Source organism: Pseudomonas sp. LBUM1678 (assembly GCF_059695575.1).
This window is the reverse complement of record NZ_CP166775.1, coordinates 3,378,131-3,608,816: the sequence shown is the minus strand read 5'-3', so window position 1 is coordinate 3,608,816 and position 230,686 is coordinate 3,378,131. Positions and strand designations below refer to the sequence as shown.

Below are 230,686 nucleotides of genomic sequence, written 5' to 3'. Positions count from 1 at the left end.
CGCCGCCCATGACGGCGATTGAAATCATGCCGATCATGGCCGAGACCAGCCCTTTGCTGTCATCGCTTGAAAACAACGCGAGCCGGTACAGAGCGGCATTGCTCATGCCAAGGCCGACGGCGTAAAGCGCCAGGGCGCAGATCAGCACGGGTGTCGACGCGCCGTAGAAACCAATGACAAGCAAGGCAATGAGCCCGCCGCAAAATGGCCACAGCGCGTATCGAATCAATTGCGGCAGGTCAGTGTTGGTAATGAGTCGGTTGAGGATCAGATTGCCGAGAATGACCGCCGCAAACACCGGGATCTGCCACAGGCCGTAGTGCAGAGGTGAAAGCCCCTGATTGTGGATCAGCAGGAGTGGCGCCAGTCCGATCCAGGCAATCAGGGGCAGGCTCATGACCCCCAGCGCAACAGAGGCGCTGACAAATCGCGGGTTGCCGAGCAGCGCGGCATAACGGCGCACGGTGCCGCGCCATTCAAACGGCACGGGCGTCAGTCGCTGACCGTCATGGCGCAGGGTCCCCACGGTTTCCGGCATGAACACATAAAGCCCGAGCCAGACCAGCAGGCCGCCAACACCCAGCAGTAAAAACAGCTCCCGCCAGGAGAGCCATTCCAGCAGCAGACTGCCGAGCAACGGCCCCAGGAGCGGCGAGAGCAGCGCAACGTTCCCCAGCAACGCCATGATTTTTACCGCGTCGGCTTCGCAGAACACTTCCTGCAACGCCGGGTAACTGACCGCGATGACAAATCCCAGCCCCATGCCCTGAATCAGTCGCAAGCCATTGAACGCATGGATACTGTTCACGCCGAACGCTGCGGCACAGGCCAGGGCGAATACCGCGCAACCGATGAGCAACATCGGCCGGCGACCGAAGTGGTCCGACAGCGGGCCAATCAGCCATTGCAGGAGAATCCCGCCCGCCAGATAGAGATTGAAGGCGTAGGGGACATGACGCGCGCTGGCATTCAGTTCATCAGTGACGGTCAACATGGCGGGCATGATCATGTCGCTGGCCATGTAAGTCAGAAGTTCAAACAGCGTAATTGCAAGGCAGAAGCCGAACACATGATAGGGGCTGATGTTTATTAGAGGTTTGTGCATGGCATCCCTGTTCTTCTTCCTGAAGTTAATTAACGGGTCTTATTGCGATGCGCCACGATAATCAAACGAGTATGAATACCTCAAACAGACTATTAAGACTGAAAGCTTCAATAGTTTTCGCCAGGTTTCGATGCAGGGCGGGAAGAAAAACAGAAGTGAAAATGCACGTACGAAAAATGCCCGCGACAAGGCGGGCATTTATTCTTCAGTGACTGGATGTGGTTCTTTTCTTACGTATGAATGTTCAATTAATTACGCGCTATGACCTGAGCAACCGTTATCGATGCTGGTAATAACCCGGTCCACCGCGATCGTAATGGTGGTCGCCATGCCAGCCGCCGTGGGGGAAAACGATGCAGCCGCTCAGGGTCAGCAGAGCGAGCAGGGGAATCAGCAGTGTGATTCGACGGAACATTTGAAAATCCTCATGGTTATCGCCGCAATAAAGCCAAATCTCTTCATCGGCTGTAACATGAGACCCCGTTTGCAGCGTCCCATTCCCGCACAAAGGTAGGGGCTTGGCATGCTTTCAGATACAAACCGGATACATTTTTCAGGTTCAGGAACTCGCAATGACTCAGTCGCAACGTTTGAAATACTCGATTCTGATCTCTCTGGTGGTGCTGGGGATCATGTTCGGCCTTTCGTATCTGCAGAACACCGGCGTCATCAGCGAGAAGCTGTTTCAGTACATCGCCATCGGCGTGGCGGTGGTCGTGGTGGTGATCAATGGCGTGATGCGTCGCAAGGTCAAGCCTTGAGCGACGCACCTTTGAGCTGATCAGTCGCGATGAAGCAGGGCTACAGCGTCTGGATGCAGGCTGTAGCTTTTGTCCGCATTGAGTGTGATCACGCCTTCGCTGCACAAGCGTTTCAACACTTCTCGCACACTGAGAAAGGACAGGGGAATATCCAGGTCCAGCAAATGGCTGTGCACGCCGCGCACGCCCAGGCTGCGCTCGCTTTCGGCGGCGACCAGCAAGGCGTCGATGACTTTGAGGCGAATCAGGCTGGTTCGCAGGCCAAAGCTTTTGAGCAGCAATCTGATCCGCTCGTTGCCATTGCGCTCGCCCCGTTGACTGAAAACACCGGAGCCCATGGCTGAGCCCTTTGGCGCGTTACCACCGTCCGTTGGCAGTTGCGAGTTGTACATGCAAAAACTCCTTTTCCGAGCCGGCCAGGAAATGTGATGGGTGCTCTCATTCAATAAGACGTACGAGCACGACAAATAATGAAGGCTCGAATGTAGAAAATTCGTCACCGTCACGTCAGCAGCCTGTGAGATGGGTGGATAAAGCGCCTTTCAGGGCCTAAATTTTTGTCGTGGGTTTCGTTCCTAGGGTAGGCGCGGTGCGTGTTTGACGCAGGGTGTTTGTCTTTTCGATCAGGAGCGAGCGTGATTATTTCCAGGCAATTAACCAGGTTGAGCCTTGCGGGCATGTTGGTGGGGCTGAGTCTTGCGGCAAACGCACGCGGTACGCCCGAGCCGGCGAGCGCCGACATTCGCCGCACCAGTTTCGGCGTGCCGCATATTCGTGCCGCAGACGAGCGCGGGCTCGGTTATGGCATCGGTTACGCCTACGCTCAGGACAACCTGTGCTTGCTGGCCAATGAGATTGTCACCGTCAATGGCGAGCGTTCACGCTATTTCGGCCCGAATCAGATGACGGTCGAAGAGCGCGAGAACGTGGTCAGCGACCTGTTCTTCACCTGGCTCAATACCCCTGAAGCCGTCGCCGGATTCTGGAAGGCGCAAACCCCGCAAGTGCGTGACCTGGTGGAAGGTTATGTCGCGGGGTACAACCGCTCGCTGACCGAACGTCGCGCACAGGGTTTGCCGCAGCAGTGCCAAGGCGAATGGGTACGGGACATCACCTCGCAGGACCTGGTCAAGTTGACCCGCCGTCTGTTGGTCGAAGGCGGAGTAGGGCAGTTCGCCGAAGCACTGGCCGGCGCCACTCCACCACAAGCCGTCGCTCAAGTGGGTGATGCGTCGTCATTCCAGGTGGCAGCCTCGCGCATGCAGCGCTTTGCCCTGGATCGTGGCAGCAATGCGGTGGCGGTTGGCAGCGAGCGTTCGTTCAATGGCCGCGGGATGTTGCTGGCCAACCCGCATTTTCCGTGGATCGGCGGAATGCGCTTCTATCAGATGCACCTGACCATTCCCGGCAAGCTGGACGTGATGGGCGCGGCGTTGCCGGGGCTGCCGATGATCAACATCGGTTTCAACCAGCACCTGGCGTGGACCCACACCGTGGACACGTCCAAGCATTTCACCCTGTATCGCCTGCAACTTGATCCCAAGGATCCGACCCGCTATCTGCTCGACGGCAAGTCGCTGCCGATGGACAAGCAGACCGTGACGGTCAACGTGAAACAACCCGATGGCCAGACCCAGGCGGTGTCCCATGTGGTCTACAGCTCGCAGTTCGGCCCGATCGTGCAGTGGCCCGGCAAACTCGACTGGGACAAGCAATACGCCTACAGCCTGCGCGATGCCAACCTGGAAAACGACCGGGTGTTGCAGCAGTGGTACGCGATGAACCAGGCTACCAGCCTCAAGGATTTGCAGGCCTCGGTGCACAAGCTTCAGGGCATCCCTTGGGTCAACACCCTGGCGGTGGATAATCAGGGGCAGACGCTGTACATGAACCTGTCGGTGGTGCCGAATGTCAGTGCCGACAAACTGGCCAAGTGCAGCGACCCGCGCGCCGGGTTGCAGATGATCGTGCTCGACGGTTCCAACAGCGCCTGTGCCTGGGACATCGACCCGAACGCGGCGCAAAAAGGTATCTATGCGGCGGACAAGTTGCCGCAACTCTTGCGCAAGGACTACGTGCAACACTCCAACGACTCTGCGTGGATGGCCAACCCGGCGCAACCGCTCACCGGTTTCTCGCCCCTGATCAGTCAGGAAGGCCAGCCACTGGGCCTGCGCTCGCGTTTTGCCCTGGATCGCTTGAGCACGCTGAGCAAGGCCGGCCCGGTCTCGGCGGCGGATTTGCAACGGATGGTGATGGACGATCAGGTGTACCAGGCCGGGCAAGTGATGCCGGACCTGCTGCAGGTTTGCGCCGGTGGTCCGGGTGCCGATGCCGCAGCGCTCGCTCCGTTGTGTGCGAGCCTCAAAGCGTGGGACCGCAGCGCGAATCTGGACAGCGGGCTCGGGCTTGTACACTTCCAGAATGTCATGGAACCGTTGCAGCAAGTCCCGGGCATCTGGCGGGTGGCGTTCGACCCGAAAGATCCGGAGCATACGCCACGTGGCCTGGCGCTCGATAATCCGCAGGTTACGAAGGCGATTCGCGAGGCGATGCTGGCGTCGGTGGAACAGGTCAAGAAACTGGGGCTCAAGGATGACAGCCGCTGGGGCGACATTCAGGTGGTCAGCAGCGGTGGCCAGCAGACGCCGATCCACGGCGGGCCGGGCACGCTGGGCGTCTACAACGCCATCCAGAGTGTGCCGAGAACCGATGGCAAACTCGAGGTCGTCAGCGGCACCAGCTATTTGCAGGTGGTGACCTTTGATGACAACGGGCCGCACGCCCAAGGCCTGCTGGCGTTCTCGTTGTCCAGCGACCCGACGTCGAAGTATTCCCTGGACCAGACCCTGGCGTTTTCGAAGAAGCAGCTAAGCCCGTTGCCCTTCACCGAGCAACAGATCACCGCGGATCCGCAGTACCAGGCGCAGACGATCCGTGAGCAGGATGAAAAGGCCGGGAAGGTGGCCGCTCAGTAAGAAGAGGGTGGTTCAAGCGAAAAAAAGGCCGCACCCCGTTGAGGGTTGCGGCCTTTTCAGCTTTTTGGGGTTTGTTGCGGGATTGAATTGAGCACTGGATTACCTTCCTTGTTACGGGTCAGGTAAACCGGCAGCACTTTGGGCAGGGAAGCCACCAGGTTGTTCAGTTCTTTGATGTTGTAGATGCCACCCAGACGAATCGTGCCAGTGCTGTGGTCAGCGACCATGATCGGTTTGTTGAGATAACGGTTGATCAACGGCAGTGCGTCGTTCAGCGCCAGATCATCGAGCACCAGTTTGCCGCTGCGCCACGCCAGAGAATTGTCGTTGGAGTAGGTCTGGTTGATCTGCGGCGTGAAGTCGCCGTGTTTATAGCGCGCCTGCATCGCCGGCCCGAGACGCAAGCCATCGCCCGGAAGATCATCGTTGCTGCTGACCAGCACCGACCCTTCAATCAGGTTCACGCGGACCTGATCTTCATACATCCAGACGTTGAATTTGGTCCCGGTGACCCGAATCCTGCCGTCCGCTGCCCTGACAATAAAGGGGCGAGCCATGTTATGGCTGACGCTGAAGAAGGCTTCGCCTTTTTCCAGCGTGACCCGGCGCTGGTCTTTGTAGTTGCTGAACGTCAGCTCACTGCCCAGGTTCAGTTCCACCTGGCTGCCATCGCTCAGGGTGACCTGACGGACCGTGTCACTCGCTTCGAAGTGCTGGTACGAATTCGGTAGCCAGCCCATGTTCCAGCCGCTGTACGCCGCCAACGGCAACGCCAGGGCGCAAACGGCGGCGGCGATGCCGACCGTGCGCCAGGGCGTGGCAGGTTTGAAGCGAGCAACCGATGGAACGGCCTCGGGACGCGGCAAATCACCCGCGACTACCCAGATCTCCAGCATGGCCTCGTACTCGAACGCATGCAGCGGATGAGCTTCACGCCATTGTTCGAAGGCGATCCGTTCTTCGGCGGTGCAGTCGACGGCGTGCAGACGCATGCACCAGTGCGCAGCGGCATCGGAGATGGCGTCATATTCGGCTTGCGAGAGAGAATTGTCGGTCATTGACTCATCCTGATTTCCCACATTCTAACCTTGTGAGGAAGCATGCGAGAACAGCCATCATGGCAATTAAACATCAAATGAGAACTATTTTTGACGTCAGGGCGTGCTGACGTGCAGTTCGCGGCCCAATTGGCTGACTAACCAGGCAACGCTGTCGGCATTACCCAACTGCACGGCCAGCCTGACCAACGGGTTTTTTTTGAAGGTGTGACGGGCACCGCTGAGGTTTTCTGCGCCGGTCAACGCCAGAATATGCGCCTTCACCCGATCGGTTTCTTCATAGGATGTACTCCCCGGATCCTCCCACGCACCGGTATCAGGATCCTGTGTCATGAACAGTCGGGTCAACGGCGTATCGATCGAGAGTGCTGTGGTCTGGGCGTCAGTCAAGGCGCTTTTGAGTTGAGTAGCAGTAGGGGTGGCTGTTCCAATCAGGTCGGTGAACGGTCTGCCGGGATCAAGATATGAAATGTCCTCGGTTTTACAGGCCATGTGCGACAGCTCATGAATCAAGGTCACCGCTCGGGCATGGGTGTGGATAGGGAAGGCTGCGTCGGTAAGGTGCTGGCGGTAGTGTTCAAACCTGGGATTGAAGAATCTTTCTGCGAGGTGAATTCTGCGATTTGCGTCTGAAGCCACAATGAATGCAAATGTGTTTTGTGCGTCTTCGGTCAGCCGGCCGACCGCAAAACGGCTGGATTTCGGCTTTCTGAGTGATGGCTCCAGAAGCGCGGTGAAAACGTCGCCGATGACCTTTTCAATCTTCTCGACATGCGCTGGCAGCACTTCTTGCACACCCATGAAATCCATGACGAGTTGATGCACGGGTGTGATGGTGGCGTCGGAAGCCTTCAGCAGCTGCAGATTTCGAAAGCTGTTCCAGGCATAGGTCGTTGCCAGATCCAGCGCTTCGTCAATCTGGCGGGCTTTTTGCGGAAACAGTCGACGGATTGCTGGCATTCCTGTGGCTTCGACGTTCATGCCTTGAAAAACCGAGCTTGCGGTCTCCAATCGTCCGAACAGGCTGAAGCGAGGCGCCGACTTGGGCTCATCAAGTAACCACTGTTTCGATCCGTTCTGGCGCAGAAGCGGGCCACGGGTGTTTGTGTCGCCGATACGCCAGCGTGTGCCGCGCTTCATGACCGGATACACCTTTCCTTCAACCGGCCCGTAGTGTTTTTTTGTCGTTGGATGGGTGTAGAGCCCAAGCGTTGCGTCGGATGTCAGCGAACCCAGATCGACATTGATGCTTTCATGGCGCTTCAATTTCGTGCGTTCGGGAGCGATGACGTCGATGTCCTGCCATTTGAGCCGGGTATCGGGCGTATTCGTCTCTGCCTCTGTCTCTGTCTTAGTCTCTGTCCCGGCCTCCGGTGTGGCAGGAGTCGAAGACAGCAGCGTTTCATCCCCCAGTGATTGGCGCAGCGTGGAGAGCTCCGCCATGCCGCTGATGAATTCTTTTAGGGCGGCGCCCCATTTATGGGTTTGCAGGTCTTCGGCAGACTGCTTGATTTGGCGGTAGCTGCGCCACACCGTCTGCGGGTAGTCGAGTTTGCCCATGAAAAACGACCAGGCCGCGTGCAGGTTTTCGCCCAGTACATGCTTGATGGTTGCCCATTCGCCCTCTCGTTTGTCATCGGACTGGCAACCGAGCAATCGGCCCAGCAGCGCGGCGTTGTCATGGAGCAGATGTTTGAACAGATTCCCCTTGATCGGAACGGATGCCAGCGTGGTCTCGGTGATGCGATTAACGGTGCTGACCGGCGTTGCCCTGGCAACGCGTTGACTGGCCGACGCCATCCGGGTTTCCAGTAGTATCCGGTCAGGGTTCGGCAGGTTCAGGAGCAGCCAGTCGAGCAGCGGTCCGCGAGTCTTCAGTTCGGTCAGCAGTTGGGCTTCATTTTCATATTCCTTCACCCCGTGCCGAGGGCTGTGAGGCGCAATCAGCACCTGGGGTGCGGCGTGATCAGCCGATGAGCCGATCAGGTAAACACCGGGCACTTTGATTGTCTGGTCACTCTTGATCCCCAAAAACTCAAGCGGACGGATGATCGCGTGGGCACCGTCTACAGCTGCGCGGGCGATGGCGTCCGGCATGTCCATGACTTGCCGGATCAGATCAAACCCGGTGTCGCTCAGGCGCTCCTGCAATTTTTCCGAGTGGGCGTAATGCATTAACTGCCAGGGCAATTGTGTGTAAAACCGCTTTCTGCGGTCCGCGTTGGCCGTGGTGTCTGCCAAGGCTTCGCTCAGTAATTTCTGCTGATGCTCGCCCGGTTTCAGGTTTCGGATCAGGTCTTTGACGTAGCGTTCGTCCAGTCCCTCGGGAATCACGGTGGTATCCAGCGACACCAGTTTGAAAGGGAGATGATCCAGCTCCTTGAGGTGAGTCAAGGCAAAGTCGGTCAGGGTTTGAGTGCGCGCTGCGGATGTCGGTCGGGCGCTTATCTGGACCTGGACCTTGTCCGGGTCGATGTTGAAATCGTCTGCCTTGAGTTGTTTTTCCAGTTCATGGTGTGCCGTGCGTTGCAGTGACCGTATGCCGGTCAGGTAATCCTGGTCGTCCTTAACGTTGTTGAGGTATTGCTGAAGCAGCTCGGCATGCAGGATCAGGTCTTTGACGGGCGCTTGGGCCAGCCATGTCGGCAGTTTTTGTTGCGTCGTCAGTGACCGCGCAATGTCGACCGCGCGGTCGAGCCCTGTCATCGGCTTACGCAGCGACACGAGATTCAGGAGACTGGTCAACGGCGTGGCGGAGAGCTTCGTCGCCAGCGCATCGGTCAGGCACGCCTGGTCCAGCTGCACATAGGGTTTTTGCAGATAATCCAGAAAATGCCCGTAGACCCGCTGCAAGGGCGCCAACGTGTAAGTCAGGCCAGGCAACCGCTCCCTGCGGCCAAGGTTCTCCAGCAGCGTTGAGCGATGGTTGATGTCTGCGAGTCGTCCTCCGAGTTCGGTCAGCAACGGTGTCAACGCCTTGAAGGCTTCAAACCCGAGCGCGGGCGTCCACAAAATCGCTTTACCCGAATGCACCGGGTCGAGACCGCCTCGTTCAGTCAGCACAAAACAACTGGCCAGTTTCAACGGATTCGTTGCGTCGCCGGCCTTCAGCGCCAGGGAAAATACCTCCGGAAAAAAACCGTTCAATGCCGCTCGTTGCAGGTGTATCGGGCTATCGAGCACGGTTTTGATGATGGCTTGTTCCGTAGTACCCAAGGTTCGCGTAACGGCACGCAGCTTCAGTTCGCTGCGCAATGCGGTTGACAGGGTGTGGGTGAAACTCGATTGCAGGCTCGCCACGGAGAGACTCAGGACACGCTCCGCGTCCGCGATCGAGCGAGTTGCCGTGGAGATGACCGGGTGTTTTTCAAGGAGCTGATCGAGCGCCTGCCCCACAGAGTCGAGCAGCGACAGCTCCTGTTTGGCTGACTCGGCGCGCACGGTGGCCGGTCGCGCGCCCCCGCTGCGGTCCACTCGTGTACTCCAGCGCCCCGAAATGTCGGGAGTCAGCAGTCGGTCATCGATCAAACCGCGGACATCCAGCGCGCTGTCGAGCAACGCGTGGGGGGCGATCGTACCTTCGCTTTCGCGAAAGCGGCTCAGGGCATGGGACAGGTTGTCCTGCTGCTTGCCAAGGATGTCGACCATCAAATGTCTGAACACCGGGCCGATGACCGGTTTGCCTTCAATCAGACGCTCAACCGGCTCCAGCGCAAGAAAGGTGGCGCGTTCGCCCAGCGACATGAAATTGAGCAGCGTGTCTTCATGCCCTTCGGTTTTCATCATGTCCAGCACGATTTTCTTGACCGCCGGCAGATTGCTCGTCGCTTCGATGCCTCTGGAGTGGGTGTACAGAAAACCCAAGGTGTTGGTGCCCCCGATCATCAAGGTCGAGGCCAGCTCCGCAAAGGGCTGGAGGGGCGCAGTCACACGCACTTTCTCGATGCGAAGCGGATCGTGCGCGTCAGGCGGGAGGCTGACCTTCATCAGTCGCAGGTATTCCTGTGTCGTTAAAATTCCGTTCTGGCGCTGGTGAAGCAGCTTCGTGTGGAAGGTGTCGCGCAAGCCTTCGGTGAAAAACTCCAGGCGTGAGAGGCCAAGGCTCATGGAGGTGTTCCAGAACAAGGAGAGCAGGCGTTGCAAGTGCGGCGTAAAGCTCTGTGCGATCTTCTTCACCGCGCTTTCCCACGCCTCGTTATCCGCGTCGCTGCTCACACTATGCTCGGGATTGGCGAAGACTCTTGAATCGCCGGTGGGCCACTGGTTGGTCAGGTAGAAATGCAGCAGCGCATCGCTCAGCGGTAACGAGGAAATCGTGTGCTGGTCTTCGTTGCCGTCGAAGGCTGAAACAGTCTTTACGAAGCTCTTCAGTCGGGTCAGGCGCTGGTCCAGTTTGGGAAAGGATTTGTGCAACGCGTTCTTGAGGGTGTCGTCCAGCATCGATTGCAGCGTTGGCGTCTTGAGCAGCTCCTCCTTCATCGTCTTGATGTTCTGTTCCTGATTGCCATCGAGGGTCAGTTGCTGGTTCTGGAAGACCGCGCCCTCGATGTCTTTGGTGGCAATGTCGGGTGCGGTGGCGGCCGGTAAAGTGGTGCGTTGTTCGATCGAGAGAAAGCGCAATAGCTCCCGCTTCTCGGTGGCCTGCACCAGCCATTCCTTGAGCTTGCTTTTGAGGTCGGTCATGCCCGCGAACTTGATCAAGCCTTTCCACGGAGTGTAGAGCGTGACCTCCCCATCGTTGGGCCGGCTCATGGCAAAGGCGCCGGCCAGTGGAATATCCGGTTTGCCCGTCACCTCCAGCAACAGCTGACAGACGTGCATCGGAGTTTTTTGCGCGATGCGGGCAGCGTGGGTGGCCAGGTAAACGTGCTTCAACCATTTCAGGTCGGCGAGTGTGAAGTTCAGTGCTTTTTCGCGGTCACCGGGCTGTTTGGCATTGGACGCACGCTCTGCCTCGTCGAAAAAGTAGGGCTCTACAGGTTCAGTCATGGTTTTTCCTCATGTGCTGCGATCAGCGGCCTGGCGCAGGCATTGGTTGAGGAAAAACACTAAGGTCAGCGGAGCGCTTCGGTGCGGTACATATTGCTTGAGACGAACAGCCGAGACTTGACAGGACGCCGGTAAAACAGCGCTTAATCGACGTCTGCTTTTGGTTGCCGTGCAACCTCGTTTCCCTGGTGCCCGTACTTAATAATAAAACTGGAGCTTCAGATGACCGCAACGCCCGAAGTGGCCGTCAGTTCGACCACCCCATCGCTCGATTTCGACGCGCTCGTTCTATTGCTTGAGCAAATTTTCCTGCGTCATGGCACGTCCGCCGATGTTGCCAAAACCCTGGCGCTCAACTGCGCCGGCGCTGAACGCGATGGCGCCCACAGCCATGGCGTGTTTCGTATTCCAGGTTATGTCTCGACGCTCAAGAGCGGCTGGGTCAATGGCCAGGCCGTGCCCGTGGTCGAGGACGTAGCCTCGGGGTTTGTCCGGGTCGATGCCGGCAATGGTTTTGCCCAGCCCGCGCTCGCGGCGGCCCGTGCACTGCTGGTGGAAAAAGCCCGCAGCGCCGGGATTGCGGTGCTGGCGATCCGAAACTCCCACCATTTCGCGGCCCTGTGGCCGGATGTCGAGCCTTTCGCCTACGAAGGGTTGGTGGCGTTGAGCGTGGTTAATAGCATGACTTGCGTGGTGCCCCACGGCGCCGACCGGCCGTTGTTCGGCACCAACCCGATCGCCTTTGCTGCGCCCCGGGCTGACGGTGAACCGATTGTGTTTGACCTGGCCACCAGCGCCATTGCCCATGGTGATGTGCAGATTGCCGCACAAAAAGGCGAACGCTTGCCGGCGGGCATGGGCGTGGACAGCCTAGGCCAGCCGACTCAGGACCCGAAAGCGATTCTTGAGGGGGGCGCGTTGCTGCCGTTTGGTGGGCACAAAGGCTCAGCGTTGTCGATGATGGTCGAACTGTTGGCAGCGGCCCTGACGGGGGGCAATTTCTCTTTCGAGTTCGATTGGTCGAACCACCCGGGGGCCAAGACGCCCTGGACCGGCCAACTGCTGATCGTGATCGACCCGAGCAAGGCAGCCGGGCAGAATTTTGCCGAACGCAGCCAGGAACTGGTCCGTCAGATGCACGGCGTAGGGCTCAAGCGCCTGCCGGGTGATCGACGTCACCACCAGCGAACCAAGTCGACCGCTCAAGGCATTCAACTGGATGCTCAGACATTGGCGAATTTGCGAGAACTGGCAGGGCTCTGAAACGCTTTTTGTAGGAGCCAGGCTTGCCGGCGAAGGCGTATTTGAAATCGCCTTCGCCGGCAAGCCTGGCTCCTACAGGTTCGATGTGTTTCCGTTTAACGGCGGCCCAGCAGCAACCCGACCACCAGGCCGAAACCGGCGGAAATGGCCACGGTTTGCCATGGATGACCACCAATGTAGGTCTCGGTCGCATCGACCACGGGTTTTGTGCGGTCACGAACACTGGTGACCGAGTCCCGTGCCTGCTGGAGTTTCTGGGCGATTTGCCCGCGAAGGGTCTCTGCTTCCTCACCGACCAGTGAGGCGCTGCTTTTGAGCAGTTTTTCCGACTCTTCGATCAGGGACTGAAGTTCGCTGAACGCCTGATCCTTGATCTGGTCATTGGCGACTTGTGTGGCGGTTTTCCGGGCCATTGGGTACTCCTTGCAGGTAAATGGGCAGTGAACAATGGAGTCTTGCGCGACTGAAAAAGTTGCAGCGGGTTTGCGTATTGACTGTGCGACGAGGAAAAATCCAGAGTCGGACATTTCCTCCTACAGTGTAAGATGTCGCCTATTTTACGCAGCAGGTAATTCCCATGAGCTTCAATCTGGCCGACAAACCCCTGGCTGAGCGCGCCGCGCTTGAAGATGAGAAATCCCGTCTGTTCGACCTCTGGCAAAGCAACCTTGGCAAATCCAAGGGCGAGGCCGCGCGGTTGTTTGGCGAGCGCGCCAAGCGCAAGGGCAAATGGGCGGAATGGGTCCGTTCCGAACTCGACGCGATGTCGCCGCCGGAATTCGCAAACATGGTGCGCAGTGAAGTGAATCGCTTGATGGCCGCCAAGTAAGGCCCGTCTCAGGTAAAACTCGCGACAATGGCCTCGCGCACTTTCAACACCACCGGATCGAGCTGCGTGCTGGTGCGCCAGCCCAGTTCGATCGGGTAGCGCGGCAAGGCCAAAGGGCAGGGCAGCAGCGCCAGTCCGCAGAGCGCCGCAATACTTTCAGCGGCGTGGGCCGGAATGGTCGCCACCGCCTGACTGCCCTTGAGCAAGTGCGGCAACGCCGCAAAGTGTGTCGTCGAAGCGCACACCCGCCGATTCAGCCCCAACGCCGCCAATCCTTCATCGGTGATCCCGATAAAGCCGCCCGACGACACCAGAATGTGCTCGCGGGCCACAAACTCTTCAAGACTGATTGCCTGCTGTCCCGGCGCCAGGCTGAGCGGATCCACCAGGCACAAATAACCGCCTTCACCCAGCACCTGGCGGCTGAGCAACCGCTCGGTAAACCCGCCCGCAGTGATCGCCAGATCAATGCTGCGCTCCATCAATGCCTGGCCGACGATCTGGCTGTGGGTTTGCCGAAAGATCAGGCGCAACTTCGGCGCACTGCGCGCAATTGCCTCGATCAATCGCCGCCCGTAGGCAATTTCGAAATCATCCGACAAGCCCACGGTGACCGAACGGCCGTCGTAATGATTGGCCGCCGGATCGACCATCGCCAGGCTCTGACGGCATTTGTTCAGCGCATCACTGACCACCGGTTTCAACTGGTTGGCCCTGAGCGTCGGCGCCAGGCCACGGCCGGTGCGCACAAACAACTGATCGCCATACATCTCGCGCAGTCGTCGCAGCGCCGCGCTGACGGCCGATTGCGTCACGCCCAGGCGCAGTGCCGCGCGGCTGGCGCTGGACTCTTCGTGCAGCGCTTCGAAGACTTTGAGCAGGTTGAGGTCGACGGTGGCGATATTCATACGGCTCATATCATTCAGCAGTGAATCGGGCTTTATTCATGATCCCGTGGCGCATGAGAATGGGCAACACCTCATTGCTTTCGGAGTGACCGCCATGCCCAAGTCCATTGTTGCAGCGTTGCAAATCGGCGCCTTGCCCGGCGGCAAGGCCGAGACCCTTGAACAGATTCTTGCCTGGGAAAACGCGATTATCGAATCCGGCGCCGCGCTGGTGGTCATGCCCGAGGCGTTGCTGGGTGGCTACCCCAAAGGCGAAGGATTCGGTACCCAACTGGGCTACCGCCTGCCGGAAGGTCGTGAGGCGTTTGCCCGCTATTTTGCCAACGCCATCGACGTGCCCGGCGCCGAAACTGAAGCCCTGGCCGGATTGTCAGCGCGTACCGGGGCCAACCTGGTCATCGGCGTCATCGAGCGCGCCGGCAGCACGTTGCATTGCACGGCGCTGTATTTCGATCCGCAGGCCGGATTGGTCGCCAAGCACCGCAAGCTGATGCCCACCGGCACCGAACGCTTGATCTGGGGCAAGGGCGATGGCTCGACGCTGCCGGTGATCGACAGCCAGGTCGGGCGGATCGGCGCGGTGGTGTGCTGGGAAAACATGATGCCGCTGCTGCGCACCGCGATGTACGCCAAAGGCATCGAGGTCTGGTGCGCGCCGACGGTGGATGAGCGGGAAATGTGGCAGGTCAGCATGCGCCACATCGCCCATGAAGGGCGTTGTTTTGTGGTCAGCGCGTGTCAGGTTCAGGACTCACCGCACGAATTGGGCGTGGAGATTGCCAACTGGCCGGCGGATCGACCGCTGATTGCCGGCGGCAGTGTGATTGTTGGCCCCATGGGCGACCTTCTGGCGGGGCCGTTGCGTGACGGGCCGGGGTTGCTCACCGCTGAGATCGACACCGACGATTTGATCCGCGCGCGGTACGACTTCGATGTGGTCGGTCACTACGCGCGTCCGGATGTGTTTGAGCTGACCGTCGACGAACGAGCCAAACCCGGCGTCCGCTTCAACACATGACAAATGTGGGAGCGGGCTTGCTCGCGAAGGGGCCCAGTCAGTCAACTTCGATGTTGAATGTCAGACCGCTTTCGCGAGCAAGCCCGCTCCCACATTTGGTACATCGTCGTTGCTGACCCCTCGGCTTTACCAGGTTCCGGCTGTCGCACCCGACAAGCTCAGTTTGCCAGTATCAACAAACCTCATCGTGCCAAACAAACCGCCGGCCAGTTTGCCGTGCAGCACGTAAGGCAGGTTGTTCAGGGTTTGCGTATGGCTCAGCCCCAAGGTCTGGCGTATCACCGAAAACGCCGAAACACTCACCGGAACCGTCAGCACGGTTTCGGAGAAGCGTGCAATCGAGCCCGACTGATCGCTGACGCCGGAAGCCAGCGGCTGGCCATTGACCTCCAGGTCCAGCGCCACGCCGTTGTAGTCGATCGGCGATTCGTTGGGGTTTTGCACGCGGATCTTCACGGCAAAGCGCACTTCCATGTCCTGGCTTTGCAGTGGCTCGATGCCGACCACATTGATGTTCAACGGGTCGCGATGGGGGAAGAGGGCGCAGGCGCTCAGGGAGAGCAACAGCAGGGAAAGGAGGAACGCGTTGACGCTGCGCATGGACAGGCTCTCATGTAGAAAAGGGCTGAACCGCAGCGGCTCAGCCCTCGAGCCTTTCTAGCGGTTCAACTGTGCGACCGTCGCAGGCCGTGCGGGTTCACCCTTGGCCGGGACATCCGGATTTTCCATGACCTGGAGGATCGAGGCTTCCGGATCGAAATCGTCCTCTTCCAGCTCGATGAACTCTTCGGGCAGGAAGATGTTCAGCACGATAGCGCACAACGCCCCGACGGTGATCGGTGATTCAAAAATGTTGTGCAGCGCCTTCGGCAGCTCGCGCAACACTTCCGGCACCGCGGCGACACCCAGGCCCATGCCGATGGAAATCGCCACGATCAGCATGTTGCGTCGATGCAAACCGGCTTCGGCGAGGATCTTGATCCCGGCCACCGCTACGGTGCCGAACATCACCAGTTCAGCGCCACCGAGCACCGGTTTTGGCATCAACTGCAGCACCGCGCCGATCATCGGGAACAGCCCCAGCAGCACCAGCAGGCCGGCAATGAAGAACGCCACGTAACGGCTGGCCACGCCGGTGAGCTGGATTACGCCGTTGTTCTGGGCGAAGGTCACCATCGGCATGCTGTTGAACACCGCCGCCATGGCCGAGTTGAGGCCATCAGCCAGCAGACCGGACTTGATCCGGCGGATGTAGATCGGGCCCTTGACCGGCTGCCGGGAAATCATCGAGTTGGCGGTCAGGTCACCGGCGGCTTCCAGCGGCGACACCAGGAAAATCACCGCCACCGGCACAAACGCCACCCAATCGAAGTTGAAGCCGTACTTGAATGGCACCGGCACGCTCATCAGCGGCACGTCGGGCAGGCTGGCGAAATTGACATCGCCCATCAGCCAGGCGACGACATAACCAAGGGTCAGGCCAATGACAATCGCCCCCAGGCGCAGGAAGGGCACATCGACCCGGTTCAACACCACGATCGTGCCGAGCACCAGTGCCGCTAACGCCAGATGACTGGCCGCGCCAAGGTCCGCTGCACCGAAGCCGCCTGCGATGTCGGTCATGGCGACCTTGATCAGCGACAGGCCCATGAGGGTAATGATGGTGCCGGTCACCACGGGCGTGATCAGCATGCGCAGCTTGCCAATGAACTGGCTCAACACCACTTCGATGAACGCGGCGAAAAAGCACACGCCGAAGATCGTCGAGAGGATTTCATCGGTGCCACCGCCCCGGGCCTTGACCATGAACCCGGCACTGAGAATCACGCTGATAAACGAGAAACTGGTGCCTTGCAGGCACAACAGGCCGGAACCGATCGGACCGAACCGCCGCGCCTGAACAAACGTGCCCAGGCCCGAGACAAATAGCGCCATGCTGATGAGGTACGGCACTTCGCTTTGCAACCCGAGGGCGCCGCCCATGATCAGGGTCGGCGTGATGATGCCGACGAAACTCGCCAGCACATGTTGCAGGGCGGCGAAGACCGTGGCGGTGAGATGCGGGCGATCGTTGAGGCCGTAAATCAGGTCGTTGTTGCGCGGGGCAGGGGCTTTTTCAGAGATGGTCATGGTTGTTTGCGGGCCGAAAGGCAGGCCGGGTCAGAAAATGGAGGCGCAGGATGCCAGCAGCGGGCATCGAGGGCAAACGATACAGCGGCGACACACCCGGGACCTTGTGGCGAGGGGGCTTGCCCCCGTTGGGCTGCGAAGCGGCCCCCGGCATACCTTCAGGCATACCTTGTGTGCAGATCTTGCGACTGCTGCGCAGCCGAACGGGAGCAAGCTCCCTCGCCACAAGATCGGTGAGTGTCAGGCGAACGCGGCGAGCAGATCCTCTTCAAACGCCTTCTGCGCATCCCCCGGCACTTGAGCGCGATGGCGCGCCAGATGAAACGCCACGTCGAAGCTCATCTCATCCCGGCGCACGGCGCGCAGCAAGCCTTTGTCTTCCCAGCTGCGGGCAAAGTGATTGGGCAAATAACCGACGTGTTTGCCGGACAGCACGAAGGCGAGGGTGCCTTCGACCTGCTCGGACCTGGCCGAACACAGCTTTCCCTGGAACGGCTCATCCATGCGCAGGAAACGATAAGGGTGATCGACCCGGTCGCACGCCTGCAAAGCCAGGTCATCCGGCGCATCGTCGGTGAACAACGGATGCCCGGGGGCGCAATACAGGTGTTGGGTTTCGGTAAACAGTTCGCGGTAGTCAAACGCGCTTTGCACTTGGGAGAAATAGCCGATCGCCAGATCCAGTCGCTGTTGCAGCAGCAGGCGTTCCATCTCGCCGGGCATGGCGCTCATCAACTCGATGCGCACTGATTCGTCACGTTCACGAAAACGCCGGATGGCATCGGCCACTTTTTGCAGCACCGATTGATCCAGAGCCTCGGACAAGCCCAGGCGCACTTCGCCGATCAGCCGACCCGCCACGCCGTTGGATTGATGACGGAACGCTTCGATGGATTCAAACAGTCCGCGCGTCGCCGTCAGCAACTGCTCGCCCTTGGGCGTGATCCTGAATCCACCCTTGCCGCGACTGCACAAGCGATAACCGAGCCGGGTTTCGAGTTTGGCCATTTGCTGGCTGATGCTCGACTGGCTCAAACCCAATTCACCCTGCGCCGCGCTGAAACCGCCGCACTCCACCACGCGGACAAATAAGCGCAGCAATTGCAGGTCGAGGTCGTGGAGTTGACCGAGCATCAAACATTACTCCGCAATAAAGTCAGGTTAACAAACTTGATATTTCGCCAATGTATCCGAGCGCGCACGCTGCAACCACTTCCTCTGGTCAGGTGTCCGTCATGGCTCCCGCATTCAAGCTGTGTTTACCCGCGCTGTTCCTCGCCATGGCCGTGTCGGCCCAAGCTGAGGAAAAGACCCTCAACCTCTACAGTTGGGCCGATTACGTGGCGCCTGAAACCTTGCAGCGTTTCGAAAAGGAAACCGGCATTCACGTGCGTTACGACACGTTCGATTCTTCGGAAGTGCTGGAAACCAAACTGCTGACCGGTGGCAGCGGCTATGACGTGGTGGTGCCGTCATCCAGCGTGTTGGCCCGTGGTTTGGCGGCCGGGGCGCTGAAGGAGATTGATCACGAAGGGCTCAAGGGCTACGCCAACCTCGACCCGGACCTGCTGGAAAAACTCGCCGCCGTCGACCCCGGCAATCGTTATGGCGTGCCGTATACCTGGGGCACGCTGGGGCTGGGGATGAACGTCGAAGCGGTGCAACAGCGCTTGCCGGGTGTGCCGCTTAACAGCCTCGACCTGCTGTTCAATCCGCAATACGCCAGCAAGTTGAAGGACTGCGGCATTGCGATTCTCGATTCGCCGCAAGAGGTGATCGGCCTGGCGTTGCACTATCTCGGTAAAGATCCCTACAGCACCGACAAGGCTGATCTGACCGCCGCCGAGGCGTTGTTGCATCAGTTGCAGCCCAATGTGCTGTACGTCGCCACCGGGCGGCAGATCAGTGATTTGGCCAATGGCAGCGTATGCCTGGCCTTGACCTACAACGGTGACGCCAGCATGGCCGCCGACCAGGCGCGCAAAGCCAACAAACCGTTCGAGGTGGCCTACCGGATTCCCAAGGAAGGCACGCTGGTCTGGCAGGACAACCTGGCGATTCCCAAGGACGCGCCGCACCCCGAAGCAGCCCGGGCGTTCATTGAATTCATGTTGCGCCCCGAATCCGTGGCGGCGCTGACCAACACGCTGTTCTTTGCCACGGCCAATCAGGCGGCGACCCCGCTGGTGGACGAAGCCGTGCGCACCGACCCGGACATCTACCCACTGGCCGACACCCGCGAACGGCTGTACGCCGACCGCAGCATGAGCCTCAAGGACATGCGCTTGCGCACTCGTCTGTGGACCACTTTCCGTAGCCGCCAATAAATAAAAAAAGGAGATCACCATGGACGTCCCGATGCAAAACGATCAGGCCATGACCCGCGACAGCCTCTTTGGTACTGCCGCCGAAAGTACCTACGCCGGTATCACCAGTTTCATGCGTCGTCGCTACAGCCGTGATTTGCGCGGCGTCGACGTGGTGGTCAGCGGTGTGCCCTTCGACACCGCCACCAGCAACCGTCCGGGTGCGCGCTTCGGACCGCGCGGGATTCGCGCCGCGTCTACCGGCATCGCCTGGGAACGCCACTGGCCGTGGACCTTTGATCCGTTCGATCATTTGGCGGTGATTGACTACGGCGATTGCGACTTCGATTACGGCTCGCCGCATTCGGTGCCGGAAAGCATCGAGGCCCACGCCGAGCACATCCTGAACGGCGGTTGCGCAATGCTGACGTTCGGCGGTGACCACTTCATCAGTTACCCGCTGCTCAAGGCTCATGCGCGCAAGCATGGTCCGCTGTCGTTGATTCACTTCGACGCCCACAGCGACACCTGGCCGGACGAAGAGGGCAAGCGCGTCGATCACGGCACGATGTTCTGGCACGCGGCCAAGGAAGGTCTGGTGGACCCGTCGCGTTCGGTGCAGATCGGTTTGCGCACCACCAATGATGATCACCAGGGCTTTGCCGTGCTGGATGCGCGGCAAGTGCATCGGCAAGGGTGTGAGGCGATTGTCGAGGCGATCCGTGCGCGGGTGGGGGATAACCCGGTGTACCTGACGTTCGACATCGATTGTCTCGACCCGGCTTTCGCACCGGGCACCGGAACGCCAGTGTGCGGCGGTTTGAGCACGGTGCAGGCGCTGGAAATACTCGGCGGGTTGCGGGGGATCAATCTGGTGGGGATGGACGTGGTGGAAGTGGCGCCGGCCTACGACCACGCGGACATTACCTCACTGGCAGCGGCGACGTTGGCGATGGAGATGCTGTGTTTGTATGCGGCCAAACATAAGGTCGACCGGTAAAACACAGTCAGAAATGTGGGAGCGAGCCTACTCGCGATGAGGCCATAACATTCAATATGTATGCTGAATGTCAGTCCGCTTTCGCGAGCAAGCCCGCTCCCACAGTCGATCTTTGGCGCTCACAAAATAGTGGGCTCACAGTAGATACCAATGTGGGAGCGAGCCTGCTCGCGATGAGGCCATTACATTTAGCATTGATGTCGAATGTAAGTCCGCTATCGCGAGCAGGCTCGCTTGTATGTTTAGACTTGAAGGGGTGGGCGGGACTACAGACTCGATTCTGACTCTGACCAGTACAGACCGTGGGAGACTTCTCGTCCCGCCCCTTCTACCCAAAGCGCCGATAAGGAATTCATCGGTAAACCGACGATAGAGACAAGCCAGCGCAACGGTAGACCCCAACAAGCACTTAAACCCTAGCTCCGAGGATTTGTCATGACAATCCTTACTTCGCAGACGGTTGTTGGTATCGATATCGCCAAGGCCCAAATTGCTGTCTATCGCACCGACCTGCAAATCATTCAAGACATCAAGAACGATCGAACCACCCTTAAACGTTGGCTTAAAACCCTGCCCGCCCAAAGCGCTATCGCCGTTGAAGCCACCAACATTTACCACCTGGACACGGTTGAGTTGGCTCATGAAATGGGTCATCAGGTCTACGTGGTGGACGCTTATCGGGTAAGTCATTACCGCCGTGGCGTCGGACAACGAGCCAAGAATGATCCCTGCGATGCGCGTTTGCTGGCGCGTTACTTGGAGAATGAACAAACCAAACTGCGGGTCTGGAGCCCGCCACCCAAGGCCTACAGCTCACTGAAAAGCCTTCTCCATAGACGTGCAACGCTGATCCAGAACCATGCTGGGCTGATGTTGAGTTGGGCCAATGAACCCTTGTTGAAGAAAGTGCAGGCCGCTCAGCAGAAGGCATTCAAGCAAGCGGATCAGGCTATTCAGAAACTGCTGCGCAAGGTCAGCAAAGAGGCAGGGATTGAGGCGAATATTGATCGCTGCAAAGCCATAGAAGGCGTTGGGGAGCTGACCGCAACGGGGTTAGCGACGACTTTTATGCGGGGCGATTTTGCGAACAGCGATGCGTTCATCGCATTCCTGGGAATGGACTTGGCAGTCGACGATTCCGGCAAGAAGAATGGGCGGCGGTACCTGACCAAAAAAGGAGATCCGGAGGTTCGTCGTTTGGCTTACAACGCCGCAATGGCGGCGTGTCGCTCGTCTAAATGGAAGCCGTTTTACGAGGCATACCTGGCTAGAGGCTTCTCGAAAACCCAGGCTTTGGTCGCCTTGGCCCGAAAGCTCTGTCGGGTGGCATTTGCCCTGATGAAAAATCAGAGCGAATACCTGTCAGCCTGAGAATTCAGGGTTGCCGGGCAACATAGAATCTCCCACAGTTTGATCTGTGTCAGGCCACTGGGATGGATGGCAGGTCGAGGGTCTCAGCACCGGTGAACCGCGCTGCCGAACCGGCAATCGTTTCATGCGGTACGCCCTTCGGCACACCACTGACCTCATCAAGCCGTGACAATTGCTCGGCGCTCAACTGCACGTTCAACGCACCCAGCGTCGCATCCAGTTGCTCACGGGTACGCGAACCCAGAATCGGAATCAGTGCTGTCGTTGAGCGCTTGGCCTTTTCCCGCAACCAGGCAATGGCGACATGGGTCGGCGTGGCCCCAAGTTCGGCCGCCACCGCGAGCAACGTGTCGAGCAGGGCGGTTTCGTGGGCGCTTTTCTCGGTGTGAATCAGCATGCCGAGTTTGGCGGCGCGATTGTTCTCATCACTGCTGCGGTATTTGCCCGTGAGGAACCCGCCACCCAGCGGCGACCAGATAGTAGCGGCCAGCCCGAGCGCTTCGGCCATCGGCAGCAGCTCACGTTCGGCGGTGCGTTCGGCCAGGCTGTATTCGGCCTGAATGGCCGCAATCGGCGCAAAGCCACGTACTTCGGCCAGCACGTCGGCGCGAGCGATGCGCCAGGCCGGGAAGTTCGACAACCCGGCGTAGTGAATCTTGCCGGCACGCACCAGATCGTCGAAGCCACGCAAGATCTCTTCCATTGGCGTCACGCCGTCGCTGATGTGGGCCCAGAACAGGTCGATGTGATCGATGTTGAGCCGTTTCAGGCTCTCTTCCACGGCCCGAACCATGTTCTTACGGCTGTTACCGGTGTGGGAAATGCCCGCGGCGGGCGTAGTACCCATGGTGTATTTGGTGGCGATGACCAGGCGATCTCGTTCCGGCGCGATGAACTCGCTGAGCATGGATTCCGACTGGCCGGCCTGATAACCGTTGGCGGTGTCGATGAAGTTGCCGCCGGCTTCCAGGTAACCATCGAAAATGCGCTTGGCTTCGTCACGCTCGGCGCCATGGCCCCAGCCGGTGCCGAAGTTACCGGCGCCCAGCGCCAGTTCCGAAACCCGCAAGCCGGTTTTGCGGCCGAAGACTTTGTAATGCATGAGGTGACTCCTGAAGAACGACGCCGGGGTTAATTTAAATGTCCATCAACATGTATTTAATATGATGCGAGTAATATTGGTCGTCAAGGTGCATTTGCATTTAGGGCAAAAGGGCCGACCACCGGGCTTAATACAATCTCCAGTCGAGCAAGAACCTGTGGTGAGGGAGCTTGCTCCCGCTTGAGTGCGTAGCACTCACAAAAATCTGTGTTGCTGTCACATCTTGGGGCCGCTACGCAGCCCAGCGGGAGCAAGCTCCCTCGCCACAAAGTTGGTGTGCCTGAAGATCCGCGCTTAAGTGAGCAGCATTACGATCACTGAAGATTTGCTCCTGCCAGTTTCTGACAGCAGCCTCTGCTAAGCTCCGGCGACTTTTCAGGACAGAGCCTGCCGATCGTGTCGCGTACCACTCGTTTACTCACGTTGCTGCAAGTGCTGCGAGGTAAAAGTCGTCCGGCCACCGCCGCGACGCTCGCCGGTGAACTGGAGATTTCCGAACGCACGCTGTATCGCGACATCGCCGAACTGACCGCGCTGGGCGCCCCGATCTTCGGTGAGGCGGGAGTCGGTTATGTGTTGCGCAGCGGTTTGTTCCTGCCGCCCCTGATGCTCAATGCTGACGAAACCGAAGCCATCGTGCTGGGTTTGCGTTACGTGGATCAGCGTGGCGACGAGGTGTTGAGCAAAGCCGCGGCCGACGCGTTGGCGAAGATTGCTGCCGTGTTGGCCCCTGAAGCTCAAGATGCATTGCGCAACCCGACGGTGCTGCCGGGCCCGCGCGGCTACGGTTATCCGCAAAATGCAGTGCCGTTGAACGTGTTTCGCCAAGCGATCCGCGATCAGTCCAGGCTGAGCATAGACTATGCGGATGCCCATCAGGTGCCCAGTCAGCGGCTGATCTGGCCATTGGCGCTGGGCTTTCTCAATGAAGTGCGGATCATTGTCGCCTGGTGTGAATTGCGCGGAGCCTATCGCACGTTTCGCACCGACCGGATTTCCGCCGCCCATGAACAGGGCGAACGCTATCCGGGGCGGCGCAGCGACCTGTTGCGCACCTGGCGCAAGCAAATGCAACTGGATGAAGCGGGGCGTTTCACTCCTGACAAGAACTGACACAGACCTGTTCTAGCATGGCGCCAGAATCAATAAACAAGGAGCCGCACCCATGTCCAATCCAGCCTCTTCACTGGCACCCGCCATCGCCGCCTACATTGCCGCCGCCAATGCCCGCGACACCTCGCGGGTCGGCAGTTTTTTTGCTGAGGATGCCAACGTGTTCGATGAGGGTCAGCACCGGATCGGCACGCAAGCCATCGCCCAATGGATGCAAGACACTGCGCAACGTTATGAACCACGGGTCGAAGTGCTCGACGTTCAGCTGCGCACCGGCAAAGTGCTGGTACACAACCTGATTTCCGGGACGTTTCCCGGCAGTCCCCTGGAACTGCGCTACATGTTTCGCCTCAACGAACAGGGCAAGATCGCCCGGCTAGACATCTCGCTATAAACCGAACGCAACCTTTGTAGCAGCTGCCGAAGGCTGCGTTCGGCTGCGCAGCAGTCGTAAATCCGGGTCCCGCAGATTATCTGACAGACCGTAGTGCCTGAATTTGCGACCGCTTCGCGATCGAACGCAGGCTCCGCCAGCTGCTACAGGAAAACGTATACTCCCGCGCATGAATGTCGACTCTCCCTTAAGCGCCTGGCAACACGCCATCGAACAGAAGGGTTTCGTCCAGGACGAAGCCCAGGAACATGCCGTGTGGGCGCTGCAAAAATGCCACGAAGCCTTGCATGAAGGCCGCACGCCGGTCACCGGCGTTTACCTTTGGGGCCCGGTCGGGCGGGGCAAGACCTGGTTAATGGACCAGTTCTACGAAAACCTCAAGGTCCCGGCCCGGCGGCAGCACTTTCACCACTTCATGGGATGGGTGCATCAGCGCTCGTTCCAGCTGACCGGCACCGCCGACCCGTTGAAGGCACTGGCCCGTGAGTTGAGCGAGGAAGTGCGGGTGTTGTGTTTCGATGAACTGTTCGTCAACGACATTGGCGACGCGATCATTCTCGGGCGCTTGTTTCAGGTGATGTTCGAGCAGGGCGTGGTGGTGGTGTGCACCTCCAATCAGCCACCGGACCAGCTATACGCCGATGGCTTCAACCGCGACCGTTTCATGCCCGCCATCGAGGCGATCAAAAAGCACATGCAGGTGATCGCGGTGGACGGCAGCGAAGACCATCGCCTGCATCCCGGCGCTGCTCTGCAACGTTACTGGGTGACGGCGCCTGGGCAGCCCAGCGCGCTCGGTGATGTGTTCAAGGCGCTGACCGCCGGCCAGTCGCTGTCCGACGAACCGATCACGGTCGGTTACCGTTCAGTCAACGTGGTGCAGGCCAGTGCCACCGTGCTTTGGTGCCGCTACGCCGATCTGTGCGAACAACCGTTTGCGGCGATGGACTTCATGGCGCTGTGCGACACCTTCAGCGCTATTCTGTTGAGTGACGTGCCCAACCTCAGCGCTCAGAAACGCGAAGGACGCATCGCCCGAGGCACCGAAGACGGGGCCGAACGAGTGGTGGCCGGTGATCGCGAGCTGCCGCAATTGTCGGTGCATGACGACGGTGTCCGGCGTTTCATTGCCCTGGTGGACGAATGCTACGACCGCAAGGTGCCGTTGTACCTCGAAGCGCAGGTGCCGATGGCGACGTTGTACACCGAGGGTTATCTGGAATTCCCGTTCCGCCGCACGTTAAGCCGATTACAGGAAATGCAGCTGCAGCGTTTCGCCGAAGCCTAATTGCCGGGAGCCGCGAAGATGAATCAGCCCCTGTCTCACCATTTGCTGACCATGGCTTATCAGAATGCCTGGGCCAATTACCGACTCGCCAAGGCCTGGAATCGGTTGACCCCGGCCGAACTGGCAGCCCCGCGCGTCAGCTTCTTCCCAAGCCTGATCGCCACCCTCAACCACATCCTGACCTGCGACTGGTTTTACGTGGATGCGCTGGAGCGGGAGTTGCGCGGTGACGATCCGCACCCTGATTGCTATGTGTTCTTCACCGAGGACGAACCGTTCGCGGCGGGCGCCGATCTGCAGCGCGAACAAGCGCATGTCGATCGTCGCCTGATTGCTTACTGCGAACAATTGCGCGACGCCGACCTGGGGCGAATCGTGACCATCGCCCGGGACACGCCGCAACATGACAGCCGTTTGCGCATGCTGTCCCACCTGTTCGAGCACCAGCTTCATCATCGCGGTCAGGTTCACGCCATGCTCAGCGACACTTCGGTCAAGCCGCCGCAACTGGACGAGTTTTTCTGTGCCGGTGAATCGCGTTTGAGGGCCGAGGATTTCGCCGAATTGGGCTGGACCGAAACGCTGATCTGGGGCGTTTGAGACAGGTTCGGGTTGTCGACGATGGCGCCTCGCGATAATGTCCGTCGACCTTCCGACGCGACAGACGCGCCGGGACAACTTGACGGGACGTTGACGATGGAAATGGAATCCGCAGAAATTCTGGTACTTCAGGCCAGCTACACCAATCCGCTGCATGCCGAGGCCATCGGTGTGGTGCTCAATGCGTATGCTGAAGACCCGATGGGCGGCGGGCAGCCATTGCCCGAAGACATCCTGCAACAACTGCCGGGAGAACTGGCCAAGCGTCCTCATGCGTTCAGCGTACTGGCGTTTGTCCGCGGCGAGCCGGCCGGGCTGGTCAACTGTTTCGAAGGGTTCTCGACGTTCGCCTGTCGGCCGCTGGTCAACGTCCACGATGTGTCGGTAGCGCCGAAGTTTCGCGGTTTGGGGTTGAGCCAGAAGATGCTGCAAAAGGTTGAAGACATCGCTCGTCAACGGGGTTGCTGCAAGATCACCCTGGAAGTCCTCGAAGGCAATGCCGTCGCGCAGGCCTCTTATGACAAATTCGGATTTGCGCCCGGCATGTTCGACCCGGCCCATGGCCGAATGCTGTTCTGGACCAAGGAGCTTTAACGGCAGATGAACAGCCTCGATGGCGCGCAGGGCAGGGCACTCATGGCAGACAAACCGTGGACGATTTTCCTGATCTTCCTGCGTCTGGGGCTGACCTCATTTGGCGGCCCCGTCGCGCATCTGGGCTATTTTCGCAGTGAATTCGTGCAGCGTCGGCGCTGGCTGAGCGAAGCCGCTTACGCCGAATTGATCGCCCTGTGCCAGTTTCTACCGGGCCCGGCGAGCAGTCAGGTGGGCATGGCGCTGGGACTGGCCCGTGGCGGCTATGCGGGGGCATTGGCGGCGTGGGCGGGTTTCACCTTGCCCTCGGCGCTGATCCTCACGCTGTTGGCGTTCGCCATCACCTACGGTGGCTGGGCCTTACCGGCCGGTTTGATTCACGGGCTGAAAATTGTCGCCGTTGCCGTGGTTGCCCAGGCCGTGTGGGGAATGGCCCGCACGTTATGCCGAGGTCCGGTGCGTGTGGGCATCATGCTGGTGGCAACTGTCGGGGTGTTGCTCTGGCCTGCGTTCGGTGGACAGATGACGGTGATGGCCGTGGCGGCGCTGATCGGGTTGGCTTTGCTACAGAACGCAGATGGAGCGCAACGGGAGGGCTTGTCGATTCGGGTCAGCCGCCGGGCAGGCTGGCTGGCGCTCGGTCTGTTCGTGGTCCTGTTGCTGGTTTTGCCGCTGATTGCGCACCGCTGGCCGGACTCGTTGATCAACATGTTCGACGGTTTCTACCGCACGGGAGCGCTGGTGTTCGGCGGTGGCCACGTCGTGTTGCCGCTGTTGCAAAGTCAGGTGGTGAGCACAGGGTTGCTGAGCAATGACGTGTTTCTCGCCGGTTACGCCGCCGCTCAAGCGATGCCCGGGCCGTTGTTCACGTTCGCGGCGTTTCTGGGCGGGTCCATCAGCGGTTGGAGTGGTGCGCTGGTGTGCGTCGTGGCGATTTTCCTGCCGTCGCTGCTGTTGGTGATCGGCGTGCTGCCGTTCTGGCAGCGCTTGCGTGGCAATGGCCGGGTGCAAGCGGCGCTGGCCGGGGTGAATGCCGGGGTGGTCGGGTTGTTGCTGGCCGCGTTGTATCAGCCGTTGTGGACCACCTCGATCCTCAGCCCGCTGGATGTGCTGTTGGCGATGCTGGCGTTGATGGCGCTGCTGGTCTGGCGATGCCCACCGTGGTTGCTGGTGCTGTTGGGCGGTATTTTTGGTGTGCTGCTGGGGGCCTGAAACGGGCACAAAAAGGCGTCCATCAGGACTAATGCCAGTCAGTTAAGCCGTAACGCGGTCTTCGTAGCAGCTGGCGAAGCCTGCGTTCGGCTGCGTAGCAGTCGTAAAATCAGACGATGCGGTGTTTCAGATGAACCGCAAACTCAGGTTTTACGACTGCTTCGCAGCCGAACGCAGGCTTCGCCAGCTGCTACAAAATTGCGTTGCCGCAGAAATTGCTTAACTGATCGGCATTAGTCCATCAGGACGCCCGGTTGACAGCGTTTAGTTCGGCCGATAGGTTTCGGTCACTTGTGCGGTTTGATCGTTCGGAACCCTCAGTTCAATAGATCTGGTTTCGACGCCATTAGCCTGCTGTTGTTTAAGTCGCAGGGTTTCGAAGTAATACCTCATGCGCTCGGCGCCGCCTTCAGCAAAGGCAGCGGTCGAGCCGAACATCATCAGACTGGCGAGGATCAACGCGGTACGTTTCATGGTGTGCCTCCCACTACGGATATCGGGTGCCTTTCGTCCATGAACCAATGTTGCCGGGACATTATCCGCCGATTCCGCTATTTGGGAATTAACCGCCTCAGAGCTTCCAGTCCAGGCTCAGGGTGACCGTGCGCGGGTCGCCCCAATAGACGCCGTTGTAGAACCCGACGTTGTCGTAATACTTTTTGTCGAACAGGTTGTCGACGTTCAGCGAAGCCGACAGGTGCTTGTCGAACTCGTAACGCGACATCAGTTTGACCACGGTGTACGCCTCCTGGCGGATGTTGGTGCTGGCGGTGATGATTTCGCCATTGGCACCACGGCCGACCGGGCGTCTGGCGGCACGGTAGACGTCGCTTTGCCAGTTCACCGCGCCGCCCACGGTCAGTGCCTGCCAGTCGCCGGGCAGGCGATAGGCCGTAGAGAAGCGCAACATGTTCAACGGCTGGGCGGTGTTGTTGCGCTGCTTCTCGCCATTGACCGAGTGGGTGTAGGTGTAGCCGGCGGTCATGTTCCAGCCCGCCATGACTTCGCCGGAGACCTCGGCTTCGAAGCCCTGAACCTTGTTGCCCTTGCCCCCCGACTTGAAGAATTCCTCATTGGTGACCGGGTCCGGTGGCACCGAGTCGTCGCGTTCGGCGACGTTGTCCTGCTTGCTCCAGAACACCGCCGTCGCGAGGTTGAGTCGCTCCTCCAGCAGGCTTCCCTTGAGCCCCAGCTCATAGTTGCTGCCGACCACTGGCTCGAGGTATTTGCGATTGCTATCGCGTTCGTCCTGCGGCTTGAAAATGTCGGTGTAGCTGACGTACATCGTGTATTCAGGTGTGAGGTCGTAGAGCAGACCGGCGTACGGCGTCCACATGTCGTTGTGCTGCTGACTGGTGGTTTCGACACTGGTCAGTTGCAGGTTGCCGTCGTACTTGTTGGCCTTATTCGAAATTTCCCAGGTGCCGTAGCGACTGCCGAGTACCGCGTGCAGGTCGTCGGTCAGGGTCAGGCGAGTGGCCAGGTAACCGGCCTTTTGCCGGGTGCTTTCATCGGAGCCTTTGAGGCCGGTGACGGTGTCGGGGAATTTTGGAATGCCGCCCATGTATTTCCAGTCGGGGACTTTCTCGTAATCCGATGACCGTGCGCCATCTACCGTGTAAGGGTTGTTTTCGCTTCGTTCGGCTTCGCCATAGCCGATCATCATTTCGTGCTCACGCCCGAACAGCGAATAAGGGCCGGACACGTTGAAGTCATAGGCCTTCATTTTTTCTGTGCCGATCATGTGGCTGACGTTGGCGGACATGCCGCTGCGATCCGCCTCGGGGAAGCCGCCACCGCCGTAGTAAATCTTGCCGTCGGTGTCACTCTCGCGGTGGGTGTAGGCAGCCTTGAGCTGCCAACCGGCGCCCAGTTGCTGGTTGAGCGTGGCGAACGCGGTCTTGTCCTTCAGCGGCCAGGAACTCCACGGCGTGGCCATGTTGGTGGAGCGCCCGAGGTTGGCTTTGCTGCCGTCAGCGTTCCAGTAGGGCACGGTGCCCCAGGAAGTGCCTTGCACCTGCTTGTCCTGATAGTCGTAACCCACGGCCAGCACGGTGTCGTCGGTCAGGTCGGCTTCGAGAATCCCGTAGCCGACTTCCCGTTGCAGCGCGTACTTGTCACGGTAGGAACCGCTGTCGCGATAGGCCAGCACCCCGCGACCGCGCAGGCGCCCGTCGAAGGCCAGCGGTCCGCCGACGTCGACATAACTGTAGTAATCGTCATAGCTACCACCGCTGACACCGGTCTGGGCCTCCCATTGCGCGGTCGGCCGTTTGCGCACCATGTTGATCGTCGCAGACGGATCGCCGGCGCCCGTGGTCAGGCCGGTCGCGCCGCGAACCACTTCGATGCGGTCGTAGATGATCGTGTCGGAATCGGACTTCATGTAGCCGAAGGTGTTAAGCATCCCGTCGATCTGGAAATTGTTGATCGGGTAACCGCGGGACGAATAACTGATGCGGTCCGAGTCGTTGTGCTGAACCACCACGCCGGTGGTCTGGCTCATGGCTTCGGAGAGCGTGCCGAGTTTGAAGTCGTCCATCTGCTGGCGCGTGACCACGGACACCGATTGCGGCGTTTCCTTGATCGACAGGTTCAGCCGCGTCGCGGTGCTCATGGCGCCGGTGGTGTACGACTCTGTGCTTTCGGTGGTGCTGCCCAATCCCTGGGCGGTCACATTGGTGGCGCCCAGTTCAAGGGTGCGGCTCGGCGCTTGGTCGGGGACGGTTTCAGCCAGCAGATCTGGACTCAGGGCAGCACTGCACAGGCCCAGGGTAAAGGTCATGGAACGGGTGATAGGCGCGAACATCGCAGCCGACTCCTTGTCTTCGAGGGAAAAATTCCGTTTGTTCAAAGACGAAGGGGGGAGAGGGGATTTAGTTCTAAACGAGAATAATTGTTATTTTAAGAAGTTTCGGAAGTGGCTTTGAATGCAGAAGAAAGTTGGAAACACGAGACCTGTAGCAGCTGGCGAAGCCTGCGTTCGGCTGCGCAGCAGTCGTAAAATCAGACAATGCGGTATTTCAGCAATACCGCATGCACAGGTTTCACGACTGCTGCGCAGCCGAACGCAGGCTTCGCCAGCTGCTACAAGGTGTGCGTTAGAGCCATGCTCTAGTTATGCGCAACTTCCGGATCGCCAGGCTTGCCCTTGGGCTTCATCAGGCTGAAGTCGATCAACGGACGCGATTGACGCTCATACGGATTGCCGATCATCAACGGACGCGGCTTGAAGCTGTCGCTGACCAGGCTCTTGCTGCGGTCCAGTTCATCGAAGCTCAGGCCCGCCAGATCCGCCCAGGTGTGGATCAGGTGCGAGCTGCTGTAAGGCCGCGCCAGGTCAGCGGCAAAACTCCAGTCGTGGGTTTCACGCCATTTCGGCGAAGCCCATGCCATGAACGGAATGGTGTACATCGGCGCCGTCGGCTTGGCTTCGTTACGCCCCAGCGTACTGTGGCCCGCGGAATCGAAGACGTCTTCGCCGTGGTCCGAGAGGTACATCAGGAAGCCGTTCGGATCGGACTTGGCGTAGTCCTTGATCAGGCTCGACACCACGAAGTCGTTGTACAACACCGCGTTGTCGTAGCTGTTGTACGTCGGCACCTGATCGTCACGCACGCCTTCAGGCACACCTTTGCGATCGGTGAACTTGTTGAAGGTTGGCGGGTAACGGTACTGATAGCTCATGTGCGTACCGAGCAAATGCACAACGATCAGCTTGCGCGGGGCGGCGTCTGCCAGTGCCTTGTTGAACGGCGCGATGACGTCGCCGTCGTACTGCGCGGCGTTCTGGTTGCGGTTGTTGTTCAGGTACACCTGCTCGTCAGCCTGTTCGGAGAACGTCGTGAGCATGGTGTTGCGCTTGGTCATGGTCTGCTGGTTGGTGATCCAGAAGGTCTTGTAGCCCGCCTGTTTCATCATGCTGACCAGGGACGGCGTGGACAGGTAAAGGTCCGGGTTTTCTTCGTCGGCGAAGGTCAGCACCTGCTGCAACGCCTCGATGGTGTACGGGCGCGGGGTGATGACATTGTTGAAGACCGCCATTTGATCCTTGAGCTTGTCCAGTTCCGGCGTGGTTTCACGCGGGTAACCGTAAAGGCTCATACGCTGACGGTTGGTGGACTCGCCAATCACCAGCACCAACGTCGCGGGCTGGTTGGCCATCGTGTCCTTGAGGTTTTTCAGAGGCGCGATCTTGCTGGCGCTGTCGAGCATGTCTTGCATGCCGGCCAGCGTGTCGAGGTAACGGTGATACGCCACCGCCATCTGCCAAGGCACCGCCGGCTCGATACGGGTTTCAAACTTCTCGAAGCCGCCGGCCAGGCTGCCGGTGCGTGCGGTTTGTTTGATCAGCGGGTAACCGACCACGGCCACCAGGATGGCGGTCGCGGCCACCAGCGCACGACCGCGGGGCATGTATACCGGGCGCAAGCGAGTCCACAGGAAATACGCGAACAGCGTGTGGGCGAGGAACGCCGCCACCATCCACCAGGCGAAATACTGGGTCATGTACTCGCCAGCTTCAGAGATGTTCGATTCGAACATGATGAAGATGACGCTCTGGGAAAATTCCTGCTGATAGATGAAGAAGTAACCCAGGCTGGCCATCGAACAGGCCCACAGCACCACGCCAATCAGCGCGGCCATCACCCGTGTCTGTCTAGGGAACAGCAGCATCGGCGCGAGCCAGATGGCGCTCATCACAAAGGCCTGGCGGAACCCGGTGAAACCCGAGGTGCCGGTCAGCTGAATCAGCAGTTGGGTAATGCCGGAAAAATACCAGAAGAACAGGAACAACCAGAGAAGTCCTGCCCAATCGAAACCTTTCGCAGTCGTAGTGCTGCGTTTGAACACAGTCATTCAGCGCTCCAAGAAATCACGTCGACACGTCGGGAGCCTTCCATGTTGCCGACGAACGGAAGCCGCACGGATACCGAGCGGCCATAATGAGCCGGAGTATCAACAGGACGATGTGAAAACTTTGTGAGTCGCCGCAAACGGCAAGGCAGGGAAGCGGTGTCGGAAACAGCAGAGGGCTGTTTCCGAATCAAGCGAGGGGATCAGGCGTGTGGAGCGCCCTGAGTGACGACGGGCAATGGCTGAGTCGAGGAGCTTTGTGTGATTAAGCGCAGCTGCGCGAGCTCCTGTTTCAACAGGTCGCGCTCTTCTTTCAACTGGCGCAATTCATCACGACGGATCGTGACGTAAAGGGTTTGTGCTGGCCGTGCTGCTTGTACTATGCCCATTGCTCACCTCGCAAATGGCTGTCTCAACTGTAAATCCGCCCCGACATCGGTGCTTATTTACTATCGGCGCCAATCTTGATTTCTTTTGCCCCTGAAGGGAACTTTTTTATTTTTCATGGTCGCTGTGTCTTCGGTGCGATTTCCGACGTTATCAATCAGGATCGGGCACAATGCCCGGAAACTTCACGCCGACGCTCTGGACTAACCCACATTAGTCGCGTTGGGCTATAACCTTTGACACACATTATTTGTAGTAGGGAGCATCAGCACATGCAACTCGGGATTATTGGACTGGGCCGCATGGGCGGAAATATTGCGCGTCGCCTGATGCTCAACGGGCATACCACCGTTGTTTACGACCGCAATACCGCCTTTGTCGACACCCTGGCCGCAGAAGGCGCCAAGGGCGTCATCGACCTGCCGGCGCTGGTCACAGGCCTGGCCAAGCCACGTGCGGTATGGGTCATGCTGCCGGCCGGCGCGCCGACCGAAGACACCATCGACACCCTGAGCACTTTGCTCGAAGCCGGCGATACCATCATCGACGGCGGTAACACCTTCTATAAGGACGACATCCGCCGGGCGAAAACCCTGTCGGAGAAAGGCCTGCACTACATCGACGTCGGCACGTCCGGCGGCGTCTGGGGCCTGGAGCGCGGTTACTGCATGATGATCGGCGGCGAAGCCGAGGTGGTGAAACGCCTTGATCCGCTGTTCGACAGCCTGGCACCGGGCATGGGCGACATCCCTCGCACCAAGGACCGCAAGTCGGAAGATGATCGCGCCGAGCGCGGTTACATCCACGCCGGTCCCGCAGGCTCTGGCCATTTCGTGAAGATGATCCACAACGGCATCGAATACGGAATGATGCAGGCCTTCGCCGAAGGCTTCGACATCCTCAAGACCAAGGCCAGCACCAACCTGCCGGAAGACCAGCGTTTTGACCTGAACGTGGCTGACATCGCCGAAGTCTGGCGCCGTGGCAGCGTGGTGTCGTCGTGGTTGCTCGACCTGACCGCCGACGCGCTGGCCAGCGATCCGAAGCTCGACGGTTACTCAGGTTCGGTGGCTGACAGCGGTGAAGGCCGCTGGACCATCGAAGCCGCCATGGAGCAATCGGTGCCCGTGCCGGTGCTGTCGAACTCGCTGTTCTCCCGCTACCGTTCGCGTGGCCAGGGCACCTTCGGCGACAAGATTCTCTCGGCCCAGCGCTTCGGCTTCGGCGGCCATGTGGAGACTGCGAAAAAATGACGCGTCTGATCCGCAATAAATCCAAGGCAGAACCCGCACCACCGACCACGCTGTTCCTGTTCGGTGCCCATGGTGACCTGGTCAAGCGCTTGCTGATGCCGGCGCTGTACAACCTGAGTCGCGACGGTCTGCTTGGCGATGGACTGCGGATCATCGGCGTTGACCACAACGCCATCACCGACGAAGCCTTTGCGCAGAAGCTCGAAGATTTCATTCGGACCGAGGCGGCCACCAAAGTCGGCAAGGGCGATGAAGCCCTTGACCCGGCGCTGTGGGCGAAACTGGCCAAAGGCATCAGCTACGTTCAGGGCGACTTCCTGGACGACAGCACTTATCAAGCGCTGGCGGCGAAAATCGCCGCCAGCGGCACGGGCAATGCGGTGTTCTACCTGGCCACCGCGCCACGTTTCTTCAGTGAAGTGGTGCGCCGTCTCGGTGCTGCCGGCTTGCTGCAAGAGACACCCGAAGCCTTCAGAAGGGTGGTGATCGAAAAACCCTTCGGCTCCGATCTGCACACCGCTGAAGCGTTGAACGCGTGTCTGCTCAAGGTGATGTCGGAGAACCAGATCTACCGGATTGATCACTACCTGGGCAAGGAAACCGTGCAGAACATTCTGATCAGCCGGTTCTCCAACAGCCTGTTCGAAGCGTTCTGGAACAACCATTACATCGACCACGTTCAGATCACCGCCGCTGAAACCGTCGGCGTGGAAACCCGTGGCAGTTTTTATGAGCACACCGGCGCCCTGCGGGACATGGTGCCCAATCACCTGTTCCAGTTGCTGGCGATGGTGGCGATGGAACCGCCGGCAGCCTTTGGCGCCGATGCGGTCCGTGGCGAGAAAGCCAAAGTAGTCGGGGCGATACGTCCATGGTCCACGGAAGAGGCGCGGGCCAACTCGGTGCGCGGCCAATACGCAGCCGGCGAACTCGATGGCAAATCCTTGGCCGGTTATCGCGAGGAAGGCAACGTAGCGCCGGACAGCAATACCGAAACCTACGTTGCGCTGAAAGTCATGATCGACAACTGGCGTTGGGTCGGCGTGCCGTTCTACCTGCGCACCGGCAAGCGCATGAGCGTGCGTGACACCGAGATCGTCATTTGCTTCAAGCCTGCGCCGTACGCGCAGTTCCGCGATACCGAGGTCGATGAGTTGCAACCGACCTACCTGCGGATCCAGATTCAACCCAACGAAGGCATGTGGTTCGACCTGTTGGCCAAGCGGCCCGGGCCGGCCCTGAAAATGGCCAATATCGAGTTGGGTTTTGCCTACAAGGATTTCTTTGAAATGCAGCCGTCCACCGGCTACGAGACGCTGATCTACGATTGCCTGACCGGCGATCAGACGCTGTTCCAGCGGGCCGACAACATCGAGAACGGCTGGCGCGCCGTGCAGCCATTCCTCGATGCCTGGCAGCAGGACGCGAGCGTGCAGCCTTATCCGGCCGGCGAGAACGGACCGCAGGCGGCTGATGAGCTGCTGGCCCGCGACGGGCGCGTCTGGCACAGCCTCGGATGAGTGACGTCACGCAACAACCCATCCGTTTTCTGCTGAGCGACATGGACGGCACGTTGCTGCTGCCCGATCACACGCTCAGTCAGCGCACTATTGAGGCCGTCCGATCCTTACGCGCGGCCGGCGTGCTGTTCAGCCTGGCCACCGGGCGTCCACCGAAAGCCATGCTGCAGCAGATCGAGGCCCTCGGTGTTGACTTGCCGACGGCGGCGTTCAATGGCGGCACAATCGTCAATCCGGACGGCAGTTTGCTGGTCGCGCATTATTTGCCGGCCACGGCTGCGCTGACGGCATTGGCACTGTTTGCCGATCAGCCGGACGTTGAAGTCTGGGTGTTCAGTGGCGGCGACTGGTTGCTGAAAGACCCGACCGGGCCGATGGTTCCGCGCGAGCAGCACGGCCTCGGTTATCCGCCGGTGGTGGTCGAGAGCTTCGAGCCATTTCTGACGCGCATCGACAAGATCGTTGCCACCAGCAACAACACACAGTTGTTGATCGAACTGGAAGCGCAGTTGTTGCCGAAAGTGGAAGGCCAGGCACAGGTCTCGCGGTCGCAGCCGGTGTATCTGGACGTGACGGCGATGCAGGCGAACAAGGGCGCTGCGTTGGCGACACTGGCCGAGTTTCTCGGTGTGCCGCTGGAGCAAACCGCCGCGATGGGCGATGGCGGCAATGACCCGGCGATGTTTCATTGCGCCGGGCTGTCGATCGCCATGGGGCAGGCGGAAGAGGCAGTGAAACGCCAAGCCGATGTGGTGACAGGCGCCAACACCGAAGACGGCGCGGCCCAGGCGATCGAGCGGTACATCCTCCGCCCATAAACACACAAAACCCTGTGGGAGTGAGCCTGCTCGCGATGAGGCCATGCCAGTCAACATTATTGTTGAGTGTCAGACCGCTATCGCGTGCAAGCTCGCTCCCACATTGTGGTCGGTGTTTACAGCCAGTAACTGACGGCGTACCAACCAAGAACACCCATCACCACCGTATACGGCACTGCCATCCACACCATCCGCCCATACGACAGACGAATCAGCGGCGCAATCGCCGACGTCAGCAGAAACAGAAATGCCGCCTGGCCATTAGGCGTCGCCACGCTCGGCAGGTTAGTGCCGGTATTGATCGCAATGGCCAGGGTTTCGAAGTGCTCACGGCTCATGTGGCCGGAGATGAACGCCTGTTTCACTTCGGTGATGTAAATGGTCGCCACAAACACGTTATCGCTGATGGCTGACAGCAAACCGTTGGCAATGAACAGCATGCCTGGCTGCTGATCGACCGGCAGCGCCAGCACCCACTGGATCAGCGGCGTGAACAGCTGCTGATCGTGGATCACCGCGACCACCGCGAAGAACACCACCAGCAATGCAGTGAACGGCATGGCGTCCTTGAACGCGTTGCCGATGCGGTGCTCGTCGGTGATGCCCGTGAAGGCGGTGATCAACACGATCACCATCAAACCGATCAGACCCACTTCAGCCACGTGAAACGCCAGGCAGCCAATCAGAACCAGCGCCGCCAACCCTTGAACGATCAGGGCTGCGCGTTGGCGCGAGGTGCGTTCGGCGTTGTCTTCGGCGGCGTAATTGGCCAGTACGGTGCGGACGTTGTCCGGCAGCAGCGTGCCGTATCCGAACCAGCGCAATTTCTCCAGCAGCACGCACGTCACCAGGCCCGCGGCCAGCACCGGCAGCGACACCGGGGCAACCTTCAGGAAGAACTCGGCGAAGTGCCAGCCCATCTCATGGCCGATCAACAGGTTCTGCGGCTCGCCGACCAGCGTGCAAACACCGCCCAATGCTGTGCCCACGGCGCCGTGCATCAGCAGGCTGCGCAGGAACGCACGAAATTGATCGAGGTCTTCATGATGAAGTTTGGGCAGGTGCTGGTCATCACTGAACTCACTGTCCTGGCGCGGATCATTGCCCGAGGCAACGCGGTGATACACCGAATAAAACCCCACGGAGGCACTGATGATCACCGCCGTCACCGTCAAGGCATCGAGGAACGCCGAGAGAAACGCCGAGAGAAAGCAGAACATCAAGGACAGCAGGGATTTGGAGCGAACCCCCAGCAGCAGGCGCGAGAACAGAAACAGCAGCAGGTCCTTCATGAAGTAGATGCCCGCCACCATGAACATCAGCAGCAGGATCACCGGGAAGTTGTGCACCAGTTCGTCATAGAGTGCCTGCGGCGTGGTCATTTTCAGCAGCAGCGCTTCAACCAGCAGCAGCCCTCCGGGCATCAGCGGATAACACTTGAGGGCCATGGCCAGGGTGAAAATGAATTCCAGCACCAGCAGCCAGCCGGCCGCCACCGGACCTACCGTCCACAACACCAGGGCGTTGAGTATCAGAAAGCCGACAATGCTCGCCTTGTACCAGCGGGGTGAGTGGCCGAGAAAGTTGTGCGCGAAGGCTTGAGCCATTGAACCGGACATCGGCTACTCCTTGTATTAAGAAGCGCGCAAGTTGCCGTAAGCCGAAGAGAAGATCAAGTGTGGGAAAAGTTGTTGTCCTGACCGAGATACCGCACCACGACCGCCCGATAGTTGCCATCCAGCGAATAACCGCCTACGACGATGCCTCCATCCGCCTGAACGGCAACCGACGTGGCGGTGTCCAGGCTGCGGCCGAGGCGGGTGCGAACCCAGCAGGTGCCCTCGGCAAAGCCGGGATCCAGCTGCCCGCCAGGTAAATATCGGGCCAGCAGGAAGTCGGCTTCGACTCCGCCAATCGTGGCGCCAACCGCCAGCACGCGGCCGTCTGGCTGGAGTTGGGCAGCGGTCCACTGGCAGCCGCTGCGGCCGATTTTCAGCAGGTGTGGCTGGCCACCGTTGCAATGAGCGTCCGGGCGACCGTTGCTGTGCAGTTTCAGCGCCAGGCAGTGCATCGGGTCACGGCTGCTGCCAAAACACTGCAAATCGCCATTGTCCTGCTGGACGATCTGGCTGACCTGAGCGCTGTGCCCCTGAACGCTGAAGGTCATGAAACCATCCACGGCGAAGCTAACGTCCAGACTGCCGTCGGGGAGGTAGCGCGCCAGCAAGCCTTCTTCAGGGAAATTGATCGATCCGCCCACCATGATCCGACCGTCCCGCTGCACCATCAGGCTGCTGAGCCAGGAGTTCATCAGCAAATGCCTGACGATGACAAAGCCGCGGCCATTGAAGGCGCTGTCCAGCTCGCCATTGCAGGTGAGGCAAATCAGCAGGCCAACGTGATCGGCCAGTTCGAAATGGTGATTGGCCAGCAGCAGGATTCGGCCGTCAGCCTGTACCTGGACGTCACAGGCTTCGGCCCCCGGCACTCCGGGAGGGAGCCAGGCGTCGCGCACGCCCAGCGACAGATTCCCCGGCAGGCGTATGACGCAGCATCCATTGTCGCCAAAATCCCTGACTGGGTGACCTTGCGAGTCGAACAGCGCAAGGGCCGGCAACGTCTGGTGTGCGTCTGCATAGTGCAGGCCGGCGACCAGAATGTTGCCGTCCGCCAGCACAAGCACTTTGCCCGCCATTGCTTCATAACCGCGCTGGAACTGCCCGATGACGCTGCCGCGAGTGCCGAATGCCAGGTCCGCCGAGCCGTCTTCAAGCAAGCGGGCCAGGCCAAAGCAATGGCCGTCGCGAGTGCCGACTTTCGCCGCCACCAGCACCCGACCGCTCGAGTCGATCGCCACGCTGTTGGCGATGCTCGACGTACTGCCGGCGAAATACACTTGGGTTTTGCCGTTGGAGGCGAAACTTTTATCGAGATGACCGGCCGTGTACTGCGCTGCAGGTCGGGCAAAAGCAGTCTGGTCTGGCATGCGCGCATCTCCTTGCGAGCTGACCGAAACCCGGGTGCCGGGAGGACAACTACGTGTGCAAAACATTCAATCCCTGAATGCTCGATTGCACAACTGTCACAACTAACGGATGGAGGGTCGTTTTGTGCCAGAACAGTGTCTTTTCGAACCACTGACAAGCCTGCCAAGCAATTCGTGGCGGGCAAGTTGGAATACGGGGTGCAATGACTGCCGAAAACAGTCCGCTAAAAGAAAGGCAAGGGGGCGGATTACACTTAAGTAATCCGCCAAAGCCCATTAGTGCGGCATGGACCACGATTGCAGTGTGTAACCATCCTCGCTCAGTACGGCGCGAGCTTCTTCCAGGATGTGTTCAAGTTGCTCAGGATCCGAGTACGCACTGCTTGGGATTTGTGTGCGGCCGATACGGGCATTGGTGCGGTCGATAATGGTCAGGCTGAGTTCGCCGTTACCGTCTTGTGGGGCCCAAGCCACGCATTGAAAAGGTTGGAATGCGCGGTCGGCAATCAAAAGAGCTTCGTTGATACGGAGCGGGGCGGTCATGGGATCTTCTCTCTTTATGCCCAATCAAGTGACAGGCCGTCGGTTGGGCTTACCGTTCGGCTGGTTACTTGTACTGATGCCCTCAACCGGGGGTCAGGTCACACACAATCAAAAGAAATTTCAACTTTCTTTCATATACTCAATGCAGGGCCGGTTTTTGAAAGCTGAATGAAAGGTTGAACTCGTTAGGTAACTAACAAACTTGTTCTTATAACTAATAACTCGACGTCCCTATAGTCAAACGGTACAAGGGTGCGTCAAATTCTTGCTAATGTTACAGCCAGATCCGCCAAACGACTGTTTTTAATAATATTTCCTAAAGTTTGGCGTCAAGGAACAGTCATGATCGAAACGCCTGCGTTACGACGTCTGTTAGTAGTTGACCCCTGTGATGACTGCTATCGTCTGTTGCCGGGTCTGCGCTCTGTGGGCTGGGATGTTGACAGCTGTTCCCTGGAGAATGCCGCCGACCGAACGTGCGACGTTGGCCTTTTGCGATTACAACCCTTTCATCTGGAACGCCCGGAAGCCGTCAAAGAACTGATCAGCCGCAGTGGCACTGAGTGGATCGCCGTACTCAACCAGGAAGTCCTGCGCCTGCAAAATGTCGGGGACTTTGTTTGCGAATGGTTTTTTGACTTCCACACCTTGCCGTTTGACGTCTCCCGGGTGCAAGTCACGCTGGGCCGGGCGTTCGGCATGGCGCGCCTGCGCGGGCAGGGCACGGTTCACATTGATCAGCCAGAACACGAGCTACTGGGCGACAGCAAGCCCATTCGTGAACTGCGCAAATTGCTGAGCAAGCTGGCACCCACCGAGTCTCCGGTCCTGATCCGGGGCGAAAGCGGCACCGGCAAGGAACTGGTCGCCCGCACCCTGCACCGACAATCCCAGCGTCACAGTAAACCGTTCGTGGCGATCAATTGCGGGGCCATTCCCGAACACTTGATCCAGTCCGAACTGTTTGGCCACGAGAAAGGTGCCTTTACCGGCGCCCACCAACGCAAGGTTGGTCGGATTGAAGCGGCGAATGGCGGCACACTGTTTCTCGATGAGATAGGTGACCTGCCACTGGAGTTGCAAGCCAATCTGCTGCGCTTCCTGCAGGAAAAACACATCGAGCATGTCGGCGGGAGCCAGCCGATTCCTGTTGATGTGCGGGTATTGGCGGCGACTCACGTCGACCTTGAGGCGGCGGTCGAGAAAAAAAGCTTTCGTGAAGATTTGTACTATCGCCTGAATGTGCTGCAAGTCGTCACTGCACCACTGCGTGAGCGCCATGGTGACTTATCGATGCTGGCCAACCACTTCTCCCATTTCTACAGCCATGAAACAGGCCGCCGCCCTCGCAGTTTCAGCGACGACGCCTTGACTGCCATGGGCAAGCATGACTGGCCGGGCAATGTTCGCGAGCTGGCCAACCGGGTACGTCGAGGCTTGGTACTGGCCGAAGGCCGGCAGATCGAAGCGCGTGACCTGGGATTGATCAGCCAGCATACGATTGCCGCGCCGATGGGCACGCTGGAAGACTACAAGACCCGCGCTGAACGCCAGGCCTTGTGCGATGTGCTTAACCGCCACAGCGATAATTTAAGCATCGCCGCCAAGGTGCTGGGGATCTCCAGGCCTACCTTCTACCGTTTGTTGCACAAACATCAGATCCGTTAGACGCAAGATCAAAAGATCGCAGCCTCGTTTCACTCGACAGCTGCTACAGGATGAACGCATTCCAATGTAGCAGCTGTCGAGTGAAACGAGGCTGCGAGCTTTTTAGGTCCACACACACACAAAAGCCCCGCCAGGATTGAAGTCTCGGCGGGGCTTGTTGTTGTGGATCAGAAGTAGTACGGGAATTTCAGGCTGAAGGAAAAGTCTGGTGAGTCGTCGGTCAGGCCGATGGCCAGGTTGGGAACGATCGTCAAGTTATCGGTTGCTGCCAGGGTCATGCCGATGTTGAAGTTGGCAGAGTTGTAATCGCTGTTGGTGATCGATTGCCAGTCACCACCGTCCGGCCTGATCTTGCTCTTGCGGGCGAACTGATCAGTGAACGAGAACGACATACTCATCTTCTCGTTCAAGGCGAATGCAATGCCGGCGCCGATCTGCCAGGAATCGCCCAGTTTCACGTCCCCTTTCACCTTGGAGCCAACCTGAGGGCTGATGTCGCTGAAAGAGTCCTGCGCGTTGTAGGTGTAGGACAGGCTGCCGAACAGTACGGCCGGGTCGAACGTCTTGACCAGCGAAATCCCCGGGGTGATCGACCAGATACCATTGCCGGTAGGCAAGTCCTCGGGTACCGCGAGGTTGTCGTTGTTCGGGTCTTCGATCAGCTTGATGCCGTAAGGGTCGTCACCGGTTGGTGCCTTGACGCGCAGTGTAACGACCGCGTCGGGCAGGTTGGCCGACTCATCCAGAAACTTGTAAGCAACGCCAACGTTCACATCGCCGATGGTCGGATCCCGCGTAACGGTTGCATCCGACGTCACTGGGCCCGCGCCGCCGGCGCCACCGGAGGAATATGTTGATTGGCGATAAACCACGGGGACGTTAATGTCGAACTGCCAGCGTTGTGCCACGTTGTAGCGGGCGGTCAGGTCCAGTGTCCAGTTATCGGCCTTGATGCGGTCGAGGTTGATGTTGCCGAGAAAAATCGAGTCCAGTGCCAGGAAGCCGTTGAGCGTTAAAGCACGGGTATCGTAGTGCGTGTAGGTCAGGCCGGTTTCGACGCTGAACTTGCCGCCACCAAAGAAGCCGCTGGCTTCGTCATACAGGTTGGAAACGCTTTGAGCGGGCTCCGAATCGTCCTTGAGCGATTGGCCATATGAACTGCCGGTGGTTCCCGGCGCACCGGCGGCCACCGCCTGGCCCCCCCTGGCCGGATCGGCGGGGGATTTTGTCAGGCGTTTGGGAGCGGGTGTCGCAGGTGTTTCTTCGACTTGGCGAACGCGTTGCTCGAGTACCATCAGCGCGTTCTGTTGTGCTTCGTAACGCTGTTTCAGCTCCATGAGTTCTTGTTTTAGGATTTCGACCTGGGGGTCCGTTGCTGCGTATAGCAAAGTGGCCGGGGCCAGGCTACTCAAACAAACGAAAGCTCTGAACGTTAAAGATCGGTGCATGGGTTAGCCGTCCCTTCTGACTACATCTGATGAGACTGAGCGTAGATCAGAATCCGCTAGTGCGAAGGCCTTTAAGCTGGTCCAGGTTGCCGCTCACCGATCCGGCTGTCGGCACGTTGTCACGCAGCACGACATTGAAGGAAGTGAAGTTGCGGACCTGGTTGCTGCTGCCGAGCAAAGTCGTATTCTGCATAAGCCCACCCTGGGCCAGGCGTTGTACGGTACTGCCCTGGTTGTTGTTGGCCACGATGTTGAGTTGCACACCAGTACCGGTCGAGGAAATGCTGAGCGAGCCCGCGCCATTGGCGCCGACCATTGTCGTGCCTGCGGCCAGCGCCTGACCCTGCTGTTGCGTTGCTGGCGCCTGGTTAGCTTTTGTAACGTTGATATCAACGTTGTTGTAGGCCGTATTATTGTCGCCGGCAGCCCGCACGACTTGAGTGACGCCTTCGGTGGTGTTGAGGCCGCTGCCGCCAGTGACGGTGCCAGTGCCCGTGTTTTGCGAGCGCGCCGAGCCATTACCTTTTTCGTCGATCATAGACACATAGAACTGTGGCTTGATGGTTGATTGTTGAATTTGCATCGAGGACGTTGCCCCGATCACTTCGCCGTTGGCATTTTGCCAAGTGCTTGTCATCGTAATGCCGAAACTGATGATCCGTCCCGGCATGACATAACGGCCTCGCAGAGTCGCCAGTTCCTGATCCTTCAGTTCGATGGGCTTGAACGACTGTGCCTCGGTCGGCAGGCTGGCGGCCAGGCAAACCACGGCCAGCCAGATTGAAGTCTTCATTGGATGCTCCCGGAGCGTCATGCTCGCTTGTTATTAGAAGAAGTCGCTTTGGATAAATCCAAAATCCATCAACTCTGCGTCCTGCACCGGGCTGAAGGCGTTGATGCGGTTCCTGGCGGTCAGTGGCATGGGCGGGTCGAGTAACGCATTGGTTTTGTCGTAGCCCTGGCCAATGATGGCAAAGATGATTCCGTTCCAGCCTTTGATGAAGTCGTCGACTTTGTAACGTTTATGACCGAGCACCGGATCTCCGATATACACCCAGCCGTTATGGACTCTTTGCATGACCACAAAATGTTTGTAGCCACGGATATCCATCAGGACCACTACCGGAATTCTGATATCGCTCAACGTTTCCGGCGCTACTCGATAGCCACGGGCCCGCATGCCGATACTTTCCACGTAACGCTTCATGTCGAGCATGGAGAAGCCCTGTACGCGGACAAGGTCTTGATCGGAATGAGCCAGCATGCCTTCGATGATCTGTTCTTCATCCACGTCCAGCCAATAGGCCTGGCGCAAGATGGTCGCCAGCGCAGCTGCGCCGCAACTGAAGTCGGTTTTCTGTTGTACCAGGTCCTCAAATTTACGCTCGCGAACGCTCTGGATCGGCTTGTACACCAACGCGCCGCCCGGCAAGACGGAAAGCGGCATTTGTGCAGCCTCGATCACACTGGCCACGCAAAGCAAACATGCCAAGGCGATAATGCGCATGGTGGTACGTCCTCTGGTGGTGTTGAAAAAGGCCCCCGTTAGGGGGCCTCCAGAGACAGCCATTAGAACGATTGGTTGGAGATCGCCAGCGAGTTGCTTTGTTGGTTGCCCACACCCGCAGCCACGTTGACGCCCAGGTTGCCGCTGCCGCCGTTCACCGAACCGCTCAGGGTTGCAGTGTTGGTCACAGGGTTGGCCCAGCCAGTTGGAGTCAGCACTTGATAGGAGTAGGTGTTACTCAAATCATAAGAGCTGCTTTCACTGTAGCTTTTCGCTTTGTCGTACGCAGACTCGGACGATTTACTGCCCGATTTTTCGTACGAGGAGTCAGACGACTTCGTGTACGACTTATCGTAGGATTTTTCGAACGACGAATCGCGCGATCTATCGTACGAAGAGTCGCGCGATTTGTCGTACGAGGAGTCGTGCGATCTGTCGTACGATTTGTCTATCGAAGCGTCAAGCGTTGCGTCGAGCGATCCGTTAAACGATGCGTCGGAAGCACTGCTGCGGGTGCGGTCGCCCCAGCCATTATTGACGGTAGTGGAGCTGGAAGCCGCCGCAGAAGCGTCCAAAGTAGCGCTCAAGGAAGCACTCAAAGAAGCGCTTGAAGAACCGCTTGCACTGCTGCTGTTGGATCCGCTGGCATTACTGCTGTTGGAACCGCTGGCATTACTGCTGCTGGAACCGCTTATATCAACGCTTTTTGAACCACTGGCGTCATAGCTTTTGGAACCGGCCTTGTTCCAGCTGGAAGAAGCGCTTTGACTGCCGCTTGCCTCGAAGGACTTATCTTTAGAGAAACTGCCGCTCGCCGTATTGGTAACGGTGATCGTATCCACACGATAAGTCCGATCGGCGTTGTTATTCACAACCAGGCCAGGACCGTTTTGATTGGCGGAGGCGGTGGCGGTTGCGTTGCCGAGTGGGGCATTGGTGTTGGCAATTGCCATGGTGTTTTTCTGCTGGTTCAGATCGCCGCCAGCAATGTTGACACCCATATTGCCGCTGCTGCCGCCGCCGGATCCGCTCATAACGGCAGAGTTGGTAGCGCCAAAGTTGTCGACGCGGTTATTTCTGCTGACTTGCCTGACGTCAGCGGTGGCAGTGGAAGTGCCGAACACAAAGCTGTTATCGATCGCGGCGTTGTCGGAGGCAGCGTTTGCGATGGCGGCGGCGTTGTCTTGCTGGTTGCCGGCACCGGCCGCCACGTTGACACCGACGTTACCGCTCGAGCCTGAGGCCGAACTGCTCATCTCGGCTGAGTTTTGTGTCCCTTCATTCCAGATGCTGTTGTCGGCACTGGTCTGCCTGTCGTTTGCTTCGGCAGTCGCGTTGATAGGGACCATTCTTGCAGGAGGGGTTTGTTGGCCGCCGTTGTGATGGCCATGGTGGTTGCCACGCCGATCGTTTTGCCCAGCTTGTACAGCTACAGCCATGACCGCAGCAATTGCGAAAACCAGAGGCTTTAGTGCCATCGAAGGTTTCATGGTGATTCTCCGTACTTATTTTAGGTTAAGTGTTGTTTCCTACCTTTTTGGGTCAATCCGCGACCCGTACGCTTAGGGTGTTGGCCATTCGGTTTCCCACCCCGGCGCTCTGATTCAACTGGATCACCCCACGGCTACCGGTGAAAGCCTGGTCACTGGTAGTGACCTGGCGAAAGCCTGGTGCAGAGTCAGTCGGATCGGAGTTGTTGAGCAGCGCCACGTTCTGTTGCATGAGGACGCTGTCGTCGATACTTTGCGGCTGTGTACTGATGCTTATCCGCAGGGCATTGGCTTGCTGGTTACTCGCGCCCGTGCTCTGGTTGACGCCCAGTACGCCGTTGCCGTGGCTGAAGGAGTCGCCTTGAATGCTGGATCGGGCATCGATCCTGGGGTCGACATGCGTACGCAGCCGTTGGCGGATCTCTGTGGTCGCACTGGCGTTGGTGCCAATGGCGATGGCCCGGGCGTTGGCCTGTTGCTGATAATCGCCCGCCGCCTGGTTGACCGTGAGGTTGCCTTGGTACTGCATGCCCGAACCGTCGATGTCGGCGTTATTGATGACGGGAGGTTGGGCAAAGATCGATGCACTGCAAAACATGGCGATAAAGAGCAGCGTACGATTCATCTTAACGGTCTCCCGTTATGATTCTCAGAGCACCCAGGCCCTGCTGGACGTTTGAATTGACCATGTTGGCAATACCGCTGCCCGAGTTTCCGGAACGCCCAGCGGGGAGGTTGGAGAGTTGGGTCTGATTGGAGATATTGCCGCCCAGGTTGTTGGTGTTTTGAGAGACCAACCGGTTGATGCCTGCACCGCTGGCGACACCGGCAAAGTCGCCGTCGCTCAACTCGTTCGTTTGGCTGAGGATTTGTTTGGACGGGTTGGCATTGACGGTCGTGGGGTTAGGATCGGGAATCAACGGTGGAGTCGTTGCGTTGCGCGGTTGGACATCACGTTTGATCAGAATGATGCCGTTTTCAGCCTGTACTGGCAGGCAGACACTTGAGCCCAGTGCGCATCCGATCAGCAGGACGCTAAAGATGCGCTTATCAAATTTCCCCACGGCGGCAATTCCTTCTGTAAGTGGAACGCTGGCCCTTATCAGCGTTGCGAGGTAGAGAGCAGAAGGTGTGCCGCTTTCGGGTTTTCTTTTATAAACAGAGGGTTGGATTTAATTGTCGAGGTAGTCAAAAATTTATTGTAAAGACACTGAGACAGACCCACGTCAAAGCGTCGCCCCATGCGGCGGCATTGCTCGTCAACGGTGCTGAAAGCAGGTTGTATCAGTGGCTTAACAAATCGGTGCTGGAGCGCTCGGACCGCTTTAGCTCGCGGCTCTGCACAGGGGAGGGTGTTTCAGGAATGCAACATCCTTGGCAGGGTGGGCAACCCTGTCAGGCCTTGAGCAAGCGTGTTACCGCCTCAAGTGCCGCATCCTTGCGCTGTTGCCAATCACCTTGCAATACCTGGAAAGGCTGCTGGTGCAGGTCAAGCCATTGGCGGCTGGCCTGGAAAAACGCCTGGCGTTCTGCCAGCTGCGGTTGGCAACGTTGCCCGTCGTCATGCCAGGCCACGGTTTCAGGGCTCAGCAGCAAATGCAGATCGTAGTGCCGTGCCAGCAAAGCTTGCTCGATCCAGGTCGGGCAAGCGCCGAACAAAGTGCGACTCCAAAGGATGTTGCTCAAGAGGTGTGTATCGAGAATCAACAGTGACGGTTGTCTGGCGCGTGCTTCATCTTCCCAAGCCAGCTGGCCATTCGCTATGGATGAGATGTCATCGTAGCGGGTTTCTCGGGCTTCGCTGTCGATAAAATGCCGAACGTACTCATTGACCAATATGCCGCCAAAGTTGGCGTGAATCTCGTTCGAAAGCCAGCTTTTTCCGCTGGATTCCGGGCCTGTCAGCACCAGAACCTTCATGCGCGCAATGCCGGGTCGGCACGCCATTCACGCCAACCTTGCACGGCCAGCAACAAGAACAGCGCATAAAGGGCGGCGGTCAGGTACATGCCTTTATAGAGGAACAGCCCGACGAAAATCACATCAACGACGATCCACAACGGCCAGCATTGCACGCGTTTTTGCGCCATCCATAATTGCGCCACCAGGCTGAACCCGGTCAGCGCAGCGTCGAGCCAGGGCTGGGCGGCATCGGTCCAGTGCGCCATGGCGGCACCCAGCAGCAGACTGCCAATGGCGCCGGCCACAAGGCTCCCTGCGATCGATTTTCCATCGAGCCGACTGACCTGCCGACCGGTATTCGCCTCACCCGCACGGGTCCATTGCCACCAGCCGTAAAGCTGCAGCGCGGCGTAGATCACTTGCAGGAGCATGTCCGAATACAGCTTCACTTCAAAAAAGATCCAGCTATAAAGCAGCACCATGACCAGACCGATCGGCCAGCACCAGGGGTTCTGTTTGACCGTCAACCAGACGGCAATCACGCCGAGGGTGGCGGCAAACAGTTCAAGCCCGGACATGGAGGTTCCTTGGGGGAAGACAAAAGAGGGGGCGGATTGTACCGACAGACGCCGCTAAGTAGAACCAACTCACATGGCCTGTAGCAGCTGCCGAGCAGCGCGAGGCTGCGTTCGGCGACGAAGTCGTCGTAAAATCAGCCCCCGCGGTGCAACAGTAAAACTGCGTTTGCAGGGTTTACGACGACTGCGTCGCCGAACGCAGCCTCGCGGGCTCGGCAGCTGCTACAAGAGCGCGTTTTTACACGCGGAACTGTTTGAGGAGGCCGTTCAACTGCTCGCTCAAGTCCTTGAGCCGGACACTGGCCACACTCGACTGTTCCGCCGCCAGCGCGGTGCTGTGGGACAAACCCGCGGCCTGGGTGACGTTCTGATTGATGTCTTCCACCACATGGGCTTGCTGCAGAGTCGCACTGGCGATCGACGCGTTCAGGCCGTTTAGGTTGCGCAGCGCCTGGCCGATTGCGTTCAGGCTGGCACCGGCCAGACCGGCCTGTTCGATGGTCAGTTGCGAGGCACGGCTGCTGTCGCCGATCACTTTGACCGCCGCTTCGGAGTGCGTCTGCAGGCGTTCGATCATCGACTGGATCTCCGCCGTGGACTTCTGGGTGCGCTGGGCCAACAGGCGCACCTCATCGGCCACCACCGCAAACCCTCGACCTTGTTCACCAGCACGAGCGGCCTCGATGGCTGCGTTGAGCGCCAGCAGGTTGGTTTGTTCGGCGATGGAGCGGATCACCTCCAGCACGCTGCCAATCTGGTTGCTTTCAGCCGCCAGGGTGCGAATCACTTCAACAGCTTGATCGATGGTGCCGGACAGTTTGTCGATCTGTTGCAAGCTGCCATCAATGTTGATCTGGCCCTGCTGCGCCTGGGATTCGGCATCGCGCATTTCGCTGGCCGCGTGCTCGGCATTCTTGGCCACATCCTGCACACCGTAAGTCACTTCGTTGATCGCGGTCGCCACCAGTTCCATTTGCTGGGACTGTTGCTGACTGCGTTGCTGGGCTTGGGCGGCGTCGTTGCCCAGCTCGCTGGACGACTGGCCCAGAGCGCTGGCGGACACTTGCAGCTCGCTGATCACGCCTCGCAGTTTGGCGGTGAAGGCATTGAAGTGCCGGGCCAACTGAGTGACTTCATCCTGGCCGTGGGTGTCGAGGCTGCGGGTCAGGTCGCTTTCACCGCTGGCGATATTGGCCATGGCATTTACGGTGGCCTGGAGCGGACGCACGATGCTGCGAGCGATCATGATCACCAGCAACGCCATGATCAACGCAATCACCAGGCCGACGAAAGAAGCCTTCCAGGCTTGAGCGTAGAACTCAGCCTGCATGTCATCGATGTACACCCCCGAGCCGATCACCCAACCCCAAGGCTCGAACAATTTGACGTAGGAGGTTTTCTCGACCGGGGCACTGGCACCCGGTTTAGGCCAGCGATAGTCGACCGTGCCGGCGCCCTTGGCCTTGGCGACGGCCACCATTTCGTTGAACAGCGCAAAACCGTCCGGGTCGCGGATTGCCGAGAGGTTCTGGCCATCGAGTTTGGGGTTGGCCGGGTGCATCACCATCACCGGCGTCAGATCGTTGATCCAGAAATAATCGTTCTGGTCATAACGCAGCCCGCGCACGGCGGTCAGCGCTTGTTTCTGCGCGGCATCGCGGGTGAGGGTGCCGGCGGTTTCCAGGCCGTGGTAGTAAGTCAGAATGCCGCTGGCGGTCTGCACCACGTGCTGGGTTTTCTGGGCCTTTGCCTGGTAAAGGTCGTCGTGGATCTGCTTGAGCATCAATACGCCCAACGTCAATAACATCACCACCGACACGATCAAGATGAGCCACAAGCGTCGGCTGATCGACACACTGCGCAAGCTGTTCATAACGCTGTCACTCCGATTTCTTTTTCTTGTAATAGACGATTGCCAGCATCCAACCACGCTTTGCCGGTCGGGCATATGCGACCCAAGTCTCATTACGCGGAAGCGTTATCAAGGCTTGTCTGATAGGATTTCGGCCCCGCGCGGAAAAACCTGAACCCGAGTTGATTTTTCACGGAATTTTTACGGCTCCGTCTGGATCCTTTGCGCGTGGGACCTCAGCTACGCTTGGCGCGATGAACGTTAAAAAAATTAATGGGGCATGCCTTGGCGCATCGCCTTTGGGGGATTGATGGAACTTTGGACCGCCTTGCAGGCACTGATTCTTGGAGTTGTAGAAGGGCTGACGGAGTTTTTGCCCATTTCCAGTACCGGTCACCAAATCATTGTGGCGGACTTGCTCAACTTCGGTGGCGAGCGAGCCATGGCGTTCAACATCATTATCCAGCTCGGGGCGATCCTGGCGGTGGTGTGGGAATTTCGCCGCAAGATCTTCGACGTGGTCATCGGCTTGCCAACGCAGCCGAGCGCCCGACGCTTTACCGCAAACCTGTTGATCGCTTTCCTGCCGGCCGTGGTGTTGGGGGTAATTTTTGCCGATCTGATCCACGAATACCTGTTCAACCCGATTACTGTGGCGACGGCATTGGTCGTGGGCGGGGTCGTGATGTTGTGGGCGGAAAAGCGTCAGCACGAAGTGCATGCCCACACCGTCGACGAAATCACCTGGAAAGATGCCCTTAAAGTCGGCTTTGCCCAGTGCCTGGCCATGATTCCCGGGACCTCGCGTTCCGGCTCGACCATCATTGGCGGGTTGCTGTTCGGTTTGTCGCGCAAGACGGCCACCGAGTTCTCATTCTTCCTGGCGATGCCGACCATGGTCGGTGCGGCGGTGTATTCGGGCTACAAATACCGCGACCTGTTCGTACCGGCCGATCTTCCAGTGTTCGCGATCGGTTTCGTCACCGCGTTCATCTTCGCGATGATTGCCGTCAGAGGCTTGCTGGTGTTCATCGGCACTCACAGCTACGCGGTGTTCGCCTGGTATCGCATCGCGTTCGGCCTGCTGATTCTGGCTACCTGGCAGTTCGGTTGGGTCGATTGGGCCGCTGCACGCCCATGAATGACTCCGGCGCGCGCAACAACAACCCCGGACGCAGGTCCGGAGGCGAGTGGGTCCAGCATCCACGGCTGAAACTGCTGGTGCTGGCGATCCTGTGCGTGCTGCCGCTGACGGGCTCGGTGTCGCTTTGGCTGCGCGGGGTTTCGCTGATTCCGCTGGCGGCCTACGGCATCGTCAGCGTGCTGGCGTTCTTTCTGTACTGGAGCGACAAGCGCAAGGCGCGCGCCGACAGCTGGCGCACTCCGGAAAACGTGTTGCACGCGGTCGAGCTGGCGGGCGGCTGGCCGGGCGCGTTGCTGGCTCAGCAGGTGTTTCGGCACAAGACCCGCAAGGTCTCGTATCAGCTGGTGTTCTGGCTCATTGTGCTGATGCACCAGGTGTTCTGGATTGACCAGCTGTTCCTTGGTGCCCATCTGTTCGCGTTGTTCTAAAGCAGCAAGCTGACCTGGGTACGCTTGGGCAACTTGCTCACCACCAGTTGATGGGAGCGTTGCAATAACCCTTGCAACTCTTCGCTGCCCAGCGGGTAGGGCGTTTGCATGATGATCCACTGAGCCCGCGCCAGATACGGCGCCGGGTGAATGCCCGGGCGGTCGCAATGCCCGAGGAACAGATCCTTGTCGACCTTGAAGGCCAGGGAATCGCCGCGCAGGTTCTGCAAGGCGAACATCTTGTTCCCGGCAATCGAAAATACGCGTACGCCTCCCCATTTATAGTCTTCCCGCGCGCCGGGCAGCGCGAGACAGAATTGCGCGACGTCCTCTTCGCTCATGCGTCCAGCCTTCATATCAATCGGTCCCCACAGGCATTGAATGATTCGATCAAATGGTCGATCCAGGCACGCACGGCCGGCATCACCCCGCGCCGATGAGGGTAGACCGCTTGCAGCCAGCCGCCAGGCAACGACCAGTCGGGCAGCAACTGCACCAGCGAGCCATTTTCCAGTTCCTGTTCGCAATACATCATTGGCAGCATCGTAAAGCCTTGACCGGCGAGCGTGCAGGCCTTGCGCACGATGAAATCGTCAATGCCCAGTCGCGCTTCCAGGCTTAAGTCATAGCTTTTTCCCTGCTGATCGAGCATGCGGATGTGCACCATGCGGTCGGCTTCCAGTGCGCCCAGCACCGGCAAGGCTTTCAGGTCTTCGGGGTGGTTGATCTCACGTTCGTGCAGGAAGGCCGGGCTGGCGACCATCGCCATCTGCGCCTGGCGCAAGCGACGGGTCACCAGCAACGGGTCCTCATCGCCCAACTCACGGACCCGCAGCGCGACATCGATACCTTCGGTGACCAGGTCGACCCGGCGATTGAGCAGCATGACTTCCAGTTGCACTTGGGGGTGTTTTTCAAGAAAACGGCTGATCACCATCGGCAGCATTTCGTGGGCCAGGCCGACGGGGCAGGACACCCGCAAGCGTCCCCGGGGTTCGCTGGACATGCTGGCCACGGCTTCATCGGCCATCTCGGCTTCCAGCAGCATCGCCTGACAATGCCGCAGGTAACGTTCGCCCACTGCCGTCAGCTTGAGCTGGCGGGTGGTGCGTTGCAGCAGGCGTGCGCCGAGGCGTTCTTCCAGCTCGGCAATGCGTCGCGACAGCCGGGACTTGGGAATCCCCAGCAAACGCCCGGCCGCTGCGAAGCCGCCGGCTTCGACCACCTTGGCGAAATAGTAGAGGTCGTTGAGGTCTTGCATGATGGGAATCCGATTGTTCTATCAGTGGGACGAACTATCGCATTGTTGCGGGCTAATCAGCTATTGGTTTCATCTGTAGGATCCTCCCCATCAGATCGCCCGGTGGCGATCCTCACCTGGAGATCCCTTATGAAACTGTTGCATATCGATTCGAGCATTCTTGGTGACAATTCGGCTTCCCGTCTGCTGAGCAGCGAAGTCGTCACCGCCTGGCAAGCCGCCGAGCCAACCGCCGTGGTGACTTACCGTGACCTGGCCGCTGATGCCATCAGCCATTTCTCCGCCACCACCCTGGTAGCCGCCGGCACCACCGCTGAACTGCGCAACGCCGCGCAACAGCACGAAGCCGAGCTGAGCGCCACCACCCTGGCCGAATTCCTCGCTGCCGACGCCGTCGTGATCGCAGCGCCGATGTACAACTTCACCATCCCGACCCAACTCAAGGCCTGGATCGACCGCATTGCCGTTGCCGGTCAGACCTTCCGCTACACCGAAGCCGGCCCTGAAGGCCTGTGCGGTGGCAAGAAAGTCGTGATCGTCTCGACGTCTGGCGGTCTGCATGCCGGCCAGGCGACTGGCGTTGCGCATGAAGAGTACTTGAAGGTGCTGTTCGGCTTCATCGGCATTACCGACATTGAGTTTGTTCGCGCCCATGGCCTGGCCTATGGTGACGAAGTGCGCACCAAAGCCATGAGCGACGCTCACACGCAAATCAGCGAGCAGTTGTTCGCCGCTGCGTAAGACTTGCGTAAAGAGTTCAAACAGCTCAGGCACCACCCAAAAAACTCTGTATTCTGATCACGCAAGTGCCAGATACGGAGTTTTTTGTTTCTGTCTATTTCTGGTTGATTCATATAGTGGCCCGCGTTATGCAGTCAGGGGTTACCGTCCGGTCCAGTAACAAGGTGGGGCATCCCATGGTGCGTCTTTGTGCAACATTACTGATTTGCCTGCTCAGCAGCCTGAATTCAGTGCACGCCGCGCCTGCACCGCATCCTCACTGGAGCGTCGGCTACCATGAGATGAGTTTTCTCGACCCCCTGGATTTGCAGCCGATGCGCGCCATCGCGTTCTATCCTTCCAGCGACCGGGAACACACCAGCAAAATCGAGGGTTACACGGTCGAAGCCGGCGAAGACACTCGCGTTGCGATGGGTCGTTTCCCGATGCTGATGCTGTCTCACGGCAACACCGGAACCCCGCTGGCGCTGCACGACCTCGCCACCTCGCTGGCGCGCAAAGGGTTTGTGGTGGTGGCGGTGATCCATCCCGGTGACAACTCCAAAGATCACAGCCGCCTCGGTACGTTGAGTAACCTGTACGGCCGGCCCATCCAGATTTCCGAAGCCATTACCGCGACCCTGGGCGACCGGATGCTCGCGCCTTTCGTCAATGCCGACCAGGTCGGCGTGATTGGTTATTCGGCGGGCGGCGAGACGGCGTTGATCCTGTCCGGTGCGACACCTGATCTGGATCGTCTGCGCCGCTACTGCCAGGAGCGCCCGGACGATCGCGATGCCTGCAACACCCAAGGCGAGTTGATTGTCGACCGTGATGACTTGCAACCCGTGGCGGATCCGCGTGTGCATGCGTTGTTGCTGATGGCGCCGCTGAGCCTGAAGTTCGGCCGCCATACCCTGGCCGATGTGCATGTGCCGGTGCTGCTCTACAGCGGGGATGGCGACAAACTGGTGGCATTCGACAAAAACGCCGCCGCCCTGGCGCGCAAACTGCCGATCGCACCGGACTTCAAATTGCTGGCCGGGGCAGGGCACTTCGTGTTCATGGCGCCTTGCAATGAAGAGCAGATCGCCGCCATGCCGGCGCTGTGCACCGACGCTGACGGCGTCGACCGCGAAGATATCCATCGCAATATGGTGTCCGAGGCCGGGCGGTTCTTCTCCCGTGCGCTGGGCAAGCCAACCCGGGCCGGGATGCAGACTGCGGATCAGTAATCGCCACCGATCTGTGTAGCAGCTGTCGAGCCTGCGAGGCTGCGTTCGGCTCGGTCCGCGCTCGGGCGCAGCAGTCGTAGAGTCTGCATCTACATTTTTGTCTGAAACACCGCGGAGCTCGATTTCACGACCGCTGCGCCCGAGCGCGGACCGAGCCGAACGCAGCCTCGCAGGCTCGGCAGCTGCTACAGGAATAGCGCTCGCTCAGGCCATTGCGCGGCGTTTGAGCAAGAGGGTCAAGCCGAGTCCGGCCACCGACAACATCGCTGCACTAAAGAAAATCCACGAATACCCCAGGTTCAACGCCACCGCGCCCATCAACGGCCCGGCAATCGCCAGTGCCAGATCGAAAAACACGGCATAGGCGCTCAACCCCGCACCACGACTGGAGTTGGGCACTTGCTTGATCGCTTCCACCCCGAGCGCCGGGTACACCAGCGACAGACCGAACCCGGCCAGGCCGGCGCCGATCAGTGCGTAGCCGGTCGAGGGCGCGAGCCACAGCAGCACCAGGCCCACGGTTTCAATACTCATGCAGGCAATGGCCGAGGTGAAGCCGCCGAAGCGGCTGATCGCTGAGATAAACAGCAATCGCGACAAAATAAAGCAGATGCCGAAAACTGTCAGGCAGTAGGCCGCGCCGGTCCAGCCACGGCTGACGTAATACAAGGTAATAAAGGTTGTCAGGGTGCCGTAACCGATGGAAGCCAGGCTCAGGCTCGCACCAAACGGGGCAATGCGTCCGAACACCGCCCAGAATGGCAGCCGCTCACCGCGAATCACCGGCACCGAGGGTTTGTTGCGGATCAGCAACAGTGCGGCCAGGGCCAGCAGTGACAGCGCGATCCCCAGGCTGGCAAAGCCGTATTCGGCGACCATCACTACGCCCAGCGGCGCACCGATCGCAATGGCGCCGTAAGACGCAATGCCGTTCCATGAAATCGAGCGTGCGGTGTGTTCCGCGCCGACCTGGCCCATGCACCAACTGATCGTGCCCACGCCGATCAAGCCTTGGGCGATGCCGAGCAACACGCGGCCGGCAATCAGGATCAACAGGCTCAGCAGCGGAAAGCTTTGCAGCAAGGTTGAAATCAACGTCAGCACGCCACTCAGCACGATCCCCGACAAGCCGTAAACAATCGCCCGTTTGGTCCCAATGGTGTCCGACATACGCCCGGCCATGGGGCGGCTGAGCAGGGTAGCCAGGTATTGGGAGCCGATGGTCAATCCAGCAATGATCGCGCTGAAACCCAGTTGTTCATGGACATAGCCCGGCAACACCGCAATCGGCAGGCCGATGCAGAGGAACGCGATAAAGGTATAAAAAACGATGGAGACGATCTGTAGGGTGATCGCCATGGAGCTTTGCGGTGGCAGTTGCTGCACAGACATGACGGCTCGTTCGCGGGCGGCGGTGGGAGAGTTGCATCATGGCGTGGGTGTGAAATAAAAGGAAGCAGGCTAACGATCAAAGCAAGCAGGTCTTGCCTTGAAATACACCACTCTGTAGGAGCCGGCTTGCTGGCGATGGCGATCTCGAGGAAGCCATCGCCAGCAAGCCGGCTCCTACAGAGTGGCGGTACGCAGGCTAAAACTTTTTGATCCTGGAATGCAAAAAGCCCTGTCACAAGGACAGGGCTTTTGATTTACAGCGAACGCTTAGAACACAACGCCCTGGCTACGCAGGTAGTCATCATAAGTACCGCTGAAGTCGATCACGCCGCTAGGGCTCAACTCGATAATGCGGGTGGCCAGGGACGATACGAACTCACGGTCGTGGCTGACGAAGATCAGCGTGCCCGGGTAGTTTTCCAGCGCCAGGTTCAGCGCCTCGATGGATTCCATGTCCAAGTGGTTGGTCGGTTCGTCCATGATCAGCACGTTCGGCTTTTGCAGGATCAACTTGCCGAACAGCATGCGACCTTGCTCACCACCGGAGATGACCTTGACCGACTTGAGGATCTCGTCGTTGGAGAACAGCATCCGGCCGAGGGTGCCGCGAACGATTTGCTCGCCGCCTTGGGTCCATTGGCCCATCCAGTCGAACAGGTTGCAGTCGTCTTCGAAGTCGTGTGCGTGGTCCTGGGCGTAGTAGCCCAGTTCCGCGGCGTCGGTCCACTTCACGGTACCGGCATCCGGGGTCAGTTCGTTGACCAGGGTGCGCAGCAGGGTGGTTTTACCGATACCGTTCGGGCCGATGATCGCCACGCGCTCGCCGGCTTCAACCTGGAAGCTGAAGTCCTTGAACAGTGTCTTGCCGTCGAAGCCTTTGGCCATGCGCTCGACGATGACCGCCTGACGGTGCAGCTTCTTGGTTTGTTCGAAACGGATGAACGGGCTCACACGGCTCGAAGGCTTGACCTCAGCCAGCTGGATCTTGTCGATCGCCTTGGCGCGGGACGTGGCCTGCTTGGCTTTCGAGGCGTTGGCCGAGAAGCGGCTGACGAACGATTGCAGCTCGGAAATCTGCGCTTTCTTTTTGGCGTTGTCCGACAGCAGCTGCTCGCGGGACTGGGTCGCCACGGTCATGTACTCGTCGTAGTTGCCCGGGAACAGACGCAGCTCGCCGTAATCCAGGTCAGCCATGTGGGTGCACACGCTGTTCAGGAAGTGACGGTCGTGAGAGATGATGATCATCAGGCTGGAGCGCTGGGTCAGAATGTTTTCCAGCCAGCGGATGGTGTTGATGTCCAGGTGGTTGGTCGGTTCATCGAGCAACAGCACTTCAGGATCGGAGAACAACGCCTGAGCCAGCAATACGCGCAGTTTCCAGCCTGGGGAAACTTCGCTCATCGGGCCGAAGTGCTGCTCGATGCCGATACCCAGGCCCAGCAGCAATTCACCGGCGCGGGATTCGGCGGTGTAGCCGTCCATTTCGGCGAATTCGGTTTCCAGCTCGGCCACAGCCATGCCGTCTTCTTCAGTCATTTCCGGCAGCGAGTAGATACGGTCGCGCTCGGCTTTGACCTTCCACAGCTCTTCGTGACCCATGATCACGGTGTCGATGACGGTGAATTCTTCGTAGGCGAACTGGTCCTGGCGCAATTTACCCAGACGCACGTTCGGCTCGAGCATGACCTGGCCGCCGGACGGCTCGAGGTCGCCGCCGAGGATTTTCATGAAGGTCGACTTGCCGCAGCCGTTGGCGCCGATCAGACCGTAGCGGTTGCCCGCGCCGAATTTGACCGAAACGTTTTCGAATAGCGGCTTGGCGCCGAACTGCATCGTGATGTTAGCTGTAGAGATCAAAGGTTTTTCCTGCGAAGCATTCAGAGTAGCTAGGGTTGCGGCAGTACCGATTCAGTACCCGTTTCCGGTATCCGAACCACGGGAAATGCATCCCGGTCAGAAGCGGAAGGTCCATCTGGCAATAAGTGGACAGCAGCATATGGAGCGCTTGGCCCGAGTCGAAGTGCGCTGAGGCGGGGTTCATTCCCGTCATCAACCAAGGGGGGCGCGTAATGTTTGGCGGCGATTGTACTGGTCTGGCTCTTTAAACGATAGGGCGTTGAGGTCGCGCGGGCACTTTGGCGGCATCAGCGGACAGATTTTCACATTTGAAGGTTAACTATTGGTTACAAAATGAGACTAAAATGCCATTTTTCTACCTGTTGCCGACTATCGGCAGGCTCTAGGACGGGCCACTCGGGAGCGCTCTTTCGTATTCAGACGCTGCACACGATCCCAGGGCTTCGAGGCCTGGAGGGAAGCAGTTTGTTCACCTCTGACGTGTGACGATTTCTGTGAAACTGATTATTGCCGCTGTTTATGTAGTATCCATTGCCTACGTCCACCTGCGCGGTCGGGTGCGCCACAAGCTGGGCCGCCAATTGAGTGATCACTCGTCGTTTCTGGCGCCGATCAATTGCTTCCTTTATATGTTTTCGAAAATCCCCAACAAGCCTTACCTCGATCCGGCCGATTTTCCGGACTTGAGTCCGTTGCAGGAGCATTGGGAAGAAATTCGCGCGGAAGGCCAGAACCTGCTTCGGGCCGGGGAGATCAAGCGCTCGAACCAATACGACGACGTCGGTTTCAACTCGTTCTTCAAGACCGGCTGGAAACGCTTCTACCTGAAGTGGTACGGCGACAGCCATCCTTCGGCGACGAAACTCTGCCCGCGCACCACTGAACTGGTGCAAAGCATCGGTTCTATCAAAGCCGCGATGTTCGCCGAGTTGCCGCCGGGCTCCAAACTGGTACGGCACCGCGATCCTTACGCCGGCTCTTACCGTTACCACCTGGGCCTGGAAACGCCGAACGATGCCGGTTGCTACATCAACGTCGATGGCGAGAACTACCACTGGCGCGACGGTGAAGCGGTGATGTTCGACGAAACCTTCATTCACTACGCCGAAAACACCACCCAGCAGAACCGCATCATTTTGTTCTGCGACGTCGAGCGACCGATGAAGTATCGGTGGGCGGCGGCGTTCAACGGTTGGTTCAGCCGTAACGTGATGTCGGCGGCGGGCGCGCCGAATGATGCGGGGGACAAGACCGGTGGTATCAACCGCCTGTTTGCCAAAATCTACACGATTCGCCTGCGGGGCAAGGCGCTGAAGAAGCGTAATCGCAAACTTTATTACCTTGAGAAGTGGGCGTTTTTTGGTGGGTTGCTGGCGTTTTTTGTCTGGATCTGAATTCTGCGTCGCCGCTTATTACGCCATCGCCAGCAGGCTGGCTCCCACAATGAAATGCATTCCAACTGTGGGAGCTAGCCTGCTGGCGATGGGGCCGGTAGATTCTCCGAAAAACGCTCAGACACTCCGTAATCGATCAACCACTTGACCGTTTCGTGGCTTTTTTCGCTGCTGCCGGTTTCTCCGCAGCCTTCGGTTTCGCAGCCGTCTTCCCGCCAGCCTTGCCCCCCAAACTGCGTTTAAGCAACTCAGTCAAATCAATCACATCAGCCGTTTTACGTTCCTCTTCGCCCGTCGCCGATTCCACATCCTCAATCTTGCCTTCATTCGCTTTCTTCTCGACCAGCGCCATGATCTTGTCTTCAAAACTGTCGCGGTAATCCTCAGGCTTCCAGTCCGCGCTCATGTCTTGCACCAGACGTTTGGCCATGTCGAGTTCGCCTTTGGCCAGTTCAGGCTTGGTTACTTCAGCGCCCAGCTCCAACGTCTCCAGACTGCGCACTTCTGCGGGCCAACGCAGCATCACCAGCACCATCGCCGATTCCAGTGGCATCAACGCAGCCAAATGCTGACGGGTATGCAGGACAACGTGGGCGAGGGCGACTTTATTGGTCTTGCTCAGGGTTTCGCGTAACAGCGCATACACCTTGCCACCTCGTTTATCCGGCGCCAGGTAGTAGGGCGTGTCGATGTTTTGCAGAGGGATCTGTTCGGCGTCGACAAAGGAAAAGATGTCGATGGTCTGCGTGGATAACGGGTGCGCCGACTTGATTTCTTCCTCGCTGAGCACCACGTAACGGCCTTTTTCGTATTGCACACCTTTGACGATGTGTTCCTTGGTCACTTCCTTGCCCGTGACCTTGTTGACGCGCTTGTAACCCACCGGGTCCATGCTGCGGCTATCGAGCCAGTCGAAATCCACGCCTTGCGAGGAGGTCGCCGAGACCAGCGCCACAGGGATATGCACCAGCCCGAAACTGATTGCGCCTTTCCAGATTGCCCGTGCCATGGTCGTCTACTCGCAAGTGATGTGTTCAGGTGACCTGCCGCGCGGCGCAAAAGTTTCAGCGGGCTGCGGCCCGGCACTGCCAGGCGGTCAACTGGTGTTACATCTTATGAAAGAGATTTTAGTTAACAAATTCGAACCCCGGGCGTAGCGTGCTATCGAAGACCCTATCCACGCTGACGCCCGGAGGCCTCCCATGAACAGATTCGTGCTCGCCTGCACCGCACTGGCATTCAGTGGCCTGTTGAGCAATCTGGCCCGGGCCGACGTCGCAGTGCCGGCATCCTCTTTACTGCTGGCGCAAAGTCCAACGGGGAGCAGCAATAACAACCCTTACAACAGCCCGATTCGCCGGGCCAATCCCAATAGCATGCAAGGCACGCAACCCGGCGCCCCGGTCATTCGAGGGCCAAATACCGTACCCGTGCCGCGGCCGCCCACCCTTGATAACGGTGGCATCGGCAATCGCTATCCGCAGGACCGAACGGTTCCCGCCAGCCCACCCAAATTCGTTCCCAATCCGCCTCCTCGAGACGCAGACACCAGCAACCGTTGAACGGCAGGACAGCGTTCTTGCCAGCCATTCGAACGACAAAAGGAATCGTGCATGTTGCGTAAAACCCTCTTGGCCACCTTCTGCGCCAGCGTACTGATCACCGCCACGGCGCCCGTTCTCGCGGCGGCGCCCCAGGACATGAAAAGCGAGCAGGGCACCCTTGAGGTCTGGCAAGTTGCCAAGGGCCTGGAACATCCGTGGGCCCTGGCGTTCTTGCCCGATCGCAAGGGCATGCTCGTCACCGAACGGCCCGGCAATCTGCGGGTGGTGGATTACGACGGCAAACTTTCGGCGCCGATCGATGGCGTGCCAAAGGTCTGGGCCAAGGGGCAGGGCGGCTTGCTCGACGTGGTGCTGTCGCCCGACTTCAAGAAGGACCGCACGGTGTATCTGTCTTACGCCGAGGGCGGTGGCGCGGGCGACAAGGCCGGCACGGCGGTGGGGCGAGGGCAATTGTCCGAGGACCTGAAAACCCTCAAGGATTTCAAAGTGATTTTCCGTCAGGAGCCCAAGCTTTCGGTCGGCAACCACTTCGGCTCGCGACTGGTATTTGATCGCGATGGCTATCTGTTCATCACCTTGGGCGAAAACAACGATCGTCCGACCGCCCAGGACCTCGACAAGCTGCAAGGCAAGGTCGTGCGGATCTACCCCGACGGCAAGGTGCCGGACGACAACCCCTTTGTCGGCCAATCCGGGGTGCGCCCGGAAATCTGGTCCTATGGCCAGCGCAATCCACAAGGCGCGGCACTCAATCCGTGGACCGGCGTTCTCTGGGAGAACGAGCATGGCCCGCAGGGTGGTGATGAAATCAACGTCATCGAGCGCGGCAAGAATTACGGCTGGCCGCTGGCGACCCACGGCATCAACTACTCCGGTCAGCCAATTCCGGAAGCCAAGGGCAAGACCGCTGAAGGTGCCGTGGCGCCGCGCCATGTCTGGGAAAAGTCCCCCGGCCTTAGTGGCATGGCGTTCTACGACGCTGATCGCTTCAAGGTCTGGCAGCACAACGTGTTCATCGGTGCGCTGGTCAGCCAGGAGTTGATCCGCTTGCAGTTTGATGGCGACAAAGTGGTTCACGAAGAGCGCTTGCTCGGCGAACTCAACAAGCGCATTCGCGATGTGCGCCAGGGGCCGGATGGGTACTTGTATGTGCTGACCGATGAAGAAGATGGCGGGCTGTACAAGATCGGTCTGAAGTAACCAGCTCTGAAGCCACCAAACCCCCTTGTGGGAGCGAGCTTGCTCGCGATAGCGGTGAATCAGTCACCAATAATGTTGGATGTGACGCCGCTATCGCGAGCAAGCTCGCTCCCACAGTGGATCGGTGGCATCACCGGGCATACAGGATCACCGCCGCCCGAAGCTTGCCCCGGCCAAAGCTGCACATCTTATCGAACTCCCCATGGCTGACCGGCAAATGCTGGCAGTCCATCGGTTGTCGATGCTGGCTGTGGTCCACATCCGGGTCGTGCAGATAAACGAATTCATCATCGCAATCGGTAACGATTACCCAATGGGGCGCCTTGGAGCGGGTCAGCCGATAGCTGCTGATCAGCACCAGCGGTTGTCCGCCATCGCCCAGTAACCGTGGAAGGCTCAGCGGGCCACCGATCTCACGTTCCACATCAGTCTTGAGTAGCTGCGCAGTGAACTCTTCGTGCACCAGACGCATTACGTCTTTTTTATGCTCATCGCGCACGCCATCGAGAAACAACGGCCCGTCCATGCTCAGTTGCAGACGCACCCGAAAACCCCGACGCCATGCCGCCAGCGCCAGGCCTTGAGGGCTGCAGCCGCCATGGCCTGCGGTCATGAACACCGTCGTCGCCTCACGCCAGATTTGCAGTTCTTCGCGACGCTCCAGCCGTCGATCGCCTTGCAGCGCCCCCATGGCCATCAGCAGGCAGGCCGGGCCGCAGGTGAAATCGGTGGTTTGCCGGTACCAGGGCACCTTGATGCTGCGCGAATCGCGGTGCTCAAGGATGCGTTTTTCAAGGCGCAGCGCGTCGGCATGGTCCTGGTAATAGTCATGGATCAGTGCGAAACGCCGGTAGCCGTTGCGTTCATACAAGGCAATCGCCGCCGGGTTGTCGATACGCACTTCAAGCCGCAGGTAGGCGCAATCGTGTTCAAGGGCACAGGACTCGACGCGTGCGAGCAGCTGCTTGCCCAACCCGCTGCCACGTGCGCCGGTCGCGATTGCAATCGAATAAAGCCGCGCCAGCGAAGTGCCCCGGTGAAACAGCACCACCGCGTAACCGAGCAATTGCTCGCCACGCTGGGCCACCAACAGTCGGCCGTGGGCCCGGGTCATCATCCACAGAAAACTGCGACTGTTGAGTCGGTCCGTGGTGAAACATTGCTGTTCGAGTTCCAGCAGCGCGGGTAAGTCTTCAACTACCGCCAAGCGAAAGACAGTATTCATATGACCGCCGTAAAAGTTGCGTAACGAAACGGGACTTTCGAAAAAGTTCGTGCTTAATAGGAAAGGTCTAGTTCTCCAACGGATCAATCACTATGTCAGCGGTACAAGGTCATTGGCGCGAAGTATCCGAGCAAACTTTGCCGGCAGCAACTTATTTAAATGACGCAGGCAGAACTTCAAGTCAGTTGATTATCATCGTCGAACGCAAAGAAGACTGGGCCTCGTATTTCCCCAGCGAGGACATCGTCAGTGCCCAGGAATACCTTGAGCAGACCCGGGACAACGAACAGGGTAAACGGGTCCAGGTGATCAACCTGTGCCGCAGCTACAAGTACCTGGGGCACGGCTATTACTGCTCATTGCTGGCCGAAGCACGGGGGCACAAGGTCATTCCGTCGGTGCGGACCATCAGTGAACTGACCAAAAAATCCTTGTACGGCCTGGCGCTGGACGACCTGGATAAACCCCTGGAAAAAGCCCTCAGCAATCATCTTTACAGCGACACCGAAGGCTTTACCCTGACGCTGTACTTCGGCAAAACCAATATAGAACCCTTGCAGGATCTGGCGCGTCAGTTGTTTGAAGTTTTCCCGTGCCCGATATTGTTAGTTGAATTTAGAAGAACCAACGGTTGGCACATCGAAGGTATAAAGTCCGGCGCCTTGCATAAATTGCGCGAAGACCAGGAAGATCAATTTGCCAACTCTCTGGACAGTTTCAGTCGCAAGATCTGGCGTGTGCCACGCTCACGACGGCTGGCCCGTTATGACCTGGCCATCCTGCATGATCCGCAGGAAGCCTTGCCGCCCTCCAACCCGAAAGCGCTGGATAATTTCGTACGCGTCGGCAAGACCTTGGGCATTGATGTCGAGCTGATCGAACGCAAGGACTACGCGCGCATCGCCGAATACGACGGCCTGCTGATCCGCGAGACCACAAGCGTCGACAACCACACCTATCGTTTTGCGAAAAAAGCCGAGAGCGAAGGGTTGGTGGTGATGGATGATCCGGCGTCGATCCTGCGCTGCACCAACAAGGTGTACCTGACCGATCTGCTCAAGAGTCATCAACTCGGCATGCCCGCCACCGAAATCCTCTACAAGGATCGACCGGAAGATTTCGAACGGGTCGGTGAACGCCTGGGCTTTCCCTTGGTGCTGAAGATCCCCGACGGCTGTTTCTCCCGTGGCGTGATCAAGGTCGAAAGCCAGCAAGCCTTGCTCGAAGCAACTGCGGAACTGTTCGAGCACTCGGTGCTGTTGCTGGCTCAGGAATTCTTCTACACCGAATACGACTGGCGTATCGGCGTACTCAACCGCAAACCGATCTTCGCCTGCCAATACTTCATGTCCAAGGGCCACTGGCAAATCTACAACCACAAGGCCAAAGGCCAGGACATCAACGGCGAATGTCGCACCCTGGCGGTCCACGAAGCCCCGCGAGCCGTGGTCGAACTGGCCGTGAAAACCGCCAATCTGATCGGCGACGGCCTCTACGGCGTGGACCTCAAGCAGTCCGGCGACAAAGTGGTGGTGATCGAAGTCAACGATAACCCGAACATGGACGCCGGCATCGAAGACGCGTACTTGCAGGACGATCTGTATTCGCTGGTGCTGGAGGAATTCGTCCGTCGTCTGGAACTGAAACGACGCGGCCAGGCCTGGTGAGCGGCCGATGATCAAAAGCTTTCAACTGGCCGGCGGCGCCCTGCAATCGGTCGAACGGCTAGACGCCGAGGTGATGCTGTTCAGCAGCCCCGATGCCGCCGAGCGAGACTTGTTGCACAGCCACTTCAAGCTCGATGAGCATGCCCTGGCCTCGGCCCTGGACCCCGATGAGGTGTCGCGCATCGAGTTCCACCCCGACAACCTGTTCCTGATCTGGAAGCGCCCGGAGAATTATTCCGGCGCCGGCAGCCTTGCCTTTGAAGTGTCGTCCTGTGGCCTGTTGTTTTCTGCGCAGCGATTGCTGGTGATCGCCACCGACGATGCGCCGCTGCACGGACTCGGCACCCGGCAGCGGTTGAACACGCCGCTGGATGTGTTGCTCGACCTGTTGTTCAACAACATCCATCACTATTTGGGGCATCTGAAGGTGATCAAGATGGTTGCCCGGGAGTTGCAGCAGAAATTCAACGCCTCGATGCAGAACCAGCACTTGATCCAGATGTTCAACCTCAGCGAAAGCCTGATCTATTACATCAACGCAATTCACAGCAACGGCGCGGTCCTGACGCGGCTGCGCAACCACGCGGCCAAAGAGCACTTCAACACCGAAGCCATCGGCCTGATCGACGACCTGATCATCGAAAACAACCAGTGCTACAAACAGGCGGAAATCTATTCCACGGTGTTCTCCGGGCTGATCGATGCCCGGGGCAACCTGATGAACAACAGCATGAACAACCTGCTGCGCAAACTGACGTTAATCAACGTGGTGTTTTTGCCGCTGAACCTGATTGCGAGCATTGGCGGTATGTCCGAGTTCAGCATGATGACCGGGGACACGCCCTGGTGGGTGTCGTATCCGTTGTTTCTGACGGCGATGATGATTGGCGCGGGAGCGATGGTGCTTGGGCTCAGGCGCCTGGCGAAGTGAATGTGTTGCCCGTCATGGCGCTATCGCGAGCAGGCTCGCTCCCACATGGGTTCTGTGTTGAATACAAAATCTCCATTCAGTGAAGATCAATGTGGGAGCGAGCCTGCTCGCGATGGCTTTATCAGAATCACAGTAACTTCTGGATCAGGCTTGCTGGCCTGCATCGATGCATTTCTTACGATTTTTAAGCCCACGAACCACCAGGTACAACAACGGCCCGACCGACACGAAAACCGCCGTGATCAACAAATACGGAATCACCGACACCCCCGACTGCCCACGCTTGCGCGCATCCTTGTACATCCAGATTCCGGCCAGAATCGCCAGCAGATAAAGATCAATCACCACCTGCGCAGTATCCGGGCGCGACATCAGGCTGATGCCGAAGTCGATCAGCGACTGCTCCGCCTGAAGCATCACTGAAACGGTGTACCCGGCAAAGGCAATCAGGGCAATGAGGGGCAGGGCGACAGACTTCATGGTTTCCTTCCTTGGGACAATGAGCGATGTCGCCAGCCTACAGAGGCCGAAGAAAATTGGCCATTGACTTGCCATCAACCTCCCGCTAATTTCCAGCCATGACTTCCACCGTATTGCGCTGCCAGCCAAGCATTATTACCGCCATTCCTTATCTGGCGGGCTAGCTCACGACTGCAGCACCCAACCCGCCCTAGAGGCGGGTTTTTACTTTCTGTCTCCCGGGCTCCGATCAATGTCAGGAGACGACCATGAGCAGCACCCCCGCCCAGCAGGCTTTGCTTGAGCACTACGTGAAAAAGATCCTCGCCGCGCCGGTGTATGAACTGGCCGTGCGCACACCCTTGCAACCCGCGCCAGCGCTGTCCGAGGCCTTTGGTAATCAGGTCCTGCTCAAGCGCGAAGACTTGCAACCGACCTTTTCATTCAAGATCCGTGGCGCATACAACAAACTGGTGCAACTGAGCGATGAGCAAAAGGCTCGCGGCGTGATCACCGCTTCAGCGGGCAATCACGCCCAAGGCGTGGCGTTGGCGGCGCGTGAGCTGGGGATCGCCGCGACCATCGTCATGCCCTGCACGACACCAGAGTTGAAGGTGCTCGGGGTGCGCAGTCGGGGTGCTGACGCGGTGCTGCACGGCGAAAGTTTTCCGTTTGCCCTCGGCTACGCGCTGCGCCTGGCCGAGCAAACCGGTCGCACCTTCGTTTCGCCTTTCGACGACCCGGACGTGATCGCGGGGCAGGGCACCGTCGCCATGGAGATTCTTCGCCAACATCAAGGCCCGCTGGACGCGATCTTCGTCCCGGTGGGTGGCGGAGGTTTGATCGCCGGCATCGCGGCGTATGTCAAATACCTGCGCCCTGAAGTGCGCATCATCGGTGTCGAGTCAGAAAATTCCGCGTGTTTGTTCGCCTCGTTGCGGGCAGGTGAGCGGGTTGTACTGCCCGATGTAGGAACGTTCGCCGATGGCGTGGCAGTAGCGCAGATCGGCGCTTATGGTTTTGAGGTGTGTCGGTTTTGCGTTGATGAGGTATTGACCATCAGCAACGACGAACTTTGCGCCGCCATCAAGAATATCTACGACGATACCCGCTCGATCACCGAACCCTCCGGCGCCTTGGCGGTGGCCGGAATCAAGAAGTACATCGCACAAACCGGTGTGCGCGGTCAAACCCTGGTAGCCATCGACTCGGGCGCCAACATCAATTTTGATAGTTTGCGGCACGTCGCCGAGCGCGCCGCGTTGAGCGGCGCCTCAGCGTGAGGAGGGGCGCTGTGGTTATTCCTGAACAGCTTTTTGGACCTTGCTCGACGCCGACCAGATCCGATAGCGGACTTCGACGTCCTTGGGCACGTAGAGCACGATCGGCAACTTACTGTTGTAGCGAAGCATAAAGCCGTCACCGACCACCGGCACGAACTCTTTTTTACTCTTGCCGTCGGGGCAGGCCATCATCGTGCTCATCGGGCCGATGACTTTCTCCAGGCGGTAGAAGGGATAGCCCCAGCCTTCAAGGTTTTTTTCTTCAAGGATACCGCCCAGTCGTTGGCGATTGCAGTCCACGGTCAGGTTCTTGCCGGCCAGCACTTCAACCTGGAAGCTTTCTTCCTGCTGTTGCTCAGGAACGTGAATGACCTGGCGGGTAAAACCGCTCTCAGGCTTGGGAAACGGCGCGACCGTTTCGAGCTTTGCGGCATGAGCCGCGCTTGAAAGACTGGCAACAATCAGCCCGACGGTAGTGACAGAGGTCAAAGAACCCATGGTGCCTCCTTGCGTGTGAGTGGGGTCAGCGGATACTGGAATGACAGGCGCATTCTTACTGTCGACCTCCGCTAAATGCAAACCGGGTTGTATGCAAATTGCAGGGCTGAAACGGCCTTTTCTTGCAAATTGCATGAGGCTGTTTATAGGCATGTCCGTTAAATGGTTGATTTACCGATGAGCTGCACGGCGAAATTTGCGGCATGTTTTATGCTCATTCAGGTCTTGAGTTGAACGGGACAGTATTGAGTCAGCTTGGAACGCGAGGACGGTCTAGTGTTTGAGACGTAGAAACCCCGCATGCGGAAGAAAAGCGGGAGATTTCAGCACGGACCAACGCTTGAATTTATTTGGCAATCTCACAATTAGGAGAGGGTCGCCATGTTTCTTTCTGCCCTGGAACTACGAAATATTATTGAAAGCAGTTTTCTGCCGAAACGTTGTCAATGCACGCTGTCGCCGGACCTGTCGATGACCGTCAAGGTGTACTCAGACCGTGAAACCGATCACCTCGATTTGATAAAGACCGGGATAGATGCCAAGCACCTGAATGGTTGCCGTGAAATCAACGACCTGATTGCCGGATTGCGCTCTGACATGGAGCATCGGTCACAAGCCGTTGCCCAGCCTTTGCACTTGGACAGGAAAGCGTTTTAACCGGCAGTTTCGAGTTCCACTGACACGCGCCGGGTCTGGACAAACCCCAGTCCCAGCGCCGACTCGACCACCACAGCCAGCAAAATGCCTGGCCCGGCATGGCCGTTGAGCCATTCGCCGAAACCCAGCGCTGCCAAACCGAAACAGCCAACGGTAAACCCGGTGCTCAGCGCATTGCGGATGCCGGACGGCGCCTCGTTTCGAACCAGATAAAACATTACGCCCAACGCCGCGAACAGCACCGCGCTGCGCCTCGCGACAAAACCTGTCGCAGACGAATACTCAATACTCCAGAGCGCCAGCAACCCGTCCGGCATCAAACCCCAGACCAGGGCCAGTAAAAAACACAGAAGGGAAGTGAAGGTCGACAGGGTGCGAAACGATAACTGCATGGCGGATCCTTGCGGCAGTGAGGGACGCGCCAAAGCATAGCGCCTGATCCCTCACAGGAATACCGCAAAGTGCAAAATCAGACCTTTCGGTCAGTTCTGATAACTGCAAGCGTCAGAAAGCTTCCGGTAGCTGATTTCTTCAGGTTTGCCTGACGTATCGATGTACTTCATGTCAGCCGTTATCACTTTGCATTCCGGCGTGCTCGGCTCAGTCAGGGCGACCACTTTGTCGATGTTCAACGGCATGCCGTAGTGATACGGGGTGGCTTGCGAGGACGACGTGTCGTTGGCCTGCGCAAGCCCGGTAAACGCGGTGCAGGCGAGGACGGAAGTGATCAGCAGCGTACGGACGTTCATGTGGCGATCTCCAGTGCAGACGTAAAGTCAGCTCGACGAATTGGCGTCGAACCTGCCGCACTGGGCGTCAGAAGAACCTGAGGGCGTGCGGTCCAGTAAAGTTTTGGACCGCGGGGTTAACGGATGGTTAACCCGGCTGAACGCCGCTTGTCGCGAGGGCGTTTCTGTCAGAAGTTTCATGTGGGAAACGATCTACGGGATCTTCGGCTTGGTCCTACAAGGTCAGATGCCTTGTCGACTTTCGCCGGATGGGGGGCAGCGTTTACTGTTTGGGCTCGCTGCAAAATCAGCGGACAGGTTTGGTCACCTGATAACACCGCACATATATGTGCCATGATTCGCGCCGCGGACTTCTACGTCCTCGTGGTGCGTTGCAATGGTGGCTGTGTGCGGGACGCCTTAGGGCGAGCCGATTGGGTGTTGTCGGTTGACCAAGCCTGTACACAGCCGCCTCCCACCGTTTGGTCACGGTGCTGGCGATTACTAATTAACACCCGAGTAATTACTATGCCTACGCTAAACCCGTTTCCCGATCGTTACCGTTCAATCAACAGCAGCGTCACCGACTCGAATCCTTTGGTGATCGACACCGAAGCCAATCCCCAAGACATTCTCGAAGCCGCCTTACAGCGGGTCCGGGCTGCCAGTCAATTACTTGAAACCCTTCACTGCCAATGTTTCAAGCATGGCGATGTTCAAGACATCCCGCACATTACCCATGCGCTTTACCTGCTGACTCAGGATGGTTTTGATCTGTTGCAGGTGGCTCAGCAGCGGATGATGGGGTGGAAGGCGCCGGTCTGACGCCACTGCGGTACATAACAAGCCAGTCTCCTGCGGACACTGGCTTGTTTACACGGCGCACCGAGTTAATGCGTTCCTGAAAATTACGCTGTCCTCAGATCACTGCTGCTTGCATCAGGAATCATCGCGAGCTGGACCTCGACACTGTTTTCTTTTTTCGCCATCCAGCGATCTACGTTGATTTTATGTTCCGGTGCCTGGGTGGCGGAGCCGTAAACGTCCACGGGCGCCAGTTTGAGGAAGCTCAGGGTATGAATCCGTTGCCGGGATGTATTAAGCCGTCCTATTTCTGCTCTCAACACATTCGCCTCTTGCTGATACTGCCGACGGTCAGACTGGAAAGCGAACCTCAGTTCAGCTTCCTTCGCTTTCAGCCGGTCCTGCATCTCTTGCAATTGGTAGTAAACCTGGTCGTACTCTGTTTTGGTAACCACCGTAGTCCCGCTTTCCTGGGTTTGCTGCCAGCGGCGTAATGTTGCCCAAGCGTACGGAATGTAGGAGGGCACCATGTAGTGATCGCTCATCTGGAACAGTTGCAGCACAAAAGCATCACGATCGGGCATGTCACCGAACTTTTTCAATGCCTTGGTGCAAGCCGCCTCTTCGATGGAGTCGCAACCTGGGTCCCAGAGAACCGCGGATTTCTCGCGCCCTTTAAAATGAACAGGCATGAAATGGTGCAGACTACCTTGGTGTTCGTAGGGTGCACCGCCGGTTCGCGACAGGCCTATAGCGAAAATAAGTGCGCCTAAAGGAGCGGTGATAAAACTGAGGACCACGCCGGGCATCCAGATACTTTTGCGGGTGTTCATCCATGGCGCGGGAACACTTGGAATCGGGTCATTGCTGTTGACCATGCGGTGATGGGCCAAGTCTGCCGCGCCGTTGACGAAGTCGGCGTCGCCGGCTCGTGGGGAGCCGTAGGTATAGAGAAGGACGTCGTATTTTTTGGTATCGCGTCGCAGCGCTTCAGCAAGCAAAGTTGCAATGGCTCCGCCGAGGCTATGTCCGCAAATAATGACTTTTTGGTCTACGTGAAAACTATCGAGATAGGTAAGTATAAAAGTACTCATCGCTCGGTAGGCATCGTAAAAGCCTTTGTGCGCTTTACCTATGCCACCCGTAATAGGAACTTGCTCTGCATCTGTGTCTCGCACGAAGTCCACTAGTTCTAACGTTCCTCGAACGGAGATTAGAATAATTTCGTCATGGTGGGTTATGAAAGCCTGAGTATTGGTGCCGCCTTCGGATTTGCCATCATCGAAGAAGTGCCACGTGGCGGGATGCTCTTGATTTGGGCCTAATTCTCGCTTGTTTTTTTCGTATAATGTGGGGTCGAACGGCAAAATCTCGAAACGCTTGGAGTAAGGCACATCTTCATAAAGTGGATAGTAAGCTAATGTCTGGGCTGAGTTGATTTTCCAAGACTCTGTGTAACTGGCAAGGCTATTACCAAACATATGTCCGACGCTCGGATCCAATGGAAACGTTACAGTGTCGATTGGTTTTTCGGCAGGCTCTTGACCAAAATTACAGTAGCTCAAGCTTGAAAATAGAGACAGTTGATACAGGTTCAATGCGCTGAATGCGTTGTCTTTCGACAGCATGGGGCGGAAGGCGCGCAGTGGGCGTACTTCAAGAACGGTATGTTTGTTAGGTAATAGGCCAATCCCATAGAGTTCCGATTCTATTGGTCCGAACCCGAGGTCGCCCATGGCTTTCATTAAACTTTGGTTTGGAGGGTATTTTCTAGGAGAGTAGGGTGGCAGATGAGCAGTAAATTTCACCAAGTCTTTCACTTCGACATGAAAAAACTGGTCTGCCTTTTCCTTTGCAGGATTTTTCTCAACGCGTAAACCGTCTTTCCGTACAAAACGAGTTTTCTCGGCTTTTACCTGAAATTCTGTGATGGGAATGGGGTAGCTTTCTCGCCGCGAAAGGACAGAATAAAGATCATCAGTACCTATATAAGGGGCGTCAAGAGTCAGTACGACAGGGCCTTGATAATGGTTGAAAACCTTCGCTTTTCCATCAGCGTCCAGTACTCCGGGATATTTTTGATGCGCACTATCCTGAAGGACATAGGAGAGCCCAGCGTAAGGCTTGCCATCGCCGGTTTCATCTACTACTTGAAAACTAATCCAGTCGCCACGCAGTGGGCATGCTCCTGATTTTTCACTTAAGAGTGGATTGCAAGGTGCCTTCGGCTCCATAAAAAATATCCTTATTCAGTACAGGTGGGATAAACGGTACAATCGCGTCCATCTGGCATTTTAAAGGGCTTAAAATCGGTAGTATTGCCGCGACAAAACGCATAAGGATCTTCGAGGCTCTTTCCCATGCACCGTTTCCAGCCTTCAGGAAATTTAACCCATGTATCTCCCATATATGGGGTTTCTTCCGTGGCAATTGAAAATACAACTTTGATCGTTTTGCCCGCGAGCTGTGCTCGTTGTATGGGACCCTTTTCAACTTCGTCACTCACCTCGTTGGGCGCTGTGACAGATTTACATTTCAAAATCTTCACGATGTAACGATCGGGTCCAGCGGTGCGAAACAACCATTGACACTGCTTTTGCTTTATCAAGGCTTCGGGAGGTCTTGGTCTTTCTGAACTTCTATCCTCAAACGAAACCCCTGTGTGTGCCCTACCTACATTCCGGAAGTCAGCACCATATTTGGCATCAACCTCATACGCGAAGGTATCAAGCACCAAGGGGCACCCCCCTTCGATGCTGGTTAGCGGTACTTCGAATTGCGCTGTCTGGGCGTCGTTACTAAACTTTTGCTCGAAGAACTTCAATCCGGGGTAGCTTCTGCTTTTTCGAGGTGGGACTGTACAACTCTCTCCCGTACGAGGCACATAGGACGCTTCGCCTTTAATGCTGAATCCGGGTGGAAGTTCAGTGATCAGCGTAAAGCTATCCTGTTGTGCGACGGAGCAAGCTGTAGCCCCAAACGTTCCCAAACCGATAGCCGCTGCTCGAACAAGTCCAGTGTAAAAGTCTCGATAAAACATTTTATAGTCCTTGTTCGGTGCAGTTGGGGTAGACAGTGCAATCACGTCCATCCGGCATTTTGAATGCTTTAAACTCAGTTTTATTGTCTCCGCAGAACGCATAAGGATCCTCAAGGCTGTCACCCATGCAACGTTTCCAGCCCACCGGAAACCTTACCCAGTTGTCACTTATGGCCGGGCTCTCTTCGCTTGAAATAGCGAAAGCTACGTTTATTGTCTTTCCTGCGAACTGAGCGCGTTGCATGGGACCTTTAACATCTGTGTCACTTGCCTGATCCTGACGTTCTACAGATCTACATTTCAGAAGTTTTACGATGTAGCGTTTTGGTCCTGCGGTGCGAAAAAACCATTCACACTGTTTTTGCAAGACTAGAACGGGAGGAGGGGCCGGACTTTCTACATTTCCGTCCTGAAACGAAATTCCTGTATGGGCCCTACCTACATTTCGAAAGTCAGCACCATATTTAGCGTCAACCTCATATGCGAAGTTATCAAGTACCAAGGGGCAGCCACCTTCGTTACTGGTTAGTGGTACTTCGAAATGCGCTGTCTGAGCGTCGTTATTAAGCTTTTGCTCAAATAACTTTAATCCAGGATAGCTTCTGCTTTTTCGAGGAGGGACCGTGCAAGTCTCACCCGTACGCGGCACATAAGACGCTTCACCTTTAATGCTGAACCCCGGCGGCAGCTCCGTCAGTAACGTAAAACTGTCAGTAGGCTTGATGGTCGAACAACCAGAAGCCACCATCACACCCGCTACAGCAGAAAACCAAAGCACACGTCTAGCAGCGCCAGCCGGCACAAACTTACTCACGCTCTGGTTTGCCCAAACTCGCATCAAACACCCGCTGACACCGCGCAAAATGCTGCTCTGGGGTTTCACTCGGTAATGGCTGCCAAGCCACGTCGTCCGCGCATTTGGGATCAAGTCTGAGACTGAGCATGAATTCACGTTGATCAGGCGTATTCCATTGCCAGGCTTCGAGCAGGTCCATCTGTTCTTCCAGCCACTCACGAACATTGCGGGTTTCGGAAAGCCTGGCGGCCGCTTCGGTGTGGTACACCAGCAGCCAACGTTTCAGGTTTTCGCGCAGGATGCTGCGGGTACGCTCCGGCGAGTTTGGAATTCGCAACCACGGCGCCGGATTTGGCACCGGGTACATGCCGGGGCGGGCGTTATCGGCGCTTTTCCATTGCTCCTCGTCCCAATACAGCACGCTGCTGATCGGGCCTAACAGTAACGGCCGTTCGGTCTCGCTCAAGTTAGCGAGGCAACGAGCCATCACCCGATTGTCCTGAAAACGGAACAACGATCGCTCGCCGTCTTCTTCAATGACCATCCGTGCCTGCCAGTGTTGGGTCAGGCCGTCGAGGTCGGCTTTTTCCATGCTGCCGATCCAGCCCCAGTTGCGCTGCGGGTCGTCGAGCAGTTTGCGGAAGGCATCGGCGTTGGGTTCGTGCAGCTCGGTCAGCCACGGGCTGATGGCGGCGAAGTCGGCATATTGGGTGCGTCGATAGAGCTGCACCGAGCGCTTCATCAATCCGGCGCTGTAGAGCGAAGTGACCGGGTTCGGTTCAGCGAGGCTGTCGAGGGCCAGGATCAGCACGCGATTGAGTTTTGCCTGTTCGCCGAGCCAGTTGTTCAGTGCGTCGCTCATGCTGCAGTCCCCAGATCGCACTTGCCTTCACGGCAGGCTTCGCAAATCGGGCAACGTATGTCGCCCGCCGCACGGGCGGCTTTGGCCATGGCCATTTGTACGGCGGCCGGGACGAGCAGGGCGCCGGCCTTGTCCTGGGCGGCGGCCCACGGGATGACGGGCGGCAGAATCTGAATCCCTGTCCCCACCCCAGGCGAGCCCCCGGTGTTCACCTTCACCTCAGCCCCACTAATCGTCACGCCCCCCGCATCAACCTTGACGAAACTCCCGCCAGCCTTGGCTGTCAGTTCCATCCCGCCTTCAACCACGACCTTCTCGCCAGCGTGGTAATGAATCTCCTGACCCGCCTCGACAAACTGCGCCGTCCCGACCTTCACATGCTGGGTCACCGCCACGGTCAGGTGATCATCCGCCCGCGCTTCGGTTTTGCGGTCCAGATGGGTGATGCGGTGTTCTTCAACCTTGAACTCGCTGAAAACATTGGCTTCGACCGTGTCATGGCGTTCATTGCCGATGCGGATCTTCTGGTCATGCTCGATGTTTTCGTCCCAGTCGCGCTGGGCGTGCAGGTAGATCTGTTCCGCACCTTTCTTGTCTTCGATACGAAACTCGTTGTAACCCTTGCCGCCCGGTGAGCTCAGGGTCTTGAAGGTGCTGCGGGTCTTGTTGGCGGGCAGGTCATAGGGGACGACGTTTTCCTTGTGGAACAGGCAGCCGGTGACCAGCGGTTGGTCGGGGTCGCCTTCGAGGAAGGTGACGAGGACTTCCATGCCGACGCGCGGGATGGCGATGCCGCCGTAGGCACTGCCGGCCCAGCCGGTGGCGACGCGTAGCCAGCAACTGGTGTTGTCGTTGGCCTGGCCGTCGCGGTCCCAGTGGAATTGCACTTTGACGCGGCCGTATTGGTCGCAGTGGATTTCTTCGCCCGGCGGGCCTGTGACGATGGCAGTCTGGCTGCCCAGGACTTTCGGTTTCGGGTGATCGAGGGCAGGGCGGAAGTGCGCGTCCCACGGGGTGGCGAGGAAGGTGTTGCGGTAACCCTGATGGAAATCGTCTTTGTTGTGGGTGACGTCGCTGGTGACGTTTTTGCCGAGCACTTGCGGCTGCTTGCCTTCGTGCACGACTTCGAGCAACAGCCAGAGATCGTTCCACTCGGCACGCGGGTGTTCACTCAGGGCCATGAAGTGGCCGCTGACCAGGGTGGGTTCGTCGCCTTTGCCTTCGGCAAGTTTGTAGTCGCTGCGATGGCGTTCCAGCGCGCGGGTCGCCAGTTGTTTGCCGCGTGCACGGTCGGTGAAGCGGCCGGGGTAGTCGTAATCTTCAAGGTCCGGGGCGAAGGTGGTCTTGGCGGCGCCTTCAGGGAGGATGCGTGGTTTTTCGAAGTCGTAATCGCGGCGGCTGACGCGGGAGGTGCGGGTTTCCAGGCGCAGGTTGAAGCGCTTGATCACCGGTTTGGTGGCGGCCATACCGGAGTCTTGCTGGTAGGCCACGGGCGACAGTTTGCGGAACACTGTCTGGTCATCGCCGAACACCAGTTTGTGGCCGCTGGCGCTGTGCTGGAAGTGGAAGTGAATGCCTTCCTCTTCACACAAGCGCTGGATGAAGTGCAGGTCGGATTCGTCGTACTGCACGCAGTAATCGCGTTCGGGGTAGATCGCGCCGAGCTGGAAACTGTAGGCATCAGCCAGGATGCCGCGCGCCTCAAGTACCTGGGCGATAATTTTCGGCACACTTAAATGCTGGAAAATCTGCTGGTCATGGTTGTGACGCAGGTAAGCGAGTTGCGGGACCAGGCTGATGCTGTAGCGCGTCAGGCTTTTGCCGGAATCGCCTTGCTCGATGCGATAGACCAGACCGTGGATGATGCCTTTGCCGGTGGCGCCGAAGGTCAGGCAGCCTGGCTTGTGCAGCAACTCTTCGAGTTTCAGGTCGGGACGGGCGCTGACCAGTTCGATGTCGAAGCAGAACGGCTGGTTGAGGGTTTCGCGACCGACGAAGCTGAGCACTTGCAGGTCAACGGAAACGCCTTCCAGCGTCAGGGAAATATGGGTTGCGTTCGCGTCCAGCATGCCTTTAATTCCGTCCTTTGAATAAGCTGGTGCGGATGGTGCAGCATTAAACCGCCCCGTTCAAGGCGCAAATGCCGTAGGCGTGGATGCGTTGTGCTATCGGGAAAACCCTTAGATATAGGGTTTCGGCCAATGATTGCGGGGGATACTTCGTCGTCCGTTCCTGAACATGACAGCGTCATACCCTTGTGGCGATCCGGAATTGACAGTCATTTTCAGGCGTTCGGTAGTGTGACCGCAGGATTGGCGGTGTGTGTTACACCGCCATCGCGAGCAGGCTCGCTCCTACATTGGATCGTTGCCGAGCACAATATCCGTGTTCACTGAAGATCTACTGTGGGAGTGAGCCTGCTCGCGATAGGGGCCTGTCAATCAGCGAAGATCTAATTGATGCCGATACGGCAAATCCGGCCCGGTCTTGCTGCACGTCAGCGCCGCTGCCTGCACCGCAAACTTCAACATCCCGTCGATTTGCTCGCGCTCAAGCGATTGCACGCCCTCGACCGAATCCAGCTGCTGTTCCGTCAACCAGGTAATCAACGCCGCCTGGAACGTATCGCCAGCGCCCACGGTGTCGGCGATTTTCACCGAGCAGGCCGGCACCGACCATGAGCCATGCTTGCGGCTGAACACCGTCGCCCCTTCGCCACCAAGGGTCAGGAATACCAACTGACAGCGATGCTGCAGCCAGCCTTCAATCACCCGCTGCGGATCCTGCTCGGGGTACAACAGGCTCAAATCTTCATCGCTGACCTTAATCAAGTCAGCCAACTCTACCAGCGTCGCAACACGCGAACGCCACAGATTGATGTTCGGCTCAGGATTGAGTCGCACATTCGGATCAAGGCTGATCAAACGTTTACCGCTTTCCCTCTGCACCAACGCCAGCAGCGTGTCGGCAATCGGCTGCACCACCAGCGAATACGAGCCGATGTGCAAACCGCGCACGTCAGGCCCCAGCTCAGGCAGATGCTCAGGTTTGAGCTGCCGATCCGCACAACCTTCACCGCGAAAGCTGTAGTGCGGCGAGCCATTGGCACCGACGGCAACCATCGCCAAGGTCGTAGGTGCGGCGAAATCGACCAAATAGTCGGGACGCACGCCTTCATCTGAAAGCACTTGCTGCAAACGCCGGCCAAGGTAGTCGGTCGACAACCCGGCAAACAGCGCCGACTCGACACCCAACCGCCGCAGTCCGACCGCGACGTTGAACGGCGAACCGCCGGCAATCGCCTTGAAATTCACTTTTGAAGCCAGGCCGCTGGCGTCGTCTTCACTGAAGAAATCGAACAGCGCTTCGCCACACACCAGATACATAATTGTTCACTCTTTAAAGGGTTGCGACATGCTGTTGATAGCGCTCATAGGCCTGCTGACAGGCCGCTACATTGTCGGCAATCGGCAAGGTTTCACTGGCCGGATCGAGCTTCACGCAACGCTCGCAAAGGTCCGCCAGACTCTCCTCGTGGCCGTTTGCCCAAGACTTGCACCACGCCGCCTGGATCGCCGCGCCGAGGGCGGCGGCTTCGCTTTGCTCGGTGCAGATGACCGGGGTGTTCATGATGTCGGCGACCATCTGCCGCCATACCGGGCTTTTCGAGCCGCCGCCGATCAGGCAAATGCTGCGGCTTTGTAAGCCATTCTGGCGCAGCAGGTCCAGTCCATAACGCAAACCGAAGGTCGTGCCTTCCACCACGGCGCGGCACAGGTTGGCCTGGGTCAGGTTGGTCATCGTCAAGCCCAGCAGGCTGCCGGTGGCATGGGGCAGGGCGGGGACGCGCTCGCCGTTGAGGAATGGCAGCATGCACACGCCTTCGGCGCCGATGGGTGCTTGCGCGACCAAGTCGTTGAACTGCTCGATATCGAGATCGAACAGCTCGCGAATAACCCCGGTGGCGTTGGTCAGGTTCATGGTGCAGATCAGCGGCAACCAGCCACCGCTGGAAGAACAGAACGTCGCGACCGACGCATCCGGGCTGACTGTCGGCTGGTCGGAATAGGCGTACACCGTTCCCGACGACCCGAGGCTCATGGTGATGGCGCCGGGCTTGATGTTGCCGGTGCCGATGGCGCCCATCATGTTGTCGCCACCCCCGCTGGAGACAAGCGCCTGCGGGTTGATGCCCAAGAGCTCGGCGATGCCTGGCAGGATCGTGCCGACCGCTTGATGCGCATCGATCAATTCCGGCAACGCGGCTTGCAGGCGTCCGCTCGAGTCGATGTCGCGCAGCAACTGCAAGTCCCATTGGCGGGTTCGCACGTTGAAATATCCGGTGCCGGAGGCATCGCCGTACTCACTGCAACTGCGGCCGGTGAGCCAGTAGTTCAGGTAGTCGTGGGGCAGGAGGATGCGGGCGATTCGGGCAAAAATGTCCGGGTGCTGTTCTTTGGTCCACAGCAGTTTGGAAACGGTGTAGCCCGGCGCAATGACCACGCCGAGGCGCTCCAGCGAGCCCTTTTCGCCGCCAAGGTGGGCCAGCAGACGGTCGTTTTCCGGGGCGGATTCGGTGTCGCACCAAAGCTTCGCCGGACGCAGCGCCCGGCCCTGGTCGTCGAGCAGCACCAGGCCGTGTTGCTGGCCGGAGACGCCGATGCCGAGGATGTCCTGACCGTCGACTTTCGCGGCGAGCAACGCACGGCGGGTGGCCAGGGTGAAGGCTTCCAGCCACTGATTGGTGTCTTGCTCGCGACGACCGTTGGCGCCGCTGAACAAGCTGTGCGCGGCGGCGCCCTGTCCGAGGACCTGGCCGCTGTGGGCGTCGAGGATCACGGCTTTGGTGCCTTGGGTGCCGCAGTCGATGCCGAGGAAGAGGTGTTGGTCTGTCATGGAAAATCCTTGGATCGTCAGGTCAATCTAGGTGAAGCCATTCGCGGGCAAGCCTCGCTCCTACAAGGTTAGTGTCGAGCGCGGATCAGATGGTTGACCCCGGACCTGTAGGAGCGAGGCTTGCCCGCGAAGACGGCGGTGGTCTCACCGCCATGCTTACGCCAACACCCGCTCCAACGTCCGCGTCACTCCCACCTCCCGCAAGCTGTTACAGCACCATTCAAACGCCGCCACAAACTCGGGCGAACGCGGAATTGCTGTCCCGAAAATCTCCTCGACTTCGAGCAACCGCTGGGTAATCAACACATCATCCGCCACCAAGGCCTGGCAGAACGTCGCCCGCGGATCGGGAATCGAATAGGTATCCCCATTCTCATCCACCCCCTTCAAATACAACGCCCAGGCCGCGACCACCAGCGCGGCACGCTTAGTCTCCTGGCCATCGGCAATCAGCCGATTGATCGTCGGAATGGTGAACTTGGGAAACTTCGACGATCCGTCCGAACACACACGTTCCAGCTGATCGGCAATCGCCTGATTGGAGAAGCGCGCGACCAGCGTGTTTTTGTAATCCGTGAGATCAATCCCCGGCACCGGCGACAGCTGCGGCGTGACATCCAGGTCCATGTAGGCACGCATGTAGCGCACAAACAGCGGGTCGTTCATGGTCTCGTGCACGAAGCGATAACCCTTCAGGAACCCCAGATACGTCAGGGCCAGATGACTGCCGTTGAGCAGTTTGATCTTCATCTCTTCATACGGCGTGACGTCGTCTGTGAATTGCACGCCGACCTTTTCCCAGGCCGGACGCCCGTTGACGAACTTGTCTTCCAGCACCCACTGCACAAAAGGTTCGCAGACCACCGGCCAGGCATCGTCCAGCGCATGTTTGTCAGCCAGTTGCAGGCGGTGCTCAGTGCTGGTCATCGGGGTAATGCGGTCGACCATGGCGTTGGGGAAGCTGACATGGCTGTCGATCCAGTCGCGCAGATCGGCGTCGCGCAAAGCGGCGAAGGCCAACAAGGCTTTACGGGTGACCGCGCCGTTGTGCGGCAGGTTATCGCAAGACATCAAGGTGAAGGCCGACGTGCCGGCGGCGCGGCGTTTGGCCAGCGCGGCGCAGAGAAAGCCGAACACGGTTTTCGGTGCGCTCGGGTTCGCCAGGTCGTACTGGATTTGCGGCAGGTGCGCCATGAACTCGCCGTTGCTGTCATCGATGCAGTAACCGCCCTCGGTGATGGTCAGCGAGACAATGCGGATCTCTGGACTGGCGAGTTTGTCGATCAACGCCTGCGCACTGTCTTCGGCCAGCAGCATGTCGCGAATCGCGCCGATGACCCGGACCTCGGTGTCGTCGGTGTCGCCCAGCTCGAACAGGGTAAAGAGGTAATCCTGCTCTTTCAGATCGTCACGGGCGCGGCGGTCTTCGGCGCGCAGGCCGACCCCGCAGATCGCCCAGTCGAGACCTTCGCCGGTGTTCATCAAGGCGTCGGTGTAATACGCCTGATGGGCACGGTGAAAACCGCCGACGCCGATGTGTGCAATGCCTTGGCGCGTGTCGCTCAGGGTGTAGGCGGGCAGGACCACCTCGGGGGCGAGGCGGTTGAGGTTCTGTTTATTGAGTTTCATCAGAGGCTCTCTAAATCAGGCCGCTGCGCGCAGCGGGCGGGTCAGCGCCACGCCGTCGGCATCGAATAAATGGCAGTGTTCGGCGTCCAGGTGCAGGCTCAAGGCTTCGCCGTAACGGCTGGCCAGGTCGCCACGAACCCGCATGGTCAGCGCTTCGCCGGAAGCGGTCATAACGTGGCAGAAGGTGTCGCTGCCCAGGCGTTCGCTGACGTCGGCGGTGACCTGCAAAGTGCAGTCGCCGGTTTGCGCCAGATTCAGGTGTTCCGGGCGAATGCCTAGGGTTACCGCGCCACCGACGCTCAGATTGGCGCCGCTCAGCGGCAACGAGATGCGGGTGCCGGCGTCCAGCAGCACTTCGCAGCTTTGGCTGTCGACGCGGGTAACTTTGCCCTTGAGGAAGCCCATTTTCGGCGTGCCGAGGAACCCGGCGACAAACAGGTTGGCCGGTTGGTGATACAGATCCAGCGGCGAGCCGACTTGCTCGATTTTGCCGCCGTTGAGGACGACCACTTTGTCAGCCATGGTCATGGCTTCGACCTGATCGTGGGTCACGTAGATCATTGTCGCTTGCAGGTCTTTGTGCAGGCGCAACAGCTCCAGGCGCATCTGCACCCGCAGCGCGGCGTCGAGGTTGGACAGCGGTTCGTCGAACAGGAAGATTTTCGGGTTGCGCACGATCGCGCGGCCGATGGCTACGCGTTGACGCTGGCCGCCAGACAGTTGCTTCGGCTTGCGCTCCAGCATCGGTCCCAGTTCAAGGATGCGCGCCGCTTCGCCGACTTTTTTCTCGACTTCAGCTTTCGGCACACCGGCCAGATCGAGGGCAAACGACATGTTTTTGCGCACGCTCATGTGCGGGTACAAGGCGTAGGTCTGGAACACCATCGCCAGGTCGCGCTTGGCCGGGCTGACTTCGGTGATGTCGCGGCCATCCAGCTCGATAGTGCCGCCGCTGACTTCTTCCAGCCCGGCGATCAGGCGCAGCAAGGTGGATTTGCCGCAGCCCGACGGGCCGACGAAGACCACGAATTCCTTGTCGTTCACTTCCAGGTCGATGCCTTTGATGATGGAAAAGCCTTCGAAGCCTTTTTGCAAATTCTTGATTTTCAGGTTGGCCATGATGATGGGCCTCCACTTGTTGTTATTCAGTTGAGCCCAGTGGGCTTTTGTAGGAGCCGGCTTGCTGGCGATGAGGCCATTAAATGTGCATCGGTCTTTAGGCCGTCATCGCCAGCAAGCCGGCTCCTACAGGGTGCGTGTTCGGTCAGTCATTCGCGTTGGGTCGGCGATCCTCATTTGACGGCGCCGAACGACAGGCCGCGGACCAATTGTTTCTGGCTGATCCAGCCGAAGATCAGGATCGGCGCACAGGCCAGCGTCGACACTGCCGACAACTTGGCCCAGAACAGGCCTTCAGGGCTTGAGTACGAAGCGATCAATGCGGTCAGCGGCGCGGCTTTGGACGAGGTCAGGTTCAGCGACCAGAACGCCTCGTTCCAGCAGAGGATCAGCGACAGCAACACCGTGGAAGCGAGGCCACCCTTGGCGATCGGCAGCAGCACCCGGACCATTTCCTGCCACAGCGTGGCACCGTCGAGGCGTGCGGCTTCGAGGATGTCTTTGGGGATGTCCTTGAAGTAGGTGTAAATCATCCAGACCACGATCGGCAGGTTGATCAGCGTGTAAATCACGATCAGCGCGATGCGCGTATCGAGCAGGCCGAAGCTCTTGGCCAGCAGGTAGATCGGCATCAGCACGCCCACCGGCGGCAGCATCTTGGTGGAGAGCATCCACAGCAGCGTGCCTTTGGTGCGCTGGGTTTCGTAGAACGCCATCGAGTAGGCCGCCGGCACCGCGATCAGCAGGCACAGGGCCGTGGCGCTAAACGAAATCACCACCGAGTTCCAGGCAAAGCTGAAGTAATCGCTGCGCTCGTTGATGTGCAGGTAGTTTTCCAGCGTTGGCGTGAAGATGAACTGCGGCGGCGTGGCGAAGGCGTCGATTTCGGTTTTGAAACTGGTCAGCACCATCCAGAAGATCGGAAAGAAAATCAGGATCGCGATGGCCCAGGCCAGGGTGCCGAGCAGCAGGCTTTGCAGACGGCGGGATTGTTGAAGAGTCATGGCGCAGGCCTCAGGCTTTGTCTGTCAGGTTTTTGCCGATCATCCGTACCAGCACGATGGCCGCGATGTTGGCAATCACCACCGCGATCAATCCGCCAGCGGACGCCATGCCGACGTCGAACTGCACCAGCGCCTGGTTGTAGATCAGGTACGCGAGGTTGGTCGAGGCGTAGCCGGGGCCGCCGTTGGTGGTGGTGAAGATTTCGGCGAACACCGAGAGCAGGAAGATGGTTTCGATCATCACCACCACCGCAATCGGCCGCGCCAGGTGCGGCAGGGTCAGGTGCCAGAAAATCGCAATCGGCCCGGCACCATCGAGGCGCGCGGCTTCTTTCTGTTCCTGGTCGAGGGACTGCATGGCGGTCATCAGGATCAGGATCGCGAACGGCAGCCACTGCCAGGACACAATGATGATGATCGACAGCAGCGGGTAGTGCGCCAGCCAGTCCACCGGCTGCGCACCGAACAGCTTCCAGACGTAGGCGAGAATCCCCGAGACAGGATGGAAAATCAGGTTCTTCCAGATCAACGCACCGACGGTGGGCATGATGAAAAACGGCGAGATCAGCATTACCCGCACGATGCCGCGACCGAGGAACTCACTGGCCTCCAGCAACGCACTGATCAGCACGCCCAGCACCACGCTGATCAGCAACACGCTGCCGACCAGCAACAGGGTGTTGGTGGCGCCGGGCATGAACCCGGAGTCAGTCAGGAAGTACGTGAAGTTCTCCAGCCCGACAAATTGGTTTTCGCCGGGGTACAGCAGGTTGTAGCGGATCATCGAAAAGTAAACGGTCATGCCCAGCGGGACGATCATCCACAGCAGCAACAACGCCACCGAGGGACTGACCAGAAACCAGCCGGGATTGGCCAACCGGCTTTTACGCACCGGTTGGTGGATGTCCATGTGAGCTTTGGCAGTTGAAATATTCATGGCGATCACTTGCTCGTAATACGGCGAGTTCCCTGTGGCGAGGGAGCTTGCTCCCGCTGGACTGCGCAGCGGCCCCAAACCGGTAAACGCGATACATCAGACAGGCCGCATTTTCCGGGTTTACGACTGCTTCGCAGCCGAGCGGGAGCAAGCTCCCTCGCCACAATTTGGATAGCAGCGGGTTACTTTGGATAACCGGCGCGCTTCATCTCACGTTCGGTTTGTTGTTGTGCGGCCGCCAACGCCTGGTCGACCGTGGTCTGGCCGATCAGCGCCGCCGAGAACAACTTGCCGACCTGGGTACCCACCGCCTGGAATTCAGGAATGGTCACCAACTGGATGCCGATGTAGGGCACCGGTTTGAGGGTCGGCTTGCTCGGGTCCGCCGCTTTCAGCGATTCCAACGTGACTTTGGCAAACGGCGCAGCGCTCATGTACGCCTCGCTGTAGGTCGAGGCTCGGGTGCCAGGCGGCACGTTGGCGATGCCGTCTTTTTCGGCGACCAGGGCGCCGTATTCCTTGGAAGTGGCCCAGGCACTGAAGGTTTTAGCCGCGTCCTTGGCCTTGGAACTGGTCGGAATTGCCAGCGCCCAGGAATAGAGCCAGGCCGAGCCTTTGTCAGTGGTCTCGTGGGGGGCGAAGGTGAAGCCAACGGACTCGCTGACCTTGCTTTGAGTCTTGTCGGTGACAAAGGAGCCGGCGACGCTGGCGTCCACCCAGATCGCGCACTTACCGCTGTTGAACAGCGCCAGGTTTTCGTTGAAACCGTTGCTGGAAGCACCCGGAGGGCCGGACTTCTTCATCGTCTCGACGTAGAAGTTCAGGGCGTTCTTCCACTCGGGGCCGGTGAATTCCGGTTGCCACTTCTCATCAAACCAGCGCGCGCCGTAGGCATTGGCGACGGTAGTGATCAGCGCCATGTTCTCGCCCCAGCCGGCCTTGCCACGCAGGCAGATGCCGTACTGTTCTTTGTCTTTATGGGTGAGCTTGCTGGCGAATTCGCCGATCTGCGTCCAGGTCGGGTGCTCAGGCATGGTCAGCCCGGCGTCTTTGAACAGATCGGTGCGGTAATAGGTGATGGAGCTTTCCGCATAAAACGGCAGGGCGTAGAGCGTGCCCTTGACCGAAAGGCCTTCACGCACCGAAGGGAAGACATCGTCGAGGGCGTAAGTGGCCGGCAAGTCCTTCATCGGCTCCAGCCAGCCCTTGGCCCCCCAGAGTGCGGCTTCGTACATGCCGATGGTCAGCACATCGAACTGCCCGCCCTGAGTGGCGATGTCGGTAGTCAGGCGTTGACGCAGGACGTTTTCTTCCAGCACCACCCAATTGAGCTTGATGTCCGGGTGCTCGGCCTCGAAGGTTTTCGAGAGCTTTTGCATGCGGATCATGTCGCTGTTGTTGACGGTGGCAATGGTCAGGGTCTGAGCGCCGAGGCTGACGCTGCTGAGGGTCATGCAGGTGAGGGCAAGCAGAGCTTTTACAGAAGGTTGCATCGTGCACTCCTTTTCTGCACCCATGGGTTACAGAAGGACAGTTATTGTTTTTGTGTCTTCCTGCGGGGGAAGAATGTGCACTGATTACAGCGTTCAATTGAAGATGTGACAAATCATCCGTCGCACTTGAATCGATACTATTTTGCACTCGATCTGGAAAGGCAGAATTTAACGCTTGGCGCCCTGTAGCAGCTGCCGAAGGCTGCGTTCGAGGGCGGAGCCCTCGCCGGAGCGGAGTTCAGGGTAATTCTGGAAGATTGTGGTCGTGCGTTTGGCGCCTGCTGCGCAGTCGAACGCAGCCTTCGGCAGCTGCTACAGGGACAGGGGTCAGTGCTGATTTTGCTCAGTCAACCGCTGCACCGCCAGCCGCCGGTAATGCGAAGGCGTCATGCCCTTGAGTTGCTGAAAACGCCGATTGAAGTTGGAAATATTGTTGAAGCCCGATTCGAAACACACATCGGTCACCGGTTTGTCGCCATCGGCCAGCAACTCACAGGATTTGCTGATACGCAGGCGATTGACGAACTCGATGAAGCAGCGCCCGGTAGCCTGCTTGAACACCCGGCTGAAATAAGTCGGCTTCATGCCCAAGTGCTCGGCAACCTCCTCGAGCGGCAGGTCCCGGGCGTAATGCGCAAAGATGTAGTCCACCGCCCGGTTGGTGCGATCGATGTTGTGTTCATCCGCCAGTTGCGGCGTGGTTGCACCCGACAACAATTGAAAATCATCAGAAGCTGCGAGCAGCTCGAGCAGAATAAAAAAGTGCCCAAGCCGGGTGATGCCCTGCGTATCGGCAATGCGTTGCATCAAGGTCATGGCCTGGCGGATGGTGCGCTTGCAACGAAATTCGATGCCGTACTGCGCACGCTCCAGTAGTGGCTCCAGGGTCCTGAGTTCCGCGAACACCTGATGACCGCTCTCAAACAACTCATCGGTGAAATTGACCAGCATGTCGCGTTTGGGCACTACCTCGTCTTCGGCCACCTGGCTGATCCAGTTGTGGGGAAGATTGGGGCCGGTCAGGAACAGGGATTCCGGGTAAAAGTTGCCGATGTAGTCGCCGATGAACACCTTGCCGGAACTGGCGACGATCAGGTGCAGTTCGTATTCCTTGTGGAAATGCCAGCGCACCAAAGGGCAGGGGAATCCATGCTGGCGATAGATGATCGACAACCCGTTGTGGTCGTCCATCAGTTCGTAGGAAGGATCGGTGACTCTGGCGGTTCGGGTCATGTCAGGGCGCTTCTTATTGTCATTGCGCCCTGATCATGCCTCTTTCCAGGCCTGTAATGCCAGCTGCAACGCTCCGAGCGTTACGCCGGGTTCCGATCATGCAACGCATGACCGTAAACCGCTTTCATACTGGTTGCCGTCCAGCAATAACGTACGATCTCTGACTCGTCGAAAAAGTCGGTATTGATGATGCTGCAGCGCGTCACCCAGTCCCGGGTTGGATTGAACCAGTCATTGATCTGGTTCTTGATGTCTTGAGGGCCTCCCAGAAACGCGTAGCTGGTGGCCGATAACGACCATAGAAATGTTCCGAAAGGCGGGTTTTTAAGGGTGTTGGAAATATGGGTCTTCAGATCTTCGGTGTCGGTAAATCGACTGCTGCTCCACTTGTGTGTAATGCGCGGCCAGAAGTAATCCTCATGCAGTTCCTGCCGTGAAGGCGCCGCCAGCACCACCCTGCGGCGAGTGCTGATCCGCTTGAGTTCGCCAATGGTTTTTGTGTCGTTGTCGGGCGGGATGACCCGCTGTCCGAGTCGACTGACCAGCAGGTCATTGAGTTTCTGAAAATCAAAGGGTTTGGACCCATCTGCGAGCTCATGGAAATCCAGCACAATGAATTCATCCGGATTACGCTCAAGAAACGCTAGTACATCCGTGATCAGTTCATCGAGGACGCGATGGGACTGGTATCCATTGTGATGAAAATAGAAGATCGACTGGTCAGCACCCTCCCTGTAGCCCAAGCGAATATCAAAGGCCCGTACGCCGTTAGACAGTTGCCAGGCAAATGAACCGTTTTGACACGTCGTCCAGTTGCCGATCACCACTTCATAATTAGGCGCTTGTTTATCCATGCCGGCGTTATGGGCGCCGGGCCAGACAACGTCGGTCAGTTTAATCCGATCGATGTCGACGACATTGCTCATCCACTTTTGTTTGTCGAGATTCCCTTCTATAGACACTGCCATATTTACTCCTGTTGGTTATCTTCACCCCATCCATTGGGCGAGTTGATTGATGTGTATGGCAAAGCATAGAAAAGCATCAGGATAATGCCAGCAACGGAAACATTTTTATAAATATAGCTAATTGATGGCGCGGCGAAAGTTGCACTTTGATCCCGGTATTAGCGGTGTTTGGCGTTCGCCTTGATGATGTTGGCGTCCCGACACTGGCGTACCAAGTTCGATGCTTCTAAAAAGTCAATATTGATAATGCTGCTCTTTAGTACCCAATCGTTAACAGCAGGATCAAACCATTGATCAAGGTGTTCCGCGATATTCACCGGCCCTCCCACCGCATGGTAGCTGGTAGCGGACAGTGACCATGGCAGGCCGCCAGGCGGGTTCTTCATCACCTGTGTGATGTGGGTGACCAGCTCGCTGACGCTGGTGGTCGCGATACCGCTCCATTTGTGTTCAATTTGCGGACAAAACCAGCGCCAGTCGAGGTCCGGATGACTGCCAGTGCACACCAGCACGCGTTGAACGTCGCTGACCTGCTTCAGTTGGCCCAGTGTCAGATGAGCATTGCCTGAAGGGATCATCCGGTCACCCAGGTGCGTCAACATGAGCCTGCTGAATTCCCTGAAATTGAAAGGAATGCTGTCCGACTTCAACTCATGAAAATCGAGCAGGATGAATTCGTCAGGATTTTCCTGAAGAAAACGGATAACGCTCGTGATTACGTTTTCCAATGAGCGGGAAGACCGGAAACCATTGTGTTGAAACCAGAACACAGGAACGCCGTTACTTTTGACTTCATAGTCCAGCCTTAAGTCAAGCGCGCGAGCGCCTTTGGTTAACTGGAAGTAAAAGGAGTTGTTTTGGCAGGCCGCCCAGTGGCTCACGCCGGGTGCTACGTAAGAGGCTTTCTTATCGACGCCTGCATTGTGAGCGCCTGGCAGGGTAAGTTCCGTGAGCGATAAAGAATCCAGAGCGGGTGTGTCACTCATCCAGTTGTTAAGTGTGAGGTTCTGGTTTTCGTGTGGGGAAAATTTAACATTGTTTGTAAGGGTGTTAGTCATGATGCATCCTTGCATATTTAGTAAGTAGTTAGTGTGGTAATCGCTTTCGTTTAACGTTAAGCGATCCAGTGCCTATTTATAAACATGCCCCCATCAAAAAAACAACTTATGGTTGATGCAAAACGTATCTTCAGAGTTGTTTTAGTATCAGGCGTCTTCTTTGTGGCGATTCTTCGCTTCAATCCATTGCGACATGTACTGAGTGCTCTTGTGCTGATGATGTCGCAACATGCTGCCGGTGAAATTATCTCGGCGAATAGAGGACAGACGTTGTCGGCAGTCCTCGAGTCTGGCAATCAACGCCGGTCCATGAATACCTTGCTGGTAACGATTCGCCAATAATTCCAACCCAAGCGTCTGTGCCTTCAACCACTGCGTTTTGTCCCTATAGAGTTGCACTGCGCAATCAGCGAACGCCTGGGCCGATCGGGTGATCGATCCGGGCCACGGCTCGTCGCCGTGCATGGCCTCCGCGCCTATCGGGGTGGTGACGTTCGGTGTGCCGCAAATCATTGCATCAATGACCTTGCCTTTGATCCCGGCACCAAATCTTAGCGGCGCCAGACACACGCGCGCCGCCGACATCACTTGCAAGGCATCTTCCGCCCAGTTCATGACATGAAAACCCTGGGCCGGGTTATGCAGTGCGGTGGCCTTGGGCGGCGTGTAGGCGCCATAGATGTGCAGCTGAGCGCTGGGCAGTTGTTCGCGGATCAACGGCCAGATCGCCGTTTTCATCCAGAGCACCGCATCCCAGTTCGGTGCATGTCGAAAATTTCCGATGCTGAGAAAGTGCGCCCGATCTTCAAAGGCAGGCGATTGCACGCTCGGCGGTTCGACCATCAGCGGACACCAATGCAGCAAGTTGCGCGGCATGTTGAATTGCTCGACCAGCAACTCGATTTCCACTTCAGAGATCATCAGGTTCAAATCGCACCGATACAGTGCCGCAATCTCACGTTTCGCCAGATCGGTATCAGCCATCAGTTCGAACTCTTCGCGCAATGCTGGCGCGAACAGGTCGCTGAAATCATTGTTGTCGTCGCTGCCCTTCAAGCGATCCTTGAGGCGCTGATGCCGGGCGTGTCGCAAGCTTTGCAAATCCGAAGTTTCAAGTACACGCAACGCGTCAGGACAGTGCTTCTCCACACGCCAGCCGAACTGCTCCTCCATCATGAACTGGTCAAACAGCACGATGTCCGGTGCCAACTCTCTGATAAACGCGTCGAAACTGCTGTTGTTCAGCTCGATTGGTACTTCGCGAATGCCCATCGCCGTCAAGTCCGCCCGGTGTTCTCCGGTGCCGGCCGGGCTGCTGAATGTTATGTCCCAGCCCTTTTGCAGGAACGTATCGAGGATTTGCATCACATGCCCACTGGCGGCGGAAGAACGAGGCTCGGGCCAGACGTAACCGATGACCAGGACTTTGGTGGCGGGCGGCTGAGTCATGAACGGTGATCCTTTGCAGCAAGCGAGGGGGGCGAAAAAGGGCGCAATTAAACCACAGTACAGTAGTGGTCGCATGCGCCCGGTTTCAGTAGCTTGGTACGTCGGAAACTCAGAGGATGTTGATTTTTACCAGTGTCTGCCCGCTGATGAGTTCATGATTTGCATTTTTGAGTGCCGCTTTCATGATCGCTATATTCTGTTGATACGCTTGTTTGTTGGTCTTTAATTGGCTTAGCAGCGATGTCGCCAATGCAAACGAGTCGGCATTTTTAAACGCCGTGCCGCGGTTGTAGTTGGTATTTGGAAAGCTTGGCAAGCCCATGGATATCTTGCCGTTGGCCAGATTCAGGAGTGGACTTACGTCCAATTGCTGAGAACCACGCTCATAGATTCCGCTGTGTTCGGCGTAGGCGAAATCTTTGGTTTTCGGCGAGCCGTGGAAAATTTCATGAACGAAAGTATCGGCAGTAATGCCCGGGTTGAAATGATCCTTACGATAAGCTTCGTTGAAGTTGTTGCTGTGGACCCTGATGAATTCGTGATGGGTATTTTGTGCCTTGTTGCCGGTCTTCCAATCGTTGTAAATCCCCCAATGCAGCTCGGCTATTGCGTCGCTTTCTTTACCGCTGTCGATTATGAAGTTGCCGGGTTTGATATTTGAAAGATCCTCTTTGACTGCCATCAGGTAGTCGCGGTAAGTGCTTCGGGCTGCTGAAGAGTCATTCGCAAGCAGAAGGTCAAGAACCGCATTCGATTCCTGAATCAGCGTTGGGTCATTCAATACGTTGATGGCATCATCTACTTTTCTGCTGGCGAGTGGTAAACCTTCTTTGATCACTGTACGAGCATAGCTTTTAGGCATGACTTTATGCCAGTGAGGGATGGGCAGTTTAAGTTTGAAATCAAATCCCTTCAGTTTCGCTCCCCAAGGCTCGCCCGATCGGTTCAGAGCGTACCACTCGTCATTGCGGCGTAAAGCCCATACCTGGAAGGCCTCTTGGGAAGTTTGCGCGGGACGCCAGGTTCCCAGGCGAATAGTGTCAGGGTCGACGGTTGCGGCCAGTTGGCGGTGTGGCGTTACGCCCGCCCATTTGCGCGCGTCGATAACCGCGTTGTCCAATGCGGCCACGCTGCTGCGCCACGTTTTGCGCAACAGTTTTGCGCCCTGTAAAAACAAGTCGGATGCTCCGTCCAGCGGATTGAGCAGGGTGCTCACCAATCCGAGTCCCGTCGAAGCGATCTTGCTGGCCTTGGTAGCAATGCTCATGCTTTTGGCGGCCAGGCTGGCAGTCCGAGCGACGGCTCCGACGACTAACAAAACGGTCATCGCAGCTTCTAAAGTACAGGCCGCCACCCCTTGGAATTGTCGATCAAGATCGTCTGAGCTCAGGTCTTCAATACAGGATTTGAAGGGCACGACAAAGTTGAGAAACGTATCCAGATCCTTTTCCCGTTTTGCGCGCAATGCCTCCAGCCTGGTCTGTCCCCAGCACTCTTTCACCAATTCGTCGTAGGTCGCGAGGGGTCTGTGCTTGAGTACGAAGTTCACCAATGGGTCGAACTCTGTCGAATAGAAACTCTGGTAATAACCGTTGATTTCTGGCGCCAGTGGGGACGCTGACAATTCACCGATTTTTTCGATTACACCAGGACTGTCGTTGACGAGGCCGGGCGTGACCCCGTGGGTATAACACTCGATGTTCGTGGGCAGCTGGAGCACCTTCGCAGGAGGAGAATAGTTTTTCTCACTGCTGCGAACGGTTGTGTTTAAAAGATTTTCCCCTTGGATAAGTGCAGCCAGCCCGGTGTTTTCGCGACAGGTTCCGTGCAAGGTGAATAATTCGTAACACGTCACTCGGCCTTCGAAGTGCGAACAGATGACTACACCGTAGCGACCCTTTGCCTCATCTATGTCCTTATGACTTTCAGTGGGTTTGCGCTCGGTCACCTTCAGGACCGCTTCAATGGTCGAGGCTATGGGATTCGTGGGAAGGCTGGTGATCGAGTGGAGTTTCGCGACTGACGGTCTTACGGTGAACATCGTCAACTTGCCTTTTAGCAGGCGTGTCCGATCAGGCAGTGGCATTGATGAAAAAGCCTGCTTCAAATGCATGTTCATTGCTTGTACATGCACCACATAGTCGCGATTGAATTGACGGTGAAACTCACCGTCAGGAGAAATCAGGTTAGGAAGCATTTTGGGAAACGCTTTGTAAATACTTTCGCCATTCTTCAGATCCCAGTCACCGGTCCCCAGATCATTGGACATGTGCAGTTCGACAGGCGATACGGGGAACGGGTCGGCGTAAGCGTCCTCCAGCGGTCGATTTTTCTGTTGGTGAAGGACGTCGTTTTCAAGATAGGTACATCCTTTGGCGACCTGCGTGAGGATGTCCAGTGCCACGCTTTTGCGAGTTGGCAGGGGGCGAGACAATGTTTCAGCGGTTTCGGCAAGCGTCTTGGCATGTCGGGCGTACGCGCCTAATGCCACTTCAAGCGAGTCCGTGACCGACTTCTCTACGTCATCCGGCGTGATGATTTCGTTGAGCAGCCCCCAATCAATCACCGGGTCCACGGCAGCCAGAGCGTCAAGCGTCTTTCGCGACTCGGAGACCGAATCAAACTTCGACAGTTGGCGTAGCTCTGCATAAGTCATCGAGCGCGTCGATCCCGGCGCAATGATTTCCTGCACCGAGACGATCCGGCAAAATTCGACCCATTGCGGCGTGCCCAATGACAGGGTGGAAGGCATATTTCTTACCAGAAATTCCGGTGCGGCCTCTGCCAGCAACAGGTGAGCGGCCAGTGCCGCATTGCTTTCGGTAATCCGGTGGTTCTTGATCAGGTGCCTTTCGAATTCCGTTTGAATGTCGGCGAAGGATTTTTCCATGTGCTCGACAGCATACAAGTTGAAACCTGCCACATGATTGCGAGGCTCTTGTTCGCCGACGCCCGGATGTAGATCGAGCAAGAGCGAAGTCAGCATTATTTGCTTGAACGACTCATCTGATTGGGGTTGGTTTTCTTGCGCCCCATACCAGCCCAGATCCCGCACGTAAGCGTTGGCCCAGTCAAAAGCGATGGGACTGGAAACAAGTTTTTCAAGAACGCTCTCCGCCTCCGAGCGTTTGAAGGGGGTAGACCGTCCTCCCAAAATGCTATTGACCAGATGCTCAAGTAACGACTGATCCTTGATGTAACTGGTGATGAGTTTGCGGAATTCACTGCGCTGAACGGCAGAAAGAGTGACTGAATTCTCTCCCCCGACTTTGACCATTTCCCAATAATTACCAAGCGGTGGACTCACTGGAGGCTTCAGTTCCATGAATGCTGTCAGCCTGGAAACTTCGGCGGCAGTTTGGGGAATGATGTAATCATGGAATTTCAGCCATTGCGCCAATTCGACATGGTCAGCGAGAGAGATGACGCCACCGGTCAATTGCGCCATTTCAACCAATGCATGAAGATCATCTGTCAGGTCCGGTGCAAGTTTGAATGCGTTCGCAAAGCCTACTGTTTTGCCAGAGTACCTTGCGTTTACTTCGCCTTCGGAAGTTACCTCGAACAGTGAGTGCTCGGGAATGTGGAAGGTTGCCATCAATTTTTTGAAAGAATTTTGTTCGGACATTTTCTGCAGCAGGTCCCTGCCGGGTTGCAGAGCGTCATCAAGCGTCGACCTGGCCTCCAGGGAGATGAGGGCTCCTTTCAGGTTGATGGCTTGCGAAGGGCTGAGTTCTTCTCCTCGCTGATTTAGTTTGTATACAACCTCTATTCGCTCATTAATGTCGCTCTGAACATGGCGATATTGAATGGTGGTGTCGGGAACAGATCGGGATAAGAAACGTTGAGCGGGAGAGTTTGCAAATTTGAGGGTCATGATTAAATCCATGTTTTTGGTTGGTGTTTGAGAGATCCTCTTTTGTTGTCTTGCATTAATCAAGAGTTGCTATGTAAGTGCGCTTTGCTGGTGTCGTTAGTTCTGAGCTATGTCATTGATAACCTGTCCATGTAAGGCGATCCCTTCGTTGCCATTTGAAGGGATTTGATTGTCGATATATCTATTAATAATGCTCTTTACTTTGTTTTCTTGACTCGGGTTGTGAGGCTTTGGGGCTGATGCGACAAGCGCGCGATTAAACCATAGCTAGCCGCACGGGATCATTGCGATACGACAGCGATTGAGGAGTTCTGGCATAAAACGGCGGCCTGCGCACCGGCTGTGGGCAGTCCGCACGGGGCTTAGATTGCAGCTATAGAGAACGTACTGAGGTTTATCACCACAGGTTCGTTAATGCGCTGGTTAGCGCTACGTTTCAATGCAATGCGCAGTTGAGCGAGATTACTTTGAAACTTTTGAGGATTGGTTACCGATTGGCTCAGCAGGGCAGTTACCAACGTCTGGGAGTCGGCGTTGGGCAAGCCGGGCGCCTTTTTGATGAATGTCCCGATGCCGTCTCCGGGTTGATCAAGAAGTACCCCGACATCGGCACCGGCAAATTTGCTGGAGGGAGCGACATACTCGCCACCCTTGGCCAGATTGAGCAGTTCGGATATCTCCATATCACCCTGCATCACGGCCTTGATATAGGCGGGGTCCGCGTAGAAAAGATCCAGGGTGCCTGGCCCGCCATGGGATATTTCGTGCACTACTATGTCTGCAATTTTACTGTCGTCGTAATTCAGGCGGCGATAGTGGTTATTAAGGGGTGTTGTATAAAAGACGATAAATTTTTCGTGCACCTGATCGGCCTTCGTCGCCGCTTGCCACGCGCGGTAGTGCTCGGGATAGAGCCCGGCCATCAAATCACCCGCATTTGAACTATCGACTATGAAATTGTTAATCGAGATGGAATTGAGATCGTCCTTCATGACTTTGAGGCCTTCCAGATACCAGTCGGTCACCTCAGTCGAGTCGGAGCCAAACAGCGCCTTGAGCACAAACTTGCTGTCTCGGTCGGTCATGCCCTTACTCAGTACGTCAATCGCAACATCGATTTTTCTCGAGGCAACGGGCAGCGCGTTGGCGATGACGTTTCGCGCATAACGTTTAGGCATGACCCGATGCAACCCAGGCACTCGTTTATAGTCGTTGGTGATCCGGAAGTTCTTCAGGGCTGGTCCCCATGGTTCGCCAGTGCGCAGATTGAGACCGAACCATTGGTGTTTGTCGCGGACTGCCCATATCGAAACCGCTTCACCAGCGTCCCCCAGTGGTCGCCATGTACCGTGTCCGACATCCTTGCGATTCACCACCTTGAGGAGGTCATAGGATTGCGCGCTGCCAGTCAGTCGACGCAGTTGAAACGTCGCACTCTCCAAGGCAGCCGCTCCTTGTGTACTGAGTTTCAAGAAACCCTTTTTAAGCAGGCGGGCACCGCAAAACAGTAACTGGGGCGTTCCGTCCAGAGGATTGAAGAGAGAGAACGTCGCGCCGGCACCGATTCTGGCCAACTGAGCAGTTCTGGAGGTCAGTGAAGCCGTTTTCGCGGCAGCACTTGCAAACTTTCCGGCGACACCGACCACCGTTCCGAGAAGGGCGAGCCCATCAATGATGCACCCGACGGCTCCTTCGGCCTGGCGCGTTTTGTCATCTGATGAAAGGTCTTCAATGCACCTTTTAAATGGAACAACCAGGTCGATGATGAACGTGCCAATGCGTTCCGCCTTTTCGCGTTCAAGCTCCAGCGCCGTTCTACCTTCAGCGTTGCGATACAACTCTTCGTAGCTGGCCATGGGGCGGTGTTTGAAGATGAAGGAAGCAATCGCCTTGAATGGCTCGCTGCAAAAACTCTGGTAGGGGCTGCTTGTCGAGGGCGCACGTGTCAACGGGGCAGGCAACACGCCGAGTTTCTCAATCACTGCGCGACTGGTAATACCGCTGACGGGTTCCACACCTTGGTTGTAAGCGTTGAAATCGATGGGCAGTGAAAGGGGGCTGATCGCTGGAGTCGGGTCGGTCATGCTCCCCTTGAAGTCCACTCTTGAAAATGAACTGACCTTGCCCGAGTCAACAAGAATGCGCCCGAGTCCCGGGTTCTTCCGACATTCGCCACGCAGCGTGAAAACTTCATAACAGCTGAGTTGCCCTTGGTAAGTCGCACACAGCACTATTGCGTATCGGCAAGTGGCAGCGTCTTTGTCGGCCTGTGTTTCTTTAAGTTGCCCAGGTTTGGTATTGACGCCCACCACGCCGACTGAACTGCCCGACATGTTGTGCTGGATCGCTACCGATTTTCGAAGGGTATAGCAGCTGATTTCACCCGCCAGAAGTGCAATTCGATCTCGTTCGGGCAACTGCGACAGTGCCAGCTTGATCGTTGCGAGCACCCCGGTTTCCAGCTTTTCGTAATAAGCATTGAAGGCTGGCTCAAACAGCTCGCTCACCGGATACAAGGTTTTCACCTGCGGGAACGACGTATAGACACTCGTTCCTCTGCGATTCCACTCGCCCGTTGCCAGATCATCAGACATGTGCAAGTCGACCATGGACATTTTTAACGAGGATCCTCGACTGCCATAAAATCCCTTGCCTTCCTGCACAAAGATTTTTTTTTCAAGGAAGTCGCACCCTGGAAGCTCTTTCTGCAACTGAGCACGCGCGAGCGTCTCCCTGGAGGGAAGAGGACTGCTCAGCGCACCGATAACGCTGTCGAGGTCACCGATATAGTGTTTGAAGGCAAAGGTCGCATCCTGCAAGGCGTACTCATCGTAATTGCCATGTACATCAGGCGAGATGACGCCGTTAATAGCCGCCCAATTGATAATCGGGTTGATCGTCGCAACGCTGTGCAGTAGCGCGAGTTCTTGTGTTACAGGGTCAAGTGCGGCGAAGTCCAGCAGTTGAGCGTAATTCATTAACCGCGATGCGCCAGGGGCATTGAGTTCGGCCAGCGCCACCGCCTGACTCAGTGTCACCCAGGCCGGGGTGCCCAGTCGCAAGGATTCGGGGAGGTCCCTGACGGTAAATTCAGGCGCGATCCCCGCGAGTAGAATCAATGACGCCAGCGGTGTTGCAAGGCCCGCGCCTTTGTTCAAGCGGAGGAGGTGGTTCTCAAGGTCTGCGCGTACGTCGAGTGGGCTCCGATCAACGTTGCCAGGCTGATAAAGGTCATAACCGGCAATCTGATTGCGTACCTGGCCAGCAGATGAATCAAATCCGAGGATGATTGCCGCCAATAGCAACGCCTGAAGGTGTTCTTTACACGCAGGTTGCCCTTCAAGGCTGCCATACCATCCAACAACAGCGTGGTATTCGCGCGCCCATTCGATCGCACGCTCGGTCTCCAGAATCTGGTCCAGCAGGTAACCTGCTCCCGCTTCAACCTCTTCAATCGGTTTCCCGGCAATCACGGGGCGGGCGAGCTCTTCCAGTATTTCATGAGGATGCTTGAACACTTGATGGGTGAGCGCCAATACTTGCTCACGTTCCTCGGTACTCAGCGATAACGGAGAGGTTTCGGAGCCAGAGAGTGTATGCCAGCAGTTACCCACCGGCGATGGGTCAGGCAAGTCGAGGTGTAAAAATCCAATAAGATTTTTTGTCTCGCCGACAGTCTTCGGGATGTCGAACTGATGAAAGCTCAGCCACTGTTCAATGCTGACATGGTCATTAACGTAAATATAACCGCCTGCCAACGCTGCGATTTCAGCGATCAATGACAACGAGTTTTCGAGGTCGGGAAAGTATCGCAGTTCGTCTTTCAGACTTATCCACGGGGTGTTACGACGTACATCCAGGTCGCCCTGTGCGTTCACTCGAAGGCTAGAAGCCTCGTCAAATATCGAAAGGGTTTCACGGAGTTTTGAGAAGTCGGGGGTGAGCACAAGCTTTTCCAGTAACGCTCTTCCAGGATCGTAGATGTCATCGAACGAAGAGCCCCTGCGATGAGGGATCTGCACGCTTGAAAGATCAACTTCCTGACGGTCCTCTGCGCCATGAATGACAATCTCCAAAGCACGGTTAAAATCCTCTTTTTCACCGCGATTTACTGCAGTCAGATGTTCAGGTGCTGACGTGGATGAAGTAATAATGCTGGCCATAAATAAGTCCGTTTATTTGGCGTGGGTCGATGGTCGGCCACAATCCTCTTTTGATTTGGATTAAGTAGCAATGTCAGTAGTGTGATGGCTTGTTTCAATAAGATGGCGAGGCGTGTTGAATGAGCAGGGGGCGGGGTGATTAATGGTCGGATATAGTTTGCCAGTGGCACGGCAAACTATTTGTGAGAGTAATAGTTTGTAAAGGGAAGAGTTTAATGAGTGATCAGGCAAGCATGCCTTTGACCTTGTCCCGCAACTGATCAATGGAGAACGGCTTGCCGATCACCTGCATACCTTCAGGTGCGTCGATACTTTCGGCATAACCGCTGGCAAACAGAATCGGCAATTCAGGGCGCAGCATTCGCGCCTGTGTCGCCAGTTCTCGGCCGTCCATCACCGGCAAACCCACATCAGTCATCATCAAATCGATGTGCTGGTCTTCATCGTTGAGAAACTCCAGCGCCTGTTCGCTGCCATCGGCCTCTAGGACCTTGAACTCCAGCTCCTCCAAGACGTCGACGATCAGCATGCGCACAATGGCATCGTCTTCTACTACCAGGATGATGGATGGGTCGGAGGACATAAGAAGGCTCTCAAGTTAAATTCAGGGTCGCCGGCGGATCGAAATCACCGGGCTCTAGCATGAGTAAGTGGCGGAACCCGACAAGTTCCCAGCGTTGTGTAAAAAGAATAGCTGTACAAGAGGCGGCAGGATAACCGCTCCTTTGACCGAGAGCAGCTAAATGCAGGGATTTGCCCGCAGACACCTCAGAAAATTGGATCAATGTGCCAGTTTTGGGGCAAACTCCTTGGTTTTGAACAGTTCGACAAGGCCTTCCCATGACCCCTGCGTCTTCGGTTGATGAGCAACGATTCCGTAAACTCCTGAGCCGCAACATCAGCCTCCCGCTGGGCGTCGGTGTGCTCAGTGCGGTGTTCTTTGTTTCGCTGATTACATACCTCCTGTCGGTGATCCAGTGGGTCGAGCACACCGACCGGGTGATCAATAACGCCAATGAAGCAGCGAAGCTGACGATTGATCTGGAAACCGGGATGCGGGGTTTTCTGCTCAGTGGCGATGAGCATTTTCTCGACCCTTACGAAACCGCCAAGCCGAGAATCGCGGTCGCGCTCAATACCTTGCTCGAACTCACGGCCGACAACCCGGTTCAAACCGACCGTCTGCACAGGCTTCAGGCCTTGCAGCAGGAGTGGGCCAGCTACGCGCAGTCGATGATCGATTTGCAGCGCGCCAGCGGCGATTATCGCAGTGTCGTCAAGGCCGGGCGCGGCAAGCGGCTTACCGATGAGATCCGCAAGCAATTCGAAGACGTGATCGACATGGAGCAGCAGTTGCGTACGACGCGCAACGAGGAAGTGCGCCGCACCACGATCTGGAGCATCACCCTTTACCTTTTGTTCATCCTCGGTATCAGCGGTTTACTGGCCTATATCGGTCGTCGCGATTTGCTCAACCTTTCGCAAAATTACGGTGCCAACCTTGCCGCGCAACAGGCCAGCGCTTCGCGTCTGGAACAGCAAGCGTGGCTGCGCAATGGCCAGACCGAATTGGCCGAGCAGGTGTTGGGGCAACTGTCCCTCAACCTGTTGGGGCGTAACATCCTGCAGTTCTGCGCGCAATATCTGGGCTCTGCCGTCGCCGCTATCTATGTGCGTGAAGAACATGGCGGCCTCAAGCGTGTGGCGTCATACGGATTTTCTCGTGAGCAGGAAGAGCGCGAGCAGCAGATTCACAGTGATGAAGGGATTGTCGGCCAAGTGGCGCAACAGGCCCGCCTGATTCGTCTCGATAGCGTTCCGAGCGACTACTTCAAAGTCAGCTCTGGTCTGGGCGAAGGCCTGCCGCATAGCGTGCTCGTGGTGCCCACCAGCGACGATGACCGGGTCAACGGTGTGATCGAACTGGGCTTCCTGCGCCCCTTGGACGACCGCGACATCGAGTTGCTTGAGTTGATTGCCAGCAACATCGGTACGTCGATCGAGGCCGCTCGTTATCGTCAGCGTTTGCAGGAAGTACTCGCCGAAACCCAGCAACTCAACGAAGAGCTGCAAGTTCAGCAAGAAGAACTGAAGACCGCCAACGAAGAACTCGAAGAGCAGTCACGGATTCTCAAAGAGTCCCAGGCTCACCTGGAAACCCAGCAAGTCGAGCTGGAGCAGACCAACGAACAACTCGCCGATCAGGCTCAGATCCTCGCCGACCAGCGCGATGCGATGGACCTGAAGAACACCGAGCTCAATCAAGCCCAGGTGCAGCTTGAAGAGCGCGCCGAAGAGTTGCAGCGCTCGAGCAAGTACAAGTCCGAGTTCCTTGCCAACATGTCCCACGAATTGCGCACGCCGTTGAACAGTTCGTTGATCCTGGCCAAGTTGCTGGCAGAAAACCCTCAGGAAAACCTCAGCGCCGAGCAGGTGAAGTTCGCCGAGTCGATCTATTCCGCCGGCAATGACTTGCTCAATCTGATCAATGACATTCTCGATATTTCCAAGGTCGAGGCCGGCAAGCTGGAAATGCGCCCCGAGAACACAAGCGTTGCGCGTCTGGTGGACGGGCTGCGCGGGATGTTCGAGCCGATGGCCGCTGACAAGAAGTTGAAGTTCGAGGTCGACTTGCAGCCGGGTTCGCCGATGATGCTCTTCACCGACCGCCAGCGCCTGGAGCAAGTGATCAAGAATCTGCTGTCGAACGCAGTGAAATTTACCGAAAAAGGCACGGTCAGCCTGACGGTGGCGTCCCAACCAAACGATGGCATCGCCTTTATTGTCCGCGACTCCGGGATCGGCATCGCCGCCCACCAGCAGGAAAGTATTTTCGAAGCCTTCCGCCAGGCCGACGGCACCACCAATCGCCGTTATGGCGGCACCGGGCTGGGCTTGTCGATTTCCCGGGATCTGGCCGCGTTGCTGGGCGGTTCGATCAGCGTCACCAGCGAGCCGGGGCAGGGCAGTGTGTTCACCCTGGTGCTGCCGCAGCAATACGTTGAGCCGAACGAAGTGCCAGTCGCACCGATGCAGGCCACGCCGGTCGCCATGGCACCGAGAGCGGCAACGCCTGCGCTGGTGCCGCTAATTGCCGAAGTCGATATCCCGCGTTTCGACGATGACCGCAGCAAGGCGCCATTCACCACCCGTTGCATTCTGGTGGTGGAAGATGAGCCGAACTTTGCACACATCCTCTACGATCTGGCCCACGAACTGGGTTATCAATGCCTGGTCGCCCACGGCGCCGATGAAGGCTACGACCTGGCCAAAGAGTTCATTCCCGACGCCATCCTGCTGGACATGCGCCTGCCCGATCATTCCGGGCTGACGGTCTTGCAGCGTCTGAAAGAACATGCCGAAACCCGCCATATTCCGGTTCACGTGATTTCCGTCGAAGACCGGGTCGAGGCCGCCATGCATATGGGCGCCATCGGTTATGCGGTCAAGCCGACCACTCGCGAAGAGCTCAAGGACGTGTTCGCCCGCCTCGAGGCCAAGCTGACCCAGAAGGTCAAGCGGGTGTTGCTGGTGGAAGACGATGATTTGCAGCGCGACAGCATTGCTCGCCTGATCGGCGACGAAGACATCGAGATCACCGCCGTCGGCTTCGCCCAGGAAGCGCTCGATTTGCTGCGTACGACCATTTTCGATTGCATGATCATCGACCTGAAGCTGCCGGACATGCTCGGCAACGATCTGCTCAAGCGCATGTCGACCGAAGATATTTGCTCGTTCCCGCCGGTCATCGTCTACACCGGACGCAACCTGACCCGGGATGAAGAGGCCGAACTGCGCAAGTACTCGCGTTCGATCATCATCAAGGGCGCTCGCTCACCGGAGCGCTTGCTGGATGAGGTCACACTCTTTCTGCACAAAGTCGAATCCAGGTTGTCCCATGAACGCCAACGGATGCTCAAGACCGCGCGCAGCCGCGACAAGGTCTTCGAGGGCCGCAAGGTGCTGCTGGTGGACGACGATGTTCGCAACATCTTCGCCCTGACCAGCGCGCTGGAGCAAAAGGGTGCAGTCGTGGTCATCGGCCGGAACGGCCGTGAAGCGATTGAAAAACTGAATGAAGTCGAGGACATCGATCTGGTGTTGATGGACGTGATGATGCCGGAGATGGATGGTTTCGAAGCCACCATCGAGATCCGCAAGGACCCGCGCTGGCGCAAGCTGCCGATCATTGCGGTGACGGCCAAGGCCATGAAGGACGATCAGGAGCGCTGCCTGCAAGCCGGCTCCAACGATTATCTGGCCAAGCCCATCGACCTGGATCGCCTGTTTTCGCTGATTCGCGTGTGGTTACCGAAGATGGAACGCATTTAGTGGAACGCATTGATTCAGTGGAGCGAAACAGCGAAATCGAATTGCGGTTGTTGATCGAGGCGATCTACCTCAAGTACAGCTACGACTTTCGCGACTACTCCGGCGCTTCGATCAAGCGCCGGGTCAAGCATGCGTTGGTGCAATTTGAGTGCAACACCATTTCGGCCCTGCAAGAGAAGGTGCTGCACGATCCGACCGCGTTCATGCAGTTGCTGCAATTGCTGACAATTCCGGTCAGCGAAATGTTTCGCGACCCTTCGCATTTCCTGGCGATCCGCAATGAAGTGGTGCCACTGCTCAAGACGTATCCGTCGATCAAGATCTGGATTGCCGGTTGCAGCACGGGCGAAGAAGTCTATTCGATGGCGATTCTGCTGCGCGAAGAAGGCTTGCTCGATCGCACCATCATTTACGCCACCGACATCAATCCGCGCTCGCTGGAGAAGGCCAAACAGGGGATTTTCTCCATGGAGAACGTCCGCGCCTACACTCATAATTACCAGCAGGCAGGTGGCCAGCGTTCGTTCGCCGACTACTACACGGCGGCGTATGGCTACGCGATTTTTGACAAGACCTTGTGTGAGAACGTGACCTTCGCCGATCACAGTCTGGCGACGGATAGCGTGTTCTCAGAAACCCAATTGATTTCGTGTCGTAATGTTTTGATCTACTTCAATAAAAAGCTTCAGGATCGTGCGTTCGGTTTGTTCCATGAATCCCTTTGCCACCGTGGATTCCTGGTGCTGGGCAGCAAGGAAACCCCGGATTTTTCGGCCTTCGGCAACCAGTTTGTGCCTTTGGTCAAACAAGAACGGATCTACCGTAAATCATGAACAACGCAGCGGATTTGCCTACTGTGGAGGCTATCGTGATCGGTGCTTCGGCCGGTGGTGTGGAGGCGTTGCTGGATATTCTCAGCCCGCTGCGCAAAGGCTTCGCGCTGCCGATTATTGTGGTGCTGCACCTGCCTGACGAGCGTCGTAGCCACCTGGTCGAAGTGTTTGCCCGGCGCGTGCACATGTGTGTCCAGGAGGCCCGTGACAAGACGCAGATTGAAGCGGGAACACTGTATTTCGCCATGCCGGGGTATCACTTGTCAGTGGAGCACGACCGCAGCTTTTCCCTGAGCCTGGAAGACCGCGTGCATTATTCGCGGCCCGCCATCGATTTCCTGTTCGAATCGGCCGCCGATGCCTATGGACCGACCCTGGCCGCCGTCCTGTTGACCGGTGCCAACCGCGACGGCGCACGCGGGCTGGCCCAAGTCAAACACCTTGGTGGCCTGACCATCGTGCAGGACCCGGACGAAGCCCAGGTCGCAACCATGCCTCGGGCAGCGCTGGATTTGCATCACCCGGACCACATTCTCCCTATACGCGGCATCGGCCGTCTGCTTGTCGAGCTGGAACGAATAGCATGCTGAGTAACATCCAAGCCAAATTGCTGATTGTCGACGATCTGCCCGAGAACCTGCTGGCGCTTGAGGCATTGATCAAGCGTGAAGACCGCATGGTCTATAAAGCCTTGTCCGCCGACGAAGCCTTGTCGTTGCTGCTGCAACACGAGTTCGCCATAGCCATTCTCGACGTGCAGATGCCGGGCATGAACGGCTTTGAGCTGGCCGAGTTAATGCGCGGCACGGAAAAAACCAAGAACATCCCGATCGTGTTTGTCAGTGCCGCCGGCCGCGAATTGAATTACGCGTTCAAGGGCTACGAAAGCGGTGCCGTGGACTTCCTGCACAAGCCGCTGGACATTCACGCGGTCAAGAGCAAGGTCAACGTGTTCGTCGACCTGTATCGCCAAAGCAAGGCGATGAAGCAGCAGGTTGAAGAGCTGGAACAGGCTCGCCGCGAACAGGAAGCGCTGCTCAAGCAATTGCAGTCCACCCAGAATGAGCTGGAACAAGCGGTGCGCATGCGTGATGACTTCATGTCGATTGTCGCCCACGAAGTGCGTACGCCGCTCAATGGCCTGATCCTCGAAACCCAGTTGCGCAAGATGCACCTGGCCCGGGACAACGCGTCAGCGTTCACCCTCGACAAGATGCACGCCATGGTCGACCGGGACGAGCGGCAGATCAAAAGCCTGATCCGTCTGATTGAAGACATGCTGGATGTTTCACGCATCCGCACCGGCAAGCTGTCGATCCGCACGAGCCGATTTGACCTCGTGCAATTGGTCAGCAATCTGTTGCAAAACTTCGCGCCGCAGGTCGACGCCGCCGAGTGTTCCATTACGTTTACGGCTGAACAGCCAGTGGTCGGCAACTGGGACGAATTTCGTATCGAGCAAGTGATTTCAAATCTGCTGACCAACGCCTTGCGTTATGGTGGCAAGAGCCGGATCGATGTGAGGGTCTACTGTCACGAGGATCAGGCACGGGTCGAAGTGCAGGATCGCGGGATTGGTATCAGTGAAGAAAACCAGAAGCGTATTTTTCAACAGTTCGAACGGGTGTCAGCCAAGACCGTGGTCGCGGGGCTGGGACTGGGGCTGTTTATTTCGGAGCAGATCGTCGCCGCCCATGGTGGCTCCATCGCCGTCGAGAGCAAGATCAACGAGGGCGCCTTATTTCGCGTTTGTCTGCCGCTGTAGGAAAACAGCCGGATAAACGCAACCTCTGATCGACCCCATGGTCGTATCAGCAGCTATTGACCGAACAAAGGCTTCCCATGAGTGAAGATGCACAAGATGTAGTACTCATTGTCGAGGATGACCCCTCGATTCTGATGGTATTGTCCGCTTACTTGTCGGGTGAGGGTTACCGGGTGCTGCAGGCCGAAAACGGCGAGCAGGCCTTCGAAATACTGGCGAGCAAGCCGCACCTGGACATGATGATCACGGACTTTCGCCTGCCCGGCGGGATTTCCGGCGTGCAGATCGCCGAGCCTGCCGTGAAGCTGCGACCGGAACTCAAAGTGATTTTTATCAGCGGTTATCCGCAGGAAATCCGCGAGACCGACAGCCCGATCACGCGCAAGGCGCCGATCCTCGGCAAGCCTTTCGATCTGGATGTGCTGCAAGAGCTAATGCAGGACATGCTGTCGTAAATGCCCCGAAGCCCCCGTCATGGGGGCTTTCAGATTCGGATCATCTCCCGCACCTTGGCCGTCAACAGGTCGAAGGTGAACGGCTTCGTGATCATCTGCATGCCAGGGTCGAGGAAGCCGCCGCGCACCGCCGCGTGTTCGGCATAACCGGTGATGAACAACACCTTGAGATCAGGCCGGTATTGCCGACCGATTTCTGCCAGTTGCCGGCCATTCATTCCAGGCAACCCCACATCGCTGATCAACAAATCGATTCGCTGGCCGGAGTCGAGAATCGGCACTGCGCTGTCGGCATCGCCCGCTTCGACGAAGGCATAGCCCAACTCACTCAATACCGCGCTGACCAGCACGCGTACCGCCGGATCGTCCTCGACGATCAGCACGGTTTCACCTTTCCGGGCGTAAGGCGCGTGTGCGATATCGACCAGCGTTTCTTCGATCAGATCGCCGTTGTAGCGCGGCAAATACAGACTCACCGTCGTGCCGTTACCCACTTCACTCTCGATGGTCACGTGGCCGCGGGACTGCTTGCTGAAGCCGTAAATCATCGACAAACCCAACCCCGTGCCCTGGCCGATCGGTTTGGTCGTGAAGAACGGGTCAAAAGCCCTGCTGATCGTACCCTCCGGCATGCCGCAGCCGGTATCGGTCACGCTCAATACCACGTAATCACCCGGTTGCAGGTTGCTGTGGACCTGAGTGAAGCCCTTGTCCAAGTGTTGATTTGAAGTGTTGACCACCAGTTTTCCGCCTTCAGGCATGGCGTCACGGGCGTTCAGCACCAGGTTGAGCAGGGCGCTTTCGAGCTGATTGGGGTCAGCCTCGGCCACCCACAGGTCTTCGCTCAACTGCATGTCCAAGTGAATGCTTTCGTTGATGCTGCGCTGCAAGAGTTCACCCATGGACACCACCAGGGTGTTCATTTCCACCGGTTTGGAATCCAGTGACTGGCGTCGGGAAAACGCCAGCAGACGATGCGTCAGGCCTGCCGCGCGATTGGCGGAGGTCACCCCCAGATCGATCAGGCCGTCCAGATCATCAGTACGCCCCCGGGCCAGGCGTCGACGCAGCAACTCAAGGCTGCCGATGATGCCGGTCAGCATGTTGTTGAAGTCGTGCGCGATGCCGCCGGTGAGTTGGCCGACCGCTTCCATTTTCTGCGACTGCCTGAGGGCTTCTTCGTTGTGTCGCAGTTGGGCGGTGCGTTCCTCGACCTGTTGCTCAAGGGTTTCCAACGTGTTTTGCAGACGCAGTTCGCTTTGGCTCAGGTCTATCAACCGGTCCCTGGCTTCATATTGCCGTCGTCGCCCGCGCAACGCAGTGGTGACCAGGCTGATCAACGTCACCGGATGAAACGGGCGCTCGAGGAAGGTCACGTTGCCCAGTTGCGGGCCGAGACGCGACGCGGGGTTCTGTTCCGGTCCGCCGTGATGGGTCAGCAGTACGATTGGCAGGTCTGACCAGGTCGGTTGTTGCTCGATCAAACCCAGCAGCGGTTCGAGATCGCAACCCAGCAAGGCTTCCGAAGCAATCACCAGCAGGCCGGCACCTTTCGCGAGCTCGCTGCACAGCGTGCCCAGATCCCGGGTCACCAGGCCTTCGAAACCCGCTTCGTTGAGCATCATCAGCGCAATCTGGCTGTCGCGTCCCAGCGGCGCGAGAATGATCGCACGCTCGGACATCGCCTCGACAACCCTCACCGGACATCATCCTGAAGGAGTGGCTGGCCGGCGCCCATATAGGTCGGCACGCCGCGCAATACGCCCTGGAATGCATCCAAAGGTTCACCGATGGTCATGCCCGTGCTGCCGATGCGGTATTCGCGGATGGTCGATTCATGGCTACCGGTGCGTTTCTTGATAATTGAAATGGCCCGGCGGACCTTGCCCAGAGCTTCGAAGTAACGCAACAGAATCACCGTGTCAGCCAGATAAGTAATGTCGACCGGCGCCTGCATGTCCCCGACCAGCCCGTGTTGGGCCACTGTCATGAACGTCGCGGCGCCTCGGCGATTGAGGTACAGCAGCAGCTCGTGCATGTGCAGCACCAGTGCGTTTTCCTCGGGCATCGCAGCCTGATAGCCGTTGATGCTGTCGATCACCACCGTTTTGATCTCGCGCTCATCGACACAACGACGAACCCGGTGGGAGAACTCGCCGGGGGACAGTTCGGCGGCGTCGACTTGCTCGATCAGCAGGTTGCCGGTGTCTTGCAGCGCCTGCAGGTCGATGCCCATGTGTTTCATGCGTTCGAACAGCAGACCCAGCTCTTCGTCGAAAATAAACAGCGCGGCTTTCTCACCCCGGGCGACAGCTGCCGCAGCGAAGATCATCGAGATCAGCGACTTGCCGGTACCGGCCGGGCCGAGAATCAGCGTGCTGGACCCCGTCTCGATGCCACCGCCGAGCAGGGCGTCCATTTCGTCGACGCCGCTGGTCAACTGCTGGCGGGTGTAACCGCCACGGTGTTCCGCCGCGATCAGACGAGGGAACACGTGAACGCCGTCGCCCATGATCGTGAAGTCATGAAAACCGCCGCGGTACTTCTGGCCGCGGTACTTCACGACGCGGATCCGCCGGCGTTCGGCGCCATAGTTGGGCGTCAGTTCTTCGAGGCGAACCACCCCGTGCGCCACGCTGTGGACGGTCTTGTCGAGGGATTCGGTGGTCAGGTCATCCAGCAACAGCACGGTGGCGTCGTAGCGCACGAAGTAATGCTTGATCGCCAGAATCTGCCGGCGATAACGCAGGGAACTCTGGGCCAGCAAGCGGATTTCGGAAAGGCTGTCGAGCACCACACGGGTCGGCTTGACCCGTTCGACCACTTCGAAAATCTGTTTGGTCGCTTCACCCAGCTCAAGGTCCGAGGAATACAGGAGGCTCTGCTGATGGTCGGCATTGAGCAGGCTTTCAGGTGGGGTCAGCTCGAAGATGTGGATGTTTTCATCCAGCTCCCAACCGTGGGACAACGCCCCCTGGCGCAGTTCGCGCTCGGTTTCCGACAGCGTGATGTACAACGAGCGCTCGCCGGCACGGGCGCCGGCCAACAGAAAATGCAATGCGATGGTGGTTTTGCCGGTTCCGGGTTCACCCTCCAGCAAAAACACATGGCCGCGGGACAATCCACCGGCCAGGATGTCATCCAGACCTTCGATGCCGGTGGCGGCTTTTGCACTGAACAACTCGTTAGATGTAGACAAAAAAAACCCTCTCATGACTAGGGGAAGCGAGGCAGCAGGCCTGAAGTGCCTGAATGGACTGCCTGATCACTTGACCTTTTGCCGATGCGACGGTTCAACCTTTTTGGTTGATGGAGGGTGCCGTTACAAACCTTGCTGCAACGCCGGATCGTCAGGATTGAGCTGTTCCAACTGCGCCAAAAGGATCTGCACGTTCTGCAGTTGTCCGCTTTCCTTCCAGTAGTTGATCAGCAATACCCGCGCCTTGCGATCGGCCGGGTGGCGTTGGACGATCTCCTGCAACTGCTTTTGCGCTGCTTCCAGTTCTTGCTCGCCATGCAGGGTCGTCGCCAGGTCGTAGCGGTAATCTTTGTTGTTCGGATCAATCTCGACCGCTTTGGACAGACCGAGCAGGGCGAATTCGCTTTGTCCGTGATGCAGCAACCAAAGCCCCAAGGCATGTTGCAGGTAGGCCGACTCGGGTTGAGCCTTCAACTGTTTTGCCAGCAATTGCCGGGCTGCGTCGCTTTGGCCTTGTTTGTCCAGGACTTCAATCTGCATGACCAGCGCCGGCAGATTGACCGGGGCCAGCTTCAACGAGCGTTCCAGCGCCTGCTGCGTCTCTTTCAATTCGCCGTTGTGCAGGTGCAGGCGGGCCAGTTGGTATTGGGCTTCGGCGCTTTCCGGCTGGCTCTTCAAGACCTGTTCCCAGGCATCAATGGCTTGCTGCAACGGCCCGAAATACAAGCCCAGGTCATCCGGCGACAAGCCCAACAGCGCGTTGATCGCCGCAGACCGGACGCTTTGTTCGCTGTCATCGAGTAGCGGGCCGATCAGCAGGCTGCGCTGCCCGCTGGGCACCAGTCCGCCGATGCTTTTGATCGCCGCAATGCGCACGTCGGCCGAGGAGTTTTGCAGGTCTGCGTCCGCCAGTTTCAGGGCTTGTGGGCTGGGGTAATTAGGCAGTTCGGCATGCAGCCAGACACGACGTTTGGGCGACAGGTCAGGGCGAGCCAATTGCTGGTACAGAACCCGTGCGGCCCCCGGTTGCCCGGCGCGCGCCTGGGTCAACGCTTCGCTGTATCCGCGCTTGATGGCTTCCGGCACCACTGGTGTCGTGCTGCGCAGGAAAAACCAGGCAAGAGCGAAGGCAAACAGGACACAGAGGCTGATGAGCAAGTAGCGGCGGGACTGGGGCATGCAGGAATCCGGGGGCTGGCGGCTTTTGCAAAGCTGTCAGCTTCGGTCAGGTGGGCGTGTGAGTCAAACCCTGACTCAGTTCAATGCCGGCGATTTTGCCTACAGGTCGCGTCGACATTGAAACCCGTCGAAGCCATGAAGCAGTGACTACGCTTGGTGGAGATGACTCAAAGAGCGTTCCCATGCAACCGCTGCTCCCGTACTTCAAGGCAATGCTCAACATTAATGTTGAATGTGCCGCCGTCTTCGCGAGCAAGTCGGATCGCCGCACCGCCGCTCCCACAGGGATTTGTATTGATTTCTCGACCGATAAAAAAAGCCCCGCGACCGAATGAGGCGCAGGGCTAAAAAATTTGGTCGGTTGCGGCCAACCAAAGGAGCTCTTTAAAAACTTACTTGCTGGCGACCGTCTCGGGTTGCCAGCCACCGCCAAGGGCTTTGTAAATCGCGACAATGCCGCGATACAGATCGGTTTCGGCCAGGGCCTGGGTATCTTCGGCTGCCAGGCGCTCACGTTGGGCGTCCAGCAAGACGAGGAAGTCCACAGTGCCTTCGCGGTAGCGAATTTCGGCCAGGTCTGCGGCGGCACGGCTCGCTTCGCTTTGACGGATCAGCGAGATCAACCGTTGCTGACGTTTGCCGTAGTCGCTGAACGCGTTTTCCGATTCTTCCAGCGCCAGCAGCACTTGTTGCTCGTAGGTCGCCAGAGCGCCTTCGGCATCGGCATCGGCGCCGCGCAGGCGGGCCCGCACGCTGCCCAGGTCAAACGCTGCCCAAGTGATGCTTGGGCCGAGCGCCCAGGCATTGGCCGCCGCGGAACCGATTTGCGAACCACGCCCGGCGGTGAAGCCAAGGAAACCGCTGAGGCTGACCCGAGGGAACAAATCAGCCTTGGCCACGCCGATACGGGCAGTGGCGGAGGCCAGTTTGCGCTCGGCGCTGAGGATGTCCGGACGACGTTGCAGCAATTCACCCGGATCACCGATCGGCAACGCCTTGGCGATGGCCGGCAAGTCTTTTGGACTCAGGTTGACGGTCAGCTTGTCCGGACGTTCACCCAGCAGGGTGGCGATACGGTTTTTCTGCCGAACCTGTTCAGCCTGCAACTGCGGCACGCTGGCTTCGACCGAGGCGAGGCGTGCATCGGCACGCTCCACGTCCAGTTGATCGCCGACGCCGGCATCACGCAGGCTTTCGGTGATCTTGCGCGACTCCTGCTGGTTGTTCAGGTTGGCCAAGGCAATCTTTTCACGCAGTTGTGCACCGCGCAGTTGACCGTAGGCATCCACCAGTTCGGCAATCATGGTGACTTGCAGTTGGTACAGATCGGCTTCGGCTGCTTGCTGTTCGGCGTCGCTGGATTCCAGGTTGCGCTGGATACGGCCAAACAGGTCCAGTTCCCATGCCATGTCCAGGCCCAGATCGTAGCGTTCGCTGTTGACCCGCTTGGTGGTCTGGCCTGGAATCTGACCTTTACCCAAATCGCTGCTGGCGCGGCTGGTGATGGTTGGCATGGCGTCATTGCTGACGTCATCGCGGATCGCCCGGGCCGCTTTCCAGCGGGCGAAGGCGACGCGTAAATCACGGTTACCTTGCAGTGATTGAGTCACCAACTGGTTAAGGGTCGGGTCTTCGAACTGCTGCCACCAGATGCCTTCGAAACGCGTGCGGTCAAAGTTTTTCTGACCAGCAGCACCATCGGTAGCGGTGGTGATGTTTGCGGGCTCAGTCGCTGGGGTCTTGTAGTCCGGGCCGACGGTACAGGCACTCAGGGCCAGTACCAGAAGACTCGGCAGGAAGGCTTTCAGGCTCATTGTTGCGCCTCCAGTTGCTTTTCCAGTTTTAGCGCCTTGGCCGCTTTGCGCTTTTCACCGCGCTCCACAAAGTTACGAATCAATACGTAGAACACTGGCGTCAGCAACAGACCGAAGAAGGTCACCCCGAGCATCCCGGAGAACACCGCCACACCCATGGCATGACGCATTTCAGCACCGGCACCGCTGGAGAACACCAGAGGCACAACACCCATGATGAACGCGAAGGAGGTCATCAGGATCGGCCGCAGACGCAGACGGCAGGCTTCCAGTACCGCGGCGAGCGGGCTGAGGCCTTCGTCCTGCTGTTTATCCTTGGCAAACTCGACGATCAGAATCGCGTTCTTACACGCAAGTCCCACCAGTACGATCAAACCGATCTGGGTGAAGATGTTGTTGTCGCCTCCCGAAGCAATCACACCGGTGATGGCCGACAGCAGGGTCATCGGTACGATCAGGATCACCGCCAGTGGCAGGCTCCAGCTTTCGTACTGAGCCGCGAGCACCAGGAACGCCAGCAATACGCAGAGCGGGAACACGAACAGCGCGGTGTTGCCGGACAGAATCTGCTGGTAGGTCAGGTCGGTCCATTCGTAGGTCATGCCGTTAGGCAGTTCTTCCTTGAGCAGTTTCTCGATGGCTTTTTCGGCTTGGCCGGAGCTGTAGCCGGGGGCTGCCGCACCGTTGATTTCAGCGGTGATGAAGCCGTTGTAGTGCATCACGCGATCCGGCCCCGAGGTGTCGCTGACCTTGATGAAGGTCGCCAGCGGAATCATCTCGCCTTTGTTGTTACGCACTTTGAGCTGACCGATCTGGTCCGGTTCGAGACGGAACTGCTGTTCAGCCTGAACGTTGACCTGGTAGGTACGGCCGAAGCGGTTGAAGTCGTTGGCATACAGCGAACCCAGGTAAATCTGCAGGGTGTCGAAGATGTCGCTGACGGCCACGCCGTGGGTCTTGGCTTTTTCCCGGTCGATGGCGGCATCGACCTGCGGCACGTTCACGGTGTAGCTGGTGAACAGGGCGGCCAGTTCCGGCACGTTGTGGCTCTTGGTGATGATGTTCATGGTTTCTTTGTACAGCTCGTCGTAACCCAGGTTGCCCCGGTCTTCGATCTGCAGGCGGAAACCACCAATGGTGCCCAGGCCTTGTACCGGCGGCGGCGGGAAGATCGCCATGTAGGCTTCTTGAATCCCGGCGAACTGGCCGTTCAGTGCACCGGCAATCGCACCAGCGGACATGCTCGGGTCTTTGCGCTCGTCGAACGGTTTCAGGGTCACAAACACGATGCCGGCGTTAGGACTGTTGGTGAAGCCGTTGATTGACAAGCCGGGGAAGGCCACCGCACTTTCCACGCCAGGCTGTTTCAGGGCCAGGTCGGACATGCGTTTGATCACGTCTTCGGTACGGTCCAGGCTCGAGGCGTCCGGCAGTTGCGCGAAGGCCACCAGGTATTGCTTGTCCTGGCCGGGAACGAAACCGGTCGGGGTGCTGGAGAAACCGAAGAAGGTCAATACCATCAGGCCTGCGTACAGCAGCAGGGCAATACCGCTGCTGCGGATAACCCGGCCTACAGTGCCGACATAACCATGGCTGGCCTTGTCAAAGAAACGGTTGAATGGACGGAACAGCCAGCCACCGAAGATCTTGTCGAGGACCCTGGAGAAACGGTCTTTCGGTGCGTCATGGCTTTTGAGCAACACAGCAGCCAGTGCAGGCGACAGCGTCAGCGAGTTGAACGCCGAGATCACGGTCGAGATCGCAATGGTCAAGGCGAACTGTTTGTAGAACTGGCCGGTCAAGCCGGAGATGAACGCCGCCGGGATAAACACCGCACACAGCACCAGCGCGGTCGCGATGATCGGGCCGGTCACTTCACGCATGGCCCGCTTGGTCGCTTCGACCGGTGTCAATCCCAGTCCAATGTTTCGCTCGACGTTCTCCACCACCACAATGGCGTCGTCCACCACGATACCGATGGCCAGCACCAAACCGAACAGCGAAAGGGCGTTCAGCGAGAAGCCGAACAAGTGCATCACGGCAAACGTACCGATCAGCGAAACCGGCACCGCCACCAACGGGATGATCGAGGCGCGCCAGGTTTGCAGGAACAGGATCACCACCAACACAACGAGGATCAGCGCTTCGAAGAGGGTGTGAACCACCGCCTCGATGGAGCCGCGCACGAAGATCGTCGGGTCATAGACGATGCTGAAGTCCATGCCTTCCGGGAAGTTCTTCTTCAGCTCGGCCATTTTCTCCCGAACGTCGTTGGAGATCTGAATCGCGTTGGAGCCTGGGCGCTGGAAGATCGGGATCGCCACCGCCGGTTGGTTGTTCAGCAAAGAACGCAGGGCGTACTGGCTGGAACCCAGCTCAATCCGAGCGATGTCTTTCAGGCGCGTGATTTCACCGTTGTCGCCGGAGCGAATGATGATGTTCTCGAACTCTTCTTCAGAAACCAGACGGCCCTGAGTGTTGACCGACAGCTGGAACGCAGTGGCATTCGGTGCAGGTGGTGCACCCAACGCACCGGCAGCCACCTGACGGTTCTGTTCACGAATCGCAGTCACGACATCGGTGGCGGTCAGGTTACGCGAAGCGGTTTTGTTCGGATCAAGCCAGACCCGCAGCGAGTAGTCGCCCATACCGAACAGCTGCACGTCGCCGACACCGCCCAGACGCGCCAGCTCATCCTTGATGTTGAGCAAGGCGTAGTTGGACAGGTAGAGCATGTCGTAGCGTTTGTCCGGCGAGGTCAAGTGCACAACCATGGTCAGGTCGGGCGAAGCCTTGTCGACGGTGATACCGATACGCGTCACTTCTTCTGGAAGTTTCGGCTCGGTCCGGGTCACACGGTTCTGGACCTGCACCTGTGCGTTGTCCAGGTCGGTGCCCAGAGCAAAGGTGATGGTCAGGGTGATCTTGCCGTCAGCAGTGGACTGCGAGGACATGTACAGCATGTTCTCGACGCCGGTAATGGCTTGCTCCAAGGGAGCTGCCACGGTTTCACCGATGACTTTCGGGTTGGCGCCCGGGAAGTTGGCACGGACCACAACGGTCGGTGGCACGACTTCCGGGTATTCGCTGATCGGCAACTGGAACAGCGAGATGGCACCGGCGATCAGGATCAGCAGCGACAGTACCGCTGCGAAGATCGGCCGTGAGATGAAGAATTGGGAAAAATTCATCGGAGTTGTCGTCCCTTAACCGCGTGGAGTCGCAGCAGCCAGTTTCACAACCGAACCCGGCGCGACCTTGGCAGGTGCGACTTGGGGCAGGTTGCTGGCTTCCAGCGCTTGTCGTTGTTGTGCGAGTGCCGCGAGGGTTTGTTCACTGGCCATCGGGATCACTTCAGGGGTGACCGGCGAGCCAGGGCGAACCCGTTGCAGACCCTTGACGATGACGGTGTCATCCTTGTTCAGGCCGCTGCGCACGATGCGCAAGCCTTCGATTTTCGGACCCAGCTCAACGGCGCGATAGGCTGTCTTGTTGTCGGCATCCATCACCAGCACGAATTTTTTACCCAGGTCAGTACCGACCGCTTCGTCATTGATCAGCACGGCGGAGTAGGTGCCGCTGCCGACCAGTTTCAAACGGGCATACAAGCCAGGGGTGTACTGTCCGTCGGCGTTATCAAAGACAGCGCGACCGCGGATGGTGCCGGTTTTCGGGTTGACCTGGTTGTCGACGAAGTTCATCACGCCCTGGTGCGGGTTGCCGTCTTCGTTGGACAGGCCGAGGTAAACCGGGGTGGTGGCGCCGCGTTTGCCCTGACGAGCGAGCTGGGTGTACTTGAGGAACACACGTTCATCGGCGTCGAAGTAGGCGTAGACCTTGTCAGTCGAAACGACGCTGGTCAGCGCGGTGGTATCAGCGGTCACCAGGTTGCCGGCGGTGATTTCCGCACGGCTGACGCGACCACTGATTGGCGCGGTGACACGGGTGAAGCTCAGATTCAGCTTGGCCAGGTCCAGTTGAGCCTGGATGGCACCGACGGCGGCGCGAGCTTCCTGGGAAGCGCTGGTGCGCGAATCGGCAAGTTCAGCAGAGATTGCATTACTGGTGCGCAAGCGTTCGCCGCGCTGGGCTTCGTTTTCGCTGCGGGTGGCGTTTGCGCGACCCTGGGCAACCAGGGCTTCGAGGCGGCGGACCTCGGCCTGGAAGGGACGTGGATCAATCTGGAACAGCAAGTCGCCTTTCTTGACCAGTGCACCTTCAGTGAAGGCCACTTCATCAATCTGGCCGGAGACCCGTGGACGAATTTCTACGGTTTCTGGCGCTTCAAGACGCCCGGTGAATTCGTCCCACTCGTTGACCGGTTGTTCCAGTACCTTGGCGACACTGACTTTCGCCGCAGGCATGGTAGCGGCAGACTCCGGAGCCTTGCCGCAGGCGCTCATCACCAGTACGGCCAACATGGCCAACGGGAAGCGCAAATGTTTGAGTGACTGTTCCATGGATGCATCCGCCAATGTATTGAGATGGGCGGATGATGAGCGGCGGGGTGGTATCGCACGAATCAAATGAAGCGAAGGTAACTATCATTCGGAATGATATGAGGCTGAAGCAAGCCCTCTAGCATGCGCCTTGCATTGAGGAGCAATCAATTGGATTCATGACAATTCAGTGTTGCAGCCGATGCAAAGAAAAATCCTGAAACCATGCTAAGGCCATCGCGGGCAGGCCACGCTCCTACAGTGAAATGCATTCCAATGTAGGAGCGAGGCTTGCCCGCGAAGAGGCCATCAGCCCCAACACAAAGTCAGTGTCAGGCCAGACTATCCGGATCCCCAAAGAACATCTGAATCCGCGACCGCAACCAACGCTCACCCGGATCATTATCCTGCGACCCGCGCCACGCCATGTGCAATTCAAAGCTGCGCACCGGCAACGGTGGGTCTTCAGCCCGCACACCGCCAGCCGCTGTCAACGCATCAGCCGTGTAATCCGGCACCGTCGCGACAATATCGGTGCCGCTGATGAGCGTGCTGAGCCCGTTGAACTGCGGCACCGCGAGCACCACATGACGTTTGCGCCCGAGCTTTTCCAGTTCTTCATCTATAAAGCCGCTCAGGTCACCGGCAAATGACACCAGTGCATGGGGGCGGGCGCAGAAATCATCCAGGCTCAACGGGCCCGGCACCGTATCGGCACGCAATAGCTTCGGCATGCTGCGACGCAGCACTTTGCGCTTGGCGTTGGCCGGCAGGTCGGCGGTGTAGCTCACCCCGATGGAAATCTCACCCGAGGCCAACAGGCTCGGCATCAGGATGTAGTTGGCCCGACGCACCACCAGCACGATCCCCGGTGACTCGGCACGCAAGCGCTTGAGCAGCATCGGCAACAGCGCGAACTCGACATCGTCCGACAGGCCAATGCGGAACACCGCGGTGCTGGTGGCCGGATCGAATTCCGCCGCACGGCTGACCGCGGTGGAAATCGAATCCAGTGCCGGGGAGAGCAGGGCGAAGATTTCCACCGCGCGGGCGGACGGCTCCATGCTGCGCCCGGTACGCACGAATAACGGATCATCGAACAGCCCGCGCAGGCGCGACAGCGCCGCGCTGATGGCCGGCTGGCCGAGGAACAATTTCTCCGCAGCACGGGTCACACTGCGCTCATGCATCAGTGTTTCGAAAACGATCAACAGGTTCAGGTCGACACGACGCAGGTCATTACGATTCATCTGGAGTCCTGGCAGAGTCATCAAGCTTGACGAGAGCGGCCATATGAGAACAATGGCCGGCATGAATCTTACGGGGAAAGGCTGCTACTCTGCACCGAATAATTCAGTTTCCCTGGAACGGATGCTCCGGATTTTTACGATAACCGTTGATCCAATGGATGCTGCGGAATCAATGACAGGCATGTCGACTATTAATAGCCACTGATAGTCTTGGGTAGAAAGCCCAGATAGAGTTCAGGGCATTAGAGGTTTCTTTGACGAGGTTTGCGATGTCACGCACGATCCGTTTTCACAAGTTTGGTCCAGCCGAGGTGCTCAAATGCGAAGAGCATGCGGCCGCTCTCCCTGCTCCGGGCGAAGTGCAGGTGCGCGTCGAGGCGATTGGCATCAGCTGGTACGACATTCTCTGGCGCCAGAACCTGGCCTCATCCCACGCTCGTCTGCCTTCTGGCCTTGGCCATGAAATGTCCGGCGTCGTAACGGCGGTCGGCGAGGGCGTCGATGACCTGGCGGTCGGTGACAAGGTCGCCAGCTTCCCGGCTGAAAGCCCGAACGACTATCCGGTCTACGGCGAGCAGATTGTGTTGCCGCGCTCGGCACTGACCCGTTATCCGGACGTGCTCAGCCCGATTGAAGCCAGCGTGCACTACACGCCGCTGTTGATCGCCTACTTCGCTTATGTCGATCTGGCACGGGTCAAACCCGGGCAATTTGCCTTGGTGACCGACGCGAGCCACTGTGCCGGTCCGTCCTTTGTACAATTGGGCAAGGCACTGGGTATCCGGGTCATTGCCGCGACCAAGACGTCGGAGGAGCGTGAGTACCTGCTGTCCCTCGGCGCCGAGAAAGTCATCGTCACCGAAGAACAGGATCTGCTGATGCAGATCAACAAGATCACCGACAACCGTGGCGTCGACGTGGTGTTCGATGGCCTTGGCGGTCCGCAGATGTCGTTGCTCGGCGATGTGCTCGCGCCTCGTGGCAGCCTGGTGCTGTACGGCCTGCAAGGTGGTAACCAGACGCCGTTCCCGGCCTGCGCAGCGTTCCAGAAGAACATTCAGTTCTTCGTTCACTGTATCGGCAACTTCACCGGCAAGCCGGAGCTGGGCATCATCCAGGACCAGGTCGCACTGCAACGTGCCTTGCGTGACATCAACCAGCTGACCGCTGATCGCGTGCTGCTGCCGCTCAAGACTCGGGTCTTCCCGTTTTCCGAGTTTGTCGAAGCACACCGCTACATGGACGAATGCCCGTGTCGCGAACGGGTCGCCCTCCAGGTCGAACCGGCCTGATACCCCTGAAAAAGTCCGTGCTTGCACGGACTTTTGCATTCTCCCTCCGAAAATCCGAGACGTTCCGTCAACCTGCGACGGATCAGTTCAGCAACTGAACTGGTTTTTGCTCTCAATCTGTATCTTCTAATCAGCATATAAGCCCCGATAATTGAATGATTACTTTCATCTCAAGGAATGAGCTATGGCTGGGTATCGGATAGATACTGTTCATCGCACTCCGGCAATACAAACTCGACAAATAGCGCGTTATCGATCAATTGCCGAAAAATTAATGGCGACTTCTTTCCTTATTTCTCGTGCTACATGTCTGTGGGACGCTGTCGGATATTTCCTAGGATCTCGCGAACGGCCTCAAGGCGCTTGCTCTGTGGGGCTTTGCGGCAATCGCTCATTGGCGGGATCACCAGTAAGCTCGATTCATTTCAAATAATTACCGAAAAACTAAGTGTTAGCATTTGATATCAAGCACAACACTTTAATCATGACAGGCAGCCGTTTGCGCAATGCATACAGTTGTTTGCGTGACATCGAACCTATGCGTAACAGGTAAACAATGATGACCCATACCCATGAACAGGCAATGAACTATGTTTATCAGCAAGTATTGCAGCGATTGCTGAGTTTTTTCTCACGCGCCGAGCGCACCGCATTGCAGCTGATGATTCAGCGTCTGGTTGTCGCCGCGGGTGGCATGGAGCGTATCGGCGAATACAAGGTGTTGGCGATTCAGTCCGGAAGCCGCGACAGTTGTTACACGCTTGCGCTGCTGCGTGCCGCGCAATTGAGCATCGCCGGTCGGGCACCTGCGACGTTCCAGCTGCGAGTGGCGACCTTGCGCACGAACGGGGCAAGCTCGACAGCCCTTGAAAACATCCATCACAGCTGCAGTGCGTTGTTTCTCTACGACGATCCTCGGGTCGAAGTGGTGATGGTCGATAACAGGGAAGTCCTGCCGTTCAGCCACCTGACGCCGGTCTCCGAAGCTGGCCGCGAGTCGCATCGCCTCAATCTATTGATGGTCGGCCACCGTCGAGCCTGGAACGAACCGCTCGACCTGTGGGACGACGGGTACCTGGCAGCCGGCGAGTTTTACGGGCAAATCTCCCGGTGGGAGCGGGGCGTCGATGCGTTGGTCAGCAGCGATACCCCTCGTCAGCAAAAGCAGTTCATGGATGGATTGAACCGGGCGGCGCGAAAGGCTGGTCTCAAGGCGTCGAGTTACCCTGAATCCGGTTACGAAGCGCTGTTCGCACGCCTGGATGAACTGGGCAGTGATTGCTACCGCGAATTTTATCCTGAACATACCCAGGCCGAGTGGCGCCCGGCCGAATGTTTTGAGGCGTGTCGGCGCACGACCTTCATCGATATCCACGACATGCTGGTCAGCAACCTGGAAGATCGCTGGCCACTGCTCACCGATTTCCTCGGGTTTCAACCTGACGAACTGGGCGCTCAGCTCAGCGATAACGAATTCGTCAGCCTTCCAGTTTCCGCGCACGTTCGGGGGCTGGAGGCCTGTTTCATTCACGGTCGCACGTATGAAGCGGGCGTTGCCGAATACGTGCAGCGAGCCTTGGTCATGATGCGTCGCAAACAAATTCCCGAGCGCTTTTGCGAGATGGCAATGGAGGCACTTGGTACCCCGGCGACAATGTTCGACCAGCGTGCATTGGCGACGGCCGAGGCCCAGAAGAGCCTTGGCTTGAGCGAGGCTCAACTGGTGTGTTTGCTGTTCGCGCCCTTTGTCGAGAACGGCGCCTCGCTTGAGCGTTTTCTGCGTCAGTGCCACCCCGGGATGCTCGTGGCATTGCCTGATCTGCACCGGGCGATGCAGGGCAACCCGGCGCCCGAGCAGGTTCTGCAATGGATGGTTGACGTCAGCGGCTTGCCCGTCAGCTTGATTGGCACGCTTTACCGCATGGGGCCGGTGGCCAGGGGCGAGGAACCCGGCACGGCGATCGACGATTCGGGTGTGCAAGCGTTGGACCTCGACGCGGGCGCCGCCGCGAATGGCGAACGGTCAACGGGTCGTTGAAAGTGCCCGGTTTTACCGCGTCCACCCATAAGCGCTGCGCATTCGGTCATTACCCATGAAGGGCCCACGCGAAACCGACTTCGCTTATCAGGCGGTGTACCGTTACCTGACTAACCTCATCAACGAACCGGTCAGCGACACGCGAGTCCGTCTTCCTTCGTTGCGGCAGTTGGCGGACCGTCTGAGTGTGTCGATTTCGACGATTCAGTACGCCTATTCGCTGCTGGAAAAGGAAGGGCGGGTGTATTCGGTCGCCAAGTCCGGTTATTACGCGCTGCCCGTGTCATCCATTCGCCCGCTCAGCAGCGGCAATGATTTGCTCGAGACTGTCTATGTGAACGCCAGGCGTCCGGGAATGCTGGTGTTGAGCGCGGATGAGCCGGCGTTGTTACAGCCCCTGGACAGCCCGTTATTGCTGCTTGAAAGAGAACTGCTGCGCCAGTATCCGCGCCAGCCGCAACCGACTTCACAACCTTGCGGCGAACTGGAGCTGCGAGCCGCCCTGGCCGCGCGCTATACCTCCTCTCCAGCACGTTGCTGGCACGCCGACGATGTCTATATCGGCGCCGATTTGCGTGGGGTGCTGGAAATACTGATTGCGGTGCTGTGTCTCAAAGACGCCAAGGTTGTCGTCGAATCGCCCTGCGACTGGACGATTCTGCGCTTGCTCCAGGACGCTGACGTCCACGTCATCGAGCTGCCCTTGCAAGCCAGTGGCAGCCTGGACCTTGAGCAGCTGACGCAACTGCTGGAGACCGAGCCGGTGCGGCTGGTCATGCTTTCATCCGGCCTCAACATGCCGCGTGGCAGTATGGCTTCCCGCAGCAACAGGCAGTCAGCCGCTCAACTACTGGAGCGTCATGGCAGTTGGGTATTGGAGAACGACTGCTACGGCGAACTCGAATTCGAGGCCGAAGGCCCGCGTTTTCGCGATCTGCTGAACCCGGATCGACTGATCGTGTTCTCGACATTCGAAAAATCCATCGGGCCGGAGGCACCCTACGGCTATTTGCTCTCGCGGCAACTGAGCGCCGAACTGCAGCGGCATTTTTTGTTGCGTTCTTTCCGGTTGTCGCCGATTCGCCAGAAAGCCATCGCACGGCTGTACAGCAACGGGCGAATCGATCAGCACCTGGTGGTGTTGCGACGGTTGCTCAGGGATCGCAAAGTGCACATGACCCAGCTGTTGCAGGAGCGCCTGGGCGATGCCTTGCATTTCGTCGAACCCTTGGGCGGTGCGACGATCTGGGTCCGGTCATTGCGCCAGGTCGATGTGCGCCGGGTGTTCCAGCGTCTGCTCAGACACCAGGTGGTGATCGCGCCAGGGGAGCTGTTCAGCCTTCAGGGGTTGCACACGCAACACTTGCGCCTGAGCCATACCTTCGGCGGCGACCACGACCTCGCGGCGGCCATGGGTTTGTTGGGCGATGCATTGCGACTGGAATCTATCGATTGAGCAGGGTCGGGGACTTTGGAGATTGATAACATTTCGCTCGGGATCGATAACGTCGCGCTACGGTCAAACTGCCAGTAAACTGCGTTCCTATTCCTGAACCACTCTATTCCAGAGGTTTTGCATGACACTCAGTCCTTTTGCGGGCAAACCGGCACCGGCAGAATTGTTGGTCGACATCCCGCGACTGGTAACGGCCTATTACACCGGCCAGCCTGATGCCGCCATCTCTACCCAGCGCGTCGCCTTCGGCACGTCCGGACACCGAGGCAGCTCGTTCGACCTGAGTTTCAACGAATGGCACGTTCTGGCGATCAGCCAGGCGATTTGCCTGTACCGCGAAGCCCAAGGCATCGACGGCCCGCTGTTCGTCGGTATCGATACCCACGCGCTGTCCACTCCGGCCGGCGCCAGCGCCCTGGAAGTGCTGGCCGCGAACGGCGTCACCGTGATGATCGCCGAGGGTGACGAATACACGCCGACCCCGGCAATTTCCCACGCGATTCTTTGCTACAACCGCGGCCGTACTTCGGGTCTGGCGGACGGTATCGTCATTACTCCGTCGCACAACCCGCCGCAAAGCGGTGGCTACAAATACAACCCCACCAACGGCGGGCCGGCCGATACCCACATCACCAAGTGGATCGAGGCCAAGGCCAATGAGCTGCTGGGCAACAAGCTGGCCGGCGTCAAACGCATCAGCTACGAGCAGGCGCTGAAGGCCGGCACGACCCATCGTCACGATTACCTCAACACCTATGTCGCCGACCTGATCAACGTGATCGACTTCGACGCCATCCGTGATGCCAAGCTGCATCTGGGTGTTGATCCGCTGGGCGGAGCAGGGGTGCGCTACTGGTCGGCGATTGCCGAGCATTACCGTCTGGACCTGGAAGTGGTCAACAAACAGGTCGATCCGACGTTCCGTTTCATGACAGTCGACTGGGACGGGCAAATCCGCATGGACCCATCGTCGAGCCATGCCATGCAAGGCCTGATCGGTCTCAAAGATCGCTTTGACGTAGCGTTCGGCTGCGACCCGGATCACGATCGCCACGGCATCGTGACCCCGTCCGGTGGTTTGCTGGCACCGAACAGCTACCTCGCCGTGTCTATCGACTACCTGTTCCAGAACCGTCCGCAGTGGCGCGCCGACGCTGCCGTGGGCAAAACCGTGGTCAGCAGCGGCATGATCGATCGTGTGGCCAAGCGTCTGGGCCGTCGCCTGTACGAAGTACCGGTCGGCTTCAAATGGTTTGCTGACGGTCTGTTCGACGGCTCGCTGGGCTTTGGCGGCGAAGAAAGCGCGGGTGCCTCGTTCCTGCGCAAGGATGGCGGCGTCTGGAGCACCGACAAGGACGGCTTGATTCCGGCATTGCTGGCCGCGGAAATGACCGCTCGCACCGGCCGCGACCCGAGCCAGGCCTACCGTGCATTGACCGACGAGCTCGGCGAACCGTTCTCGGTACGCGTCGACGCCAAGGCCACTCCTGAACAGAAAGCCTTGTTGAGCAAGCTGTCACCGGATCAGGTCACTTCGACCGAGCTGGCCGGCGAAGCGATCCAGGTCATCCTCAGCCATGCGCCGGGTAACGACCAGGCCATCGGCGGTTTGAAAGTCATGACCGAGAACGGCTGGTTCGCGGCACGGCCTTCGGGGACGGAGGACATCTACAAGATCTACGCCGAGAGTTTCGTCAGTGATGACCACCTCAAGCAGTTGGTAGCTGAAGCTCAAACGCTGGTGGATGGCGCGATTTCTGCGAAGTGATTGAGGGCCCCTTCGCGGGCAAGCCTCGCTCCTACAAGGACGGAGTCGATCACATGACTGTGGGCGACACCTGTCTTGTAGGAGCGAGGCTTGCCCGCGAAGGCGCCAGCACGGCCAGTCAAAATTCAGATGTAAAAAGGGGCGACCATTACCGGTCGCCCCTTTTTTTGCTCTTCGTTTACCCGATCAAGCCAGATCCACCAACACGATCTCGCTGTCCTCAACTGCAGTCACTCGCAACACCTGCTCATCCGCGACGGCCACACCGTCTCGAGCTTGTGCACGCAAGCCATTGACTTCAATGACACCGGTGGCCGGAACCAGGTAAGCGCGACGGCCGCTGTCCAGGCGATATTCGGCGGACTCACCGGCCTTCAGATTCGCCGCCACCAGCCGCGCATCGGCACGTATGCGCAGGCTTTGATCGTCACCCGTCTTGCCGCTGGCCAAAGTCACGAAACCTTCGCGCTGGCCTTTCGGGAAAGGCTTGGCACCCCAGGAGGGGGCCAGACCGGACTCGTTCGGGATGATCCAGATCTGGAAGATCCTGGTTTCGCCCGCTTCGAGGTTGTATTCGCTGTGGGCAATCCCGGTACCGGCGCTCATGACCTGAACATCGCCCGCTTCGGTGCGACCCTTGTTACCCAGGTTGTCTTCGTGGGTAATTGCACCTTCACGAACGTAGGTAATGATTTCCATGTCCCGGTGCGGGTGTTTCGGAAACCCGGTACCCGAGGCGATCACGTCGTCGTTCCATACTCGCAGGTTGCCCCAGTTCATACGTTTCGGGTCGTGGTACTCGGCGAACGAAAAGTGGTGATGCGCATCCAACCAGCCATGGTGGGCGCCGCCCAGCGAGTTGAAAGGTCTGAGTTCAAGCATGATCGTCTCCTGAAAGGTTCGTCATGGGGCAGAGCGCCTGGGCCACGAAACGAGAACCGGTGGTTGATGGCGAGCATCATCTATCAGGCACCAATCGATAAAAAGCGTAAAAAATGCCTCATCATGATCGAATTAGTTGATATCAAATAACCTCGAAACATTCTCACCCAGCCTTCACTTCATCGTATAAGCCAATGACCTGTAAGCATTTCACTAGAACTCAACGGCAAATACGGACACCATAGCCCTCAACAGCCTCACACCCTGGAGTCAGTCCGCGTGCCGCAACACACCCCCGATCTTCCTCCCGAACTTCGTCCCCTGGCCGAGATGCCATTGCTCAAGCGCCTGGCTGCCCGATTCTTCGGTCACGGCCTTACCCGATTGCGAGCGCAACACCGTGCGTCGTGGCTGCACGGGCAAGCCGACGGTTTTCGCAGTGGTCACAGCGCCGGTGTTGATTACGGCTATAAAGAAGGGAAAGCCGAGGGGTTGGAAGAGGGTCGGCAGGTTCTGTTGATCCGCGATTCGCGTTCAGCCGAGCATCGGCCACCTAACGTGGACGACAACTTGTTCGACGATTGGCGCCTGCCATTGAGCGCCGAGTTGAAGAAGCGCATGAAGGCCGATGTCGCCCGACTGCTGCCACCGCACGCCCAGCCAAGCGCTGCCCAGTGGAAGATGATTTTCAGCGACACGCCTTCGACGTCGGTGATTGCCGGGGCCGGAGCGGGCAAGTCGACGACTTTGGTACTGCGCATCTTGCTGCTGACCCATTATCTGGGGTTCGAGCTGAGTTCGATGACCGTGGTGACCTTCACCCGCGAGTCGCGCAAAGACTTCATTAATAAGCTGATCGAACTGTTTGCACTGTGGGGCCGGGCGTTGAGCCTCAAAGAGGCGCGGGATCTGGTGCGCACCTTCCACTCGCGAATTCTGCCAATGGTTCGCAGCTTGCCGGGCTTCGAGCGTCTGCAAGCGTTCGAAAACCTCAGCAATCGCGCACACAACGGCGATGAGGAGGTCGACAGCAATCCTTTCGATTTGCGCATCAACGACGCCCAGCGTCAGCAACTCAATGCCTGTTTTCACAGCCTGCACACCCGCGATGAACGTTTTCGCGAGCTGATCAAGCCATTGTCCCGTCACGCCTTGCAGCTCAAGGAGTTGGAGCGCGATCACCCTGACGTGCAGAAGCGCATGGCGGTGACCGAATTGGCGGCCAAACGCGACGAGGAGCTTTGCGACACGATTGAGGATCTGTGGTTTCGCGCCGGCGCCTGGCCGATCCAAGGCATCGAGCCCAAACGTCAGACCTTCGACATCAATGGTGCGATTTTCCATTGTCACGGCTACATCCCGACGCTGGATGCCTGGGTGGTGCTGGGATTTGACCCTCGGGAAAATCCGCAAGTCAGTCGCCCGAATGCCAAGTTAACCGTTCGTGCGGAATGGGCAGTAAAGCGCACCCTGTTTCAAGCTTTCTGCCGTAAGCCATTGATATGGTTTGATAGTTACGAATCATCGAAGCGCGTTTTAGCCTCCCTCGCAGGCGATGCCAGCGCCGGGCCTGGCTTTGATTACAAGGTCAAAGGGGAGCTGGGGTCGGCTCCCTTGCTGGACTGTTTTGTGGCTGCCGCCGGTTTTATCGAAAACCTGGGGCTGGATGTGCCGAATGCCGTCGGCCAGATGAGTTTCGCCAAGGATGACCCGGACCGGTTTTTCTTCGAGGCCTTGAGCCTGTTCTGGCGCGCCCTTGAAGATCACTTGCTCGACCAGAAGCCGCCGGTAATGACCTACAACCGGATGTTTGCCTTGTTCAGCGAGCATTCCCCGGAAAACCTGAAATTGCTGAGCGATGAGCTGCTGAGGCCTTTGTCTCATCTGATGATCGACGAATTTCAAGACGTATCGCCGCAAATTGTCTCGTGGATCCGCGCAAGTCTGGCCGAGATCCGCAGTCGCGGCCCGGCGATGCACGTGGGGCGTGGCGCGCAACGGTCATCTTTGCTCTGCGTCGGCGATGACTGGCAGTCAATTTATGGCTGGCGCGGCAGTTCGCCGACGTACTTCATGGAATTCAACAAGGAGTTCCCATCACCTGGCACTACGAAAGTGATGCTCAGTGACAACTTCCGCAGTCATCAGCACATCATTGATGCTGCCGAACATATCGTCCGCGCGGCGCCATCGATCGCAGGAAAGAAGGCCAAGGCCAGCGGTGAACCCAAGGCGCTGCTGCCGGTGAACGTCATGGATAGGGACGATCAAGGCATGGCCCAACGCTTGATTCAGCATTACAGACAGGGTGATTCAATCTTGATGCTGTATCGAAAAAGCAGCGATAAGTTATTGATAGAGCAGCATATTCAGTCGGTAGTTAATGTAGATTCTAGCTTGCCGTACGAGGCGCGCCGGATCAAACAACTGACTTATCACAGCGCCAAAGGCCTGCAAGCTGACGCGGTTTTTTTGCTCGGCGATTGCCAGCACCTGACCAGCTCTCCTTACAAGAACCAGGTCTATCGTATGGCCGGACTTGGCAAGTCGGGTGACAACGAGCCGTACGACAACGCACAGAAAGACGAAATCCTGCGACTGGCTTACGTCGGCATTACTCGGGCGGTGAGTCATTGCTACTGGTATGTCGATGGCCAGGACACTCAGGCGGCGAATATGCCCAAGGCGTCCGACCGGGTTGGCAAGGACAAGCCGTTCTTCGCGGATCACCGCCAGGGTCAAAAACTGGCGTGACCTGAACCCCACAAAAAAGCCCACAAGATGTGGGCTTTTTGCTGGTCGTTTGACCTTCAGGCATAACTCTTGAAAGCCATTGGAGGAATGAAAGACTCAAGTTCGTCTTCCACGGCTTCGATTATTCGTTCTACGTCCGCGGCATTCATCACGGTAGCGCAAGGAATGCCTGCAATGGCGATCATGGTCTCGCCACTGGCGCGGTCAAACAGGCGGGCAATCATGCTGCCCGGCGCGTCCATGCTCGCCTCGAATCCCATGGGATGAAAATGCCAGCGCATCAGCTGGCAGGCGTTTGGAAACGTAACTTTGCTGAAAGACCCTTTATTCATGTGTTGCCCGCCTTCTTCATCGAGCGCTTCCTTTAGCTCATGTTAGGAGGGAAGAGCCTTCAATGGCTCAACCGGTGACTGCCTTTAAAAGTAGCATCCGGATGTGAAAACCATGTGATTTTTTTCAGTCTGTTTGGCGATTGCTTGCGTTTTTTTGATGTGGATCATGTGCCGGGGCTGGCTTGCTCTTCTGCCGATTCGGTCTGGTCATTGAAGCGGTGGCCGAACTTGGGCAAGCTCGTTTTTTTTTCGCCGAGTCCTTTATGCACGCCGATGATGATGGCCCCCAGCAAACCCAGGCCACGGGCGAGACGGTCATGCGCTACCACCTGTGCTGGAAACACCGGGATCTGGACGGTGTCATGGCGCTGTATCACCCGGACATTCAGTACAACGATTTTTTCCAGAACCGGGTCATGGGCCTGGACGAGTTGCGCGAATACGTCCGGGGCAGCATGCCGCGCAACCCGGATGAAGCGCTGGAGCATTCGGATCGCATACGCCTGGACGGCAACACCGCGTTCATCCAGTACCAGATGACGTTGCGCGGCGGTGAGGGGCTGGTGTCGTTCCGTTCCAGTGAGGCCATCACGGTACGCGACGGGTTGATCTGGCGCGTCAACGAATACGCGTCCCTGGTGCGCGAACAACCGCAAACAAGCACTGCTGCGAGCTTGCGTCCGGCCGTTAGCCGTCTCGGGCTTTCACCGCGACAGTTGAGTTTCATGGCTGAGGACCTGCAACAGTACTTCCAGCGTCAGCAGCCTTATCTGGACCCCGAACTCGACCTGCAACGGGTGGCGAAGGAATGCGGGTACAGCCGCAATCAGATTTCCTATCTGCTGAATCAAGTGTTGGGCCAGAGTTTCTATCGCTACGTGAATCAGGCACGGCTGCAACATTTGCTCAAGACGCTGGATGCCGCCACGCCACCGTTGCGCATTGATGAACTGGCATTTGCCGCCGGCTTCAATTCGTTATCGGCGTTCTACAGTTGTTTCCGCCAGCACACAGGGCTGTCGCCCAAGGCTTACGTCAAACAAATTTCTTTGCGTGCACGCGCGCACGACAGTCCCTGAGCCCACGCACTAGGATCGACGCCATCGAAGTTTGAGTGGCGGATTCTTGCATGTCGGCGTGGCGCACTATCAGTTTGTGGATGGATCAACTCGACGAGCCCTTGTTGGCGCGTCCCGCGCTGGAACACGATCTGGACGTCGACGTCGCCATCATCGGCGCGGGATACACCGGGCTCTGGACCGCGTACTACCTCAAGCGCCTGGCGCCAGGTCTGGACATCGCCATCATCGAAGCGCAAACCGCCGGTTTTGGCGCTTCGGGCCGTAACGGCGGCTGGCTGATGGGTAACCTGCTGGGCGAAGACCGCCTGCTGGCCGGTTTGCCGCCGGACCAACGTCGGGAATCCTTCGATCTGCTGCACAGCATTCCCGATGAAGTAGAGATTGTCATCGAACGTGAGGGCATCGACTGCGATTATCGCAAGGGTGGCGTGCTGTATTGCGCCGCACGCTATCCCGAGCAGGAAGCCAGTCTGCGGAGCTACCTCGACAAGCTTTACAGCCAAGGCCTGACCGAAAGCGATTATCGCTGGCTCAGCCCGGAGCAGCTGGCGCAACAGATCAGAGTTGCGAAGCCTTATGGCGGTATCTATGCACCGCACGTTGCGACCATTCACCCGGCAAAGTTGGTGCGAGGTCTGGCAGAAACGGTCGAGCGCATGGGCGTCAAAATCTACGAAAACAGCGCGGTCACGCAATGGCAGTCGGGGAGTTTGCGTACTGCCAAGGCTCAGGTTCGCAGTCGCTGGATCGTGCCGGCGGTAGAGGGGTATTCGGTCACTCTGCCACCACTCGGCCGCTATCAGTTACCGGTCCAAAGCCTGATTGTGGCCACTGAACCACTGTCCGCCGCGACCTGGGATGAAATCGGCCTGAGCCGCGGCCAGGCGTTCAGCGAAAGCAGCCGGCAGGTCACCTACGGCCAGCGCACCGCGGACAACCGCCTGGTGTTCGGCGCCCGGGGCGGCTATCAGTTTGCCGGCAAGTTGCGCCATGACTTTGACTTGACCACCAGCGAAGTGGAGTTGCGGCGTTACCTGTTCGGCGAACTCTTCCCGCAACTGAAGAACGTGCGGATTACCCACGCGTGGGGCGGCAACCTGGGCATGTCCCGGCATTTCAGGCCGCACATGCTCTGCGATCAGGCCAGCGGCATTGCTTTGTCCGGCGGTTATGGCGGGGAAGGCGTGGGCGCCAGCAACCTGGGCGGCAGAACCCTGGCGGATCTGATTCTCGAGCGCGATACCGAACTGGTTCACCAGCCTTGGGTTATCCCCCAGGGCGGTCTCGACACGCTCAGGGCCTGGGAGCCGGAACCCTGCCGCTGGCTGGGTTACAACGCGATCATCCGCAGCTTCGTCCACGAAGACCAGACCCTGGCCAACCCGGCCACGGCCCCTTGGCGCCGCAAACTGGCGAGCAAGGTGGCGGGGTTCATGGAAGGTTTCATGCAGTAAACGGCGCGCTCTTCATCTATAGGCTCAATCGACAGGTATTCCCATGGGCATCACGCAATTCAAGAACACCGCAACACTGGAACTGGAAGAGTCGAACCCCGTTGCCGTGCCGCTGGGAACGCCGGTGGCGGTGGCTTCAACCACCAGCGTTGAACGCGACGACGGCGTCGAAACCGGCGTCTGGGAATGCACGCCCGGCCGCTGGCGTCGGCAGATCGTTGCGCAGGAATTCTGTCACTTCATCCAGGGCCGCTGCACCTTCACCCCGGACGACGGTGAAACCCTCTACATCGAAGCCGGCGATGCACTGATGTTGCCGGCCAACAGCCTCGGCATTTGGGACATCCAGGAAACCGTGCGCAAGACCTACGTTTTGATTTTCTGACTTTTTGAATTTGATCCTTTGATTGCCTGCCAGCCCTCCAATAAAAAGCACAAAAGCCCATACAGGAATCGACTCATGATCCGAAAGACACTGACCCTGGCACCCCTTGCGCTTGTCGCGTCCCTCAGCCACGCCGCCGAGACCGTCAAGATTTACAACTCGTCGGACTACATCGCCCCGGACACCACCAAAAACTTCCAGAAAGAAACCGGCATCGCCTTCAGCTACGACGTCTACGACAGCAACGAAACCCTCGATGGCAAGCTGATGACCGGCAAATCCGGGTACGACGTGGTGTTCCCGTCCAACCATTTCATGGCGCGGCAGATTCAGGGCGGGGCGCTGAAAAAACTCGACAAGAGCCAGTTGCCGAACTGGAAGAACCTGAACCCGGTATTGCTCACCGCGTTGCAGACCAACGATCCGGGCAACGAGCACGGCTTCCCGTACCTGTGGGGCAGCACCGGCATCGGCTACAACATCGCCAAGGTAAAAGCCGTGCTGGGTGACAACGCGCCGGTGGATTCCTGGGACCTGATCTTCAAGCCGGAGAACATGGCCAAGCTACAAAAGTGCGGCGTCGCCATCCTCGACAACGGCCCCGAACTGCTGCCGGCCGCGCTGAACTACCTGGGGCTGCCGCACCACAGCAAGAACCCGGAAGACTACAAAAAGGCTGAAGCACTGCTGATGAAAGTCCGCCCGTACGTCAGCTATTTCCACTCATCCAAGTACACCAGCGACCTGGCCAACGGTGATATCTGCGTGGCCGTCGGCTTTTCCGGCGACATCCTGCAAGCCGAAAACCGTGCCAAAGAAGCCAAGAACGGCATCGATATCGGCTATGCCATTCCCAAGGAAGGCGCCGCCATCTGGTTCGACATGGTCGCCATGCCTGCCGATGCCCCGGACGAAAAGGCCGGCTACGCGTTCATGAACTACCTGCTGCGCCCGGACGTGATGGCCAGCATCAGCAACTACGTGCACTACGCCAACGGCAACCAACAGGCCGACAGCCTGATCGACCCGGCCATCAAGAACGACACCAAGGTGTATCCGAGCCCGGAAATGATGGGCAAGCTGTTTGCTCTTGAGGCGATGCCGCTGAATATTGACCGGATTCGGACGCGGGTGTGGAACAAGATTCGGACGGGGAGTTGAGGGTTCATGTTTTGTAGCCATTGCGGTCGCTCGGGCTTGAAGGCAACGCTGTAGATTTCTGGTCCCCTTTCAATGGATCAGGAGGCAATGGAATGCCGGTTTGTACAAATTCGGGTCAGCTACGTGTCGGTCGCTTCTCTGAGTCAGGACGTATTTATCTGCTAACGGTTGTCGTTGACCAACGACAGCCGTTTTTTGCTGATTGGCGATTGGGGCGGTTGGTTGTTCGTCAACTGCGTATGGCCCAGGAAGAGGGGTGGGCCGACTTTTTGACGTGGGTTGTGATGCCTGATCATATGCATTGCTTGGTGCAGCGGCACGACAAGACACTGGCGGAGTTGATGTGCCGAATAAAATCTCGGAGCAGTTTGGCGGTCAATCAGGCATTAGGGAGGCAAGGGCAGTTATGGCAGAAGGGCTATCACGATCGAGCGATCCGCAGGGAGGAGGATGTGAAGGATCTTGCTCGGTATGTCGTGGCCAACCCGATACGAGCGGGTCTGGTGACACGAGTGCATGATTATCCGCTTTGGGATGCGTGTTGGTTGTAATAGTCAGGCGACTGCTTCGCAGCCGAACGCAGCCTCGCAGGCTCGGCAGCTGCTACAAAGATTGCGGTGCGCACGGATCCTGTAGCAGCTGCCGAGCCTGCGAGGCTGCGTTCGGCTGCGCAGCAGTCGTCAAAATCTCAAACCCGCCACAAATCCGTCTGATATCAATCCACTGGCACTCATACTAATAAGTCCAAAAAAACGAGACACCTTCGACAAAAAACAACTTACCTCTATTTAATATTTAAATACGCAATTGTCAGACAATTAGTCCGAAACCCTCAACTTAAAACTATATTTCGACAGCGCAGGCATTGTTTCCGGGTACTTGCTGGAGTTACACAATTTGACGTCAAAAAAAATGTAGACGTTTGATTTCGAATTGTGTCAGTTTTCTTTCGCCTTCATTGGGCGAGTGATAGGACGATCTCGCCAGAGATTGTCGCTATCTGACAAAAACTGTTCCATTGCTAAACAAGGAAGTGTGTTTATGTCGAAAGTTAAAAACAACGCTATTGATCTTGCCGAACAGGCCTTTTCGCCATTGCAAGCATTGGCTGCGCCCAGTTCCGCGTACAACCAGATCGACAGCTTCAGCCATCAGTATGACCGGGGTGGCAATCTCACGGTCAATGGCAAACCCTCCTACTCCGTCGACGAGGCAGCGACCCAATTGCTGCGTGACGGCGCTGCCTACCAGGACAAGGACGGCAGCGGCAAAATCGAACTGACCTACACGTTCCTGACCTCGGCGTCGTCGAGCACCATGAACAAGCACGGGATTACCGGCTTCAGTCAGTTCAGCGCTCAACAGAAAGCCCAGGCGGTGCTCGCCATGCAATCCTGGGCCGATGTGGCCAAAGTCACCTTCACCGAGAAGGCCACAGGCGGCGACGGTCACATGACCTTCGGCAACTACAGCGGCGGCCAGGACGGCGCAGCGGCATTCGCCTACCTGCCAGGCACCGGAGCCGGTTATGACGGTACTTCCTGGTACCTGACCAACAGCAGCTACACGCCAAACAAGACGCCGGACCTGAACAACTACGGTCGTCAAACCCTGACCCACGAAATCGGTCACAGCCTGGGCCTGGCCCACCCCGGCGACTACAACGCCGGTGAGGGCGCGCCGACCTACAACGACGCGACCTACGCGGAAGACACCCGCGGCTACAGCCTCATGAGCTACTGGAGTGAAAGCAACACCGACCAGAACTTCAGCAAGGGCGGCGTCGAAGCCTATGCGTCCGGCCCGCTGCTGGACGATATCGCCGCCATCCAGAAGCTCTACGGTGCCAACACCACCACCCGCACCGGTGACACCACTTACGGCTTCAACTCCAACGCCGGTCGCGATTTCCTTAGCGCGTCTTCGTCGTCGGACAAGGTCGTGTTCTCGGTATGGGATGCGGGCGGCAAGGACACCCTGGACTTCTCCGGTTTTACTCAAAACCAGAAGATCAACCTCAATGAAACCTCGTTCTCTGACGTTGGCGGCCTGGTGGGCAACGTGTCCATTGCCAAGGGTGCCACCATCGAGAACGCGATTGGCGGTTCGGGTAACGACCTGCTGATTGGTAATGGCGTGTCCAACGAACTGAAGGGCGGTGCCGGCAACGACATCCTCTTCGGCGCGGGTGGGGCGGACAAACTGTGGGGCGGTGCAGGCTCGGACACCTTTGTGTTCGCGGCCAGCAGCGATTCCAAGCCGGGCGTAGCGGATCAGATCCTCGATTTTGTCAGCGGCCTGGACAAGATCGACTTGACCGGCATCACCAAAGGCGCGGGCCTGCACTTCGTGAGCTCGTTCACTGGTGCGGCAGGCGATGCAGTGTTGACCTCTTCGGGCGGTAACAGCCTCTTGTCGGTGGACTTCTCCGGGCACGGCGTGGCTGACTTCCTGGTCAGCACCGTTGGCCAGGCGGCGTTCTCGGACATCGTGGCTTGATTCAAGGCTAAAAGGAGCGCGACGCTTGCTGCGTCGCGCTCTGTCCTTGCATCGATGCGCGCTGTGCGTAAGGCTACACGCCGGAGTTAAAAGCCCTATGACCCATAACGCCTTTACCTACAGAACAACTGCGTGGCTTTTGGCGACGCTGATGATGTTTCTTGGAGATGTTGCCATGGCAAGCAGCCTGAAATTAGCGGACCCCTCGGAACTCGTCGGGAAATGGCAGGCCACCTTGATAGCCAAAACGGACTCGCCCGAGTCTCAGGCGCTGCAGGATAAGCCGTCGAACGTTTGCATCATTGCGCTTGAAGCGAACCAGACCCTGGGCGAGGGCGCTGACTGCCTCGGTGCCTGGCTGCCAGAGATGGCGATTGGTTGGTTCACGGAGCCGGATGGCATCGCAGTCACCGGCAAGGAAGGCTCAAGAATTGTGTTTTTCAGCCGACAGCATGAAGGGCTTTATCAAAGCACTTTGAAGTCGGGTCTGATCATTACGCTGGAGCGTGTTGCGCGTTAAGCGAAAAGTGCCGAACCGACGTAAGTGTTGAATATAAAGCGCTTGGTTTCCGTTATAAGCGACAGATCAATAACCGAACTTTTATACAGCATAAAAAGTTGTTATTCATTTGTAAGCGCTAATGGACAAAGAATGTCTCGACCCGTGTGCGGACAGTTAATTGAAGCCTCGCCAAAAAAGGGCGAGAAATATCATCTCAGGAAAAATCAATGAAGATGGCGAAGGCCCCAGCCACCGCACCGTTATTCAAGGCACTGGGCGACTATAAAAGCATCCTGATCAGCGTCGGTTGTTTCACCGCGTTAATTAACGTGCTGATGCTGGTCCCGTCGATTTACATGCTCCAGGTCTACGACCGCGTGCTGTCTTCGCAAAATGAAACCACCCTGGCCATGTTGTCGCTGATGGTGGTCGGATTTTTCGCCTTCATCGGTTTGCTCGAGATCGTGCGCAGCTTCATCGTCATCCGCATCGGCAGCCAACTGGAGCGCCGTTTCAACCTGCGGGTGTATCAGGCCGCGTTCGAGCGCAACCTGCTCAACGGCGAGGGCAACGCCGGACAGTCCCTCGGGGACCTGACCCACATTCGCCAATTCGTCACCGGTCCGGCGCTGTTCGCGTTCTTCGATGCGCCGTGGTTTCCGGTCTACCTCTTCGTGATTTACCTGTTCAATGTCTGGCTCGGCGTGTTCGCGACCGTGGGCGCGGTGGTGTTGATTGGCCTGGCTTGCCTCAACGAGGCGATGACCAAAAAGCCCTTGGGTGAAGCCGCCGGTTTTTCCCAGAAGTCCAGCCAACTGGCCACCAGTCACCTGCACAACGCCGAAACCATTCAGGCGATGGGCATGCTCGGGGTGTTGCGCAAGCGCTGGTTCCAGGTGCATTCGCGTTTCCTCGGCCTGCAGAATCAGGCCAGCGACACCGGCGCCATCATCAGTTCCCTGAGCAAGACCTTGCGCCTGTGCCTGCAATCCCTGGTCCTGGGCCTGGGGGCGTTGCTGGTGATCAAGGGCGACATGACCGCCGGGATGATGATCGCCGGTTCCATCCTGATGGGCCGCGTCCTGAGCCCCATCGATCAGCTGATTGCGGTCTGGAAACAGTGGAGCGGCGCCAAGCTCGCTTACCGTCGGCTTGATTCGCTGCTGCAAGCGTTTCCACCCAGTGACGAGGCCATGGCGCTGCCACCGCCGAAAGGCCAGATCACCTTCGAACAAGTCAGCGCCGGTCCACCGGGGCAGCGTGCGGCGACCCTGCACCTGGTCAATTTCAGTCTGGGTGCCGGCGAAGTGTTGGGCGTGCTCGGCGCCTCCGGCTCCGGCAAGTCGACCCTGGCCCGGGTGCTGGTCGGCGTCTGGCCAACCCTCGGCGGTACCGTGCGGCTCGACGGCGCGGACATCCACCGCTGGAACCGCGACGACCTCGGTCCATACATCGGTTACTTGCCTCAGGACATCGAATTGTTCAGCGGCAGCATCGCCGAAAACATCGCCCGTTTCCGCGAGGCCGATCCGCAAAAAGTCGTTGAAGCCGCGCAACAGGCGGGCGTCCATGAATTGATCCTGCGCATGCCGCAGGGCTACGACACGGTGCTCGGCGAGGACGGCAGCGGCTTGTCCGGCGGTCAGAAGCAACGGGTGGCATTGGCCCGCGCGCTGTACGGCAACCCAAGCCTGGTGGTGCTGGATGAACCCAATTCCAACCTCGACACCGTGGGCGAAGCGGCACTGGCCAGCGCCATCGCGCACATGAAAGCCCAGGGGACCAGCGTGATTCTGGTGACCCATCGCTCATCGGCGCTGGCCCAGGCCGACAAATTGCTGGTGCTCAACGAAGGGCGTTTGCAGGCTTTCGGCCCAAGCCAGGAAGTGCTCAAGGCGCTTGCCGGTCACCAGTCAGGCGCCCAGGAACAGCAACGCGAAAAAACGCCGCAAGCACCGGGCGGGCTCAGCATGAGTCGCCAGTATCAGCCCACGACAAGGAATTCGGGTGTATGAGCAGCGCTCGCATGAATACTGAAAACGAAGCGACGATGGAACACGATTACATCGCCGAACGCCCCGAGCGTGATGCGCGTTTCTTCGCCCGCATGGGCTGGATCCTGGCGATCGTCGGTGCTGGCAGTTTCTTCACCTGGGCAAGCCTGGCGCCGCTCGATCAAGGCATTCCGGTGCAAGGCACGGTGGTGGTATCGGGCAAGCGCAAAGCCGTGCAATCGATGAGCAACGGCGTGGTCAGCCGGATTCTGGTGCGCGAAGGCCAAGTGGTGAAGCAGGGCCAGCCGCTGTTCCAGCTCGACCAGACCCAGGTCGCGGCCGACGTGCAATCGCTGCAAGCGCAATACCGCATGGCCTGGGCCAGCCTGGCGCGTTGGCAGAGCGAACGGGACAACCTCAAGCAGGTGAATTTCCCCGCTGAACTGAGCAACGATCCCGACCCACGCCTGGCCTTGGTGCTGGAAGGCCAGCGGCAATTGTTCAGCAGCCGCCGCGAAGCGTTTTCCCGCGAGCAGGCAGGCTTGCGCGCCAGCATCGAAGGCGCCGGTGCGCAATTGGCAGGCATGCGGCGCGCGCGTACGGACCTGACGGCTCAGGCCAGTTCGCTGCAACAACAGCTGAGTAATCTCCAGCCCTTGGCGGACAACGGCTACATCCCGCGCAACCGGTTGATGGAATACCAGCGGCAACTGTCGCAGGTGCAGCAGCAATTGGCGGAAAACAGCGGTGAAAGCGGCCGGGTGGAACAGGGCATCCTCGAGTCGCGCCTGAAACTGCAACAGCACATCGAGGAATACCAGAAGGAAGTCCGCACGCAACTGGCCGACGCCCAACTCAAAAGCGTGACGCTGGAAGAGCAACTGACCTCCGCCGGCTTCGATCTGCAACACAGCGAAATCATCGCCACCGCCGACGGCATTGCGGTCAACCTTGGGGTTCACACCGAAGGCGCAGTGGTCCGCCAGGGCGAAACCTTGCTGGAGATCGTGCCGCAAGGCACTCGCCTGGAGGTGGAAGGGCACTTGCCGATCAACCTGATCGACAAGGTCGGCACCCACCTGCCGGTGGACATTCTGTTCACCGCGTTCAACCAGAGCCGTACACCAAGGGTGCCTGGCGAAGTCAGCCTGATCTCCGCCGACCAGATGGTCGACGAGAAAACCGGTGCGCCGTACTACGTGCTGCGCAGCAGCGTCAGCGATCAGGCCATGGAAAAACTCAACGGTCTGGTGATCAAGCCCGGCATGCCGGCGGAAATGTTCGTGCGGACCGGTGAACGTTCACTCCTCAACTATTTGTTCAAACCGCTGCTCGACCGGGCAGGCTCCGCGTTGACCGAGGAATAAGGATGTTCGGCTGTATGAATAAGCTTTCAATACTCGCAGCCACCCTGGCGTTGCTGACGTGCAACAGTGTGATGGCCGCCATGGGGCCGTTCGATATCTACGAGCAAGCGTTGCGCAATGACCCGGTGTTCCTTGGCGCGATGAAGGAGCGGGATGCCGGCCTCGAGAACCGCATTATTGGCCGTGCAGGCTTGCTGCCAAGGGTGGGTTACAACTACAACAAGGGCCGCAACACCTCTAAGGTCACCCAAATTAATGAAGGGCGGCCGGACTTCACTGAGGACCGCAACTACAGCAGTTACGGCTCGACCCTGACCCTGCAACAACCGTTGCTCGATTACGAAGCCTATGCGGCGTATCGCAAAGGCGTGGCGCAGTCGTTGTTTGCCGACGAAGCGTTCCGCGGCAAGAGCCAGGAATTGCTGGTTCGTGTGCTGGAAAGCTACACAAAGGCGTTGTTCGCCCAGGATCAGATCGACATCGCGCTGGCCAAGAAGAAAGCCTTCGAGCAGCAGTTCCAGCAGAACGAACAGATGTTCCGCCAGGGCGAGGGCACGCGCACCGATATTCTCGAGGCCGAGTCCCGTTACGAACTGGCGACTGCCGAGGAAATCGAGGCGCGCAACGAGCAGGACGCGTCCTTGCGCGAACTGGGCGCATTGATTGGCGTGCCCGCTGTCGACATCACGGATCTGGCGCCGCTGGACCAGAACTTCCAGACCTTCAGCCTGCAGCCGGCCAACTACGACACCTGGCACGAGATGGCCGTGGCCAACAACCCGAACCTGGCTTCCCAGCGCCAGGCGGTGGACGTCGCGCGCTATGAGGTCGAACGCAACCGTGCCGGGCATTTCCCGAAAGTCAGTGCGTATGCCTCGGTGCGTCAGAACGAATCGGAAAGCGGCAACACCTACAACCAGCGTTACGACACCAACACCATCGGCATTGAAGTCAGCGTGCCGTTGTACGCGGGCGGCGGGGTGTCGGCGTCGACTCGTCAGGCCAGCCGCACCATGGAGCAGGCCGAGTACGAACTGGACGGCAAGACCCGGGAAACCCTGATCGAGCTGCGGCGGCAATTCAGTGCCTGCCTGTCCGGGGTGAACAAACTTCGGGCCTATCAGAAAGCCCTGAAGTCGGCCGAAGCGCTGGTGGTCTCGACCAAACAAAGCATCCTGGGCGGTGAGCGGGTGAACCTGGATGCGTTAAATGCAGAACAACAACTATTTACCACCCGCCGGGATTTGGCGCAGGCAAGGTATGACTACCTGATGGCCTGGACCAAGTTGCATTACTACGCCGGGACCTTGACCGAGCAGGATCTGGCCAAGGTGGATGAGGCATTCGGACAGGGCCCGAGGACTCAATGATGAACTTGTAGCAGCTGGCGAAGCCTGCGTTCGGCTGCGAAGCAGTCGTAAAACCTGACAGCGCGGTTTGTCAGAAGACCGAATGGCGACTGCTGCGCAGCCGAACGCAGGCTTCGCCAGCTGCTACAGGGAGATGTGTTGCTCGACTGCATCAAACAAGAATTCTAAAAACGCCAAAAAAGCGAGATGTGATGAACATGGACGTACAGATCAAGCCGATGTCGGTCGGCACGCTATTGCTCTGGATTTCAGTAACGCCGGGATCGGCCCAGGCGCTGAATCAGGAAACCGGCACCCTGGGCGATGCCGCCAGTTGGCGTACCGTAGAGTTCCAGCGTGACTGGGGACTGGCCCGCATGCAGGCCGACCAAGCCTACGCCGCCGGCATCACCGGCAAAGGCGTGAAAATCGGCGAGCTCGATTCAGGCTTCGATGCGGCCCATCCCGAATTCGCCACCGACCGTTACCACACGGTGCTGGCCAGCGGCAGTTACGTCGACGGCTCACTGTTCAATGTCGACGGCACCCTCAACGCTAACAACGACTCCCACGGCACCCACGTCGCGGGCACCATCGGTGCCTCCCGCGATGGCGCCGGCATGCACGGTGTGGCGTACAACGCGCAGGTCTACGTCGGCAACACCAACAAGAACGACAGTTTTCTGTTCGGTCCCAGTCCCGATCCGCGTTACTTCAAAGCGGTCTATAACGCCTTGGCCGATGCTGGCGTGCGGGCGATCAATAACAGTTGGGGCAGCCAGCCGCCTGACGTCAGTTACCGCACCCTCGGCGATCTGCACGCCGCTTACGCGCAACACTGGAACAAAGGCACCTGGATTGATGCGGCGGCTGACGTTTCCCGTCGCGGTGTGATCAACGTGTTCAGCGCCGGCAACAGCGGTTACCCGAATGCCAGCGTGCGTTCGGCCTTGCCGTATTTCCATCCGGATTTGGAAGGTCATTGGCTGGCGGTGTCGGGGCTGGATCTGAGCAATCAGCAGAAGTACAACCAGTGCGGGATCGCCAAGTATTGGTGCATCACCACCCCCGGCGCGAAGATCGACAGCACCATTCCCGACGCCGGTTATGCGATCAAGTCCGGCACCTCCATGTCCGCGCCGCATGCCACCGGCGCCCTGGCACTGGTGATGGAACGCTATCCGTACATGACCAACCAGCAGGCGCTCGAAACCCTGCTGACCACTGCCACCCAACTCGACGGTTCCACCACCCAGGCGCCAAATACCCGCGTCGGCTGGGGCGTGGCCAATCTCGAACGGGCGATGCGCGGGCCGGGGCAATTGCTCGGGCGCTTCGATGCCAATCTGGGAGCAGGGCAGAGCGATGTCTGGAGCAACGACATCTCGGACAACGCGCTGATCCAGCGGCAGAGCGAAGACACGGCCGAACGCAATGCCTGGCAACAGACCTTGAGCACCAAAGGTTGGCAGAACGGTGTGCCGGCCGGTGCCAGCCAGCAGGATCAGACGGATTACGCCGTCGGCATGGCTCGCGATTCAGCCGCCGCCAGCCGGGTCTACGAAGGCAGTTTGATCAAGTCCGGTGCCGGACGCTTGATGCTAACCGGCGACAACAGCTATCGCGGGCCGACCACGGTCAATGGTGGTTTGCTCTCGGTCAACGGTTCGCTGGCATCAGCGGTGACCGTCAATGACAGCGGCACGTTGGGCGGGTCGGGCCGAATCGGCGCACTGACGGCCAACCGTGGCGCTACGGTTGCGCCCGGCAATTCCATTGGCACGTTGCAGGTCAGCGGCGACGTCACGTTCGCACCCGGCTCGACCTACGCGGTGGAGCTGTCGCCGACCGCCAGCGACCGGATCATCGCAGGTGGCACGGCCACGGTCAGTGGCGCGACGGTCAGCCTGTCACTGGAAAACAGCCCGACCTTGCTCAGCACTCAACAAGTGCAAAGCCTGCTCGGTCATCAATACAACATCCTGCAAGCAGCCGGCGGTATCCAAGGCCAGTTTGGCGCGGTGCTGCCCAATTATCTGTTCATTGGTGGCAGCCTCGATTACGCCGCCACCGGCGTTCAACTGAATGTGGAGCGCAACGACACGACTTTCGCCAGCGTCGGCCAGACGCCGAACCAGCGCGCCGTCGCCTCCGCCGTGGAAGGGCTTGGGGCGGGTAATCCGGTTTACGAAAGCCTGTTGCTGTCGCCCACCGCGACGTCCGCACAAGAGGCGTTCCAGCAGTTGTCAGGGGAAATTTATCCGGCGTTGGGCTCGGTGCTGATCAACGACAGTCGTTACCTGCGTGATGCCGTCGGCGAGCGGCTGGTTGACGCCAAAGGCACTCAAAGCAATGGCTGGATCAAGGCACTGGGTGCCTGGGGCAAGACCGATGACCGTCATGACACCGCCGGTTACACCACCTCGATTGGCGGCTTGCTCGCCGGTGTCGATGGCGCGATCGACGAGCAAACCCGGATCGGCCTGGTCACCGGCTACAGCGACAGCTCGGTGAGCATGGGCTCGGGCACTCATTCATCGGCCAAGGTCGACAGCTATCACTTGGGCGCTTATGCCGGCCGTGAGTTGGGCGCCTGGCGCCTGAGTGTTGGCGGTACCTACAGCTGGCACCGCGCCGATGTCAAACGTGACCTGCAATACGGCGACGTCAGCGCCAAGCAGAAGCCCAAGGTCGATGCCGGCACCACGCAAGTGTTCGGCGAGGCGGCGTATCGCCTGAACCTGCAACCACTGGCGCTCGAACCTTTTGCCAACCTGGCCTACGTACACCTCGACACCGAAGGTTTTACCGAAAAAGGTGATGCCGCCGCACTGAAAAGCAGCGGCGACACACGTGACGCAGTGCTCAGCACATTGGGTGTGCGCGCATTGAAAACCGTGAACCTGTCCGGCCAGCAGAAGCTTGAGCTGGGAGCCAGCCTCGGCTGGCAGCACAACTTGAGTAACACCGATGCCGAGGAACACCTGGCGTTTGCCAGCGGCAGCACGGCGTTCTCGGTGGAGGGTTCGCCCATGGTGCGCGATGCGGCACTGGTCGGCGCCCATGCCAGCCTGGCCCTGAGCCGCGGCATTCGCGTGAACCTCGATTACACCGGCCAACTGGCCAGCCGCGAGAAGAGCCATGGCGTAGGGCTGAGCCTCAATTGGCAGTTCTAACGCGAACCCTGTAGCAGCTGGCGAAGCCTGCGTTCGGCTGCGCAGCAGTCGCAAAATCAGACACTGCGGTCCGTCAGGTAAACGGTGCTAGCAGGGTTTACGACTGCTTCGCAGCCGAACGCAGCCTTCGGCAGCTGCTACACGGGGCGTGTTTCACAACATAAAAGTGTGCTTTCAAGGAACAGGATTTTCACAACACAACTAAGGACGGTAGCTGGATGAATAAGAAGTACAACAACCTTGCCTTGCTCTGCGCGTTAGCCTCAATAGCCACCGCGCAGGCGGCGCCCTACGTGGAAAACGGTCGAGCAGGCGATCCCAACAGCTGGCGCAGCGCTGAATTCAACGCTGACTGGGGCTTGGGCGCCATCAACGCCCAGGATGCCTACGCCGCCGGTTACAGTGGCAAAGGGGTGAAGCTGGGGATCTTCGATCAACCGGTTTACGCCCAGCACCCGGAATTTTCCGGTGCCAACAAAGTGGTCACCTTGGTCACCAGCGGTATCCGCGAATACACCGACCCCTACATCCCGGTCAAAGCCGGCGATGCGTTTCGGTATGACGGTTCGCCCTCGGTTGGCTCCGACGGCAAGCTCGGCTCCCACGGCACTCACGTCGGCGGGATCGCCGCCGGCAGCCGCGACGGCAACCCGATGCACGGCGTGGCGTACAACGCGCAAATCATCAGCGCCGACAACGGCGACCCGGGCCCTGAAGACGGCATCATCCTCGGCAACGACGGCGCGGTGTACAAGGCCGGTTGGGATGCGTTGATCGCCAGCGGTGCGCGAATCATCAATAACAGCTGGGGCATCGGCATCACCGATCGTTTCGATCTGGGCGGCCGTGACCCGGCGTATCCGCACTTCACCGTGCAGGACGCGCAACTGCAGTTCAATCAGATCCAGCCCATCCTCGGCACGCGCCAGGGCGGTGCCTACGACGGTGCAATCGCGGCCGCTCGCAGCGGCATCGTGACGATCTTCGCCGCCGGCAACGACTACAACCTGAACAACCCGGACGCGATTGCCGGGCTGGGCTATTTCGTTCCGGAAATCGCACCGAACTGGATGACCGTCGCGGCCCTGCAGAAGAACCCGGACCTCAACAGCCCGGACCTTTACAACATCAGCACCTTCTCGTCGCGCTGCGGCTACACCGCGAGCTTTTGCGTGTCGGCACCGGGCAGCAAGATCTTCAGCGCCGTCATCGGCGGCACCAATGCCGATAACATGACCATCGGCTACGCCAACAAAAACGGCACCTCCATGGCAGCACCGCACGTCGCGGGCGCGGTGGCGGTGCTGATGGAGCGCTTTCCGTACATGACCGGCGCCCAGGTGGCCAGCGTGCTCCGCACCACAGCCACCGACATGGGCGCACCGGATGTCGACGCGCTGTACGGCTGGGGCATGATCAACCTGCGCAAAGGCATCGATGGCCCGGGGATGTTTGTCACCGAGCAAGACATACCCGAGGAATTCCGCATCCAGGGCGCCTACGGTTCCAGCCAGTTTGTGGCGGACTTGCCGGGCATCGGCGCGATTATCGACGCGGGCAAACCGACCGAACGGGTGTGCAACGACGTGCATTGCGGTCTGGACGTCTGGCGCAACGACATTTCCGGTCATGGTGGCCTGACCAAACAGGGCATCGGCACGCTGGTGCTGACCGGCGCCAACACTTACGCCGGCCCGACGCTGGTCAATCAGGGCCGATTGGCCATCAACGGCTCGCTGCTCTCGGCGGTCACGGTCAACGACAGCGGCATTCTCGGCGGTAACGGCCGCATCGGCGCATTGACCGCGAAAAGCGGCGGCACCGTGGCGCCCGGCAATTCCATCGGCACCTTGCAAGTGGCGGGCGACGTAATCTTCGAGCCTGGCTCGACTTACGCCGTGGAATTGTCGCCAACCAGCAGCGACCAGATCGTCGCGGGCGGTAAAGCCGTGATCGATGGCGCCACCGTCAGCCTGTCCCTGGAAAACAGCCCGACTTTGCTGACCACCAGCGAAGTGCAATCCCTGCTCGGCACCCAATACAACATTCTGCAAGCGGCCGGCGGCATCGAAGGGCGTTTCGGCGCCGTGCTGCCGGATTACCTGTTCATCGGCGGCACACTCGACTACTCGGCCAATGGCATCCAACTGGCGGTAGAACGCAACGCCGCCTCCTTCGCCAGCGTCGGCCAAACCCCGAACCAACGTGCGGTCGCGGCTGCCGCCGAGCAACTGGGCGCGGGCAATCCGCTCTATGAAACCTTGCTGCTGTCGCCGACCGCGGCTGTCGCGCAACAAGCGTTCCAGCAACTGTCCGGTGAGATTCACCCGGCGATTGGCACATTGCTGATCAACGACAGCCGTTACCTGCGCGATGCCGTCGGCGAACGCCTGCGTGAGCGTGATCTGTTCGATGCCGCGGCACCGACCGATGACCGCAGCAATGCCTGGGTCAAAGTCCTCGGCGCCTGGGGCAAAAGCGATGGCGGGCATGACAACGCCAGTTCCAACAGCTCCATCGGCGGCTTGCTGGCCGGTGTCGACGGTCTGATTGCTGAAGATACGCGGCTGGGTTTCGTCACCGGTTATAGCGACAGTTCGTTGAGCATGGGCGATGGCACGCATTCATCGGCCTCCGTCGACAGCTACCACTTGGGCGCCTACCTGGGCCATGAAATCGACGCACTGCGCTTGAGCGTCGGTGGCGCTTACAGCTGGCATCGCATCGACGTGAAACGCGACCTGCAATTCGGCGACGTCAGCGGCAAGCAGAAATCCAAACGCGATGCGACCACCGCACAACTGTTTACCGAAGCCGCGTATCGCCTGGACCTGCAACCGCTGGCACTGGAACCGTTCGCCAACCTGGCTTACGTGCACCTCAACCGCGACAGTTTCACCGAGAAGGGTGATGCCGCAGCGCTCAAGGGTGGCGAAGACAACCGTGACGCCGTGCTCTCGACCCTCGGTGTGCGGGCGAGCAAAGCCATTGCGCTGTCGGACAAACAGCAGCTGGAACTGTCCGGCACCCTGGGCTGGCAGCACAACCTGAGCAACACCCGTTCCGAAGATCATCTGGCCTTCGCCAACGGTAACACCGGGTTCAGCGTGCAGAGCGTGTCCCTGGATCGAAACGCCGCCGTCATTGGTGCGCGGGCCGGTCTGGCAGTGGCTCAGGATGTGCGGGTGAGCCTGGATTACAACGGACTGCTGGGCTCCAACGAGAAAGACCACGGTGTAGGTCTGACACTCGACTGGCAGTTCTGATTTCACGCAAAGGAAGCAAACAACATGGGACTGTTTGATTACGAAAATGCTGACGGCAAGGCGTTGTACAGCGACGCCATCGCGTTGACGCTGTATGCGTACACGCCAACCGGTCAGCCGCTGCCGGCCACCGCTTGGGCGCCGATTGGCGCTACGCAGCTGGGTTATCAAGGAAAGGTCGGTGCTCAGGGCACCTTCTATGGCGAGAAGGAGGGCTTCACCAGCGCCGAGGCCGAAGTCCTCGGCAAGTACGACGCGGCGGGCAAGCTGATCGGTATCGGCATTGCCTTCCGTGGCACCGGCGGCCTGGGGTATAGCGACACCTTCGGCGACATGAAGAACAACCTGCTGGCCGCCGTCGGCCCGGTGGATTACGCGACGAACTATGCGAAAAATGCCTTCGACAACTTGCTCAAGGACGTCGCCGCGTTTTCGATCGCCCATGGCCTGAGCGCCAAAGATGTGATGGTCAGCGGCCACAGCCTCGGCGGGTTGGGGGTCAATAGCCTTGCTGAGCTGAGCGGCAATAACTGGGGCGGTTTCTACAAGGACGCCAATTACATCGCGTTCGCCTCACCGACCCAGAGCGCCACCGGCACCAACGTGCTGAACATCGGCTACGAGAACGACCCGGTATTCCGGGTACTCGACGGCACCACGTTCAGCAGTGGTTCCCTGGGCAAGCACGATGGTCATCAGGATTCGGCGACCAACAACATCGTCAACTTCAATGACCAGTACGCGTCCACCGCGCAGAACCTGGTGCCGTTCAGCATCCTCAATCCGCTGAACTGGTCGGCCCATGGCTCGTTGGGCTATGCCGACGGTTTGAACCGGGTGATCGACTCGCGTTTCTACGACCTCACCGACAAGGACTCGACGCTGATCGTCTCCAACCTGGCGGAATCGTCCCGGGGCAAAACCTGGGTCGAGGACCTCGGTCGCAGCGGCGAGCCCCACACCGGCAGCACCTTCATTATCGGCACCGACAGCAACGACTTGCTCAAGGGTGGTGCCGGCAATGACTTCATCGAAGGCCGCGACGGCGACGACCGGTTCCGCGATGACGGTGGCTACAACTTCCTGCTGGGCGGCAAGGGCAGCAACACCTTCGAATTGCAGAAGCCGCTGCAGAACTTCAGCTTTGCCAACGATGGCGACGGCACGCTGTATGTGCGCGATGCCTATGGCGGCATCAGCATGACCCGCGACATCGGCGCGCTGGTCAGCAAGGAGTCGGGGTCATGGTGGGGAAGCAAGGAGGTGACCTACAGCGTCACCGCCAACGGCTTGCTCAACGGCAGTGAACTGACCGACTACAACCACTCGCTCAACGGTGATGCCTACGGCAACACACTGGCGGCCAGCATCGACGGCGACTGGTTGTTCGGCAATGCCGGCGACGACCTGCTGCGCAGCGACAAAAGCCAGGTGACCTTCGTCGGTGGCGCAGGCAATGACGTGATGCAGGCGTCGGGTGGCAATAACACGTTCCTGTTCAGCGGCGCCTTCGGTTTCGACGCGATCAATGGCTACCAGGGTAACGACAAACTGGTATTCCTCGGTGTTCAGGGCGCGGGGCAGGGTTATGACTACAAGCAACACGCTTCGCAGTCGGGCCATGACACGGTGCTGAAGGTGGGCGACTTTGCCGTGACTCTGGTGGGAGTGGGGCTGGACAACCTGTCGGCTTCAGGCATCACGTTTGCGTAAAGGCTGCATGCACTAAATGCTCCGGGGCGCCTCGGGAGCGAGGCGTCCTGGTTGTGAGCTATCTCTGACAATTCCAACAAAAGAGAGGCAATACCAATGGGTGTGTATGACTACAAAAACTTCGGCACAGCCGATTCCAAAGCGTTATTTACCGACGCGATGGCGATCACGCTGTATTCCTATCACAACCTCGACAATGGCTTTGCCACGGGTTACCAGCACAACGGCTTCGGCCTTGGCTTGCCGGCGACCCTGGTCACTGCACTGCTGGGCGGCACCGATTCCCAGGGGGTGATTCCCGGTATTCCCTGGAACCCCGATTCGGAAAAAGCCGCACTGGAGGCCGTGCAAAAAGCCGGCTGGACGCCCATCACGGCCTCGCAGCTGGGCTATGACGGCAAGGTCGACGCTCGCGGAACGTTCTTCGGCGAGAAGGCCGGGTACACCAGCGCGCAGGTCGAGATCCTCGGCAAATACGATGCCCAGGGACACCTCAGCGAAATCGGCATCGCCTTTCGCGGCACCAGCGGCCCACGGGAAACCTTGATCAGCGACTCGTTCGGCGACGTGATCAACGATCTGCTGGCAGCGTTCGGCCCCAAGGATTATGCGAAAAACTATGTAGGCGAAGCCTTCGGCAATTTGCTCGGCGACGTCATGGCCTTTGCCCAGGCCAATGGCCTGTCGGGCAAAAATGTGCTGGTCAGCGGCCACAGCCTCGGCGGGCTGGCGGTCAACAGCCTGGCGGACTTGAGCACGGACAAGTGGTCCGGGTTCTACAAGGATTCCAACTACATCGCCTACGCATCCCCGACCCAGAGCAGCACCGACAAAGTGCTCAACGTCGGCTATGAAAACGACCCGGTGTTTCGAGCGCTCGACGGTTCGTCCTTCAATCTGTCGTCGGTGGGCGTGCACGATGCCGCCAAGGCCTCGGCAACCGATAACATCGTCAGCTTCAACGACCACTACGCCTCGACAGCGTGGAATGTGCTGCCGTTCTCCGTCCTCAATCTCCCGACCTGGATCTCGCACCTGCCGACCGCCTATGGCGACGGCATGAACCGGGTGATTGAGTCGAAGTTCTACGACCTCACCAGCAAGGATTCGACGATCATCGTCGCCAATCTCTCGGACCCGGCGCGCGCCAATACCTGGGTTCAGGACCTTAATCGCAACGCTGAAACCCACAAAGGCAGCACGTTCATCATCGGCAGCGACGGCAACGACCTGATTCAGGGCGGCAAGGGCAGCGACTACCTGGAGGGGCGCGACGGTAACGACACCTTCCGTGACGGTGGTGGCTACAACATCCTGTTGGGTGGCAAGGGCAGCAACGTGCTGGACTTGCAGCAGTCAGTGAAAAGCTTCGACTTTGCCAATGACGGCGCCGGTAATCTCTACGTCCGTGATGCCAACGGCGGCATCAGCATCACCCGGGACATCGGCAGCATTGTCACCAAGGAACCGGGGTTCTTGTGGGGGCTGTTAAAAGATGACGTGACGCACAGCGTCACGGCTAATGGTCTTGCAGTCGGCAACAACCTGACCCAGTACGCGTCATCGGTGAAGGGCGGCGCGGGGTCCGATACGCTCAAGGCGCATGTGACGGGCGACTGGTTGTTCGGTCTGGACGGCAACGATCACTTGATCGGCGGCAAGGGCAACGATGTGTTTGTCGGTGGGGCGGGGAATGACCTGATGGAATCGGGGGGCGGAGTTGATACGTTTTTGTTCAACGGTGCGTTTGGTCAGGACAGGGTGGTGGGGTACGAGGCTAACGACAAGCTGGTATTTCTTGGGGTTCAGGGGGTGGCGCCGAATGATGATTATCGGGCTCATGCCACCGCGGTGGGGCAGGATACGGTGCTGACGTTTGGCGCGGATTCTGTGACGTTGGTGGGGGTTGGGCTGGATAGTTTGGCTGGCTCAGGGATTGTGATTGCCTGACAGTGATGTGGCGCCGGTAAGGGCCTCATCGTCGGAACGCCGCCCGGAGCCGGCTCACTCCCACAGGGGATCTTCAGTGCTTGCAAAATCCCTGTGGGAGCGAGCCGGCTCCGGGCGGCGTTCCGACGAAGAACGATAACGCGGTAAACCGGCTGAAACACGTGACCCGACAGTCACCTGCGGACTCCAATACCTTGCAACAACAGGATTGAGTACTGGATCAGGAGATTAAGGAACGTGAGTAACAGCAAGAGGCACATCATCGGTTTGGCATTGGCCCTGTTATCGGCAAGTGCCGCCGCAGAATTGCCTCACAGCTCGATTTTAAGCCGCTTTGGCATGACGCCAGATCAACTGCCGGCACCGGTATCGCCGGAAACCGTGGAACCCCTGGAAGAGAAAAGCCGTTTCCAGCTCCAGCCGGAACAGCCCTTTTTGACATTGCGTTCGGGGGAAAAGCAACCGGAGATCACCGGCAACATCAGCATCGATCACGCGATGCAGCAGGATTACGACCGTTGCAAGAAGATTCATGAAGAATTGAGGCTGCGGGGAGGGAAGTTCATCTCCTGCGACAACACTACGCCGTGGATGCCTTAGTTACTCGGTGTTTGTGATGGCCTCATCGCGAGCAGGCTCACTCCCACATTTAATCTTCAGCGAACCTGGCAATTGGGCACAACAAAGATCAAATGTGGGAGCGAGCCTGCTCACGATGAACGATAACTCGGTCTTCAGTCTTCCTCGCGAACCGTGGCCACGTCGTTGGCATTGACCTTCACTTTCGCGCCAGAAATATCCTCAAACTCGTAAAACCCGTCCTTGGTCTTGGTTTTCGGCATGTCCTTGGTCAAATACTGGGTGCCGTTCTGCAGGGTCACGACCGTTGGCGTGGAGCAACCGGCCAGGGCCAGGAAGGCCACCGCTGCCAAAGGCAAACCCAGAGTCTTGATATTCATACCCACCTCTCAAAAAATGCTAAAAAAAGCCGCTATGCCGGTTGGTGCCATGGATCGGCAGAAAGTTCGATGGCCACCCGAAAATAGCCAAATAGCGCAGCCGCTTATCTTTTTCCGTTTGCACCGGATGCGCCGTAGCTGGTATCTGTACGCATAACCAGTACTCGCTTGCCATGGCCCATTTTCCCTGTGACTGTAAATCCTCTCGACGACCCGTTCTACTACTTGAACAACTTCATGCAAGTGCTTGATTGGCTTGAGCATCGCTATGCCGATGTGCTGAGCGTCGAGGAGCAAACCTTCATCCGCGAATTCAGTCGGCAACCCCGCGAGTCCCGGGCGCTGCTGGTCAGGATGGTAATGCGCAAGGGTTTGCATTTCAGGGCCGGAAAATTGAGTTACGTCGAGATCGGGGACATCTCCAGCGCTGCCGAGCCGTTGCTGGCGGCAGGCTGGATCTCTGATCAGTCGCCGCTGCGGATCGAGGAACTGTTCGACGTTCTGCTCAAGGGCGAGATTCTTCACTGCTTCGGTGCTGCCATCGAGCAACCGAAAGGCAAAAAGACCGAATGGCTGGCGTGTCTGAGCGAGCAGTTGTGCGAGGAGCAAAGCTTCGCGCAGTGGTGCCCGCAACTGAACGACCGGCTGTTCACGCTGACCATCATGGACTTGTGTGACCGCTTGCGGCTGATGTTCTTCGGCAACCTTTATCAGGACTGGTCGGAGTTCGTGCTGGCCGATCTCGGCATCTTTACCTATGAGAAAGTCGAATTCTGCGCCGAGTCCCGGGGCCTGCGCTGCCGTGAAGACGTGGAGGCCTGCCTGTTCCTGCATCACTGCCAGCAGCGTTTCGAGGCCGGCGAGGCGGCGGCGGCCATTGTCGAGCAGGTCAACGGGCTGGCACTCGACAACCCGTGGCTGCAACGACGCCGGGGCAAGCTGTTGTTCCAGATCGGCCAGCACTGCGAACGCATGGCGGATTTCTCCACGGCACTGACTATTTACCGCGACTGCGCCTACCCCGGCGCACGCGTGCGCCTTATTCGTGTGCTGGAGCGCTGCGGTGAATATCAGTTGGCCCTGCATCTGGCCGCGCACGCGGAGCAATCGCCGGAAAGTGCCACCGAGCATCAGCATGTGCTGCGTGTATTGCCCAGGCTACGGCGCAAACTGGGCGGCCCGGCGATGAAACGGCCATCCCCTCGGGAAATGCTGCGACTGGACCTTCAATTGCCCAGGACCGATCTGGCGTTGTCGGTCGAGTTTTACGTCCAGGCGCATCTGGCGGAGGATTCCGCGCCGGTGCATTACGTCGAGAACAGCCTGATCAACTCGCTGTTCGGGCTGCTGTGCTGGCCGGCGATCTTTGCACCGTTGCCGGGGGCGTTTTTCCACCCGTTCCAGCGCGGGCCGGTGGACTTGCTCAATGAAGACTTTCATGGGCGTCGGGCGGATTTGTTTCAGGCTTGTCTCGCCGAACTCGATGACGGCCGCTACCTCCAGACCATCCGTGAACGTTACGTCGCCAAGTGGGGCGTGCAGTCACCCTTCGTGTTCTGGGGCGCGCTGAGCGAAGAACTGCTGGACCAGGCCCTCGATTGCCTGCCGGCCGAACACCTCAAGCACTGGTTCAATCGCCTGCTGCTGGACATCAAGGCCAACCGTGCCGGCATGCCGGACCTGATCCAGTTCTGGCCGCAGCACAAGACCTACCGCATGATCGAAGTCAAAGGCCCCGGCGATCGCTTGCAAGACAACCAATTGCGTTGGCTGGAGTTCTGTCATGAACATCAGATGCCCATCGCCGTCTGCTATGTGCAATGGGCGGAGCAGAGCGCTTGAGCTACAGCATTGCGGTGCGGGCGCTGTGTGAATTCACCGCCAAGGTCGGCGACCTCGACCTGCGATTTACCCCGTCGCCGACCGCGCTGGAGGGCATCGTCGGGCACCGCACCGTTGCCTCGCGTCGAAGCGAGGGTTATCAAAGCGAAGTCGCCCTCGAAGGCCTGTACGAAACCTTGAGGGTAAAGGGCAGGGCGGACGGCTATGACCCGGAGCAAAACTGCCTGGAAGAAGTCAAAACCTATCGCGGCGACCTGAGCAAGCAACCGGCCAACCACCGGCAACTGCACTGGGCGCAGGCGAAGGTCTACGGTTGGCTGATGTGCCAGAAGCTGGAGCTGGCGCAGATCAATCTGGCGCTGGTGTACTTCGATATCGTCAGCGAAAAGGAAACCTGTCTGGTCGAGGCCTTCAGCGCCGGGGAACTGGAGCAGTTCTTCGTGCATCATTGCGAGCTGTTCCTGCAATGGGCCGAGCAGGAAATGGCCCATCGCGAGGCGCGCAATCGCGCGGCGCAGCAATTGGCGTTTCCCCATGCCGACTTTCGTCCGGGGCAACGGCACCTGGCGGAATCGGTGTTCAAAGCGGTCAGCACCGGTCGTTGCCTGATGGCCCAGGCACCGACCGGCATTGGCAAAACCGTGGGCACGCTGTTTCCGATGCTCAAGGCCCTGGCGCCGCAGCGATTGGACAAGGTGTTTTTTCTCACGGCGAAAACGCCGGGGCGCAAACTGGCGCTGGACGCCGCGCAAGTGATCCTTGATAGCGTCAGTGCGCCGCCACTGCGGGTGTTGGAGATGATCGCCCGGGACAAAGCCTGCGAGCACCCGGACAAAGCCTGTCACGGTGAATCCTGTCCGTTGGCCCAGGGTTTTTATGATCGTCTGCCGGCCGCCCGCCAGGCCGCCAGTGAGCTGAGCCTGCTGAACCAGAGCGCAATGCGCGAGGTGGCATTGGCGCATGAGGTTTGCCCTTATTACCTGAGCCAGGAAATGGCCCGCTGGGCAGACGTGGTGGTCGCCGACTACAACTATTACTTCGATTTCAGTGCGCTGCTGTTCGGCTTGGCCCAGGCCAACAACTGGAAAGTCGCGGTGTTGGTGGATGAGGCGCATAACCTCGTGGAGCGCGGCCGGCAGATGTACAGCGCCACGCTCGACCAGTCGACCCTCAACGGGGTGCGAAAAACCGCACCGGACGCGCTGAAAAAACCGTTGCAGCGGGTCAATCGAGAGTGGAATGCCCTGCACAATCTGCAACTGGCGCCGTATCAGGCTTATGACAAGGCGCCGGAAAAACTCCTCCAGGCGCTGTCTTCGTGCAGCGCGAGCATCGGCGATTATCTCAACGATCATCCTCAGGGCCTGGACAGCGCCTTGCAGGGTTTTTACTTCGACATGCTGCAGTTCTGTCGCGTGGCCGAACTCTTCGATGAGCAGTTCCTGTTCGACATCAGCAAGCGCGACCTCGAACGCAAACAAAACCTGTCGCAACTGTGCCTGCGCAACGTGGTGCCGGCCGGTTTCATCCGCCCGCGCCTGACCGCTGCGCGCAGCACGGTGCTGTTTTCCGCGACGCTGAGCCCTCGGCATTACTACGCGGACCTGCTGGGTACGCCGCCTAACACGGTGTGCATCGATGTGGAATCACCGTTCCATGCCGACCAGTTGAAAGTGCACATCGTCAGCCAGATATCGACCCGATTCGTTCACCGCCAAGCGTCCCTCGAACCGATTGTCGAACTGATCGCCCGGCAATTCAGCCAACGCCCCGGCAACTACCTGGCGTTTTTCAGCAGCTTCGATTATCTGCAGCAAGTGGCACAGTTACTGGCCGAGCTACACCCGCAGATCAACCTGTGGTCGCAGTCCCGGGGCATGGCGGAAGGGCAGCGTCAGGCCTTTCTCGATCAGTTCACCGCGCACAGCCAGGGCGTCGGTTTTGCGGTGCTGGGAGGAGCGTTCGGTGAAGGCATCGACTTGCCCGGCGCACGCCTGATCGGTGCGTTCATTGCCACCCTGGGGCTGGCGCAGCTCAATCCGGTCAACGAGCAGTTGAAGCATCGGATGGCGGCGATTTTCGGCGCTGGTTACGATTACACCTATCTATACCCAGGCGTGCAGAAAGTGGTGCAGGCGGCAGGACGGGTGATCCGCACTCAGCAGGATCAAGGGGTGGTGATGTTGATTGATGACCGGTTTGGCGACAGCAAAGTGAAAAATTTGCTGCCGCGCTGGTGGTCGGTTGAACAGACGCATTTTCACTCTATTGCGTAGGATTTTTTACCTTTTAAAACAGTGACATATCTTGCAAGACTCGCTCATTTTAACAAACAGCGAAACACCGCTTTATTCAAAGGGCCGGCATCACTTTCAGCCGGTTCGTTGATAAGGAAATCAAGGCATGTCCTCCGCACCGAATTACGCTTATACCCCTGAGCAGGTCACGGCAGCGTTCAATGAAATCAAAACCACGCTGTTCCGCGGTATCACGGCTGAGGTAACGCCCAAAATCCTGGTGGTTGCCGGGCTGCAAGGGTCGGGCAAAACCTTCCTGCTGGAAAACAAACTCCTGCCGACCCGACGCTACGACAAATATGTTCGTCTCTACCTGCCCGAATACCGACAAAAACATCCTCAATACGCGGAGATGATCAAGCTCGGCGTCCTGCATGCCTACGAGCATACGGAAGCCTTCGTCCGGGAAGTCAGCAAGAAAATCTTCACCGAAGCCTTTACGCTCAAATACAACATCATCATGGAGTGTGCTTTCGACGATATCGAGTTTGCTGTCTTCCCACCGCTGGCAACGACCGCCGGTTATCAGTTCGAGGTCCATATCGTCGGCTGCACACAAGCGTTCGCTCACCTGTCGAGCATGAAAAGAGCACTCAAAAGCCTGGAGAAACAGGAACTCGAAAGGTTCGTCACGTTATCGGCACTTGAGACCAGCATGCATAACACGCAAGCAATCATCCTGGCGTTCGAGACGGCGGCAAAAGCGGTCAATGGTTCCCAACTGTATGTGTACGAGCGCGGGTTCGGCGCGTTGAAAGAGCGCGCCTTGCGTGCCCAGAGCACCTATGCCAAGGCTGCCGACGGTACTGTCACCGTGACGACATCCAAGGTTGTTTTTGCCTACAGCGCCTATTTCAACATTGCCAATAACCACGTCCTCACGGCGAGCGACCGGGACGAAGTGCTCAAAGAGTGTCATGTGGCGTTGCACAAGGCTCGGGCTCAAGCCCAGTATGTCCCGAACGCTGTCTACAACGACCTGTACGCCTACATCGTCAAATACGTGAACCGCTGAGCAGGCGCACCCATTCGGCGGCGAAGCGATGACAGTCTCCCGGCCAGCGGGCGGTCAGCAACTGGCCATCGCGGACGACGAAACCTCGTTGTGGCTGGTCCGTCGAATCACGTACCGCGAGGATTGGGCCCCGCTGGAAATCCATCGGGCTGGACAGGGCGGCGGTAACTTCCGCTTCAACGGTTTTAGGATAAGTTCGGTAGTAGCGTCCGAGCCAGGCGGCGGTAATTGCCCAGGCAGGCAGCTCCATTGTGTTGGCCACCAGTGCGGTGACCTTGCGGCCCTGCAATACCGAAAGCCCGGAATCGGGGTCGAGCGTGCGGGCGAGCAACAGCACGCCATGACAGACCGCCGCCACCGGTTTGTCGGCCTTGAAAAAGTGCAGGGCGATCCGCCGGGCCTGCTCGGACTCCAGCAAGCTGCGCATGCCCTTGGCATGCCCGCCAGGAATCAGCAGCCCTTGGAACTCGCTGGGGTCAATCTCGTCATAGCACAGCGGTTTGCGAAATGACGCGTCTTCGATCATCCGGGCGTAGCTTGCAAGGTCGGCCTTGCGCGTCATCAGCAACGGGTTCAATGGGCCGAAGCCGATATCCACCAGGCGTGAGTCGGCGTAGGCGGGCAAGCCCTCGGGTGACGCGAAGCGCACCTCGATGCCGGCCTTGCGCATGGCTTGCCATGGAACGCTGCTCTCAGTGGGATCGTAGTCAGAGGTGGGCAACAGAATGAGGATCATCGGGGGGGCGCCTTGAATCGGCCAGGATGGCGATTGGCGTCGAGAATAGGTGGTCAGGGCGTTATGCTCCAGTGTGCGGCCGTTTTCTGGCTTTCCAAACCGACGGTTTGTCGCATACTCCATAAAAATAACAATCACGGGTGTGATCGATGAGCGATAACCAGTCCAAAACCTACTCCATCGAGGAAATGCGTTTTCGCCTGCTGATTGATGCCGTGGTGGACTATGCGATCTACATGATTGATCCCGACGGCATCATTACCAGTTGGAACTCTGGCGCCAGGCGTTTCAAGGGGTATGAGGAGGCGGAGATCCTCGGTGAGCATTTTTCGCGGTTTTATACCGAAGAGGATCGCCGTGTCGGTATGCCCCAGCGTGCGCTGGATACGGCGATTCGCGAAGGTCGTTTCGAGGGCGAAGGCTGGCGGGTTCGCAAGGACGGCACGCACTTCTGGTGCCATGTAGTGATTGATCCGATTATCGATCCATCGGGCAAGTTGCTGGGTTTTGCCAAGATCACCCGGGACCTTACCGACCGCAAAATGGCTGAAGAAACCCTCAAGCAAAGCGAGCAGCAGTTTCGTTTGCTGGTTCAAAGCGTCACTGACTATGCCATCTACATGCTTGCCCCGGATGGACGCCTGACCAACTGGAATCAGGGTGCCCAGCGGATCAAGGGCTACCGGCCCGAAGAAGTCATCGGTCAGCATTTTTCGATCTTCTACACCCCTGAAGACCGCGAAGCCGGGGAACCGCAACGCGCGTTGGAAACGGCTACGCGGGAGGGGCGCTTTGAGAACAGGGCCTGGCGCGTGCGCAAGGACGGTACGCGGTTTTTTGCCCATGTCGTGGTCGATCCGATTTGGGGCGAAACGGGTACTTTGTTGGGCTTTGCCAAAATTACCCGTGACATCACCGAAGCTACGCAAGCTCAGAAGGATCTGGAAAAAACTCGAGAGGCGTTGTTCCAGGCGCAGAAGATGCAGGCCATCGGCCAACTCAGTGGCGGGATTGCCCACGACTTCAATAATCTGCTGACGGTCATCCTTGGCAACCTGGAAATCGTGCGCAAACGCGTAGGCGAAGATCCGAAAGTCACGCGATTGGTGGACAACGCCACCCAGGGTGCCTTGCGCGGTGTATCCCTGACCCAACGCATGCTGGCGTTCGCCAGACGTCAGGAACTCAAGTCCGAATCCGTCGAGATACCTGCGCTGGTGGAAGGGATCAGCGGACTGTTGCGCAGCTCCCTCGGGCCAGCCGTGCAGCTCGAAACACGCTTTTTCCCCGAACTCGTACCGGTCATGGCCGACGTCAATCAACTCGAACTGGCGGTGCTGAACCTGGCAACCAACGCTCGGGATGCCATGCCTGACGGCGGTAAAATCGTCATCAGCGCCAGGACAGAAGACGTCCTCGACCAATCAGTTTTGCTGCTGCCGGCTGGCCAATATGTCTGCCTGAGTGTCACCGATACGGGCGAAGGGATGGATGAACTCACCCTGGCGTCTGCGATGGACCCGTTTTTCACCACAAAAGGAGTCGGCAAAGGCACGGGGCTGGGGTTGTCGATGGTTCATGGCTTTATCGAGCAGTTGGGCGGTCGATTCATTCTCAAGAGCCAGAAGGACATTGGCACGGTCGCCGAGCTATGGATACCCGTCGCCACGGCTGCTTCGGTCACCAAGCCCGCTGCAGCGGAAGTGGAAGCGCCGCCGGTGGCTCAATTGTGTGTAATGGTCGTGGACGATGACAGCCTGGTGTTGACCAGTACCGGCCTATTGCTGGAGGACCTCGGCCACCGGGTGATCAGCGCGGTGTCCGGTGCACAAGCGCTTGCAATGTTTGACGTCGAGCAGAATATTGACCTGGTTATCACCGACATGGCCATGCCACAAATGAACGGCGCGCAATTGGCGCAGGCCATCCGGACTTTGAAACCGGACCTGCCGATTATCCTCGCCACGGGCTATGCCGAGCGCCTGGAAGGTTTCGCCACCAAGCTCCCGCGCTTGTCCAAACCCTTTACCCAACTCAATCTGGTAGAAGTTATTGCCTTGGCCATGAAGTGACTGGCGTTGCGCTCAGCCGTCCGCGTTCTTCTTGAAGCCGCGCAGGTTCATGGCACACAGGCAAAATTGCAACACGATCAATGCATAGGCGTGGGTGTGGTAACCCCAAATCACCCACAAGAGGTTGCTGACGATAAAACAGCTGAACCCCCACACCCTGCGCGAAGATTCTTGCGAGCCGATCAGCCACGCCGCTAGCACCGTGACCAGCATCGCCGGCCATTGCACCCAATCGAGAGCTTCCATTCGCAGTCCTTAAAGTCAGCCTCTGTCTCCGGAGGACCACGGCGGCGGGGCACCGTTCGAGAGATTTGCCTCTTCTGGTTTTTTTACTTCGACCGGAAGCCTTGGCAGACGCATTAAAATTCGGCTGAACTTTGCGCTGACAGGTTTCATCAGATGCTTTCCCAGTCCACGTGTGATGCTTGTGCCCAGAATACTGACCGAACAGCCCGCCGATGAAGCCATGACCGAACACAACGCCAAGATGTTCGGCTCGCCAAAGGAGCGCCTGGATTTCTACCGTCGTGAAATCCAGTACGAAACCAGCATCCTCGCTAATCGAACCGATGCTTATCTGGCAGCGCAATCGTTCCTGTTGATTGCCTTCGCCTCCTGCATGTCCAACCTCAATCCCGAGTGGGGAAAACTCTTCACCCTGGTGGTGCCGCCGTTCCTTGCACTGCTCGGGTTACTCAGTTCGCTGAACGCCTGGCCGGGGATTCGTGCGGCCTATGACATCATCGATCACTGGCACTTCAAGCAAAGTGAGTTGCTGCGCAGCGAGCCATTAATGGGGCTGGCGTACGATGAATCGCCGCTGTTCAGTGAGATGGAGTCGTCGCACAAGGGTTACCGTAAATCGCTGCTGTTTTCCGTGCGCACGCCGTGGATCTTCGCAACTTTCTGGGTGTTGCTGGGCACCTATGCGGTTTACATCCAGGTCACCAACCCTGGTGGCTGATCCGCCAGATGCCTGATGCAAGCAGGCTAGTTAAGCCGTAACGCGATCCGTAGCAGCTGGCGAAGCCTGCGTTCGGCTGCGCAGCAGTCGTGAAATCAGACGATGCGGTGTTCAGTAAGACCGCAACCTCAAGTTTTACGACTGCTGCGCAGCCGAACGCAGGCTTCGCCAGCTGCTACAGAAATTGCGTTTTCACGAAATTGCTTCTTTTTTATCAGCCTTCCGAATCAAGCCGCCATATTAGGTGCGCTGATTTCTTTCTTGTACTGAGCCTTAAGCGTTTCCATCTGCGCCCCCAACTCTTCCAGCGTGGCTTTGCCCAGCAGCTTTTTGGCTTCAGGGAACATTTCTGTTTCCTCTTCTTCGATGTGGTGTTCCAGCAGCTCCTTGACAACTTTCACTCGACCCGAAAATTCCGGGGTGGAAGGGTCGGTGGCTTTCAGGTCCGGCAGCACCAGTGAATCCACGGTGCGATGTTCTTCCTTGGCTTCGTAGTACATGATCTCCTGTTCTTTGCCTCCGGCCTTTTTGTACGCTGGATACAGGATTTCTTCTTCGAGGCGAGTGTGGATGGCGATTTCCATTTCAAGTTTGGCCAGCAGCTCGGTGCGTTTTTTAACACCACGCTCGGTGGACTCGCTCAACTGAGTCAGGATGCCCTTTACGCGTTCATGGTCGGCTTTCAACAGGTCGATGGCGTTCATGGTCGAATCTCTCAAGTAATCACGGGGATGAGCGCAAACGGTCTCATGGCCGTAGGTCGCTCATAGACCTGGAGCATTTGTCGTGCCGACTTTTGGGCTTTTATTTACACCATAAAAAACAGTAAGTTGAGACGGTTGATGGCGCATTGAGGTCGTGCAGGCTGCATGAGTCCGGAGATTGACTCATGCAGTTCGCGGCGTGGTGTTATGTCTCGCAAAAAATGGGGTTGCAGAGAACGCTTTCTGCGGCAACGCGATTTCTGTAGCAGCTGGCGAAGCCTGCGTTCGGCTGCGCAGCAGTCGTGAAATCAGACGATGCGGTCTATCAGGAATACCGCAACCTCAGGTTTTACGACTGCTGCGCAGCCGAACGCAGGCTTCGCCAGCTGCTACAGATTTGCGTAGCCGGGTTTAAACCCGGTCTTCGAGCTGCTGGCGCAACCGGTGGGAGTTGTTCACGGACATCGGGATCGGCGGAAAGTCTTCGTTGAGTAATCGCAGGTGCTCAATGGCTTCCTGAAATTTCAGATCAGCCTTCCTGCGCATCGCCTGATAGCGATCAAACAGTTCCAGGTCCATATCGCCAGCCTCAAGCATTTCAAAGGCGCAGCGGCTGAGCGACTGGGCTTCTTCGAACATAAGGCGATTGGATTCCAGGGCGAACGCCCGGCAGGCTTTGATTTGATCGGAGGTTGAACAGTGAATCATGACCGGCACCTTAATCTTTTCCGAGGTTCCTTTTGAACGGCGTCGTTACCACAGTGGAACCGAACCTGTCGGGTCCCGCCGTGCAAGAAATCCAGGCGGAATTAAGGTTGTGACTACCGGGTTGTGCAGGGATTTCAAATTTTTGAAGGCGAAAATTCGTTTGATCCGCCCATAAATGCTTGGATAAATAATCAAATAACTTGTTTCTTGCGCCGTTCATAACGGGCGAGGGTGGGTTGCGTGCTGATTCCGTGGATCAGGATGCTTAACGCGACCACGGACAAGGTCAGGTCGGTGCACAGGGTCGCGACCGACTGGCCCAGCCCGTGATTCAAGGCATAGAACAGGTAATACAGGCTGCCGATGCCGCGTATGCCGAACCAGCCAATCAACAGTCGCTGACGCCAATCGAGTAATCGACCCCACGGCATAACGACGACACTCAAGGGACGAATAACGCAAAACAACACCCCGCCGACCAGCAGGGCGCGCCAGTCCCAATGAGCGACCAGTACAACGCCAAGCAGCGTTACCAGAAACACTTCCATGGCCCGTTCCACGAGACTGCCGAAGGCGAGCATGTCTCCCATCATGATGCCCGCAGCGACCTGGGTGTCTTCAAGGTGTTCGGTATCGCCATGCACCGCGTGCTGCGGTTCGACGTTCTGGTGCCCGACGACGGGCTGGACCAAATGCTCGGCAGGTAGCTCGGCATTGCCCGTTGACTTGACTTCTTCCTGCCGCAGCCCGAGGCCGGCGGCGAATACCGACAGAAACCCGTAAGCATGGATTGACTCGGCCCCGACGTACGCCAAGGCAATCAAGGCAAGCGCGAGGTAATCATTCGGGGACAGCGTACTGTCATCATTTTTGATCCGCAGAACCAATGTCAGGCGCCCGATGCCGCGCCCCATCCAGTAACCCGTCAGCAAACCGGCCGGGACGGCCCAGAGCAGACTGCGCAGTACCCAGTCGCCAAACCAGCCGGGGTTGCCGTCGTGTTGCAGCAGGAGCAGGCCAAGGATCACGAACGGAAAAGCAATCCCGTCATTGAGCCCGGCTTCACCGGAGAGGCCAAACCGCACGCTGTCGTCATCCCGCGCGTCGTTGACCTGGACCAGGGCGGCGAGCACCGGGTCGGTAGGCGCAAGGATCGAGCCGATCAGCATCGACGCGCCCCACGACAATTGCAGCCCGTAATGCAGCAACAGGCAGATGCCACCAATGGTCAGCAGCATGACCGGGCCGGCCAGGCCGAACGCGACCCGCCAATTTTGATGCTTGAGTGGCGAGCGTAATTTCAGGCCACAGACAAACAAAGAAAAGAGCACCGCGACTTCCGTCAGGTGCTCCATCCAGATCGACGCGTCTGCGGTGTCCAGCTTCAACAGCCCGAGCCCGGCCGGCCCGATGCCGACACCCAGCACCAGGCACACCGCTGACGTGGTAACCGGCATCCAGCGCAGGTAGGACGAGGTCAGTGCCAGCGTCAGCAGTACGGCACCCAACACGGCCACCCATAAAATGAAACTCATGCTCGGTTCTCGCTGGGGGTGGGCCGCGTTTTTGGGCCTCTGGGGATCAACCGACTGTCGCGCGCAGGTATTCAGGCGTCAGCACGTTGAACCACAGCAGAATCATCGTCACCAGCATAGTCACCAATACCAGAAGCCCAACGCCCCAAATGCACGTGGCATTGAGCAAGCCCTGTTCCTTGCGCTCGTGCATGAACGTCGGCAGGCCGACAAACAGCAAAAACGTCGAATAGGCCGAAGCCGCCATCAGCACAATGATCGCCAGCCAACGACTCGGGTACAGCCCGGCAAACCCGGCCAGGAAGAACGGCGTCGCGGTATAGGCAGCAAAACCGATGCATTGATTAAGGGTTGGCCGCGCGTCGAAGCTGCGCGACATCCAGCGGATGAATCCCCCCATCACCGCCACGCCCGCGAGGATGGTGACGTACAGCAGCACGCAGAGTTGCAGCGCGCTATGGGTACTGAGTTTGACGGTTTCGTTCTCGGCCAGGCTCCAGCCGACATAGGTGGTCCCGATAAACAGGCAGACGGCGGGGATCAACGCGAGCAGCAGCAAGTGCGCGAGGTAATGGCGCGGGTGCGCTTCCTCTTCGCGGCGAATATCCGTCCAGGCGAAATTGGGCTGAGTGAAGAGTTTGACGATAGGTGCGGACATGACGACCTCCTCGAGCGGCCCGTGATGGGGGCCCTAAAGGTATTGAGCGGGGGGATTTGGCAGGGGTTCATTTTTTCGCGAGTCCGCTGAGGTCCTTGTAGCAGCTGCCGAGCAACGCGAGGCTGCGTTCGGCTGCGCAGCAGTCGTAAAACCATTCAACCACGGAGTATCAGGAAAACCGTGTATGCGGATTTACGACTGCTTCGCAGCCGAACGCAGCCTCGCGTTGCTCGGCAGCTGCTACAAGGGATCGCGTCACAACATCGGTTTACCGCCGGTCACGCCGTAGCGTTGCCCGGTGATGTAACTGGCTTCGTCCGACGCCAGCAGCACGTAAATCGGTGCCACTTCCACCGGTTGTCCCGGGCGGCCCAGCGGGGTTTGCGCGCCGAAATTCTGCACCTCTTCATCGGGCATGGTCGAGACAATCAGCGGTGTCCAGATGGGCCCCGGCGCCACGCAGTTCACCCGAATGTTTTTCGGCCCGAGCATCTGCGCAAGGCCGCCGGTGAAGTTGGCGATTGCCCCCTTGGTCGTGGCGTAAGCGAGGAGGGTGGGCTTGGGCATGTCCGAGTTGACCGAACTGGTGTTGATGATCGAACTGCCCGCCTTCATGTGCTTCATCGCGGCCTGGCAGATTCTGAACATGGCCGTGATGTTCACGTCGAAAGTCATCACCCATTCTTCGTCCGGGATGTCTTCAAAATTCTCGTGAGTCATCTGGAACGCGGCGTTATTAACCAGAATATCGATCCGGCCAAAGCGCTCGACCGTCTTGTCCACCAGGGCCTGGCATTCCACTTTTTGCGCCAGGTCGCCGGGCAGCAGTATAGATTGACGACCGGCCTGTTCGACCCAGCGTGCGGTTTCCTGCGCGTCTTCGTGTTCATTGAGGTAGGCGATCGCGACGTCGGCCCCTTCACGGGCGAAGGCGATGGCGACCGCTCGACCGATGCCGCTGTCGCCCCCGGTGATCAGCGCGATCTTGCCGTCCAGTCGGCCCGAACCTTTGTAGCTTTGTTCGCCACAGTCCGGGTACGGGTCCATTTTCTTTTGGGAGCCGGGAACAGGCTGGCCTTGCTTGGGGAAGGGTGGTTTTGGATAGTCAGTCATGGGAAATCTCCGATCTCTGGGCACAGGCTTCAAAGGGTTGACCCTGGTGTTTTGCCTTGAGTTCGGTTGGATTTCAGCGGGTTCCCGAATACCCGACCCCACCCAAATCCCCTGTAGGAGCGAAGCTTGCTCGCGAAGGCGGTGTGTCAGTCATACATGTGTCGACTGGTACGCCGCTTTCGCGAGCAAGCTTCGCTCCTACAGGGATTTGTTGTGTTGTCAGGCTTTCAGGGTGCGCAAGCTGCGCTCCATACGCGCCAAACCTTCTTCAAGCAACGACCGCGGGCAGCCGAAGTTCAGGCGCACGAATTGCCGGGCGTTGTCGCCGAAATCCAGACCGGGGCTCAGGCCTACCTTAGCCTGGTCGAGGAAGAACTGCTGCGGGTTGTCCAGTCCCAACGCCGAGCAATCGAGCCACGCCAGATACGTGCCTTGCGGAATGTTGATCGTCACACCCGGCAAACGGCTGCGAACCGCTTCCACCAGGTAATCCCGATTGCCTTGCAGGTACGCCTTCAACCCGGCCAGCCACGGGCCGCCTTCGCTGTAGGCAACGCGGGTCGCTTCCATGCCCAATGGGTTGACGCTGTCGACCATGCCGCAGCGGGCGTGGTTGACCTTCGCTCGCAACGCCGAATCCTGAATGATCATGAAGGAGGTTTTCAGGCCTGCAATGTTGTAAGCCTTGCTCGCTGACATCAGAGTGATGGTGCGCTTGGCGATCTGCGGGCTGAGCGATGCCGTGGGAATGTGCACACGCCCGTCGAAGCACAACTCGGCATGAATTTCGTCGGAGATGATCCAGGCGTTCTGTTCCAGGCAGATGTCGGCCACCGCTTGCAGTTCTTCCCGTGGGAAAACTTTGCCCAACGGGTTATGCGGGTTGCTCAGCAGCAACGCACCGCCGCCGGTCAATGCCTGGCTCAAGGCCGCGAGCGGCGTGTCATACGTGCCGTCAGCCAACGCGTCGAATTCGAGTTCAACCTTGTTCAAACCCCAATGACCCGGTGCATGACGCAACGGCGGGTAGTTCGGCACCTGAACCACTACGTTCTGTTGCGGCTCGACCAGCGCCTTCAGGGCCATGTTGAAACCCGACTCCACACCCGGCAGGAAGATCAGTTCTTCAGGCAAAACGCGCCAGGCGTATTTGTTCCAGAGGTCGGCCACGATCGCGGCGCGCAAATTTTCCTGAGGCACGCTGTAACCGACCATCGGGTGTTCCAGGCGTTTACGCAGGGCTTCCAGGATGACCGGCGGCGCGGCGAAGTCCATGTCGGCGACCCACATCGGCAACACGTCGGCCGGGTAGCGGCTCCACTTGGTACTGCCGGTGTCGTGGCGGTCGAACACCTGATCAAAATCGAAGGTCATGCTCAGTCTCATAAAAAGCGTGGTTGAACGTGGCGCAATGATAAACGCCAAGACCCTGTGGGAGCGAGACGGTAATGGCTCTGAACAACACAAAACCTGTAGGAGTGAGCCTGCTCGCGATTGCATCAGTTCATTCAACATCAATGCAAGCTGACCCACCGCTATCGCGAGCAGGCTCACTCCCACAGGTTTTGTGTACTGGCTGGAATCTGCGCACTGCCCGATGGTCGGTTTTCATGCAGTCAGTTCTCCCATTGGCTAGAGTTTGAAGTGTCGGTAGCCACGCTGCCGCCACCGTGATCGTCCAGAAAAACCCGGCAAAAGTACCGGGTCTCCACCTGATCAGGAGTGCACGATGGACCTCAACCGTCGTCAGTTCTTCAAGGTCGCCGGTATCGGCCTTGCGGGCTCGAGCCTCGGCGCGCTGGGCATGCTCCCGGCGCCTGCCTTTGCCGAGCAGGTACGCCATTTCAAACTCGCCCACACCCATGAAACCCGCAACACCTGCCCGTACTGCTCGGTCGGCTGCGGGCTGATCATGTACAGCCAGGGCGATAACGCCAAGAACGTCGCGCAAAGCATCATCCACATCGAAGGCGATGCCGACCACCCGGTCAATCGCGGCACCCTGTGCCCCAAAGGCGCAGGCCTGCTGGACTTCATTCACAGCCCCGGGCGCCTGCAATACCCGCAAGTACGCAAACCGGGCAGCACCGAGTGGACGCGCATCTCCTGGGATGAAGCGCTGGACCGCGTGGCCGACCTGATGAAGGCCGACCGCGACGCCAACTTCATCGAGAAGAATGACCAGGGCCAAACGGTGAACCGCTGGCTGACCACCGGTTTCCTCGCGGCCTCGGCGGCGTCCAACGAAGCGGGTTACATCACCCACAAGGTCATTCGCAGTCTCGGCATGCTGGGGTTTGATAACCAGGCGCGTGTCTGACACGGCCCGACGGTGGCAAGTCTTGCCCCGACGTACGGCCGTGGTGCCATGACCAATCACTGGACCGATATCGCCAACGCGAATCTGATCCTGGTGATGGGCGGCAACGCAGCAGAAGCGCACCCGTGCGGTTTCAAATGGGTGACCGAAGCCAAGGCGCACAACAAGGCGCGGCTGATCGTGGTCGATCCGCGTTTTACCCGGACTGCCTCGGTGGCCGACTATTACGCGCCGATTAGAACCGGCACCGACATCGCCTTCATGGGCGGGCTGATCAATTACCTGCTGACCGAGGACAAGATCCAGCACGAGTACGTGCGCAACTACACCGACGTGTCGTTCATCGTCAAAGCCGGGTATGGGTTCGAGGACGGCATCTTCAGCGGTTACGACGTGGCCAAGCGTGCGTATACCGACAAGTCCGGCTGGGGTTATGAACTCGGTGAGGACGGTTTCGTCAAGGTCGACCCGTCCCTGCACGACCCGCACTGCGTCTATCAATTGATGAAGCAGCATTACAGCCGCTACAACATTGAACTGGCGAGCCAGATTTGCGGCATGCCGGTCGATGCCATGCAGAAGATCTGGGAAGAAATCGCCACGTGCTCGCAACCGGGCAAGACCATGACGATTCTCTATGCGTTGGGCTGGACCCAGCACTCGATCGGCTCGCAAATCATCCGCAGCGCGGCGATGGTGCAACTGTTGTTGGGCAACGTCGGCATGCCGGGCGGGGGCGTCAATGCCTTGCGCGGGCACTCCAACATTCAGGGCCTGACCGACCTCGGGCTGCTGTCCAACTCGCTGCCGGGCTACCTGACCTTGCCGGGCGACGCCGAGCAGGATTACACCGCCTACATCACCAAGCGCACGCAAATGCCGTTGCGTCCCGGGCAGCTGTCCTATTGGCAGAACTACAGCAAATTCCATGTCAGCCTGATGAAAGCCTGGTACCGCGACAACGCCACGCTCGAGAACAACTGGGCGTACGACTACTTGCCGAAACTGGACATTCCCAACTACGACATCCTCAAAGTGTTCGACCTGATGGGCCAGGGCAAGGTCAACGGCTACTTTTGCCAGGGCTTCAACCCCATCGCGGCGCTGCCCGACAAAAACCGCGTGATGGCGGCGCTGGCCAAGTTGAAATGGCTGGTGGTGATGGACCCGCTGTCCACCGAAACCTCGGAGTTCTGGCGCAATGTCGGGCCGTACAACGATGTGGAAACCGCCGGTATCCAGACTGAAGTGATCCGCCTGCCCACCACTTGTTTTGCCGAGGAGGACGGCTCTCTGGTCAACAGCAGCCGCTGGCTGCAATGGCACTGGAAAGGCGCGGACGGGCCGGGCGAAGCGCGCACCGACGTGGCGATCATGAGCGAGCTGTTCCTGCGTCTGCGCCAGCGCTATCAAGCCAAGGGCGGCGCTTACCCCGACCCGATCCTCAAACTGTCGTGGCCGTACAAGATCGCCGACGAACCCTCGCCGGAAGAACTGGCGCGGGAAATCAACGGCTATGCCACCGCCGACTTCACCGATGCCACCGGCGCGACGATCAAGAGCAACGCGCAACTGGCCGGTTTTGGCCAGCTCAAGGACGACGGCAGCACGGCCTCGGGTTGCTGGATTTTCTGCGGCAGCTGGACCGAGACCGGCAACCAGATGGCCCGGCGCGACAACAACGACCCCTACGGCATGCACCAACATCAGGGCTGGGCCTGGTCCTGGCCGGCCAACCGGCGGATTCTTTACAACCGCGCTTCGGCCGACCCGCAAGGTAAACCGTGGGATGAGAAAAAGCGCCTGGTGTGGTGGAACGGCAAAGCCTGGGGCGGCACCGACGTGCCGGACTTCAAGGCCGACACGCCACCGGAAGCCGGGATGAATCCGTTCATCATGAACCCCGAAGGTGTGGCACGGTTTTTTGCCGTCGACAAGATGAACGAGGGCCCATTCCCCGAGCACTACGAGCCGTTCGAGACCCCGATCGGCATCAACCCGCTGCACCCGGAAAACAAGAAAGCCACCAGCAACCCGGCGGCGCGAATTTTCGATTCGGTGTGGGATTCCCTCGGCGTGGCCAAGGACTATCCCTATGCGGCGACGAGCTACCGCTTGACCGAGCATTTCCACTTCTGGAGCAAGCATTGCAAGCTCAACGCGATTTCCCAACCCGAGCAATTCGTCGAGATCGGTGAAGTGCTGGCCAAGGAGAAGGGCATCGTGGCCGGCGACCGGGTCCGCGTCAGCTCCAAGCGCGGGCATATCGAAGCGGTGGCGGTGGTGACCAAGCGGATCCGACCGCTGCAGGTCAACAATCAGGTGGTGCACCAGATCGGCATCCCGCTGCACTGGGGCTTTACCGGCCTCACGCGCCACGGTTACCTGACCAACACCCTGGTGCCGTTCCTCGGCGATGGCAACACACAGACCCCGGAATCCAAGTCATTCCTGGTCAACGTGGAGAAAGTCTAAATGGCCAGCCAAGACATCATCGCCCGTTCGGCCACCACGACCGTGCCGTCCTCTGTGCGCAATCAGGAGGAAGTGGCCAAGCTGATCGACACCACCAAGTGCATCGGCTGCAAGGCCTGCCAGGTCGCCTGCTCGGAATGGAACGAGCTGCGCGACGAGGTCGGCCACAACCTCGGCACCTACGACAACCCTCACGACCTCAGCGCAGAAACCTGGACCTTGATGCGCTTCACCGAGCATGAAACCGACGCCGGAAACCTTGAGTGGCTGATCCGCAAGGACGGCTGCATGCACTGCGCCGAGCCGGGTTGCCTGGCGGCGTGCCCGAGTCCCGGGGCGATCATCAAACACGCCAATGGCATCGTCGACTTCGATCAGGACCATTGCATCGGTTGCGGTTATTGCATCACCGGCTGCCCGTTCAATATTCCGCGGATCTCGCAAAAGGATCACAAGGCCTACAAATGCACCTTGTGTTCGGACCGGGTGGAAGTGGGGCTGGAACCGGCCTGCGTGAAAACCTGCCCGACCGGGGCGATCGTGTTTGGCAGCAAGGAAGACATGAAAGAACACGCCGCCGAACGCATCGTCGACCTGAAAAGCCGTGGCTTCGAACACGCTGGCCTGTACGACCCCGAAGGCGTCGGCGGCACCCACGTCATGTACGTGCTGCATCACGCGGACACGCCAACCCTCTACGCTGGATTGCCGAGCAGCCCGACGATCAGCCCGTTGGTGGAATTGTGGAAGGGCGTGAGCAAACCGTTGGGGTTATTGGCCATGGGCCTGGCGGTGCTGGCCGGATTCTTCCATTACGTGCGCGTCGGGCCGCAGGTGGTTGAAGAGGGTGAGTTGCCGCCGCTCAAGGACCCGGCGGTGCATGAAGTCGATCCATCGGTGCATACCTTTGATCCGCGTGGGGAGGACAGACCATGATCCGTAGACAGATCCTGCGCTACACCTCGAACCAGCGCACCAACCACTGGCTGGTGGCGATCCTGTTTTTCATGGCGGCACTGTCAGGCTTGGCCCTGTTTCATCCGGCGTTGTTCTGGCTCAGCCACCTGTTCGGCGGCGGGTCGTGGACGCGCATCCTGCACCCGTTCATGGGCGTGGTGATGTTTGTGCTGTTCCTCGGCCTGGTGATTCAGTTCTTTAGGGCGAATTTCTTCATCAGCAACGACCGGTTGTGGCTAAGGCGCGTCGGGCGGGTGATGCGCAACGAAGAGGAGGGCGTGCCGCCGATTGGCAAGTACAACCCGGGACAGAAGCTACTGTTCTGGACGTTGCTGCTTTGCATGCTGGTGTTGCTGTTCAGCGGGTTAGTGATCTGGCGAGCGTATTTCAGCGAGTATTTCGGCATCGCCTCGATTCGCTGGGCGATGCTGCTGCATGCCTTGGCGGGGTTTGTGTTGGTGTTGAGCATCATCATCCACATCTATGCCGGCATCTGGATCAAAGGCTCGGTCAGCGCCATGGTGCATGGCTGGGTCAGTCGCGCCTGGGCGAGGAAGCACCATGAGCTCTGGTATCGGGAAGTGACCCGGGACGAAAACCCTGATCACCCGATCCGCAAAAAAGGATAACCCCTTGGCGACCATTCTTGAGCCTGGAGAGATCGAAGCGGCGGCGGGTTCACCGCCGTTCCTGCACCTGCCACCGAACAACCTGTTCGCGTTGCGGGCGCTGCGTCTGGAAAAACTGGCGGAGGGGCATCCACTGGCTGATTACCTGCGACTGGTGGTCGGCCTGTGCCGTGTCCAGCAGAACCTGATGGACGATCCACCGAACGCTGCGCCGCTTGATCTCGACCGCCTAAGAGTGTGCCAGCAACACGGCTTGCCACCGTTCGCCGCCGACAGCCTGGTGCGCGAGGACACTTGGTTGCCGTATCTCGACGCCTTGTTGCAGCGTTATTCGCCACCGACAAACTCTGCCGTTGAGAAAGCCGTCGCGTCCTTGCGCAACGCCAATAACGGGCAACGCAAAGCCTGGGCGATCGCCTTGGTCAGCGGCCAGTATTCACTGCTGCCGGCGGCGCTGGTGCCGTTTCTCGGCGCGGCTTTGCAGGCAGCCTTCAGTCATTGGCTGCTGAGCACGCCGCACCTTGCACTGAAACCCGGCGACAGCCTCAGCCAATGCCCGGCATGTGGTTCACCTGCGATGGCCGGGGTCATCCGCCATCGCGGCAAACACAACGGTTTGCGTTATCTGGTGTGTTCGTTGTGCGCCTGCGAATGGCATGTGGTGCGGGTCAAATGCGTGTATTGCGAACAAAGCAAAGGCCTGGAATACGTCAGCCTCGATGACGACCGCCATGCCGCCAATCAGGCGCCGTTGCGCGCCGAAACCTGCCCCGGCTGCCACAGCTACCTGAAACTGCTGTACCTGGAAAACGACGCCGAGGCCGAAGCGCTCTCGACCGACCTGACCAGCCTGATGCTGGACATGCGGCTGGAGCAGGAAGGTTACGTGCGCCCGGCGCCGAATCTTCTGCTGGCACCCGGAGGCGAATAAGCACAGCGGCTACACTCAGGCGCGACGGTCAACGTTTGCGGGAGTGCCTGATGTCTGCCAGATCCGCCAGCCCAGCCTTGCGGCTGCCTTCCATCGACAGTTTGTTGCGCCATCCGGCGTGTCAGCCATTGGCCGAGCGCTATGGGCGTGACGCGCTGTTGGCCAGTCTGCGACAACTGCTGGATGACCTGCGCGAACCGGTGCTCTTGAGCCAACTCGATGCCGTCGAAATCACCCCCGACGTGTTGGCCGGCAGAGCGGGCGAGCGCCTGGCCCTGCAACATCGCAGCCACGTGCGCCGGGTGTTCAACCTGACCGGCACGGTGCTGCACACCAACCTCGGTCGCGCGTTGTTGCCGCAGGAGGCCATCGACGCGGTGCAAATGGCCGCCCGCTACCCGCTCAATCTGGAATTCGACCTGCAAAGCGGCAAGCGTGGCGACCGCGACGACCTGATCGAAGGCCTGATCCGTGAGCTGACCGGTGCCGAAGCGGTGACCGTGGTCAATAACAACGCTGCCGCCGTGCTGCTGACACTCAACAGTCTGGGCGCGCGCAAGGAAGGGATCATTTCCCGGGGCGAGCTGATCGAAATCGGCGGTGCGTTCCGCATTCCCGACATCATGGCCCGGGCCGGCGTCAGGCTGCACGAAGTCGGCACCACCAACCGCACCCATGCACGGGATTACGAGGCGGCCATCGGCCCGCGCAGTGGGTTGGTGATGCGGGTGCATGCGAGCAATTACGCCATTGAAGGTTTCACCGCTCGAGTGCCGACGGCCGAACTGGCTGAACTGGCGCATAAATACGGATTGCCGCTGCTCGAAGACCTCGGCAGCGGCAGTTTGCTTGACCTGACGCGTTGGGGCTTGCCCGCCGAACCCACGGTGCGTCAGGCACTGATCGATGGGGCGGACATCGTCACCTTCAGCGGCGACAAGTTGCTCGGCGGTCCACAGGCCGGGTTGATCGTGGGCCGCAAAGACCTGATTGCGAAGATCAAAAAGAACCCGCTCAAGCGTGCGCTGCGGGTCGACAAGTTGACTTTGGCGGCCCTCGAAGCGGTGTTGGGTTTGTACCGCGACCCTGATCGTCTGGCCGAACGGCTGCCGAGCCTGCGCCTGCTCACCCGACCGCAAGCCGCCATCCTCGCCCAGGCGGAGCGCCTGCAAACGTCGTTGGCGCAGGCCGTGGGCGATGGCTGGAACGTCAGCGCGGTGCCGGCGTTGGGCATGATTGGCAGCGGCAGCCAACCGGTGGCTCGCCTGCCGAGCGCGGCGTTATGCCTGCGACCCAATGTGTCCAAACGCTTGCGGGGACGGCAATTGCTGGGGCTGGAGGCAGCGTTTCGTCAGTTGACCATTCCGGTGCTGGGCCGACTAGACGACGATGCGCTGTGGCTGGACCTGCGCCAACTGGATGACGAAGCCGCGTGGCTGACGCAACTCGGGCAATTGCAGGTGCCAGGGTGATCGTCGGCACAGCCGGGCACATCGACCACGGCAAGACGGCGTTGCTCCAGGCATTGACCGGCCAGGCCGGCGACCGTCGGCGGGAAGAACGCGAACGCGGCATGACCATCGACCTCGGTTATCTCTATGCCGCGCTGGAACCGGGCGCGGTACTGACCGGGTTTATCGACGTGCCCGGTCATGAACGCTTCACCCACAACATGCTGGCCGGGGCTCAGGGCATCGATCTGGTGTTGCTGGTGGTCGCCGCGGATGACGGCGTCATGCCGCAGACCCGCGAGCACTTGGCGATTGTCGAACTGCTGGGCATTCCTCGGGCACTGGTGGCGATCAGCAAATGCGATCGCGTCGATCCCGCCCGCGTGCAGGCCGTGCGCGAGCAGATCGAAACTTTGCTGTCGCCCGGACCGTATGCCGGCGCGCCGCAGATTATGTTGTCGAGCGTAACCGGGGAGGGCGTCGAGACATTGCGACAGGCATTGTTGGACGCGCAGCGCGATGTCCTTCAGCGCAGCACCCTCGGTGGTTTTCGTCTGGCGATTGATCGGGCGTTCAGCGTGGCCGGCGCCGGTATCGTGGTGACCGGCACCGCACTGTCGGGGCAGGTTGCCGTGGGTGACACGCTGACGCTCGGTCCGCTGGGCAAAGCCGTGCGGGTGCGTGGTCTGCATGCGCAGAATCAAGCTGCGGACACCGGGTTTGCAGGGCACCGAGTCGCGCTGAACCTGAGCGCCGAGCGCCTGTCACTGGAGCAGATCCACCGGGGGCAATGGCTGGTGGCCGAGTGGCTGTATGCACCGACTCTGCGCCTGGATATCGAGATGCAATTGTTGGTCAGCGAACCCAAGGCCTTCGAGCATTTTCAGCCGGTGCATGTTCACGTCGGCACCCAGGATGTCACGGGGCGAGTGGCGTTGCTGGAGGGTTCCAGCCTGGCGCCGGGTGAGCGGATGTTTGCGCAGATACTCCTGAATGCACCGGTACAGGCAGTGAAGGGCGACCCTTTGATTCTGCGTGACCAGAGCGCCCAACGGACCCTCGGCGGTGGTCGGGTACTCGACCCGTTCGCGCCGACCCGACACCGCCGCAGTCCCGAGCGACTGGCGCAGCTCCAGGCTCTCGCTACATGCAATGACCTGGAAGCCGTCCTGCCAGCGCTATTGCTGAACAGCGAAACCGGGCTCGATCCGCAGCGCCTTGAGCGTCAGTTCAACCGCCCGCGTGACACCTGGAACTTGCCCGCCGATATCCGTTTGATCGATACGCGCCAAGGCCCGTTGCTGTTTTGCGCTGACCGCTGGGAGTCGATGAAAGCGCCATTGTTGGAGCATCTGGAACGCTTTCACCAACTCGAACCCGACCAGATGGGACCCGACCGGGATCGCCTGCGTCGTTTCGCCGGGACCGCGCTGGATCGGCCGACGTTCATCAGCCTGCTCGACGAATTACTGGCCAGCGGCGCCATGGTTGCCAGCGGGCCATGGCTGCATCTGCCTGAGCATCAGGTGCGCTTGAGTGAAGACGATGAAGCGCTGTGGCAACAGCTACAGCCGTTGTTCGAACAGGCCGGGGTCAATGCGCCGTGGGTTCGCGATCTTGGTCATGACGAAGTCGCCGTGCGCTTGCTATTGCGCAAAATGGCGAGGCTGGGGCTGGTGCACCAAGTCGTCCGCGACCTGTTCTACACCGACGCAGTTATCCGCCGATTGGCGGCTATGCTTGTGCAACTGGCGGCGCGGGACCCGGTGATTCAGGTCGCAGCGTTTCGCGATGCGGTGGGCCTGGGCCGCAAGCGCAGCATCCAGATTCTCGAATACTTCGACCGACTGGGCCTGACCCGACGCTTTGGCGACACGCGCCATCTCCGTCTCGACAATGCCCTGGCCCAGGGAGCAGAACACTGACTTCAAGGAAGGCAATCGCGCCCGGTGGCGCGGCCGGGCTTCAAACCCGGTTGGGGACGGCATCCGTTCCCGGGCAGGTTCGACTCCGGCTGCCTTCCGCCATTTTCCCTTCAGAGATGCCCGAAGTTCAGCGGGTACTGGACGACCACATACACCCGGTCGATGTCATCCCCCGCCTGCGCCGTATTGGCTCGATGCGACACATGGGACAGTTGCAGGGACAAACCCTTGGCCACACCAGACTGCACGATGTAATGCAGGTCGATGTCGCGCTCCCAATGCCGGCCGCCATCGCCTTGTTGCGGCACGTACTCACCGACTGACTCATCAAAAGGGTTGTAGGCGCCGCCCTTGGGCGCATGGGTGCCATCGATCTGGCTGCCCATGACGTAACGCGTCATGAATTTCAGACCGGGAATCCCGAAGGTGCTCAAATCGAGGTCGTAACGGGCCTGCCATGAGCGTTCGTGGGCGCCGTTGAAGTCGGCGTACTTGATCGAGTTGGCGAGGTAGATCGAGTCTCCGCCGACAAAATCGAACGGCGTGTCGCCATTGATTTTTTGATACGCCAGGGTGAAGGCATGCGCATCGACGGTGTACTTGCCCGACAGGCTGAACGCGGTGGTATCGATGGCGCCGGCCAGCGCTTTGCCGGTGTCCTGCGTGTGGTAGAGATTGGCGTCGAGGAATACCCCGGACTGCTTAAGATGCAAGTTGGCGTAGTACTGATGCCAGGTGTCGGTCAGCTCTGAGGCATAGAGCGCGCCGCCGACAGGACTTTGCGTAAACAGGTCGGTGCCGAGAAACGTAATACCGCCGGCCTCGGTGTTGGCGCCGTAGCCGTAAAAGTTGCCCTTGCCCGAAGAACTGTCCTGGTTCTTGAATGCCGTGAAATGTCCGGCCACCAGATTCACATCATCGATTTCGCGGCTGTTCAGTAGAAAGCCCGTGGCGTACTCCGGTTGCAGGCGTTTGTCCGCGGTGTCGAACACCGGGGTTTCCACCATCATTTCCCCGAAAGCCAGGGTGGTTTGCGAGGCTCTGATTTTCAGTGCGCCACCGCCACTGGAATAGTTGTCTTCGCTACGACCGTCATCGTCCACGGGCAGCAATCCCGTCCCGGAATGTCCCTTGCCGCCATCCAGCTTCAATCCCAGAAAGGCGTGGGCATCCAGGCCAAAACCAATCATTCCGGGTGTGAAACCAGATTCAAAAGCGCTGATAAAGCCTTGAGCCCACTCGGCTTTATAGCTTTTTCCTGTGGGCGAAGGGGACCGGTAATCGCTGTTTAGGTAGAAGTTGCGGCTGAGCACTTCAAGGGTCGCACCGTCCAGAAACCCTTGTGCGGGTTCATCAGCCAAGGCTGTCCCGGCGAATAGCATCGATAACCAAAAGGGAAGGTCTTGCTTGCGAAACTTCATCGTCAATCACCACGCAGCAGCGACTGCGGAATATCCGCAGTCGCGCTTTTTATAGGAAAAGCGCTTAGTGGCCTTCCGAGGCACCGAACATGGATTTGGCGTAGATCAGGCCAAGGCCGTAGGAACCGCCGTTGGCAATCGAGGTTTTCACGGTTTCTTCGTAGGTCTCGGTACGCGCCCAGTCGCGCTGCAGTTCGAGCAGGTATTGCAGCGAGGTCATCGGACGGGCGCCGATCTGGATCATGCGCTGCATCGCCATTTCATGAGCTTCGGTGCTGACGTCGCCACAGGCATCGGCAATCACGTAGACCTCAAAACCCTGGTCAATGGCCGACAGCGCCGGGCCGACGATGCACACCGAGGTCCAGAGGCCGGCGAGGACGATTTTCTGTTTGCCGAAGGCGTTGACTTCAACGGCAATGCGCTCGTCTTCCCAGGTGTTCATGCTGGTGCGGTCGATGACGATGTGTTCCGGGAACACCGACTTGATTTCGTCGAAGATCGGCCCGGAGAAGCTCTTCTCGGCGACGGTGGTCAGGATCGTCGAGACCTTGAAACCCCGTGCAGCCTTGGCCACGAGTGCGGCGTTGTTGCGCAGGGTGACAGCGTCGATCGACTTTGTCGCAAAGGACATCTGCGACTGGTGATCGATCATGATCAGAGTGTGGTCGGTCGGGGTCAGCAGGGTTTTGCCGGGAACAGCTTTGGCGATGGCCATGGCGAGGTCCTTACGGGTGAGTGAGGAGGCCATGGTTGCGCAGATTCGGGCGGGGATATTGAGTCGATGTGCTGTGTTTGGCGCTTTTTTGCGGGGAGCGAGGGAGCTTTTCGGAACGCCGCTTCTGTAGCAGCTGTCGAGCTTGCGAGGCTGCGTTCGGCTCGGTCCGCGCTCGGGCGCAGCAGTCGTAAGGTCAGACAATGTGGTGCGTCAGACTCACCGCGGACTCAGGTTTTTACGACTGCTGCGCAGCCGAACGCAGCCTCGCAAGCTCGACAGCTGCTACAGAGCCGGGCGCAGGCTGCTACAAGGTAGGCGCTGAGCCCGGGTTTTTCGCTGCGCGGGGCTGTCCGTCATTGCATCACATAACGCCCGGGTGCCGATTCCAGCGCCGGGTATTGCGTGTTACCGGTGTGCAGCACCGAAGGCTGGCGCTCGCCGGCCTGTTCCGCGAGCCAGACGAACCAGTCATTCCACCAGCTGCCGGCATGCTCTTGGGCATTCATGAACCAGGACTCAGGGTCCTTCGTGATCCGGTTGTTGGTCCAGTAATGGCGTTTTTCCTTGGCCGGCGGGTTGATCACCCCGGCGATATGCCCGGAGGCACCCAGCACAAAGCGTTTGGTCCCGGAGAGCAATTGGGTGCTGGCATAAGCGCTGCGCCACGGCACGATGTGGTCGTCATGGGTGGCGAGGATGTACGCCGGCGCATCGATGGCACGCAGGTCCAGCTTGACCCCGCAGCAGTCCAGTTCGCCGGATTTCAGGTCGTTCTGCAGGTAGGTGTGGCGCAGATACCAGCAGTACATCGGCCCCGGAAGGTTGGTGCTGTCGTTGTTCCAGAACAGCAGGTCGAGGGGGATTGGCTTCTGACCCTTTAGGTATTTGTCGACGTTGTAGTTCCACCACAAATCGTTGGGGCGCAGCAGCGAGAACGTATTGCCCATGTCCTCGCCCTTGAACAGGCCGATGGGGCCGTCCAGGCCGCCGATAGTGCGCTCGCGGTAGGCCACCAGTTGCTCGTCGACGAAGATGTCGATGGGACCGGTGTCGAGGTAGTCAAGGAAGGTGGTCAACAGGCTCACGCTGCCGATGTCCTTGTCGCCGCGTGCCGCCAGTACGGCCAGCGCCGAACTCAACAGCGTGCCGCCGATGCAGAAGCCTACGCAGTTGGGGCGTTGCTCGCCGCTGATCTCGCGGGTCACTTGCAGGCCTTTGATGATGCCGGTTTCGATCAGGTCATCCCAGGTGGTGCCGGCGTGCGCCTGATCGAAGTTGCGCCACGACATCAGGTACACCGGGTGGCCTTGTTGCAGCAGATGGCGAACCATCGAGTTGTCCGGGCGCAGGTCGAGGATGTAGTACTTGTTGATCGACGGCGGGACGATGAACACCGGGCGCCGGTATTGGGTTTCGCTTTGCGGGTAGTACTGAATCAGCTGGAACAGTTCGTTCTCGAACACCACTTCGCCGGGGGTGTTGGCCAGATCGACGCCGACCTTGAAAGCGCCGCTGTCGCACTGGCGCATCTTGCCTTCCTGAAGGTCACTGGCCAGGTGCAACAGGCCGGTGAACAGGCTGCCGCCCTGGGTGTCGACAACTCGCTGCAAGGCATCGGGGTTGCTCGCCAAAAAGTTGCTGGGCGCTCCGGCGGCAATCGCTTGCTCCACCAGGTACAGCAGGCGCTGGCGGGGTTTCTTGTCTTTGATCGGCAGTTTGTCGAGCAGCTTCAGCAGGAAACCGGCGTTGAGCAGGTAGAACGCCGCAAGGGAGCCGAACAGCGGCGTGCTCCAGTTGCCGCTGGAAAAACGCCGGTCTTCAAAGGAGAACGGCTGACCGGTCAGCAAACGCTGGCCCAGGTCACCCCATTGGGTTTGATACTCGGTTTGCAGGCTTTCCAGGGTGGTGCGCGGCAGGTCGAACCACTCGTCGTATGCCTGGCCGGTGAACCACGGATTGGTGCTGACCCACAGGCGTAATTGTTGCACTGCAAAGGAGGCAATGAACGGGACCTGGCCGGACCAGAAGGTGTTGAAAGTGTGCGCGTTATTGTCCATGGAACTCCTTGCCCACATCGGTAAACCGGGCAGAAAAAAACCGCGGTGCCGGAATTCGGCACCGCGTCAGCAGTCAAGCAAGCAGTCCTGTATTTCTTGTTATCGTTCGATGACCAGGCTGACGCCTTGGCCGCCACCGATGCACAACGTGGCCAGGCCTTTTTTGCCGTCACGGCGAATCAGTTCGTGCACCAGCGACACCAGAATCCGTGCGCCCGATGCGCCGATCGGATGACCCAGCGCGATGGCGCCACCGTTGACGTTGACCTTGGCGGTGTCCCAGCCCAGTTCTTTGCCGACCGCCAGTGATTGCGCGGCGAACGCTTCGTTGGCTTCGATCAGGTCGAGGTCGTCCAGGCTCCAGCCGGCTTTCTCCAGCACCAGGCGGGTGGCCGGGACCGGGCCGATGCCCATGATCGACGGGTCCACACCCGCGCTGGCGTAAGCCTTGATACGCGCCAGCACCGGTAAACCGAGGGCCTGGGCCTTGGCGGCGCTGGCCAGCAGCAACACGGCGGCGCCATCGTTGAGGGTCGACGAGTTGCCGGCAGTCACGCTGCCGTTTTTCTGGAACGCCGGCTTGAGGTTGCCCAAGGCTTGCAGCGTGCTGTCCGGGCGCGGTTGTTCATCCGTGTCGAACACCAGCGGGTCGCCCTTGCGCTGGGGAATCAGGATTGGGGTGATTTCACGCTTGAAGTAACCCGCTTCGATGGCTGCGGCAGCTTTCTGTTGCGAAGTGGCGGCGAAGACGTCCTGTGCCTCTCGGCTGATGCTGTGTTGGTGAGCCAGGTTCTCCGCGGTGATGCCCATGTGGTAGTCGTTGAAGGCGTCCCACAAACCGTCCTGAATCACGCTGTCTTGCAGTTGCGCATGACCCAGACGCAGGCCGGTGCGTGCCTTGGGCAACACATAGGGCGCCAGGCTCATGTTTTCCTGGCCACCGGCAATCACCAGTTCGGCGTCGCCGCAACGGATCGCCTGAACGGCCAGTTGCACAGCCTTGAGGCCTGAGCCACAGACCTTGTTCAGGGTCAGGGCAGGGGTGGTAAACGGCAGGCCGGCCTTGATGGCTGTCTGGCGTGCCGGGTTTTGCCCGGAACCTGCAGTGAGCACCTGGCCGAGGATCACTTCATCGATCTGCGCGCCGTCCAGACCGGTCTCTTCCAGCAGACGGCGAATGACTGCTGCGCCCAGTTCAGTGGCTGGAATCGCGGACAGGGCACCTTGAAAACTGCCGATGGCGGTACGAGTAGCGGCAACGATTACGACTTCGTTCATGCGTGACCTCATTAAGATTTTGTCGAGCGGGAGCAGGGCGTCCTTGCCCTGATCGGTCTACTGCATGTTCATGCCGCCGTTCACAGAAAAATCGGCGCCGGTGCTGTAGCCGGACTCATCGGACGCCAGCCAGGCGACGATCGAAGCGATTTCTTCGGGTTGGCCGAGGCGCCCGACCGGGGTGGCCGCGATCATGGTGTCGAGAATGTCCGGGCGGATGGCCGCGGTCATGCTGGTCTGGATGTAACCCGGGGAGACGGTGTTGACGGTCACGCCCTTGCCGGACACTTCCCGCGCCAGTGCCATGGTGAAGCCATGGATGCCGGCCTTGGCCGCGCTGTAGTTGGTCTGGCCGAACTGGCCACGCTGACCGTTGATCGATGAGATGTTGATCACCCGTCCCCAGCCCTTGGCCAACATGCTTTCAATCACCTGCTTGGTGGTGTTGAACACGCCGCTCAGGTTGGTGCCGATGACCGCGTTCCAGTCCTCGGGCGTCAGCTTGCGAAAGGAGGCATCGCGAGTGATGCCGGCGTTGTTGACCAGCACATCGACCGGGCCGAATTGTTCACGCGCCATCTCGAATGCCTTGCGCGTCGACTCCCAATCGGTGATGTCGCCGTAGATGCATTCGAACTGATAACCCGCCGCCAATTGAGTGGCAATCCAGTCATTCTTGCGGGCGGAATCAGCGCTGCAACCGACGATGACCTTGAATCCTTCCTTGTACAGGCGCTGGCTTATCGCAGTGCCAATCCCACCCATACCACCCGTGACCAACGCAATACGACCAAGCGACTTCATAAGCTTCGTTCCTTTTTGGTTTTTGCGCTGCAAGATGCAAGGATTGTTCGGCATTGGCGGGGTATGCGGAAGTGTTGGGAGGTGACGGTGTGGTGTCCAACGGTGACAGGCACAAATCGCCACTTGCCGGTGTAGCAGCTGCCGAGCCTGCGAGGCTGCGTTCGGCTGCGCAGCAGTCGTGAAGTCATACGCTGCGGTGTGTCAGGAAAACCCTGCATCCCGGGTTTACGACTGCTTCGCAGCCGAACGCAGCCTCGCGTTGCTCGGCAGCTGCTACAGGGCGACGAATGACCGGAAACAGTGGCTAAAAATGAGAGTTACCTATACTGGGATCAATATTGGCAACGAAACAACGCGTTAGAGTTTTGATTCACCGCAGATCAGTTATGGCTCCGGACAGGATGTTCGGTTCCACAGGTCATTGAGGACGCCATGTATAGAATGAGTTCAGGCTATGCCAGCGTGCTGGTAAATACGCTCTCGGCTCAAGGACTGGATGTTGCCAGTCTGTGTCGGGAGGCTGGACTAGACATTAATCTCGCGAACAAACCAGGAGCGTTTTGCGAGCGAAAGGCCATCTATCGATTATGGGATCTGGCCGCTGAGGCGTCGGGCGATCCGGACGTTGGCTTACGGGCCTATGGCAGTTTCCACCCCGGCAGCTTTCAGATCGTCGGCTACACCATGATGTCCAGCCTGAATCTGAAAAAAGCCCTTGAACGTCTGGTCCGTTTCAGTCCGTTGATCGGCACCGGGTTCAGCCTTTTCTTTACCGCTGAACAGCAGCATTACCGCCTGTCCAGCCTCGACCATCAGCAGCATGGTTCGGTCAAGCCGCGCCAGTACACCGATGCCGCTCTGGCGTCATTGCTGGGTTTCTGCCGCAAGCTGTTGGGCGGCGACGCACCGCATCCCTTGAGCGTTGAGTTCACTTATCCCGAGCCCAAAGACATCTCCGAGCATCGGCGGCTGTTCGGCCCCAATCTGCAGTTCGACGCGCCTTACGACAGCATTCTGTTTGACGGGCAGGAGCTGATGCGACCCCTGAGCATGGCCAACGAAGCGTTGGCGGTGCTGCATGACAGTTTTGCCGAGGCGCAACTGGACCTGCTGTTTGGTTTCTGCATTGTCGGCCGGATTCGCGCGCTGATTACCGAGCGCTTGAGTCAGGGCCAGGGGCAGTGCGACATGGAGTCGATCGCGGCGGCCTTGAACATCAGCAAGCGCACGCTGCAACGCGCCCTGGAAAAGGAAGGGACGCAATTCAAGGACGTGCTGAGCGCGGTGCGCCGGCAACTGGCGGATTTCTACCTGCGCCATTCTCACTTCAACATGAAGCATGTCGCGTATCTCCTTGGTTTTCATGACCACAGCAGCTTCAACAAAGCCTGTAGCCGCTGGTTTGGCATGACACCGGGGCAGTACCGCTCCGATGAATCGTTTGAAATCGAGGAGGCCGCGCCGGTGTGACGCGGTGAACTGCTCTAACATTTTGTGAACAACGAATCCCCTGTGTGAGCGAGCCTGTGTGTGGCGAGGGAGCTTGCTCCCGCTCGACTGCGAAGCAGTCGCAAACTTTTGGGGCCGCTTCGCGACCCAGCGGGAGCAAGCTCCCTCGCCACATACACACACACACAGACTCGCTCGCACAGGTTGCTCATCATTGTGCCGGAGGTTTCTTCGCGCCTTTTTTGCCCTTGGCCGGTTTGCGCGTTTTTGTCGGCGTTACCGGCACAATCGGCTCAGCGACGACCACCGGGGTCTTTTGTTGGACAGGCTCTGGCACGACGACCGGAACTTTCGGCTTGATCGGCTCCGGGGTTATCGTCGGGACGTTCTCCTCGGCCACATCGGCTTCACCAGGTGGTTGAGTCAGGTCGAAACCCGGCAGCGGCACATCGAGCAGCGTATGCAGCTCACACCACAACGGGTTGTCTGCGCCGCTGCTGAGCAATTCCGGCAGCAAATTGGCGACGGCCGCCAGCACTTGTTGGCGTTCTTCGACCTCGGCCAGTATCAGGGGCAGGCTGTGCAGGCTTTCCTGAGGATGGGTGGCGACCAGCAGTTTTTGCAGGCGCAGGGTTTCGCGCAGGTCCAGCGGCTCGGCGCTGTAGTCCTGGAGCAGCACTTGCAGTTGCAGGATCAGTTTCTCGACGCTTTGCTTGCCCGGCTCATCGCTGTCGCGGCCCAGCAGGAACAGGATCCGGATCAAGGCTTCCATCAGACCGCCAAGGGGCAGGGCGTCCTGAAGGCGTTCGATCAGGACTTTATCGTGCTGTTCGGCATGCGCCTGGAGATTGCGCCCCGATGAATTGCCGGTGAGGCTGTTGAGCACGCCATACACGCCGTAAAAACACATTTCCTGAGCGGCATCGCGCAGGTCCCGATAGCCGTTCAACGCGTCCTGTATCTGGTTGGAAAACAGAGCCTGCCAGGCCAGCAACGGATTGGACGGGCTGGCGGGGTGTCGATCCTTGCTCACTTGAGCGGCGCTGCCTGCCAGCCACCACAGCGCCGGGTTCAAACTGTTCCACATCACCTGCTGCTGGTGAAACGGATGGGCCTTGCGCATCAGTTCGGCAGCCGGCTCGTTGATCAACTGGCGCAACCACGGTCGTACAAATCCGTCGTAAAGGCTGTTGTTAATATCAGAGGCACGCTCGACCAGCGCGAATTCGCGATCGTCATCACGGGGCGGTTGCACCTCACCGTGGATGTCGGCGATACGTCGGGGCTCGAAACGCACGGCGTACGGCGTTTGCGAGTTTTCCGGCTGGTCCTCGATGAGCATTTCATAAAGCCCGCCCGGCAGTTCATTGATCGCGTCGACCGCGCCCAGTAACTCACGGTGTTCACGACGAGCGACTTCACCGGACACGAAGATGCCCAGATGACCGATGCTCGCGTGCCGCAGGTACACGATGGTGCGCCCGGCATTTTGCAGGGCGAGATCGCTGGGATAGACGTCGGTGATCCAGTCCAGCGCCTGCTGCGGCGAGGTGATGTTGTCGCCATAGGAGCAAAACACCACCACCGGCACTTCGATGCGCTTGAGGTCGAGCCCGCTGCTCTTGCGCCCGAGGCCGCCGGACAGCTGATTACCGATGAACAGGTCATCGACAATCATCTCGATCTCTTCGCCGTTGAGCAGGGTCGGGCTGCCCCACCAGCGTTCGAAGTCCAGAAAGCGCGGGGCCTCGCTGTCGACTTCGCTGAACAGGTGGTAGTACTTGCCCCACAAGGCGTTGGCCGGGTCGAGGCTTTCGAAATTGCTTACCAGCCAGGTGCCGTCGAAACGATCATTACCCAGGTCGCTGCCAAGGCGCGCCATCCAGCCGCCACCCAGCAAACCGCCGGTGTAGCGCATCGGATTGCGGCCATTGACCCCGGCCCAGTACGACAGCGGCGCGCCATTGACGATGATCAGCCCCGGCAATTCCGGGCGGGTCGCCGCCAGGCCCATCAATGCCCAGCCGGCCTGGCAGTTGCCGATCACCACGGGTTTGGCGCTGGCGGGATGTCGTTCGCTGACGGCCTCGATAAACCGTGCCTGGGCTTCAACGATGTCCGCGAGGGTTTGCCCCGGACGTGGCGAATGACTGAACGAGATGAAATAGGTCGGGTGGCCGGCGCGCAGGCTTTCGCCGATGACCGAATCCTGTTTGAAACCGCCGATCCCCGAGCCGTGGCCGCCCCGTGGATCAATGATGATCACCGGCTGTTTTTTGCTGTCGAGCTGTTGCCCGGGGCCCGCGAGGATCTGCAGCAGCGAGTAGTTGACCGGGCGCGGCAGGTCTTCGCCGGCGACCAGGGTTTCATGATTGAACTTGAGCAGCAGCGGATACCCGGCGCGTTCGTGGGCCAGGGTGTTGTCGCCGCGCTGACGCAAGGTGTCCCAGAACAGCACGCTGCGTTGGCCGAGGTCGGTGAGGTATTCCTGCCAGTCAGCGGCGGTCGGCTGTTTGAGCAGCCCAAGGCTTGAAGGCGCGTAGGTTTTGGCTTGGCGCTGTTGCACGGCGTCGAGGACGTTGCGGGTGTTGAGGCGCTGCAGATGGCTCAGGTGCTCGAACAAACCGGACGGAGACGAAAGCCCTTCATCTTGCAGCGCAATATTTTCTTCCTGACCCATCGTGAACTCCTGACGCCATGCGTGGAAATGTCGCCCTGATTTATTGAAGTCAGGCCGGCCATCTGATTTTCACGAGTGTATAGGGAATAAGAGCAGAGGAAGCGAACTTTATTGTGCGCTGCACAAAATAGCCATTGCCAAAAAGATTTGTGCACTGCAATATCAAGGCTAACGCGATGTCTGGCAGGATCGCTATCGCGTCCTCAGGTCCATCCGGGCCTTCCAGTACCAGGAGATTCAAGCATGTCTTTTTTCAATTCGGAAAAACTGCAAACCGCTCAGAAAGCCAACCTCGATCTTTTGCAGCAAATCAGCGGCAAAGTCTTCGCCAGCGTTGAACAGCTGAGCCAGTTGCAGTTCAAGGCACTGCGCGACTCCACCGAAGAGCATTTCGAAGGCGTGCGCAAGCTGCTGGCCGTGCGTGATCCACAAGGTTTTGCTGATTTGCAGGCGTCGTTCACCCAACCGAGCGCGCAAACCGAACGTCTGGCCGAGTTCAATCGTCAGGTTCAAGCGCTGATCGTGGGCACGCAGTCGGACATCGCCAAACTGACGTCGAGTCAGGTCGAGGCGGGCACCCAGCAGGTGAATGAGTTTGTTGAATCGATCAGCAAGAATGCACCGGCTGGCTCCGAGCCTGTAGTGGCTGCATTCAAGTCGGGCCTGGCGAATGCCGGCACCGTGTTTGAAAGCGCACAAAAAGCCGTGAAACAGGCTTCCGATGTGGCTCAGAGCAATTTTGACGCCGCCACGGCCGCTGCCACCAAAGCAGCGCCGGAAGCGGGCGCCAATGCAACCAGCGGTAACAAGTAAGTCAGATCAGGCCAGCGGCACAAAAAATGGCGATGGGTTTATTCCCCATCGCCATTTTTTTTCGGCCCGTTATCGGTGCCGGGTTTGGCGCCAAACATGCCGAACAGGTTCTGGGTATTGAGGTACAACGCCTTGGACTGGTCGACATACTGGCGCATCAGGTCCTGCATGACCGGGGCCTGTTGATGCATGAAGTCGCTCCACGCTTCGGACGACTGCGCGCCGGTCTGCGACTGGATGTCGATGACGGTCTGGATGCTTTTATCCAGGTAGCTGCCGAGCACGCCCTGGTACGGACCGTAGAACTGGATAATCCCCATCAGCATCTCGCTGGTGAAGATAGGCTCACCGCCGCTTTCGGCTTCCAAAATCACTTGCAGCAGGATGCTGCGCGTCAGGTCTTCGCCGCTCTTGGCATCGACCACCTGAAACGCAACTTTATCGACGACCAATTGGCGGACGTCCGCCAGCGTCAAATGACTGCTGGTGTGCGTGTCATACAGTCGGCGATTGGGGTATTTCTTGATCAGGCGGGGCGTGTTCCGACTGTTATCTGGCATGCGGGGCGTCTCGTGGCGAGCCTGGTTTGCAGGCATCTTAACCTACTATGGCTACGGCCGCGGGATGGTGTCGGGGAGGGAGAGAGGTCGGGGCCGACATTCCGGGAGTCGTTGAAGGCCCCTTCGCCAGCAAGCCGGCTCCTACAGAATCGGGGTGTGCCGATGTTTTATGAACGACACAAACCTTGTAGGAGCCGGCTTGCTGGCGAAGCGGTGGTGGCCGTTATGCAGTTTTACCAGATCGGCAACGTGTAACTGACAATCAACCGATTTTCATCCAGGTCACTACCAAAATTAGTCGAACGCACCGTCGCATTACGCCATTTCACCCCGACATTTTTCAGCGGACCGCTCTGTACCACATAACCAATGTCGGTATCCCGCTCCCATTCCTTGCCTTCCGGACGGTTGCCACCCAAGTCGATATTGTCGCCGGTGATATAGCGGGTCATGAAGGTCAGCCCCGGCACGCCAATGGCCGCGAAGTTGTAGTCGTAACGCGCCTGCCAGGATTTTTCATCCTTGCTGGCGAAGTCGCCGATCTGCACGAAGTTCACCAGGAACGCATCGGTGCCGTTGACGTAGGCAAAACCAGTGTCGCCGCTCATGCCTTGATAACCCAGGCCAAACGCGTGCCCGCCGAGGCTGTAGGTGAACATCGCGCCAATCGCGTTGTTGTCGACATTGCTGCCGCCATCATCCGTTGAACGGGCAAAGCGCAGGTCCGTCTTCAACGACTGCCCCGTGGTCACCGGCATCACGTAGGTCAGGTTCACCAGGTGCTGGCTGTAGAAGTTGTCGAGATGACCGTAGCTGTAGCCGGTGGCGAGGTTGCTGGTCCATTTGTAGTTCAGGCTGGCGAAATCAAAGCTGTCGCTGTCGACATGCCGCGTGGTGATGCCTTTGGCGCCGGTTCGGGTGATGCCCATGTCCTCGTAGTCCGAGGAGTCACGCTGATTGACCTGCGTCAGCCGCCCGGCATCCACGGTCAGGCCTTCGATTTCCAGCGACGTCAACTGACCGCCCTTGAAGGTTTGCGGCAACAGCCGTGAATCGTTGGCCAGTACCGTCGGCAGTTTCGGCAGCAGCGTGCCGAGTTTCAGCGTGCTTTTGGAGGCGCGCAGTTTGGCGGTCAAACCCAGTTCGCCGTACTCGTCCTGCGCCCCTTTGCTCGTGTCGCCATGCCGTTTGAGCAAGCCGGAACCCGCGCGATCAGGGCTGGAATCGAGCTTGACGCCGACCAGACCGATGGCATCGAAACCGACCCCGATCAAACCGTCGGTGAAGCCCGACTCATAGCGCAGCAGGAATCCCTGGGCCCATTCCTCTTGTTTGGATTGGGCGGCGTTGTCCTGACGATAATCACGGTTGAAATAGAAGTTGCGCAGCTCGAGGCTGGCCTTGCTGTCTTTGACAAAGTCAGCAGCGGCGGGGGCCGAGAGGCCGATGACGCCGCCGGCCAGCAACAGTCGGGTAGCGAGGGTGCGGGTGTTGCGGTCCATGGTGAAGCCCCTTTGTTTTTATTATGGAAAGACAGGTCCCGCGGCCCTCGCCAGGTGGGCGAGGGCTGATCAATAAAAAAACGCGAACGCCGAATCGAGAGGAGCGTGGCGCCGCGTGCGGTTCAATCATTAGAACTGTTCGGCGCTCAGGCCAAACAAGGAGGCGCTGCCCGCGCGAATGGATTGCTCCAGGCTCAAAATGCGCGGCAGCAGGCGATGGATGTAGAAATCGGCGGTGGCGATTTTCGCACCGTAGAACCCTTGGTCCTCGTGCAGCTTTTGCTTGGCCACCTGAGCCATGCGCGCCCAAAGCCAGGCGTAAGCGACGTAACCGAACAGGTGCAGGTACTCGACCGAAGCCGCGCCGACTTCGTTGCGATTGGTCGCGGCCTGATCCTGCAACCAGTCGCTCAAGTCTTCCAGACGCTGCACGGCATCGAACAACTGGACGGAGTAGGGCGCGTCGGGCTGATGGGCGAAATGACGGATCTCACCGGTAAACTGGCGCAGCGCGGCGCCGCTATCGGCGAGCACTTTGCGTCCCAGCAAGTCCAGGGCCTGAATGCCGTTGGTGCCTTCGTAGATCTGCGCGATGCGCACGTCACGGACCAATTGTTCCTGGCCCCATTCGCGAATGTAGCCATGGCCGCCGAACACTTGCTGACCGTTGATGCAGCTTTCCAGGCCAGTGTCGGTAAAGAACGCTTTGGCCACCGGGGTCAGCAGCGCGACCAGGGTTTGGGCGTTGTCGCGTTCTTTGGCGTCATCGGCAAACTTCGCCAGGTCCAGTTGCTGTCCGACGTAACTGGCGAACGCGCGGCCGCCCTCGGTCATGGCCTTCATGCTCAGCAGCATACGGCGCACGTCGGGGTGGACGATGATCGGGTCCGCCACTTTGTCCGGGGCAATCGCACCGGTCGGCGCGCGGCTCTGCACACGTTCACGGGCATACGCCACGGCGCTCTGATAGGACGCCTCGGCGCAGCCAATGCCCTGAATGCCGATGGACAAGCGTTCGTAGTTCATCATGGTAAACATCGCCGCCAGGCCTTTGTTGGCTTCGCCGACCAGCCAGCCACTGGCGCCGTCGAAGTTCATCACGCAGGTGGCCGAGGCCTTGATGCCCATCTTGTGTTCGATCGAACCGCAGCTCACGGCGTTGGCCTCGCCGAGGGAACCGTCGGCATTCACCAGCACTTTGGGCACTACGAACAGTGAAATGCCTTTCGGCCCGGCCGGCGCGTCCGGCAGTTTGGCCAGCACCAGATGAACAATGTTTTCGGTCAGGTCCTGATCGCCACCGGTGATGAAGATCTTGCTGCCGGTGATGTTGAAGCTGCCGTCGGCCTGAGGTTCGGCGCGGGTGCGGATGATCCCCAGGTCGGTGCCGGCGTGGGCTTCGGTCAGGCACATGGAGCCGGCCCAACGGCCTTCGTACATCGGAGGCAAATACAGATTTTTCAGGGTCTCGCTGGCGTGGGCATCCAGCGCCAGGCCGGCACCGGAACTCAACGCCGAATACAGGGCGAAGCTGGAATTGGCGCCGTAGAGCATTTCTTCGAATTGCACGGCGAGCATCTTCGGCATGCCCATGCCGCCGAAATCGGCGTTACCGGACAGGCCCACCCAACCGCCTTCGATGTAAGTGGCATAAGCCTGTTTGAAACCGATTGGCGTGCTGACCTGGCCATCCAGCCACTGGGCGCCTTCTTCGTCGCCGCTGCGATTCAACGGTGCAATCAGGTGCGAGGTGACTTTCGCCGCCTCTTCCAGAATGGCGTCAGCGGTGGCGGCATCGACGCTGTCGGCCAGGGCCGGCAGGCGCGCCCACAGGGCCGGGGCGTCGAACACTTCATGCAGCACAAAGCGCATGTCGCGCAGCGGGGCGTTGAATTCGGGCATAACGTGAACCTCAAAAGGTGTGCGATGGGCACGGCGCAGCAACGGCGGGCCGTGCCCTTTCAATCAATGAGCGGAAGCACTGGCGGCGCCGAGGCCGGTCTGGGCGCGAACGAACTGGTCGGCGTAGGCATCACGCTCCTTGTCGGCGCGCACGCTGCGGTCGAGTTTCGACACCACCACGATCACGAAGAACGCCAGCGGCATGGAGAACAGCGCCGGGTGGTCGTACGGGAAGATCGCGTGGGCATGGCCGAGCACGGTGACCCACACCGCCGGCGACAGGATCACCAGCACCAGCGCGCAGATCAGGCCAGCGAAACCGCCGATGATCGCGCCTTTGGTGGTCAGGCCTTTCCAGTACATGGCCATGATCAGCACCGGGAAGTTGGTCGACGCGGCGATGCCGAACGTCAGGCCCACCAGGAACGCGACGTTCATCTTCTCGAACAAAATGCCCAGCAGAATCGCGATGATGCCCAGGCCGACCGTCGCCATGCGCGTCACGCGCATTTCCTGTTTCTGGCTGGCTTTGCCCTTCTTGAACACCGTGGCGTAGAGGTCATGGGAAATCGCCGAAGCACCGGCCAATGCCAGCCCGGAGACCACCGCGAGGATGGTGGCGAAGGCTACGGCCGAGAGGAAACCGAAGAACAGGTTGCCGCCGACCGCTTTGGCCAGGTGCATGGCAACCATGTTGCCGCCGCCGATCAAGGCGCCGCCGACTTCACCGTTGACGTAGTACTGCGGGTCGGTGCCGATGATCACCATCGCGGCAAAGCCCAGGGTGCAGACAACCAGGAAGAAGAATCCGATGAAACCGGTGGCGTAGAACACCGACTTGCGCGCTTCCTTGGCGTTGGGCACGGTGAAGAAACGCATCAGGATGTGCGGCAAGCCGGCAATCCCGAACACCAGGCCCAGGGACATCGAAGCGGTGTTGATCGGGTCGGCGAGCATTGAGCCGGGGCCCATGATGTTCCAGCCGCTGGCATGGGCCTGGACGGCTTTGTCCGCCAGGGTTTCGTAGCTGAAACCGAACTGTGACATGGCCATGACCGCGAGGGTCGTACCGCCAGCGAGCAGCAGCACAGCCTTGATGATCTGCACCCACGTGGTGGCGATCATGCCGCCGAAAATCACGTAGACCAGCATCAACGCACCGACGATCACCACGGCAACCGGGTAGTCGAGACCGAACAGCAACTTGATCAACTGACCGGCACCGACCATCTGCACGATCAGGTAGCAGCACACCACCGTCAGCGAACCGAACGCGGCGAAGATCCGCACTTTGTTTTGGTCCAGTCGATAGGACACGATGTCGGCGAAGGTGTAGCGGCCCAGGTTGCGCAAACGCTCGGCCATCAGGAAGGTAATGATCGGCCAGCCGACGAAGAAGCCGATGGTGTAGATGAAACCATCGTAGCCTTTGGCGAACACCAGGCTGGAGAGCCCCAGCAGCGTGGCCGCGGACATGTAGTCACCGGCAATCGCCAGACCGTTCTGGAACCCGGTGATGCCACCGCCTGCGGTATAGAAGTCCGAGGTGGATTTGGTTTGCCGCGCGGCCCACCACGTAATCGCCAGCGTACCCAGCACGAAGACGAAGAACATGCCGATGGCATGCAGGTTCAGCGGTTGTTTTTCCACCGCGCCCAATGTCGGGGCGGCGAAGACGACGGAGGCCGGCAACAGACCGGCAGTGGCGAGGATGAGTTTACGGAACAGGTTCATCACTTGCTCTCCTCGAGAATGGCGGCGCCCAGTGCATCGAAGCGCGTGTTGGCGCGGTAGACGTACCAGCCGGTCAGGAGCCAGGAAAAAATGATGATCGCCGCGCCAACCGGCATGCCCAGGGTCAACATCCGATGCTCGGCGATCGGCGCATGCAGCCACTGCGGGGCAAACGCCACCACCAGCATGAAGCCGTAGTAAGTGCACAGTACGGCGGCACTCAGCGACCAGGCCAGGCGCGAACGGCTGCTCACCAATTGAAGGAATTTCGGGTTGGTCCGAATGCGTTCGCAACGTTGGGTATCGGTTGAATGGATGTCGATCATGGGTGGCTCCACTTTGTTTTTGTTATGTGTCCGGGGGCAGGGCAGAGCCGAATTCGGCCTGCACGAACCCTGAGCGGCAGGTAAAGGCACCTGCCGCTTGTTAGGTAAAACGTCGGTTCGGTTAGAGCGCTTTAGCCCTGTCGCGCAGAACGTACTTCTGGATCTTGCCGGTGGACGTTTTCGGCAGCAGGGTGAAGATCACCGTGCGCGGAACCTTGAAACCGGCCAGATGCTCGCGGCAGAAACTGATGATGTCGGCCTCGCGAACGTCCTGGTGATCAGCCTTCAAGGTGACAAAGGCGCAAGGCGTTTCGCCCCATTTTTCATCGGGACGGGCAACCACAGCCGCTTCCATCACGCCCGGATGGCGATACAGCACGCCTTCCAGTTCGATGGTGGAAATGTTCTCACCGCCGGAAATGATGATGTCCTTGAGCCGGTCCTTGATCTCGACATAACCGTTGGGATGACACACCGCCAGGTCGCCGGTGTGGAACCAGCCGCCTTCGAAGGCTTCGGCCGTGGCGGTCGGGTTCTTCAGGTAGCCCTTCATCACGGTGTTGCCGCGCATGAAGATCTCGCCGATGGTCTGACCGTCACGCGGGGTCGGTTCCAAGGTCTTCGAGTCGCCGACCATCACGCCTTCGAGCGTCGGGTAGCGCACGCCCTGACGGGATTTGATTTGCGCTCGGTCATCCAGCGCCAGCTCATCCCATTCGGCATGCCAGGCGCAGAGCGTCACCGGGCCGTAGGTTTCGGTCAGGCCATAGACGTGAGTGACCTTGATGCCCATTTCTTCCACGGCACCGATCACTTTGGCCGGCGGTGCAGCACCCGCCACCATTGCGTTGACCGGGTGATCGATGGCCGCTTTCGCCGATTCCGGCATGTTGACCAGCGCATTGAGTACGATCGGCGCAGCACACAGGTGCGTCACTTGATGCTCGCGGATCAGGGTGAGGATTTTCTGCGGATCTACCCGGCGCAGGAATACATGCACGCCGGCCATTGCGGTAATGACCCACGGGTAGCACCACCCGTTGCAATGGAACATCGGCAAGGTCCAGAGGTACACCGGATGGTTGCCCATGGCCCAGGTCATCTGGTTGCCCAGGGAGTTCAGGTACGCGCCGCGATGGTGGTAAACCACGCCTTTCGGGTTGCCGGTGGTGCCGGAGGTGTAGTTCAGCGAAATGGCTTGCCACTCGTCGGCCGGCCATTGCCAGGCGAAATCCGGGTCGCCTTCGGCCAGCAGCGCTTCATAGTCGAGGTCGCTGACGGCCTGGCCTTCGCCGTATTCCGGGTCATTCACATCGATGACCAGCGGCGGGTGATCGAGCATGCCGATGGCCGCGTGGATCACGTCGTGGAATTCGCGGTCGGTGATCAGCACCTTGGCTTCGCCATGCTGCAGCATGAAGGCAATCGCTTCGGCATCCAGGCGCACGTTGAGCGGGTTGAGCACCGCACCGATCATTGGCACACCGAAATGCACTTCAAGCATCTCGGGAATATTGGGCAGCATCACCGCCACGGTGTCGTTGATGCCGATGCCGCGACCGGCCAGCGCCGAGGCCAGACGTCGGCAGCGGGTGTAGGTCTGCGCCCAGGTACGACGAATCGAACCGTGGATCACGGCCGGGTAGTGGGGGTAAACGCTGGCGGTGCGCTCGATGAAGCTGAGCGGAGACAAGGCAATGTGATTGACAGCCGAAGGGCCTAGCCCTTGTTCATAGATCGACATGACGGGTACTCGGTGGCTGATTGTTAGCTCTATGGATGGCCTGTTCAGCGTAGCCGCTGAGGTCATCCTTTTTGTCAGGCTTGCTTTATATAACAATCTGCCAAGCATATGGAAGTACAACCTACGCAGTATAGTAGATGTACTATATTTGATTCTTCGGCTTCCAAATGAATGCGGCGATACCTCTAGAGCCGGTATATTCTTGGCTCCCCCGACAAAGCGGACCCGTGATGACCCTGACCCCCGTTCGATTGCACAGCTGGTTGCGCCTGCAACGCGAAGGCGTGTCTCTGGCCGCCCGGGCTGATGCGTTGTGCCGTGCGTTGCAGGAATGTCCCGAGGTGCGCCGGGCGGTGTATCTCAGCTGGCAACCCAATGCGCGGATTTACAGCCACGAGGGCGCGGCCCAGCATTTTCCTCCGGGCCTGGGCGATCCGTCGCTGGCCAGCGATCAGTTGCTGTTTGATCGGCTGGTCGAGACAGGGCGCCTGGACCTGGCGCAAGTGCGGCAGCTCGATTGCTGGCTGTCCGGCCGGTTGCGCCGGGCGGCGATCAGCCATGGCCAAGTGTTTGATCTGGCCTTGCAGGCGGGGCAGGCAGGCCTGTTGCTGGTGGAAGTCTGTGACGGCGTGAGCCTTGACTGGCTCGGTTGGGTGCAGGATTTGCTGACCACCTTGCTCAGCAGCGTCAATGGCATGCTGCGGGGTTCGCCGCTGTTGGGTCACGACCCGCAACCGAGTCTGTTGCTCGATGCGCAGGGCCGACCGCTGGAGTTCAATGCGGCGCTGCTGGCACTGCTCGCAGAAAAGCCGCTGACCGAAGTGCTGGGCTTTTTGCCGGTGAATCACCGGGTGCTGGTGCGCGCCTGCCTGGACCAACAGCGTGCCATCGAAGGGGTGGAAGCTCAGTTCGAGGCGCAGATCCTGATCTGGACGTTTATCCCCGATCCCCAGGACAACCGCGTGCTCGCCCGATGCCGCGACGCCACGGTACAAGTGCTGGCCGAACGTGAAGCGGCCACGGCACGGCGGCTGTACCGGCTGATTATCGAAAACACCACCGACCTGATTTCCCGCCACACCCCGGACGGGCGCTTTCTCGATGCCTCGCCGGCGTCCTGGACATTGCTCGGCTATTGGCCAGAGGAGTTGCGCGGGCAAATGGCCCAGGGGCTGTTCCATGGCCAGGACCTCGCCAACCTGGTGCAGCGCGCCCGGGACGCTCTGGAGCAGGACGGTTATCACACGATGACGTACCGCATTCGTCATCGGGCCGGGCATTACCTGTGGTTCGAAACCGCCAGCCGGGCGATTCGTGAAACCTACACCGGCGCGGTGGTCGAAGTGGTCAGCGTATCTCGGGACATCACCGCCCGCGTGCAAGCCGAAGAGAACAAGCGGCGCCTGGCGGAAGTCGTCGAGGCCAACACCGATCCGGTGCTGTTCATCGACCCTGACGGGCAAGTGACTTACCTCAACCCGGCGGCGCGGCGCATCCTCGTTATCGACGAGGAACAACCGATGCCGGCCCTGGCGCAATTGTTTTCCAGCGCTGACCTGACGCGCCTGCAACGTGACGGCTGGAGCAGCGCCGAGCGCGACGGCGTGTGGAGCACCGATGCGCGGTTGCAACCACCCGGTGGCGGCACTTCAGTGCCGGTGTCGCTGGTGCTGCTGGCGCACCGTTCGGCCGGCGGCGAGCGCTATTACTCCTTGGTCGCACGGGACATGACCGAGCGTGAACTGCGTGAGGTGCAACAGCGCCGCCATCAGGACGAACTGGCCCACACCGCACGGTTAGTCACGCTGGGTGAATTGGCCTCGGGCATTGCCCACGAAATCAACCAGCCATTGGCCGCCGTGGTCAATTACGCCAATGCCAGCCAGCGCTATTTACAGACACTCGATACCAATCCCCAGGCCGCCGAAAGAGTGGCCCAAGGGCTACAACGCATCACCCATCACGCCACCCATGCCTCGGAAGTGATCAAGCGTTTACGGGCGTTTCTGCGCAAGGGCCAGCGCCGTATGCAGGCGCTGAATTTTACCGACGTCGCCCGCGAGGCCGTGCGTTTGTGTGCGTGGGAGGCGAGTAATTGCCAAGTGACAATCGAGGATCGACTGCCGGATAATCTGCCGCCCGTTTATGCCGACCGGGTGTTGCTGGAGCAGGTGCTGCTCAATCTGTTGCGCAATGCCATCGACGCCAACCGCGAACGACATCCGGGGCAACCTTCGCTGATCGTGATGGCGGCGGAGCAGGGCGGTGGTGTATCCGTGGAAATCAGCGTGCAAGACCAGGGGCCGGGCGTCAGCGAGCCTGAACTTGAGCAGATCTTTACCCCGTTCTATACCAGCAAGGCCGAAGGGCTGGGCCTTGGCTTGTCCATGAGCCGCAGCATCATCGAAGGTTTCGGCGGTGAATTGCAGGCCCGACGCCAACCGGTCGGGTTGCTGATGAGTTGCCGCTTGCCGCTTGCCGGCCCAACAAAACAACAACAGGAATAATGCAATGGCAGGTGTGACGGAGCACGTGGTGTATGTGGTCGACGATGACCAGGGCATGCTCGACTCAACGGTCTGGTTGCTGGAATCGGTCGGGCTCAAGGCCTTGCCGTTCACCAGCGGCGTGGAGTTTCTCAGTGCCTGTGATGCCACGCTCGATGCCTGTGTGCTGCTCGATGTGCGCATGCCCGGCATGGGCGGTTTGAACGTGCAGGAAGAAATGCGCGCTCGGGAGCTGAACCTGCCGATCATCTTCGTCAGCGGGCATGCCGATGTGCCGATTGTGGTGCGCGCGTTCAAGGCCGGCGCCCATGACTTCATCGAGAAACCCTACAACGAGCAGTTGTTGCTGGACAGCGTGCAACAGGCGCTCAGCAACTGCGCGGCCAACCGTTCGGGCAATCAGGGCCACGAAGCCTTGCAGGCCCGTTTGCTGACTCTGACCCCGCGGGAGCGCGATGTCTTGCTGCCGCTGGTGCAGGGTTACACCACCCGCGAAATCGCCGAGCAACTGGGCGTCAGCGCGAAAACCGTCGACCTGTATCGCTCGCGCGTGATGAAGCGCATGCAGGCCAATACCCTGCCGGACCTGGTCGGCATGGCCATTGCCGCCGAACTGGTCGACCCGCTGAAATTGCGATGACGCCTCGCGCCGGGTATTGAGCGTCTATGCTGGGCTAACCGATCCGCTACCGTTGCAGTGATCTGCAAGGAGGCATCCGTGGAGCCCACAACCTTTTCCGAAAAAACGCTCACTCGCACGCTGCTCGATGTGCTGATTCGTGCCGGGCTGATCGCCGTCCTGGTGCTGTTCTGCTTCGAGATATTCAGCCCGTTCCGCGACTTGATGTTGTGGTCGCTGATCCTGGCGATCACCCTCTATCCGCTGCAAGAGCGGATTCGGGGCACGCACAAACCGGGGCACGTGGCGACGCTGATCATCCTGGTCGCCATTGTCATCCTGATGGTGCCGATCTACTTGCTGGGCACCTCGATTGCCGACTCCGTCGAGCATGCGATGGAAATCGTCAAGGGCGGCGGCTTTCACATTCCGCCGCCGGCTGACTCAGTCGCCAGTTGGCCGTTGGTGGGCCAGCCGTTGTCTGATTTCTGGCTGCAGGCCTCAACCAATCTTCCCGACCTGACCGCGAAATACGTGCCGCAGATCAAACACGCCAGCCTGGGCCTGTTGGGCAAACTCGCCGGCGTCGGCATGGGTTTCCTCACGTTCATCTTCGCCTTGATCATTGCCGGGATTTTCATGGCCCATGGTGAAGGCGGGAGCCGCGCCGCGGTCCAGATTGCCTCGCGAGTCAGCGGCCCAGCCAGGGGGCCGAAAATCGCCGAACTGTGCACCGCCACCATCCGTGCGGTCGCGCTGGGCGTGGTCGGCATCGCCTTCATCCAGATGCTGCTGGTGGGCCTCGGTTTTGTCTTCAAGGGCATTCCCGGTGCAGGATTGCTGGCCCTGGCGGTGCTGCTGCTCGGGATCATGCAGTTGCCGGTGTCGCTGATTACACTGCCGGTGATTGGCTTTGTCTTCGCCACCGAAGGTGCCAGCACCACGACGATCATCTTCGCTATCTATGTGTTTGTTGCCGGCCTGGTGGATAACGTCCTCAAACCTATGTTGTTGGGGCGCGGGGTCGACGTGCCAATGCCGGTGGTGCTGATCGGCGCCTTGGGCGGCATGGTCACCAGCGGTATCATCGGGCTGTTCATCGGCCCGGTGGTGCTTGCCGTCGGCTATCAATTATTCTGGCAATGGGTGCAGGATCGACCGCCGGAAGGAGGAGGGCCGCCACTATGACTGCGCAGGACCATGAATTGCTGGATCAGGTGCTGATCGCCCACGGTGGTCTGGACCGCTGGAACAGCTTCAACACCGTACGCGCCACTATCGTGACCGGTGGCGGGCTCTGGGCGATGAAAGGGCTGACCCAGGACAGCGATCCCCGCGAGATGACCGTGTGGCTGCACGAACAGAAAGCCTCGGTAACGCCCTTCGGTGGCCCGGACAAACGCACGGCCTACTCACCCGGCAGAATCGCCATCGAAACCACCGACGGTAAGCTGATTGCCGAGCGCCAGGCGCCCCGGGAATCCTTCCGCGACCACGACGAAAACACCCCCTGGGATCCATTGCATCGCGCGTACTTCAACGGCTATGCGCTCTGGTCCTACCTGACCATGCCGTTCCTGTTCACCTTGCCGGGTGTGGTGACCGAGGAAATCGAACCCTGGCAAGAAGGCACAGAGCGCTGGCGCCACTTGCGGGTGAGCTTCCCCGAAAGCATCGCCACCCACTGCGCCGTTCAGGATTTCTACTTCGGCGAAGACTTCCTGCTTCGCCGACACGACTACACCGCCGACGTCAGTGGTGGCCTGCCTGCCGCCCAATATGTGTCTGACTACATCGAAGCTGACGGGCTGCGCATGCCCGGCAAGCGGCGTGCCTACCGACGCGCAGAGGATGGCCAGGCTGACAAGGAGGCCCTGCTGGTGGCGATCGATCTCAGCGAACTCGGCTATTCGTAATACTCCGCGGAGGGATGAATCATGACCGTACATTCCTGGGAAAAACTCTACCTCGATGACCTGAGCCTGGGTCAGCAGTTCGAAAGCGACAGCCTGCGAGTCCATCGAGCGTCGATGCTGGCCTTCGCTCAGGAGTACGACCCGCAACCGTTTCACCTCGATCCTGAAGCCGCCGAGCTGAGCCTGTTTCGCGGCCTGGCCGCCAGCGGCTGGAACACCGCCGCCCTGACCATGAAGCTGCTGGTGGAAAGCGTGCCGCTGGCGGACGGAATCATCGGTTTGGGCATCGAGCTGAGCTGGCCGACGCCGACCTATCCCGACGACCTGTTGCGCCTGCAATGCACCGTGCAGGCCATCGACCCGTCCAGCACCAAGCCCGACCGGGGTGTGGTGACGATGTTCATGGAAACCCTCAATCAAAATGACAAGGTGGTGCAGCGAGCCACCGGCAAACTGCTGGTCTTCCGAAGACCGCCGCCCGACTGAAAAGTAGTCATGGGTGTGGGGCCGCGCGCATGATGGCTGAGGTCAGATTCATGAGTCAGTCGAGCGCGTGCTCTGTCGATGGCAGGGACCGGAGGAGGCGTTTTGAAACCATTTCTGCCCAGGCCCAGCGCCTCAACGATGAACATGTTGCGTGAAGGCTGCCTGCAACGCCGTGAAGCAGTGCCGCAAACGCTGACGGAGCAAGCGGTCATCCCGGGCATCCCCAATGCGCGCTATTGGCTGGACCAGGACCTGACGCTGTTCATTCGTGACGCGACTTTGGCCAACGATCGTGAGGTCGAGGCGCTCGGCGACTCGGAGTTGCCGACCGACATGCTGCCACGAGGTTATTACCTGGCCATTTCGGGGGGCGGCGACGCCGGCACCTTCGCGGCGGGCATCATTGCGGGCTGGACCTTGCATGGGAGCCGACCTGCTTTCAAGGTCGTCACCGGCATCAGCGCGGGCGCCCTGGTTGCCCCGTTCGCTTACCTGGGGCCTGAGTACGACAGCGTCATTCTGGGGATCTGCAGTGCAATCGGTCCAAAAGACGTGTTCCATTCGCGAAGTGTGCTGACTCGCCTGGCCAGCGACGGTATCGCGGACAGCAAGCCACTGGCGCGGCTTATTGCCAAATACATCACCGCCGACGTGCTCGCGGCCATCGCCGCGCAATACGCCAGGGGACGACTGCTGATGATCGGTACCACCGATCTGGATGCCGGGCGGCCCGTCACCTGGAACATGGGCGCCATTGCCTCCAGCGGAGCACCGGGGGCGCTGCACCTGTTTCGCAACATCATGATCGCGTCTATGAGCATTCCCGGCGCTGTCTCACCGGTCATGATCGATGTGGAGGTCGACGGCCAACAGTTTCAGGAAATGCACGTGGACGGAGGCGTGCTCACTCAGGTGTTCCTTTACCCGCCGGGCACCGTGATGGCGCTGAACAGCGTGACCGGCGCGCGTATACGTCGGGAACGGCATTTCTATGTGATCCGCAACGGCAAACTGGTGCCGCAATGGTCCGGAACCAAGCGCCGTACCTTGAGCATCGGCGGGCGCGCCATCAGCACCTTGATCCAGACCCAGGGGATCAGCGATCTCGATCGCATATACCGCATCGCCCAGCAGGATGGGGCGGACTTCAATCTGGCGTACATCGGCGCCGACTTTCATTTTCCGCGCAATCAGAAATTCGATGGCGAGTACATGAAGCGTTTGTTCGAGTACGCCTTTCAACTTAGCGCGAAAGGCTATCCCTGGCATAAATCGCCGAACGCGTGAGTTGTCGGAATGAAATTTATGCTGTAGTTTTTCATGAAATTATAAAAAGATAATTTCATGAGGCTTGTATGTTTCAGCAGTCCACGCAGCATGTCGCCAGCTATTACGCCCACAGTTGCGCTGATCGCCTGACCACCCGGCCGGCGCTTGCCGGTGAACAAACCACCGAGGTTGTGATCATCGGTGCCGGCTTCAGCGGCCTGCACACCGCGTTGCGCCTGGCGTTAGCCGGCAAACGCGTGACGCTGCTGGAAGCCAGTCGGGTGGCGTGGGCAGCCTCGGGGCGCAATGGCGGACAGGCCATCCTTGGCTGGTCGTGCGACATGCCACCGTTGGAAGCGGCGCTGGGTTACGAACGCGCGCGACGGTTGTGGGATGGCATGCGCTGGGCCGCGCAAGAACTGCGTGAGTTGCCGGCTCGCCATGGTTTCGACTGTGACTACCGCGCCGGCCATTTGTGGACATCGGTCATGCCCCGTCGGGTCGGCCTGCTGACCGAGTGGCAGCGCGAAGCCAGTCACAAGTGGGGCCACGATGGCTTGCAGTTCATCCGCCGTGAGCAGTTGCCGGAATGGGTCGCCAGCGACCGCTACCAGGCAGGGCTTTATGACCCCGAGGGCGCCCACCTGAACCCGCTGAAACTGGCCCTCGGCCTGGCCGCCGCCATCGAACGTGCGGGCGGCCGTATCCATGAACAAAGCAAGGCGTTGAGTTATCGAGAAGAGGGCGGTCAGTTCCTGGTGAGCACCGAACGCGGATCGATTCGCGCAGATGTGCTGGTGCTGGCGTGCAATGCCTACCTCGACCGGCTCGACCCGCAACTGGCCAGTTGCGTGTTGCCGGTGGGGACTTATCAGGTCGCCACCGCCCCCCTGACGCCAGAGCAGGCCACGGCGCTGCTGCCGAGCAATGCCTGCGTGACCGACAATCAATTCGTCCTCGACTATTTCCGTCGTACGCCGGACAACCGCCTGCTGTTCGGCGGTGGCTGCACGTACCTGGGCGGCATGCCCAAAGACATTGCCGGCGCGACCCGGCCGTTTCTGGAGCGGGTTTTCCCGCAGCTCAAAGGCGTAGAGCTGGAATTCGCCTGGGGCGGGCATATCGACCTGACGCTCAACCGCACACCGGACATCGGTCGCACGGGTGATCGCTACTGGCTCCAAGGCTACTCCGGGCATGGCGTGCTGCCGACGCTGGCCGCCGCCCGCGCCGTGTCGGACGCAATTCTCGGCCAGGCGGATGAATTGGCGCTGTATCAGGGCTTGAGCAACGGCAGCTTCCCCGGCGGTAAATACCTGGCGGCGCCGCTGGAAGCCATCGGCAAGGCGTGGTATCGACTGCGCGACAGCATTTGATGAATTACTTGGCGGAATTCCATGCATGAACAAGCAAGAAGAAATCGCTGCGCTGGCGATCCTTATTCACGATCTGCGCAAGCACAAGAAATACACCTTGAAGGACCTGGCCGATCAGATCGGTCGTTCCGTCGGCTTCCTCTCACAAGTCGAACGCGGCCTGTCACGGCCCACCGTGGCCGACCTGACGGCGATCAGCGAAACCTTCGGCGTGCCGACCACCTACTTCTACAGCCTGCCGAAACCCAAGGAACTGCCGTGGGTTACCCGGCCGGATGAACGCCGCACGCTGTATTACGCCAATGGCATCACCGACATCCTGGTGTCGCCGAAAATGCGCGCCTCGTTTTCCATGCTCGAAAGTCACCTCGAAGCCGGCGCCAGCAGTGGCGAACGACACTTGAGTGACAGCTCGGAACAGGGCGGCTACGTGCTCGAAGGCGAGTTGACGCTGTGGTTGGGCGATGACGACGCCGTCACCTTGCAGACCGGCGACAGCTTTCAGTTCGACAGCCATACCCGTTGCCGTTACGGCAACCTCACCGAGCACCTCACGCGAGTGCTTTGGGTTTACACCTGATAACCACAATAGGACCAACGATGATGGACGCTGATCTGCTGGCCGAGGTGCAAGCCTTCCGCCAACGCTACCCTGATGTACGTTACGTCGACCTGATTTCCCTGGACATTCCGGGGCACTTCTACGGCAAGCGCTATCCCGTGGAGATGCTGGAAAAGGTCGCGGCCGGCAGCGCGCTGAAACTGCCGCAAAACTGTGTGCTGCTGGGCGCACAGGGCGGGTTGTTCAAGATTGGCGATTACTGCTTTAACGACGGTGACCCGGATGCGCTGCGCCGGCTGGTGCCGGGCACACTCAAACCGGTGAGCTGGGAAGCACAACCGTTGGGGCAGATGCTGATCACCTCGGACGGTACCGAAAACCCGATCGTTTTCGAGCCGCGCCAGGTCCTGGCGCAGGTGCTGGACCGGCTCGCGGGCAAAGGCATTCATCCGGTGGTGGCGTTCGAGCTGGAGTTCTATCTGTTCGATAAAAAGCTGCACGACGGGCTACCTCAATTTCCCCGGGATGGCCTGACCGACGATGCCGATGATCAACCGAACATGCACATTGAGCGCCTGTCACGCTTTGCCCCGGTGCTTGATGACATGGTCGAGACGTCCCGGGCCCAAGGCATCGATACCACGGTGATCACCGCCGAACTTGGCCCGGGTCAGTTCGAAATCAATTTCGGCCATCTCGATGATGGGTTGCGCGCGGCGGACTGGGCGGCCCTGTTTTGTCGCAGCAGCCGTGGCGTGGCCCTGAAACACGGTTACCGCGCCAGTTTCATGGCCAAACCTTACTTGCAGCACCCGGGCAGCGGCATGCATGTGCACGTCAGCCTTTACGACGCTGCCGGCAATAACATCCTCGCGGCAAACCAGCAGCAATCGCTGCGTCATGCCGTGGCAGGTTGCCTGGAGTTGCTGCCGCATTGCATGCCGATCTTCGCGCCCAACCAGAACGCTTTTCGCCGCTTGGGCGGCACGACAAACATCGCCACGCGGGCGAGCTGGGGGTTTGAAGATCGCGATGCGTGCCTGCGCATTCCGGAATCGGATGCGAAGAACCTGCGCATTGAACATCGGCTGTCCGGCGCCGATGCCAATCCATACCTGGTGTTGGCAGCGATTCTGGTGGGGCTCGAACATGGCCTGGAAGCGGGCAATGAACCGATCCAGCCACTCAACGAAGACCGCAACAGCGGGGTCGACTTCCCGCTGGAAATGCTCGAAGCGGTGCGCGCCATGCAGTATCAGCCACAGCTGCGCGAAGGGCTGGGCGCGGAGTTCGTGGACGTGTATTGCGAGAACAAGCGCCAGGATCATCTGGCGTTCATGCAGGAGATCAGTGCGCGGGAGTATCGCTGGTACCTGTAATCCAGGCATGCCGATGCACTTTAATAAAGCTTTCGTGCGGCGGCATGCACTAAGCCAAGGCAAAAACTGCAGAGTTCATACCCTTTAAGCCCCGGCGGGAGCCGTAAAACCGCGACAATCAGCGCTTGGCACAATCGCTGCATTACATCGATCAGGCCCACCGTGAACGCAGTCGAGTGGGCAGCCCCCTCGGTCAACGACGATCGATTCGTGGGCAACATCGGTGGATCAGGCAGAGACGTCTGGTTTCAACACCGCAAAAGAACAGGCAAAGACGCCTGGAACCGCAAGGTTTCAGGCGTTTTTTTTTGCTTTTTGAACTGAGCCGGGTGCTTCTTATGAATTCCAATGTGGCCGCGTTGAACAAGCTGCAAACGCTGATCGTGATCGGTAACGGCATGGTCGGACACCATTGTGTTGAACAGCTGATCGAGCGCGGTGCCCTTGATCACTATCAGCTGCACGTGTTCAGCGAGGAGCCAATGCGTGCCTACGACCGCGTGCACCTTTCCGAATACTTCACCGGCCGTGATGCCGAATCGCTCGCCTTGGGTGAAGCCTCGCTGTACCAGACTCCGGGTGTGACCTTGCATTTGGGTGTGCCGGTCCTGGAAATTGACCGCGCCCGGCGCGAAGTGATCACCGCGCAAGGGTGCGTCGCCTACGACAAATTGGTCCTGGCCACCGGATCCTATCCATTTGTGCCGCCAATTGAAGGCGCCGAGGGTGATTCGCGGCTGGTGTACCGCACCCTTGAAGACCTCGACGCGATCCGTGCCGCGGCGGCCAATGCCCGACGTGGCGTGGTCGTCGGCGGTGGCTTGCTCGGTCTGGAAGCCGCCAACGCGCTGAAAAGCCTGGGCCTCGAAGCCCATGTCGTCGAGTTTGCCCCGCGCCTGATGCCGGTGCAGTTGGACGAGCAGGGCGGTCGTGCGCTCAAGGCGCAGATCGAACGTCTCGGTGTTGGCGTGCATCTGTCGCACGGCACTCAATCGATCAGTGCCGGCGAGGAATATCGCTACCGGATGAATTTCGCCAATGACGAATTTCTTGAAGCCGACCTGATCGTATTCTCTGCCGGCATCCGCGCCCAAGACACCTTGGCCCGCCAGTGCTCGCTGGAAGTCGGCCCGCGTGGCGGCGTGGTGATTGACGACCAATGCCTGACCAGCGATCCGCATATCTATGCCATCGGTGAGTGTGCTGCGTGGAACGGCAGCATTTTTGGCCTGGTCGCCCCGGGTTACCAGATGGCGCGCGGTGTTGCCGCGCTGTTGTGCAATGAAGCCGCCGAGCCGTTCATGGGCGCGGACATGTCGACCAAGCTCAAGCTGCTGGGCGTCGATGTCGGCTCCATCGGCGATGCGCACGGCAGCACGCCGGGCTCGCGCAGTTATCAGTTCATCGACGAAACCACCGCCAGCTACCGCCGGTTGGTGGTGGATGAGACCGGCAAGTACGTCCTCGGCGCGGTGCTGGTCGGTGACAACAGCTATTACGACACGCTGCTGCAATACATGCAGAACGCGATTGCGCTACCGGCGGAGCCCGCCAGCCTGATTCTGCCGTCGTCCGAAGGCGCGCCGACTCTGGGCCCGGGCGCGTTGCCCGAGTCGGCCACGGTGTGCTCGTGCCACAACGTCACCAAGGGCTCCATTTGCTCGGCCATCGACGGCGGCTGCACCGACCTCGGCCTGCTCAAGTCGCAAACCAAGGCCTGCACCGGCTGCGGCGGTTGTGCCGGGTTGCTCAAGCAGGTGTTCGAGCACGAGCTGATTGCCCGTGGCGTCAGCGTCGACAAAAGCCTGTGCGAACACTTCGCCTATACCCGTCAGGAACTTTATGCACTGGTGCGGGTAGAAGGGGTGATCACCTTCGAAGAACTGCTGGCCAAACATGGCAGTGGCCAAACCGGTTGCGACGTGTGCAAACCGGCAGTGGGCTCGATCCTCGCGTCGTGCTGGAACCAGCCGATCATGGACGCCTCGCTGGTGCCGCTGCAGGACACCAACGATACGTTCATGGCCAACATGCAGAAAAACGGCACCTATTCGGTGGTGCCGCGCATTCCCGGGGGCGAGATCACCGCCGACAAACTGATCGCCATCGGCGTGGTGGCGAAGAAATACGACCTCTACACCAAAATCACTGGCGGCCAGCGGATCGACCTGTTCGGCGCGCAACTGCATGAGTTGCCGGACATCTGGGCCGAGCTGATCGAAGCGGGCTTCGAAACCGGGCATGCCTACGGTAAATCGACCCGCACGGTGAAATCTTGTGTCGGCAGCACCTGGTGCCGTTACGGCGTGCAGGACAGCGTGAAAATGGCGCTGGCCATCGAGGATCGCTACAAAGGCCTGCGTTCGCCGCACAAGCTCAAATTCGCCGTATCCGGTTGCACCCGCGAATGCGCCGAAGCCCAAAGCAAGGACGTCGGTGTGATCGCCACCGAGAAAGGCTGGAACCTTTACATCGCCGGCAACGGCGGCATGCGCCCGCGTCACGCCGAGCTGTTCGCCACCGACCTGGACGATGAAACCCTGATCCGCTACATCGACCGCTTCCTGATGTTCTACATCCGCACCGCCGACAAATTGCAGCGCACCTCGGTTTGGCGCGAAAGCCTGGAGGGCGGCCTCGATTTCCTCAAGGACGTGATCATCAACGACAGCCTCGGTCTGGGTGAAGAACTCGAATCGCAGATGCAGTTGGTGGTCGACCGCTATGAATGCGAGTGGACCAACGCCCTCAAGGACCCGGAAAAACTTAAGCGTTTCCGCACTTTCGTCAACGATAAACGCCCGGACCCGGACATCCACTTTGTCCAGGAGCGCGGTCAACGACGCCCGATCATGGCCGCCGAACTGAACCTTATCCCTGTCACCGAGGAGATTGCCTGATGAGCCAGCCCACTACCCGCCGCATCGCTTCCCTGGAAAACACCGACGCCTGGCAAACCGTGTGCGAGCAACAGGACCTGGTCAGCAACTCCGGCGTGGTCGTCTGGCTCGACGGCGCGCAAGTGGCGCTGTTCTACCTGCCGGGTGCGGAGGGCAAGACCCTGTACGCCATCGACAACCATGACCCGCAATCCGGGGCGAATGTCATCGGTCGTGGGTTGATTGGCAGCATCAAGGGCGATCTGGTCGTCGCGTCGCCAATCTACAAACAGCATTTCCGGCTTGAGGACGGCAGTTGTCTGGAGTTCCCGCAACAGCGGTTGCGGGTATGGCCGGTGCGGTTGAACGGTGGGGTGGTGGAAGTCGGAGTGGTTTGAGAGCAGGACAATCAACTGACCGGCTCGACCGTACAACTCATTTCCCTTGAGCCCGGCTTCTGGAAAAGCACCGCGCCACCGTCTTGCCAGAAGCTGTAGTTGCCTTGTTTATCCTTGCCGGTGTATCGGGCCCCATAGTCACTCTGCACCTGGGTCAGGGTGATCGCGGTGTTCGCCCATTTCAGGTACACGACGCCCGGCTGCGTGTGGAAGAAGGTGGCGGCAATCGGCGCGTTAAACCCTTCGCAACGAAAAGCCAGCGGGCCTTCGGTGAGTCGGTCCGGGTCCTTGGTTCTGACAATGGCCGAGCCTTGGCGTAGCTGATGTGCGCGCTCGGCATAACTTCGGATGATGCACGTCTTGAGCTCCGGCCCGGGGGCGCAATCATTGCGGGCATCGATCCAGAACTGTTGGTCGATGATGACTTTGTCGGGGGGCGGAACGGAACGTTCATCCGTGAGCGCGAGGCGATAAAGACGCGTCAGTTCGATATCCATCTGCGTCAGTTGCGCATCGCGACAGATCAGCTTTTCGACGTTTGCCTTGGCCTGGGCGCAGTCGATGCCGGGAGGGGACGCTGCATTCGCGCAGAGACTCGCCGCCGCGCACAGGCTGGCAGCGAACAGACAGGTGAAAGGGGCCGTGACCGTTTTCATGTTGGCTTTACCCAGATCATTATGTGATGCCCGGATTGCCGTGGGACCTCTCGATCCGTTGAACAGTCATTCGTGTGCATTGGGTGTACGCAGTGTAAGTCAGTGCTCAAAACTTGCCACACCCGCCCGGCGGCGGGTGTTTCTCAGAATCGATCCAGTCTGTAGGGCGCAATGGCCGGTAATTCATAGGAATGGGGGACGGTCGCCGGCGAAACCAGTTGAGCGATGAGTTCGGCAGTGACGGCTGCCTGCGTCAGGCCCAGGTGCTGGTGCCCAAAGGCGAGCAGCACCTTGCCGTCGCACACCCGGTCGATGATCGGCAGGGAATCCGGCAAGGACGGGCGAAAACCCATCCAGGGCGTCGCCGCGTCAGCATTCAAGTCGCGCTTGAACAGGCCTTCACTCAGCCGGTGCAACTGCCAGGCGCGTTCCATGGCCGGAGGGCGGTCGAGGCCGGCGAATTCGACGGTGCCGGCCAACCGCAGTCCATCGGTCATGGGGGTCATGATGAACTTGCGCTCCAGTGAGGTGACGGCGAAAGGCAACCGCCCGTGTTCATGGGGCAGCATCAGGTGATAGCCGCGCTCGGTATCCAGCGGGACCTTCTTGCCGGTCAGCGCTGCCGTCAGCTTCGCGGAGTGGGCGCCGCAGGCGATCAGGGTCTGGCGAGCGGTCAAACGACCCTGGTCGGTAATGAGCGACACGCCGTGCTCCTGCAGGTTTGCGCCCAACACCCGTTGTTTGAGGAAATGCACGCCGCTGGCTTTGGCGGCATGCACCAGTTCGCCCACCACCCGGTAGGGGTCGAGAAAATGCCCGGTGCGCGGAAAGAACAGCCCGCCCTGAATCCGCTCGCTGAGTTGCGGAGCCGCTTCGCGCACGGCGTTGGCCTGCCAGTAGTCGGCCGGTACGTGTTGCTGGCGCATCCGTGCTTGTAACGCTTCGATCACCGGGTGCGAGTCGGGGCGTTCGAACACCAGCAACGAGCCGTCCTCGCGCAGCAGATCGGGGCGGGCAATGTCCCCCAGCAGACGGTGCCAGGCGCCAAGGCTGCTTTCGTTGAGCGCGCGGATGCCGGCCACGGTCCGTTGGAAGGGGGCCGGGCGCAGGTTCAGCAACAGGCGCGTGAACCAGGGCAGGGCGCGCGGCAGGTATTTCCAGTCCAGACGCAGCGGGCCCATCGGGTCCATGAGCATGCCGGGCAGGCGTTTGAGGATGGACAGGTCGGCGATAGGAAACACCTGCTCGGTTGCCAGATGCCCGGCATTGCCAAACGAGGCGCCCCGGCCAGGGTCCTGCTGGTCGATGACCACCACCCGCAGACCTTGGCGTGCCAGCCGCAGGGCGCAGGCGACGCCGATGATTCCGGCGCCAACCACGGCAATGTCCGCGTTGTCGTGCGGGTTGTGTGTCGCAGGGGAGTCAGACATTTTCCTGGGCTTCTCTCTGGCCATCGAGCAGGCGGCGCAGCTGCAGCGGATTGCTGTGCTTGAGCGCGGCAGGCAACAGGGTGTCCGGAAAGTCCTGATAGCAGACCGGGCGCAGGAACCGCAGGATGGCAGCTGTGCCGACCGAGGTCGTGCGCGGGTAGGAAGTGGCCGGGAAGGGGCCGCCGTGGACCATGGCGTCGCACACCTCGACACCGGTGGGCCAGCCGTTGACCAGCAGACGACCGGCCTTACGCTCCAGCGCCGGCAATAACGCCCGGGCGCGATCCAGATCGGCGTCATCCAGGTGCAGGGTGGCGGTCAACTGACCTTCAAGGTGTTCGATGACCTGACGGATTTGGTTGTCGTCGGCGCATTGCACGATCAGCGATGCAGCACCGAACATTTCTGCCTGCAACGTGGCGTCGGCGAGGAAATCCTGTGCCTGGGTGACGAACAGATGGGCCTCGCATTGGTTCGGCGTTTCACCCTTGAGGCCGGTGGCGGACACTGGGGCACGCTCAAGCATCGAGCCGACGCCAGCCTCATAGGCATTGAAGATGCCAGGTGTGAGCATGGTCTGCGCCGGGCTGCGCTGGACGAGGTCCGCCGCCGCGTTGATGAAACGATCCAGGGCCGGGCCTTGACGGGCAATCACCAGGCCGGGGTTGGTGCAGAACTGGCCGGCACCCTGGGTCAGGGAGGCGACGAATCCCTGCGCCAACGCTTCGGCGCGTGCTTGCAGCGCCGCCGGGAACAGCAAGACCGGGTTGATCGAGCTCATTTCCGCATACACCGGAATCGGCTCGGGACGTGCCTGGGCCGCCTTGCACAACGCGATGCCACCACTGCGCGAGCCAGTGAAACCCACGGCCTTGATACGCGGGTCGGTGACCAGCGCGATACCCACTTCGCGGCCGGAACCGAACAGCAGCGAGAACACGCCTTGGTGCAGGCCGCAGGTTTCCACGGCACGGGCTACCGCGCGGCCCACCAGTTCGCTCGTGCCGGGGTGAGCGCCATGGGCTTTGACGACCACCGGACAACCGGCAGCCAATGCCGAAGCGGTGTCACCGCCAGCGACCGAAAAGGCCAGCGGAAAATTGCTGGCGCCGAACACGGCCACTGGGCCCAGCGGCACCTGGCGCTGACGCAGGTCCGGGCGCGGCAGGGGTTGGCGTTCCGGTTGCGCCGTGTCGACCCGTACATCCAGCCATTCGCCGGCCCGCACGGTACGGGCGAAGGTGCGCAGTTGCTGGCAGGTGCGGCCACGTTCACCCTGAATGCGTGGGCGCGGCAGGCCTGTCTCGGCGACAGCGCGCTCGATCAACTCATCACCAAGGGCTTCGATCTGATCGGCAATCGCTTCGAGAAAATGCGCGCGTGCCGCCAGTGATGTTTCGCGATAGCTGTCGAAGGCTGCACACGCCAGAGCGCAGGCTTGTTCGACATGCTCGTCAGTGCCACCGGGATAGGCCGGTTCGAGCGGTTTGTCGGTGGCGGGATTGATCGCCCGGATCGCTTCGCGAGTACCGGTGATGGCGTGCTGACCAATCAGCATCTGGCCTGTCAGAGTCATGGCGCTTTCCTGGAAAAGAGGGTGGCCCGCTGTGGTTTCGCAGCGGGCGGGTTCAAGCTGGGATCAAGCGACGTTCAGTTCTGCGGACCAGTTTTTGTACCACTGGCGGAACAACGTGTACTGGTTCTCGGCGTAGCGACGTTGGGCATCGCTGAGCGCGTCGGTCTCGTTGAAATGCAGGGTGTATTCCTTGTCGCCGTTGAGCACCATCAGGTGCTTGTAATAGAGCACCAGGTCGCAGCCCTCATCGAAGGACGACAGCACGGCCAGCGCGGATTCCAGCTCCCTGGCCAGGCGGCGAGCCTTGGCGTCACCTTTGGCGGCTTGCTTGCTCAGGGCCACCAATTGCAGGACTTCGCGGGGCAGCGCGTTGCCGATGCCGGTGATGGCGCCGGTGGCGTTGCAGTTGACGAAACCATGGACCACTTGCGTATCGACACCGACCATCAGGGTGACGTTATCGTCTTTGGACGTGATGTTCTCGGCGGCATAGCGCAGGTCGGCAGCACCGCCGAACTCTTTGAAGCCGATCAGGTTCGGGTGTTCGCGACGCAGTTCGAAGAACAGGTCCGCACGGGTGGCGAAGCCGTAGTAAGGGCTGTTGTAGATCACCGATGGCAACTCCGGCGCGGCCTTCAAGATTGCGGCGAAGTGAGCTTTTTGCGCAGCGGGAGAGGCACCTCGGGAGAGGACGCGGGGGATCACCATCAGGCCATGGGCGCCGACTTTGGCCGCATGGGCCGCGTGGGAAATCGCTTCACGGCTGTTGACCGCGCCGGTACCGACAATCGTCGGAACGCCGGCGGCGACCAGACGCGCCACGCCTTCCTGGCGCTCGGCTTCGGTGAGCAACGGCCAGTCACCCATGGAGCCGCAATACACGACCGCACTCATGCCGATATCGATCAGTTCGCGACCTTTGGCCACCAGCGCGTCAAAGTCGGGTTTGCGCTCGGCGGTGCATGGGGTCATCAGTGCAGGAATGCAGCCAGTGAAGATGCTATCGCTCATTGTTGTAACTCCTTGAAGCGTTGATTCAAATGTATTGAGGGGAAGTGCCGCGTGGTCGCTCAAATGCCCCACGCGAAGGGATCCTGTTCGTCGATCAGCAGCGTGCTGTCGGCCGTCATGAAGGCCTGGCCGGTTATGAACGGGCGCACGCGCTCGCCCTCCCATTCGTAACTGCCGATGAACTGACTGGCGGTGATGCTCGCTTGTACCCAGGGCTCACCGACGGCCAGTTTTCCATCGGCCGCCAGGCACGCCAGCTTGGCGCTGGTGCCGGTGCCGCAGGGCGAGCGGTCGTAGGCTTTGCCCGGGCACATGACGAAGTTGCGGCTGTCGGCCTGGTCGTCGTCGGCAAATAGCTCGACATGATCGATGAGTGCGCCGTCTTCGCCATGAATGCCCTGGGCTTCCAGGGCTTTGAGCATCGCCCAGGTGTACTCGGTGAGGGCCTCGACGTTGTCAAGTTGCAACGCCTGCCCGTGGTCGGACACCAGGAAAAACCAGTTGCCGCCCCAGGCGATATCGCCGTAAACGCGGCCGTACCCGGGGACTTCCACCGGCACCTGTTTACCGTAGCGGTAGGCGGGCACGTTGCGCAGGGTCACCGTACCGTCGCCATGCAGGGTGGCGCTGACCGGTCCGACGGGGGTGTCGATTTTGTGTATACCGGGAGCGATGTGCCCCAGGTAATGCAAGGAGTTGACCAGGCCGATAGTGCCGTGACCGCACATACCGAGGTAGCCGGCGTTGTTGAAGAAAATCACCCCGCAGGTCGCATCCGGCGAGACCGGCTCGCAATACAGGGCGCCGACCAGCACATCGTTGCCTCGGGGCTCAAGCAGGCAAGCCCGACGCCATTGGTCATGCTGATCGCGCAGGGCATCACGCTTCTCGACCATGGTCTGGCCGGACAGTTGGGGGAAGCCGCTCATCACCAGGCGAGTCGGTTCGCCACCGGTGTGGGAGTCAATGACATGAACCCGTTTCATAGACCTATCCTTTAGAAGTGCGCAGGTGCAGGGCGCTGGGCTGTAGTGGTGCCGGTGCGGGTCAAATCGGCTTCGCTTTCATCGTCCTCGTCTTCCAGACGGACCAAGTGCGCCGGTACACCGGTGGCCGCGCCCCAGCAATAGATACCCATCGCACAGATCGCCACGACCAGGGTGTCGAACGGGTGGCTGATCACGCCCAGGCCACCGAAGCTGCCGAGTTTGGAGAGCACGATGGTCACGGCATAGAAACCGATCAGCCATGCGGACGAGCGCACTTGTTGGCCCAGGTTCAAATGCTGGGTCGGCACAAAACGGCCACACAGCAGGTAAACCACGAACATCAGGATCTGCAGGCCGAGCAGCCAGGACACGGTGCTCCATCCCGACCAGTAGACGATCAGCGCCGCGATGATGAATGACAGCGGACCGAGGACGCTCATCCACTTGACCCTGAACGGGCGCGGCATATCCGGCGCATTGCGGCGCAGCGCGGCGACGGATACCGGAGCGACGGCATAGCTCAACACCAGCGCGGCGGAAACCACATTGATCAGGGCTTCCCAGGACGGGAAGGGCAGGGTCCAGAACACCGACAGGGCAAAGGTCAGCCACAGCGCCGGGCGCGGAATGCCGGATTTTTCGTCGATGCGGGTGAACACCTTGAAGAAGGTGCCGGTTCGCGCCCAGCCATAGATCACTCGCGGTGTCGCGTTCATGTAGATGTTGCCGCAACCGCTGGGGGAGATCACCGCGTCGGCGACCACCAGGTAGGCCAACCAGCCCACGCCCAGTGCCAGGGCGATGTCGCGGTAAGGCAGGGCCAGTTCCTTGGCAACACCGGCCCAGCCGTTGGCCAGCATCTCGGTAGGCACGCCGCCGAGGAAGGCGACCTGCAACAGCACATAGATCAAGGTGGAAAGCAGCACGGACAGGATCAATGCAATTGGAATGGTCCGTTGCGGGTTCTTCACTTCGCTGGCCACCGAGATGATCGGCGTCAGCCCGAGGTAAGCGAAGATGACGCCGCCAGCGGAAACCGCCATCTCGATGCCAGAAAGGCCGAATGGCGCGAAGCCCTGAGCCTGGAAGTTTGCCGGTTTGAAGAAGGTGAACAGAACACCGATCACCAGCAGCGGGACGATGAACTTGAATACGCTGACCAGGTTATTGGCCATGGCGAAGGTCTTCACGCTTCTGTAGTTGAGCAGGAAGAACAGGCAGAGCAGGCCGAATTGCAGGAGCCAGCCAATGATCGTCGGATCGCTGGAACCGGCCTTCGTCAGTTCGGGAAACCAGGCGGCGGCATACTGGCGAGCGGCAACCACTTCGATCGCCACAAGGCTGGTGAAGGCGATCAGCGTGATGAAACCCATCAAGTAGCCGAGCAACGGGCCATGGGAGTACACCGGATAACGAACCACGCCACCGGCACGCGGCAGCGCCGCACCCAATTCACAGTAAACGATGCCCAGCAGCAGCACCGCAAAGCCGCCCAGGAGCCAGGAAAAAATACCGGCTGGCCCCGCAATTGCGGAAACGTGGCTGGCTGCGAACAACCAGCCGGAACCGAAAATGGCGCCCAATCCGATGAATGTAAGGTCCATCAACGACAGTTGTTTTTTGAACTTGCCTTTGCCTGACATAGCGTCGCCTTCTTGTGAGTTATTGGATAGGCAGGTGTGCATGCAATGGCGATAGAGTGAACGCGTCAGGGCGATTGCGATTGATGTTTTCCATGGGGGCGGATGACGAAATCGGCACAATTCGGATGGCTGATCTGGCTATGTCGCTATCAACTCGACATGGCGAAAGCCTTGGGGCAATCTGCTTGCGCGTGCCTCAATGCCGCCGCTGAAGGAGAGGGCGCAGGGTGGTTTTTTTGCCTGTCCGGAGAGTGGGAGAACAAGCTTCATGACGCAGAACGCAATGGCGATCCTGTGCCAGGGGAACGACCTGAATCGTCCCGACACCCTCGAAGAATTACTGGCGGGCGTGGCACTGCTGTTGCCGATGCTGGATGTCATCCCCAATGCCGCGATCTTTATCAAAGACATCAAGGCGCGCTATGTCATGGCCAACAGCACGCTGGTGCAGCGCTGCGGATTGAAGCAGCTGCAACCGCTGCTTGGAAAAACCAGCGCCGAAGTCTTCCCAGCGCAATTGGGGCCTGGCTATACCGAACAGGATCGCCGTGTGCTGGAGCAAGGCTTTGTCCTGGAAGACCAGCTGGAGTTGCACTTATATGGGAGTCGAGAGCCCGGTTGGTGCCTGACGCATAAACGACCCTTATATAACCGCAGCGGTGAAATCATTGGTTTGGCAGGGATCTCGGTCGACCTGCAATCGGCCAGTGATACGCATCCGGCGTATCAGCGTCTGGCCGCGGTAGATGAACATATTCGCGCGCATTTCAATCGACGCATCACCTTGGGCGAGCTCACGCGGATCGCCGGCATTTCAGTCGCGCAACTGGAAAGGTACTGCAAGCGCGTGTTCCACCTGACGCCGCGGCAGATGATTCAAAAGGTTCGCCTCGAACACGCGCACCGTCTGCTGCACACCGAGATTCCCATCACCGAAGTCGCCCTGCAGTGCGGCTACACCGACCACAGTGCGTTCACTCGACAGTTCAAGGCATTGACGGGGTTTACACCGCGGCAGTATCGGCAGGCGACGGGGTACTGAGCTAGCGCGCACGCTGTACCTTGGCGATAGGCCGTCAGGGCGCTTCCTGGCAGAGCACTGCGGTCCCTTCACTGAACCTGTTCGAGTTCGCTCGGCCGCCATGTTTTGGTGAAAAACGGTTCAAGCGGGCTGTAGAGGCGCAGGATCGTAAACCAGCCTTTGTCAGGCATGGTCTGAATCCAGTTGCCAGCCTTGGCGTCGGCGGGCTTCGTAGGGCCGAAGTAGATGGTCGTGGACCCGTCCGCGTTCTCGACGGCGGCCGGCGAAGGGTAGGTTTGGCTACCCGCTCGCGGGTAGCGTTGCGGCGTCTGGAGCATCGAGCGCGTCTGGTTGTCGTAGACGGTGAACGACCAGAATTTGCCCGCCGGAATCTTCGGCGGCAGGGTCACCTTGTAGGTCTTGCCGCCATCAAAGGGATTCATTTTCGCGTCCGAGAAGCCCATGAGGTACTGCGAGCCCACATTGGGCAGTCGCATGATCATGCCCGGCGAATCCATGGTGTAGCCGTAGTAGAAGGCCGTGCGGGAGTCGAGCGTCCGCGCGCCCGTCGGCGGCAATGGTTTGAAATAGCCTTCCTTGGTGATCATGGGCGGCGGCGTCTGAAAGTCGAAACCTCCTTGCCACAGCATGCTGGCCCACATCGAGTTCGGGTAGTAGCCCCATCCGGGGTACTCGGCCGCACGAAAGTTCAGTGATCGTCCCGCCGCATTGCCCACAGCCGCTGCGTCGGTGAGGATCTTCTTCATGTGCTCGTCCGGAGCAAAGGGCTTGCCCTTTACGATGCCAATGGCTGCCAGTTGGCCCAGGAGCTCGGGGTCGAACGAGGTGGCCGGTTCCAGCTGCACAAGCTTGTCGAGCGTCTCGAAATAGGCGAAATCGTTGGGAGGAATGGTGTTGAAGGACTTGCCGGTGCCCTCGATGAACTTCGTCGGCGGTATTGGCGGGCTGGGCTCCAGCCTGATTTGACCGGCGAGTGCCGTGGCAATGCTGGTGCCGTAACCACCGGGTGTGTAGGGATAAATCTTCAGCTTGTCCTTGATCAGATCTACAGCGGGCTTGGGATCGTTGTTCTCCATAAATGCACGAACGGCGTATAGCACATGATTGGTTTTCGATCGGCCTACGAAGAAGCCACTGTCTGGGAGAGGCCCCTCGTAGTCCGGCGGCACCACCAGGTACTTGCCGCCTTCGCCCCGATCGGGTCCGGGGGTACCCAGGTCAATGATCCAGCCGAACCACATGTCATTGAGCGTGCCGAGCGACTTCGGCGGCACCTCGACCACCAAGGGGCCCTTCGTCAGGTCGAGGACCGAGAGGGAATAAATGGTGTCGGCGTTGGCGGTAAGAAAGAGCGAGTTGGAGTCCATCAGCTCAGAGAAGATAATCACCGAGTTGTCGTCAGCCCCAATGCTGTGGAAGCCCTCGCGAATCGCATAGGCCGAGGCCCCCGAGAAACTGTTCATGAACGCGTCAATGCCGCGAACGAATGCCAGTGTGTCGTAGACGTCCCGGCTGGTTTTTACGGTCGGCGCGCCGTCCTTGAATTCCAGGGTGCCGACACGGGTTTCGATGCGATCCGGCGTAGTGATGCCGGGTGGGATTGCGGTTGCCGCCTGCGCCGCAGGCGAGGCCAGCGCAACCAAGGCTGACAATACGGCAAGTGGTCTGAAAGTTTGCGTCATGGAGTTCTCCTTGAAGGATGCCAAATGTATTGACTACCCAAACTCAGGAACTAATGGCGCAGTGACATTCCTCAGGGCGCGTTGAACCATCCTTCCTGCGCTCTCGTCATCACTGAGTGGTACTGACATCGATTCGCTCGGATGACCTTTCACAAATGTTGCGCACCATTGTCGGAGCAGCACAGTCTGCTTGATCAGTTTTTCCAGCAAGCAAAGCATAGGTGCACATTTGCCATTGCTCCAGCTCAACCGACTGAACCATACCCCCCGTGAATGGGGCGGTGCAAAGCGCTTCTACACTTTCTGATGCGACCATCTGTCCGGTAAAGAACCGATTTGCAGCTTGATTACAGTTATGCCCGGGCACCAATGGACAATGTCGAATCATCAGCAATACTTCACTTCGCCATATAGAGCCCGGTTGCGCTGTTAGCTGATCGATAGTGATTAAACATCATTAAAGAGGGGCGTCATGCAGTCGAATAAAAATGCACTGCTTGTTGCAGTATTCGGATTGCTGACGTTTTCTGTTAGTGAACGAGGTTCTGCCGGCGGGCTAATGTTGTATGAAATCGCGACTGACAACGCCGGGTTGGCCAATGCCGGTGCGGCGGCGAGGGCACAGGGCCCTTCGACCATCGCCAGCAACCCCGCAGGCCTGAGTTATCTGAGCGGCACTCAAATGACCGCCGGGGCGCAGATCCTGTTCGGTGATTTGTCGTTCCATCGGGACGGTGAAACCAATACCCCGGGTACCGGCAGTGGCAATGTGCTTGATCCCATACCAGGCGCCAGTTTTTTCATCAGCCACCAACTGGATGATCAGTGGACCGTCGGCTTCGGTTCCTATGGCGATTTCGGACTCGCGGAAAACTACGACAACGACTGGTCCGGGCGTTATTTCGTGCAGAACGCGAGCATCGCGGGTTTGTCACTGGTGCCCAGTGTGGCGTATCGCTTCAATGAGCAGTGGTCAGTGGGTGTCGGTGTCAAAGCGATGTACGGCATGCTGAAATCCGAGGCAGCGATCGATCAACGACCGCTGGGCCTTACGGACCGTGCAGATGGACAATACAAGTACAAGGACCACGACTGGGGGTATGGCGCCAACGTCGGCGTGATCTATGCGCCGCAACCGGGCACCCGTGTCGGCCTGGCTTACACCAGTCAGGTCGACCTGGATTTTGAAGACGGCCTGGATGTGAAAAGCAATGCGCCGCTGGTGAGTCGACTGGACGGCACCAACCTCGGGCTCGATCTGAACGTACCGCAAACCGCAACGCTCAGCCTGTACCAGCAACTGCACTCGCAATGGGCATTACTGGCCTCGGTCAACTGGCAGGACTGGTCGAAATTCGGCGACATCGAAATCGACGTAGACACCTCTGCCGCCGGCTCGCGGGCGACCACTATCGATGCGCATTACAAAGACACTTATCAATTGGCCCTGGGCGCGCAATACCAGATGAATCCTGATTTGTTATGGGACTTCGGTATCGCCTACGACACCTCGGCAGTCTCTGACGGCAATCGCACGTTGACCGTGCCCATGGGGGCCGCCTGGCGCTTCGCCGCCGGCCTTACCTACTCGCTTAACAAAGAGACCGACTTCAACTTCAGTTGGGTCACGGTGTGGATGGGTGACATGTCCGTCGACCAGACCAAAGCCCTGTCCGGCAATCACACGTCAGGCGAGTTCGATGACGCCTGGATTCAAGCCCTGTCGGCCAACATGACCTGGCGTTATTGAACAAAGGAATCGCCGATGTTCAAGAGCAAAACGGCACAGATAAGGTTGCAATGATCGCCTCGTGCCTCATACAACCTGGCCGCGTACTGCGAGCCGTACTCCAGGAGTTCGATATGAACAAGCGCATTGAACGGTGTGTTCTCTTATTGATCGCCTTCGGTGTGTCTGTTTCCAGCTACGCGGACAGCCAGGCTGAGCTGGCCAAACAGGCGCTGAACCCGGTTGCGGCGCTGTACAGCTTGCCGATCCAGTACAACTGGAACCAGAAAATGGGACCCACCGGCGAAGGCATTCAAAGCGTCACCAATATCCAGCCGGTTTTACCTTTCTCGCTCAACGAGGACTGGAACCTGATCTCTCGCACAATTCTTCCGATCATTGATCAACACGGATTGGCGCCGGGTGGTGTCGCCGATAAAAGCGGGGTAGGGGATACGTCCCAAAGCTTTTTCTTTTCACCGAAAAAGCCCACCGAAAATGGCTGGATCTGGGGTGTAGGGCCGGCACTGCTGTTGCCGACCGGCAGCGACAAGTTGCTCAGCAACGAGCAGTGGGGGCTGGGGCCGACAGCGGTTGCGCTGAAGCAGGCCGACGGCTGGACAACGGGCATTCTGGCCGACCACATCTGGTCACTGGAAAACAGCCCGGCTGATGACAAGGAAAAAGTGAACCAGACTTACCTGCAACCGTTTCTGGTGTACACCACGAAGACCTACACCAGTTTTGGCATCAACACCGAATCCACTTATGACTGGGAGGCCAAGGAGTGGAACGTACCGATCAATCTGTTCGTGACGCAACTGTTCAAGGTAGGCAAGCAACCCATGAGTCTTCAGGTGGGGCCGCGCTATTGGGCGGAAAGTCCTGAAGATGGCGCCCATGGCTGGGGCTTTCGGGTGGCCTACACACTGCTCTTCCCTAAATGAAATGCACCGCTGCCAAAGCGCAGCTCCCGTTGCCTGATCGACTGCGGTCCCGGCCTAGCCACTTGGCGAAGGGGCAAACGGTATTGCAAACGACCTTGGCGCCCCGGAATGCCTGGGTCAGCGATAACGCAATGTTCTGATCGATCAGCCAATCCATAATCAGCATGCCGGTGTAGCCACTGGCGCCATAGACAACGACGGGATACTTAGCCATTTTTTATTCTCTTGATGTTGTTGGGTAGGCGAGGCGGGTGGAGCAATGCATGACAATCGCTAGGAACTCGTATCAATTGTCGGGGCTGTAACTGCCCTCACTGCGCGCCGCAACTTGAGCGTTCAATTCATCGATACAGATACAGCGATAGGTGACCACCGCTTTCTGCGCCGCTCAAAAGTAGTAAGTTCGATACCCTTGACGACCCCCCACGGCGGGGGGCATCGGATGAATCAGGCGGGGAAAAAATGGGCGCTGGCAATGCCAGCGCTTCGCCGGTCGTGCTGGCTCGCGCGGTTGTAACCCTGAATTTTGAGACCCATTGGCCAGAAACCGGGTTAGAGTGTTCGTCAATGTCTGTTCATAAGGGCCCGCCACTCGATTCGCGTCGTCGCGCCAGGCGATTCCAGCGAACGAACCGGGCAAAAAAAACCGTATATCAATCGTTGTTTGAAGAATGAATCGTCCGCTGTTTGTTTCTCTAGATGGGCCCAAGGGAACCGGCAAAACCACACTGTTGGAAGCCGTTACGAAAGTACTGAGGGCAGACAACAAAAAGGTGATCCGACTTTGCGAGAAAAAAAGCGATCCCTTCAGGGGTGAAACAATGGCCCTCGTTAACAAGCTCGTCAGAAATCCCTCCCGGGATCTGGAGTTGGGGGTTTGTGAACGCTTTGCTGATAGCCGTACCTGGATTTCCCTGCACGTGCTGGCTAAACAGCCACCAGACAGCATCATCTTGATCGATCGCTGGTACCCGTCCGAGGCCGCGTTTCGCCGGATAGTCCCGTTTGCAGAGATTCTGCAGTTGAACATTGATCGAAACGTGCGAGTACCAGACCTGCATGTCGGGGTTGTCACCGACCCTGATATTTCATGGGCGAGGGCAGCGGCACGGGGGCGTGGGCTGAGCAGTACTGTGATCCATAAGCTGGAAGAACATGTCGCTTGTACCAAGGCGTTCGAGCGAGCGATTGCAGATCACGGCTGGGTTTTATGCCGTAATGAAGGAACGATCGAAGACGCAACGATGCAGGTGGTTTCCGAGATCTATAAAGTCCTTCGATGCCCCGTAGGCGACTGCATAGGGTCAACACTTCCCACACTGAAAATACAATCGAAACCGAACTAAGTTTAAGTGTTCGAAAAAACGGGCAGTCATCGCCGTAAAATTTTTACGCTTTCTTTACGGTAGGTGATTTAACCCGCAACGATACTGGCCGCGATTTTTTAGATCGTCCATGTGCCTTGCTTTTCCGATGGCCCTGGAAAAAATGTATTGCCCAAGGATGGCTTGCAGTGACTCCCCGCTAATTGAGAGAAGCGCCCCTTGAGTGAGACCGCGACCGTTGTAAACGAAGACTCCCCATCCAAATCCTCAGGAGTGGGCTTGCTCGTCGCTGCTGTCGGGGTGGTTTACGGGGACATCGGCACCAGCCCCCTCTACACGCTGAAAGAAGTATTTTCCGGCCACTACGGCGTTCAGGTGAATCACGACGGAGTGCTGGGTATTCTGTCGTTGATCTTTTGGTCACTGATCTGGGTCGTCTCGATCAAATACGTACTGTTCATCCTGCGTGCCAATAACCAGGGTGAGGGCGGCATCATGGCGTTGACGGCGTTGGCCCGCCGCGCAGCAGCACCTTATCCGCACATGAGCAAAGTACTGGTGTTGCTCGGTTTGTTCGGCGCCGCACTTTTTTATGGGGACAGCATGATCACCCCGGCGATTTCGGTGCTCTCTGCGGTTGAGGGGCTACAGCTGGCGTTTGACGGGATCGAGCACTGGGTTGTACCCCTGTCGGTGATCGTGCTGGTGGCGCTGTTCCTGATACAGAAACACGGCACTGCTCGCATCGGGATTCTGTTTGGCCCGGTCATGGTGCTGTGGTTTGTGGTGTTAGGCGCGCTCGGGATCTACGGGATTTTACAGCGCCCCGAGGTACTGCAAGCCCTCAACCCTGTTTGGGCAGTGCAGTTCTTCGTGGTTCATCCGGGCATGGGCGTGGCGATTTTGGGTGCTGTCGTGTTGGCGTTGACCGGTGCTGAAGCACTGTATGCCGACATGGGCCACTTTGGTCGCAAACCCATTTCTCGTGCCTGGTTCATTCTGGTGTTGCCAGGGCTGGTACTCAATTATTTTGGCCAGGGTGCGTTGATCCTTGAGAGCCCGGAGGCTGTGCGCAATCCGTTCTATCTGCTCGCGCCGAGTTGGGCACTGTTGCCGATGGTTGCTCTCTCTACGCTTGCCACCATCATTGCTTCTCAAGCCGTGATCTCTGGTGCTTTCTCCCTGACACGCCAGGCAATCCAGCTAGGGTACGTTCCTCGCATGTTTATCCAGCACACCTCGAGCCAGGAACAGGGGCAGATTTACATCGGCACGGTTAACTGGGCATTGATGGTCGGAGTCGTACTGCTGGTGATCGGTTTCGAATCATCCAGTGCCTTGGCGGCTGCCTATGGTGTCGCGGTGACAGGCACCATGTTGATTACCACGCTTTTGTCTTCAGCTGTCGTCCTGCTGCTTTGGAAAACGCCGCGCTGGCTCGCAATCCCGATGCTGCTCGGCTTTCTTCTGGTGGACAGCCTGTACTTCGCCGCAAATGCGCCCAAAATTTTCCAGGGTGGTGCGTTCCCCGTGATCGCTGGTATTGGCCTGTTCATCTTGATGACCACTTGGAAGCGGGGGCGCAAAATCATCGTCGAGCGGCTGGACGAGACCGCGCTTCCTCTGCCTTTGTTTATCAGCAGTATCCGCTCGCAGCCGCCTCATCGTGTGCAAGGTACAGCCGTTTTCCTGACGGCCAGGGCCGATGCTGTACCGCATGCGTTGCTGCACAACTTGCTCCATAACCAGGTCTTGCATGAGCAAGTCGTGCTGCTCACCGTGGTGTCTGAAGACAGTCCTCGCGTTACTGCTGACAAGCGGTTTGAGGTTGAAGCTTATGGCGAAGGGTTTTTCCGGGTCAGTCTGCACTTTGGTTTTATGGAGGAGCCTGACGTACCCATGGCGCTAAGTCTGTGTCACTTGAATGAACTGGATTTCAGTCCGATGCGCACCACCTATTTCCTCAGCCGGGAGACAGTGATCCCCACCAAGCGCATTGGGATGGCGCGCTGGCGGGAAAGTCTTTTCGCGTTTTTGCTGAAGAACGCTAATAGCAACCTTAAGTACTTCAAATTGCCACTGAATAGAGTGATTGAGCTGGGGACTCAGGTAGAGATGTGAAGGACAAACAAGGCCGCGTCTGCGGCCTTTTCCTCTAAGACGCCCGAGATCAGATCACTTTAACCGCCCGGCCAATGAACTGAATCGGTCCTGTGGGTTTGCCAGTCTGAGATCCATTGGGGTTCTCCAGAGTCAATTCAAAGAGCTGGTTGGCTTCCAGCGGCGGTAATTTATCCAGTGGGACAGAAAGCGTTTGCCCGGGTTTGACCAATCCAAGGGACACAGGTGCTTGCCAGCCGTCCGCTTTGGTCCAGAACTCAAGTGCTTTGTCGTTTGGGACTTGCGCTACTCCTAAAGGAATCAGCTGGATTTCCTTTCGGTCGCTTGCCTGAATGACCCAGCCGGGTGCTTGGTTCTGTGGAGCCACCAGCACTACCAGATAGGTGGTCGGATTCAACGGTACTGTTCGTGTCAGAAGCACTGTTCCGAGTAACAGCGTTGCGAAAAGACCTGCCCCCGCGAGCCCGCGCCATAGAGGAAGAAGATTCCACCACGAGACAGGCTTCACAGCGGCCTTCACTTGAGGTGCTCGCCGGTCACTGCTATTCAAGCTGCGCTCGATTCGCCGCCAGAGAAGTGGAGTAGGGGGTTGCGGTTCAGCCAGTTCGGTCAACGCAAGCAAACGCTGTTCCCACGCATCTACAGCAGCTCGCAAATCCGTCTCCTTAGCGAGACGCTTTTGTATCTCGATGCGTTGCTCGGCCGGCAACGTGCCTAACACGTACTCACTCGCCAGTTCGTCAATGTTGTCGGGGCTGTCATCCTCTGGGCTTATGGTCATCCCATGCACTCCCGCAATGCCACCAGACTGCGTTTGATCCAGGCTTTGACGGTCCCCAGCGGTGCGCCCAGTTTCTGCGATATCTCTGAATGCGAATAGCCGTCCACATACGCATGAAGTATGCAGTTGCGACGCGCCGGCTCCAGTTGTTCAAGGCACACATAAATACGTCCTGAGCGGGCTCGATAATCGAAGGTGTCCACACTCTCTGACGATGTCTCCATGGACGCTAAAGCTTGCAGTGCCATTTCGCTTTGCTCGCTGACCTGTACCTCCCGGGCGTTATCACGCATGAAGTTGAGCGCCAGATGCCGCGTCACGCTGAAGATCCAGCCACGGGCAGAGCCTCGTGCCGGATCGAAGCTGCCGGCACGGGTCCATATCTTGATGAAGACGTCGTGCACGATGTCTTCGGCCAAGGCGTTACTGCGAGCGATACGCTTGGCAACACCCAGAAGTCGAGCACTTTCCTGCTCATACAAGTCCTGTAATGCCTGCTGCTCGCCTCGGGCGCAAGCAGCCAAGCAGGCTTCATAGTCAAAACAGGGCTCAGGTAGGGACAAGGTTTTCAGCCGCCAGTAGGTGGTAATTACCCCAGCCCTGCGGCTGGGGTTGCATCGGAGCAGAGTAGACGACTTTGTGCACTGACGACCTGTCCTGGATCGTTGGCTTAATTGGCTGCCCAGAAAATATAGTCAGCCTGATATTTCACTACCTCACGTTTGCCTTTGTTTGCGGCGGAGCATTCGATCATTGGCGCTACGCCGCCTTTAACGGCCACCCGCTGGATATAACTGACATTGCTCATTGCGCCTTTGCCCTCCGCAGGATTAGCTTTGACCAACTGAAAAGGGAGATCACCAGTCCCGGAGGGTGCAATCGCCAGTTGCGTCCCGGTGATTTTAGAGCCGTCTTTAGCTTGCCAGGTGGCAGGCGGCCCGAAGTAGGTACCGACTTGCTTGCCGCTGCGATCATTCAGTACCGCTTTGGGTCCGACGAAAGTCCATTCTGTCTGGCCGGCAGCATTAGCCTTGTCGCGACACTCATACGTGATTTCGCCCACGCCCACGGTCTCCAACGCGACCTTATGACCGTCCGGGACCTTGATGCTGTCGGGCAGATCTGTTTGCGCATACACCGCTGGCACTGTGACCAACAAGCAGGTGGCAGCGAGCGTAGTACTGACAATGCCGAGGAATCGTTTAGCGTTCATGTAAATCTCTCCAGAAAGATGATCAGTTCAGCAGCTATGGCTACTACCTGTACTACCCGCTGGAGGACGAACTGGATGCAGCTAATTAAAAAATATCAATGTGAGAGTCAGTGTGTGGCCGATTGCTGCCTGCCGCGATGGGCAGCAAACGCCCCATAGAGGACATCAAGGCAATCCGAAGTATTTACCGTTTATTCTTAATCGATAAACAAGCCGATAATGTTCCAGCCTACCCCAATAGTAAAAATGAAAAGAATGAGTACCAATGTAAGAGTTATCGACTCATGGGGCATGACGGTATCTCCCTGGAATGGCATAGCACTAATGTGCGGCGGACTGCGGCGAGGGCATCTTATTAATGCGCCTGTTGAATGCATGTGCTTTGAGAGTGTTGCTCACCCGATTGAAGCAGCTTTACTCTCTTGATTAATGTGTTAGTTAACGTTCAGCAAGCTCTATGCCAAACTTCAAGAGCATATAAGTCCTGCCGGTGTAACCAGTTTTATGGGCCTCTTTCGATATAGGGTTGGGGTAAAAAAAGCCCGTATATGGGGATGTTTCCTCTGAAATGGGGAGGTATTTTCAAGTTGGTTTTGGAGGCGCCCGCCGGAGTGTGTTTCGCGTAAGCATTTTATAGGCTTTGGTAGGCACTCTGGACGAATGCTGTCTGTTGCGAATGGCTGGAATCGATAGCTGCCGCATAAACGGCAGCTATCGACCCATTGCCTTCAGGCAATCCTTGGCAGGCCTGCGGTGATCGTTGCGATCACCGCTCACCGTCAGCGTCTTACTGGTGCCGAGACGGCCACGGTCACCGTCGCCGGTGTCGACATCGCACCCTTGGTATCACTGGCTTGATAGGTAAAGCTGGCGACGAACGACGCGGCGATTGTAGACGGTGGTGTGTAGATCACGCGTAAGCCGTCGGTGCTGACCGTGACCGTGCCCTTGCCGGCGCTCGGTTGCGTCAGACCTACCACTTTAAGTGGCACATTACCGTCAGGGTCGGTGTCGTTGACCAGGACATTGATGGTCAGCGGTTTGCCGTCTCTGCTGGTGGCACTGTCGGGTTTGGCGACCGGTTTTTTGTTTTCGCCTTCGCCTGTGCGGAAGGTCGGCAGCGCCGCAGAGTTCACATAGGTGACGCCGTCCCAGCCGGGCAGGGGTGTTGGCATCAACTGGAACTGGCCGGGTCTCTCGATGTCCCAGCGCAGCAGCATCGAAGTGTCCTCATGCTGGGTGTTGTGGCAGTGCTCCATGTAGGTCCCGGCGAACTCGCGGAAGCGGATGGCTATTTCCACATCCACCGAACTGTCGATGCCCTCGCCAATGCGATAGACGTCCTTGCGTGCTCCTTTTTCCCATTCCGGCGGCGCCTTGCCGTCGCGGTTGAGGACGATGCCTTCTTCGAAATGCACGTGCACCGGGTGGGTCCAGCCGTTGCCGCCATTCTTGATTTTCCACACTTCCAGCGTACCGTCGCCACTGTAGCCGGCATCGGTTGGGCCGTTGGCCAGTTGCGGGGCGGCGCTGATTTGACGCGAGTCCATCTGGTAGCCAAAACCACCGTCGGTCTTGATGGTCCAGGGTTCTTCGTCGGTGCCGTCGGAGCGGCCAAAGATGAACTCGCGATGCCGCGCCAGTTTGAGTTTGGCCTGCACCGTCGGATCGTCACGGTTGAGGGTCAGCGGAATCATGATTTTACCCTCCGGCTTACCCGGTTTGGCCGGCTCGTAGTCGGCAGGGTTCATGCTCACATCCGTGCCGCTGTAAGGCTGAACCACCAATTGCATGAACTTGCCTACCACCGGGTCGCCGTTGTCCCATTCCAGCCCTTTGCTACCCAGCTTGAGCACCGCTTTGTACTTCCCGGACAGGACATCGGCCAGGCTCACCACCTCTGCCTCCGGACCCTTGCCGGTCTGGTGCACCATCAAGTTGACGAAGTACAGCTTGTCCCCGGTCTTGATCCCGTTTTTCGCGAAGTTGACGATGATGTCGTAGCGCTCGGCAATGCCCTGGGTCGGCAGGATAGCGTTGTGGTCCTGCATGTCGCCGTCGGCGTCCAGGTCCATGCTGCCGTCGAACGGCACGGCGTGTTCCATGAGGTTGCCGTCGTTGCCGATCAGGTGGAACGGCACACGGGCATAGGACAGGCCGGAACCTGCCGGTCCGGGGAATTCGCCACTGGTTCCGGCGATTTCACGCACCAGAGCGATCCTGAAGTAGCGTGATATCGAGCCGTTGAGTATGCGGAAACGATAACTGCGCGCGCGCACGTTCAGGCGCGGCTGGTACTGCCAGTTGACCAGGATCTGATCGCCAAGGAAGCCGTCGGTGTTGAACGGGTTGAACCACAGCTGGCCGTTCTTATCCCAGGCCTTGTCGGCCATCATGAGGTTGACGTCATAGTCGCGGTTGCCCCAGGGCAGCGCCGAACCGCTGGGCAGGCGCAGGTTGACGCCGTCCTCGACCGCCTCATTGCCACGATCCAGGCCGCTGTAGTAGTTCATCATCACGGCGTTGCCCTTGTAGACGTTCTGCGCGGTGAAATCGAGCATGTGGTCGTGGAACCAGTGGGTACTCATGGTTTCGCGCCAGTCGCCGCGGATCTTGATGGTGCCGTTGTTGCAGGTCTTCAGGCCCGGGTTGGCGTCGTTGACGAACAGGGTTTCGCCCGGTGCGCAGGGGAACGCCGCGCGAGGATCTTCAGCCTTGGTGTTGATGGTGTCGTAGCCGGCCAGTTGCATCGGCCAGCGATAGTCGTAGTACTGCCCCGGAAAGAAAAACGCATTGGTATAGCCGTCGCTTTCGGCCGGGTTGTGGCCGTTGTGTTCGTGGGTGCTGAGGGTATGCAGGCCAAAACCCATGTTTGCCGCAGGGTCGATCGGCAGGGCGTTGTAGTGACGCATCAGCACCGGTTGGCCGTAACGCACCATCAGCAGTTTTACCGGAAAGGTGCCGTCGAAGGTCCATAGCGCTTTGTGGTTCTGAATCGGCATTTTGGGGTGAAAACGGGTGTCGATGCCTTTGGTCGTGCCCGTTGTGGCCGGGATGTCCGAAGTCTGGTAGTAGAGCCCGCCAGGCCCGAACTCACCGACGGCGTAGTTGTGCATTTGTCGGCGGTCGCGCATGCCGCCGTTGAGTTTGGCGCCCGCTTGCACGGTTTTGAAGGCAACCTGCGGGTAGAACTCGTTCCAGCGTTGATGGGACCAGCCTTTTCCTGGCGGACGACCTTCGGCCGGCGAACCTACCGGATGGCGGTTGAGGAAGGCTTCAATCTGCGATTTCCAGGGGTTGCGATCCAGCACGTTGGAGTATTGCGACGGAAACGGGTAAAGCCCGGGCTGGCGCATGAAGGCTTCCAGTGCCGAACTCGACGGGC

Annotated in this window: 181 protein-coding genes, 1 tRNA gene and 3 pseudogenes (2 of these 185 cut by a window edge); 86 read left to right on the top strand and 99 right to left on the bottom strand. The window is 58.8% G+C overall.

Going from position 1 to position 230,686, the window contains the following annotated elements; translation table 11 throughout:
* Together ACA070_RS16290 and ACA070_RS16285 are read right to left on the bottom strand one after the other, a co-directional pair.
* Positions 1-1,105, bottom strand: the 5' portion of a protein-coding gene (locus tag ACA070_RS16290) for an MFS transporter (protein ID WP_497447471.1). It extends 137 nt beyond the left edge of the window; 1,105 of the gene's 1,242 nt are visible here — the first part of the coding sequence; it begins with the start codon at positions 1,103-1,105; the stop codon falls past the left edge of the window.
* 277 nt (positions 1,106-1,382) lie between these two features.
* The gene (locus tag ACA070_RS16285) at positions 1,383-1,520 is read right to left on the bottom strand and encodes a hypothetical protein (RefSeq protein WP_165557409.1); all 138 of its coding nucleotides are present in this window, start codon (positions 1,518-1,520) and stop codon (positions 1,383-1,385) included.
* A 157-nt stretch (positions 1,521-1,677) separates the two neighbouring features.
* Between ACA070_RS16285 and ACA070_RS16280 the strand changes: the two genes are divergently transcribed.
* Complete coding sequence (locus ACA070_RS16280; protein ID WP_130907255.1) at positions 1,678-1,866, top strand: hypothetical protein; 189 nt, start codon at positions 1,678-1,680, stop codon at positions 1,864-1,866.
* A gap of 20 nt (positions 1,867-1,886) precedes the next feature.
* On the opposite strand, the gene ACA070_RS16275 is transcribed toward ACA070_RS16280, so the two are convergent.
* Positions 1,887-2,258 carry a fe2+ zn2+ uptake regulation protein gene (locus ACA070_RS16275; RefSeq protein ID WP_497447470.1) on the bottom strand — a complete coding sequence of 124 codons (372 nt, stop codon included), beginning with the start codon at positions 2,256-2,258 and terminating at the stop codon, positions 1,887-1,889.
* Positions 2,259-2,501: 243 nt separating this feature from the next.
* Between ACA070_RS16275 and pvdQ the strand changes: the two genes are divergently transcribed.
* Positions 2,502-4,844, top strand: coding sequence for a bifunctional acylase PvdQ (gene pvdQ / locus ACA070_RS16270; protein WP_497447469.1), 2,343 nt, complete (start codon positions 2,502-2,504; stop codon positions 4,842-4,844).
* Between the two features lie 56 nt (positions 4,845-4,900).
* Here the strand turns inward: pvdQ and ACA070_RS16265 are convergent, their stop codons facing one another.
* Together ACA070_RS16265 and ACA070_RS16260 are read right to left on the bottom strand one after the other, a co-directional pair.
* Positions 4,901-5,902 (bottom strand): FecR family protein, encoded by a 1,002-nt coding sequence (locus tag ACA070_RS16265; RefSeq protein WP_497447468.1) that lies wholly within the window; start codon positions 5,900-5,902, stop codon positions 4,901-4,903.
* Between the two features lie 96 nt (positions 5,903-5,998).
* A complete protein-coding gene (locus ACA070_RS16260; protein ID WP_497447467.1) occupies positions 5,999-10,891 on the bottom strand; it encodes a dermonecrotic toxin domain-containing protein in 4,893 nt (1,630 codons plus the stop codon).
* Between the two features lie 222 nt (positions 10,892-11,113).
* Between ACA070_RS16260 and ACA070_RS16255 the strand changes: the two genes are divergently transcribed.
* Positions 11,114-12,154 (top strand): Ldh family oxidoreductase, encoded by a 1,041-nt coding sequence (locus tag ACA070_RS16255; protein WP_497447466.1) that lies wholly within the window; start codon positions 11,114-11,116, stop codon positions 12,152-12,154.
* A 95-nt stretch (positions 12,155-12,249) separates the two neighbouring features.
* Here ACA070_RS16255 and ACA070_RS16250 read toward each other — a convergent pair whose 3' ends face one another.
* Positions 12,250-12,567 carry an ElaB/YgaM/YqjD family protein gene (locus ACA070_RS16250; RefSeq protein WP_109630828.1) on the bottom strand — a complete coding sequence of 106 codons (318 nt, stop codon included), beginning with the start codon at positions 12,565-12,567 and terminating at the stop codon, positions 12,250-12,252.
* A gap of 164 nt (positions 12,568-12,731) precedes the next feature.
* On the opposite strand from ACA070_RS16250, the gene ACA070_RS16245 reads away from it, so the two are divergent.
* Positions 12,732-12,983 carry a hypothetical protein gene (locus ACA070_RS16245; protein WP_462027033.1) on the top strand — a complete coding sequence of 84 codons (252 nt, stop codon included), beginning with the start codon at positions 12,732-12,734 and terminating at the stop codon, positions 12,981-12,983.
* Between the two features lie 8 nt (positions 12,984-12,991).
* Here the strand turns inward: ACA070_RS16245 and ACA070_RS16240 are convergent, their stop codons facing one another.
* A complete protein-coding gene (locus ACA070_RS16240) occupies positions 12,992-13,900 on the bottom strand; it encodes a LysR family transcriptional regulator (RefSeq protein WP_497447465.1) in 909 nt (302 codons plus the stop codon).
* A gap of 85 nt (positions 13,901-13,985) precedes the next feature.
* On the opposite strand from ACA070_RS16240, the gene ACA070_RS16235 reads away from it, so the two are divergent.
* A complete protein-coding gene (locus ACA070_RS16235; protein ID WP_497447464.1) occupies positions 13,986-14,909 on the top strand; it encodes a carbon-nitrogen hydrolase family protein in 924 nt (307 codons plus the stop codon).
* Positions 14,910-15,035: 126 nt separating this feature from the next.
* Here ACA070_RS16235 and ACA070_RS16230 read toward each other — a convergent pair whose 3' ends face one another.
* From ACA070_RS16230 to ACA070_RS16220, 3 genes are all read right to left on the bottom strand, one after another.
* Positions 15,036-15,509 carry an LEA/WHy family protein gene (locus ACA070_RS16230; protein WP_497447463.1) on the bottom strand — a complete coding sequence of 158 codons (474 nt, stop codon included), beginning with the start codon at positions 15,507-15,509 and terminating at the stop codon, positions 15,036-15,038.
* 57 nt (positions 15,510-15,566) lie between these two features.
* Positions 15,567-17,039, bottom strand: a complete 1,473-nt coding sequence (locus ACA070_RS16225; RefSeq protein WP_497447462.1) for a nucleobase:cation symporter-2 family protein — start codon at positions 17,037-17,039, stop codon at positions 15,567-15,569.
* Between the two features lie 240 nt (positions 17,040-17,279).
* A complete protein-coding gene (locus ACA070_RS16220; RefSeq protein WP_497447461.1) occupies positions 17,280-18,173 on the bottom strand; it encodes a LysR family transcriptional regulator in 894 nt (297 codons plus the stop codon).
* Between the two features lie 101 nt (positions 18,174-18,274).
* On the opposite strand from ACA070_RS16220, the gene ACA070_RS16215 reads away from it, so the two are divergent.
* The 3 genes from ACA070_RS16215 to ACA070_RS16205 all read left to right on the top strand — a co-directional run bounded on the left by ACA070_RS16215 (position 18,275) and on the right by ACA070_RS16205 (position 21,716).
* Positions 18,275-19,366 (top strand): polyamine ABC transporter substrate-binding protein, encoded by a 1,092-nt coding sequence (locus ACA070_RS16215; RefSeq protein WP_497447460.1) that lies wholly within the window; start codon positions 18,275-18,277, stop codon positions 19,364-19,366.
* A 19-nt stretch (positions 19,367-19,385) separates the two neighbouring features.
* Entirely contained in the window at positions 19,386-20,345 is a 960-nt protein-coding gene (speB, locus tag ACA070_RS16210) for an agmatinase (protein ID WP_497447459.1), read from the top strand.
* A gap of 435 nt (positions 20,346-20,780) precedes the next feature.
* On the top strand, positions 20,781-21,716 hold the full coding sequence (locus tag ACA070_RS16205; protein ID WP_497447458.1) for an IS110 family transposase: 936 nt from the start codon (positions 20,781-20,783) through the stop codon (positions 21,714-21,716).
* 49 nt (positions 21,717-21,765) lie between these two features.
* On the opposite strand, the gene ACA070_RS16200 is transcribed toward ACA070_RS16205, so the two are convergent.
* Positions 21,766-22,818, bottom strand: a complete 1,053-nt coding sequence (locus ACA070_RS16200) for an aldo/keto reductase (RefSeq protein WP_497447457.1) — start codon at positions 22,816-22,818, stop codon at positions 21,766-21,768.
* 396 nt (positions 22,819-23,214) lie between these two features.
* On the opposite strand from ACA070_RS16200, the gene ACA070_RS16195 reads away from it, so the two are divergent.
* The 6 genes from ACA070_RS16195 to chrA all read left to right on the top strand — a co-directional run bounded on the left by ACA070_RS16195 (position 23,215) and on the right by chrA (position 28,019).
* Positions 23,215-23,931: a helix-turn-helix transcriptional regulator gene (locus ACA070_RS16195; RefSeq protein WP_497447456.1), complete on the top strand. Its 717-nt coding sequence runs from the start codon at positions 23,215-23,217 to the stop codon at positions 23,929-23,931.
* A gap of 52 nt (positions 23,932-23,983) precedes the next feature.
* Entirely contained in the window at positions 23,984-24,325 is a 342-nt protein-coding gene (locus tag ACA070_RS16190) for a nuclear transport factor 2 family protein (RefSeq protein WP_131058650.1), read from the top strand.
* A 169-nt stretch (positions 24,326-24,494) separates the two neighbouring features.
* Positions 24,495-25,613 carry a cell division protein ZapE gene (zapE, locus tag ACA070_RS16185; protein WP_497447455.1) on the top strand — a complete coding sequence of 373 codons (1,119 nt, stop codon included), beginning with the start codon at positions 24,495-24,497 and terminating at the stop codon, positions 25,611-25,613.
* An 18-nt stretch (positions 25,614-25,631) separates the two neighbouring features.
* Positions 25,632-26,213, top strand: coding sequence for a DinB family protein (locus ACA070_RS16180; protein WP_497447454.1), 582 nt, complete (start codon positions 25,632-25,634; stop codon positions 26,211-26,213).
* A 102-nt stretch (positions 26,214-26,315) separates the two neighbouring features.
* A complete protein-coding gene (locus tag ACA070_RS16175; protein ID WP_497451960.1) occupies positions 26,316-26,807 on the top strand; it encodes a GNAT family N-acetyltransferase in 492 nt (163 codons plus the stop codon).
* A 6-nt stretch (positions 26,808-26,813) separates the two neighbouring features.
* Positions 26,814-28,019 carry a chromate efflux transporter gene (gene chrA, locus ACA070_RS16170; RefSeq protein ID WP_497447453.1) on the top strand — a complete coding sequence of 402 codons (1,206 nt, stop codon included), beginning with the start codon at positions 26,814-26,816 and terminating at the stop codon, positions 28,017-28,019.
* A gap of 264 nt (positions 28,020-28,283) precedes the next feature.
* Here the strand turns inward: chrA and ACA070_RS16165 are convergent, their stop codons facing one another.
* The 4 genes from ACA070_RS16165 to ACA070_RS16150 all read right to left on the bottom strand — a co-directional run bounded on the left by ACA070_RS16165 (position 28,284) and on the right by ACA070_RS16150 (position 33,265).
* Entirely contained in the window at positions 28,284-28,493 is a 210-nt protein-coding gene (locus tag ACA070_RS16165) for a hypothetical protein (protein WP_131058645.1), read from the bottom strand.
* A 97-nt stretch (positions 28,494-28,590) separates the two neighbouring features.
* A complete protein-coding gene (locus tag ACA070_RS16160; RefSeq protein WP_497447452.1) occupies positions 28,591-30,828 on the bottom strand; it encodes a TonB-dependent siderophore receptor in 2,238 nt (745 codons plus the stop codon).
* 305 nt (positions 30,829-31,133) lie between these two features.
* The gene (locus ACA070_RS16155) at positions 31,134-32,879 is read right to left on the bottom strand and encodes a phosphoethanolamine transferase CptA (RefSeq protein ID WP_497447451.1); all 1,746 of its coding nucleotides are present in this window, start codon (positions 32,877-32,879) and stop codon (positions 31,134-31,136) included.
* Between the two features lie 200 nt (positions 32,880-33,079).
* Positions 33,080-33,265, bottom strand: a complete 186-nt coding sequence (locus ACA070_RS16150; protein WP_497447450.1) for a DUF6026 family protein — start codon at positions 33,263-33,265, stop codon at positions 33,080-33,082.
* Between the two features lie 270 nt (positions 33,266-33,535).
* On the opposite strand from ACA070_RS16150, the gene gnd reads away from it, so the two are divergent.
* Genes gnd through ACA070_RS16135 form a run of 3 tightly spaced genes read left to right on the top strand, consistent with a single transcriptional unit; the run spans position 33,536 to position 36,854 of the window.
* Positions 33,536-34,516 carry a phosphogluconate dehydrogenase (NAD(+)-dependent, decarboxylating) gene (gnd, locus tag ACA070_RS16145; RefSeq protein ID WP_497447449.1) on the top strand — a complete coding sequence of 327 codons (981 nt, stop codon included), beginning with the start codon at positions 33,536-33,538 and terminating at the stop codon, positions 34,514-34,516.
* On the top strand, positions 34,513-36,036 hold the full coding sequence (zwf, locus tag ACA070_RS16140) for a glucose-6-phosphate dehydrogenase (protein WP_497447448.1): 1,524 nt from the start codon (positions 34,513-34,515) through the stop codon (positions 36,034-36,036). Before gnd ends, zwf begins: the two co-directional genes overlap by 4 nt.
* The gene (locus ACA070_RS16135; protein ID WP_497447447.1) at positions 36,033-36,854 is read left to right on the top strand and encodes an HAD family hydrolase; all 822 of its coding nucleotides are present in this window, start codon (positions 36,033-36,035) and stop codon (positions 36,852-36,854) included. The genes zwf and ACA070_RS16135 overlap by 4 nt, the downstream gene beginning before the upstream one ends.
* Positions 36,855-36,970: 116 nt before the next feature.
* Here the strand turns inward: ACA070_RS16135 and nhaB are convergent, their stop codons facing one another.
* The 3 genes from nhaB to ACA070_RS16120 all read right to left on the bottom strand — a co-directional run bounded on the left by nhaB (position 36,971) and on the right by ACA070_RS16120 (position 40,383).
* On the bottom strand, positions 36,971-38,473 hold the full coding sequence (nhaB, locus tag ACA070_RS16130; protein WP_497447446.1) for a sodium/proton antiporter NhaB: 1,503 nt from the start codon (positions 38,471-38,473) through the stop codon (positions 36,971-36,973).
* Positions 38,474-38,526: 53 nt separating this feature from the next.
* Positions 38,527-39,840, bottom strand: coding sequence for an NHL repeat-containing protein (locus ACA070_RS16125; protein ID WP_497447445.1), 1,314 nt, complete (start codon positions 39,838-39,840; stop codon positions 38,527-38,529).
* 276 nt (positions 39,841-40,116) lie between these two features.
* Complete coding sequence (locus ACA070_RS16120) at positions 40,117-40,383, bottom strand: hypothetical protein (RefSeq protein WP_497447444.1); 267 nt, start codon at positions 40,381-40,383, stop codon at positions 40,117-40,119.
* Positions 40,384-40,725: 342 nt separating this feature from the next.
* Between ACA070_RS16120 and ACA070_RS16115 the strand changes: the two genes are divergently transcribed.
* Positions 40,726-42,051 carry a sigma-54 dependent transcriptional regulator gene (locus ACA070_RS16115; RefSeq protein ID WP_497447443.1) on the top strand — a complete coding sequence of 442 codons (1,326 nt, stop codon included), beginning with the start codon at positions 40,726-40,728 and terminating at the stop codon, positions 42,049-42,051.
* A gap of 167 nt (positions 42,052-42,218) precedes the next feature.
* Here the strand turns inward: ACA070_RS16115 and fapF are convergent, their stop codons facing one another.
* The 10 genes and pseudogenes from fapF to ACA070_RS16065 form a co-directional block, all read right to left on the bottom strand.
* Complete coding sequence (gene fapF, locus ACA070_RS16110; RefSeq protein WP_497447442.1) at positions 42,219-43,499, bottom strand: fibril amyloid transporter FapF; 1,281 nt, start codon at positions 43,497-43,499, stop codon at positions 42,219-42,221.
* Between the two features lie 46 nt (positions 43,500-43,545).
* Positions 43,546-44,292: a fibril amyloid subunit FapE gene (gene fapE / locus ACA070_RS16105; protein WP_497447441.1), complete on the bottom strand. Its 747-nt coding sequence runs from the start codon at positions 44,290-44,292 to the stop codon at positions 43,546-43,548.
* 33 nt (positions 44,293-44,325) lie between these two features.
* The gene (gene fapD / locus ACA070_RS16100) at positions 44,326-45,006 is read right to left on the bottom strand and encodes a fibril amyloid maturation endopeptidase FapD (RefSeq protein WP_497447440.1); all 681 of its coding nucleotides are present in this window, start codon (positions 45,004-45,006) and stop codon (positions 44,326-44,328) included.
* Between the two features lie 62 nt (positions 45,007-45,068).
* A complete protein-coding gene (fapC, locus tag ACA070_RS16095) occupies positions 45,069-46,496 on the bottom strand; it encodes an amyloid-like fimbrin subunit FapC (protein ID WP_497447439.1) in 1,428 nt (475 codons plus the stop codon).
* A gap of 52 nt (positions 46,497-46,548) precedes the next feature.
* Positions 46,549-47,121 (bottom strand): fibril amyloid subunit FapB, encoded by a 573-nt coding sequence (gene fapB, locus ACA070_RS16090; protein WP_497447438.1) that lies wholly within the window; start codon positions 47,119-47,121, stop codon positions 46,549-46,551.
* 1 nt (position 47,122) lies between these two features.
* Positions 47,123-47,560, bottom strand: coding sequence for a functional amyloid chaperone FapA (gene fapA, locus ACA070_RS16085; RefSeq protein ID WP_497447437.1), 438 nt, complete (start codon positions 47,558-47,560; stop codon positions 47,123-47,125).
* Between the two features lie 331 nt (positions 47,561-47,891).
* Positions 47,892-48,416: an AAA family ATPase gene (locus ACA070_RS16080; protein ID WP_497451959.1), complete on the bottom strand. Its 525-nt coding sequence runs from the start codon at positions 48,414-48,416 to the stop codon at positions 47,892-47,894.
* Positions 48,413-48,976 carry a nicotinamide riboside transporter PnuC gene (gene pnuC / locus ACA070_RS16075; protein ID WP_497447436.1) on the bottom strand — a complete coding sequence of 188 codons (564 nt, stop codon included), beginning with the start codon at positions 48,974-48,976 and terminating at the stop codon, positions 48,413-48,415. Before pnuC ends, ACA070_RS16080 begins: the two co-directional genes overlap by 4 nt.
* A 238-nt stretch (positions 48,977-49,214) precedes the next feature.
* A pseudogene (locus ACA070_RS16070) lies at positions 49,215-49,802 on the bottom strand (methyl-accepting chemotaxis protein); the annotation flags it as partial.
* 318 nt (positions 49,803-50,120) lie between these two features.
* Positions 50,121-50,759: pseudogene (locus ACA070_RS16065) on the bottom strand (cache domain-containing protein); the annotation flags it as partial.
* Between the two features lie 379 nt (positions 50,760-51,138).
* Here ACA070_RS16065 and ACA070_RS16060 point away from each other — a divergent pair.
* Together ACA070_RS16060 and ACA070_RS16055 are read left to right on the top strand one after the other, a co-directional pair.
* Entirely contained in the window at positions 51,139-51,969 is an 831-nt protein-coding gene (locus ACA070_RS16060; protein WP_462027063.1) for an undecaprenyl-diphosphate phosphatase, read from the top strand.
* Positions 51,966-52,400, top strand: a complete 435-nt coding sequence (locus ACA070_RS16055; RefSeq protein ID WP_497447435.1) for a DUF1294 domain-containing protein — start codon at positions 51,966-51,968, stop codon at positions 52,398-52,400. Before ACA070_RS16060 ends, ACA070_RS16055 begins: the two co-directional genes overlap by 4 nt.
* On the opposite strand, the gene ACA070_RS16050 is transcribed toward ACA070_RS16055, so the two are convergent.
* Both ACA070_RS16050 and ACA070_RS16045 read right to left on the bottom strand, forming a co-directional pair.
* Positions 52,397-52,756 carry an MmcQ/YjbR family DNA-binding protein gene (locus ACA070_RS16050; protein ID WP_461982009.1) on the bottom strand — a complete coding sequence of 120 codons (360 nt, stop codon included), beginning with the start codon at positions 52,754-52,756 and terminating at the stop codon, positions 52,397-52,399. The two genes, ACA070_RS16055 and ACA070_RS16050, sit on opposite strands and share 4 nt — an antisense overlap.
* Positions 52,753-53,661, bottom strand: coding sequence for a LysR substrate-binding domain-containing protein (locus ACA070_RS16045; RefSeq protein WP_497447434.1), 909 nt, complete (start codon positions 53,659-53,661; stop codon positions 52,753-52,755). The genes ACA070_RS16050 and ACA070_RS16045 overlap by 4 nt, the downstream gene beginning before the upstream one ends.
* Before the next feature lie 129 nt (positions 53,662-53,790).
* On the opposite strand from ACA070_RS16045, the gene ACA070_RS16040 reads away from it, so the two are divergent.
* A complete protein-coding gene (locus tag ACA070_RS16040; protein WP_438659255.1) occupies positions 53,791-54,402 on the top strand; it encodes an FMN-dependent NADH-azoreductase in 612 nt (203 codons plus the stop codon).
* Positions 54,403-54,578: 176 nt separating this feature from the next.
* Positions 54,579-55,616, top strand: coding sequence for an alpha/beta hydrolase family protein (locus ACA070_RS16035; protein ID WP_497447433.1), 1,038 nt, complete (start codon positions 54,579-54,581; stop codon positions 55,614-55,616).
* A gap of 204 nt (positions 55,617-55,820) precedes the next feature.
* On the opposite strand, the gene ACA070_RS16030 is transcribed toward ACA070_RS16035, so the two are convergent.
* Positions 55,821-57,008 carry an MFS transporter gene (locus ACA070_RS16030; RefSeq protein ID WP_497447432.1) on the bottom strand — a complete coding sequence of 396 codons (1,188 nt, stop codon included), beginning with the start codon at positions 57,006-57,008 and terminating at the stop codon, positions 55,821-55,823.
* A gap of 267 nt (positions 57,009-57,275) precedes the next feature.
* A complete protein-coding gene (locus ACA070_RS16025) occupies positions 57,276-58,865 on the bottom strand; it encodes an ABC-F family ATPase (protein WP_080943075.1) in 1,590 nt (529 codons plus the stop codon).
* A gap of 494 nt (positions 58,866-59,359) precedes the next feature.
* On the opposite strand from ACA070_RS16025, the gene lpxO reads away from it, so the two are divergent.
* Positions 59,360-60,259: a lipid A hydroxylase LpxO gene (lpxO, locus tag ACA070_RS16020; RefSeq protein WP_497447431.1), complete on the top strand. Its 900-nt coding sequence runs from the start codon at positions 59,360-59,362 to the stop codon at positions 60,257-60,259.
* A 136-nt stretch (positions 60,260-60,395) separates the two neighbouring features.
* On the opposite strand, the gene ku is transcribed toward lpxO, so the two are convergent.
* Complete coding sequence (ku, locus tag ACA070_RS16015) at positions 60,396-61,268, bottom strand: non-homologous end joining protein Ku (protein WP_462027069.1); 873 nt, start codon at positions 61,266-61,268, stop codon at positions 60,396-60,398.
* A 193-nt stretch (positions 61,269-61,461) separates the two neighbouring features.
* On the opposite strand from ku, the gene ACA070_RS16010 reads away from it, so the two are divergent.
* Together ACA070_RS16010 and ACA070_RS16005 are read left to right on the top strand one after the other, a co-directional pair.
* A complete protein-coding gene (locus tag ACA070_RS16010; protein ID WP_497447430.1) occupies positions 61,462-61,821 on the top strand; it encodes a hypothetical protein in 360 nt (119 codons plus the stop codon).
* Positions 61,822-61,872: 51 nt separating this feature from the next.
* Positions 61,873-63,024, top strand: coding sequence for a PQQ-dependent sugar dehydrogenase (locus tag ACA070_RS16005; protein WP_497447429.1), 1,152 nt, complete (start codon positions 61,873-61,875; stop codon positions 63,022-63,024).
* Positions 63,025-63,154: 130 nt separating this feature from the next.
* Here the strand turns inward: ACA070_RS16005 and ACA070_RS16000 are convergent, their stop codons facing one another.
* Positions 63,155-64,249, bottom strand: coding sequence for a peptidase C39 family protein (locus ACA070_RS16000; protein ID WP_497447428.1), 1,095 nt, complete (start codon positions 64,247-64,249; stop codon positions 63,155-63,157).
* A 92-nt stretch (positions 64,250-64,341) separates the two neighbouring features.
* Here ACA070_RS16000 and ACA070_RS15995 point away from each other — a divergent pair, with 92 nt between their 5' ends.
* Complete coding sequence (locus ACA070_RS15995; RefSeq protein WP_497447427.1) at positions 64,342-65,916, top strand: RimK family ATP-grasp domain-containing protein; 1,575 nt, start codon at positions 64,342-64,344, stop codon at positions 65,914-65,916.
* Positions 65,917-65,923: 7 nt separating this feature from the next.
* Positions 65,924-66,847: a magnesium transporter CorA family protein gene (locus ACA070_RS15990; protein WP_497447426.1), complete on the top strand. Its 924-nt coding sequence runs from the start codon at positions 65,924-65,926 to the stop codon at positions 66,845-66,847.
* 144 nt (positions 66,848-66,991) lie between these two features.
* Here the strand turns inward: ACA070_RS15990 and ACA070_RS15985 are convergent, their stop codons facing one another.
* Positions 66,992-67,327 (bottom strand): DUF2834 domain-containing protein, encoded by a 336-nt coding sequence (locus ACA070_RS15985; RefSeq protein ID WP_497447425.1) that lies wholly within the window; start codon positions 67,325-67,327, stop codon positions 66,992-66,994.
* Positions 67,328-67,575: 248 nt separating this feature from the next.
* On the opposite strand from ACA070_RS15985, the pseudogene ilvA reads away from it, so the two are divergent.
* Positions 67,576-68,571: pseudogene (ilvA, locus tag ACA070_RS15980) on the top strand (threonine ammonia-lyase, biosynthetic); the annotation flags it as partial.
* A 33-nt stretch (positions 68,572-68,604) separates the two neighbouring features.
* On the opposite strand, the gene eco reads toward ilvA, so the two are convergent.
* The gene (eco, locus tag ACA070_RS15975; protein WP_497447424.1) at positions 68,605-69,087 is read right to left on the bottom strand and encodes a serine protease inhibitor ecotin; all 483 of its coding nucleotides are present in this window, start codon (positions 69,085-69,087) and stop codon (positions 68,605-68,607) included.
* 381 nt (positions 69,088-69,468) lie between these two features.
* Here eco and ACA070_RS15970 point away from each other — a divergent pair, with 381 nt between their 5' ends.
* Entirely contained in the window at positions 69,469-69,744 is a 276-nt protein-coding gene (locus tag ACA070_RS15970) for a DUF1652 domain-containing protein (RefSeq protein ID WP_497447423.1), read from the top strand.
* Here ACA070_RS15970 and ACA070_RS15965 read toward each other — a convergent pair.
* Both ACA070_RS15965 and ACA070_RS15960 read right to left on the bottom strand, forming a co-directional pair.
* On the bottom strand, positions 69,741-70,136 hold the full coding sequence (locus tag ACA070_RS15965) for a hypothetical protein (protein ID WP_497447422.1): 396 nt from the start codon (positions 70,134-70,136) through the stop codon (positions 69,741-69,743). The genes ACA070_RS15970 and ACA070_RS15965 overlap by 4 nt on opposite strands.
* Before the next feature lie 90 nt (positions 70,137-70,226).
* Positions 70,227-70,493 (bottom strand): DUF2790 domain-containing protein, encoded by a 267-nt coding sequence (locus ACA070_RS15960; protein ID WP_497447421.1) that lies wholly within the window; start codon positions 70,491-70,493, stop codon positions 70,227-70,229.
* Between the two features lie 507 nt (positions 70,494-71,000).
* On the opposite strand from ACA070_RS15960, the gene ACA070_RS15955 reads away from it, so the two are divergent.
* Positions 71,001-71,297 (top strand): hypothetical protein, encoded by a 297-nt coding sequence (locus tag ACA070_RS15955; protein ID WP_497447420.1) that lies wholly within the window; start codon positions 71,001-71,003, stop codon positions 71,295-71,297.
* An 83-nt stretch (positions 71,298-71,380) separates the two neighbouring features.
* On the opposite strand, the gene ACA070_RS15950 is transcribed toward ACA070_RS15955, so the two are convergent.
* The 19 genes from ACA070_RS15950 to ACA070_RS15860 form a co-directional block, all read right to left on the bottom strand.
* The gene (locus ACA070_RS15950) at positions 71,381-73,510 is read right to left on the bottom strand and encodes a lipase family protein (RefSeq protein ID WP_497447419.1); all 2,130 of its coding nucleotides are present in this window, start codon (positions 73,508-73,510) and stop codon (positions 71,381-71,383) included.
* An 11-nt stretch (positions 73,511-73,521) separates the two neighbouring features.
* Positions 73,522-74,316: a hypothetical protein gene (locus ACA070_RS15945; RefSeq protein WP_497447418.1), complete on the bottom strand. Its 795-nt coding sequence runs from the start codon at positions 74,314-74,316 to the stop codon at positions 73,522-73,524.
* Position 74,317: 1 nt separating this feature from the next.
* A complete protein-coding gene (locus ACA070_RS15940) occupies positions 74,318-75,130 on the bottom strand; it encodes a hypothetical protein (RefSeq protein WP_497447417.1) in 813 nt (270 codons plus the stop codon).
* Entirely contained in the window at positions 75,123-75,974 is an 852-nt protein-coding gene (locus ACA070_RS15935) for a DUF4123 domain-containing protein (protein ID WP_497447416.1), read from the bottom strand. Before ACA070_RS15935 ends, ACA070_RS15940 begins: the two co-directional genes overlap by 8 nt.
* A complete protein-coding gene (locus ACA070_RS15930; protein WP_497447415.1) occupies positions 75,971-78,043 on the bottom strand; it encodes a type VI secretion system Vgr family protein in 2,073 nt (690 codons plus the stop codon). Before ACA070_RS15930 ends, ACA070_RS15935 begins: the two co-directional genes overlap by 4 nt.
* A 372-nt stretch (positions 78,044-78,415) precedes the next feature.
* Complete coding sequence (locus tag ACA070_RS15925; RefSeq protein WP_497447414.1) at positions 78,416-79,360, bottom strand: carbohydrate kinase family protein; 945 nt, start codon at positions 79,358-79,360, stop codon at positions 78,416-78,418.
* A 13-nt stretch (positions 79,361-79,373) separates the two neighbouring features.
* Positions 79,374-80,870 (bottom strand): xylulokinase, encoded by a 1,497-nt coding sequence (gene xylB, locus ACA070_RS15920; protein ID WP_497447413.1) that lies wholly within the window; start codon positions 80,868-80,870, stop codon positions 79,374-79,376.
* A 156-nt stretch (positions 80,871-81,026) separates the two neighbouring features.
* On the bottom strand, positions 81,027-82,499 hold the full coding sequence (locus ACA070_RS15915; RefSeq protein ID WP_497447412.1) for a mannitol dehydrogenase family protein: 1,473 nt from the start codon (positions 82,497-82,499) through the stop codon (positions 81,027-81,029).
* Between the two features lie 15 nt (positions 82,500-82,514).
* Complete coding sequence (locus ACA070_RS15910) at positions 82,515-83,618, bottom strand: ABC transporter ATP-binding protein (RefSeq protein ID WP_497447411.1); 1,104 nt, start codon at positions 83,616-83,618, stop codon at positions 82,515-82,517.
* A gap of 173 nt (positions 83,619-83,791) precedes the next feature.
* Complete coding sequence (locus ACA070_RS15905; protein WP_007936731.1) at positions 83,792-84,622, bottom strand: carbohydrate ABC transporter permease; 831 nt, start codon at positions 84,620-84,622, stop codon at positions 83,792-83,794.
* A 10-nt stretch (positions 84,623-84,632) separates the two neighbouring features.
* Positions 84,633-85,559, bottom strand: coding sequence for a carbohydrate ABC transporter permease (locus tag ACA070_RS15900; protein WP_497447410.1), 927 nt, complete (start codon positions 85,557-85,559; stop codon positions 84,633-84,635).
* A 182-nt stretch (positions 85,560-85,741) separates the two neighbouring features.
* Positions 85,742-87,052 (bottom strand): ABC transporter substrate-binding protein, encoded by a 1,311-nt coding sequence (locus ACA070_RS15895; protein ID WP_497447409.1) that lies wholly within the window; start codon positions 87,050-87,052, stop codon positions 85,742-85,744.
* Between the two features lie 327 nt (positions 87,053-87,379).
* Entirely contained in the window at positions 87,380-88,285 is a 906-nt protein-coding gene (locus ACA070_RS15890) for an AraC family transcriptional regulator (protein WP_497447408.1), read from the bottom strand.
* 80 nt (positions 88,286-88,365) lie between these two features.
* Positions 88,366-89,253, bottom strand: a complete 888-nt coding sequence (locus ACA070_RS15885) for a phosphatidylinositol-specific phospholipase C domain-containing protein (protein ID WP_497447407.1) — start codon at positions 89,251-89,253, stop codon at positions 88,366-88,368.
* Positions 89,254-89,411: 158 nt separating this feature from the next.
* A complete protein-coding gene (locus ACA070_RS15880; RefSeq protein ID WP_497447406.1) occupies positions 89,412-90,311 on the bottom strand; it encodes a phosphatidylinositol-specific phospholipase C domain-containing protein in 900 nt (299 codons plus the stop codon).
* Between the two features lie 147 nt (positions 90,312-90,458).
* Positions 90,459-91,760 carry a glycosyltransferase gene (locus ACA070_RS15875; protein WP_497447405.1) on the bottom strand — a complete coding sequence of 434 codons (1,302 nt, stop codon included), beginning with the start codon at positions 91,758-91,760 and terminating at the stop codon, positions 90,459-90,461.
* 109 nt (positions 91,761-91,869) lie between these two features.
* Entirely contained in the window at positions 91,870-95,637 is a 3,768-nt protein-coding gene (locus ACA070_RS15870; protein ID WP_497447404.1) for a hypothetical protein, read from the bottom strand.
* A 362-nt stretch (positions 95,638-95,999) separates the two neighbouring features.
* On the bottom strand, positions 96,000-99,800 hold the full coding sequence (locus ACA070_RS15865; protein WP_497447403.1) for a hypothetical protein: 3,801 nt from the start codon (positions 99,798-99,800) through the stop codon (positions 96,000-96,002).
* Between the two features lie 223 nt (positions 99,801-100,023).
* Positions 100,024-100,383: a response regulator gene (locus ACA070_RS15860; protein WP_497447402.1), complete on the bottom strand. Its 360-nt coding sequence runs from the start codon at positions 100,381-100,383 to the stop codon at positions 100,024-100,026.
* A 257-nt stretch (positions 100,384-100,640) separates the two neighbouring features.
* On the opposite strand from ACA070_RS15860, the gene ACA070_RS15855 reads away from it, so the two are divergent.
* The 5 genes from ACA070_RS15855 to ACA070_RS15835 all read left to right on the top strand — a co-directional run bounded on the left by ACA070_RS15855 (position 100,641) and on the right by ACA070_RS15835 (position 107,185).
* Entirely contained in the window at positions 100,641-104,132 is a 3,492-nt protein-coding gene (locus ACA070_RS15855; RefSeq protein WP_497447401.1) for a response regulator, read from the top strand.
* Positions 104,132-104,965: a CheR family methyltransferase gene (locus ACA070_RS15850; protein WP_497447400.1), complete on the top strand. Its 834-nt coding sequence runs from the start codon at positions 104,132-104,134 to the stop codon at positions 104,963-104,965. The genes ACA070_RS15855 and ACA070_RS15850 overlap by 1 nt, the downstream gene beginning before the upstream one ends.
* Positions 104,962-105,555 carry a chemotaxis protein CheB gene (locus ACA070_RS15845; protein WP_497447399.1) on the top strand — a complete coding sequence of 198 codons (594 nt, stop codon included), beginning with the start codon at positions 104,962-104,964 and terminating at the stop codon, positions 105,553-105,555. The genes ACA070_RS15850 and ACA070_RS15845 overlap by 4 nt, the downstream gene beginning before the upstream one ends.
* Positions 105,549-106,730, top strand: coding sequence for a hybrid sensor histidine kinase/response regulator (locus ACA070_RS15840; protein ID WP_497447398.1), 1,182 nt, complete (start codon positions 105,549-105,551; stop codon positions 106,728-106,730). The genes ACA070_RS15845 and ACA070_RS15840 overlap by 7 nt, the downstream gene beginning before the upstream one ends.
* Positions 106,731-106,807: 77 nt before the next feature.
* Entirely contained in the window at positions 106,808-107,185 is a 378-nt protein-coding gene (locus ACA070_RS15835) for a response regulator (protein ID WP_010460444.1), read from the top strand.
* 29 nt (positions 107,186-107,214) lie between these two features.
* On the opposite strand, the gene ACA070_RS15830 is transcribed toward ACA070_RS15835, so the two are convergent.
* The 3 genes from ACA070_RS15830 to ACA070_RS15820 all read right to left on the bottom strand — a co-directional run bounded on the left by ACA070_RS15830 (position 107,215) and on the right by ACA070_RS15820 (position 111,563).
* A complete protein-coding gene (locus ACA070_RS15830) occupies positions 107,215-108,867 on the bottom strand; it encodes an ATP-binding protein (RefSeq protein ID WP_497451958.1) in 1,653 nt (550 codons plus the stop codon).
* A 14-nt stretch (positions 108,868-108,881) separates the two neighbouring features.
* The gene (locus ACA070_RS15825) at positions 108,882-110,384 is read right to left on the bottom strand and encodes an ATPase domain-containing protein (protein WP_497447397.1); all 1,503 of its coding nucleotides are present in this window, start codon (positions 110,382-110,384) and stop codon (positions 108,882-108,884) included.
* Positions 110,385-110,507: 123 nt separating this feature from the next.
* Positions 110,508-111,563: a tetratricopeptide repeat protein gene (locus ACA070_RS15820; RefSeq protein ID WP_497447396.1), complete on the bottom strand. Its 1,056-nt coding sequence runs from the start codon at positions 111,561-111,563 to the stop codon at positions 110,508-110,510.
* A 182-nt stretch (positions 111,564-111,745) separates the two neighbouring features.
* Between ACA070_RS15820 and ACA070_RS15815 the strand changes: the two genes are divergently transcribed.
* Positions 111,746-111,898, top strand: coding sequence for a hypothetical protein (locus ACA070_RS15815; protein WP_497447395.1), 153 nt, complete (start codon positions 111,746-111,748; stop codon positions 111,896-111,898).
* A 57-nt stretch (positions 111,899-111,955) separates the two neighbouring features.
* Here the strand turns inward: ACA070_RS15815 and ACA070_RS15810 are convergent, their stop codons facing one another.
* From ACA070_RS15810 to ACA070_RS15795, 4 genes are all read right to left on the bottom strand, one after another.
* Positions 111,956-113,377, bottom strand: coding sequence for an efflux transporter outer membrane subunit (locus ACA070_RS15810; RefSeq protein WP_497447394.1), 1,422 nt, complete (start codon positions 113,375-113,377; stop codon positions 111,956-111,958).
* Complete coding sequence (locus tag ACA070_RS15805) at positions 113,374-116,568, bottom strand: efflux RND transporter permease subunit (RefSeq protein WP_497447393.1); 3,195 nt, start codon at positions 116,566-116,568, stop codon at positions 113,374-113,376. The genes ACA070_RS15810 and ACA070_RS15805 overlap by 4 nt, the downstream gene beginning before the upstream one ends.
* 15 nt (positions 116,569-116,583) lie before the next feature.
* Entirely contained in the window at positions 116,584-117,837 is a 1,254-nt protein-coding gene (gene mexE, locus ACA070_RS15800; protein ID WP_438660113.1) for a multidrug efflux RND transporter periplasmic adaptor subunit MexE, read from the bottom strand.
* Between the two features lie 311 nt (positions 117,838-118,148).
* On the bottom strand, positions 118,149-119,066 hold the full coding sequence (locus ACA070_RS15795) for a LysR family transcriptional regulator (RefSeq protein WP_257605177.1): 918 nt from the start codon (positions 119,064-119,066) through the stop codon (positions 118,149-118,151).
* Between the two features lie 269 nt (positions 119,067-119,335).
* Between ACA070_RS15795 and ACA070_RS15790 the strand changes: the two genes are divergently transcribed.
* From ACA070_RS15790 to pgm, 4 genes are all read left to right on the top strand, one after another.
* Positions 119,336-120,358, top strand: a complete 1,023-nt coding sequence (locus tag ACA070_RS15790; RefSeq protein ID WP_131058575.1) for a zinc-dependent alcohol dehydrogenase family protein — start codon at positions 119,336-119,338, stop codon at positions 120,356-120,358.
* 559 nt (positions 120,359-120,917) lie between these two features.
* Positions 120,918-122,396 (top strand): hypothetical protein, encoded by a 1,479-nt coding sequence (locus tag ACA070_RS15785; protein ID WP_497447392.1) that lies wholly within the window; start codon positions 120,918-120,920, stop codon positions 122,394-122,396.
* Positions 122,397-122,451: 55 nt separating this feature from the next.
* Positions 122,452-123,852, top strand: a complete 1,401-nt coding sequence (locus ACA070_RS15780; protein WP_497447391.1) for an aminotransferase-like domain-containing protein — start codon at positions 122,452-122,454, stop codon at positions 123,850-123,852.
* 121 nt (positions 123,853-123,973) lie between these two features.
* The gene (pgm, locus tag ACA070_RS15775) at positions 123,974-125,620 is read left to right on the top strand and encodes a phosphoglucomutase (alpha-D-glucose-1,6-bisphosphate-dependent) (protein ID WP_497447390.1); all 1,647 of its coding nucleotides are present in this window, start codon (positions 123,974-123,976) and stop codon (positions 125,618-125,620) included.
* Between the two features lie 186 nt (positions 125,621-125,806).
* Here pgm and ACA070_RS15770 read toward each other — a convergent pair whose 3' ends face one another.
* On the bottom strand, positions 125,807-126,502 hold the full coding sequence (locus ACA070_RS15770; RefSeq protein ID WP_462027109.1) for a pirin family protein: 696 nt from the start codon (positions 126,500-126,502) through the stop codon (positions 125,807-125,809).
* Positions 126,503-126,781: 279 nt separating this feature from the next.
* Here ACA070_RS15770 and ACA070_RS15765 point away from each other — a divergent pair, with 279 nt between their 5' ends.
* Complete coding sequence (locus ACA070_RS15765) at positions 126,782-129,256, top strand: UvrD-helicase domain-containing protein (RefSeq protein WP_497447389.1); 2,475 nt, start codon at positions 126,782-126,784, stop codon at positions 129,254-129,256.
* Between the two features lie 56 nt (positions 129,257-129,312).
* Here the strand turns inward: ACA070_RS15765 and ACA070_RS15760 are convergent, their stop codons facing one another.
* Entirely contained in the window at positions 129,313-129,588 is a 276-nt protein-coding gene (locus ACA070_RS15760) for a DUF1652 domain-containing protein (protein WP_497447388.1), read from the bottom strand.
* A gap of 263 nt (positions 129,589-129,851) precedes the next feature.
* Here ACA070_RS15760 and ACA070_RS15755 point away from each other — a divergent pair, with 263 nt between their 5' ends.
* The 15 genes from ACA070_RS15755 (at position 129,852) to ACA070_RS15685 (ending at position 152,086) form a co-directional block, all read left to right on the top strand.
* A complete protein-coding gene (locus ACA070_RS15755) occupies positions 129,852-130,667 on the top strand; it encodes a helix-turn-helix domain-containing protein (RefSeq protein WP_497447387.1) in 816 nt (271 codons plus the stop codon).
* Positions 130,668-130,717: 50 nt separating this feature from the next.
* Positions 130,718-132,124 carry an NAD(P)/FAD-dependent oxidoreductase gene (locus ACA070_RS15750; protein WP_497447386.1) on the top strand — a complete coding sequence of 469 codons (1,407 nt, stop codon included), beginning with the start codon at positions 130,718-130,720 and terminating at the stop codon, positions 132,122-132,124.
* 43 nt (positions 132,125-132,167) lie between these two features.
* Positions 132,168-132,509, top strand: coding sequence for a cupin domain-containing protein (locus tag ACA070_RS15745; protein WP_077747853.1), 342 nt, complete (start codon positions 132,168-132,170; stop codon positions 132,507-132,509).
* Positions 132,510-132,584: 75 nt separating this feature from the next.
* Positions 132,585-133,670 carry a polyamine ABC transporter substrate-binding protein gene (locus ACA070_RS15740; protein WP_497447385.1) on the top strand — a complete coding sequence of 362 codons (1,086 nt, stop codon included), beginning with the start codon at positions 132,585-132,587 and terminating at the stop codon, positions 133,668-133,670.
* 92 nt (positions 133,671-133,762) lie between these two features.
* The gene (locus ACA070_RS15735) at positions 133,763-134,221 is read left to right on the top strand and encodes an REP-associated tyrosine transposase (protein ID WP_497447384.1); all 459 of its coding nucleotides are present in this window, start codon (positions 133,763-133,765) and stop codon (positions 134,219-134,221) included.
* 490 nt (positions 134,222-134,711) lie between these two features.
* Positions 134,712-136,169, top strand: coding sequence for a serralysin family metalloprotease (locus ACA070_RS15730; RefSeq protein WP_497447383.1), 1,458 nt, complete (start codon positions 134,712-134,714; stop codon positions 136,167-136,169).
* A gap of 97 nt (positions 136,170-136,266) precedes the next feature.
* Complete coding sequence (locus ACA070_RS15725; protein ID WP_497447382.1) at positions 136,267-136,689, top strand: AprI/Inh family metalloprotease inhibitor; 423 nt, start codon at positions 136,267-136,269, stop codon at positions 136,687-136,689.
* Positions 136,690-136,898: 209 nt separating this feature from the next.
* Positions 136,899-138,686: a type I secretion system permease/ATPase gene (locus tag ACA070_RS15720; RefSeq protein ID WP_497447381.1), complete on the top strand. Its 1,788-nt coding sequence runs from the start codon at positions 136,899-136,901 to the stop codon at positions 138,684-138,686.
* A complete protein-coding gene (locus tag ACA070_RS15715) occupies positions 138,683-140,032 on the top strand; it encodes an HlyD family type I secretion periplasmic adaptor subunit (RefSeq protein WP_497447380.1) in 1,350 nt (449 codons plus the stop codon). Before ACA070_RS15720 ends, ACA070_RS15715 begins: the two co-directional genes overlap by 4 nt.
* Positions 140,033-140,034: 2 nt before the next feature.
* On the top strand, positions 140,035-141,402 hold the full coding sequence (locus tag ACA070_RS15710; RefSeq protein WP_497447379.1) for a TolC family outer membrane protein: 1,368 nt from the start codon (positions 140,035-140,037) through the stop codon (positions 141,400-141,402).
* A gap of 197 nt (positions 141,403-141,599) precedes the next feature.
* Positions 141,600-144,557, top strand: a complete 2,958-nt coding sequence (gene eprS, locus ACA070_RS15705) for an autotransporter serine peptidase EprS (protein ID WP_497451957.1) — start codon at positions 141,600-141,602, stop codon at positions 144,555-144,557.
* A gap of 218 nt (positions 144,558-144,775) precedes the next feature.
* Positions 144,776-147,823 carry an autotransporter domain-containing protein gene (locus tag ACA070_RS15700; RefSeq protein ID WP_497447378.1) on the top strand — a complete coding sequence of 1,016 codons (3,048 nt, stop codon included), beginning with the start codon at positions 144,776-144,778 and terminating at the stop codon, positions 147,821-147,823.
* 24 nt (positions 147,824-147,847) lie between these two features.
* The gene (locus ACA070_RS15695; RefSeq protein WP_497447377.1) at positions 147,848-149,536 is read left to right on the top strand and encodes a polyurethane esterase; all 1,689 of its coding nucleotides are present in this window, start codon (positions 147,848-147,850) and stop codon (positions 149,534-149,536) included.
* Positions 149,537-149,632: 96 nt separating this feature from the next.
* On the top strand, positions 149,633-151,486 hold the full coding sequence (locus ACA070_RS15690; protein WP_497447376.1) for a polyurethane esterase: 1,854 nt from the start codon (positions 149,633-149,635) through the stop codon (positions 151,484-151,486).
* 237 nt (positions 151,487-151,723) lie between these two features.
* Positions 151,724-152,086: a hypothetical protein gene (locus ACA070_RS15685; protein WP_497447375.1), complete on the top strand. Its 363-nt coding sequence runs from the start codon at positions 151,724-151,726 to the stop codon at positions 152,084-152,086.
* 134 nt (positions 152,087-152,220) lie between these two features.
* On the opposite strand, the gene ACA070_RS15680 is transcribed toward ACA070_RS15685, so the two are convergent.
* On the bottom strand, positions 152,221-152,445 hold the full coding sequence (locus tag ACA070_RS15680) for a YgdI/YgdR family lipoprotein (protein ID WP_403097693.1): 225 nt from the start codon (positions 152,443-152,445) through the stop codon (positions 152,221-152,223).
* A 237-nt stretch (positions 152,446-152,682) separates the two neighbouring features.
* Between ACA070_RS15680 and ACA070_RS15675 the strand changes: the two genes are divergently transcribed.
* From ACA070_RS15675 to ACA070_RS15665, 3 genes are all read left to right on the top strand, one after another.
* A complete protein-coding gene (locus ACA070_RS15675) occupies positions 152,683-154,287 on the top strand; it encodes a VRR-NUC domain-containing protein (RefSeq protein WP_497451956.1) in 1,605 nt (534 codons plus the stop codon).
* A complete protein-coding gene (locus tag ACA070_RS15670) occupies positions 154,284-156,563 on the top strand; it encodes an ATP-dependent DNA helicase (protein ID WP_497447374.1) in 2,280 nt (759 codons plus the stop codon). Before ACA070_RS15675 ends, ACA070_RS15670 begins: the two co-directional genes overlap by 4 nt.
* Before the next feature lie 127 nt (positions 156,564-156,690).
* Complete coding sequence (locus tag ACA070_RS15665; protein WP_497447373.1) at positions 156,691-157,599, top strand: zeta toxin family protein; 909 nt, start codon at positions 156,691-156,693, stop codon at positions 157,597-157,599.
* Here the strand turns inward: ACA070_RS15665 and ACA070_RS15660 are convergent.
* Complete coding sequence (locus ACA070_RS15660; protein ID WP_497447372.1) at positions 157,580-158,335, bottom strand: DJ-1/PfpI family protein; 756 nt, start codon at positions 158,333-158,335, stop codon at positions 157,580-157,582. The genes ACA070_RS15665 and ACA070_RS15660 overlap by 20 nt on opposite strands.
* 149 nt (positions 158,336-158,484) lie before the next feature.
* On the opposite strand from ACA070_RS15660, the gene ACA070_RS15655 reads away from it, so the two are divergent.
* Positions 158,485-160,407 (top strand): hybrid sensor histidine kinase/response regulator, encoded by a 1,923-nt coding sequence (locus ACA070_RS15655; RefSeq protein WP_497447371.1) that lies wholly within the window; start codon positions 158,485-158,487, stop codon positions 160,405-160,407.
* A 12-nt stretch (positions 160,408-160,419) separates the two neighbouring features.
* Here ACA070_RS15655 and ACA070_RS15650 read toward each other — a convergent pair whose 3' ends face one another.
* Entirely contained in the window at positions 160,420-160,653 is a 234-nt protein-coding gene (locus tag ACA070_RS15650; RefSeq protein ID WP_497447370.1) for a hypothetical protein, read from the bottom strand.
* A 181-nt stretch (positions 160,654-160,834) separates the two neighbouring features.
* Between ACA070_RS15650 and ACA070_RS15645 the strand changes: the two genes are divergently transcribed.
* Positions 160,835-161,371, top strand: a complete 537-nt coding sequence (locus tag ACA070_RS15645) for a hypothetical protein (protein WP_497447369.1) — start codon at positions 160,835-160,837, stop codon at positions 161,369-161,371.
* 227 nt (positions 161,372-161,598) lie between these two features.
* Here ACA070_RS15645 and ACA070_RS15640 read toward each other — a convergent pair whose 3' ends face one another.
* From ACA070_RS15640 to ACA070_RS15615, 6 genes are all read right to left on the bottom strand, one after another.
* Positions 161,599-162,075 (bottom strand): PA2171 family ribosome-binding persister protein, encoded by a 477-nt coding sequence (locus ACA070_RS15640; protein ID WP_497447368.1) that lies wholly within the window; start codon positions 162,073-162,075, stop codon positions 161,599-161,601.
* Positions 162,076-162,486: 411 nt separating this feature from the next.
* Complete coding sequence (locus ACA070_RS15635; RefSeq protein ID WP_497447367.1) at positions 162,487-162,783, bottom strand: hypothetical protein; 297 nt, start codon at positions 162,781-162,783, stop codon at positions 162,487-162,489.
* Between the two features lie 191 nt (positions 162,784-162,974).
* Positions 162,975-164,318, bottom strand: a complete 1,344-nt coding sequence (locus tag ACA070_RS15630) for a cation:proton antiporter (protein WP_497447366.1) — start codon at positions 164,316-164,318, stop codon at positions 162,975-162,977.
* Between the two features lie 46 nt (positions 164,319-164,364).
* On the bottom strand, positions 164,365-164,976 hold the full coding sequence (locus tag ACA070_RS15625; protein WP_462027136.1) for a Yip1 family protein: 612 nt from the start codon (positions 164,974-164,976) through the stop codon (positions 164,365-164,367).
* A 255-nt stretch (positions 164,977-165,231) separates the two neighbouring features.
* Positions 165,232-166,089 carry an SDR family oxidoreductase gene (locus ACA070_RS15620; RefSeq protein ID WP_497447365.1) on the bottom strand — a complete coding sequence of 286 codons (858 nt, stop codon included), beginning with the start codon at positions 166,087-166,089 and terminating at the stop codon, positions 165,232-165,234.
* A gap of 219 nt (positions 166,090-166,308) precedes the next feature.
* The gene (locus tag ACA070_RS15615; protein WP_497447364.1) at positions 166,309-167,463 is read right to left on the bottom strand and encodes a MalY/PatB family protein; all 1,155 of its coding nucleotides are present in this window, start codon (positions 167,461-167,463) and stop codon (positions 166,309-166,311) included.
* 355 nt (positions 167,464-167,818) lie between these two features.
* Here ACA070_RS15615 and fdnG point away from each other — a divergent pair, with 355 nt between their 5' ends.
* The 7 genes from fdnG to ACA070_RS15580 all read left to right on the top strand — a co-directional run bounded on the left by fdnG (position 167,819) and on the right by ACA070_RS15580 (position 176,879).
* The gene (gene fdnG / locus ACA070_RS15610; RefSeq protein ID WP_497447363.1) at positions 167,819-170,884 is read left to right on the top strand and encodes a formate dehydrogenase-N subunit alpha; all 3,066 of its coding nucleotides are present in this window, start codon (positions 167,819-167,821) and stop codon (positions 170,882-170,884) included.
* Positions 170,885-171,820: a formate dehydrogenase subunit beta gene (gene fdxH, locus ACA070_RS15605; RefSeq protein ID WP_497447362.1), complete on the top strand. Its 936-nt coding sequence runs from the start codon at positions 170,885-170,887 to the stop codon at positions 171,818-171,820.
* A complete protein-coding gene (locus ACA070_RS15600) occupies positions 171,817-172,470 on the top strand; it encodes a formate dehydrogenase subunit gamma (RefSeq protein ID WP_497447361.1) in 654 nt (217 codons plus the stop codon). The genes fdxH and ACA070_RS15600 overlap by 4 nt, the downstream gene beginning before the upstream one ends.
* A 4-nt stretch (positions 172,471-172,474) precedes the next feature.
* On the top strand, positions 172,475-173,401 hold the full coding sequence (fdhE, locus tag ACA070_RS15595) for a formate dehydrogenase accessory protein FdhE (RefSeq protein ID WP_497447360.1): 927 nt from the start codon (positions 172,475-172,477) through the stop codon (positions 173,399-173,401).
* A 50-nt stretch (positions 173,402-173,451) separates the two neighbouring features.
* Positions 173,452-174,873, top strand: a complete 1,422-nt coding sequence (selA, locus tag ACA070_RS15590) for an L-seryl-tRNA(Sec) selenium transferase (protein ID WP_497447359.1) — start codon at positions 173,452-173,454, stop codon at positions 174,871-174,873.
* The gene (gene selB / locus ACA070_RS15585) at positions 174,870-176,777 is read left to right on the top strand and encodes a selenocysteine-specific translation elongation factor (protein WP_497451955.1); all 1,908 of its coding nucleotides are present in this window, start codon (positions 174,870-174,872) and stop codon (positions 176,775-176,777) included. Before selA ends, selB begins: the two co-directional genes overlap by 4 nt.
* Before the next feature lie 6 nt (positions 176,778-176,783).
* A tRNA-Sec gene (locus ACA070_RS15580) sits at positions 176,784-176,879 on the top strand.
* An 8-nt stretch (positions 176,880-176,887) separates the two neighbouring features.
* Here ACA070_RS15580 and ACA070_RS15575 read toward each other — a convergent pair.
* The 5 genes from ACA070_RS15575 to phbB all read right to left on the bottom strand — a co-directional run bounded on the left by ACA070_RS15575 (position 176,888) and on the right by phbB (position 183,055).
* Positions 176,888-178,198 (bottom strand): OprD family porin, encoded by a 1,311-nt coding sequence (locus tag ACA070_RS15575; protein ID WP_497447358.1) that lies wholly within the window; start codon positions 178,196-178,198, stop codon positions 176,888-176,890.
* Between the two features lie 64 nt (positions 178,199-178,262).
* On the bottom strand, positions 178,263-178,916 hold the full coding sequence (locus ACA070_RS15570) for a hydrolase (RefSeq protein WP_497447357.1): 654 nt from the start codon (positions 178,914-178,916) through the stop codon (positions 178,263-178,265).
* Positions 178,917-179,269: 353 nt separating this feature from the next.
* Positions 179,270-180,973 carry a class I poly(R)-hydroxyalkanoic acid synthase gene (gene phaC, locus ACA070_RS15565; protein ID WP_497447356.1) on the bottom strand — a complete coding sequence of 568 codons (1,704 nt, stop codon included), beginning with the start codon at positions 180,971-180,973 and terminating at the stop codon, positions 179,270-179,272.
* A 99-nt stretch (positions 180,974-181,072) separates the two neighbouring features.
* The gene (locus ACA070_RS15560; RefSeq protein ID WP_497447355.1) at positions 181,073-182,251 is read right to left on the bottom strand and encodes an acetyl-CoA C-acetyltransferase; all 1,179 of its coding nucleotides are present in this window, start codon (positions 182,249-182,251) and stop codon (positions 181,073-181,075) included.
* A gap of 57 nt (positions 182,252-182,308) precedes the next feature.
* Positions 182,309-183,055 carry an acetoacetyl-CoA reductase gene (gene phbB / locus ACA070_RS15555; protein WP_497447354.1) on the bottom strand — a complete coding sequence of 249 codons (747 nt, stop codon included), beginning with the start codon at positions 183,053-183,055 and terminating at the stop codon, positions 182,309-182,311.
* Between the two features lie 432 nt (positions 183,056-183,487).
* Between phbB and ACA070_RS15550 the strand changes: the two genes are divergently transcribed.
* A complete protein-coding gene (locus ACA070_RS15550) occupies positions 183,488-184,525 on the top strand; it encodes an AraC family transcriptional regulator (protein WP_497447353.1) in 1,038 nt (345 codons plus the stop codon).
* Between the two features lie 190 nt (positions 184,526-184,715).
* Here ACA070_RS15550 and ACA070_RS15545 read toward each other — a convergent pair whose 3' ends face one another.
* Positions 184,716-187,184, bottom strand: a complete 2,469-nt coding sequence (locus ACA070_RS15545; RefSeq protein WP_497447352.1) for a DUF3141 domain-containing protein — start codon at positions 187,182-187,184, stop codon at positions 184,716-184,718.
* Between the two features lie 243 nt (positions 187,185-187,427).
* Between ACA070_RS15545 and phaP the strand changes: the two genes are divergently transcribed.
* Positions 187,428-187,997 carry a TIGR01841 family phasin gene (phaP, locus tag ACA070_RS15540; protein ID WP_497447351.1) on the top strand — a complete coding sequence of 190 codons (570 nt, stop codon included), beginning with the start codon at positions 187,428-187,430 and terminating at the stop codon, positions 187,995-187,997.
* 38 nt (positions 187,998-188,035) lie between these two features.
* On the opposite strand, the gene phaR is transcribed toward phaP, so the two are convergent.
* The 6 genes from phaR to ACA070_RS15510 form a co-directional block, all read right to left on the bottom strand.
* Positions 188,036-188,557 carry a polyhydroxyalkanoate synthesis repressor PhaR gene (gene phaR / locus ACA070_RS15535; protein WP_403103426.1) on the bottom strand — a complete coding sequence of 174 codons (522 nt, stop codon included), beginning with the start codon at positions 188,555-188,557 and terminating at the stop codon, positions 188,036-188,038.
* A gap of 233 nt (positions 188,558-188,790) precedes the next feature.
* Positions 188,791-190,059 (bottom strand): OprD family porin, encoded by a 1,269-nt coding sequence (locus tag ACA070_RS15530; RefSeq protein ID WP_497447350.1) that lies wholly within the window; start codon positions 190,057-190,059, stop codon positions 188,791-188,793.
* A 129-nt stretch (positions 190,060-190,188) separates the two neighbouring features.
* Positions 190,189-191,961: an acyl-CoA dehydrogenase C-terminal domain-containing protein gene (locus tag ACA070_RS15525; protein WP_497447349.1), complete on the bottom strand. Its 1,773-nt coding sequence runs from the start codon at positions 191,959-191,961 to the stop codon at positions 190,189-190,191.
* Between the two features lie 63 nt (positions 191,962-192,024).
* Positions 192,025-193,695 (bottom strand): cation acetate symporter, encoded by a 1,671-nt coding sequence (locus tag ACA070_RS15520; RefSeq protein ID WP_497447348.1) that lies wholly within the window; start codon positions 193,693-193,695, stop codon positions 192,025-192,027.
* Positions 193,695-194,021, bottom strand: a complete 327-nt coding sequence (locus ACA070_RS15515) for a DUF485 domain-containing protein (protein WP_462027156.1) — start codon at positions 194,019-194,021, stop codon at positions 193,695-193,697. The genes ACA070_RS15520 and ACA070_RS15515 overlap by 1 nt, the downstream gene beginning before the upstream one ends.
* Before the next feature lie 121 nt (positions 194,022-194,142).
* Positions 194,143-195,765 carry an acyl-CoA synthetase gene (locus tag ACA070_RS15510; RefSeq protein ID WP_497447347.1) on the bottom strand — a complete coding sequence of 541 codons (1,623 nt, stop codon included), beginning with the start codon at positions 195,763-195,765 and terminating at the stop codon, positions 194,143-194,145.
* Positions 195,766-195,995: 230 nt separating this feature from the next.
* Here ACA070_RS15510 and ACA070_RS15505 point away from each other — a divergent pair, with 230 nt between their 5' ends.
* The 11 genes from ACA070_RS15505 (at position 195,996) to nirD (ending at position 209,156) form a co-directional block, all read left to right on the top strand.
* Complete coding sequence (locus ACA070_RS15505) at positions 195,996-198,272, top strand: PAS domain-containing sensor histidine kinase (RefSeq protein WP_497447346.1); 2,277 nt, start codon at positions 195,996-195,998, stop codon at positions 198,270-198,272.
* 4 nt (positions 198,273-198,276) lie between these two features.
* The gene (locus ACA070_RS15500) at positions 198,277-198,912 is read left to right on the top strand and encodes a response regulator transcription factor (RefSeq protein WP_134421877.1); all 636 of its coding nucleotides are present in this window, start codon (positions 198,277-198,279) and stop codon (positions 198,910-198,912) included.
* A 78-nt stretch (positions 198,913-198,990) separates the two neighbouring features.
* Positions 198,991-200,079 (top strand): AI-2E family transporter, encoded by a 1,089-nt coding sequence (locus ACA070_RS15495; protein WP_497451891.1) that lies wholly within the window; start codon positions 198,991-198,993, stop codon positions 200,077-200,079.
* Positions 200,076-200,807, top strand: coding sequence for a hypothetical protein (locus ACA070_RS15490; RefSeq protein ID WP_497451890.1), 732 nt, complete (start codon positions 200,076-200,078; stop codon positions 200,805-200,807). Before ACA070_RS15495 ends, ACA070_RS15490 begins: the two co-directional genes overlap by 4 nt.
* Positions 200,808-200,828: 21 nt before the next feature.
* Positions 200,829-201,293 (top strand): MaoC family dehydratase, encoded by a 465-nt coding sequence (locus ACA070_RS15485; protein WP_462027161.1) that lies wholly within the window; start codon positions 200,829-200,831, stop codon positions 201,291-201,293.
* A gap of 102 nt (positions 201,294-201,395) precedes the next feature.
* Positions 201,396-202,580 (top strand): patatin-like phospholipase family protein, encoded by a 1,185-nt coding sequence (locus ACA070_RS15480; RefSeq protein WP_497451889.1) that lies wholly within the window; start codon positions 201,396-201,398, stop codon positions 202,578-202,580.
* Between the two features lie 68 nt (positions 202,581-202,648).
* The gene (locus tag ACA070_RS15475; protein WP_497451888.1) at positions 202,649-203,938 is read left to right on the top strand and encodes an NAD(P)/FAD-dependent oxidoreductase; all 1,290 of its coding nucleotides are present in this window, start codon (positions 202,649-202,651) and stop codon (positions 203,936-203,938) included.
* A gap of 25 nt (positions 203,939-203,963) precedes the next feature.
* Entirely contained in the window at positions 203,964-204,518 is a 555-nt protein-coding gene (locus ACA070_RS15470) for a helix-turn-helix domain-containing protein (protein ID WP_497451887.1), read from the top strand.
* A 20-nt stretch (positions 204,519-204,538) separates the two neighbouring features.
* A complete protein-coding gene (locus tag ACA070_RS15465; protein WP_497451886.1) occupies positions 204,539-205,879 on the top strand; it encodes a glutamine synthetase family protein in 1,341 nt (446 codons plus the stop codon).
* 338 nt (positions 205,880-206,217) lie between these two features.
* Positions 206,218-208,779: a nitrite reductase large subunit NirB gene (nirB, locus tag ACA070_RS15460; protein WP_497451885.1), complete on the top strand. Its 2,562-nt coding sequence runs from the start codon at positions 206,218-206,220 to the stop codon at positions 208,777-208,779.
* Entirely contained in the window at positions 208,779-209,156 is a 378-nt protein-coding gene (nirD, locus tag ACA070_RS15455; RefSeq protein ID WP_497451884.1) for a nitrite reductase small subunit NirD, read from the top strand. Before nirB ends, nirD begins: the two co-directional genes overlap by 1 nt.
* Positions 209,157-209,167: 11 nt before the next feature.
* Here the strand turns inward: nirD and ACA070_RS15450 are convergent, their stop codons facing one another.
* The 6 genes from ACA070_RS15450 to ACA070_RS15425 all read right to left on the bottom strand — a co-directional run bounded on the left by ACA070_RS15450 (position 209,168) and on the right by ACA070_RS15425 (position 216,461).
* Positions 209,168-209,812: an MliC family protein gene (locus tag ACA070_RS15450; protein WP_497451883.1), complete on the bottom strand. Its 645-nt coding sequence runs from the start codon at positions 209,810-209,812 to the stop codon at positions 209,168-209,170.
* 143 nt (positions 209,813-209,955) lie between these two features.
* Entirely contained in the window at positions 209,956-211,242 is a 1,287-nt protein-coding gene (locus ACA070_RS15445) for an NAD(P)/FAD-dependent oxidoreductase (RefSeq protein WP_497451882.1), read from the bottom strand.
* Positions 211,235-212,818: an aldehyde dehydrogenase (NADP(+)) gene (locus ACA070_RS15440; protein WP_497451881.1), complete on the bottom strand. Its 1,584-nt coding sequence runs from the start codon at positions 212,816-212,818 to the stop codon at positions 211,235-211,237. The genes ACA070_RS15445 and ACA070_RS15440 overlap by 8 nt, the downstream gene beginning before the upstream one ends.
* Positions 212,819-212,881: 63 nt before the next feature.
* Complete coding sequence (locus tag ACA070_RS15435; protein ID WP_497451880.1) at positions 212,882-213,829, bottom strand: dihydrodipicolinate synthase family protein; 948 nt, start codon at positions 213,827-213,829, stop codon at positions 212,882-212,884.
* A gap of 59 nt (positions 213,830-213,888) precedes the next feature.
* Positions 213,889-214,815: a 4-hydroxyproline epimerase gene (locus ACA070_RS15430; RefSeq protein WP_497451879.1), complete on the bottom strand. Its 927-nt coding sequence runs from the start codon at positions 214,813-214,815 to the stop codon at positions 213,889-213,891.
* 11 nt (positions 214,816-214,826) lie between these two features.
* Positions 214,827-216,461, bottom strand: a complete 1,635-nt coding sequence (locus tag ACA070_RS15425) for an APC family permease (RefSeq protein ID WP_497451878.1) — start codon at positions 216,459-216,461, stop codon at positions 214,827-214,829.
* Between the two features lie 268 nt (positions 216,462-216,729).
* Here ACA070_RS15425 and ACA070_RS15420 point away from each other — a divergent pair, with 268 nt between their 5' ends.
* Positions 216,730-217,503 carry a PAS domain-containing protein gene (locus ACA070_RS15420; protein WP_497451877.1) on the top strand — a complete coding sequence of 258 codons (774 nt, stop codon included), beginning with the start codon at positions 216,730-216,732 and terminating at the stop codon, positions 217,501-217,503.
* A 68-nt stretch (positions 217,504-217,571) separates the two neighbouring features.
* On the opposite strand, the gene ACA070_RS15415 is transcribed toward ACA070_RS15420, so the two are convergent.
* A complete protein-coding gene (locus ACA070_RS15415) occupies positions 217,572-219,185 on the bottom strand; it encodes a DUF1254 domain-containing protein (protein ID WP_497451876.1) in 1,614 nt (537 codons plus the stop codon).
* A 472-nt stretch (positions 219,186-219,657) separates the two neighbouring features.
* On the opposite strand from ACA070_RS15415, the gene ACA070_RS15410 reads away from it, so the two are divergent.
* Entirely contained in the window at positions 219,658-220,935 is a 1,278-nt protein-coding gene (locus ACA070_RS15410) for an OmpP1/FadL family transporter (protein WP_497451875.1), read from the top strand.
* Positions 220,936-221,048: 113 nt separating this feature from the next.
* Positions 221,049-221,861, top strand: a complete 813-nt coding sequence (locus ACA070_RS15405; protein ID WP_497451874.1) for a transporter — start codon at positions 221,049-221,051, stop codon at positions 221,859-221,861.
* On the opposite strand, the gene ACA070_RS15400 is transcribed toward ACA070_RS15405, so the two are convergent.
* Positions 221,854-222,075 carry a hypothetical protein gene (locus ACA070_RS15400; protein ID WP_497451873.1) on the bottom strand — a complete coding sequence of 74 codons (222 nt, stop codon included), beginning with the start codon at positions 222,073-222,075 and terminating at the stop codon, positions 221,854-221,856. The two genes, ACA070_RS15405 and ACA070_RS15400, sit on opposite strands and share 8 nt — an antisense overlap.
* A gap of 457 nt (positions 222,076-222,532) precedes the next feature.
* On the opposite strand from ACA070_RS15400, the gene ACA070_RS15395 reads away from it, so the two are divergent.
* Complete coding sequence (locus ACA070_RS15395; protein WP_497451872.1) at positions 222,533-223,207, top strand: dTMP kinase; 675 nt, start codon at positions 222,533-222,535, stop codon at positions 223,205-223,207.
* A gap of 198 nt (positions 223,208-223,405) precedes the next feature.
* A complete protein-coding gene (locus ACA070_RS15390; protein WP_497451871.1) occupies positions 223,406-225,307 on the top strand; it encodes a potassium transporter Kup in 1,902 nt (633 codons plus the stop codon).
* Between the two features lie 49 nt (positions 225,308-225,356).
* On the opposite strand, the gene ACA070_RS15385 is transcribed toward ACA070_RS15390, so the two are convergent.
* The 4 genes from ACA070_RS15385 to ACA070_RS15370 form a co-directional block, all read right to left on the bottom strand.
* Positions 225,357-226,088, bottom strand: a complete 732-nt coding sequence (locus tag ACA070_RS15385; RefSeq protein WP_497451870.1) for an anti-sigma factor — start codon at positions 226,086-226,088, stop codon at positions 225,357-225,359.
* Positions 226,085-226,651: a sigma-70 family RNA polymerase sigma factor gene (locus ACA070_RS15380; protein WP_497451869.1), complete on the bottom strand. Its 567-nt coding sequence runs from the start codon at positions 226,649-226,651 to the stop codon at positions 226,085-226,087. Before ACA070_RS15380 ends, ACA070_RS15385 begins: the two co-directional genes overlap by 4 nt.
* A gap of 107 nt (positions 226,652-226,758) precedes the next feature.
* Positions 226,759-227,301, bottom strand: a complete 543-nt coding sequence (locus tag ACA070_RS15375) for a DUF3455 domain-containing protein (protein WP_497451868.1) — start codon at positions 227,299-227,301, stop codon at positions 226,759-226,761.
* A gap of 779 nt (positions 227,302-228,080) precedes the next feature.
* Positions 228,081-230,686: the 3' portion of an Ig-like domain-containing protein gene (locus tag ACA070_RS15370; protein ID WP_497451867.1), read on the bottom strand. The gene runs 424 nt beyond the window's last position; the window shows 2,606 of its 3,030 coding nt (coding positions 425-3,030); the start codon falls outside the window, past its right edge; it ends in the stop codon at positions 228,081-228,083.

Coding starts and splice junctions, on each gene's coding strand:
- ACA070_RS16285 (WP_165557409.1), bottom strand. CDS start 1,520: ATGTTCCGTCGAATCACACTGCTGATTCCCCTGCTCGCTCTGCTGACC.
- ACA070_RS16280 (WP_130907255.1), top strand. CDS start 1,678: ATGACTCAGTCGCAACGTTTGAAATACTCGATTCTGATCTCTCTGGTG.
- ACA070_RS16275 (WP_497447470.1), bottom strand. CDS start 2,258: ATGTACAACTCGCAACTGCCAACGGACGGTGGTAACGCGCCAAAGGGC.
- ACA070_RS16265 (WP_497447468.1), bottom strand. CDS start 5,902: ATGACCGACAATTCTCTCTCGCAAGCCGAATATGACGCCATCTCCGAT.
- ACA070_RS16260 (WP_497447467.1), bottom strand. CDS start 10,891: ATGACTGAACCTGTAGAGCCCTACTTTTTCGACGAGGCAGAGCGTGCG.
- ACA070_RS16255 (WP_497447466.1), top strand. CDS start 11,114: ATGACCGCAACGCCCGAAGTGGCCGTCAGTTCGACCACCCCATCGCTC.
- ACA070_RS16250 (WP_109630828.1), bottom strand. CDS start 12,567: ATGGCCCGGAAAACCGCCACACAAGTCGCCAATGACCAGATCAAGGAT.
- ACA070_RS16245 (WP_462027033.1), top strand. CDS start 12,732: ATGAGCTTCAATCTGGCCGACAAACCCCTGGCTGAGCGCGCCGCGCTT.
- ACA070_RS16240 (WP_497447465.1), bottom strand. CDS start 13,900: ATGAGCCGTATGAATATCGCCACCGTCGACCTCAACCTGCTCAAAGTC.
- ACA070_RS16235 (WP_497447464.1), top strand. CDS start 13,986: ATGCCCAAGTCCATTGTTGCAGCGTTGCAAATCGGCGCCTTGCCCGGC.
- ACA070_RS16230 (WP_497447463.1), bottom strand. CDS start 15,509: ATGCGCAGCGTCAACGCGTTCCTCCTTTCCCTGCTGTTGCTCTCCCTG.
- ACA070_RS16225 (WP_497447462.1), bottom strand. CDS start 17,039: ATGACCATCTCTGAAAAAGCCCCTGCCCCGCGCAACAACGACCTGATT.
- ACA070_RS16220 (WP_497447461.1), bottom strand. CDS start 18,173: ATGCTCGGTCAACTCCACGACCTCGACCTGCAATTGCTGCGCTTATTT.
- ACA070_RS16215 (WP_497447460.1), top strand. CDS start 18,275: ATGGCTCCCGCATTCAAGCTGTGTTTACCCGCGCTGTTCCTCGCCATG.
- speB (WP_497447459.1), top strand. CDS start 19,386: ATGGACGTCCCGATGCAAAACGATCAGGCCATGACCCGCGACAGCCTC.
- ACA070_RS16205 (WP_497447458.1), top strand. CDS start 20,781: ATGACAATCCTTACTTCGCAGACGGTTGTTGGTATCGATATCGCCAAG.
- ACA070_RS16200 (WP_497447457.1), bottom strand. CDS start 22,818: ATGCATTACAAAGTCTTCGGCCGCAAAACCGGCTTGCGGGTTTCGGAA.
- ACA070_RS16190 (WP_131058650.1), top strand. CDS start 23,984: ATGTCCAATCCAGCCTCTTCACTGGCACCCGCCATCGCCGCCTACATT.
- zapE (WP_497447455.1), top strand. CDS start 24,495: ATGAATGTCGACTCTCCCTTAAGCGCCTGGCAACACGCCATCGAACAG.
- ACA070_RS16180 (WP_497447454.1), top strand. CDS start 25,632: ATGAATCAGCCCCTGTCTCACCATTTGCTGACCATGGCTTATCAGAAT.
- ACA070_RS16175 (WP_497451960.1), top strand. CDS start 26,316: ATGGAATCCGCAGAAATTCTGGTACTTCAGGCCAGCTACACCAATCCG.
- chrA (WP_497447453.1), top strand. CDS start 26,814: ATGAACAGCCTCGATGGCGCGCAGGGCAGGGCACTCATGGCAGACAAA.
- ACA070_RS16165 (WP_131058645.1), bottom strand. CDS start 28,493: ATGAAACGTACCGCGTTGATCCTCGCCAGTCTGATGATGTTCGGCTCG.
- ACA070_RS16160 (WP_497447452.1), bottom strand. CDS start 30,828: ATGTTCGCGCCTATCACCCGTTCCATGACCTTTACCCTGGGCCTGTGC.
- ACA070_RS16155 (WP_497447451.1), bottom strand. CDS start 32,879: ATGACTGTGTTCAAACGCAGCACTACGACTGCGAAAGGTTTCGATTGG.
- ACA070_RS16150 (WP_497447450.1), bottom strand. CDS start 33,265: ATGGGCATAGTACAAGCAGCACGGCCAGCACAAACCCTTTACGTCACG.
- gnd (WP_497447449.1), top strand. CDS start 33,536: ATGCAACTCGGGATTATTGGACTGGGCCGCATGGGCGGAAATATTGCG.
- zwf (WP_497447448.1), top strand. CDS start 34,513: ATGACGCGTCTGATCCGCAATAAATCCAAGGCAGAACCCGCACCACCG.
- ACA070_RS16135 (WP_497447447.1), top strand. CDS start 36,033: ATGAGTGACGTCACGCAACAACCCATCCGTTTTCTGCTGAGCGACATG.
- nhaB (WP_497447446.1), bottom strand. CDS start 38,473: ATGTCCGGTTCAATGGCTCAAGCCTTCGCGCACAACTTTCTCGGCCAC.
- ACA070_RS16125 (WP_497447445.1), bottom strand. CDS start 39,840: ATGCCAGACCAGACTGCTTTTGCCCGACCTGCAGCGCAGTACACGGCC.
- ACA070_RS16120 (WP_497447444.1), bottom strand. CDS start 40,383: ATGACCGCCCCGCTCCGTATCAACGAAGCTCTTTTGATTGCCGACCGC.
- ACA070_RS16115 (WP_497447443.1), top strand. CDS start 40,726: ATGATCGAAACGCCTGCGTTACGACGTCTGTTAGTAGTTGACCCCTGT.
- fapF (WP_497447442.1), bottom strand. CDS start 43,499: ATGCACCGATCTTTAACGTTCAGAGCTTTCGTTTGTTTGAGTAGCCTG.
- fapE (WP_497447441.1), bottom strand. CDS start 44,292: ATGAAGACTTCAATCTGGCTGGCCGTGGTTTGCCTGGCCGCCAGCCTG.
- fapD (WP_497447440.1), bottom strand. CDS start 45,006: ATGCGCATTATCGCCTTGGCATGTTTGCTTTGCGTGGCCAGTGTGATC.
- fapC (WP_497447439.1), bottom strand. CDS start 46,496: ATGAAACCTTCGATGGCACTAAAGCCTCTGGTTTTCGCAATTGCTGCG.
- fapB (WP_497447438.1), bottom strand. CDS start 47,121: ATGAATCGTACGCTGCTCTTTATCGCCATGTTTTGCAGTGCATCGATC.
- ACA070_RS16080 (WP_497451959.1), bottom strand. CDS start 48,416: ATGAAGGTTCTGGTGCTGACAGGCCCGGAATCCAGCGGAAAAAGCTGG.
- pnuC (WP_497447436.1), bottom strand. CDS start 48,976: ATGTCCGGGCTTGAACTGTTTGCCGCCACCCTCGGCGTGATTGCCGTC.
- ACA070_RS16060 (WP_462027063.1), top strand. CDS start 51,139: ATGGAACTTTGGACCGCCTTGCAGGCACTGATTCTTGGAGTTGTAGAA.
- ACA070_RS16055 (WP_497447435.1), top strand. CDS start 51,966: ATGAATGACTCCGGCGCGCGCAACAACAACCCCGGACGCAGGTCCGGA.
- ACA070_RS16050 (WP_461982009.1), bottom strand. CDS start 52,756: ATGAAGGCTGGACGCATGAGCGAAGAGGACGTCGCGCAATTCTGTCTC.
- ACA070_RS16045 (WP_497447434.1), bottom strand. CDS start 53,661: ATGCAAGACCTCAACGACCTCTACTATTTCGCCAAGGTGGTCGAAGCC.
- ACA070_RS16040 (WP_438659255.1), top strand. CDS start 53,791: ATGAAACTGTTGCATATCGATTCGAGCATTCTTGGTGACAATTCGGCT.
- ACA070_RS16035 (WP_497447433.1), top strand. CDS start 54,579: ATGGTGCGTCTTTGTGCAACATTACTGATTTGCCTGCTCAGCAGCCTG.
- ACA070_RS16030 (WP_497447432.1), bottom strand. CDS start 57,008: ATGTCTGTGCAGCAACTGCCACCGCAAAGCTCCATGGCGATCACCCTA.
- ku (WP_462027069.1), bottom strand. CDS start 61,268: ATGGCACGGGCAATCTGGAAAGGCGCAATCAGTTTCGGGCTGGTGCAT.
- ACA070_RS16010 (WP_497447430.1), top strand. CDS start 61,462: ATGAACAGATTCGTGCTCGCCTGCACCGCACTGGCATTCAGTGGCCTG.
- ACA070_RS16005 (WP_497447429.1), top strand. CDS start 61,873: ATGTTGCGTAAAACCCTCTTGGCCACCTTCTGCGCCAGCGTACTGATC.
- ACA070_RS16000 (WP_497447428.1), bottom strand. CDS start 64,249: ATGAATACTGTCTTTCGCTTGGCGGTAGTTGAAGACTTACCCGCGCTG.
- ACA070_RS15995 (WP_497447427.1), top strand. CDS start 64,342: ATGTCAGCGGTACAAGGTCATTGGCGCGAAGTATCCGAGCAAACTTTG.
- ACA070_RS15990 (WP_497447426.1), top strand. CDS start 65,924: ATGATCAAAAGCTTTCAACTGGCCGGCGGCGCCCTGCAATCGGTCGAA.
- ACA070_RS15985 (WP_497447425.1), bottom strand. CDS start 67,327: ATGAAGTCTGTCGCCCTGCCCCTCATTGCCCTGATTGCCTTTGCCGGG.
- eco (WP_497447424.1), bottom strand. CDS start 69,087: ATGGGTTCTTTGACCTCTGTCACTACCGTCGGGCTGATTGTTGCCAGT.
- ACA070_RS15970 (WP_497447423.1), top strand. CDS start 69,469: ATGTTTCTTTCTGCCCTGGAACTACGAAATATTATTGAAAGCAGTTTT.
- ACA070_RS15965 (WP_497447422.1), bottom strand. CDS start 70,136: ATGCAGTTATCGTTTCGCACCCTGTCGACCTTCACTTCCCTTCTGTGT.
- ACA070_RS15960 (WP_497447421.1), bottom strand. CDS start 70,493: ATGAACGTCCGTACGCTGCTGATCACTTCCGTCCTCGCCTGCACCGCG.
- ACA070_RS15955 (WP_497447420.1), top strand. CDS start 71,001: ATGCCTACGCTAAACCCGTTTCCCGATCGTTACCGTTCAATCAACAGC.
- ACA070_RS15950 (WP_497447419.1), bottom strand. CDS start 73,510: ATGGAGCCGAAGGCACCTTGCAATCCACTCTTAAGTGAAAAATCAGGA.
- ACA070_RS15945 (WP_497447418.1), bottom strand. CDS start 74,316: ATGTTTTATCGAGACTTTTACACTGGACTTGTTCGAGCAGCGGCTATC.
- ACA070_RS15935 (WP_497447416.1), bottom strand. CDS start 75,974: ATGAGCGACGCACTGAACAACTGGCTCGGCGAACAGGCAAAACTCAAT.
- ACA070_RS15930 (WP_497447415.1), bottom strand. CDS start 78,043: ATGCTGGACGCGAACGCAACCCATATTTCCCTGACGCTGGAAGGCGTT.
- ACA070_RS15925 (WP_497447414.1), bottom strand. CDS start 79,360: ATGTATCTGGTGTGTGGCGAAGCGCTGTTCGATTTCTTCAGTGAAGAC.
- xylB (WP_497447413.1), bottom strand. CDS start 80,870: ATGACAGACCAACACCTCTTCCTCGGCATCGACTGCGGCACCCAAGGC.
- ACA070_RS15915 (WP_497447412.1), bottom strand. CDS start 82,499: ATGAAACTCAATAAACAGAACCTCAACCGCCTCGCCCCCGAGGTGGTC.
- ACA070_RS15910 (WP_497447411.1), bottom strand. CDS start 83,618: ATGGCCAACCTGAAAATCAAGAATTTGCAAAAAGGCTTCGAAGGCTTT.
- ACA070_RS15905 (WP_007936731.1), bottom strand. CDS start 84,622: ATGACTCTTCAACAATCCCGCCGTCTGCAAAGCCTGCTGCTCGGCACC.
- ACA070_RS15900 (WP_497447410.1), bottom strand. CDS start 85,559: ATGAATATTTCAACTGCCAAAGCTCACATGGACATCCACCAACCGGTG.
- ACA070_RS15895 (WP_497447409.1), bottom strand. CDS start 87,052: ATGCAACCTTCTGTAAAAGCTCTGCTTGCCCTCACCTGCATGACCCTC.
- ACA070_RS15890 (WP_497447408.1), bottom strand. CDS start 88,285: ATGACCCGAACCGCCAGAGTCACCGATCCTTCCTACGAACTGATGGAC.
- ACA070_RS15885 (WP_497447407.1), bottom strand. CDS start 89,253: ATGGCAGTGTCTATAGAAGGGAATCTCGACAAACAAAAGTGGATGAGC.
- ACA070_RS15880 (WP_497447406.1), bottom strand. CDS start 90,311: ATGACTAACACCCTTACAAACAATGTTAAATTTTCCCCACACGAAAAC.
- ACA070_RS15875 (WP_497447405.1), bottom strand. CDS start 91,760: ATGACTCAGCCGCCCGCCACCAAAGTCCTGGTCATCGGTTACGTCTGG.
- ACA070_RS15870 (WP_497447404.1), bottom strand. CDS start 95,637: ATGACCCTCAAATTTGCAAACTCTCCCGCTCAACGTTTCTTATCCCGA.
- ACA070_RS15865 (WP_497447403.1), bottom strand. CDS start 99,800: ATGGCCAGCATTATTACTTCATCCACGTCAGCACCTGAACATCTGACT.
- ACA070_RS15860 (WP_497447402.1), bottom strand. CDS start 100,383: ATGTCCTCCGACCCATCCATCATCCTGGTAGTAGAAGACGATGCCATT.
- ACA070_RS15855 (WP_497447401.1), top strand. CDS start 100,641: ATGACCCCTGCGTCTTCGGTTGATGAGCAACGATTCCGTAAACTCCTG.
- ACA070_RS15845 (WP_497447399.1), top strand. CDS start 104,962: ATGAACAACGCAGCGGATTTGCCTACTGTGGAGGCTATCGTGATCGGT.
- ACA070_RS15840 (WP_497447398.1), top strand. CDS start 105,549: ATGCTGAGTAACATCCAAGCCAAATTGCTGATTGTCGACGATCTGCCC.
- ACA070_RS15835 (WP_010460444.1), top strand. CDS start 106,808: ATGAGTGAAGATGCACAAGATGTAGTACTCATTGTCGAGGATGACCCC.
- ACA070_RS15830 (WP_497451958.1), bottom strand. CDS start 108,867: ATGTCCGAGCGTGCGATCATTCTCGCGCCGCTGGGACGCGACAGCCAG.
- ACA070_RS15820 (WP_497447396.1), bottom strand. CDS start 111,563: ATGCCCCAGTCCCGCCGCTACTTGCTCATCAGCCTCTGTGTCCTGTTT.
- ACA070_RS15815 (WP_497447395.1), top strand. CDS start 111,746: ATGCAACCGCTGCTCCCGTACTTCAAGGCAATGCTCAACATTAATGTT.
- ACA070_RS15810 (WP_497447394.1), bottom strand. CDS start 113,377: ATGAGCCTGAAAGCCTTCCTGCCGAGTCTTCTGGTACTGGCCCTGAGT.
- ACA070_RS15805 (WP_497447393.1), bottom strand. CDS start 116,568: ATGAATTTTTCCCAATTCTTCATCTCACGGCCGATCTTCGCAGCGGTA.
- mexE (WP_438660113.1), bottom strand. CDS start 117,837: ATGGAACAGTCACTCAAACATTTGCGCTTCCCGTTGGCCATGTTGGCC.
- ACA070_RS15795 (WP_257605177.1), bottom strand. CDS start 119,066: ATGAATCGTAATGACCTGCGTCGTGTCGACCTGAACCTGTTGATCGTT.
- ACA070_RS15790 (WP_131058575.1), top strand. CDS start 119,336: ATGTCACGCACGATCCGTTTTCACAAGTTTGGTCCAGCCGAGGTGCTC.
- ACA070_RS15785 (WP_497447392.1), top strand. CDS start 120,918: ATGACCCATACCCATGAACAGGCAATGAACTATGTTTATCAGCAAGTA.
- ACA070_RS15780 (WP_497447391.1), top strand. CDS start 122,452: ATGAAGGGCCCACGCGAAACCGACTTCGCTTATCAGGCGGTGTACCGT.
- pgm (WP_497447390.1), top strand. CDS start 123,974: ATGACACTCAGTCCTTTTGCGGGCAAACCGGCACCGGCAGAATTGTTG.
- ACA070_RS15770 (WP_462027109.1), bottom strand. CDS start 126,502: ATGCTTGAACTCAGACCTTTCAACTCGCTGGGCGGCGCCCACCATGGC.
- ACA070_RS15760 (WP_497447388.1), bottom strand. CDS start 129,588: ATGAATAAAGGGTCTTTCAGCAAAGTTACGTTTCCAAACGCCTGCCAG.
- ACA070_RS15755 (WP_497447387.1), top strand. CDS start 129,852: ATGCACGCCGATGATGATGGCCCCCAGCAAACCCAGGCCACGGGCGAG.
- ACA070_RS15750 (WP_497447386.1), top strand. CDS start 130,718: ATGTCGGCGTGGCGCACTATCAGTTTGTGGATGGATCAACTCGACGAG.
- ACA070_RS15745 (WP_077747853.1), top strand. CDS start 132,168: ATGGGCATCACGCAATTCAAGAACACCGCAACACTGGAACTGGAAGAG.
- ACA070_RS15740 (WP_497447385.1), top strand. CDS start 132,585: ATGATCCGAAAGACACTGACCCTGGCACCCCTTGCGCTTGTCGCGTCC.
- ACA070_RS15735 (WP_497447384.1), top strand. CDS start 133,763: ATGCCGGTTTGTACAAATTCGGGTCAGCTACGTGTCGGTCGCTTCTCT.
- ACA070_RS15730 (WP_497447383.1), top strand. CDS start 134,712: ATGTCGAAAGTTAAAAACAACGCTATTGATCTTGCCGAACAGGCCTTT.
- ACA070_RS15725 (WP_497447382.1), top strand. CDS start 136,267: ATGACCCATAACGCCTTTACCTACAGAACAACTGCGTGGCTTTTGGCG.
- ACA070_RS15720 (WP_497447381.1), top strand. CDS start 136,899: ATGAAGATGGCGAAGGCCCCAGCCACCGCACCGTTATTCAAGGCACTG.
- ACA070_RS15715 (WP_497447380.1), top strand. CDS start 138,683: ATGAGCAGCGCTCGCATGAATACTGAAAACGAAGCGACGATGGAACAC.
- ACA070_RS15710 (WP_497447379.1), top strand. CDS start 140,035: ATGTTCGGCTGTATGAATAAGCTTTCAATACTCGCAGCCACCCTGGCG.
- eprS (WP_497451957.1), top strand. CDS start 141,600: ATGGACGTACAGATCAAGCCGATGTCGGTCGGCACGCTATTGCTCTGG.
- ACA070_RS15700 (WP_497447378.1), top strand. CDS start 144,776: ATGAATAAGAAGTACAACAACCTTGCCTTGCTCTGCGCGTTAGCCTCA.
- ACA070_RS15695 (WP_497447377.1), top strand. CDS start 147,848: ATGGGACTGTTTGATTACGAAAATGCTGACGGCAAGGCGTTGTACAGC.
- ACA070_RS15690 (WP_497447376.1), top strand. CDS start 149,633: ATGGGTGTGTATGACTACAAAAACTTCGGCACAGCCGATTCCAAAGCG.
- ACA070_RS15680 (WP_403097693.1), bottom strand. CDS start 152,445: ATGAATATCAAGACTCTGGGTTTGCCTTTGGCAGCGGTGGCCTTCCTG.
- ACA070_RS15675 (WP_497451956.1), top strand. CDS start 152,683: ATGCAAGTGCTTGATTGGCTTGAGCATCGCTATGCCGATGTGCTGAGC.
- ACA070_RS15665 (WP_497447373.1), top strand. CDS start 156,691: ATGTCCTCCGCACCGAATTACGCTTATACCCCTGAGCAGGTCACGGCA.
- ACA070_RS15660 (WP_497447372.1), bottom strand. CDS start 158,335: ATGATCCTCATTCTGTTGCCCACCTCTGACTACGATCCCACTGAGAGC.
- ACA070_RS15655 (WP_497447371.1), top strand. CDS start 158,485: ATGAGCGATAACCAGTCCAAAACCTACTCCATCGAGGAAATGCGTTTT.
- ACA070_RS15650 (WP_497447370.1), bottom strand. CDS start 160,653: ATGGAAGCTCTCGATTGGGTGCAATGGCCGGCGATGCTGGTCACGGTG.
- ACA070_RS15640 (WP_497447368.1), bottom strand. CDS start 162,075: ATGAACGCCATCGACCTGTTGAAAGCCGACCATGAACGCGTAAAGGGC.
- ACA070_RS15635 (WP_497447367.1), bottom strand. CDS start 162,783: ATGATTCACTGTTCAACCTCCGATCAAATCAAAGCCTGCCGGGCGTTC.
- ACA070_RS15630 (WP_497447366.1), bottom strand. CDS start 164,318: ATGAGTTTCATTTTATGGGTGGCCGTGTTGGGTGCCGTACTGCTGACG.
- ACA070_RS15625 (WP_462027136.1), bottom strand. CDS start 164,976: ATGTCCGCACCTATCGTCAAACTCTTCACTCAGCCCAATTTCGCCTGG.
- ACA070_RS15620 (WP_497447365.1), bottom strand. CDS start 166,089: ATGACTGACTATCCAAAACCACCCTTCCCCAAGCAAGGCCAGCCTGTT.
- ACA070_RS15615 (WP_497447364.1), bottom strand. CDS start 167,463: ATGACCTTCGATTTTGATCAGGTGTTCGACCGCCACGACACCGGCAGT.
- fdxH (WP_497447362.1), top strand. CDS start 170,885: ATGGCCAGCCAAGACATCATCGCCCGTTCGGCCACCACGACCGTGCCG.
- ACA070_RS15600 (WP_497447361.1), top strand. CDS start 171,817: ATGATCCGTAGACAGATCCTGCGCTACACCTCGAACCAGCGCACCAAC.
- selA (WP_497447359.1), top strand. CDS start 173,452: ATGTCTGCCAGATCCGCCAGCCCAGCCTTGCGGCTGCCTTCCATCGAC.
- ACA070_RS15575 (WP_497447358.1), bottom strand. CDS start 178,198: ATGAAGTTTCGCAAGCAAGACCTTCCCTTTTGGTTATCGATGCTATTC.
- ACA070_RS15570 (WP_497447357.1), bottom strand. CDS start 178,916: ATGGCCATCGCCAAAGCTGTTCCCGGCAAAACCCTGCTGACCCCGACC.
- phaC (WP_497447356.1), bottom strand. CDS start 180,973: ATGGACAATAACGCGCACACTTTCAACACCTTCTGGTCCGGCCAGGTC.
- ACA070_RS15560 (WP_497447355.1), bottom strand. CDS start 182,251: ATGAACGAAGTCGTAATCGTTGCCGCTACTCGTACCGCCATCGGCAGT.
- phbB (WP_497447354.1), bottom strand. CDS start 183,055: ATGAAGTCGCTTGGTCGTATTGCGTTGGTCACGGGTGGTATGGGTGGG.
- ACA070_RS15550 (WP_497447353.1), top strand. CDS start 183,488: ATGTATAGAATGAGTTCAGGCTATGCCAGCGTGCTGGTAAATACGCTC.
- ACA070_RS15545 (WP_497447352.1), bottom strand. CDS start 187,184: ATGGGTCAGGAAGAAAATATTGCGCTGCAAGATGAAGGGCTTTCGTCT.
- phaP (WP_497447351.1), top strand. CDS start 187,428: ATGTCTTTTTTCAATTCGGAAAAACTGCAAACCGCTCAGAAAGCCAAC.
- phaR (WP_403103426.1), bottom strand. CDS start 188,557: ATGCCAGATAACAGTCGGAACACGCCCCGCCTGATCAAGAAATACCCC.
- ACA070_RS15530 (WP_497447350.1), bottom strand. CDS start 190,059: ATGGACCGCAACACCCGCACCCTCGCTACCCGACTGTTGCTGGCCGGC.
- ACA070_RS15525 (WP_497447349.1), bottom strand. CDS start 191,961: ATGCCCGAATTCAACGCCCCGCTGCGCGACATGCGCTTTGTGCTGCAT.
- ACA070_RS15520 (WP_497447348.1), bottom strand. CDS start 193,695: ATGAACCTGTTCCGTAAACTCATCCTCGCCACTGCCGGTCTGTTGCCG.
- ACA070_RS15515 (WP_462027156.1), bottom strand. CDS start 194,021: ATGATCGACATCCATTCAACCGATACCCAACGTTGCGAACGCATTCGG.
- ACA070_RS15510 (WP_497447347.1), bottom strand. CDS start 195,765: ATGTCGATCTATGAACAAGGGCTAGGCCCTTCGGCTGTCAATCACATT.
- ACA070_RS15505 (WP_497447346.1), top strand. CDS start 195,996: ATGACCCTGACCCCCGTTCGATTGCACAGCTGGTTGCGCCTGCAACGC.
- ACA070_RS15500 (WP_134421877.1), top strand. CDS start 198,277: ATGGCAGGTGTGACGGAGCACGTGGTGTATGTGGTCGACGATGACCAG.
- ACA070_RS15490 (WP_497451890.1), top strand. CDS start 200,076: ATGACTGCGCAGGACCATGAATTGCTGGATCAGGTGCTGATCGCCCAC.
- ACA070_RS15485 (WP_462027161.1), top strand. CDS start 200,829: ATGACCGTACATTCCTGGGAAAAACTCTACCTCGATGACCTGAGCCTG.
- ACA070_RS15475 (WP_497451888.1), top strand. CDS start 202,649: ATGTTTCAGCAGTCCACGCAGCATGTCGCCAGCTATTACGCCCACAGT.
- ACA070_RS15470 (WP_497451887.1), top strand. CDS start 203,964: ATGAACAAGCAAGAAGAAATCGCTGCGCTGGCGATCCTTATTCACGAT.
- ACA070_RS15465 (WP_497451886.1), top strand. CDS start 204,539: ATGATGGACGCTGATCTGCTGGCCGAGGTGCAAGCCTTCCGCCAACGC.
- nirB (WP_497451885.1), top strand. CDS start 206,218: ATGAATTCCAATGTGGCCGCGTTGAACAAGCTGCAAACGCTGATCGTG.
- nirD (WP_497451884.1), top strand. CDS start 208,779: ATGAGCCAGCCCACTACCCGCCGCATCGCTTCCCTGGAAAACACCGAC.
- ACA070_RS15450 (WP_497451883.1), bottom strand. CDS start 209,812: ATGAAAACGGTCACGGCCCCTTTCACCTGTCTGTTCGCTGCCAGCCTG.
- ACA070_RS15445 (WP_497451882.1), bottom strand. CDS start 211,242: ATGTCTGACTCCCCTGCGACACACAACCCGCACGACAACGCGGACATT.
- ACA070_RS15440 (WP_497451881.1), bottom strand. CDS start 212,818: ATGACTCTGACAGGCCAGATGCTGATTGGTCAGCACGCCATCACCGGT.
- ACA070_RS15435 (WP_497451880.1), bottom strand. CDS start 213,829: ATGAGCGATAGCATCTTCACTGGCTGCATTCCTGCACTGATGACCCCA.
- ACA070_RS15430 (WP_497451879.1), bottom strand. CDS start 214,815: ATGAAACGGGTTCATGTCATTGACTCCCACACCGGTGGCGAACCGACT.
- ACA070_RS15425 (WP_497451878.1), bottom strand. CDS start 216,461: ATGTCAGGCAAAGGCAAGTTCAAAAAACAACTGTCGTTGATGGACCTT.
- ACA070_RS15420 (WP_497451877.1), top strand. CDS start 216,730: ATGACGCAGAACGCAATGGCGATCCTGTGCCAGGGGAACGACCTGAAT.
- ACA070_RS15415 (WP_497451876.1), bottom strand. CDS start 219,185: ATGACGCAAACTTTCAGACCACTTGCCGTATTGTCAGCCTTGGTTGCG.
- ACA070_RS15410 (WP_497451875.1), top strand. CDS start 219,658: ATGCAGTCGAATAAAAATGCACTGCTTGTTGCAGTATTCGGATTGCTG.
- ACA070_RS15405 (WP_497451874.1), top strand. CDS start 221,049: ATGAACAAGCGCATTGAACGGTGTGTTCTCTTATTGATCGCCTTCGGT.
- ACA070_RS15400 (WP_497451873.1), bottom strand. CDS start 222,075: ATGGCTAAGTATCCCGTCGTTGTCTATGGCGCCAGTGGCTACACCGGC.
- ACA070_RS15395 (WP_497451872.1), top strand. CDS start 222,533: ATGAATCGTCCGCTGTTTGTTTCTCTAGATGGGCCCAAGGGAACCGGC.
- ACA070_RS15385 (WP_497451870.1), bottom strand. CDS start 226,088: ATGACCATAAGCCCAGAGGATGACAGCCCCGACAACATTGACGAACTG.
- ACA070_RS15375 (WP_497451868.1), bottom strand. CDS start 227,301: ATGAACGCTAAACGATTCCTCGGCATTGTCAGTACTACGCTCGCTGCC.